This window comes from Sphingomonas changbaiensis NBRC 104936, assembly GCF_000974765.1.
Taxonomy (GTDB): domain Bacteria; phylum Pseudomonadota; class Alphaproteobacteria; order Sphingomonadales; family Sphingomonadaceae; genus Sphingomonas_B; species Sphingomonas_B changbaiensis.
Window position 1 is genome coordinate 1 of the sequence record NZ_BBWU01000028.1, and the last position, 167133, is coordinate 167133.

Sequence of the window (167133 nt, forward strand, 5' to 3'; positions counted from 1 at the left end):
GCGCCCAAAAGACTCCGCAGGGCCGGACAAGCCCCACCCCAACCCCTCCCCTGAAGGGGAGGGGCTAATGGTGGTCCGCTTCCGCGACGACGAGCCGCATGAGGAACCGGCGGTGACGCTGGACGCCTTTCTCGACCAGCCGGATGCGCATGCGGTGCGGGTCGAGGCGGGCGAGGATGTGCGCAAGCTGATCCCCTATTTCGACCGGCTGAAGCTGGTCGAGATTTCCTTCCCGCGCTTCCGCGACGGCCGCGGCTACTCGGCAGCGCAAATCCTGCGCGAGAGCGGTTATGCGGGCGAGCTGCGCGCCGAGGGCGACGTGCTGGTCGATCAGATCCTGTTCATGCGCCGCTGCGGCTTCGACAGCTTCGCGCCGGCGCAGCCGCTCGACGCGCGGCTGGTCGAGGAAGCGCTGACTCGTTTCCCATTCGTCTATCAGACCGCGGCCGATGCGGCGGTGCCGGTCTGGAAGCTGCGACATGGCTAGCATCGCCCGCAGGCTCGACCTGATCGACACGGCGCCTGCCTTTGTCCAGGCGGACGCGGACCGGCTGAATGCGCGCTTTGCCGGGGTCGGGACGGCCGAGATGCTGCGGCAGATGTTGACGACCGAGCTGAAAGGTCGCGTGGCGATCGTATCATCGTTCGGCGCGGAATCGGCGGTGCTGCTGCACCTGGTCGCCACGATTGACAAGGACGTGCCCCTGATCTTCGTCAACACGCAGAAGATGTTCGGGGAAACGCTCGCCTATCGCGACGGCCTGGCGGAGCAATTGGGCTATACCGACCTGCGCGTCTTCCGCCCCGATCCGTACGATCTGGCCGCCCGCGACAGGACGGGGCTGCGCTGGTCCTACGATCCGGACGGCTGCTGCGAGATCAGGAAGGTGGCGCCGCTCAGGCGCGCGCTGCAGCCGTTCGATGCGTGGATTTCCGGTCGCAAAGGCTTTCAGGCCAAAAGCCGGGCCGCCCTCCCCCGCTTCGACATCGACGAAGGCCGACTGAAGCTGAACCCGCTCGCCGACTGGTCCAAGGCCGCACTCGACGCCTATTTCGAGGAGCATAAGCTGCCGCGGCATCCGCTGGAGGCCGAGGGTTATCTGTCGATCGGCTGCTCGCCCTGCACCTCGAAAGTCCGGCCCGGCGAAGACCCGCGCGCCGGCCGCTGGCGTGGCTGGGACAAGACCGAATGCGGTATCCACGGCGCGCAAGGCGACGAGCCGGTGTTCTGAGCCTGCGTCACCCCGGCCTCGAGCCGGGCCCACCTTCTTCTTGTCACGTGACGCAAAGAAGGTGGGTCCCGGGTCAAGCCCGGGATGACGATCGAATCAGGCGAACACGACCTTGCCCCTGCGACGGCGCGCGGTGGCGCCGATCAGGCCAAAACCGCCGATCATCATCGCCCAGGTGGCGGGTTCGGGAACCGCCTCGAAATTGATGATCGTGGTGTCGCCGCTAAGCGTGCTGAGCCGCACATTGTCGACATAGCCGACGAAGTTCGAGCCGAAACCCGAACCGGCGCCGAAGCTGAAGCCGGTGACATAGGCGTTCGCGCTGAACAGGCTTTGCCAGCTGCCGATCGACCGGTTGACTTGGCTGCCACCCAGCAGGACCACGCCCTGATCGCCGCCGTCCAGCGTGTAGCCCGGGTGCGCCGCGGTGAACGCCGCGCCGTCATGATCGCGCACGTTCAGGTAGAACAGCGAATTGTCGCCCGATGTCTGCCAGCCCGCGGGCGGCGCGACGCCCGAGGCGCCCCCGTTATAGACCTGCTCCCAGATCATTTCCGAGCGCACGCCATTGTCCATGATATGGATGCGCACGGCGGGCGCCGCATGCGGCTGGCCCGATCCGACGACGCCGGTCTGCCAGTCGAAATCGACCTGGGCGAGATTGTTGAACGACCCTAGCGAGGGTGCAGGCGATCCGGGCAGCAGATCCTCGTAGATGCTGCCGATCACGTAGCGCGAGCGATCGCCGTGGATTTCCAGCGACCCGTTCGCGCCCGGCGTGCCGGGAGCCGCGCGCGGCGCATTCCGGGTCACGGCCGTGTAGCCGCCGCCGCCCTGTTCGCCCACGGCGTCATAGGCGTAGACGCCCGGCGCGACATTCTGCACGCCCGGATGGATCACCACGCCGTAATCGGTCGCCTGTGCAGCGGAGGCATAGGCGATCGTGGCCGCAATTGCGGCGAAGGACACAGCAAGTTTCATCGAAATCCCCCTGAAGTTGTTGCGAGTAAACATGTTATGTTCTTTGTGAGTCGCAACCCGGTGATCAGGGTTAACAGCCAGATCGAGCAACGCAAGTATGTTAACTTTTGTGGGGCCGGCTGAGGCTCGACTTCAGCGCTACCACCACCACACGCCATCGCGGTCTTCGCGGACCGCCCTGCCCCGCCGCTCCAGGTAGCGCAAATGCGCCAGCGTCTCGCCGGTCGCCATGCCGAGCAATTTGTCGTCGATCGCGCGGGCGAACATCACGCCGAAGCAGTCGACCGCGCGGCGCGGCGCCTCGGCCAGTCGCTCCTCCAGCCGCGCGAGCTGCTTGTGGTGGCCGTCGACCAGCGCTTCGAGCCGCGCGTGGAGTCCGGTGAACGGCGATCCGTGCGCGGGCAGCACCAGCAGATCGTCGGGTAGCGCGGCGCGGAAGCGGGCGAGGCTGTCGAGCCATTCGCCGAGCGGATCGCCCTCGGGTTCCAATGCCGTCAGCGAGACGTTCGAGCTGATCCGCGGCAGCACCTGATCGCCCGCGATCATCACCCGGCGCGTTTCGTCGACCAGGCACATATGCTCGGGCGAATGGCCGCTGCCGACGATGATGCCGAACGCGCCGAGCCGGTCACCGGCCTGCACGCGCACGAACCCGTCCGGAAGCTTGTGCAGGGCGCGGGCGAAATTGCCCCAGCCCCTCGATGAAGCGGCCGCGATCTGCTCGTCGGACCAGCCGGCGCCGCGCCACATCGCGATCACGTCTTCCGGCGGCTCCGCCCGGGCATCGGCGACCAGCAGTCGCGCGGTCAGATATTCGCCGCGCGTCATCCACAGCCGCACGCCGAATTTGCGCGTCAACCAGCCGGCGAGGCCCAGATGGTCGGGATGCATGTGGGTCACGATCACGCGCGTGATCGTGCGTCCGGCGAGCGGCCCCTCGAAGATCGCCCGCCACGCTGCCTTGCACTCGTCGAGCGGCAGGCCGGTATCGACGATCGCGACGCCGCCCTCTTCCTCGACCGCCCAGACGTTGATGTGCTTGAGCGGCCCCGGCACCGGCAGCCGCGCCCAGTGAATGCCCGGCGCGACCTCGATCAGAGCGCCGGGTTCGGGGAAGCGTTCGCCGAGCGGATAGTTCAGGCCCTTGTGGCTGGTCGGGCTGGCATGGTGGTCCGAAAGGGCGGGATTTGGCTTCATAGACTCGGTTTGGCCTGAGCTTGTCGAAGGCCTCCCTTCTCCTTTTCCGCAGCTAAAGAAAGGGAGGGCTTCGACAAGCTCAGCCCAAACCGGCATGGGCCTGAAGGCAAACCGGTTGAGCTCACCCGTGCTTGAACGGATCGGCAAAAGCCGGGTGATCCGGCGCCTGCAGCTCGCCGGCCGCTGCCGCGTCGGCGTCGCGCACGGCGCGCTCACGCTCGGCGCGCAGTTCCTCGATCAGCGCCTCGCGGTCGCCCTCGAAGCGGGTGTCGGTCGGCGCCTCGATGCCAGCCGCCTTGGCCGCCTTGGCCACCGCGGCGTCGAGCTCGCGTTGCGAGGTGAGGCCCAACGTCACCGGGTCCTTCGGAGTGATGTTGGCGATGTTCCAATGGCTGCGGTCGCGGATCGCCGCGATCGTCGTCCGCGTGGTGCCGATCAGCTTGCCGATCGCGCCGTCTGAGACTTCCGGGTGGTTGCGGATGATCCAGGCGATGCCGTCCGGCTTGTCCTGGCGCTTGGAAACGGGCGTGTAGCGCGGCCCCTTGGTGCGGCGGATCTGTTCCGGCCCCTTGCTGATCACAAGGCGGTAATTCGGATCCTTCTGGCCCTTTTCGATCTCGTCCATCGTCAGCTCGTGCGCGCGGACGGGATCGCGGCCGGTCAGCTTGGTCGCGGCCGTGTCGTCGGCGATCGCCTGCACCTCGAGCACGTGCAGGCCGCAAAAGTCGGCGATCTGCTGGAACGAGAGCGATGTGTTGTCGACCAGCCACGAAGCGGTCGCGTGCGGCATGAGCGGCTGAGCCAAGGAAACCTCCGGAAACAAATAGGGCCGCCCCTTCCCGGAGCGGCCGAACATCGCCGCCGATCTAGGCCCGGCAGACGAACGAAGCAAGTGGTGCCGAGTGTCCGACTCGAACGGACGACCTACTGATTACAAATCAGTTGCTCTACCAGCTGAGCTAACCCGGCAGCTGACATGCGCCATGCGACAGGTTGCGGCGAAGGTCCAGCCCAGGCGAATGTTCGATTTCGGTCAGGGCCGTTCGCGGCCGCACAAGCGGTCCGAATGTAGATGCCGTCAAATCAAAGACTTACCCGTCTGCACGCTTGTTGCATGGCCTCTCGCAAATGGGAGGAGCCTTCATGAATCGTCACCTTGTCCTGAGCCTTGCTGTCGCGCTTGCGGCGCTGCCGTCCTTCGCCTGCGCGCAGATGCCGGGGCGCATCGAATGGTCGATCGACAGCGATCGCCCGCGCGCCGACGGCAAAGTGCCGTTCACGCTTTTTTACCGGGAAGGGCGAAGCCAGAGCATCCGCAGCGAGCCGGTGCCGCTTGCCAGCCTGAGAGGCCTTTCCGCCGAACAGCTCCGCGGCGGACATGGGCCGGTGCATTTCACGATCGTGAAGGACGCCGGCACGCTCGACTGCGACGGGAGCGCCGGCGGCGGTCGAGGTGACGGAAACTGCAGTTTCGCCGGCAACCAGGCCTTTGCCGCGGACCTGGAACGCCAGGGATTCGGTCATGCGGACGAGCAGCAGTTGCTGTCGCTCGCGATGATGGGCTTCGGCCTGCCGATGTTCGCCGAAGTTGCGCGCCAGGGCTACCGCGATGCTACCGTCGCCGATGTCGTGAAGCTGCGCGAACATGGCGTCGGCCTGGACATGCTGCGCGAGGTGAGCGCGCTCGGCTACCACCTGTCGACGCTCGGGGCACTGGCCGACCTGCGCGATCACGGCGTCACGACCGACTATATCCGCGCGGTGATGGCGAACGGGCTCGGCAAGCTCAGCCCACAGGAACTCACGGACCTGCGCGATCGCGGCGTGATGCCCGACTATGTCGCCGCGGTTCGGCGCAACGGCTTTCCGAATGCCGACGTGCGCGAGCTGATCGACATGCGCGACCATGGCGTCAGCGCCGAGTTCGTCCGCGAACTGGCCGAAAGCGGGCGGCGCTTTTCGACGGACGATGTGGTTCGCATGCGCGATCACGGGCTGAACGCGGACTTTGTCGGCGCGCTGACGACGGTCGGTTATGGAAATCTGAGCCCGGACGACATGATCCGGCTGCGCGACAATGGCGTGTCGATCGAGTCGATCCGCCGCGCCAACGCCCAGGGCGGCCATTATGCACCGGACGAGCTGATCCGGATGCGCAACGAGGGCCGGATCTGACGCTCTCAATCCGTTTGCTTCGAGCGAAGTCGAGAAGCCTGCGCCTCCGAGGTGTCGTTTCTCGACTTCGCTCGAAACGAACGGAATTTTCAGCGAACCCCGAAGGTCCAGCCCTCGGTCCGCGCGAGGCCGGGCGTGAGGCCGGACGGCGACCAGAGCTCTGGGTCGCGCGCGACTGCGCGGAGCCAGGCGGCGGCCAGGATGGCGTCGGTCGCGTGGTCGTCGTAGCGGGCGAGCGGCGCGTGCTTGCGGCTGCCGAGCGCGACAAGCGCGCGATCGAGCGTGTCGGGATCGCGAATCTTGGTGCGACCGCGCGGCAGGCCAGCCGCGGTGGCGGCGATGCTGGTGTAGATTTCGACCACCACCGGACCGCCTGACGGCACCGGGTCGTACGGCCAGATCGGCAGCTTGCCGTCGATCCGGTGGAATAGGCGCATGCCGGTCAGGCTGGACTTGCCGACCTGGGCCGCGCCGACCAGGTTGAAGTTGCTATAGGGATTGCACAGGCGCTGCTCGCGGCTGGCGTCCTCGACCACGCGAAAGCGGCCGGCGCCCGGCGGGAACAGGTCGCCGCAGCGGCCGCCGTGGCGGCGGAAATGGCGGCTCGCCTCCGGATGATCGACGAAGCGGTTGGCGCCGAGATGCGGCTCGTCGTGCGCGATCTCCTCGACCAAGGCCCAAAGACCGCGCGCGTCCGCCGGGCTGCGCTCCCATCCGGGAAAATAAGCACCGCGATCGGCGAAGGCGAGCGACGGAGACAGGTCCAGGCCGACGAGCCAGTCGCCCTTCAGCGCCAGCATCCAATCGAGCACGTCCTGCCGCGACCAGATATGGCCGGGGCGGACGAGTTCGGGTGCACCCCTGCCCGCTTCGCACGTCGCCAGCGCGATCCCCTTCTGCCGCGCGCCGGCGGCGCCCGACCAGTCGATGGCCGCGAAATGAATGAAGCGGTCAGGGGCGATCGCCGAACGCCTCCCGCTGCGGCTTTTTCAGCCGATCCCACCAGGCGCGGGTGATGACGATCTCGATCCGCTCGCGATCGGCGCTGCCGTAGCGGACGAGGACGGCGGGCCAACCGCGATAGTGGGCGGTTTCCCAGAAAATGTCCGGGTCCGTTTCCATCAGCAGCTCCTTTTCCGGGAGCGGCGATGCGATCGCGAAGCTGCCGGCCTCGCGACCGGGATAGACGAAGGCCTTGCCGTTCACCTTGACCGCCGGCCTGCCGTAGCTGGTCGACAGCTCGGCATTCGGCAACGCGAGGGCGAACGCCAGAACCTCGTCCCAGTCGTTCACCTGAGCGCAGCCGCCACGTCAGCGGAGAATTTGGCGATGTCGAAGCGGGCGCCGACCGGGTCCTCGCCGCGGCGGACGACGACGAGGCGTTCGGACGGGATCACCATGATGTACTGGCCGCGATTGCCCTGGGCGGCATAGCTGCCCGCCGGCAGGCCCTGCGCGGGTCCGAACAGCCACATCGTCGCGCCGTATCCTTCACCTTTCTCCGGCTGCGGGCCGGAGGGCGTGGTCATATATTTGACCCAGCCTTCCGGCAGGATGCGCTCGCCCTGCCAGACGCCGTCGTTCAGCCACAGCAGCCCGAGCCGGGCGAGATCGCGGGCCGTTGACCAGACCTGCGACGACAGGATGAAATTGCCCTGCCAGTCGGTCTCCGCGACCGTGTGGGTCATACCGATCCTGTCGAACAGCTCGGTGCGCGGGAAAGCGAGGTAGCGCTGATCGTCGTTCAGAGCAGCGCGCAGCGAGCGGATCGCGAGCAGAATGTCGTTATTAGCATAGCGGAAGCGGGTGCCGGGCATCGCCTCCAACGGCCAGTGCGTGACTTCGCCGGTGACGGTCGTCGCGCCGGTGTAGAGCGCGTCGGTGCGGTTTCCCGCCGTATCGCTGTGGAGGCCGCTGGCCATGCGCAGCAGATTGTCCAGCTTGATGCCCGTCCGCGGATCGACGCTTGCCGGGCCCCATTCAGGCACGCGCGCGGGCTGTGCGGGATCGAGCAGCCCTTGCTTCGCGGCGATGCCGACCAGCGTTCCGGAAATGCTCTTGGCGACCGACCAGGTGCGGTTCGACACGGTCGGCCCGAAGCCGTCGCCATAGCGTTCGGCAATGACCTTGCCGTCGCGGACCACCAGCACCCCGACAGTGCGGCTGCCCTGGCCATAGCCGCCGGCAAAAGCCTGGTCGGCAAGCCGCGCCAGCGCAGAACCGGGCCGCGGGGAGATGCCCGCATCGCCAAGCGGCCATGGCCGCGGGTCGAGAGGCGCGGGAACAGCGGCGGGGGGGCCGTTTGCCGCGACGGCCGCTTGCGGCGGAGCGCCGATCGGCATCGTCGTGCAGCCGAGCCCAAGGTGCCATTCGGCGCGGCGCGGCGGCAGCTTCGGGTCGAACGCCACGGAGACGGTGTGTGCGCCCGCATCGACCTGCGCCGGCAGGGTCGGCACGATCGGGTCATATTCCGCATAGATGCCGGTCAGCTCCAGCGCCTCGATCTGCGCCTGGGTGCGGCCGGCGTTGAACATGCCCGAGCAGAGGAACGCGGCCTTGTAGCCGGCAGCGAGTGCGCGCTGGTAGGGCGTCGGCTCGGCGGCGTGAGCGGGAGTCGATAAGGCTAGAACACCACAGGCCAATGCACCCCAAATCCGTTCGCTTCGAGCGAAGTCGAGAAGCGGCTTGGGCGCAGTTGGACGCGCGTTTCTCGACTGCGCTCGAAACGAACGGGGTTTATCGAGCGAACTAACCTCGCTTCGCACGTCGCAATTCCTCCCAATAAGCCAGCCGTTCCGCGACGCGCTTTTCGAAGCCGCGGTCGGTGGGCTCGTAATAGGTTTGGGGCTCCATAGCCTCCGGCCAGTAATTGTCGCCCGAAAAGCCTTCGTCGGTGTCATGATCGTAGGCATAGCCCTTGCCGTAGCCGAGCTGCTTCATCAGCCTCGTCGGTGCATTCACGATGTTCATCGGCGGCATCAGCGAGCCGGTTTCCCTGGCGCTGCGCCACGCCGCCTTCTGCGCCGCATAGGTGGCGTTCGATTTGGGCGCGGTCGCGAGATAGAGGCACGCCTGCACGATCGCGAGCTCGCCTTCGGGTGAGCCCAGGAAATCGTACGTGTCCTTGGCGGCGAGGCACTGGACCAGCGCCTGCGGGTCGGCGAGGCCGACATCCTCGACCGCCGCGCGCACGAGGCGGCGGAGCACGTACAGCGGCTCCTCCCCCGCCGTCAGCATGCGTGCGAGATAATAGAGCGCCGCCTGCGGGTCGGAGCCGCGGATGCTTTTGTGCAGCGCGGAGATCAGGTTGTAATGCCCTTCCCGGTCCTTGTCGTAGACGGCGACGCGGCGGTGGAGCATCGCCGACAGGCCGGCGGGATCGAGCGGGGCGTCGAGCTTCACCGAATAGAGCGTCTCGGCCTGGTTGAGCAGGAACCGGCCGTCACCATCCGCGCTGGCGACCAGGGCCTCGCGAGCTTCCGGAGTCAGCGGCAGCGGGCGGCCTTCGGCTTCCTCGGCGCGGTCGAGGAGCGTGTTCAGTGCGTTCGCGTCGAGGCGATGCAGGATCAGCACCTGCGCACGGCTGAGCAGCGCGGCGTTGAGCTCGAAACTCGGGTTCTCGGTGGTCGCGCCGACCAGGGTGACGGTGCCGTCCTCGACATAGGGCAGGAAGCCGTCCTGCTGGGCGCGGTTGAAGCGGTGGATCTCGTCCACGAACAACAGGGTGCGCTGGCCGGCGGCGGCGTGATCGCGGGCGGCGGCGAAGACCTTCTTCAGGTCCGCGACGCCCGAAAAGACCGCCGACACCCCTTCGAAGCGCAGCCCCACCGCGTCCGCCAGCAGGCGCGCGATCGTGGTCTTGCCTGTGCCGGGTGGTCCCCACAGGATCATCGACGAAAGCCGGCCGGCCGCGACCATGCGGCCGATCGCGCCTTCGGGGCCGGTCAGATGCTCCTGGCCGACGACATCCTCCAGTCGGCGGGGCCGCAGGCGGTCGGCAAGAGGCGCGGATTCGGCCGGGTCGGGAGCGAACAGGTCGGGCATGCGGGTCCAAAGGTTAGGCAAAAGTGAGGCTTAGCGCGAGCGGCTTGACCAAAACAGCGCAAGATATATCTTGATGCGCACAGATTGGCCTGGAGTGAGTCGAAATGTTCTTCGCTTATGGTGGCCGCGGCTGCGGATCGCGGCATGGGAGCTGGCGGCGCGGGCCGTTCGAGGTGCGCTGGGAAATGGGCCATCGCGGCGGCGGTGGCCGGCGGCGGCGGATGTTCGATGGCGAGGAACTGCGGCTGGTGCTGCTCAAGCTGATCGCCGACCAGCCGCGCCACGGCTATGACCTGATCCGCGACATCGAAGAGCGCACCGGCGGCGCCTATGCGCCGAGCGCGGGGGTGATTTACCCGACGCTGACGATGCTCGACGACATGGGGCTGATCGAGGCGGTGTCCGAAGGATCGCGCAAGGAATTCGCGGCGACCCAGGCCGGCCGCGCGCATCTCGCCGAGCGCGAGGACGAGGTCGCGGCGCTGTTCGAGCGGCTCGATGCCTTGGGCGAAGAGCGCGCGCGCGTCGACCGCGCGCCGATCCGCCGCGCGACGGCGAACCTGTTCAGCGCCCTGCAGCACCGCCTGTCCCGCGGCGACGTGACCGCGGACATGCTGCACGATGCGGCCGCCATCATCGACGAGGCGGCGCAGAAGATCGAGCGGCTTTAGGCGTCAGGAAATCGCAGGTCGGCGGCGTCGGCCGCCGGCCCGTCGAACATCGCGTCGCCCGCGCCGGTGATGGCGCGGGACGTGGCGACGCGCTGCGCCGCCTCTCCGATCAGCCTGTCATTTTCGGCGATATGATCCCGCAGCAATTGCTGCCTCCGTTCCACTTCGCCGACGGAAACGTCGTCGTCGTTCATTCGTTCAACCTGGATGGCCCCTGCGCGCCGTAACGACTTCGGCAATGTTCGGTTCCCGACATATGCGATGAAACGACCCGCGCAAGAGATCGATTTCGGGACACCCGTTCATCGTTTTTTCATGCTGGCAGCGCGACATAGCCATGCTATCTAGGCGCACGGCCGGGGGGCCGTAGAGATTCAGATTTCAGGGCGGGGGGAAGCTAGGAGCCGTCCTTGAACGTACATTCTTCGCGCGATTTTGCCGATCGCCGTCAGCTCGTCAGTGCGCTCCGCAGCTTGAGGCGGGGCGATTTTTCTGTGCGTCTGCCCGAAGACGATCCCGACTTCGATTCCGAAATCGCGGAGCTGTTCAACGAGATCGTCTCGTTGAACCAGGAAATCACCGGCGAATTCGAGCGCCTGTCTATGGTGGTCGGCAAGGAAGGCAAGATCACGCAGCGCGCCCGCGTGCGTGGCGCCACCGGCGGCTGGGAAATCAAGCTGCGGGCGGTCAACGAGCTGATCGACGACATGGTCCAGCCGACGGCCGAGGTCAGCCGCGTGATCGGCGCCGTGGCAAAGGGCGATCTGTCCCAGGCGATGGCGGTCGAGATCGACGGACGGCCTTTGCGCGGCGAGTTCCTGCGCATCGGCAAGGTCGTGAACACGATGGTGGAGCAGCTCGCCTCGTTCGCGTCGGAAGTGACGCGCGTCGCGCGCGAAGTCGGCACCGAAGGTAAATTGGGCGGCCAGGCGCAGGTGCGCGGCGTTGCCGGTACCTGGAAGGACCTGACCGACAACGTCAACGCGATGGCGACGAACCTGACCAGCCAGGTCCGCAACATCGCCGAGGTGACGACCGCGGTGGCTTCGGGCGACTTGTCCAAGAAGATCACCGTCGACGTGAAGGGCGAAATCCTCGAGCTGAAGAACACCATCAACACGATGGTGGACCAGCTGAACTCCTTCGCGTCCGAGGTGACACGCGTGGCCCGCGAAGTGGGCACCGAAGGAAAGCTGGGTGGACAGGCGCGCGTGGAGGGCGTCGGCGGCACCTGGAAGGATTTGACCGACAACGTCAACCTGATGGCCGACAACCTGACCGGCCAGGTCCGCAACATCGCCGAAGTGACGACCGCGGTGGCGTCGGGCGATCTTTCCAAGAAAATCACCGTCGACGTGAAGGGCGAAATCCTTGAGCTCAAGAACACCATCAACACGATGGTGGACCAGCTGAATGCGTTCGCATCGGAAGTGACGCGCGTGGCGCGCGAAGTGGGCACCGAAGGCAAGCTCGGCGGTCAGGCGCAGGTGCCGGGCGTCGGCGGCACGTGGAAGGATTTGACCGACAACGTCAACCTGATGGCCGACAACCTGACCGGCCAGGTGCGCAACATCGCCGAGGTGACGACCGCGGTGGCACTGGGCGATCTGTCCAAGAAGATCACCGTCGACGTGAAGGGCGAAATCCTGGAACTCAAGAACACCATCAACGTGATGGTGGACCAGCTGAACGGCTTCGCCTCCGAAGTGACGCGCGTTGCCCGCGAAGTCGGTACCGAGGGCAAGCTCGGTGGACAGGCAAACGTGCCGGGCGTCGCGGGCACCTGGAAGGATTTGACCGACAACGTCAACCTGATGGCCGACAACCTGACCGGTCAGGTCCGCAACATCGCCGAGGTGACCACCGCGGTGGCGCGCGGCGACTTGTCCAAGAAGATCACCGTCGAGGTGCGCGGCGAAATCCTGGCGCTCAAGGACACCATCAACGTGATGGTGGACCAGCTGAACGGCTTCGCATCGGAAGTGACGCGCGTGGCGCGCGAAGTGGGCTCGGAAGGCAAGCTTGGCGGTCAGGCCCAGGTGGAAGGCGTCGCCGGCACCTGGAAGGATTTGACCGACAACGTGAACCTGATGGCCGGCAATCTGACCGGCCAGGTCCGCAACATCGCCGAGGTGACCACCGCCGTGGCCCGCGGCGACTTGTCCAAAAAGATCACCGTCGACGTGAAGGGCGAGATTCTGGAGCTGAAGAACACCATCAACGTGATGGTGGACCAGCTCAATTCCTTCGCGTCCGAAGTGACCCGCGTGGCGCGCGAGGTCGGCACCGAAGGCCGGCTGGGCGGCCAGGCGCAGGTGCCGGGCGTCGGTGGCACGTGGAAGGATCTGACCGACAACGTGAACGCGATGGCGGCGAACCTGACCGGTCAGGTGCGCAACATCGCCGAGGTGACGACCGCGGTGGCCTTGGGCGATCTGTCCAAGAAGATCACCGTCGACGTGAAGGGCGAGATTCTGGAGCTCAAGAATACCATCAACACGATGGTGGACCAGCTGAATTCGTTCGCATCCGAAGTGACGCGCGTCGCACGCGAGGTCGGTACCGAGGGCAAATTGGGCGGCCAGGCGCAGGTGCGCGGCGTCGCCGGCACCTGGAAGGATCTGACGGACAACGTCAACCTGATGGCGGACAACCTGACCGGCCAGGTCCGCAACATCGCCGACGTGACCACCGCCGTGGCGCGCGGCGACTTGTCGAAGAAGATCACCGTCGACGTGAAGGGCGAAATCCTCGCGCTGAAGGACACCATCAACGTGATGGTGGATCAGCTGAACGGCTTCGCATCGGAAGTGACGCGCGTGGCGCGCGAAGTCGGCACCGACGGCAAGCTGGGCGGACAGGCGAACGTGCCGGGCGTCGGCGGCACCTGGAAGGACTTGACCGACAACGTCAACCTGATGGCGAACAACCTGACCAACCAGGTGCGCGGCATCGCCGACGTCGTGACCGCGGTGGCGCAGGGCAATCTGAAGCGCAAGCTGACGCTGGACGCGAAGGGCGAGATCGCGGCGCTCGCCGAGACGATCAACTTCATGATCGAGACGCTGTCGACGTTCGGCGACCAGGTGACCAACATGGCCCGCGAGGTCGGCATCGAAGGGCGGCTGGGCGGCCAGGCGCGCGTGCCGGGCGCCGCCGGCCTGTGGCGCGACCTGACCGACAACGTGAACCAGCTGGCGGCGAACCTGACCAACCAGGTGCGATCGATCGCCGACGTGGCGACTGCCGTGACCAAGGGCGACCTCACCCGCTCGATCGCCGTGGAAGCGTCGGGCGAGATGGCGTCGCTCAAAGACAACATCAACGAGATGATCCGCAACCTGAAGGAACAGACCCTCAAGAATGCGGAGCAGGACTGGCTGAAGACCAACCTGGCGCGGTTCAGCCGCATGCTGCAGGGCGAACGCGACCTGACCACGGTTTCGAACCTAATCATGTCCGAGCTCGCGCCGCTGGTGAACGCGCAATACGGCGTGTTCTACGTGACCCAGCGCGACGAAAGCGAAAGCTATCTGGAGCTGGCCGCCAGCTATGGCGCGGAAAGCAAGAACGAGCTGAAGGACCGGTTCGGCCTGCGCGAAGGGCTGATCGGTCAGGCCGCCGCCGACAAGCGGCCGATCGTGCTGAAAGACGTGCCGTCGGACTTCATCCGGATCGGCTCCGGCCTCGGCCATGCCAAGCCCGCCAATGTCGCGGTGCTGCCGGCGCTGTTCGAAGACGACGTGAAGGCGGTGATTGAGCTCGCCTCGTTCGGCGAGTTCAACGAGACGCACCAGAGCTTCCTCGACCAGCTGATGGAATCGGTCGGCATCGTGCTGAACACGATTGCCGCGACGATGCGCACCGAAGGCCTGCTGAAGCAGTCACAGCTGCTGACGCAGGAGCTGCAGGCGCGCCAGACGGAGCTGACGACCAAGCAGGAAGAGCTGCACGCGACCAACGAGGAGCTGCAGGAGAAAGCGCAGCTGCTCGAGAACGAGAAGAAGCAGGTCGAAGCCAAGAACCTCGAAATCGAAATGGCGCGCCGCGCCGTCGAGGAGAAGGCAGAGCAGCTCGCCCTCACCTCCAAATACAAGTCCGAGTTCCTGGCGAACATGTCGCACGAGCTCAGGACGCCGCTCAACTCGCTGCTGATCCTGTCGAAGCTGCTGGCGGACAATCCGCAGGGCAACCTCAACGAAAAGCAGACCGAGTTCGCGCGGACGATCAACTCGGCGGGTTCCGACCTGCTGTCGCTGATCAACGACATTCTCGACCTGTCGAAGATCGAATCGGGCACCGTCTCGATCGAGGTCGGCGACATGCCCATGTCGACGCTCAAGCAGCACATGGAGCGCACGTTCCGCCAGCTCGCGACCGACAAGGGGCTGCGGTTCGATGTTGCGTTCGACAGCACGTTGCCGCCATCGATCCGCACCGACGAGAAGCGGCTGCAACAGGTCGTGCTCAACCTGCTGTCCAACGCGTTCAAGTTCACGGCGCAGGGCGGCGTGACGCTGTCGGTCAAGCAGGTCGCCAGCGGCTGGAGCACCAACCACCCGGTGCTGCGCAACGCCGAAGGCGCGATCTCGATCGCGGTGACGGATACCGGCATCGGCATCCCCGAAGACAAGCAGAAGCTGATCTTCGAGGCGTTCCAGCAGGCCGACGGCACCACCAGCCGCAAATATGGCGGCACGGGTCTTGGCCTGTCGATCAGCCGCGAAATCGCGCGGATGCTGGGCGGCGAGCTGCAGGTCCGGTCGAAGCCGGGCGAGGGATCGACCTTTACGCTGTTCGTGCCGCTGGAGGCGGGATCGATCGCCAGCACCGTCGAAGGCACGCCGGCGCGCTACGAGAATAGCGGCGCGGCCGTTCCGCTGGCGCTTCCGGCCACGACCGAAGTCGTCGACGACCGCGAGAATCTGGGCCACGACCCGTTCGTGCTGATCGTGGAGGACGACGTGACGTTCGCGTCGATCCTGCTCGACCTGGCGCGCGAGGCGGGCCTGAAGGGCGTCGTCTCGACCGCCGGCGCGGGCACGCTGGCGCTGGCGCGCAAGCTCCAGCCCGACGCGATCACGCTGGACCTGGGCCTCAGCGACATCGACGGCTTCGTGCTGCTCGACCTGTTGAAGCACGATCCGCAAACGCGGCACCTGCCGATCCACGTGATCTCCGGCGCTGCCGATATCCAGGCGGTGTCGCGGCTGGGCGCGTTCAGCATCACCGAAAAGCCAGCCGAGCGCGCCGAGCTGGTGGACGTCTTCCGGTCGATCCACGAGCACATCCATCGTGCCGAGCGGCGGGTGCTGGTGATCGGCGGCCAGGCGAGCGACCGCAAGGCGATCGGCCAGATCATCGCCGACCCACTGATCGAGGTCGAGACCGCATCGACGCTGGGCCGCGCGCAGGAGAAATTCGGGGTCGATCCGTTCGACCTGGTCATCCTGGCGGGCGGCGAAACCGCCGGCGCCGCGCGCGAGCTTTCGGCACTGGGCACGCTCAAGGCGCCGGTGCTGGTGGTCAGCAAGGGCGAGGAAAGCGGTGCCGTCCGCGCCACGCTCGCCAAACTCAACGACAGGCGCGACGTGCCGATCGTGCACAGCCTGGAGGCGCTGCCGGGTGCGGTCGCTCCGGCGCTTCGTCGCGGCAAGCGGGCGGGCAACGACAATGAGAGTGCGTCGCGAAGCCGGGAGGTTCCGGAACTCGCCGGCGCGAAAATCCTGATCGTCGACGACGATATCCGGAACATCTTCTCGTTGACGAGCGTACTCGAAAGCTTCGGCGCCGAGGTGGTGTATGCCGAGCGTGGCCGCGACGGCATCCGCATCCTGGAGGAGACGCCGGGAATCGATATCGCCCTGATCGACATCATGATGCCCGAAATGGACGGCTATGAGACGATGCAGCAGATCAGGCGGCGGGCGGTGCTGACGGATGTGCCGCTGGTCGCCGTCACGGCAAAGGCGATGAAGGGCGACCGGCAGAAGTGCCTCGACGCCGGCGCGTCCGATTATATCGCGAAGCCGGTCGATATCGACCTGCTGCTGGCGCTGCTGCGCGTCTGGATCGATCGGTCGCGGTCGCGCTCCACGTTGATTGCCGAACCGATCACGCAATCGGCTGCGGAGTGACCGTGCGGACGCAACAGGCAATCATTATGGATTTGTCGCCAGCAGACACGCCGCGGGTGCGCGCGGTTTCGGCCGATCCGGACCGGGCGCGCGTGCTCGTCGTCGACGATGACGAGCGCAACCTGCTCGCGATCCGGACGGTGCTGGAGGATGTCGCCGACATCGTCGAGGCGCGGTCGGGCGAGGAGGCGCTGCGGCACCTGCTGAAGCATGAGTTCGCGGTCATCCTGCTCGACGTCTACATGCCCGGCATGGACGGCTATGAGGTCGCCCAGATCGTTCGCGGGCGCGACCAATCGAAACGCATCCCGATCGTGTTCCTGTCGGCGGTCAACAAGGAGACCGAACACCTGATCCGCGGCTATTCGATGGGCGCGGTCGATTATGTGTTCAAGCCGGTCGAACCGGTGGTGCTGCGCTCCAAGGTCGCGGTATTCGTCGACCTGTTCCGGATGCGGCGCGAAATCCAGCAGAAGGCGCGCGAGCAGGAGGAATTGCTCAAGGCCAATCTGAAGACCACGGCCGAGCTGATCCGTGCCGAGCAGGAATTGCGCATCGCCGAGCAGCGGCAGGCGGCGATCATCAACTCGCTGCCGATCGTTCTGTATCTGGAGCCGTTCGACCGTAGGCCGCGCTGGCCGGCGTTCATCAGCGGCGACCTGGCGGCGATCACCGGCTTCACGATCGAGCAGATCGCCGAAAATCCGCACATCTGGGAAGAGCGGCTGCACCCGGAGGATCGCGACCGGGTGCTCGCCTGCCTTGAAGAGCGGCAGACCACCGGCCGCCTGTCGATCGAATATCGCTGGCGGGCCAGTGACGACAGCTACAAGCATTTCCTCGACCAGGCCGTGCTGCTGCCGGACGAGGACGGCGGGCCGGGCGAGTTCGCGGGCACCCTGCTCGACGTGACCGACCGCAAGGCGCTGGAGACGCAATTGCTCCAGGCGCACAAGATGGACGCGATCGGCAAGCTGACCGGCGGCATCGCGCACGACTTCAACAACCTCCTGGCGGCGGTGCTGGGCGGCATCGGCCTGATCGAGCGCCGGCTGCAGCTGGGCGACGACCAGAAGAAGATCCTGGGCATGACCCGGCACGCGGCCGAGCAGGGCACCGAACTGGTGCGCCGCCTGCTCGCGTTCGCCCGGCGGCAGAAATTGCAGCCGGCCTCGATCGTCGTGAAGGACATGTCGGTCCGGCTGAACGAGCTGCTCGCGCATACGCTGGGCGGGCTCGTCGAAATCCGCTGGGACGGGATGGACCGCAGCTGGAACGCGTTTGCGGACGAGACCCAGCTGGAGCTCGCGCTGATGAACCTGATCATCAATGCGCGCGACGCAATGGCGGAAGGCGGCACGATCACGATCGCGGCGGCCAATCACCGGACCGCCGACGCCGCAGCACTGTCGCTGCCGGCGGGCGACTATGTGACGCTGGCGGTCTCCGACACCGGCGAGGGTATCGCGCCGGCGATGCTGGAACAGGTGATGGAGCCGTTCTTCACAACGAAGCCCGTCGGCAAGGGCACCGGCCTGGGCTTGTCGATGGTCTATGGCTTTGCGCGTCAATCGGGCGGCGGCGTGCACATCGAAAGCCAGGTCGGGCGCGGCACCACCGTCACCATCTGGCTGCCGCGCGCGCCGGAGCAGGACGGCCTGCTTGCTGCTGCCGGAAAGGATGCGGCGCCGGACCAGGCGATGCGGCCGCTGCGCATCCTGCTGGTCGACGATCACGAGGGTGTCCGCACGATGACGGCGGCAATGCTCGGCGAGCTGGGCCACAAGGTCAACGCGGTCGGCAACGGCAACAGTGTGGTGAAGCGGCTGAAGGGCGGCGACAAGGATTGGGACCTGCTGATCACCGACTATGCGATGCCCACCATCTCCGGCTCGGAGCTGCTGAGGAAAGCGCGCGAGCATGCGCCCGGCCTGCCGGGGCTGCTGATTACCGGCTACGCCGATCCGGACTCGATCGGCAGCCGGCCCGAGGACGTCGAAGTGCTGGTGAAGCCATTCACGATCGAACAGCTCCGCGCCGCGATCGGGCGCTGCGCGGGACTCGGCTAGGCCTTGGCGTTCTTGCGGATGATCGCGACGATGATCAGCAGGAACGCAAGCAGCCGGATCAGATAGAGCGGACTGCGCTCCTCGACCGGGATGCCCGACAGCGTCAGCAGCGCCTGGCCGAAACCGAGCAGCGCGAAGGCGGCGGCAAAGGCGAGGAACAGGCCATCGTGCGTGCGCCGCCAGAACCGGGCGAAGAACAGCGTCGCGACCAGAAAGCCGCAGGTGATGGCGCCGCTGAGGAAGGCATTGAGAATCGGGCTCACGCTTCGTCTCCCCGCCAGATGAAGCCGAACAGCAGGACGCCCACCGCCAGCAACGATGCGGCGAGCCGGTAAAAACCCAGATCGACCGGCACGATCAGCAGATCGAAGATCACGATCAGGTTGTTGAGCGCGAGCAGACCGAAACAGAGCGCGCTCCAGAACAGCATATGCCCACGCACCTGCAGATAGCTGCGCATCAGCAGCCAGGCGCAGATTGCGCTGGTCAGGAAACAGAGCAGATAGACTGCCCCAGGGAACCATGTCTCGAAGCTCATTCCCCCTGGTCCCTTCGAAAACGGAACGCATCGGCGAAGTTGACGACCGAATCCGCGGCACCGCCGACAATCAATCGCCGCACCGCCGCCGGACGCGATGCGTAGAAGGCCGCGACGGCTGCCACGGTTTCCTCCAGCGCCGGCGAGTTCGGCGCGTATTGCGCACGCTTTTCGTCGTCGATCGAAACAAGCCCGGCTGCGACAAGATCTGCCGTGCTGCGCGTCAAGACCTGTTCGCTCGCGCGCAAGGATTCGATCAGTTCCTCGCGCGTCCAGCGATGCTCCGGCTGGCTGCGCAGCAAAAGCAGCAGCTCAAGCGACCAGATCGATCCGAAGGCCGAGCGCATGAATCTGTTGATCGCGCTATCGTCGACCATGATCCGGGAGCGGAGTCGTCAACATGCCAATGCCCTTGGCATGGACCGGACCTCGTTCCAAGCCTGGATTGGCCCTGAAATGACCCGGATCGGGAAAAGTCGCTAAATCGCTGAGAATCGCCGCTCGATTCGCGCCCGAAACCTCCCGGACGGCGGCAAAGCTGGTGCGAGCGGGCCGCCGCGCTACAGCCCCTCGCCGCCCATCCAATGCGCGTTCGCGAGCCGCCGCGCGATCATCCACGCCTGGCGCCGCAGATCGGGCACGGCCGTCATTTCCCAAAAGGCGCCGCGCGTCATCGGGCCGATGCAGTAAAGGCTCCGGTTTGCGACACCGGCGGCATCGACCGTGCGGCATGCCGCATCCGTGTCGATGCCAAGCCCCAGCCGGTCCGGCCGTATGACGCCACGGCCAACGAGGTTCTGGAGCAGCGGCTGGTCCGAGCGGGACAGGTCGCCATGCACGCCGGTGCAATTGATGATGCGATCGACCTGGAGCGTACGCACCTCGCTCGTGCCGCGCGGGCGCCAGCGGACGTTCAGGCCGTCCGGTGATCGCTCGACACCAAGCAGCTGGCCGGCCTCCGCCCGGAACCGGCCGGCTGCCTCGATCCCTTGGACTCGCTGCATCGCTTCGGGCGCGAGCCGGTGCCGGTGCACGTCCCAATAAGGGCGAAGGTGACGCAGGAAGCGCCGGCGCGTTGCGTGGTCGGCACGCCACCAGAGCTGGTGCGTCACCGGCCGCAGCTCGTCGATCGCGCTCCGCCAACCGATCGCGCGCGCCCGCATTCGAACCCGCCGCGTCAGCTGCGAAAGGCGTCGTGCGTCGGGCAATGCGGCGGCCGTGACGGCAGGCTGCCCCAGGTCGTGCGCGCGCGCCAGCAACCCCCGCCGCGACAGCGCGAACACCTCTCCCGCAAGACCTCGTCCGTCGAGATCGAGCAGCACGTCGACTGCGGTCAGCCCCGTGCCGATCAGAAGGGTCCGGCCGCGGATGTCCGGCGCACCGTCCGGCCCAAGGCTCCATGGATCGTCGACGTACGCACCGCCGTCGAGCGCTTCCAGGCCGACGCCGGTCGGGATCGCGGGCGGCAGGTTGCCGACGCTCAGCACGACGGTGTCCGCCTCGATCGCGGGCGCCTCATCCATCACGAGCCGGAGCCGGCCGTCGGCCTCGATGACGTCCGTCACCTCGCCATGGATAACGCGGAGCCTGTGATCCGTGTCGGCGGCAACCTGGGCAAGCAATTCGCGAAGATAAAGGCCGTAAAGCCGGCGGCGGACGAACGGACTCCTGCCCGCTGCCCGGGCGCCGAGCCAGCGTTCGAAATGCGCAGGATCGTCCGGAAACGCACTCATCCCGCCGGCGCGGACGTTCAGCAGATGATCCGGCCTGGCGGAGCCATAGGCGACGCCGCGGGCGAGCTGGTCCTGGCGGCGCTCGATCAGCGTAACGCGCGGGCCGTCATGGCGCAGCAGGTTGATCGCGAGCAGCGTCCCGCTGAAACCGCCGCCGACGATCGCGACATGCGCGCGCTGATTGAGCAATCGACTTCCTTTTACCGGCCCTGTTCCGTTTGCATCACGCGCTATACACTTTGGTGACAGGCTGGCCATTTTCCAGGGAGAGACGCGATGGCACGCGGCATCAAGGACAAGGTGGCGATCCTGGGCATGGGCTGCGCCAGGTTCGGCGAGCGCTGGGCCGACGACGCCGACACGCTGATGGTCGAAGCGTTCGACGAGGCGATCGCCGATGCCGGGATCGAGCCGAGCGCGATCGACGCCGCCTGGCTGGGCGTGGCGTTCGATGCGGTGAACATCGGACCGTCGGGCATTCCGCTGTCGATGGCGCTGAGACTCCCCAACATCGGCGTCACCAAGGTCGAAAATTATTGTGCGAGCGGGACCGAGAGCTTCCGGGGCGCCGTCTATGCGGTCGCATCCGGGGCGGCCGATATCGCGCTGGCGATGGGCGTCGAGAAATTGAAGGACACGGGCTATGGCGGCCTGCCGGTGCGGACGCGCGGCACGACCTTCGACATGGTCGGCGTCACCGGATCGGCGCCCGGCAATTTCGCCCAACTTGCCGGCGCCTATCGGACCAAGCACGGCGTCGGGAAAGCCGACCTGAAGCGGGCGATGGCGCATGTGTCGGTCAAGTCCCACGCGAACGGGGCGAAAAACCCGAAGGCGCATCTGCGGAAGGCGGTCGACATGGACACGGTGTTGAACGCGCCGATGATCGCCGAGCCGCTGGGGCTGTACGACTGCTGCGGCGTGTCGGACGGCGCGGCGTGCGCGATCGTCACGACGCCGGAGATCGCGCGGAGCCTGGGCAAGACTGACCTGGTCACGGTCAAGGCGCTGCAGGTCTCGACTTCCAACGGCTGGGAGCTGCAGCAGGCGGGCGGCTGGGACGGCAGCTATTTCCACACGACCCGCATCGCCGCCGCCAAGGCCTATGAGGAAGCCGGCGTCACCCGCCCCCGCGAGCAGATCGACCTGATGGAAGTCCACGACTGTTTCTCGATCACCGAGCTGGTGACGATGGAGGACCTGCACATCTCGAAGGAAGGCGAAGGCTGGAAGGATGTGCTCGACGGCTTCTTCGACGCGGACGGCGCGGTGCCGTGCCAGATCGACGGCGGCCTCAAATGCTTCGGCCACCCGATCGGCGCGTCGGGACTCAGGATGATTTACGAGAATTATCTGCAGCTGCTGGGCCGTGCGGGGGAGCGGCAGCGCCAGCAGCCGCCCAGCCTGGCGCTGAGCCACAATCTGGGCGGATCGCCGATCCAGAATGTGAGCGCGGTCGCGATCGTGGGGCTGGCCTGACCTACCTCTCCCATTGGGAGAGGTCGAGTCGGGCGGCAGCCCGACCGGGTGAGGGCGATTGGATGTTTGGGTCACCCTCACCCCGCTCGCGGCTCCGCCGCGAGTCGCCCTCTCCCGATGGGAGAGGGAATTAGAGCGCCATCCCCGCCGCCCAGCCGCTGGCCCAGGCCCATTGGAAATTATAGCCGCCGAGCCAGCCGGTGACGTCCACCGCCTCGCCGATCGCGTAGAGGCCGGGCACCTTGCGCGCTTCCATCGTCTGAGAGGAGAGCTCGGCGGTGCTGATGCCGCCGGCGGTGACTTCGGCCTTGGCGAAGCCTTCGGTGCCGTTCGGGTGGAAAGGCCAGCCGGCGAGACGCTGTTCGGCCCCCTGAAGCTGCGCATCGGGGCAGTTGGCGAGTTCGCGGGTGAGGCCGATGCGTTCCGCGAGCACGTCCGCGAGCCGGTCCGGCAGCATCACGGCGAGCTGGCTGCGAAGCGTCGCGCGCGGGTGCTCGCGCTTGGCGGCGCGGAGCCAACCCGTCGCACGATCGGGCAGGAAGTCGATCGCGACCGGCTCGCCATGGCGCCAATAGGAGGAAATTTGCAGGATCGCGGGGCCGGAAAGGCCGCGATGCGTGAACAGGGCCGCCTCGCGGAACGCCGTCCTGCCGGCGCGCGCGACAACCTCGGCTGAAACACCCGAGAGGCTGCGGAACAAAGTCTCGTCGCCGCCGAGCGTCAGCGGCACCAATGCCGGGCGCGGCTCGATCACTTTCAGGCCGAAGCGGCGGGCGAGATCATAGGCGAAGTCCGTCGCGCCCATCTTCGGGATCGACGGTCCGCCGGTCGCGATCACCAGCGCGGGTGCCTGGGCCTGCCGGCCCCCGAAGCTCAGGCGGAAGCGGCCGTCCGCATGCTCGATCTCGCGCGCCGAGTGGCCGACGGCGATGTCGGCGCCGCCCTGCGCGCATTCAGCGAGCAGCATGTCGACGATCTGGCGCGACGAGCCGTCGCAGAAGAGCTGGCCGAGCGTCTTTTCGTGCCAGGCGATGCCGTAGCGCTCGACCAGCGCCAGGAAATCCTGCGCGGTGTAGCGGCCGAGCGCGGACTTCGCGAAATGCGGGTTGGCGGAGAGGTAGCGATCGGGCGCGACGCCTAGATTGGTGAAGTTGCACCGCCCGCCGCCCGAGATCAGGATCTTCTTGCCCACGCGATCGGCATGCTCGATCACCAGCACGCGGCGGCCGCGCTGCCCGGCAACGGCCGCGCACATCAGCCCCGCCGCGCCCCCGCCCAGCACGATCGCGTCATAGTCGGTCATTGGCGGGCCTTAGCGCATCTCTTCCCAATCGATAGCGGAAATTGCCAACTGATGTTGCCATCCCGCCAAACGTGAATTCGCCTTCCCATTGCAATCAAGCACTTACCCATTTGGCACGGGCATTGCTGAACAAGAGGCAATCGGCGGATTGGCCGCCGCGATTGGCAAGGGATACCTACATGATCCGCACCTACGACGTCTCCGCCCGCCTCGCCGCGTTCGCCGCTGCACTGCTCTTCGCGACCCTGAGCCTCGTCGCCACTGTCGGCCCGGCCGTCCCGTCCTACCCGTTCGCCTGATCCGGCGACCGCTATGCTGAGCCTCGATCGCGTCAGCAAACGCTATGGCCGCAAGCTGGTCCTCGACCGGGTCGAGCATGACTTCGGGCCGGGCCTGACCCTGCTGGTGGGCCCGAGCGGCGCCGGCAAATCGACCCTGCTGCGGCTGCTCGCCACCGCCGAGCGGCCGAGCTGGGGGACGATCCGCTGGGACGGCATCGTGCTTCCCAAGGCCCGCGCGACGATGCGGCAGGCGCTCGGCTACGCGCCCCAGGCCGTCGATCTGCCCGAAGACCTGACCGCGCGCGAGTTCGCGATGCACATCGCCGCGCTGAAGGGACTGGAACTGAAGGCTGCCGACAAGCAATTCCTGAGCATCACCGACGCGATCGGACTGCATGCCGACGTGAACAACCGCATCGCGACCTTTTCGGGTGGCATGCGGCGGCGGCTGATCTTCGCCCAGGCGCTGCTCGGCAACCCGAAGCTGCTGATCCTCGACGAGCCCACCGCCGAGCTCGACGGCGAGACCGCCCGGCGTGTCGGCGACCTGATACTGGAGCGCGCCCGCGAGGCGATCGTGATCATGACGACGCACTTGAGCGATGCGTTCGCGCCCAAGGTGCGCGCGGTGCTGCGCGTCGACGACCGCCGGGTGCTGCCCGCATGAGCGCCGCGCTCGCCGCGCGCTCGACCTTTGCCGCCGCGCTCACCCGCTACTCGCGCAGCTGGGGCCTCTGGATCCTGCTGCTGATCGCTCCTGTTGGCGCGCGGCTGTTCGTGCCGCGCGGGGACGGGACGGCGATCGTCATTTCGATCGCGGACCATTTGCCGGTGATGACCGCGCCGGTGATCGGCGTGTGCCTGGGCGTGGTCGTCTCGACCCTGCTGCTGCCGGCCGCCTACATTTATCTCCGCGCCAACACCAACCGCCGCCAGCCGTGGCAGATCGCCGAAGTGACCGCCGCCCCGCGCGTGGCGATCGCATTCGGCCGGTTCGGCGCCGATCTGGCGGTGCTGTTCGGCGCGCTCGCGGCGCTGAACGCGGCCGGCATTTTCCTGGCCTGGCTGATCCTGCCCTGGCGGGCATTCGATCCCGCCGCCCTGAGCTTTGCGCTATGGGTGATCGCCGGCCCCGCCGTTATGGGATTGGCCGCGATCCGCACGCTGTTCGATGCCGCGCCATTGCTGCGAGGCGCGCTGGGCGACTTTGCCTATCTGGTGCTGTGGATCGCCTCGCTCGCGGCACCGTCCGGCGCGGCGATAAGCGAGAGCAATTTCTCCGCGAACATGCTGGACTTCGGCGGCTTCGTGCGCCCCCTGGTCTTTGGCGCAGGGCTGAGCGATCCCAATTTTGCGATCGGCGGAGCGGCGGTGAAGCCCGGCCGCATCCCGATCGACGCGATGGCGGGCCTGTTCTCGCCCGGATATCTGCCGTCGCGGCTGGCATGGGCAGGGATTGCGCTGGCCGTCGTGGCCGTCGCCGGGCTGATCTATCGGCCGCACCGCGCGCGCAATCGCCCGAGCCTCACCGCACGTGCGGGCAAGCTGCTGGAGGTGGGGCCAGCGCCCGCGGCCGATCCCGAGGCCGGCGCTGCGGAGCGGTGCGCCCTGCCGGCGCTGAACCTGTTCGCGGCCGAGTTCCGGCTGATCGGCGCGGGACGTCTGTTCAAGCTGCTCGCGCTCGCTGTCGCCGTGGCGGGGATCGTGACGGACGCGACGCCGGCGCTTCTGCTGTTGCTCGTGTTCGCGCTGACGGCGCATGCGGGCCGCAGCGAGAGCGCGGGACTCCGCGCGCTGACCCGCACCGTGCCGGGCAATCCCTGGGCGCGGCGAGCCGCGTTCGTGGTCGCGGGTTCGGCCTGGGCGGCGCTGATCGCCCTGCCCCATGTGCTGAGGCAGCTCGATCCGATCGGCTTCGGCATGACGGCGGGCCTGGGTGGAGTCGCTGCGATCGCCGCGATCGGCCTTGCCGCACTCAGCGGATCAAGCTTTGCGCCGCGGCTGGTGCTGCTGATCGCCTGGTACGCTTACACGGCGAGTTGAAGACGCTACCATTGTTCGGCCGGAGCGTTAGATAGGCGGCATGACGAAGAGCGCGACCGACCTGATGCAGGACATCCTCTTTTCCGCCGTGATCGATTCGATCCAGGCACTGAAGACGGCGTCCAAAGGGCTGCCGAACACCCTGCTGCGCGACCTGAACGCGATTCATGCGAACGTCACGCTGGCCGACCTGCCGGAAGAGGTGCAGGCGGCGATCGCGACCAATGTCCGCTCCGCATTCACCCGGCTGCTGAAGGAAGGCTATTCGGTGATGCCGCGCGGCGGCACGCCCGAGCGGCGCGGCCCCGCGCCGGCGCCTGTGGTCGGCCGCGGCGAGCGGCGGCCGCCGCAGGGAGAACGGCGCCCCCCGGCCGGCGGACGCCCCGGCGGGCCGAAGCCGACTTCTCCTGGCGGGCGCCCGCAGGGCCCGCGCCGCCCGCCCAAACCGCGCGGCTAAGGCGATCCCGCGATGGCGCGGACGATCATCCTGGTTGCCGGGTTGGGTTTAGCACTCGGTGCCTGTGCCGCCCCGACCGGGACCGCGATCATCAATGTCCCGCCGAAGCGGCCATCGGCCGAGCTGGTCGCCAAGGCCACCGCCGACGCGGCCGCGCAAGTGAAGCGCTGTTACCGCGCGCCGCGCGTGTTCGGCGAAGGACGGCGGATCACTACGAAGCTGGCGGTGAACTATGCTCCGGACGGAAATGTGGTCGGCGTGCCGACGGTGCTGTCGCAAAGCGGCGTCACGCCCGACAACCGGATGTTCGCGGACGAGATGGCCGCAGCGGCAATCGAATCCGTCGTCCGCTGCTCGCCGCTGCACCTGCCGGCTGAACTCTACGCGTTCGGCTGGAGCAGCTTCGAGCTGACGTTCAGCCCGGCGCTGCGCGGTTAGTAATCCTTCCGGTATCTCAGCTCCACGCTGGTTCCGGAGAAGGAGCTGGTCTGCGACAGGATGCTGAGCGCCTTTGACAGCGCGATGTTGATCTGGGTCGCCGTGAAGCCGCGCGCGTCGGTGATGATTTCCACATAGATGCGGTTCGAGATGTAGGTGCCGGCGGCGACTGCGGTGCCGCGGCCGGTCGTCTCGTCGGCGCCAAGGATGCGGAGGCGATCGATGCCGGCGACGGAGCGGAGCTTGCCGAGCGGATTCAGGCCGCCGCCCGAGCCGCGCAGGCTGTTGAGCGCGGCGGCGAGCTGCACTGCCTGGATCGCCGAAATGCTCGAGATCGACTCGCCGAACAGCGCACGCGACAAGAGCTCGTCCTGCGGCAGCTGCGGCGTCGAGCTGAAGCTGATCTGCGGGTCCTGCGCGCGCCCGCCGATGACGATCGTGATGGCCGTGCCGGACACCTCGCCGGTCGCGCGGATATCGAGCGCCGGGTTCGTGCCGCCTTCGAACGTGACGTGGCTGGTGTCGTCGAGATCGAAGCGGCGGCCAGCGAAACTGTAGGTGCCGCGCACCACATCGAGCCTTCCGACCAATTGCGGCGCGGCGCTGGTGCCGGTCACGCGCAGGTCGGCCGCCCATTCGGATTCGAGCCCCATGCCGCTGACGAACACCTGATTGTCGGCGCGCAGCCTGAGGTCGAGCTTGAACAGGCCCGGCAGGGCGGGCGGCGCGTCCGGCTCGGTCGAAGGCGGCGGCGCGCCCTTGCGGCGGACGCCTTCCAGCACCGCGACTTCGGCCGCGCCCTGCCGCACGATCTGATAACGAACCTCGGGCAGCCGCAGGTCGCCCGAGATCACCGCCCCGGCCGCCTTGCTGTTGGTCAGCTGGATCGTGCCGGTTGCCGTCGCGCCGAGCGCGTCCGACCGGGCGAGCCGGGCGTGATCGAGCGTAGCGCGGACGTCGATCGGATAGCCGGACGCGGAAGACAGGCCGATGCTGCCGCGGCCGGTGATCGTCCCCTCGCCCGCCTGGCCTGAGAACTCCGCAATCTCCAGCCGGTCGTTGGTGAAGCGGCCCGACAGGCGGATGTTGCGGATGCGGGTGCCATAGGTCTCGTTCACATAGCCGAGCGCATTGGCGCGGATGACGCCGGTCAGCTGCGGCTGGTCGACGCGTCCGCCGAAATCGGCAGCGACCCCGATCGGCCCGGTCAGCTGCTGGTCGGCGATGCCGGTGAGCGACCAGAGCACATCGGCCGGGCCATTGTAGCGGATGCCGCCGGACAGGGGCGCGGCCAGCAACCGGCTGGTCCAGCTGCCGCCGGCGGCAACCGGCTGCAGCCGAGCCTGCAACCGGCCGATCGCCTGCCCGCCCCGCCGGATCACCGCGCGCAGATCGCCGCCTTCGGGCCGGAGCGTACCCAGCACGTCAAGGTCGACCGGCTCCGACACGGCCGCGGCTCCGGAGCGGGTGAAGTTATCGACCTTGAGGCGTAGGTCGGCGCGCGGGAAGGCATTGCCCGTCTGGGTGAAATCGAGGCTGCCGGTCGCCTTGCCGCCGACGCCCGCGCCGGCGGCGAACGCGTTCAGCACCGACAGGTCGAGATTGTCGAAGCGGGCACGAAGCTCGATGCCCGGGCCATAGCGGCCGGTCAGCCGGATTTCGCCCTGCGGAAGCACGATTGTCGTCGGATCGAGTGCGTAGCCGCCATCCTGCGCCCGGATCACTGCCGGACGCGCGAGGTGGAAGGCGATGCTGTTCACCTTGCCCTGCGCAGCGACGCGGTAGAGGCCGGGCGAGAGGTCGGCGTTGGCCGCGATATCGAATGAAGCGCCGCTGCGGCCGTGCACGACCAGGGCCGCGGTGCCCCGGCCGCCTTGATAGTTGATGCGCGCGCGCGCCGTCTGGATCAGCATTTGGCCCTGGCGCACGCCGGCCGCCTGGATGTCGGCCACGACCAGGGGGGCGCTGGCATAGAGCACCAGCCGCGCCTCGATGATCGCGCGTCCGATCCGGATCGGCGGATCGGACGGAATCGTCGCATCGGTCGCGCGGGCGGAGATTTGCGCCGTCTGCACGCTCCCCTGCGCGCCCAGGCGCACGGTGCCGGTGAAGCCGGAGCCGGCGAGGCTCAGCTGGCCCGCGAACGGCCCGGCGCGGGTCTGGGTGACGCGTCCCTTGAAGTCGATGCCGGCAAAGTGCGCGCGGCGGATATCGACCGCGAGCGGCCCACCTCCGGCCGTCGCGACGAACAGGTCGGCGCTGAACGGTCCATAAGGCGAGCCGCCGGTCGCCGTGATCGCATAGCCATTGCCGGTCGAGCGGACGATCGCGTCCACATTGCTGAGCTGCACGCCGATGTTCGGGCGCGAGGCGCGGAGGCGGATTTGCGGGCGCGCGGCCGTGCCGGTGACGAATACGGTGAGCGGACCATATTGATCGGAGACGCCGCTTGCGCGGAACTCGATCCGGCCGTCGGGGCGATAGGTCCCGCCGCCGTCGCTGATCTTCAGCTTGGGCGCGGCAAGGCGGAGCCGCGTGATCCGCACCACGCCGCCATCCCCATAGGCCAGGCGACCCGTAACGATGGTGTGGCCGCCGAGCAGGTTGCGGACGCTGCCATTGTCGATCCGCACCGTCTCTGCGGCGAAGCGGCCGGTCAGCGCGAAACCCCTGGCGGTCGTAACCAGGTTCACGTCGGTCGTAAGGCCGATGATGCCGACGCCTTGGACCAGGTAATTGTTGATCCGCCCTTTCAGCCCGGCGCGGTAGACGCCGCTCGACAGGTCGGCGACGACGACGGCCGTCGCGTCGATCTGGGGCGAGCGGATGCGAAGATTGTTCGACAGGATCGTGTCGCCGCTGATCGCGAGCTGGCCATCGACCGAGACGTTGGTGAGCAGTCCGCCGACGCTTGGGCTGAGCCCGGTCACGCGCGCCGCCTTTGCGGAGACCGGAATCAGAATGCGATCGCTGTTCACGCGCGCCCGGCCGGTTGCGACCAGCCGCTCCACGGTCGTCGTGTTGAAGCCGATCGCATCCGCGGTCAGCCGGTAATCGACCGCCGGCCGGACGAACGGCCCGTCCAGGATCATCTGCAGCCGAACGGCGCGCCCGCTGAGGTTCGGTGCGATCGACGCCGGCCGGATCAGCCGCGCGTCGACGCGGAATGCGCCGAAGCGGCTGTGCGCCAGATCGATCTCGCCGGACGCGTCCACCGCGATTGCGTCGGACCGGAGCGCGAGCTTGGTGTCGGCGATGCGCTTGTCGAGAGCGGCGGTCAGGTCCACGTTCAGCACCGGCGCGGTGATCCGCGCGGCAGCGGGCGCGATCAGGCCAGGGTGCGTCGGTCCGCGCAGCGTGAACGTGCCGTTCCGCGCCATCAGTTCAAGATCGGCGAGCTGTTCGCCGCCGAGCGCCGCCTGCAATCGCCCGTTCCAGGCCTGCCAGCTGCCCTTGCCGCCGATCTGCGCGACCAGCGGCGCCTTCAATCCCGCCCTGCCGGCGATCGCACCGCCCGCCGGCGCGTTCAGCCGCACGTCGATCGCGAGCCGGTTGTCGTCGGGCACCGCGTCCAGCACCAGCTTCAGCCGGTCGCCGCCGCCCAGCACCGCCGCATCGGCGCGGACCTGTGCCCGCCGGTCCGCGATCTTCGCGCTGCCCTCGATCGTGACGACGCGCCGCTGGCCGGAGACCGGCGGCTCCAGCACCAGCCGGTCCACCTTCAGCCGGCCGATATCGATGTCGATATTGGGCAGGATCGGCGCGTTCGGCTGGTTCGGCACCGGCTTCAGTGCCGGCAGCCGCCTCAATGTGATCAGCGGGGCGACGGCCGAGCGAATGTCGATGTGATTGCTGAGATAGGCGAAGGGCCGCCAGTCGATCTCGATGCGCGGCGCGGTCGCGAACACGCCCTTGGTGTCGCTGACCCGCACATCGCGCAGCACCATTTCGCCATAGATCGAGCCGTCGATCCGCCCGACCTGGAAATGCAGCCCCGACTGGGTGGTGAAACCCGCGATCTTGTCGGCGATGAAGCGGCGGCCTGGATCGGTGTTGAGGCCGACGAGCACGAGCCCCAGCAGCACCACCAGCCCGAGAACGATGCCGCCGGCCCAGAGCGCGATCCGCCGCGCGGTCATCAGAAGGCCTGCCCGATCGAGACGTATGCCGTGAACCGGGCATCGCCCTTACGCGGGTTCAGCGGCGTCGCGATATCGACGCGGATCGGCCCGAAATTGGTATAGAGCCGGCCGCCGATGCCGGCGCCGAAGCGCAGGTCGCGGAACTTGGGTGTGCTGCTTTGATAGACCTGGCCGGCGTCGATGAACGGCACGATTCCGTAATTGCCGAAGCGGTAGCGTGCCTCCAGCGCGAACTCGTTCAGGCTGCGCCCGCCCAGCGGATCGTTGTTGGCGTCGCGTGGCCCCAGCTCCTGATAGCCATAGCCGCGCACCGAACCGCCGCCGCCCGCGTAGAGCCGCCGCGACGGCGCGATGCTGTCGCGCGGCGCGCCGACGATCGAGCCCAGCCGCACACGGCCGGCGATCGTCAGGCTGTCGCTTGCCGGGTAATAGATGCTGCCGTCGACTTGGGCGCGGACATATTGGTCGAATGCGCCGTGAGCGCGCTGCGAGACTTCGGGGCTGACGCGGGCGGCCAGGCGGAAGCCGTGGGTCGGATCGAGCAGATTGTTGGACCGGTCGTACCCGATCTGCGCCGGGAGCGCCGCGATGAAATAAGTGCCGTCATCGCGCCTGCGGGTCGGATCGCTGCGCTTTTCATCGGTCGTGACCAGCTCGAAGCCGTAGCTCCAGGTCCAGACCTTCTGCCAGATCGGCGTCGACTGGCGCGAGATGCTGCCGGTCAGCGACGCCGTGAGCGCTTCATAGGCCGCATAATCCTGATGCGAAGCATTGAGCGCCAGATTGACGGTGCGATCGCGCTTGCCGGCATTCGAGCGGCGGAAGGTGACGGTCGCGCCCTGCTCCTGCGTTCCCGCCACGCCGGCCACGATCAGCGCGCCTTCGGGTGGGAACAGGTTACGGTGCGTCCAGCTGCCGCGAAGCGTGAAGCCCTGGCCCGTCGCGTAACCCGCCTGGGCGGCGAGCGTGCGCGGCGGGCCCGCCTGCTCCACCACGCGCAGGTCGACCAGCTCGGTGCCGTCCGGCCCGGGCTGGCCGGTCGCGACCGGTTCAACCGCGACGCTGGAGAACAGACCCGTAGCGACCATCGCCTCGCGCAGGTCGTCGACCTTGCGGCTGTCGTAGAGATCGCCGCGCTTGAAGCGGGACAGGACCGCGACATGGTCCGCCCCGAACGCCAGCTTGCCCTCGGTCGTGAAGCCGCCGAAGCTGCTGCGCGCGCCGGGATCGACGGGGAGCGTATAGTCGCCCAGGTGCGTCGCCGGATCGAGCAGCACGTCGCGTTGCCCGATCTCGACGAAGGGATAACCTTGCTGCGGCAGGCGCAGCCGCACGTTCGCCTCCGCGGCTTCCACGTCGGCGGCGATGATCGGGTCGCCGGACTTGAGCTTCAGCGCGTCGCGGGCGATGCCGGGCGGCACGGTCGCCGGCCCGGTGATCGCGATCGCGCCGAATGCATAGCGCGGACCCGGCACCGCGCTGATCGTCGCCGTGACGCGATTCGGCTGGTTCGGCGCCGGCTCGACGCTGGAGGTGACGACCGCGTCGTAATAGCCTTCGGAGTGGAGAATGGTCGCCGCGAGCCGCTCGTCCTCGCGTGCCCGCGCGGTGACAACAGCGCCGTTCGCCGCCTGGCCGTCGCCCTTGTCGAGCGCCGACAGCGAACGGAAGCGCCCTTCGAGCCCGACCTGTTTCAGCCCTTCGACGGCGACCTGGTAGCGCACGGCGGCGGCACTCTCGACCGCTTCCGCCTTGATCGGCTCGGCGGGCGTGGTGACGTCGAACGTCGAGAGTGGCGGCAACGGGGCGCTCAGCGCCGGATCGGGTGGCGGCGGCGCTGGCGTGTCGAACGACTGCAGCGGCGCCAGCGGCGCGTTGATATCGTCGCCGACCTTGGGCAATGCAGCCTCGAACTCCGCGTCGGGCACGATCGTGTCGCCGGGCGGCGGTAGCTGCGGCTGGGCGCGCGCGGGCACACTCGGCGCCCACGCCATCATCGCTGCCGCAAACCAGATCGCCTTCAAACGGAACCCCTTTTTTGGGGCAACGCGAACCGCTGGCGACAGTTCCGGACCCGGCACAATCCTCGCCGCGGCATTAAGCGGAATTTTAAGCGATTGAAGCTAGCGACTCCCTTGTGAACACTGCCCTTGCCCGCCCCTTCCCGCAGGAAGACGATTACGACGACCGCCGCACCGGCGCCCGCCATATTTCCGTGCTGCGTGTCGGCCGGACGGTATGGGGTGGTCGCGACCAGCTCTGCGTGGTGCGCAATCTTTCCGCTGGCGGACTGATGTTCGAATGCCTGCACCCGCCCGCGATCGATCAGCGCGTGACGGTCGAGCTCAGGTCCGACAAGCAGATGACGGGCATCGTGCGCTGGGCGAAGTCGATGGCGGCCGGCGTCGAGTTCGACTCCGAGGTCAATGTCGAGCAGATGCTGCGCGAGGAGCGGAGCTCGCTGCTGCGCGTCCGCCCGCGCGCGCCGCGCTTCGTGCGCCGCGGGACGGTCAAGCTGATCGGCGAGGGCGAGCCGGTCCTCGGCGACATTGTCGATATCTCGATCGGTGGGCTCAGCTGTCGCCCCGACCAGCCGCTGCGTCGCGGCGAGCCGATCGTCGTTTCACTGGAGGGAGTCGGCGCGACCAATGCGGAGCTGCGCTGGACCAAGGGCGATGTTGCCGGCATCCGCTTCGACAAGCCGCTGCCCTGGCGCGCGTTCCAGCTCTGGCTGGACAAGGCGCCCGTCTAAACGCGCCTCAGCGTTCGTCGCACCGTCACGACCGGCTCAGCGCCCCAATCATATTTGTACGGCTCCTCGCCGCGTAGAAAATGGAACTCGCGCGCCCCTTCGGCGATCGCAGCTTCGATCAGGCAGGCGAATGCGAGCGTGCCGAAGCTTTGCCTGGGAACCGCAAAATCGACGCCGCTGATATAGGAGTGGAAGCGCTCGGCATCGCAGAAGCCAAGCAGCACTGCACCGATGCGGCCGGCGTGACGAACAACGACCATGCGGAGCAGTCCGGCTTCAGCGAGCGCGGGAGCGGCCGCGCGGTGGAAGGCCTGCACACGGGGGTCGGCGAGCACGCCCGGCTCACCGACTGCCGCCCAGCGCGCCGCGTGCAACGCGAACATCGCCTCGATCGCGTCGGGCACCTCGTCGGCCTCGGCCAGCTTGACGGACAGGTCCGCCACGTCGGCGGCGCGGTGGCGATCGTGCGCCAGCTTGCGGCGTTGGGTCTTCGACAGCAGTGTCGGCAGCTTCTGCCCGGGCGGCAGCGCCAACACCGGGCAGGTCTCGTGCGGCTCGTCCGTCGCGGTCCAGCCGCGCGGCGGCGCCGCGAGCAGCGGTGAATCGGGCCGCAGGTCCGGAAGCATGAGTTCGTCCCAGGCGAACGGCGCCGCGGCAACGGTCTCGAGCAACTCGGGAACGGCATCGGCCGCGCCGACCATGTCGCAATAATCGCTGTGCCCGGCCCCCGCGGGCACCAGCCTGCGCACGCCGTTATCATCCCACAGGAACAGCGGCAGCATCGCCCGGCCGGGGACGTGTGCGACAAAGATTGGCTGGTCGCTCAGATGGGCAGCCCAGGCGTTGAGCCAGGCGGGCGATTGGAAGGGCGTCGCACGGCTGTCGCTGCGCCACAGATCCCATGCAGCGTCGCCGAGAATCATGGGCGCTGCACCAGCTGGAACCCGGTCGCATCCCAGATCGCGAACGGCCGCTCGCCCGAGCGCAGCACCTCGAAGCCATGGGCGTCCGCCAGTCGGGCTGCCTCGTCCGCATCGGCTGCGGTATCGCCGCGGTATGACCAGTTGAACACGATCAGCGACCCGCCGGGGCGCAGCACGCGCGCCGCCTCTGCGACATGACGGTCGAGCAGCCCGCACGCGACAAGGTAGGGAAAGCTGTCGGCGGCGAGCACTAGGTCAAGGCTCGCGTCGGCGATGCCGTCCAGCCCCTCGCCGTTGCCGACCATGTAAAGGGGCGAGCCGCCCCGCCTTCGCGCTTCGTCGATCATTGCAGGCGACACATCGAGCCCGATCACCTTGGCGCCGCGCTCCGCCATCGCCCGCGCCACACGCCCGATTCCGCAGCCGAAATCGAGTACGTCCTGGCCGGCAAGCGGATGCCATTGCGCCACCACTGTGATCAGTTCCGAAGTCGCGGCATCCAGCAATTCAGGTTCGCCGAGCGAATAAAGCGCGACGCCGGCCTCCGGCGCCTCGATGGCGAGCCGGTCGAACAGCGCGCGGGCGCCCGCAATGCTGGCGGGCGGATCGAGCCCGGCCGCGACAAGCGCCCGCGCCTGCTCGATGCGTTCGGGATGCGCGCGGGCGAGGTCGGCAATCGGCCCACTTTCCGGCAGCGGCGCGCCTTCGAACAACAGGCGCACCAGCGCGATCTGTGGCGACGTCATGCCGCCAGCTCTCGATAGAGACGCAGATATTCATCGGTCATGCGGGCGGCGGAGAAACGCGCCTCGGCGGCTGCGCGGCAGGCGGCAGGGTCGATCTCGTCTAGTCGGCCGATCGCGTCCGCCATGCCCGCTGCATCATCGACGATGAAGCCTGTTACCCCGTCTTCGACCACCTCCGGCAGCGCGCCCGAACGATAAGCGATGACCGGCGTGCCGCTGGCGAGCGCTTCCATAGTGATGAGCGAGCTCGTCTCGGGGGCCGTCGAAGGCGCCAGCAGGCACCGCGCTTCGGCGATCAGCTTCGCCTTGGGGTCTCCAGAAACAGCGCCGACCCAGCGGACCGCCTCATCGAGCGCGGGCGCGACCTGCGTCTCGAAATAACGGCGATGCTCCGGATACGGGTATAGACGTCCGGCCAGCACCAGCGGCACCACGGCGCGGCGCGCGGCGGCGATGGCGTCGTGGAAGCCCTTCTCCTCCGCGATCCGGCCGATCGTCAGTGCATAATCGCCGCGCGCCCCTGCTGGATGGTAGCGGTTGAGATCGACGCCGTTCTCAACGGGCGACAACAGCTGCAGTCCCGCCGGCGCGCGGGAGGCCTGATCGCGCGAGACAGGCAGCAGCCGGACACCTGAGCGGAGCGCCGCGTCCGTATACCAGGCGATCGGCAGATGCATGGTCGCGAGTTGCGGAACCGCGTTTTCGGGCAGATAGGCGTCGAAATCGAGACCGTGATAGTGGATCAGGTCCACCTCGTTCTCCGCGAGCACCGCCGCGATCCGATCACGCACGAAGGCATAGATCTGGGTCCTGGCGGCGTCGCCAATGTCGCCCTCGACGGCTGGCACCAGGTGCAGGTCGCCCGCCACGTACGAGCCCTCGGGCGCGATCACGATCGAGCGGTGGCCGGCCGCGACCAGCGCTCGATCGAGCTGCGCGAGCACCTGCTCCGCCCCGCCTGCCGGATCGGCGGTCACCGGCGCGAACGGATACCCGATGCTGAGCACGGTCAGCATGACGCGGCCCGCTTCCGCCATTCGGCCGAGGTCAGGGCCCAGCCGAAGCCGTCGTAGAGCGCGGCACCGGGCGGCGGCACGGCCGTGAAGTCGTAGCGCGGGGCACGGCGCCACCGCTCCTCGGTCGGACGCCAGCCGCCGATAACCTCTTGCTGCGTCGCATGCGCCCGGATGGCCTCGTCCACGCGCGCCTGCTCCTCCGCGCCGAGCAGCCGGCTGTGCTCGAGCGCGTGCGGATCGGGCCAGAAGCGGCCGAACACGCGCTCGCCGTCGGCCAAATGATAGCAGGCGAACTCGATGACCTCGCCTGGGAAGGCCGCGCGAACGGCCAGCGCGGCCGCATCATGATCGGGATGGCCGCCTTCATAGGGATGCGTGATGACGGCGCGCATCCCGGCGAGGTCCCCGCGCAATCGCTCGATGAGCTCGGCGACCCGGAAGACGAGGTTCTGATCGACGAAGCGATAGGCGAGCCGCCGCGGCGCAGCGCCGAGCGCCGCCAGCGCTGCGTCCAGCTCGCGGGCCCGCGCACTCGCATAGGCTGCGCGCGTGTCGAACCCGAGCCGAGCGGCATCGCGCATATCCCGCGGCGCGCCGTCGGTCAGGTGAATCAGCGTGGCGTTCGACAGCCGGTTGAGCACAGTGCCCAGCCAGAGGCTCTCGTCGTCCGGGTGCGCGACGACGATCGCGACCGGCTCCTCGATCCGCTCGCCCGACGCCAGACGCGTCGCAAAGTCAGGCTGCACGGATGGCCGGCGCGCCGGTGCGGGCAAGCAACTGGATCGCAGAACGGTAGCCGCCGAGCGTGCCCACATCGACATAGCTTTCGCCCGCCTTCACGCCCACCGCGCGATTGCCCCGCGCGAGCCAGGCGTTGACCAGCGTGCCGATATATTCGTCGCCGCGGCCCGGCTCGCACCACAGGCGATAGAGATCGTGGAACACGTGGCCCGGCATCTTGAACGCACCCCAAACCCAATTCGAGCGCGCGCCTTCCTGCTTCACCTGGATTTCCTCGACGGCGCCATCCCCGTCCATGGCCACGGCGTCGAACAGCTCCGGCCGGTCGACGGGGAAGCAGAGGAAAGACAAGCCGTCGTCCGGCAGCCGCGCCAGGCCGTCGTCCGGAAACCAGATCGTGTCGGGAAGGCCGATCAGCACCGGCTCGTCCCTGGCCACCAGCGGACAGGCGCGGAACAGCGCGTCGCACAGGCCGGCCGCCTGGGGCTGGACGACAAACGCCGTATCCACCCGCCCGATGCCGCCGCCATAATAGCTGACAATGTCCGACTTCGACGGCGAGATTACGAAGCAGATCTTCGTCGCCCCGCCCTTCACCATCCGCTCGATCAGATATTCGCTCACCGCCCTGGGCCGCTCGACGCCGTTCGGGTCGATGCGGCTGCCGACCGGCAGCAGTTCCTTGGAAAAGGCGAGCGGCTGGATGCGCGTGCCGTTGCCGGCGGCGGGAATGATGCCCCACATCAGGCGAACTCCCGCGCGGTTTCGAGCAAGCCGACCAGCTCGCGCGCGCGTTCGGCGGAGCTGTGCTCGGCCAGCGTCCGCTCGCGGGCGCGCGCCGCCATCCGCCGCAGCTCGGCATCGTCACGATCGAGTGCGGCGAGCACGTCTTCGGGTTCGGAGACCAGCAGTACCTCCTCTCCCGGCGTGAAGAAAGCGTCCAGCCCATCCCAATTATCAGACAGGATCGGGGCGCCGCAGGCGGCCGCCTCGAACAGCCGGCCGGAGGGACACCAGCCCATCGCGGCCATGTCGCGCCGGGTGACGTTCAGCGTCGCGCGCGACGAGCAGAAGAAGGCCGGGTGATCGGGCGGCGCGACGTGGCGCATGAAATAGATATTGTCCGTCCAGGGAAAATCCTGCGGATAACCGGACCCGCCGAGCACAAAGCGCCGATCGGGTCGTCGCCGCGCCGGTTCCAGGAACAGCCCTTCCACCAGCGCCTGCCGATCGGCCGCGAAGGTGCCGAGATAGGAAAGGTCGCCGCCGAACATGGCCTGCCGCTCGACCGGGCGGTGAACCGCCGGATCGACATGGCCATAGAGCGGCGCTGTGCGGCGCGCGCCCAGCTGCCGTTCGAGCGCGTCGAGCGCGGGGCCGCCGGTATAGCTCAGCACCAGATCGAAGCCGCCCAGCCTCTCAGGCGGCAGATACTCGACCTCCTCGCCGGCAGCGAGACGGCCCAGCGTTACCGGAGTATCGAGATCGTAGAAGACGCGCACGCCGCGCGCCTTGTCGGCGATCAGGCGGCTCGCGGCGACCGCATCGGGGCAATACGAGGTGACGAACAGCGCGTCGGCGTCGAGGAACTCCTGCGTCCGCGCAACGACATCCTGCCAGTCCGAATAGATGACGAGCTGCGCGCCCGGCAATTCGGTCAGGTCACGATGGCCCGCATACCAGGGCACGTCGCGCTCGTAGAAGATGACCTCGTGCCCTTGCGCCACCAGGGCCCGGATCAGCCCGCGCCAGAGCGTCGCGTGGCCATTGCCCCAGGACGAGCTGACGGTCAGGCCGAAGATCACGAGCTTCATTACGCGGCATCCTTTCCGCCGCGTAACGAGGGATCAAAGCGGAGAGTTCCGCCCTCGCAACAGAAGCTTGCGCGCCGCGAAAACGATGGCGAAGGCAACCAGAATGCCGATCGTGTCGGCGATCCAGTCCCGGTAATCGCGGTCGCGTTCGAAATAGGGCTGCAGGAATTCGATCAGCGCGCCAAAGCCTGAAAGCGCGAACGCCGCCGCCCAAAGCCGCGCGCGCGGATAGGCCATCGCGGCAAGGCCCGTCAAAACCGCGAACGTCACCGCATGCTGGCTCTTGTCGCTCGCCGGAATCACGACCGTCACTTTGCGAAGCGCGAAGAACAGGGTGGCGGCGACGGCAAACCAGAAGGCGTATCGAAAGAGGCGTTGCACGGGCAGGTCCGGAGTTGAGGGCGGGCAGAGGCGCCTTAGCGGCTAACCATCGGAATGGGGAGTGCTCCGTCCGGCCACCACCATCGCCCGAGCCGGCCCCCTCCCCGTTCCGGGGAGGAGTGGCTATTGTCTTCCGATGCACCCTCTCGACACCAACCTCCTTCTCCGCGCCTATGCCGCCGGGATTTTCCCGATGGCGGATAGCCGTCGGGCGCGGGATGTCTATTGGGTCGAGCCGGCGATGCGGGGCATTCTTCCGCTCGACGGCTTTCACCTGTCGCGGTCGCTCGCCAAGGTGATCCGGTCGGATCGCTTCACGGTCACCGCCGATCGCGCGTTCGCCCGCGTGATCGCCGCCTGCGCAGAGACGCGCATCGGCGCGCAGGGCACCTGGATCAATCCGCAGATCGAGCAGGCCTGCAATGAGCTCTTCTCGCGCGGCCACGCCCATTCGGTCGAATGCTGGCAGGACGACCGCCTGGTCGGCGGTCTTTACGGCGTCAGCCTGGGCGGCGCCTTTTTCGGAGAAAGCATGTTCTCGCGCGCTCGCGACGCCTCGAAAGTGGCGCTGGCGCATCTGGTCGCGCGGTTGCGAGTCGGCCGCTACCGGCTGCTCGACTGCCAATTCCTGACCGACCACCTCGCGTCACTCGGCGCGATCGAGGTGCCGCGCGACACTTACGTCGGGTTGCTCGGCGAGGCGCTGGGAGATGGCGCCGGCGTCGGCACCGGAGCCGAATTCGGCGCGCTCGACCGCTTCGCTGCCGCCGTGCCCGACGATATCGAGGCTGAGGAAACGCGCACCGTATCGGGCCCGATTTCCGGCCGCGTCATCGTGCAGCTCTTGGGCCAGACGTCGTAGATCGGGTGCTCGACCACGTTCAGCGACGGCGATTCCTTGTACAGCCACCCGGAAAAGACCCGGCGCCATTTCTTGTCGAAGCCCTGCACGTCGACCTGAACGAACGCACCGGTCAGCTGCTGCGCTTCCCAGGGCGCGGTCGTCTCGCAGGCACGCAGCCGCACGATCACGTCCCCGACCCGCACTGCCTGGCCCGGCTTCATCGTGAGGTCGCGCGAGACGCCGTTGCGCTTGTTGAGCAGGCCAAGCACCGCGACCCGCTGGTTCATCGGCGTTTCCTTGGCCGTCACGGGTGGCGCTTCGCTCGCGGCCGGCGCCGGGGCGGCTTTGCGGGTCGCCGCCGGAGATGGTGCAGCTTTTGGCGCGTCGGTGGAAACCGGAGCGGTGGTGTCGTTCTGCAGCGCGACCGCGGCGCCGCCGATTGCAAGCAGCACGGCCGCACCGCCGGCGATCATCCAGCGGTTCATGCCTGATCGGGGCTCCACGCCTCATAGTCGCCGGTCGAGGCAGGGCGAATACCACCGGCCTCCAGCGCCCCAGGCGGGCGATAGGCCTGGTGCGTGCCCGTCAGGTTCGGAATCGGCGGCTTTTGCCAGGGACGCGCGGGCGGCAACGCCCTGTCGGGCACGTCTTCGGCCTGGCCGTGCAACCAGCTGTGCCATTCGGGCGGCACGCGGCTGGCGTCGTTGGAGCCGCTATAGATCACCCAGCGGCGGCGGACGCCGTAGGAATCCCGCTTCTTCGCCTCGAAATAGACGTTCCCCCAGCCGTCTTCGCCGACCTTGGCGCCGCGCAGTTGCGTGTAGATCCAGGTGCCCCAGGTGGCGCCGTTCCACCAGGTGAAGAAGGAAGAGATGAGACCCATAGGCGCGCGTTTAGCGGGCGCGGCGCGCAGAAGGAAGGCTATTCTAATCCTCTCTCCACCGGGGAGCGGGTTTAGATTCGCGCCGTGACGGAAACCGCGAGCGGTCCCTTCCGCCCCTCCGCGATGCGGGCGGTCAGCGGCAGGTCGGGTTCGATTTCCAGGATTCCGGCGCGCCGGAACGTCTCCATGTGCACGAACACGTCGGCACTGTCGGAGTCGCGGATCAGGAAGCCGTATCCCTTCAGCCGGTTGAACCATTTGACCCTGACCGGCTCCGGCAGCCCGGCGCTGTCGGTAAGCTCCAGCGGGTCGACGCGATCGCGCGGTGCGCTCAACAAATCGAGATCGGGGCCGGTCGCGGTGCTGAGATCGAAGCTCAGCAGCCGCCGGGCCTGCAGCCCGCGTTCGCGGCGCACCGCCAGGCATTCGACTCGGGCCCCTTCGGGAAGGCTGCGACGGCCATGATCGCGCAGCACCGAGAAGTGAATCAGCACGTCGCCCGAATCACCGTCGGCGACGACAAAGCCGAAGCCGCGGGTCGCATCGAACCATTTGACGGTGCCGGAATGTCGCTCAAGTTCATGCACTTGGCCGGACAGCGCATCGCCTGCCCAACCGTGCTCGGCGGGCGCATCGAGAACCGATGCTGCAATCGTCTCCATCGTCACGCGACTTAACCCCCAAAGTGCGTGTTCACAGCATAGCGGAAATCGTCGCAGAATCGAAACAAAGATTCATCATGTGTTAACCTAAGTCCATTTCCGGGACATCGCCCGGTCCGCACTGGACGATCCGGCGCGCGACCGCGACGTCGTGGCCGGCGCGCAGCAGGGCCGCGAACGCTTTTTCGCGCGCCGCGCGGTCGGGCACGGCCGGTGCGAACGGACCGATTTTCCTGCGCCGGGCAAAGACCAGAGCGGCCTCCCAGGCCTGCTCGCGCGTGGCGGCTTCGGCCGGCGCCGCGTCGTCCGCGTCGATGCCCGCGGCCTTCAGCGTGGCCGAGACCCGGCGCAGCCCATAGCCGCGGCGCGTCAGTCCGGCCGCGCGGGCGCTCGCAAATGCCGCGTCGTCGACATAGCCGAGCTCGGCGAATCGGCTGACCAGCGCATCGACCTCGGCCGTGCCCTCCCCGCTCCAGCCGCGCTCCCGCAATTTGCGCCCCAGATAGCCGGCCAGTTTCGCGCGGGTGGTGGCGTAGCGCTCGACATAGCGGAGCGCGATCCGCTCGAGCCCGGCAGGATCCAGCGGTCGCGTCCGTCTTGCGTCGGGATCGGTCGGTCGGCTACGCCACGTTTGTGCCACACTCAGGTCCGATTTTGACCGCGGCAGCGAATAAAGAGCAAAGATCGCAGAGCCTCATGCGCGTTGATGTCTAACGGCGGGGGAACTGAGGCAAGGGAAAAGGGCTTCTCGCGATGATGCAAGCGCCCGTTGCACGGAAATCAGGGTCGTACGCGAACGAAATGACGGATTTGAACGCCACGCCGACGGACGATGCGCTGCCGCGCCGTTTTTCCGATTTCGCGACTCTCACCGAAGCCCTCGACTACGCTGCGCGCGGGGTCCGCGGATTCAATTTCTGCGACGCCCGGGGCTCGCTCGCCCGCGCCTATCCCTATTCCGAGCTTCGCCACGACGCGCTGGCGCACGCCTATCGACTGATCGGACGCGGCATCGCGCCGGGTGACCGCATTGCACTGATCGCGGAGACCGGACCCGACTTCGCCGCTTTGTTCTTCGGCACTGTCTATGCCGGCGCGTGGCCGGTGCCGCTGCCGCTGCCGACCTCGTTCGGCGGCGCGTCAGCCTATGTCGACCAGCTGAAGGTGCAGCTCGAAAGCTGCGATCCGGTGATGCTGATCTACCCGCAAGAGCTGGCGAACATGGCCGAGGAAGCCGCGCGCCAAGCCGGCGTCGCCGCCACTTCGTGGGAGTCCTTCGGCGAAGCGGCAGCTCCCCGTGCGCCGCTGCCAGAGGCGCAACCGGAAGACATCGCCTATTTGCAATATTCAAGCGGCTCGACCCGCTTTCCGCACGGCGTCGCGGTCACGCACCACGCGTTGCTCAACAACCTGTCGGCTCATTCCCACGGCATGGAGCTGCAGGACAGCGACCGCTGCATCTCGTGGCTGCCCTGGTATCACGACATGGGCCTGGTGGGCTGCATGCTGTCGCCGGTCGCCAACCAGGTTTCCGTCGATTTTCTGAAGACCGAGGATTTTGCCCGGCGCCCGCTGGCGTGGCTGGACCTGATCAGCCGTAATCCCGGCACCTCGATCAGCTACTCGCCGACCTTCGGTTACGACATCTGCGCCAGGCGCATGTCGAGCCAGACCCGCGCATCGGACCGGTTCGACCTGTCGCGCTGGCGGCTCGCCGGTAATGGCGCCGACATGATCCGGCCGGACGTGATGCAGTCGTTCGTCGACGCCTTCGCAGACGCCGGCTTCAAGGCGAGCGCGTTCCTGCCGAGCTACGGTCTGGCCGAGGCGACGCTGGCCGTCACCATCATGCCGCCGGGCGAAGGCATCGTCGTCGAACTGGTGGAAGAAACCGAGCTGGCCGGCGGCATCGCCGCCAATGACGGGCCGCAGCGCTTCCGCGCGGTCGTCAATTGCGGCCGCCCCGCCAAGGACATGACCGTCGAAATCCGCGACGAGAATGGCGGCGCCCTTCCCGAGCGCGCAATCGGCAAGGTCTGGTGCAAGGGTCCGTCGGTGATGGTCGGCTATTTCCGCGATCCGGAAGCGACCGACGCCTGCCTGGTCGACGGCTGGCTCGACACCGGCGACATGGGCTATCTGTCGGCCGGCTATCTGTACGTCGTCGGCCGCGCCAAGGACATGATCATCATCAACGGCAAGAACCACTGGCCGCAGGATATCGAATGGGCCGTGGAGCAATTGCCGGGTTTCAAGGCGGGCGACATCGCCGCCTTCGCGATCACCACGCCGGGCGGCGAGGAAACGCCGGCGGTGCTGGTCCAGTGCCGCACGTCCGACCTGGAAGAGCGCGCCCGCCTGCGCGACGCGATCCGTGAAAAGGTGCGCAGCATCACCGGCATGAACTGCGTGGTCGAGCTCGTGCCGCCGCGCACGCTGCCGCGCACGAGCTCGGGCAAGCTCTCCCGCGCCAAGGCGCGCAACCTCTATCTGTCGGGCGAAATCCAGCCGCTCGCCGCCTGAACGGCCTGCTTACGCATTGCTAACGATCAGGGCTTAATTCGGGTCGCGTGAAGCGACTCCGGCCCCTGCCCTCCGATACGTCGATCCCGCACAGCTTTGTGCGGACGCTGGCGACGACGATCCTGCTTGCGTCCGTGCTGCCGCTCGGATTGCTTTCCCTGGTGGCGCTCAGAGGGCTGTCGCTGGGGTGGCCGTTGCTGATGCTGCTGGTCGCGACGATCGCGTTCGACGCGATCCTGATCGCGCGCTGCCTCGCCAATGTCCGCGCGCTGGCAAGCGGCACCCATGTGTCGCGCGTGCTCGCCGACGCGGTCAACGGCCCGCGGGTCAAGCTGATCGATCACGAATATAGCGATGCCGACTGGTCGTGGCAGATCGACACCGCCAAGAACCTCACCGGCGTGTCGCCGCGCCTGGCGCTCGCGCTGGGCGACGAAGCGGGCGCGCTTGAGGGCCGTTCCTTCCTGCAGATCCTGGCCGGCGAAACCTGGGAGACCGGCAATTTCCCGGCCGCGCTCCGCACGGTGGCCGACAAAATCAAATATCGCGAAGCCTTCAAGGACCTGATCCTGCCCGTCAGCATCCGTGGCGAGACGCTGTGGTGGGAGCTGACCGGCGCACCGGAACAAGACGAGCGCGGCGGCTTCATCGGCTTTCGCGGCACCGGCACCGACGTGACCGCCGAGCGGCATTCGGCCGACAAGATCAACCGCATGGCGCGCTATGACACGCTGACCGGACTGCCGAACCGGCTGCACGTCTCCGAAGTCGTCGCCGAGGCGCTGGCCCATGCCGAACAATGGCGCAGCCGGTGCGGGCTGATGATCGTCGGCCTCGACCGCTTCAAGAACGTCAACGACACGCTCGGCCACGCGGTGGGCGACATCCTTCTGGGCCGCGCCGCCGAGCGGCTTCAGGCGATGCTGGGCCCGAACGATCTGTGCGGCCGGCTGGGCGGCGACGAATTCGGCATCGTCTTCAACGACGGATCCGACCAGGCCCGGCTCGAAAAGCTGGCGCAGCGCATGATCGACGAGCTGTCGCTGCCCTACGACATCGATCAGCACAGCCTTTATGTAGGCGCCAGCGTCGGCCTCGCGATCGGCCCGCGCGACGGCGCCACGGCGGAACTGCTGATCCGCTCGGCCAATCTGGCGCTGTTCCGCGCCAAGGATCTCGGCGGCGGCACCTTCCAGGCCTATGAGCCGCAGCTGCACGTCGACGCCGATGAACGGCGCGTGATGGAAATCGCGCTTCGCCGTGCCCTCGCCAACGGAGAGCTGCACCTCAATTACCAGCCAGTCGTCACCGGCGAGACGGGCGCGATCGAGGGGTTCGAGGCGCTGCTGCGCTGGACCAATCCGCAGCTTGGCAATGTTTCCCCCGCCAAGTTCATCCCGCTTGCCGAGCAGGCCCGGCTGATCGGCCCGATCGGCGAATGGGTGCTGCGCACCGCGTGCCAGGAAGCAACCCGCTGGCCATCGACGGTGCGGGTCGCCGTCAACGTGTCGTTCGAGCAGCTTCACAATCGCAACTTCGCGAAGCTGGTCGCCGCCGTGCTGCAGGAAACCGGGCTGCCGGCCAGCCGCCTCGAGCTCGAAGTGACCGAAAGCGTGTTCATGAACGAAGCGCCGCACGCTGTCGCCGTGCTGCGGGAGCTGCTCGCGCTCGGCATCAAGCTGTCGCTCGACGATTTCGGCACCGGCTATTCGTCGCTCGGCTATCTAAGCCGCACCAAATTCTCGACGATCAAGATCGACCGCAGCTTCGTCCAGGGCGCGGCCAGCAACACGCCGGAGAACGTCGCGATCATCCGCGCCGTGGTCGCGCTCGCCGACAGCCTCGGCATGTCGACGACGGCCGAAGGCGTCGAGACCGACGACGAGCTCGCGATGATCCGCCAGCTCGGCTGCCGCAAGGTCCAAGGCTATCTGTTCGGCCGCCCGATGAGCGCCGCCGACGCCCGCGCACTGTTCTCCGGCAATGCGCGGAGCGCGGCGGCCTGAGCATTTGATCCGTTTTGACGCCAATGCGGCTTTACTGAATCGCGCATTTGGGTGACCCTCCTCTTTGAAGGGGGAATCATCATGAAGCGATTCTGCGCCTTGCGTCGGGGGACGTGTGCCGCCGCCATTTTGGTCACATCTACATCGGCGTTCGCTCAGGCAGCCAATCCTCTGGACACTGCAGCACTGCGATTCCTGAACGTCCAGATCCACCACAGCGCAGGCCGCTCCTGCGGACAGGCCTCGGATTTCGCCGACCGTTATGTTCGACTGAAGCTGGTGCCTGCCGACGACACATTCGACCCACAAGGCCGGCAAATGGGGTCGCGCTGGCTGGTCTGGAGGGCCCTGATCGCGAAGAAGGCATCGCGGGTCGCCCTTGCGCGAGTGAGCATCAGTAAACCGGAGCTGTCGAGCACGGCCACGCTGGCGAATGTTTCCTGGAATAGCGGCAGAAAGGGCGAGGACGCGCGTTCGGACCTGGAAGTCGAACACTTTCTCACACCATTCTTTCGAGTCGACCCCCAGACCGTCATCAAAGTGACTTTCGATGTTACGGGATCGTCGGGCATCGAGGCTTCGTTCGCGGGAGACGCGCTTTCGATCGTCAACCAAGCCGTCAAAACGTCGGTTGCACCAAGTGACCTGGTGACGCCTGAAAATCTGCCCCAGCTTCAAAGGGGCGCCGCCGCCATCGATCGAGCGGTTTCGCAATTCTTCAATCAAAGGGTCGGCGAGTCCGTTACTCGGACACTGTCATTGGGCGACGGTGAGGTTACGGCAGCCGTCAGTCTTCCCTACGACTGGAGCGTTTTCAAGAAAAAGGATTTCAGGATAGGCAGCTGGCGCCTTGTCGTGGATGGCCCGCGCCCCTCCATCTTCAGCGCGGTTTCACTGGAGCGACCATCAAGATGCGGCATTTCAACGTATGAGCTCAATAGCATCTACAAGTCGATCGCGCCGGAGCAGATCAACAATTTCAAGGTCCGCGATACGGAGACACTGGAAGAGCATTTGTCCGGAATGGAGAGAGTCGATTCGATTTTGACGCAAATCCAGGTGACCGTCGCTGCTTACCCCAACCCGTTTATCCCCTTGACGCAGGTAGTATGATCTAGCACCTTCCTCCCGTTCAAACGGGGGGAAGTCATGCCGAAACTACCGAAGCGCCTGCCTTACGAGTTCATCATCGCCGCTGGGCTGTTGCTGGGGAGCTGTTCAGAAGGCGCCGCGCGCATGTTCACGCGCGATGAAATAGTGGACATCGCCGACGATTCCATTGACGCAAGTGGCGTGAACCAGCGCATGGACCAGCTACAATCCCGGATTGAGGCGATCGAGCAGAAGCTGAACATGGAATAGAGCAATTGAGATATAAGGATATCTTTATATCGTAAATTGCTGGATTCCCCTCGCTAGCGTAATGGTATATTCAACATGCGGGGGCCACGTTGAGCATGGTGACGCTGCAGCCAGATCAGATCGAGCTTAAGATTCATGGCCTCACGACCGAGGATCATGGGCGCGTCCCTGCGCGGGTTTTTGCCAACAAACTGAAGCAGCTAGTCTCTGCGCTTGAAGCCGCCGACAAGATCGCGAACGGCGAGATTAAGCATGCCTATGTGCTGGCGAATATGCACATGTCCGAGCCAACGGCTATCCTGAAGGAAATGCCGCTGACCGAAATGGACGTGCAGCAAAGGCTATCTGCGGTCCCAGTCTTTCACGACGCCGTGGAAGGCATCAAGGCGCGCGACGGCCGCGTCCAACGCCTTGCCACGGTGGTGAAGCATGTCAGCCTTCTGACCAGTGGCACGGCGGACAAGTTCGGCTTTGCCGAAGTGCGGACAGGCGACGACAATGTTGTCCGTATCGACGATTTTCTCCGGAAGCGCGCACAGGCCGCCCGCAAAGTCGCTGGTGAGCAATACTTCGACGGTGTTGTTTTCGGCACGTTCGACGGGCTGCTTGATTACGTGGATATCCGCGGTTCGCTACCACAGATCAAACTTACTCTGAGTGCTGGCGCCAAGGAAATCGACTGCATTTGCCGCCGTGAGGACATCGACGCGCTCGGCGAGGCTCTGCACCGACGCGTCCGGGTCACAGGGCGGGCGATTTATAGCGGAACATCGCCGCTTCCTATGCGGGTCGAAGTAACGCATGTTGAACGGGTGAAGGACGGGGGAGACTTCTCGCGCTGGCGCGGTTCGTTCCGGCCGTTTGAGATCGAGTCGTGGGAGCACGACGCTTGATCGGCAAGAATTTCTTCTGGGATTCCTGCATCTTTATCCGATATCTCGTCGGGAATTCCGCAGAGGCGTGCTTTCAGGACATCTCTCGTTTCGTTGACGAAGCCCGAGCCGGGAAGCGCACGATCTACTTTTCAACCGTCACCTATGCCGAGCTAAGGCAGGAGTTCTTCAAGGGCGGCGAATACGGCAGCATCCGAGACCTGTTCGATGATCTGGGAGCGAGCTTCATTCCCATTGAGCCGAATCCCAACATTCTGATCCAGGCGGGGGAGCTGAGGAGCGCCAAGTCCACCAACCCCGGCGATCCAAATCCGCCGGCGCAGCGCGCCATCGCTACTCCGGATGCGATCCTTCTCGTGAGCACGTTGTGGGTTCGGGACGTCTTGAACGTTCCCGACATCCTGTTTCACACCACCGATGAAGGTAAGGGCAAAGGCTGGGCCGGCAGATCAGTGCCGATTATCGGCTTCGAGCGTTGGTATCCAGAAGCGACGCGAACGCCTATGGTGAGCCGCGTTTGTTCGCTGCGCCGGGAACAGCCGCAACACCCGGAGCCTACTCTCGAAGGAATCGTCGTTCATGGCCGCTTTCCTCAGCCTCAGTGAAGCACTGGAAAAGGGGCGATTGGGGGACTTCGTTCTCCAAGCCGAGAAGCAGGGCACTGGGCCCGCCGATCGCGCTCAGTTCGAGGCGATGGTGGGGCGCATCACAGCGCCCCAACCAGAAGGTCAAACATCCCGTTCACCCGCGCGCGGTGGTTCGCGCGGAAAGTGAACTCGCTCAGGTAGCGCTGCATGTGTTTGGCGCTGATCTGGACATGGGTTGAGCGAACCGACGCCTTGAACAGCCGCCAGAAGCCTTCGACCGTGTTGACGTGGAAGGTTTCGCCGCTCCGGTAGTCGTAGTGGCTATATTCCTTCCGTCCATGCTTCACAGCGCCATGCAGGAAGCCGTCGCCAGTCAGTAAGTTGTAGCTGTAGAGTTCGTCGGTCGAGACGACGGAGCCGGCCTCTACGTTGTCCAGAACCACGTCGCGCAGCGTGTCCTTCTTCACGTTCGGGATCACGACCGCCTTCATGTTGCCGCCGCGCTCGGCAAGACCCATCACAATAGTCTTGCCCGGTGCGCCACGGCCGCGCTTGCCGCCAGAACGGCGACCGCCAACATAGGCTTCGTCAAGCTCGACATGGCCCGCCAGCAGCGCGTCAAAGCTCTGCGCCTTCATGGTCAGGTCGCGGATTTGCTGCCCGATGCGATAGGCCGTTTTGTAGGTGACGCCGAGCTGGCGTTGAAGCTCTTTGCCGCTCACGCCGTGGCGCGTCGTGCAGAACAGATACATCGCGTAGAACCACGAAACGAGCGGCGTCCGCGTGTCATGCAGGATCGTGCCGGCGGTCGGGTTCACATGGTGCCCGCAATGCGAGCAAGAATAGGTGCGGCGGTTCGCCAGCTTGTGGAACGTGGCATCGACGACGCCGCACTTGGGGCACGTGAAGCGCGTGCCACCGAACCGAACCGCCATGATGTGCTCAAGGCAGGCATCTTCGTTCGGGAAGCGGGCGAAGAATTCGCGGACGCTGAACTCGGGAGAGGCGGAAGGGCTGCGCTTCGTCATGCCCTCTGACTAGAACATTCCGATACCTGCGTCAAGGGGATAAACGGGTACCCCAAAACCCCCTCTGCCGATACGATCCTCGCCAACAAGGCGATCGAAGCCAATATTCAAGCCTTGAACGACGTGATCATGGCGGAGGCAGCTCGGCTCGGCTTCAATCGCTCCGATAGCTACGCAATTGCTCAGGCATTTGCCCAGAGCGGACGCGCGAAAGGCACGCTGAGTGCGGCGCTGAGCCAGAAAGTCCCGTTGCAACTGCAAACCCCGTCGACAACGCCCGCTCCCCCGCCCACCCTGCAATAGACGGGATCGTTTGGGCGGTAGCGATCTACGTTCCGATCAAGAGCTTGCGTCGGATATCGGCGGGGGTTAGGGGGCGCGGCGTTAGGAGTGTAGCTCAGTTGGTAGAGCATCGGTCTCCAAAACCGAGGGCCGGGGGTTCGAGTCCCTCCACTCCTGCCATGCCTGGGCGAGACGAATAGCGGAGCTATTCGTCGGTGCCCTTCGGGCACGCGAACGGCCGGCCAGCGCCGCATTGCGGCGACTGACGACGCGGGATTCACTCCCGCGTCGGCCCCCACCGCTTCTCGACTTCGCTTGAAGCGAACGGTGTTGGAGACGTTCCGCCTTGCGCCGCTCACGACACGCTTTTATAGCGCCGATCTTCTCACTACATCGGTGACGCTGCCGCCGGCCCCAGGGCCGGACGGGGGCGCTCACCCGGAAGACGGACGATACACAGTGGCGATGAAGCTCGGCGATATTCCTCAGTTCGTGCAGCAGGTGCGCGCGGAAACCGCGAAGGTCGTCTGGCCGACCAGCCGTGAGACGATGATGACCGCACTGATGGTGATCATCATGACGGCGATGCTGGGCATCTTCTTCTTCGGCATCGATTCGCTGTTCAAGGCGATCGTGCACACGCTGCTGACGCTGGCCCGCTAACCTTCAGGAACCGCACCTCATGTCCCGCTGGTATATCATCCACGCCTATTCCGGTTTCGAGAACAAGGTCCGCGACGCGATCATGGCCGAGGCGACCCGCATGGGCCTGGAGCGGCTCGTCGAGCATGTCGAGGTGCCGACCGAGACGGTGACCGAGGTCCGCCGCGGCAAGAAGGTCCAGTCGGAGCGGAAATTCTTCCCCGGCTATGTGCTCGCCAAACTTGAGATGAACGACGACGTTTATCACCTCGTCAAGAACACGCCGAAGGTGACTGGCTTCCTTGGCACCAACAACAAGCCGCAGCCGATCAGCGAGGCCGAGGCCGCGCGCATTCTGAGCACCAAGGAAGAAGCGGCTGCGTCTGCACCCAAGACCCGCGTCAAGGTCGATTACGAGATCGGCGACCAGGTCAAGGTGCTAGACGGCCCGTTCGCGAGCTTCAACGGCGTCGTCGAGGAACTCGATTTCGATCGCAGCCGCGTCAAGGTCAGCGTCTCGATCTTCGGCCGCGCGACGCCGGTCGAGCTCGAATTCGAGCAGGTCGAGAGCGTCAAGTAAGGCGCAGCCGCACGCGGGCAGCGAAGCTGATCGCGAGACGGCGCACGCCCGGCCGGCCGCGGCCTGCGCGGACCGACGGCGCGGGATTTACTCCCGCGCCGTGCTCGCATAGTCCACCGCACCGGTGACGGCTCCCAACATCCTGCTGGTCGAGGACGACCCGCCGCTTCGCACGCTGGTAGCGCGGGCGCTGAAGGAGAACGGGTTCGCGGTGCGCGCCGCCTCCGCCGCGCCCGAAATGTGGGCCGCGTTCGAAAGCGGGCCGGTCGACCTGGTACTGCTCGATATCATGCTGCCGGGCACCAGCGGCTATGACCTGTGCCGGGCGCTGCGCCAGCGCAGCCAGGCGCCGATCATCTTCATCAGCGCCAGGGACAGCGAGACCGACCGCGTGATCGGGCTGGAGCTCGGCGCCGACGATTACCTGCCCAAGCCGTTCGGCACGCGCGAGCTGGTCGCGCGCGTGCGCGCCGTTCTGCGCCGCCCGCCGCTGGCCGAGGGCGCCGGCGGCAAGCCCGACGGCATCCGCTTCGACGGCTGGACGGTGAGCCTGCCCCGGCGCGAATTGCTGTCGCCAACCGGCGCCGTCGTCGAGCTGACCGGGGCGGAGTTCGACCTGCTGGTCGCGCTCTGCGACAATGCCGGCCGGGTGATCGCGCGCGAGCGGCTGATCGAGCTTTCCCGCGCCCGGCTGGGCGACAGTTCCGATCGCAGCATCGATGTGCTGGTCAGCCGGTTGCGCCGCAAGCTTTCCGGCGCCGGCGGGGAGGCGCCGATCCTGACCGTGCGCGGCATCGGCTATATGCTGAACACGGGCGTAGAACGGGTGTGAGCCGGCTGCGCCCTTCGCCCGGGCTGATCGGCCGCCTGATCGCGATCCTGCTGCTGACGATGCTGGTCGAATTCGGCATCAGCACCCTGTTTTACGAACGCGCCAGCCAATTCTCCGTCCGCGACGACGAGGCGCGGCGACTGGCCGAGCATCTGGTCATTGCCGAGCGGCTGCTGGGCGAGCGCGCCCCGCCCGAGCGGCCCTCGCTCGCGGCCGAGCTGACCACCGACCGCTATCTGGTCCGCTGGAGTCCAGCGCCGCCGCAGACGCCCGCGATCGCGCCGTCGCTGGACGGCATGCGCCGCCAGGTGCTGGCCTGGGAACCGGGCCTCAGCGAGAACGCCATGACGCTGTGGCTCGCCTCGCCGGGGCGGCGGCCGATGATCGCCGGCATGCTGCGGCTGCCGGACGGGTCGTGGATGGCGTTCCAGACGCTGCACGCGCTCGACGGGCTGAACCTGGGCGCGGAGCGCGTGCTGCTGGCGCTGATCCCCGCGCTGGGCCTGATGCTGGTCGGCGGGCTGCTGGTCCGGCTGGCGCTGAAGCCGCTCCAGAGCCTCGCCGTCGCCGCCGACCGCGTTGGGCATGGCGGCGAAGCGCAGGTACCGGAACAGGGGCCGCGCGAAGTCGCGACCGTGATCCGCGCGTTCAACCGGATGCAGGCGCGCATCCACCAGCTGATCGCCAACCGCACCCAGGCGCTCGCGGCGGTCGGCCACGATTTTCGCACCCCCCTCGCCCGCCTGCGCCTGCGCGCCGAGGGAGTCGCCGACGACGCGACTCGGACGGCGATCGAAGCCGACATCGCCGAGATGGAAGCGATGACGGACTCGCTGCTTGCCTATCTGGGCGGCGAGAACGACCCCGAGGCGCCGATCGCCAGCGACATCGCGATCCTGTGCGCGACCTTGGCCGATGACGCATCGGATCGCGGATATGATGTGGCTTATGAAGGGCCGGTGCACCTCGAAGCCAAAGTGCGGCCGCTCGGGCTGAAGCGCGCGGTCTCCAACCTGATCGACAATGCGATCCACCACGGCAACCGCATCGTCGTCCGCGTGATCGAAGACCGCCAGACGATCACGATCGCGGTCGAGGACGACGGCCCCGGCCTGCCCGAGGATCGCATGGCCGATGTGCTTCAGCCCTTCGTCCGCCTGGAATCCGCAAGGCCCCGCGACACGGTCGGCTTCGGCCTGGGCCTTCCCATCGTCGCGCGTGCCGTCGAACGCGAAGGCGGCGAGCTGCGGCTGGGCAACCGGCCGGAAGGTGGGTTGAAGGCCGAGATCGTGCTGAAGCGCAGGTGACGATCCCGGCGGCAGCAAATCCATAGTCGCGGCACAGGACCAACAATGGCAATGTAGCGTCTGCTCGCCCTGGCTCTCCTGGACCGGATGCCAGCGGCCGCCGACTGGCTGAAAAGGAGCCCGCCAGATGAAGCCCTATGTGATCGGCGCTGCCGTTCTCGCCAGTCTCGCCACGGCGCAGCCTGCGGCCGCGCGGAACGAGCAGGCCTGGGATGATGCGGGAAGCGCGGTCCGGGACGCGCTCGTCGCAGTATCGCTGGGTCTTCCCGCCGTAAAAGGCGACTGGCGCGGCGACCTCCAGGCCGCCGAAAGCCTCGGGGCTGCGGCGCTGGTCACCTATGGGCTGAAGGAAACCTTCCCTGAGCGCCGGCCCGATGGAAGCGATCGCAAGAGCTTCCCTTCAGGGCACACCTCCGTCTCCTTCGCCGCCGCCGCGACGCTCGAGAACCGATATGGTTGGCAGGTCGGCCTTCCCGCTCAGCTCGCCGCCTTGTTCGTGGGCGTGTCCCGGATCGAAGCACGCAAGCACCACTGGTATGATGTGGTCGCAGGCGCGGCGATCGGCGAAACCTCGGGATTTCTCCTGACGTCTCGCCACGACACCGGCGTCCACGTGCTGCCTTGGGGCGACACCAGGAGCGTCGGCGCGACCGCGCTGATGCGCTTCTAGCTTCGCCGCTTCACGACGGGCACCTCGAACAGCGAACCGTGCCCAGCGTCTCTTCAAGGTCCGCTAAGGGTGGAAAGCGGACGTTCCCCTCTCCCCTTGCGGGAGAGGGCGACTCGGCGCAGCCGAGCGGGGAGAGGGGGCGAGCCGCAGGCTCGCGCGGCGCCAAGCGCCGCACCCCTCTCTAAGCTTTGCTAGGCAGCAAGCTGCCAAGCAAAGCTATTCTCTCCCGCAAGGGGAGAGAAGTTGATGCCTGCAATGGGTCGATGACCGACATAGTTCTCTCAATTGAATGAAAGCGGGCATTTGGTCCCGGAATCCCCGGGGCGACCACGGCTCGCCCCAACTGGCGCACTGCCCCGCAACACTTCCTTACAATCCAGCCGAACGCCGGAAACAGCCACGCGCTAGCTCCTCTTCGCACATTGAGGAGTAGCAAAGTGAATGAGCTGATCGGACGCGTTCTCGATTTCCGGCGTGACGTCTTCCCCATCCGTTCGGACCTGTACGAGCGGCTGGCAACCGACGGGCAGAGCCCGAAGGCGCTGATGATCTCGTGCGCGGATTCGCGCGTGGTGCCGGAGGAAATCCTGCGCGCACAGCCGGGCGAGGTGTTCGTGTGCCGCAACGCGGGCAACATCGTCCCGCCCTTTGCGCAGGCGCTCGGCGGCGTCACCTCCACAGTCGAATATGCGGTCGTGGCGCTGGGCGTGCGCGACATCATCGTGTGCGGCCATTCGGACTGCGGCGCGATGAAGGCGCTGATCAATCCCGAGCTGCTGGCCGACATGCCGAACGTGGCCGCCTGGCTGCGCCACAGCCTTGCCGCGCGTCAGGTCCTGGACGGCGGCTATGCGGACCTGTCGCCACAGGAGAAGCATCGCGCGGCGGCGCTGGAGAATGTCGTCGTCCAGCTGACGCACCTGCGCACGCATCCGTCGGTCGCGGCCGGCATCGCGCGCGGCGAGCTGACCCTGCACGGCTGGTATTTCGACATCCACGCCGGCGAAGTGCTCGCGCTGGACGGCGACACCGGCCATTTCCGCCCGATCGAGCATGACAGGCCGGTGCCGGTCGCGCTGGCTGCCGCGCCGCGCTGGGCGGCCTCCCCCCAGGCGGAGGCGGCGGAATGACCAGGCCGGGCGTGTCGCGGCCGTCCCTCGCTGCCCTGCCGCGCGACTTCGCATCGTCGATCGTCGTGTTCCTGGTCGCGATGCCGCTCTGCATGGGCATCGCGATCGCCTCGGGCGTACCGCCTGAAAAAGGGCTGATCACCGGCATTATCGGCGGGCTCGTCGTCGGCGCGCTCGCCGGATCGCCGCTGCAGGTGAGCGGCCCCGCCGCCGGCCTGGCGGTGATCGTGTTCGAGCTGGTGCGCGACTTTGGCCTCAGCGTGCTCGGGCCGATCCTGATCCTGGCCGGCGCGATCCAATTCGCGGCGGGCGTGCTGAAGGTCGGCGTCTGGTTTCGCGCAATTTCGCCCGCCGTGGTGCACGGCATGCTGGCCGGCATCGGCGTGCTGATCGTCGTCGGCCAATTCCATGTGCTGTTCGACGCAAAGCCGCTGCCGAACGGGCTCGCGAACCTGGCCGCAATGCCGGGCCGGCTGCTTGGCCTTGGCAATGGCGGCGCGGCGGGCGCGGAGCTGGCGTTCGCGATCGGCGTGACGACGATCGCGGCGATGCTGGGCTGGGAGCGGCTTCGCCCCGCGCGGCTGAAGCTGGTGCCGGGCGCGCTGGTCGGCGTGCTCACGGGCACGCTCGTCGCGTTCATCCTGGGCCTGCCGGTCGCGCGCGTGGTGGTTCCCGCCAACATCACCGGTGCGATCACGCTGCCGACCGGCCTGCTGGAGGCATGGACCAGCCCCGCGATCCTGACGGCGGCATTTGCGATCGCCTTCATCGCCAGCGCGGAGACGCTGCTGTCGGCCGCCGCGGTGGACAAGATGCACACGGGCGTGCGCACGGATTATAACAAGGAGCTGCGCGCCCAGGGCGTCGGCAACCTGCTCTGCGGTGCGGCCGGGGGCCTGCCGATGACCGGGGTGATCGTGCGCAGCTCGGCGAACGTGCAGGCAGGCGCCGTCACTCGCGCCTCGACGGTGATGCACGGCGCCTGGATCCTCGCGTTCGTTGCGTTGCTTGGCGTCGTGCTGCGCGAAATCCCGATGGCGTCGCTCGCCGCGGTGCTGGTCGTGACCGGCTGGCGGCTGGTCCATGTCGGCCATGTGAAGAGCCTGTTCCGCCACTATGGCGTGCTGCCGGCATTGATCTGGGCGACGACCCTGGTGGTGGTGGTGGCCGAGGATTTGCTGACCGGCGTGCTCGTGGGCATCGGTCTGTCGCTGCTGGAACTGCTGCCCCACGCCCGCCGCCTGAAGCTGCGCGTCGCCGCGGATCGGGAGGGCGACGCCCATGCAATCCGGCTGCACGGCGTCGCCAGCTTCCTGACGCTGCCGAAGCTGTCGGCCGCGCTGGAAGCGGCGCCCGCCTCCGCGCCGGTCACGCTGGACCTGAGCGCGCTGGAGGCGGTCGACCACACCTCCGCCGAAATGATCCGCGACTGGTTCCAGCGACGAAAGCTCCTCGGCGTCGAGGCGCAGGTGACCGGTCATGACGGACGACTGAAGGCGTTGGGGGCGCTGGCCTAGGCTGAATCGCCACGCAGCAATCCTTCCTTCGAGGGGAGGATTGCTGCGTCAGCGGCGCTCACGCTCTACGTCCCGGACGCTTTCCGAAACGCTGTGCGGAAGGCCTGGAGATCGCCAGAGTCGATGTCGGACACCGCCCAATATTCAAGGCCGCCGGCCACCCATCGCGTTAGGCTGTAGCCGTCGCGATGGGTGGTTGCCGCGACCGGCGACGCCAGGGCCGGCGCGGGGCGGACGAACAGGTTGATGCTGTGCAGCCGGCGGCGATACACAAGCGCCGCGACCGGCCGGCCGTCGAGATAGTCGAGCCGCCCGCCGACCAGCGGGAACCCTTGCGGCGCGAGCTCCGCGACCGGCGGCGCGAAGTCGACGCGCCCGTTGAACCACGGCTTGACCACATGCCGGTCCGACGTCGCGACGTCGACGAGATGGCTGGCCTGGAGCGAGCGGATATGGCCGGCGATCAGCTGGTCTTGCAGCGCGGTGCTCGTCAGTTGCGGCGCGGCAAACAGCAGGGCCATGCTGGCTGCCAGCGCCCCGATCGCTCCGCCGCCGAACCAGGGGAGCGTACGAGCGGGCCGGGCCGGCTCGCCTTCCGCTTCCGGGCCGATCATCGCCTCGATGCGCGCGCGCAGCGCCTCCGGTGCGCGGTAGCGCGGCTCGGCATTGACGAGCTTGGCGCGAACCGCGCGTAGCCGGGCCAGCGTCGCCGCGCAGCCGGGGCAGTCCTGCAGATGGGCTTCGAGCTCCAGCGCGTTCATGCTGTCCAGCTCTCCGTCGGCCAGGCTCTGGACCGCCATTTCCCTGTCGATGCACGCGGTCATGCGGCGGACCCCTCGTCTTCACGCGCCAGCAGCATCGTCGCAAGCATCGCCCGCGCCCGCGCCAGCCGCGACATCACGGTGCCGATCGGCGCCCCAGTCAAGGCTGCGATGTCCTTGTACGGCAGCTCCTCCAGCTCGCGCAGCACCAGCGCCTCGCGGAACGGCTCCGGCAGCGCCTCCACTGTCGCGCGCACCGCCTCCGCGTCCTGCCGCCGCTGGAGGATCGTTTCGGGGTGCTCGCCGTCCACCGTCTCGGCCTCGATATCGGGCGGCGCGCGGCGATTGGCGCGGGTCCAGTCGAGAAAGCAATTCCGCACGATCGTCAGCAGCCACGCTTTCTCATTGCCCCGACACGACGCGAAGGCGCGGAAGGCGCGCAGGAACGCGTCCTGAACGATGTCTTCGGCCGCTGCGGGATCGCGTGCGAGGTAACGCGCATAGCTGTAGGCGGCGTCGAGGTGCGGCAGCACCAGCAGGCGGAAGCGCTCGGCCTGGTCCGGCGCGACCGGAGTCGGCGCCGGACGGCTGAAGACGAGGCGCGGACGGAAGCCGTTCACGACTGCCCTGCGACCACGCCGCCCTCCGCTCAGCGCTGCTGCGAAAGATAGGCGATGATGTCCGCCCGGTTGTTCGGATTGGCAACCGAAAAATACATCTTGGCGCCGGGCACGAGCTTCTGCGGATTGGTCAGCCAGCGGTCGAGCACGTCCGGCGTCCAGACCAGGCCGGATTTCCGCAGCGCCGTCGAATAGGCGTAGCCGGGCACGCTCGCCGCTGGCCGCCCGACTACGCCGCGATGCCGCGGCCCCACGTCATTCTCGTCCAGCGAATGGCAGCCCATGCAGCTCTGGTAGAGCTTCTGGCCGACGGCAGCATTGCCGTGCGGCAGTGACGGCGCCGGGGCGGCATGGGCGCTCGCCATCACGACGAACGCCAAAACGGCGGCGAGGCAGGCGGCCGTGGCGGCGCGCGCAAACGGGATCAGGTTCGGCATGGCCGGCCTTCAGGCAAGCGGGGTGTCGGTGATCGCGATCGGCCCTGCCCCCTGGCGGAGCGTCACGCTCCTGAGACCGATCGCGCTGCGGAGTTGCACGGACGGGAGCACAAGCGGCCCGGGGCCGGCTCCCTCGCCCGGTGCCGGCTGCGGGTAGGCCGTGGAGCGCGCGGTGTGGAAGGTCAGGTCGCCCTCGATCTTCTGCTGGACCTGGTGGATGTGCCCGTTCAGCACCGTCACCGACCCGAAGCGCTTCAGCAGCGACAACGCCTGCGCCCCGTCCGCCGTCCCCCAGCCCCAGTCCGAGTACAGGTCCCAGAGCGGGAAATGGGCGAAGACGATGATCGGTGTCGAAGCCGAGCGCCCGGCCAGGTCTTGGCCAAGCCAGGCGAGCTGCGCCTCGCCAAGCGTGCCCATGCCGCGATCGCCGAGGTGGATCGAGTTAACCAGCGCGACGAAGTGGGCGCCCCCCGCATCGAAGCTGTACCATCCCTCCCCCCGCGCCGCCCGACCAAAACGGTCGAGGAAGGGGCGCGGGTCGTTGCCGTCGACGATGTCATGCTCGCCCGGCACGACATGGATCGGAACGCCGAACTCGCCCAGCATCTGCTGCGCCAGGTCGAATTGCTCGGGCGTGGCGAGGTGGGTGACATCGCCGGTGTGGATGATGAAATCGGGCCGGACCGGCAGCGCCTTCGCCTTGGCGATCACCTCCTTCAGCGTGCCGAGCGGATCAGGGTTGGCCGGCTTGTTGAAGCCAAGATGCGTGTCGCTGATCTGCAGGAAGCTGAAGCCTGGTTTCGGCGTGGCGCCCAGCGCGGCGTCGAGCGTGATCGAGCCGGGAATGCCTCCGCCAAGCGTGAAGAGCGCGCCCGTGCCGGCCCAGCCCATGCAGCGCAGCATTCCGCGCCTGTCGAACATATCCATCCGCTCTCTCCCAGAAGGTTCGGGAGAGAGACGGGACGGATGAGATTTTTATTCCTTCGCCGACCGGGCGAGCGGACGTAGACCCTATGCGCTCAGCGGCGCTCTTGAGAACGGCCCCTTCGTCGACCGCCGCATCGCGATGCCCGCGACCGAAAAGCCGAGCAGCATGAATGCCCAGTTCGACGGCTCGGGAACGCTGGCGGCGAGCGGGAAGCGGAACAGGAAACTCGCATTCTGCTGGTCGTTGAGCCGGTCGCTGATTCCCGGATCCCCGGAAAGGACCTCGTGATCAGCCGCGCCGAAGGAATAGCCGATCACGGTATTCGTGCCCAGGTCCACGAAGGTGGACCCATCGCCATAGGCATATTCAAGCTCGAAGCCGTTCGACGCCCCGACCGGCCGGATGATCAGCTGCACGGTCGTGAAGTTGTTGTTGTCGAACGTCAGGTCATAGCGCAGCTTGAACGCGTTGGGGTTGTTGAGGGCGTTCGGATCGGGACCGCGATAGAGAAAATTGCTGGTCATCGCGTCTGCAAAGGCCGGCGAGAAGACCGTGTTGCCGAACCCCTTCAGCGTCGTTGCGCTGCTGTTGTTGAGATCGGCGCTGCCCAGCGCGAAAAGCCCGCGGCTGCTGACGAACAGGTTGCTGGTCGGCCCGGCCCCGAAATCGACCGTCAGCCCGAGCGGGATCTCGCAGATATTGTCCGTGCAGTTCGCGAAATTGATGCCTGTCGTTTCGTCGATGACAGCGCCTCTGCCCCATGCAGCCGTGCCCGCGCCGCAGACGGCACAAAGAAGTGCAGCGAATTTTGCAAAGTCAGGCACGTGCATATCATGTCCTCCTCACTGGGAACCCATGCATCAGCAACTGACTGTCCGGATCGCGCCGGATCGGACAGGCGCTCAACAAAGCAACGGCGGCATCGTTCCCGGAACGCAACAGACGGGCGAAATCAGCGGGACCTCACTCGCACGTTTCCGCGCGCCGCCTGGTGAACAGTGCCTCCGGATAGCCGATTGTTTTCTTTGGCTTGCGTCGTCATGATCGGCGCTCGGTCGGAGTCGCCCAAAATCCGGCACCAGGCGCCGAAACGGTCTCCGCCCGACGTGTTGTATCGTGGCATCGAACGCTTTTCGATCAGGAGACCACGCTGCGGTACAGCGCCTTCATCAGCTACAGCCATGCCGATGAGCGCTGGGCACGGTGGCTGCACAGCGCGATCGAAACCTACCGGCTGCCCAAGCGGCTGATCGGAAGGGAAGGACCGTTCGGCCCCCTGTCATCAAGGCTGCCGCACGTCTTTCGCGACCGCGACGAGCTCGCCTCCTCGTCCGATCTGGCCGAAGAGATCAGGACTGCCCTGGCGGAATCCGCGAACCTGATCGTCATCTGCTCACCCGCGGCAGCACGATCGCGCTGGGTCAATGAAGAGATACGCAGCTTCATCGCGCTGGGGCGCGCGGCGCACATATTCTGCCTGATCGTCGACGGCGAGCCGCACGCGGCCGACCCCGCGGAAGAGTGCTTTCCGCCCGCGCTGTTCGAAGATGGCCATCTTGAGCCGCTTGCGTCCGACGTGCGCCCCGGCGGCGATGGCAAGAAGGCGGCCCGCCTCAAAATCCTCGCCGGACTGCTGGGAGTGGGATTCGACGAGCTGCGTCAGCGCGATGCCGCACGCCGGCAGCACCAGCTCACGATTATTGCAGCGGCCAGCACGCTCGGCCTCATCTTCACGGCCGCGCTCGCCGTGTTCGCATTCCTGTCCCGTTCCGAAGCGATACGAGAGCGCGACATCGCCAATCGCAAGACGATGACGGCGGAGCGGACCGTCAGTTTCGTCAAATCGCTGTTCGAAGTGTCGGACCCATCCGAAGCGCGCGGACAGACGATCACGGCGCGTGAAATCCTCGATCGCGGCGCGCGCGAGATCCGCACGGGCCTGCAGAACGAACCGGCGGTCAAAGCCGAACTGGGGACCACGCTGGGAGAAGTCTACAGCGAACTGGGCCTGTACCGTGAGGGCGACCAGCTGATCCGGGAAATGGCCGGAATCCGGCACAATGACACGGCCACACGGACGCGGCAGTTGCTGGCGCTTGCGGACGCGCAAACGCGACAAGCGGATTACGATGCGGCGATCCGATCGTACAACCAGGCGCTGCGATTGGCGCGCGATCGACGCCAGCCACGCCAGGATCTTGTGCCGCGTATTCTGGTCGGGCTGGGTGGCGCCTTGTCCGCCAAGGGCGATTATCGCGGCGCGGAACGCTCGATCGATGCCGGCCTCCGGCTCGACGAGGCGGCGTTCGGGCCGAATCATCCGGATGTTGCCGTCGACCTGGAGGCGCGGGGCCTGAATCTCCTTTTCGCAGGCGACCTCGGACCATCGAGGCGGTATTTCGAACGTGCCGTCGCCATTCGATTGCGCACGCAAGGCGATCGCCACCCACGGGTGCCGGAGGATTTCGGAAATCTGGGTACCGTTGCCTACCTGCAGGGAAACGTCGAGCTCGCGGAAGCCGATTATCGCCGCGCCCTGGACAGTTACCGACTGATGTTGGGCCCCGAGCATCCCGAAGTGGCGACGACCGAGAACAATCTCGCGCGGATCATGATCGAGCGGCAGGGCTTTCGCGAAGCGCTGCCGCTTCTGGAGCACGCGGTGGCCGTGAACATGCGCGAAAAAGGGCCGGACCACGACGACATCATCTTCCCGCTCTCCAATCTGGCGATCGCGGAGCGTGGGGTCGGAGCTTTCGGAAAGGCGGAGCAACTCCTTCGGCGCGCCGCCCGCACCGCGCGGCTGCGCCAGCATCGCAACCTTGGCCCGATCCTGACCGAGCTGGCCGACCTCCGATGCCGTTCGAAGGACGAGTCCGGCGGCCTCAAATTGCTCGACGAAGCGCGGCCGATCACCGCCAAGGACTATCCCGGCGACCCGTGGCGCGTCGCATGGGTCGACAATACCCGCGCCTATTGCCTTGCCCACACCAATCCCGACGAGGCGCGACGCTTGAACGCAGCCAGCTTTCCGGTGTTGAACGCGAAATGGGGGCCGGACACATTGTACGGCGCGATGGCGCGGTCCCGCCAGAAATCGCTTCCGTGAACGATGCTCGACATCGTCCATGTGCGCACCCTTCCCTTGCGCCGCGCTTTACGCTAAGGGGCCGCGCTTCCAAGCGACAGCTCTGGAAAACTGCGGGAGGATGCCTCGGCATCCGCTTGGACCGCTCGACTTGAACCGGACGGGCCGCGCGCGCGTGGATCGTCCAAGTGAGAGAGTGACATGGCAAAGAAAATTACCGGCTATATCAAGCTGCAGGTGCCCGCCGGCGCCGCCAATCCGTCGCCGCCGATCGGCCCGGCCCTGGGCCAGCGCGGCGTCAACATCATGGAATTCTGCAAGGCGTTCAACGCGCAGACCGGCGATCAGGAAAAGGGTACGCCGCTGCCCACCGTGATCACCGTCTATGCCGACCGCTCGTTCAGCTTCGAGACCAAGACGCCGCCGGCGTCGTTCCTGCTGAAGAAGGCCGCCGGCCTGAAGTCCGGCTCCAAGGAGCCGGGCAAGGCGGTTGCGGGCAAGATCAAGCGCTCGCAGCTGGAAGACATCGCGAACGCGAAGATGAAAGACCTGAACGCGAACGACCTCGCGGCCGCAACGAAGATCATCGAAGGCTCCGCCCGCGCCATGGGCCTCGAAGTGGTGGAGGGCTGATCCAATGGCCAAGCTGACCAAGAAGCAGAAGAATTGGGCCGTCGACGCCGAGAAGCTTTACGGCGTCGATGAGGCGATCGGCCTCGCCAAGCAGTATGCCACCGCCAAGTTCGACGAGACGATCGAAGTCGCGCTGAACCTGGGCGTCGATCCGCGCCACGCCGACCAGATGGTCCGCGGCGTCGTGACGCTGCCGAAGGGCACCGGCAAGACCGTCCGCGTCGCCGTCTTCGCCAAGGGCGCGAAGGCGGACGAGGCGCGCGAAGCGGGCGCCGACATCGTCGGTGCCGAAGACCTGCTGGAAACCGTGCAGGGCGGCACCATCGACTTCGACCGCTGCATTGCCACCCCGGACATGATGGGCCTCGTCGGCCGTCTCGGTAAGGTGCTGGGCCCCAAGGGCCTGATGCCGAACCCGAAGCTCGGCACGGTGACGATGAACGTCGGCCAGGCCGTCAAGGACGCCAAGGGCGGCCAGGTCGAATATCGCGTCGAAAAGGCTGGCATCATCCATTCCGGCATCGGCAAGGCGAGCTTCCCGGCCGAAGACCTGCGCGCGAACTTCGACGCGCTGGTCGATGCCGTCGTGAAGGCGAAGCCGTCGGGCGCCAAGGGCAAGTATGTGAAGAAGGTGGCCGTCAGCTCTTCGATGGGCCCGGGCATCAAGGTCGACGTGGCGGAAGTCGCCGCGGTCTAAACCTTCGCTTCAATCAAAAACGGGAAAGGCCGGGGCGCGAGCTCCGGCCTTTTTCGTTGGGCGATTCGTCTCGGAATGCAACAGCTTCGTCGCGCCCCTTGGCGAACCTCGTCAGTGCTTGTTATGAACCCGGTCGAAACAGGGAGGCTTTTGCTATGTTGCTTGGACTCGTGACCGGACTTCTTCTTGCCGCAGCACCCGACGCCGCGACGACTTCGGAGACGTCGCCCGCGCCGGCCGAGCAGCCCGCCGAGAAGAAAATCTGCCGCCGCGAGATCGAGACCGGGTCGCTGATCAAGGGTAAGAAGATCTGCTACACCGCCAAGCAGTGGCAGAAGCTTTCCGACGCGACGCGCGACGAAATCGAGAGCCGCTCCTCCTCGGGCAGCATGTCGGGCAAATAGGCGCTCCGGGGGGCTCACGCCCCCATGCCGCCCTCCTCGCTCAGCATGATAAGCACCTCGTTGCGCCGCATCGGCCCCGGCAGGAACGGGGCATTGTAATAGGCGTGCACAGCCTTGCCTTCGCTGGGCAGGCCGCGGATCTGCAGCCACGAGCGGAGCGCGCCTTCCTTCGCCGACAGCGCGGCGTCGTCCGCGCGGCCGGAGAAGCGGATCGCGGCGACCCGCTGGGCGGGCTCCGACGTCAGCTCCACGCCGGACGGCGGCGTAGGCAATTCACCTCGCGCCTTGCCGGTGGGCATGAGAAAGCGCGTACGCCAGCTGCCGTCGCCGTCGGTGTCGGACAATACCGGCGCTGTCATCGGCAGCTTGTCACCCTGGCGCGACCGGGCGAACAGATAATCGGCAAGCATGCGGAAGCCTTCGTTCAGCGCCGACTGGCGGTCGCCGCGATGCTCCGTGCCCGCCGTCACCAGCGCCGGATATTTGCGGATTTCGATCGTGTTGTCGGACTCGATCGTCTGGTAGCGCGGCTCCTCGGCGCGCGACGCACGCCAGACGAAGAATGCCCCCGCAGCAACAGCGACGGTGCCGAGCGCAGCCAGCAGGCCGGTGCGCGGCGGCACCTCCGCGACCGCGCGCTTGACGCTGTCGACGGCTTTCTCGACCGCCGGAGCGACAGCGGCCTTTGTCTTGGGCGCGGGACTCGGCTTTGGCGAAGGAGACGGCTTGGGCGCCGCGGACTTGGACGCGGCCGGCTTGCGGGCGGCCCGCTTGGGCTTGGCAACGGCCGTCTCGGCCTTCACCGCGGGCGCGCGCGATTGCCGCGCGGGCGCGGGCTTGGCGGCCCCTTCGGCCTTGGCCGGCTTGAGGCTGGTGGCTTTGGCCTTCGCAGGCGCGGCGCGGCGCGCGGGCTTGGCGTCGCCCTCCGCGGCTTTGGTGGTGCTGCGGCGCTTGGGCTTTTCCGGAGCGGGCGTGTCGGCCATGTCTCTCCCCTTGGTGCTATCGTTACGGTGTTAGCCTCGAACGTGCAGGGAATGCCAGCCGTTCCCGTGGTTGACGCGGGCGCAAGATTCGCTATAGGCGCGCACTTCGGCCAGGGCTTGCCCTGGTCGTTGCCGTCCGAGACAGCTGGTGGGGCTCGCCCCTTAATCTCCAGCCGAGACGGGGAAGAGATATTCGGGTCTGCCGCCGCTCCGCGCCTTTGGGCCGGGCCGCTGCACCGTTGAACCATTCCCCTCGGACAAATGAGCCGGCGCACGGAGCGTTTTTCGTGCGTCACAAAGGAGAATGGCATGGATCGAGCTCAAAAATCAGAGCTGGTCGAAGGTCTGAACAGCACCTTGTCCACCATGGGCGTGGTGGTCGTGACCCGCAGCAAGGGTCTGACCGTCAAGCAGTCCACGGATCTGCGGAACAAGATGCGGGATGCCGGCGCCAGCTATCAGGTGGCCAAGAACCGCCTGGCGAAGATCGCGATCCAGGGAACGCCCTATGCCAGCATCGGCACGATGCTGACCGGGCCGACCGGCCTCGCTTATTCCAACGACCCGGTCGCGGCCGCCAAGGTGGCCGTCGATTTCGCGAAGACGACCGACAAGTTCGAGATCGTCGGCGGGGCGATGGGCGAGACTGCCCTGGACGTGGCGGGTGTCACCGCGCTCGCTTCGCTGCCGTCGCTCGACGAGCTGCGCGCCAAGATCGTGGGCCTCATCCAGGCGCCCGCGACGAAGCTCGCGCAGATCGCTCAGGCACCGGCGGCCCAGCTTGCCCGCGTGTTCGGCGCCTACGCCGCCAAAGAAGAAGCTTGAAGACCCTTTAGATACGGAGATTTATCATGGCAGACCTTCAGTCCCTCGTTGACCAGCTTTCGTCGCTGACCGTTCTGGAAGCGGCCGATCTTTCCAAAATGCTCGAAGAGAAGTGGGGCGTCTCGGCCGCCGCTGCGGTCGCGGTTGCGGCTCCGGCCGGTGGCGCCGGCGCTGGCGCTCCGGCTGCGGAAGAGAAGACCGAATTCGACGTCATCCTGACCGGCGACGGCGGCAAGAAGATCAACGTGATCAAGGAAGTCCGCGCGATCACCAACCTCGGCCTGACCGAGGCGAAGGCCCTCGTCGAGGGCGCGCCGAAGGCCGTCAAGGAAGGCGTGAACAAGGACGAAGCCGAGAAGATCAAGAAGCAGCTCGAGGAAGCCGGCGCGACCGTCGAACTCAAGTAAGCTGCAGCGCGGAGACGATTTAGCCACGCTAAATCGCACTCGCGCAAGGCCGGCCAGCGGCGCCTCGCGCCGACTGACGTCACGGGATTTACTCCCGTGACGGCCTCAGCCGAAGGAAAACAAAGGGGCGGTCCGGCAACGGGCCGCCCCTTTTCGTGTCAGGCGTAAGCGACGCGCGGCATCCGCCGCCGCATAGTCGCGCCGGCAATCCCGAAGCCCATGATCATCATCGCCCAGCTCGCCGGTTCCGGCACGGGGTTGAACGCATCCTGCGCGAGCGCGAAGCGGCCGATCTGGCCGCCGGCGGTGAGGCCGGCTTCGTTGTCGAACCGCCAGTGAATGCCACCCCAGAGCCGGCTGTCGGCAGCATCCTGCGCCGCCTGCGCAAGGCCGGCAAAGCACCGCGTATCCGGGCCGATCGTGTTGCAGAAACTCTGGTCCGCAACCAGATCGAGCAACACCGCCGCGGCGGCACCGGACTGGATCGAATGCGCCGAGGCATAGCTCGGATGATTCGGCGTTCCGAACAGGGGACTCCAGTTCGCGTCAGCCTCGGTGTCGTCGTTCCCATCGGTACCGGCTCCCCGAATGGCCGTGATCGGACGCCAGAAATTATACTCGTATTTCGTGTCCCAGACGGAAACGAACGAGTCCGCGATGGCGGTCGACAGCTTGGCCAGAACCCGCGCATTGTTGAAGGTCGAAAGATGGTCGTCGGCGATCACGTCGACGCCGATGCGGATCCAGGTCAGGCCGTTCGACGTGTCCCAGAACAAGGCGCTGTCGGTCTGGTCGACAGTGCGGATCGCGCTGTCGTGTGCGCCGATCGCTTTCACTTCATTGAACGCGGCCGTATATTCCGCGCTGGTGAGCGCAGGCGGGGGCGCCGCCCGGAATTGATCGTTCGCCATCATCAGAAACGGCTTGACGTCGGCCCATTGCGGCGCAGCGGCGGGCAGGTTGTTCGGCGGTGTCGGCCGCCATTGGCCAGGCAGCGTCCCGGGCGTGTAGGAAACGACCGCAGTCGATCCGTCATTCTGCCGGTTGGCGAGCATGGCGGACGCATAAGCGGCACCCGTGGCCTGGCCGTTGGCTTTCGCCATCCCCGCGCCGACCAGCGCCAGGCTCGATGCCAGCGCGGCGTCATATGTGCTCGCATGGGATGGATCGACGGCAACCAGCACATCGTGCGCGGCGACCGACGCGGCGGCGCGAACATTGCCGCCCGGCGCGGTCACGCCCTGATTATAATAATGGCCGGCGCCGTTGTACGTGCGGTTCACCGCATCATACATCGCGGTGTTCACCATCGCGACCGCCCGTGACTGGGTCAGCGGATTGCCGCCGAATGTCCTGACCGCAAGGTCGTTCCAGTACAGGACGGGATCGTCATTGACGGTGATCGCGGCGCCGATCGGTCCGGCCCACGCCAGTGCCGTCGCCAACGCCAGTGTCGCTTTTACGCTCGTCTTCATTCTTTGCACTCCCTGATCGGGTCACAGCGGACCACGAATCGGGAACATGCCGATCGTCAGTTCGGTGACCGTCAGAGGAGCGTCAGGCGCGCGTTAAATCGTATCAGCGGCGTGGTTTATGTCGCTTTTGTCCTAAACCGGCACGGGCCCGGTTTCCCGCTGTTCCCGGGCGAGATGGTCGAGCTCGTGCCGGCGCATCTGCTCGAACCGCGGGTCGTCGCGCAAGCTGGCGAAGGACGGAATGTCGCGCATGTCGGGGTGCGGCGTCATCGGCGAATAATGCCAGCCGCTGTCGAGGGCCGTCTTGAGGGCACCCAGAGCATCTTCGTGCCGCCCTTGTGCCGCCCACACTCCTGCCGCCGAGGCATACATCCAGTTGGGAATCCGGCCATAGGCCATGCTCTTCCGAATGGCCGCATCGGCCTGCGCCAGCAGCCTCGCCGCTTCCGCTTCACGCTTCTGCGCCCGTAGCGCCAGCGCGACCTGCAGCCCCTCGTCGATCAACTCGGAATTGGCCGCGGTGCCCGACGCGATTCTGCCGAGCCGGGCCACCCGCCGATCATAGGCCGCCACGACCTCGTCCGCCCGGCCGTCCCTCACCAGCTGCCGGAGCGCGGTCGGCACAAAGAAGTCGGCGCGGCCCTCCGTCTCACCTGCGATCAGCAGCGGCTCGAGCTCGCCCGGTGCCGGACCAGCGTCGCTCGCCACGCGCCAAAGCGCCGGTGAAAGCCGCAGCAACAATCGGGCGGGCTGCTCATGGCCCAAGACCAGGAGCGCCATTCCCAGCTTCAAATCGACAAGCCCGGAGCTCGCCAGTCGATCGCGGGCAGCCAAAGTATCGCGCACGACCTCGGAATAATCGCCCTTCGCCCAGTCGATGGAATAGTCGCACAGGAAGGATTCGCTCAGGTCGGCTTCGCGCAGCCGCGCCGCATGGCGCTCGGCCTCTTCCGGGTAGCCCATTTCCCAGGATGCCAATGACGCGGGTCCAGACGCGCGATGCCAATAAGGGTCGATCGCCGCGGCCCGGCGCAAGGCCTGCAGCCGTCCGACATAGTCGCCCTCGATGCCGAGGACGTTGCTGAGCCAGAACTGAATCTCGGGATCGCTGCCGTCGAGCGACGCCGCTCTTTTGATGGCGGCGCGCGCATCGTCGCTCTCGAACCGCAGCACCATGCCGAGAACGCCGTTCGCCCTGGCATTGTTCGGATCGAGCTGAACAGCGCGCCGCGCCAGCCGCTCGGCTTCCTGATGCCGGTCCTGCGTCGGATCACTCATCTCGATGACCGCGGCCAGGCCGGCGATCGCCGGCACATAATTCGGGTCGAGCGTCAGTGCGCGCCGGAGCAGCTTTTCGGCAACGGGAAGCTGAGGTCCATTGCGGTGATAGATGATGGCCTGCGCATTCTCGTAGAGATCGCCGGCCTCGCGGGCCGGAGTCGGCGATGACGCAGGCGGGGCTGGTTTGCCGTTTTCGAGCCAGACCGCGCCAGCCAGCGCCGAAACGAACAGTCCGGCTGCGATGGGGGCGATGAAGCGCCGGCGCGACTGCGGCACCGCCGCCGACGGGGGCGCCCGGTCGGGTGGTGGCGCTGCCGGCGCCGGCGTGCCCTCTTCGGGATTGAACTCGACGAGCCGGGCGTGAAGCGCCCGCGCGCTGCGCGTCTGCCCGGCGGCCACTGCGGCGGCAGAGGCATCGGCGACGATCGCGATCAGCACCTCGCGCTGCCGGGTCCGTTCGACCTGCAGCCATTCGTCGAACCCGGCATCGACGCCGTCAAGGTTGGCGAACAGCAGGTCGTCGGCGTCCGGCAAGGCGGCGAGCAGGTCCTCGAAGTGCCGTTCGGCCGCCAGCATCCGCCAGCGGTCCACGTCCGTCTCGATCCCCTCCACGTCCAGTTCGACCGCCTCACGTCCGACGTGAAGCGGCGCATGATCGCCATGTGACAGGTCGCGCAGCTCGAACAGGGTTTGCCGCAGGCTGCCCCGCGCCTGCTCTTCGGCGCGTTCGCCCCACAGCAGCCCCATCAGACGCTCGCGGCCAACCGCCTTCCCGGGGTGCAGTGCCAAATAGGCGAGCAAAGCTCGCGCCTTGCGGCCGCGCGGGCGCAGGTCGGCGCCAGTCGCGGCGTTCTCGATCGCGAACTCGCCCCAACAGCGGATCAGCGTCCGCGGCGCGGCGTCACCAGCCCAGAGACGAGACGCCATCGGCCCGCTCCTCCCGCCACGTGCATACAGGATCGGCGCGGGCTTCGCGACTCTCGCGCTTTCCTTTTCCGTGTCGCTGCCCAATCAGGGGTCGCATGGCCGTCTATACCCAGGTTCCCACCGAAGAGCTGGAAGCGCTGATCGCGCTTTACCGGGTGGGCACGCTCGTTTCCGCCAAAGGCATTGCCGAGGGGGTGGAGAACAGCAATTACCTGGTCGACGCGACCGGCGGCCGCTTCATCCTGACGCTGTATGAAAAACGGGTCGACGAGGCCGATCTGCCTTTCTTCCTCGCGCTGCTCGACCATCTCGCGGAAAGCGGCAATCCGGTGCCGCGCGCGCTGCGGGATACGCATGGCCGCCAGATCCAGCGCGTCGCCGGGCGGCCGGCATGCCTGATCGAGTTTCTGCCCGGCGTCTGGCCGACTCAGCCGACCCCAGTGCAGGCGCGGGCGGCGGGCGGAGCGCTCGGGCGCATGCACGTCGCGCTGCAAAGCTTTGAGGGCGAGCGCCCCAACAGCCTGGGCCCTGCCGGATGGCACGCGCTGGCGAACCGCTGCGGCGCCCAGCTCGACGCGATCGCGCCGGGCCTGCGGACGCGCGTGACCGGCGAGCTCGCCTGGCTTGACGCGCATTGGCCGTCCGCCCTGCCCCGCTCCGTCGTCCATGCCGACCTGTTCCCGGACAATGTGCTGATGCTCGGCGAACGGGTGACGGGCCTGATCGACTTCTATTTCTCATGCACCGAACTCCGCGCCTGGGACCTGGCGGTGATGCATGCGGCCTGGTGCTTCAGTGGCGACGGCCGGCAGTTCGACACGGCGCTCGGCGACGCGCTGATCGCCGGCTATGATGCGGAGCACCCCTTGCTGCCCGAAGAACGCGCCGCCTTTCCCGCCCTGGCTCGCGGCGCGTGCCTGCGGTTCCTGCTGACGCGCGCCTGGGATTGGCTCAACACGCCCGCCGATGCGCTCGTCACGCGCAAGGACCCTCTCGCCTTTCTGCGCCGTCTCGACCACTACGCGGCGCTGTGAACGAACTTCCGCTGGTCGAGATCGCCACCGATGGCGCGTGCAAGGGCAATCCGGGGCCCGGCGGCTGGGGCGCCGTGCTGCGTTTCGGCTCCACCGAAAAGGACCTGTCCGGCGGCGAGCCCGACACGACCAACAATCGGATGGAGCTGACCGCCGCGATCGAGGCGCTGAACGCGCTGAAGCGCCCGTGCCGCGTCAAGCTGTCCACCGACAGCCGCTACGTGATGGACGGGCTCACCAAATGGCTGAAAGGCTGGCAGAAGAACGGCTGGAAGACGGCCGACAAAAAGCCGGTCAAGAATGCCGACCTGTGGCAGGCGCTGATCGCCGCCGCAGCGCCGCACCGGATCGAATGGACCTGGGTCAAGGGCCATGCCGGCCATCCGGACAACGAACGCGCCGACAAGCTCGCTAGCGATGCGGCGCGCGCCCGGCGACGCTGACCGGCATTCTTCGCAAAGCCTTCGCTCACTAACCTAATTAGTTGTGCCGAAGCGGCACAGGATCATTGTATGATCTTATGTCGGCTTGCGGACAGACGTGCCGATCAAGGGGCGATAATCGTGGCGCGAGTATTCGGTTGCGCCCGTGGTGGGCCAGCCACGCCGGGGGGCGAAATGAGTAACGACAACAATAACAGCCGCAGTGCCGGTGCGACCCTCAGCGTGGCGCTTCAATTCGCCGGCAACCGGCTGCTGGCGTCGCTGAATCCGACCGATCGCGCCATCCTCGAGCCGGCGATGTCGAGCGTGCTGCTCAATCGCGGCGACGTCCTGTTCGAACCCGGCGAGGACGTGTCGCACACCTACTTCCCCGGCCCCGGCGTGGTCGCCTCGCTGGTCGTGACGATGACCGACGGCCGCGCGGTCGAGGCGGTGACGATCGGCCGCGAAGGCGCGATCGGCGGCATCGTCAGCGCGGGGAATAAGCCGGCATTCGCCCGCGCGGTCGTGCAGATCGGCGGCATCGCGCTCAAGATGGAGACGGCGGCGCTGGAAAGCGCCAAAGAGCGCTCGGGCGCGATCCGCGACCTGTTCAGCCGCTATGCCGACACCCTGCTTGCCCAGACCATGCAATCGGTCGCCTGCAACGCGCTGCACGCGATCGACGCGCGGCTGTGCCGCTGGCTCCTGACCACGCACGACCGGGTCGATTCAGACGAGATCGCGCTGACCCAGGAATATCTTGCCGAAATGCTGGGCGTGCAGCGCACGACCGTCAGCGGCGTGGCGCGCGTGCTCCAGGAACGCGGATTGATCAGCTACAGCCGCGGTCGGATGGTGATTCTCGACCGCGCCGCGATCGAGCAATGCGCGTGCGAATGCTATCGCGACGTGCAGAACCATTTCCGCGCGGTCCTGCCCGACGCGCGCCCGCAGAAAGTGGTCGACTCCAAGGCCGGCTAGTGCCGGTGCTCGCGGCGAAGCTGGTAGCGGCCGTCGCGAAAGCCGTCGAACAGGCCGCGGATGGCCGGATGGTCGACCGGCTCCGCCTCATCGTCCGCCAGCAGATTCTGCTGGCTCACATACGCGATGTAGCTGCTGTCGGAGTTCTCGGCGAGCAGGTGGTAAAAGGGCTGGTCCTTGCGCGGGCGGACGTCTTCGGGAATCGCCTGGTACCATTCCTCGGAATTGGCGAAGACCGGGTCGATGTCGAACACGACACCGCGGAAATCGAACAGCCGGTGCCGGACAACATCGCCGACGGCAAAGCGCGCATGCACGATCGCCGGCGCGGTGACCTGGGTTTCGGCCAAAGGAAATGACTTGTCCATGGTCCGAGCCTATGTAGGGACGCGATGCGCGTCCGCCAAGCAGACGCTTGTGCCCCGCTTCCCGTTCCGCTAGGGGCACCGCTTCCTCGACCGGGCGCCCGTTCCAGGGCCCCAAGCATCTCGCGGAGAGGTGGCTGAGTGGTCGAAAGCACCGCACTCGAAATGCGGCGTGCCGGCAACGGTACCGAGGGTTCGAATCCCTCCCTCTCCGCCACTTACTTCCCGCTCCAGAGACAATCTTTAGGATCGGCCCTTTACTGAGGGTTATGATCGTCTAGGCTGATACAAAACCTGATACAAACGGGCCACAATGAAGCGGGTTGCGGGACAGCGATATCTCTTTCGCCGCCAGAATGGGGCCTATGTTTTCCGGCGAGGAATACCTGCGTCAGTGCGCGCGCTTTTTGGTGGCCGGTCGGAGGTTGTGAAAACACTCTCTGCTGTGGATTGGCCGGGTCGCAGACGAGAACTAAACCGCTTGATCGAAGACTTTGAGGCCACGGCGCAATCCGCCAATCGCACTGTCCACGCGATAACCGGGGGGAAGCCCTCCCCGTCGCCGGAACTGATGGAGGCGGCTGTTCGCAGTTGGTTTCGAGAACGAGTTGAACGACCTGATTTCGACGGAACCGCCGATCCCGGTCAAGAACCGTTCACGAGCATCGAAGCGCAACGGGCCGACCTGCAACGGCTCGCCACGTCCTTGGGTGCCGAGACGCCAGTTACGACGGCCTGGATCGCTCAGGACATGATCGAGCAAAATGGCTGGAGTGTTGAGGCGGGCAGCAATACGTTTCGACGGCTCAGTCGGCTCGTGGCGAGAGGGCAACTCGCGGCTCTTGGGCGGCAGCGCCAAGACTTGGCCCTTCTGCCACGCAGAACCGACGATGAAATGTTTTCGGCCGAAAACTTTCGGCTAGATGAAGAGAGGGCCAAAGCGCGGCCTGCCGCACATGTAAGCATCCGGAGCCTTTTCGCGAAGTATCTAGCTGAGCGGAAGCCCGCTGCGGCCACAGAGAAAGCCTGGTCTCGCTTCATTGCGGCTTGGGTCGAGTTCATCGGCCATGACGATGCAGCGGCGATCACTCCTGACGATGTCCTTCGTTGGAAGGATCACCTCGCCTCTGAACCTATTGCTGCCGGCCAATGCAGGTCTGCCAAAACCGTCAATGAGACATATCTGGCTGCCCTGCGCACTGTTCTCGGATGGGGTGTTTCTAATCGACTGCTGTCAGCTAATGCGGCGAGCGGCATCCGCGTATACGGTCCCCGTCGCCAGCGCACTCGCGATGCTAGCTTCTCTGATGGAGAGGCGACTGCAATCCTGAGAGCCTCGTTGCGGTCGCCACCAATCGGAGTTTCGTCTCAGAGAGCACTGGCGATCCGATGGGTGCCGTGGATTTGCGCCTACACAGGTGCTCGGGTCAACGAAGTCACACAGTTGAGAGCCGATGACATATATCAGGAGGAAGGTGTTTGGGTAATCCGCATCACCCCCGAGGCCGGCAGCACGAAAAATCATCGCTACCGAGCGGTTGCCTTGCACAATCACATTCTGGAACAGGGCTTCCTTGAGGCTGTCTCCAACTTGCGAGGACCGCTATTTTACGATCCGGCACAGTATCGTGGTGGGAAAAAGGGTAATCCGCAGAGCAAGAAGTGCGGCGAGTTCCTGGCTCGCTGGGTGCGAACCGAAGCCAAGGTGACTGATCCTCGCGTCCAACCCAATCACGGCTGGCGTCACAGGTTCAAAACAGTTGCCCGACGGGTCAGGATGGACGCTGAGGTTTGCGAATATATCCAGGGCCATGCGGGTCGGACTGAGGGAAGCAAATATGGCGAGCAACCGCCTTCCGTCACGGCACGGGAGATCAACCTGATCCCTCGGTATCAACTGTGAGGGCGCTGGTATTCGGAAACTTCAGACGGCTCTCGTCGCCTGGGCCAATGGGGATGTCGAAAATCTCTATGGGCTATGAGCCTACCGCACCGGTGCGGCCCATTCACGTGACCGAGATGCAAATCCGCCTTGCGTCGAGGCAGGGGTCCGCCGATCTTCCGCACGGCCGTCCGGCTAACCTGGACATACTAGCGCTTCATCCATTATGGCGCTGAAGGTGCCTACCTTCATCGATTTGTTTGCCGGCTGCGGCGGGCTTTCCCTTGGGCTTATCCGTGCGGGGTTCGTGTGCAACTTTGCAGTGGAAGCCCATGCGGATGCGTTTTCCACTTATCGCGCAAATTTGATCGACGGAGAAATTAGAGCGCACAGTTGGCCTGATTGGCTGGAGGTTGGACCACACGACGTCGTGGCAATCGCCCGAGATCACAAAGCGCACTTGGCTTCGCTTCGGGGTGCCGTCGATCTGATTGCTGGCGGTCCACCCTGTCAGGGTTTCTCCACCAACGGGCGACGAAATCCAGACGATCCGCGCAGCCGAATGGTAGACGCCTATCTCGACATTGTCGAACTGGTGCAGCCGCCGCTTGTCTTGATCGAAAATGTTCGTGGCTTCACGTCGATGCCTCACGCTGACGGAGGCTCTTATTCCGACGCTGTGAAAAGGCGATTGGGGGCGTTGGGCTATGATGCGTGGGCCGACGTATTTCTGGCTTCCGATTTTGGCGTGCCGCAGCGAAGGCCGAGATATATTTGCATCGCGGCTCGAAAGGGCAGCATCCCCGGTATCAACCCCTTGGCAAGATTGCGTGCATCGCGACTGCGGTTTTTGCGCGAAAAAGGGTTAGGAATTGAGCCCGTTACGACGAGAGAAGCGCTATCCGACCTGGCATTGGACGGGCAGCAGCCGATAGCTGATCGAGAGTGGGGCCATCTGGGTTTCGGCGCAGTCTCACGGCACGACGACCGGACGCTGACCCAGTATCAGCAGATTATGAGAGCCGGGTGCAATGGGCAACCATCGGATTGCCGCATCCCTAGGCACTCGGCATCTACTAGATCGAGAATGAGGGAAATCCTCGACACTTGCCGGGCCGGCCGCAACATAACACCGACTGACAGGAAGCGGTTGGGCATGGGAAAACGAACGACAACGCTGTTAGATGCGGATGCGCCTTCTCCAACCGTAACGACCTTGCCTGACGACTTTATTCACTACTCCGACGCGAGAACGATGAGCGTCCGCGAGTTAGCAAGATTGCAGTCCTTTCCGGACTGGTTTTCATTTCGCGGACCATACACGAGTGGCGGCCCGAGGCGACAAGTCGCCTGTCCAAGATATACTCAGGTTGGAAATGCGGTGCCGCCGATGCTGGCAGAAGCCATCGGTGACATGCTTCGCCGTTTGCTACGCGACCAACAGGTCCCTGAGCGCGCAGATATCCCGGTGGTAAGAGAGAAATTCGGCGCGATAGCGCTCAAAGTCGCCGCGAGTTAGTGCGGCTCCTTCCTTCCTTCGAATGATCCACCCGTCTTCTGTTCGTTCCTCTAGGGCGTGCGCAAGCGTATTTCGCCGAAACAAAACCTTCGACGGATAATTCCTCAACGCCCGCAATAGGTCTCTTACCTCATCAGACCCGTTTTCACTTCTGGCCCTATCCCTAGCTTCCGAAAAAAGTAATCCGCTCGGCACCGGCAAGCCGAATATCAGGTCATTTAGCGTTTTGTAATCCGCTAAGCTTTCGACCTGGCGCTTCGCTCCGTCAACGATTTTGTCTTTGATGCTTGTGACAATTTCTTTCGATTTCTGATCATCCTTGCCGAAGTGGATTAAAATGTTCCGAAGTTGCTGGTCACAATCCGCGACAACCTGAGCCGCCAAGCCACGCATGGCGTTCAGCCTGTTCAATGCCGGAGAAAGATCGCGGATCAACTCGGCTACTCGCTGGGCGAGCCTGTCTCGATGGACGCAGTAGACCCCCTCAATCCCTGCCTTGAACATCATTTCACGTAGCGAGCCTTCATCGACGCCACTATAAAATAGGAGCGGTGTGGACGGAAAATGTCGACGAACATCCTTCGCCAGATCGTTTCCGCGCAATCCCTCGCCGAGCCGCAAATCGAGCAGGATCAACTCAAAATCATGGTAGTGGTTCTGCCGCTGGGCAAACGCTTTTATTTCCTCCTCGGTCTCCACTCTCTGGACTTCCGGGTGAAAGCCGTTTTGCCGGATTGCTGCCTTGATCGCATCGACTTCAGCATTACTTGCCTGGTCCTCTATCCAGCACACATTGAAGGTGAGGTTCATGCCTTCTTACTCGGCAGCGTCATGATGAACTCCGCTCTTCCGGGCGCTCTGTCGGGGTCGAGGATCAAATTCCCGCCCATTGCCTCAACTACTTTCCGGGCGTGAAACAAACCGAGCCCGGTGCCCTCCACCGTGGAGGTGTAACCCTTTTCAAAAATCTTCGTCGGGTCGATCCTCGTTTCGTCGATACCTCGCCCGTCATCTGAGATCGTGATTTCGACCTTCTTGCTGCCTTTCGCTTGACGGGCGGCGAGGGTCATGATCGTCGCGCCATGTTTTCGGGCATTGTCCAGCATGTTATCGACGACCACCACAAGGTCCACCGGTCTGAAACGAGCGTCCTGAGAGAGACCGTTTGCCTCAAACCTCACGTTTGCAGTCGCATCGCGGTTGGCCCGAACCTGATTGACATACTCGTCGAGGAACTCGACCACGTCGCCTTCAAGTAAGTCAGTCTCAAGGTCGAACCGCGCGTTTGAAGCAAAGCGGGCGACAGCGGTCAGACGATCATTCTCCAGATGAATGTAGTCGAGGTCGTCGATTACCCTTCGTGTTCGAGCCCTAATCGAAGCGGCCGCGTCCTGAAGATCATCATCCTCGTGCTCGTTCAGTAGATCGGCGGCAGCAGCGAGGACCGCGTTGGCATCCCCGAGAGCACGATCAATTGCCGCTCCGATATGACCAGAATAAATCATCACCTGATGCAGAAGCAGCGTCATCTGCTCAACAGTCATGTCTTGGGTAGACGCAAGATATCTAGCCTGTCTTTCGAGGCGAGATATCCGTGCATCCGCCAGCGCCTTTGCGGCCAGCGCCTCCCTTGCCGCGCGTGTCGCTTCTCTCTCGGCTTCTTCAAGTTCGGCCTGTCGCGCCCGCGCTTCCTCAATTCTACGAAGAAGGGCCTCGTCGCCCTGCTTTTCCGCAATAGTCGTGAGCGCCTTCATCGCGCCATCGAGGGAGCGCTGACCATCGTCAAAAATCTCGATGATCACGGGGTTGAAGTATTCCAGAGTGAGGTCACGGGTCGCGGCCAACTGGGCAATTACTTGCGCAACGCGACCCTTTGTCTCACCAAATTGGATGCCGCTCGCGTCATCCCGGTCTGCATCGGTCTTATCTTGCCACGTTACTCCCACAACGTAGCGTTCCAGGCGGACTACAGCCTTTCTTATAATGGCCTGATAGAGGTCGCGCGAATGTGCGTCTTCAATCAGCCCAGCATCGCGACTTGATGCTTCGCGGAACATTCTGGGAGGAGCAAGAACATCCACCCGGCCCATTATGTCCCGCGTGCCGAGATATCGCGACGAACCCTGCTGCTTGCGTCGGTTCAGGCCCAACGTGTCGTCGTTTTCCTCGCCGATTGGAAAAATACGAAAGCCGTTGAGGAAAAGAAAGATGCTGCCAAACTCAACCGGGCGCACCCCCATTCTCCGGGTGAAGGTCGCCTTAGCGCTACGGTTCAGGTAGAATATCTCGGCCCTTACCTCTGCGCCAATCAACCCAGAAAATTCGTTCTTCTCGCGGATAGTGTAGATGCGCAACCCCCTGTCGACCAAGCTGGTGACTATCCCGTCGTTTGTGATCTGCACATCAATTCGGGTGGTCTTCTCAGTCAGTAGGTCGCGCAAATCATTGCCCACCGGGCCTTCGAGTTCTGCGATCTGCTCCTCGTCCAAATCCTTATCGCGAACGGATATATGGACCGGCGTGTCCTTCGTCGTGCCAAAAGGATCAATCAACTTTTCTAGGTATTGCCGGAGCCGCGTTATGTCGTCCGGCCACCACGAGCCACGGAGATGGCCGATGCGTAGCGCCGTGCCTGAGCCGGGGGGAAGCCTTATCGGAGCATCAGCGGGAAAGTCAGGCTGGGTCTGGAGGCGAACACCAATCGTTTGGAATAGCTTCTTGCTGTCAGCTTCGAAGCGGTCCCATTCGACGTCGAGCCGCTGCGTAGGCGCACCTTTCTTTCGGCGCGAATAAAGTTGGAGCGTCGCACCCAGAGTATCGCACGAAAATCGGCCGATACCTTTGCTACCAGCAAACTGCCCCTGTGGACGGATACGATCCCTGTAATCGCCACTTATCTCAGCGTCTTCCGAACCGTCCGCCTTCGCCGAATAAGCAACGAACAACCATCGCTCGCGGATCGCCGCTTCGTCCATCCCCTTGCCGTTGTCGACAATCCAAATCTCGTTCTTGTCCAGATCGAACGCGATATCCACGCGCTTTGCCTGCGCATCGAAGGCATTTTTGACGAGTTCGAACACGGCCACGAACTCGTTCGTTACGAGGTCGCGCCCAATGATATCTTTCAGATGCGAACTTACTCGAAAATGCTCTGTGCTCGCCATGCTCCCCCCGAATACACCAGATAGGATACCTATGCCGACAATGAGCCCGGATCAACGAAGGAGGCTGATGGCCCGGTTTCGAGGCAAGGATACCAAACCAGAAATTTTGGTCCGAAGGGCGCTGCACGCTGCCGGAAGACGCTTTCGCCTGCATCGAGGAGACTTGCCTGGAAAGCCCGACATCGCGTTGCCAAGGGATCGAACAGTGGTTTTCGTACACGGTTGTTTCTGGCACGGCCACCGCGATTGCTCCATCGCTCGGCTACCAAAAACTCAGCCATTATTCTGGGCGCAGAAGTTCGAACAAAATCAAGCGAGAGATGAGCGGGTTCGTGCCGCGCTAACGGCGTTAGGATGGCGAGTAATCGTGATTTGGGAATGTGAAGCAAAATCTGACCATCTATCGGAGTTGCTCGTGCAGCACGGCCTTATCAATCGATCTCGATGAGGCTTTCCCATGCTAGACGGCGAACGAGCAGTGGATGGGTCTCACATACATCGCCTCACTCGAATTTAGACGATTTCGCACTGGGTCTAGAGGCTTGTTTGACAGGGCTTGTCAGTCCCGGACGTCGAACCCTAGGAAGCGCAGCGCTTTGATCGTTCGCCCGTTGATCGGCGGGCGCTCCTCGTCCATCCAGCCCAGCAACTCCATCACAGAAGCCTCCCCGAAGCCGACCAGCTTCCAACGCTCGTTCTGGATGCAGTCGTAAGCGCGTTCCAGTGAGAGGCCAGGACCATATAAGAGATAGGTCAGCGTCTCTTTTATCCGGCTAAGCGGGTTTAGCCTGAACTCCTCCTTCAATCCCCTTTCGCCGCCTTTTACGTGTCGCAGCCTGTCGTGAAAGGCGTGAACGCCGATGAGCGCACCGAACAGATCATCATAGTTCAGGGCTGCGATAACCTGCTCGGAGCCCATCGCCTTACGGAGGCCGGAAATGCGGGCGCTCTCCTTCGCAGCGTCGTATAAATCGCCCGCTCGGGTGTCCGTGGAAGTAAGCCAATCCGCAAGCTGGGCGACAATCCGCTCCCGACGCTGTGGTGCTGGGGCCAATGCCGTTGTCTGCCACTCATCGCCGGGCGCTTTGGCCAGCCTGCACCACCCTAAGAACCTGCCCAGCTCGACCAGCCGGTCCTCATTTTCGAAATCGGGCCGACGTTGCCCAAAGTCCTCGAAAACGCCTTCCACCTCTCGGAACGCGGGGATTAGCTGTTCATCATATTTGCGTTGGTAGCGTTGAAGGAAGGCTCGCTCCTTCGAGACCTTGTCGCTGCCTACCTTGGCACTGGGGACAATGGCCTTTGGAACGAGCGCCTCTAACGCCTTTTGGAAATCTGCCTCCTCCTGAGGATTTCCGATCCTGCGGTAGGCAAGTTCGTATTGCTTTAGGACCTCGGCAGTGAGGGTGATCGCGTTTGACCAGAACAACTCAAACAGGCCGACCAGATCGGCAAACCCTTCGTCACGCTCCTTCGTGAGGACAACGGAAACCTCGCGATTGCTCATGAGCCCGCTTTCGGTGAGATTAGCCGAGCCTACGAGCGCCGTGTCGCCGACAACGTATAGCTTCGCGTGGAACTCTCTGTCGGTGTAGTAGCGGATCGTGACCCCCGGCAGACCCATAGCGTCCTTCAGCACGGGCGGCCGGGTGATTGAGCAGAGCCGAACCAGTAGATGCACTTTGCACCCTCGTTTCACGAGCGTCTCGACTGGCTTGCACGTCGTAAAGAAGGGACTGGCAAGATAGGCGTCGCAAGCGTCAGCTGTGCAATCCGAAAACCAGTTCAGCGTGTAGCCCGTCGATCCAGTGTTCCCGTATGTGTTTCTGATCGCCCCCAATGTCGTCGCTCCCCCTCTGTGAGCGATCAGACTGGCGGCTTTGTGGTGCCTGCACAATGAGCAGTCGAGCGCTCTCCAGCCCACCGGAAAATATAATGGACAGTGGAGGTGCGTCTCGTGTGCGAGCGTTACCGCGCACCAGAAAATGAGGTGGCTGGGCTCACTAAGACCTAGACCATACTCCTCACTCGGCTAGTTTTATCATGTAGAGCAAGAGGTTAGAGGGCATGTTTGTCGGATACGCTCGCACCAGCACCGTGGATCAAGTCGCGGGCCTTGAGGCGCAGGAGAGGGACCTTGCCCGTGCAACGGGTTGCACTGGCGAGATCAAGATATTCGTGGAGCAGGTTTCGTCTGTTTCGGACCGACCGCAGCTTCGCGCAGCGCTGGAGTTCGTTCGCGAAGGCGATGCGTTCATCGTGACGCGGCTCGACAGGCTGGCCCGGTCTACGTCCGACCTTCTCTCAATACTCGATGTGCTGGAGCGTAAGGGCGTAGCGCTCCGCATTTTGGATTTCGGCGGCAGCGAGGTCGACACCAAGTCACCGTCCGGCCGCTTCCTCGTGACGATGTTCGGCGCAGTGGCCCAGTTCGAGCGGGAGTTGCTTCTTCAACGCCAGAGAGAGGGGATTGCGAAGGCCAAGGCGGAGGGAAAATATCGCGGTAGAGCGCCAACGGCGAGGCGGAAAGCAGCCTTGATGCGGCAGCTTCACAGCGAGGGGCTAAAGCCCGCTGAAATCGCGGCCCGCACTCAAACATCCCGCGCATCGGTGTATCGTCTGCTTTCAGAGGAGACCGGAAAAACGAACAGACCCGCTCCCACGGCTAACGCCGGAAAAACGAATGAGCCTGCGCTTCCGGAGAGCGCCGGAACATGAAGTCGGTCCAGCGCCTGTTCGCCGATGCAACCGCAGCCATCGAGGACCTGCACGGCATCGCTGTAGAGGGCCAACGGCCTGACCTAAGTGCCGACGCTGGTGAGCAGCTTGCCGGAGCCCTTCATGAGGGGATCGTCCGGCTCGACCGGCTGGTGATCTCACTCCTTCGCGTTCTGGGCGGCAAGTCAGCATGAGCCGCATCGGCTACTATAATGGCTGGTCGCCTCAAGCTCGGCTTGCGACGCTGCCGATCCAGCGGGCAGCATACCGGAGCGGCGAACTTGAGCGCCCGCGCCAGTGTTCCATCTGCGGCTTCAAGAAGGAGCCGGGTGATACATCACGCCGCTATCTGATGCTCCACCAAGAGCGATATGACCGGCCGCTGGAAGGCTACGGCTGCTGCCGCGACTGCCACTGGGCATTGCACGCTCGTTTTGATCAGCCGAGCCGCTGGAAAAGGCTGTTGGCGCGAACGGGGCACACAGGGTGGGCGGCTCACCTCTCGCTGGACCCTGCCTCGCAGTTCCGGCCTTTCGATGAGACATATTCTGCGGGGCTCCCACCACCTTAGTCAGTCGAGAAGGGAGCCCGCTTCGGTGCCCAGCGCGAGTGCGATCTTCTCCACGACCCGCACTGTCGGGTTTCTAGTGCCTCGCTCTAGATCGGATATGTAGGTTCGATGGAGCCCCACGTGGTCGGCGAACGCCTCTTGTGACAATCCAGTTCGCTCCCGGAGTGCACGGATATTCCTCCCAAGGCGGCGACAGACGTCCACCCTTTGAGATCAAGCCGTTGCTGACTATCAGTCTACAGACGATGAGAGTAGTTTGGGGGCGACGCGATGGACGACGAAGCAGGGGCACCGGCCGCAGAAGGCGATCAGACGAAAGCTATATTCGGGCAGAGCCTACTCGGCTGCCTCATTATCATCGTTGCGATTGGGCTGCTCTCTCTGCTGGTCGCAGGCTGTCAGAAGTTGATTGGCACGCTTGAACCAGACCCACCCACTGCCGAGGAACGAGCGGTTGCTCAGGCCGAGGCTGTGCTTGCCAAGGAGAAAGCTGCGGCTTCTTCCTCGTCCATCAGCAAAGTAGATGCCTTCATGCGCTGCTCAGAAGCCTTCAAGGCAGCGGTTGCCGACCCGAGGTCCGTAGCCTTCGATCCTCTCGACACTACGTTCACAACGGACGGAAATCGCGCTCGCTTCACTGTAGGCGTGACTGCAAAGAACCGGCTTGGGCTGGAGGTGAACAGGACCGCCGCCTGCGTATTTGAGGATGGGCAACTTACCTCCGTGGAAGCGTTACCGTAAAATCAGCGGCCCAGACTGCAACTGTGGCTATCGGGTCAGTGAGCCCCACGCTTTGGCGGGTCCGCCGAACGGGCGAGATATTTCATCGCGGTGGTTCGCGGAGAGCACTTGATTAAGGCCCTACCATGATGCCTTGATTGGCTCATCGGGGGGGGGAAGTCATGGCAGTCAGTCACATTACCAAGAAATCAGTTCTAGCCGCCATTGCCGAACACGACCGGAAAGGCGAGACAGCCTTTTTGAAGGAATATGGTTTTGATCTCTCCCGCGACTATTGGCTGATCCACAATGGTCGGTCGTATGTCTCGAAGGCCATTGCAAATGTGGCGCAAGCGATTGGTATGGGTCGTCCGTTCACCCGCGACATGATGCTAAGCGGCGGCGTGGCTTGGTCGGTCCGTGGCCTGCAAAAAGCCGGGTTCCAAGTTCACAAGGGCGCGCGCCCAACCTTTGGGGGTGCGAACAGCGCGAACGAACGCGGGCCAAAATGGACACGAGAAGAACTAATCCTGGCGTTAGAACTCTACATGCGAAATCGTCGGTCGCCGCCCGGTAAGGGGAGCGCCGAAGTCGCCGAACTTTCGCAAGTGCTGAACTTGCTGGCGCTCGCAACAGGAGTTGCCAGGACGGCCAAATACCGCAACCGGAACGGCGTCTACCTGAAGATGATGAACTTCCGACGTTTTGATCCGCAATACACATCGAGTGGCAGGACCGGCATGGCGCGTGGTGGCAAACTAGAGGAGCCGATCTGGACTGAGTTTGCGAACCGGCTTCCCGAACTTCGTCGCGCTGCCGCGTTGATCCGGGGTTCGGTGCAAAATCGCGATTTGGTGGATGAGATCGCAGCCATCGGCGACGGGGATGATGAAGGCGCGGTGGAGGGCGGCTTCACTCACCGCCTTCACCGTGTCTACGAGCGCGACAGAAAAGTGATCGAAAAGAAGAAGCGTCAGGTGCGCCACACCACCGGCGCGCTCCGATGCGAGGTTTGTGAGTTGGACTTCCGAGAGCGGTATGGTGCACACGGCGATGGTTACATCGAGGTGCATCACAAGCGGCCGGTATTCCAGATGCGGCCGGGCGAGCGAACGAAACCAGAAGACCTCGCGCTTCTTTGCGCAAACTGCCACCGAATGGTTCATCGCACTCGCGAACCGCTCCCGGTCGACCGCCTGATTAAGATGCTCACGCCCTCACTATCGACGTGAGAACGCCAAACGAACTATACAACGGCATGGGCACGAGTGCAGCATGGACGCCAGAACGGCGTGCCAAACAGTCCGAAGTCATTCGTCGGGTTAAGCCCTGGACGAAGTCGACGGGGCCGACCTCTGAGGCCGGGAAGGCCCGGTCATCGCAAAACGCATATAAGGGGGGATGGCGAGCCTTCGAGCGGGCTAGTGCTCGGCGGGCTCGTGCTGTGGCGCGGGTTCTGCAAATCCAAGCGCACCTCCTCGGTCACGATCCATTGTCTGATAACGAGCCAACATGGCGGCAAAGGGCGCGCACCTTGGCTGCTGTTGAGCGGGATTTTTTCCGGCTCGGCGAGGCGCAGGGGCTCGTTGAAGAACTCATGCAAGAGTTTCTAGATGAGCACTGACGTTGGGCGCTGAGGATGGGGTCGCCTGTGCTCTATAGAGGGAAGATAACGCTGCGCACATCAGAACAGCACTGAGGAAGGAATGACGCGTTCACCCATCGTCCGACCACGGCAACGTGGGAGGATACCCGGCCTGCCCGGCTTCGACCGCAACCTCCGGCCGCTAGATCATGAGTGGCGCTTTGATCAAATCAGACTGCGCCTCGGCGGATCATGGCAGACACGGCACTCGTCTAGTGATCTGTGGGAAAGCCTGCCCGGCAATCCTGATTTGATGGCGTGGTTTACCAACCCCGCGATCTCGCAGGGGCGGTTCTCTTGGGGAACAAGTCGACAGGCTCCAATGACCCTTTCCAGGGTCACGATAGATGCAGGGGGCCTAAACCATAATATCGGATCGCTTAGGGTCGAAGTGATCTGCAACCCCACGAGGAGCCTCTCGCACCTTCTAGCCCGCTTTGGTGAGCAGAGCACACCCGAGGCTCTCGCTGATCTTCCGGCCGTGGATTTTTTCGCGTCTGCGGGTCCGGGCAGCGTGCCTCTCGGTCTCGACGGGAGCGATAACTGGATCAGCAGGCCGGGCGAGGCACAAGCGGCGTTTGGCAATCCCGACCTGTTCGGCGTCTTCATGCCGATATTTTTTGGCAAACTCCGCCACCTCCTCCAGCAAAGTCTCTCTCCTTCATTGGAGGCCGACTGGCGTTCAGAAGGAGGCTCAGACGTGATGCTGGGCTCCAGCGAAGTCCGGCTGCACTGGAGCAGTGTTTCGCTGACGCGCTGCGAAGTCTATTTCGAGCGGTATCATAACAATGCTCTTGAGGCAGTCCGACGAGCGAGCATGTCCATCTTGGATAACGATGTGCAGAGCACAGTTACCCAATATGGTCGGAGTAGCGTTGATCGAAGCGGTGGAGCGCTCTCAATCCGGCTCTCGCTGAGCAAGTCTCGAACTCTCGTGATCTACGCGAAAGAGCGCCGCCGCCTGCGCTTTGAGGTTCAAAGAACGGGCAAGGCCGGGGTAGCGAGGTCGAGGGCTCCAGAGACGTTCGAGAACCTTTTTCGTCTCTTGAGAGCCGACAAGCGTCATTCCCATGAGCAGGTCCCGTGGGGGACGATTGGATTGCAGTTTGACGAGCCTGATGCGCCGACGTTGGCGGACCTAGTCGCAATCTTCCGGAAGGTGTTCCGCGCTGCTGCATCCGACGCTGACGCAGCGAGCGAAACTATAGCAACGCTCCTGATCGACGGCGGGATAATGGTAGACGAGACCAACAATGGGTCAATCATCGGCGCACTCGAAAGGGAGGGGCTTGTAGCGCGTGTAAGGCTTAGAAGCCGGGCTCCGAAAAGAAGCGCCCCGAGATTTGCACTCACAGAGCCATACGCCTCTTTGCAGCGTCGCCTCCGGGAGTTGCTCCCCGTTGTAGCGGGCGGCATTTCGGAGCCCTAAGACGCTTGGGTGCGAGATGATGGCCCTTACCCCCCTCAACATATCAAGACCTCCTGATGTCGCTCTATAATCGGCGTTGGCGCTACAAAACCTGATACAAACCTGTTTCGATTGAGCAGTTAAGTATCTGATATTTTTGCCTGTCGATTGGGAGGGTTAGTTTCCCTCCCTCTCCGCCACGCACTTGTCAGGTTCTGCGCGACGAAGCGGGTGGGCGCCGGGCCGCTCAATCCGAAGGCGTTCCGGCTGATGAAGATGACGTAGTCATAGTTGGGGGCGGTCCAGTCGGTCCCCCCCTTTCGTTGTCAGAGTGCCGCCTCGCCATTAGAGCGGCTTGAGCTTTCTCTTGGCTTGCCCCAAGCTAACTGCACAGGGGGCATGCCATGATATTCTCATTGGAAATTGCACTTGGAGTCGCTAGCGGCCTAGTGCTCGCCTACATCCTCATCACGCGCGGGAACGCAATCGCGTCGGGGATTAAGCAACTGGTCGAGGTTGTGCTGTCCATCGCGGGCGTCGCGGTGATGGTGTGGGGCGTCTATGCCCTCGGCAGCGCGGGTTTCACCGACAATGGGTTTGTTGGCATCCTTGTCCGCTGGGTCGGGGGGATGTTCTTGGCAATCATTGGCCTTGGCATCTTCTTCTTCGGCGGATTGGGCCTCTCCGATCTTTTCTATAGGGTGACGGGGATCGAGAAACGACCGGCGAAGAACCCTAATCGGGACGACCGCGACATCGCTTGGGGTTTTCTGAATGTCGCCATCCTCTTCGGCGTGTCTTTCACATTTCAGGCGCTTGGCCTCACCGGATGGATGGACGCCATCGATTCCTATGGACGGGCCCATGGAATGCAAGACGGCCTCACCGTTGGCGTGTTCGCGCTATTCCTGCTTTGGCCGTGGTTGATTGTTCTCGCGCTCATGAAGCTATTCCCGGATAAATATGGGCATGACCAAAAAAAGGTCGAACCGGCAGCGCCGAAGCGCCCATTGCATGACGAACGGGGGGAGATAACATGCCGCAAAAGTGGAACTTAGTTCGCGCTGCCGCCTATGGGGCGTTCTTCGGACTGCTCGTCGGCGTATGGCACAACCTGACCGACAATGCGGCATATTCGTCGGCCGACAACATTGAGATGACGGGTGGCTCCGTGATCGGTGGGGCGCTCCTCTTTTTTGTTGTCGCTGCGGGCCGCAATGCGCTCGTCCGAGCGCGTTAGGAGGACGGCCAGATGGAAGCCCAACAAGCGACCGGAGCGGGGCTGCTTAAAACACTGGCAGCCTGTTTGTTGGCGCCAATCGCGCTGATTGTCGTCGCGATGCTATGGGGCGGCGTCAACGCGATCCTAATGAACATCTTCACGGTCATCCGGCCCGGCATCATCGGCTTCTTTTCAGTCCTGATTGGGACAGTGGCCGGCATGTTCGCCGCCCGCATTGCATGCGACAAGTGGCTGAGCGGCTACCACCCGCAGGTTGTATTCGTAGTTTTGGCGCTGCTGGGCTTTGGCGGATTGCTCTTTGAGCTATTTTTCGTCCCGTTCGATGGGGCGAAGATCAACAGCTACGTCCAACTCGGGCTCATTGCCCTGTTCTCCTATCATCTGTTCTGGCGATATGAGCCTATCGATGGTTAAGGCCTGCTCGCGTGCCTGGCGCAGCACAAACTGAACGAGATCGGCCCAGCTTAGGTTGTCGCGCAGGTCGGGATCGTCGCCCAGCACGTCGCGCCACCGCTCTCGCACATCGGCCGCAACAGCTTCGGCGTCGCTCTATAGTTGTGGTGTGTCAATCAGGTAGCGATTTTCAGGGAAGACCGGGAACCGGTCGCTGCATCCGTTTGAATCGCACTTTTTCTGCGGTTTTCGACAACTTTTGCCGGCCTCCCTCTCCGCCATGATTTATGCCGGCTACGGAGTGGCTCGCGTCCTATTTTGCCGCACAGGAAAATGTTCGCCCGACCGGGTCCAATCGGCCGAGCGAACGTCAGTGTCGCTGATTTGATATTGCCGCGTTCAGGCGAGGGTCGGCACGCTCTGACCTGTCGTCCGACGCCGGAGCATGGCCCCGATCACGCCGAAGCCCAGGATCATCGTCGCCCAGGTCGCCGGCTCCGGGACCACTGCCAGGAACGTCGCCGAGAGCGTCGGGCCGATCCGGTAGCTCGCCAGATTGCTCGGCACGGTGGCGCCGATGACTTTGAGGAAATAATCACCTGCCGAAAGCGTGTCGGCCAGCGCCGCTCCGGGCGCCAAGGGCGAGGTGTCGAGCGCGCCGCCCGTTGGCGTACAGGTGGTCGCGCTGCAGGCCCCCTTGAACAGGCTGTACTGGACGGGCGCGTTCACCGCCGGGTGCCCCTTGGGCGTGTAGGTCAGCAGCATGGACGATTGCAGCTCGACCGCGCTCCCCAGGCGGAACGAGAAATAGACCGTGCTGCCGGGCTTAAAGTTGGAGATGGCGGAGACCTGCGCCGGTGCCGTGTTATAGAAGGTATCCGGGGCCAGCGTCCCCACATGAACGACGACGGCCGCTTCGCCGGCCGCGGCGCCGAAGGCCAGCGCCAGCCCGGCCGCAGCGATTTTCAAACCGTTTCCCACGATAACCCCCTTTGCAATCAACACCCCGTTTCGCCCGGCGATCCCGGCTTCTTCGGGTCCGACCGGGATAGCTGGCGCGGGGCAGGCAGACTATTTGCGGTTCGGTAGGTGTCGCGCCCTATCGTTCGATAGGGTCGCCAACGGGTGGGAATGCGGCAAAGCTGATGGTCGGGGATAGGGGGATGACGACAAGGGGGCAGATGAGCACCAGGCTGATCTCGACCAGCGGCACGCGTGCCGTCGCGACGGCGCGCGCGGTGCTGGCCGCATTTCTCTGCGCGTCGAGCTTGGCCAACAACAGTCCGCTCGGCGTGCTCGACGCGTCCGACCTGATCCTGCTCCCCTACACCTGCTACGCGATCCTGCTTGTCCTTGCGTTCCGCTATCGCGCGCTGGTTTTTCTGGTTCAGCCCAGGGCGGTCCTTCTGACCGCGATCGACCTGATCGTCTTCACAGCGCTGCTCTACATGACCGGCGGCGCCGACAGTCCTTTCTTCAGTCCCTTCATCTTCCTGGTGCTCGCGGCGGGCCTGCAATGGGGATCCCGCGGGGCGCTGTACATGGGGCTGCTGGTCTCGGGATTGTTCATGCCGTCGGGCGTGATCGCGTTCGCCGGTTCATCCAGCGCCGACACCGGATCGCACTTCATCCTGAGGGCGGGTTATTTGCCGGTCATGGCCTTCCTGCTCTGGACGTTCGCGCGTCACGTCGAACGGATATTCGAGGAGCTGTCCCGGCTTTCCGTCCCGATCGGCGATTTCGCGGACAGCCCGGAGCCGCCGCTGGAGGCCGCTCTGGACCAGGCGCTCGGTGTGTTCGCGGCCCGGCGCGGAGTCCTGCTGTGGCTCGACGGAGAAGAGCCGCACGGCACGCTGCTGATCGCATCGGGCGATGCTGCCAGGGCGCGGCACACGCTTTCCGACCTGCCGCCCGGCCTGTTCGAGCCCGAAACGGCAGCGTCGGCCTATCTGTGCGACAGGGACGGCCGGACGATCGCGCGTGCGGGCTCGACCATCACGGCCGTGACCCCGCCCCCTTTCCTTCCCGTGCTGAACGGCTGCGCCGATTATTCCCACGCCTTGCTGCTGCGCACCGAGCAGCAGGACAGCGTCGCGTGGCTCGCGATCCTCGACCACACCGATCCGGCCAACGAGAATCTGGCGATCGGAACGATGGTGGCGGCCCAGCTGTCGATGTTCATCGAGCGCTGGCGATCGCACCAGACCCGGCGGGAGATCGTCGCCAGCGAAGAACGGCTGCGCCTTGCGCGCGATCTTCACGACGGCGTGCTGCAGTTCATGGCGGGCGCCGGGCTGCAGCTCGATTCGATCGCGCGGCGCGGCGGGCTGGCGCCGGAGGATCGTGAGCGCCTGCGTCTGCTGAAGGGATCGCTGAGCGAAGAGCAGCGCGAGCTTCGCGCGCTGATCACCAACCTTCGGCCATCGCACGGCGCTGCCCGCCCTGCGCCGCTGCGCGACGAGCTTGGCGCGCTCGCCGAGCGCCTGGCGCGCTCGTGGGAGATCGGCATCGACGTAGACGTCCAGCCGCAGACGCTTCAGGTCGATCAGAGCATGGCATTCGACCTGAGCCGCATCGTTCGCGAGGCGGTGGCGAATGCCGTCCGCCACGGCAAAGCGACCGCCGTTTGCGTGCAGGCGCGAGCGGAGGACGATGCCTTGCTGGTTTCGATCGAGGACAACGGCCAGGGTTTTCCGGCCCCCATCTGCTGGACGGATGAAGACATGGACACAAACGGCTCGGGGCCGCGCTCGCTCCGCGAACGAGCGGCATCCCTGTCGGGCCGGCTCCGGATCGAGAGCGGCCGCGACGGAACCAAGGTGCTGGTGACGCTGCCTGCGGGAGTCCGCCGATGAGCGCCCGCGTGATCATTGCCGACGATCATCCGCTGATCCTCGACGGCGTCGCGGCCATCTTCGACGGCACCGACCTGTCGGTCGTCGGACGCTTTGCCGATGGAGCGGCGGCGCGCGACGCGATCCTGCACCACCGGCCCGAGGGCGCCGTACTGGACATCAACATGCCGGGCGTAACCGGGCTGGACCTGCTGCGCGAGGCGCGGCGCGAGGGCTGGCCGACGCGGATCGTGCTGCTGACCGCGTCTCTCGATCCCGCCCCGCTGGTCGAGGCGGTCAACCTGAACGTGGACGGACTGGTGCTCAAGCACGCGGCAAGCGAAGTCCTGCTGCTGTGCCTGCGCTCGGCATTGGCGGGCGTGCCGTGGATCGACAAGGAAGCGATGAAGCTCGTCGTCGAGGCGATGTCGCGCGCCCAGCAATCGGGTCCCGACCTGACGCCGCGCGAGCGTCAGGTCGCCGAGCTCGTCAAGCTGGGCCTGCGCAACAAGGAAATCGCCGGTGAGCTCCGCATCACCGAAGGCACGGTGAAGATGTATCTCCACACGCTGTACGAGAAGCTGGGCATCGGCTCGCGGACCGAGCTGGCGATGTTCGTTCGCGATCGGACCTGACGTCAGCTCGACCGGCTGGGATCGGTCAGCGGGTCCGCCAGTTCCGGGTCGATCGTGCCGCGGCTGATCGCGGGCGCGCGGGTCTGCCGCTCGATGCGGCGGTGGACGACGGGCGGGCTGCCACCACGATGCAGCGCAAGGATCTCGCGGCCGTTTTCGGTATCCGCATGCGTGCGCCGTTGGTTGTGGCGGACATAATCGAGCCAGGTTGCGACATGGTAGCGCTCGATCCAGAGCTCCGGCTCCATCAGATCGCGGAGCAAAGTCCAGTGGCGCGCGCCGTCGCGCCGGCGGATGCGCTTGCGCTCGTCCATCACTGCCAGGAAGCGCGGCAGGTCCTCGGCGGCGATCCGGTATTCGATCGTCGTCACGATCGGGCCGCTCCTCTGCTCGATCGGCACGTTGATCACCGGCACTGTCCAGTCGCGCAGATCGAGGTCGATATCGGCAAGGCCCGGCAAAGCGAAGAAGAAACCGAGCACCAAGCTCACCAGCTGGAGCGCGGCTGCCGCCAGCAGGGCGGTCGCGACGCCGTCCACATCCGCGACGATGCCGAACAGCCAGCTGCCCGCCGCCATGCCGCCGAAGGCCGCCATCTGGTATAGCGCGAGCGCGCGGGCGACGACCCAGCGCGGCGTCGACAGCTGGACCGACACGTTGAACGTCGACAGCGCCAGCACCCAGCCGCCGCCGGCGAGCAGCAGGCCGATGATCGTCACCGGCAAGGCACGGCTGGTCGCGGCGATGGCGGCTCCGGCCGACAGCACCAGCACGGCACCGCGCACCACGCCTTCGGGCGAAAGGCGGTTCCGCAGGCGCGTGCTGCCAAGTGCTCCCGCGATCGCGCCGAGCCCGAAACCGCCGAGCAGCAGGCCGTAGGTCAGCGGCCCGCCGCTCACCAGGTCGCGCGCGACCAGCGGCATCATCGCCGGCACCGCGCTTGCCGCAAGACCGAACACCAGCGCCCGCATCAGGACCAGGCGCAGCCCCGGCGACATGGCGACATAGCGAACGCCCGCCAGCATGGCCGTGCCGATCCGCTCAGGCGGCAGCTGCGTCTGGGGCCTATGCGGCTTCCACCGCGCCAGCACCGCGATCAATCCGAGATAGCTGATCGCGTTGGCCAGGAAGGCCGTGGCCGCGCCGGCGACTGCCACGATCGCACCGCCGATTGCCGGGCCGACGCTGCGCGCGATGTTGAACCCCATGCTGTTCATCGCGACCGCGCCGGGCAGCGCGGCGCGCGGGACCATATCGCCGACCGAGGCCTGCCAAGCGGGGCCGTTCAGCGCGGTCCCACAGCCGATCAGGAAAGTGAAACCGAGCAGCAGCCACGGCGTCAGCCACCCCGCCCAGGCGAACACCGACAGCACGGCCGAGACCAGCAGCATGAAGATCTGCGCGGTCAGCATCACCCGCCGCCGGTCGCGATTGTCCGCAATCGCGCCGGCAAGCAGCGACAGCAGCATGATCGGCAGCGTCGTCGAGGCCTGCACCAGCGCGATCAGCTGCGGCGAGGCGCCGAGGGAAATCATCAGCCACGACGCGCCGACCGACTGGATCAGTCCGCCGAAATTCGAAACGATGCTCGAAATCCAGACAGCCCGAAAAATCGGGACCGACAGGGGCGACATCGTCGCCGGGGGCCGGGGCTGTGATTGATCGGCCATCAGCTTTGCAATGGCCGTTCCAGAGGCAATTGCCAATCCGCCTTCAGGGGCAGAAGAGCCGGGCGCGTCAGCCGGCGAGCTTGGCGGTCAGCCGCTCCTTGAGCTGGCGCTGGATCACAGATCCGGCCAGGTGCGCGTCGACCGAATCGCGCTGTTCTTTCTTCAATTGAGTGCGAATGTCGCTCACGGTCCTGCACGATCCGGTTTCGGCCAGGATGAAAGCTCTCTCGAGGGTAGTCTGTCCGTCCAAAGCAACGCTCCTTTCATGAGCGTAACGCATGAGGAACGATTTCTGTCCATCGGCGCCGTAATTTGTGGCGCTAGCCTTCGACTTTTGCCGGGTGCGGCGCAGCCGCGATGCGCTCGGCGCGCAGTCGGTCCGTCAGCTCAATCCGCGCGGCCATTTCGTTCCAGGCGGCGGCCGAGCGCAGACAGCGGTCGCGAACATTGTCGAGGGTCGCGGCCTCTGCCGCTTCTTCCGCGGCCAATGCCTGGGCGCGATATTGACTGGCCTGGCTTGTCATCCCTCGTCTCCCGACAACAATGGTAAAGGACGGGCGCGGCAGAGCCGGCCCGTCCTTCGGCAATCAAGCGCTCTGGAGGTTGACGGCGCTGGTCTTGCCGCGCCGATCGGTCTCCAGCTCGTAGGAAACGCGCTGGTCGCGATCGAGGGTGCGCATGCCCGCCCGCTCGACGGCCGAAATGTGAACGAACGCGTCCGCGCTGCCGTCCTCGGGCTGGATGAAACCATAGCCCTTGTCCGCATTGAAGAATTTGACGGTGCCGGTGATCATGAGAGAGACTTCCTTACTCGGGGTGTGCCGACTGTCGGCACGCCCGTGCATCAGCTGCAGGGAGAGAAGGAAGAAGGAGCCGCAAAGCGCCAAAGACCGTCAGTTTGCGACTGGAGCGGCAGACATATGAACCCTCCACGCCAGAAAACAAGAGCGGGCGCGCGTCTGGTCGATTCTATGTCGGATTGCCGACAGACTCCGCGTTTTAAATGCGCTATATTTCAATGCTCAAGACGTTCCGGGGGGTATGTCGTTGGCCGGTTACAGACTCTTCTGCCTCGATGAAGGCGGCCACATCAGCGATCGGCGCGATTTCGACGCCGATGACGACGATGCGGCAATCGCGTTTGCCCGCGCGACTTATGCCCACAGCAATTGCGAACTCTGGGAATTGGGACGCAGGGTGGCGCTGATCGCGCCGCTCAAGAACGCGAGCTGAGCCAGCCCGCGATATCGCTCTTTTCAGGCGAAGCGGTCTGGCGCACTGAGCTTTCCGAAAGCTTGGAGCGGGGACAGGGCGATGCGTGACGGGGTGATCGAAGTAGCGCCGGGCCGCTATCGTGAGACGTTCGGCCGCTATTACGAGGATTTCACCGTCGGCGACGTCTACGAGCATCGCCCCGGCCGCACGATCACCGACGCCGACAATGTGTGGTTCACGCTGCTGACGATGAACACGCACCCGACCCATTTCGATTACGAATACGCGAAGAAGACGGAGTTCGGCCGTCCGCTCGTCTGCTCGCCCTTCACCGTCGCGCTGATGGTCGGCATGTCGGTGTCGGACGTCAGCCAGAAGGCGGTCGCGAACCTCGGCTGGACCGACATCCGCCTGACCCACCCGCTGTTCCCCGGTGACACGCTCTATGCTGAAAGCGAAGTGCTGGAAAAGCGCGAGAGCAAGTCGCGGCCGGAGCAAGGCGTGGTCACCGTCCGCACGACAGGCAAGAACCAGCATGGCGAAATCGTATGCACATTCACCCGCACGGTGCTGGTCTGGAAACGCGGCTTCGGCCCGGCGGACGATTGATGGGGGAGCGGTACTATTACGGCCCTCTCCCTCCAGGGGAGAGGGCAGGCTCGCGCAGCGAGCCGGGAGAGGGGCCGACCAGACGCGGCAAGACGCCGGAACTTTTGCTCGAACACGCCCGTCAGATGCGGAGAGAACCCACGCCGCAGGAAGAAGCGCTATGGGAAAAGCTTCGAGCCAAGCGACTTGATGGGTGGAAGTTCCGTCACCAGTCGCCTTTGGGACGGTTTGTCCCGGACTTCTGCTGCCCCGCAGCTAAACTGATTATCGAGCTGGACGGCGGCCAGCACGGCGCACAACAGGAATATGACGCAGCTCGAACCTCGTTCCTCGAACGCGAAGGTTATCGCGTCCTCCGCTTCTGGAACAATGATGTCGATGAGAATCTTGAAGGGGTCCTTCGACTGATTCAGGAGGCGCTCTCGGCCCCTCTCCCGGCCCGCAGGGCGGGCCTGCCCTCTCCCCTGGAGGGAGAGGGCTGATGAACGGCAAGCTCGCCTCCCTCCGCGTCGTCGACCTCACCCTGTTCCTGCCCGGCCCGATGATGACGCAGATGATGGCGGATCAGGGCGCCGACGTGCTGAAGATCGAGCCGCCGGGCGGCGATCCGGCGCGAACGATGGGGCCGTTCGAGGCCGGCCAGTCGGTCTGGTTCCGCAACCTCAACCGCGGCAAGACATGCCTGACGCTCGATCTCAAGACCGACGAGGGCAAGGCGCGGTTGTGGGAGGAGATCGAGCGCGCCGACGTCTTCGTCGAAAGCTTCCGCCCCGGCGTGATCGGGCGATTGGGCTTCGGCTATCAGGCCGTCGCCGCGCGCAATCCGCGGATCGTCTATTGCTCGATTTCCGCGTTCGGTCAGCACGGCCCCCTCGTCCAGCATCCGGCGCACGACCTGGCCGTGCAGGCGCAGGCCGGCTTCCTTTCGGTCAACAATGCGCCGGGCGGGGATCCGGTCGTGCCGGGCGTCGCCTCGGCGGACATGGCGGCCGGACTGACGGCGCTCTCGGGCGTGCTGATGGCGCTGATCGGGCGCGAGCGGACCGGGCGCGGCGACTATCTCGACATCGCGATGTTCGACAGCCTGCTGCCCTGGTGCGCGCACACGGCCGGCAGCGCGATCGCGGGCGGCGAGAGTCCCCGCTCTGACAATCAGCGATCTCTAGGCGCGGCCGCCTTCTATCAGGTCTATCGCACCGCCGACGGGCGCCACATCGTGCTTGGCGGGCGCGAGGAAAAATTCGTCGCGACCCTGCTCGCCGCGCTCGATCGCCGCGACCTGATCCCGCTCGGCTCGGCGGAGGCCGGCGCGCCTCAGGCGCCGCTGACCGCCTTCCTGCGCGACACCTTCGCCGGCCGCACGCGCGCCGAATGGATCGACTGGTTCGCGGACAAGGACGTCGCCTTCGCCCCCGTGCTCGATTTCCGCGAAGCGCTCGACCCGCCCCATGTCGCCGAACGCGGCCTCTGGATCGAGCAGGACGGCGCGCACCACATCGCCCCCGCGATCCGCTTCGCAGGAGAGGCAGGATGACGAGCTATCAAGGCGGATGCCATTGCGGCGCGATCCGGGCCGAATTCACGTCCGCCAAGACACCGGCCGAACTCGGCGCCCGAACGTGCCAGTGCAGCTTCTGCCGGGCGCATGGCGCGTCCTGGACATCCGATCCGGCTGGGTCGCTCGAGGTGCGGATCGCCGGGCCGGTGAACCGTTACCGCTTCGGCACCGGCACGGCGGATTTCCTGGTCTGCGGCAGGTGCGGGGTGGTCCCGGCCGTGGTGGCGGAGATGGGGAGCGGCTTGCACGGCGTCGTGCGCGTCGACTGCCTGGCAGACCGCGATGCCTTTCTCGCGGCCGCCGCCCCGTCCGACTATGACGGCGAAGCGCTCGACGCCCGGCTGGAACGACGCGCCGGGCGGTGGACGCCGGCTTTCGTCAGGGGGTGAGGATCGTCGACCCGCTGGTCTTGCGTGCCTCCAAATCGCGGTGCGCCTGTGCGGCCTGCTCCAGCGGGTAGCGCTGGCCGATCGTGATCGCGACCTTGCCCGATCGGATCATGTCCCACAGCCGCGCGACGCCGGCGCGCCGTTCCTCGGCCCCCACATAATAGTCGAACAGCGTCGGCCGGGTGACGAACAGCGACCCCTTCTGCGCCAGCACGCCCAGATTGACGCCGCTGACCGGCCCGCCCGCATTACCATAGCTGACCAGCAGCCCGCGACGGGCCGTGCTGCCGAGCGACGCGTCCCAGGTGGCCATGCCGACGCCGTCGAAGGTGACGCGCACGCCCGCGCCGCCGGTCAGCTCGCGGACCCGCGATGCGGTGTCCTCGCGCGTGTAGAGGATGATCTCGTCCGCACCGGCCTCGCGCGCCATGGCGGCCTTTTCGTCGGTGGAGACGGTGCCGATCACGCGTGCGCCGACCGCCTTCAGCCACTGGACCAGGATCGAGCCGACGCCGCCCGCCGCGGCATGGACCAGCACCGGCCAGCCCGCCTCCACCCTGGCGCAGCGCTCCACCAGGAACTCGGCCGTGCAGCCTTTGAGCAGCGACGCGGCCGCCACCTCGTCGCTGATATCGTCGGGAATCGGCAGCAGGCTGGACGCAGGCAGGTTCCTCTCGGTCGCATAGGCGCCGCGCTGCGGACCATAGGTTCCGACCCGATCGCCCGGTTTCCACTCGGTCACGCCCTCGCCCACCGCCTCCACCACGCCCGCGGCCTCAAGTCCCAGCGCGGCCGGCATCTCGACCGGATAGACGCCGCCCCGGTGATAGGTGTCGATATAGTTCAGGCCCACGGCGGTGTTGCGCATCCGCACCTCGCCGGGCCTGGGTGGCGGCAGGTCGACATCGGCCCATTCGATCACCTCGGGACCGCCGGTCCGCTCGATTCGTGCTACCCGTGCCATAATCACCTCATCCGATCGGCATGCCCGGCGGAACCTTGGGAAGGCGATGCTGATCCGCAAGGGCTGCGGTCAGCGCGTCGCGGTCGAGCAGCAGCCGGCCGAGGCCGCGGCTCCAATCCGCCTGAACGCCGGTGCCGCCGGTTTTCGCAAGGCCGGTGCCGAGCCGGTTCAATCGTTCCGACAGGGCGAGCGCGATCGTCGGGGACAAAGCGCCGTCGCGCTGCGTGCGGGCGAGGGCCAGCACGACCGTCGTCGCGATACGGCGCTGAACCGCCGCACCGGCCTCGTCACGTGGGAAGGCGAAGCTGCGGTCGATCAATTTGTCGATCACTTCGTGCGCGGACGGGACGGCCGGATCGGCCTGGTTCTGGATCTCCAGCCGGTTCAGCCGCGTCGGGGCCAGCAGGTCGATCAGCGTCATGGCCGCCCCGGTCTCGGTCGCCGCGAGCGGATCGAACACGGGCCCGCCGGCGGTCGGCATGACCTCGATATCCGTCTGGCGATCGGACTCGCCGGACCAGCCGGTCGACAGGTTCGGCAGCAGCTGAGGGGGAACGGTCAGCACCGCGGGCGAAAGCGTGTCGAGCAGCGCATCGAGCGCGCGGCGCTGATCCTCCGCCGAGACGGGCCGCGACTCGCCATGCCCGTCGCCGGTCACGGCATAGGTGAAATCGACGCCGCCCAGCATCTTCGCCGTTGCTTCCACCTGATAGCGATGGAGCAGCCAGATCGGCACGAACGCGCGGCGAAGCTGCGACTGCGGATCGCCGGGCTTCAGCGCCGCCGGCCCGAACCGCGCGACCGCAGCCTGGCGCACCTCCATCACGCGCCGAAGCTCGACGACAGGATCGGCCCCGTCGTCCCACAGGCTGCCGAGCGGCTGCGCCGCGTCGGCCGCGCGCGCGTCCTGGTCGGGCACATAGCGCAGGCCCTCCGCAAGCCCCGCCGCCATGATCGGCTGCGCGTCCGCATCGGTGCGCGCGCCATAAAGCCAGTCGACCGCGAATTTGTCCCAGCGGCCGACCCCTGCGCCATAGGCATCGGTCAGGTCGATCTTGCCGTCGGTCAGCTTCACGCGCGGCCCGGGATAGTCCATTACCGAATAGCGTCCGGCAATCGAGGCGGCGAAGTTATGCGCCAGGCCGATCGCATGGCCGACTTCGTGCGCACCAAGCTGGCGAATGCGCCCCAGCGCGGCGGTGATCGGGTCGTTCGGGTCGCCGGTCCCGGTCAGCCCCGCGCCGACCAGAGCCTGGAAGATCATCATGTCCTGCCGCACGCGCAGCGAGCCAAGCAGCACCTGGCCCTTGATGATCTCGCCGGTGCGCGGATCGGTGATCGGCTGGCCATAGGACCAGCCGCGGGTCGCGCGGTTGACCCAGTTGACGACGTTGTAGCGGATATCGAGCGGGTCGGCGTCGGCCGGCAGCACCGCGACCTTGAACGCATCGACGAAGCCGGCCGCGTCGAACGCGTCCCGCCACCATGACACGCCTTCGACCAGCGCGGTGCGGATCGGCTCGGGCGCGGCCGAGTCGATGTAGAAGACGATCGGCTTCTTGACCGGCGAGCGCGCGGCGTTCGGGTCGGTCTTTTCCAGCCGGAAGCGGTTCGCCAGCTCGTACACCAGAGGCGAGCCCAGCGGCGCGTTGAAATCGACCACCTGCGTGCCGAAGCTGCCCGCGCGCGGATCGAAGCGGCGCGGCACATAGCCGGGCTCCGGCAGCGCGATCAACGAATGGCGGATGATGAAGCTGACATTGCCGGTCGCGGGCGCGATATTGTCGACCTCCGGCCCGGGCTTTGCCGTGGCGAAGGTCAGCCGTGCCTCAAGCTCGACGTTGCGCGGGAAATCGCGCGTCGCGTTCGGATCGGCGACGCTCAGCTCGGGCACCAGCTTGTAATCGGCTCCGCCCTGCTCCTTCAGCGCCCGCGCGATGCCAAGGTCATCGCGGGCAAGGAAGGAGCTCAGGTCCACCAGAAAGCTGCCGTCCGGCTGCTCGGCGGCGACATCGCCCATCCAGATCGTCGACGTGGCGAACGACCGCCGCACACCCGCCTGCTCCTGTGGCGAGGCGCCGACCGCGCGAAACCGGGGATTCTCGATCTCCGCCAGCACCTTCTTGCCGACACGCCGGAACACCAGCAGTCGCGACCCCGAGTTCAGCGCGTAATCCAGCCCGAGCGCCGGCGAGCCGAGCCCGGTCTCCAGCGATGCGGTATAGATGTACCGCCCCGACACCCCGTCTGCGTCGGGCGCCGGCAGGGTTGCTATGATCCGCCCGGCCTTGCGGTCGACATGCAGCGGAATGAGGCCGGTCTGCGCCGTCGTCCCTTCCAGCACCTTGGCCGGTGGATCGCTCGCAAGCGCCGGCGCGGCAAAGATCGTGGTGGCGAGCAACAGCGCAGCGATACGGCCCGTCATGGAATCCCCTTTTTTGTTTGTGCGGCGACCATAGAAGCGCTGCTGCCCGATACGCAAATCACGTGAGCGACGGCGTTTTTCCCTCACCGACTGACGATTCCATACCAGCTTCCACGGGCGGCCGTGCTATAGCCCTGCCATCACCTGCAGCTGGTAGCTCGCTTCTCGTGCCAGAGAGCATTCCGCTCTCGAACTCGGGAGAGCACATCTTGGATATCAATTCGCTTTTGGCCAGGGAGCAGGTCTCGCTGCTTCACGCGCGCTTTGCGCCGGCAGCCGACGTTCGCGACCGCCATCTCGCGCTCGCCGCCGATCACGGAAGAAGCCTGCGTCTCACCTTGTATCCTCATCGACGGCTCGCGTTCGGAATGCTGACATGAGCGGCGCGCACGCTCGCTCCGACCCTTTCGGCCTCGGCATGAAGGATTTCGCGCGAGGCTCGGCGCGATCGGCATGCCCATTTCCGCCCCACTTCTTCGAGGGCAGGCATTGGCTCCTTGGCTGGGACTATGGCTGCTCCCGTTCGCCAGCGCGCCGGTTCGGGATTCGCGAAGAGAGCATCACATGACCTCTACCGAGACACTGAACCGACAACGCGAGCTCGAGGAACGCCGGCTCGGTATGCGATCGCTCGATCCGACGGAAATCGCCCGCCATTTCGGCCGGGCGGCCGAGCTCCGTGCGCTCATTGCGAGGGAGCGGCTGCGACTGGTCTCCAGCGCAACTGGAACGAAGGGCTCGTCTCCCCGAACACCGTTTTGATTCTTACATCCGTCCGGAGAAAACCATGAGCAGAGCCATCAACCTCAACCTTACGCACGATCAGGTCCAGGCCGCCGTCTTGAAACACAAGGCAGTGATCAGTGCGATCGAGCCTCTTTTCCCGCGCGGCACCCGCGTCGTGCTGACGAACGCCGATCAGGCCGCCACCATTCGGCGGGCGCTCAAGGCGCAAGTCATCGACGGTCCGGTCAAACGCACCCCGCTCCGCACATTGGCCCTGTGAAGATTTCCATTCGTCCCCAGCTTTTTATCCTGCCGCCCTTGCCCTGAATCGGGCGGGTGGCCGAAACGCAAGTGCATGAGTTTCGGCGTCGATCTTGGAAGCAGCGAGCGGGGGCAGCCGGTCGAGCTCGATCTGGGCGAGCTTCTGTCCACGCGGCTGCTGGTCCAGGGCAATTCGGGGTCGGGCAAGTCGCATCTGCTGAGAAGGCTGCTGGAGGGCAGCGCCGGCACGGTGCAGCAGGTGGTCATCGATCCCGAGGGTGATTTCGTGACCCTGTCCGACGCGTTCGGGCATACGGTGATCGACGCGGCATCCTATTCGCTGGGCGAAGTCGCGACGATCGGCGCGCGCATCCGCGAGCATCGCGCGTCGGCGGTGCTGAGCCTCGACGGGCTCGAGATTGACGACCAGATGCGCTGCGCGGCGGTGTTCCTGAACGCGCTGTTCGAAGCGCCACGCGAGCATTGGTTCCCGGCCCTGGTCGTGGTCGACGAAGCGCAATTGTTCGCCCCCGCCGCGGCCGGCGAAGTCGCGGACGATGCGCGCAAGACGTCGCTTTCCGCGATGACCAACCTGATGTGCCGCGGACGCAAGCGCGGGCTGGCCGGCGTGATCGCGACGCAGCGGCTGGCGAAGCTCGCCAAGAACGTCGCGGCCGAAGCCTCCAATTTCCTGATGGGCCGCACTTTCCTCGACATCGACATGCTGCGCGCGGCGGACCTGCTCGGCATGGAACGCCGCCAGGCCGAGGCGATCCGCGACCTGGAGCGTGGGCAATTCCTGGGCCTCGGCCCCGCGATCGCGCGACGTCCGGTCCTGGTGCGGGTCGGCGCGGTCAGGACAGGCACCAACAACGCCGCGCCGGTGCTGCTGCCGCTGCCGGGCGCCGATGCAGGCGCCGAGCTGCTGCTCAATCTGGAACCTGCCCCGCGCGAAATCGTAGCCCCGCCCCCTCCCCCGCCGCGTCCCGCCGAGCTGATCCGCGCGATCGAGGCGCCCCCGCCGGTTCCCAATCTGCCGTCGCTGGACGAGGAGGAGCGCACGTCGCGCATCGGCGCGATCCTCTCCGGGCTCGCCGCGACCTTCAGCGGACAGCCAGCGCCGGCGCTGTATCAGGAATTCACCGTCGGCTGCCGGATGGCTGGGATTGCGCCCATCCCCCCGCTGGCCGATTTCCGCCGCCTGTTCGCGCTGGCACTGGCCGGCATCGACGGCGAGGAGGGCTGGGCCGAGACGCTCGCCCTCGCCGCTGCGCTGCCTGAGGAAATGCTGGCGCCGTTCCTCCGCATTGCCCGCGCCGCTCGGGACGGCGCGCCCTGTCCCGACGATGCCGAACTCGCCCGCATCTACGGCACCGCGTCGATGGGCCGCGTCAAGCGGATGCTCGGCCATATGGAGGAACGCGGCGTGATCGTCATTCGCACCGACCTCGCCGGCGGCCGCTCGATCGCGCTGCCGCATCTGGGCTGGACAAGCGCGGCGACGGAGGCCGGGCGGGCGGCATGACCTCCGGCGCTCCTCAACCGGTTTGGGCTGAGCTTGTCGAAGCCCTCCCTTGTTCTTTTCTGAGATGCCAGGAAGAAAAGGGAGGCCTTCGACAAGCTCAGGCCAAACCGGAATTGGACGACCCATGACCAAGACCACCGTCGCCGCGCTCCAGATCGGCTCCCGGCCGGAGGGCAAAGCGGCAACGCTGGATGCGATTCTGTCGTTCGAGCAACAGATCGCGGACTCCCAAGCCGCGCTCGTCGTCATGCCCGAAGCCCTGCTCGGCGGCTATCCGAAAGGCTCGGATTTCGGCACCCGCCTCGGCTATCGGATGCCGGAGGGGCGCGAGGCGTTCGCGGCCTATCACGCCAATGCGGTCGATCTGGACGCGCCCGAGATCGAGGCCCTGGCCGGGCTCAGCCGCCGCACCGGCGCGACCCTGGTGCTGGGGGTGATCGAGCGGGCGGGCGCCACGCTCTACTGCACCGCCTTGTTCATCGATCCCGAACGCGGCCTGATCGCCAAACACCGCAAGCTGATGCCGACCGGCACCGAGCGGCTGATCTGGGGCCAGGGCGACGGCTCGACGATGCCGGTGGTCGAAAGCCGTGCCGGCAGGATCGGCGCGGCGATCTGCTGGGAAAACCACATGCCGCTGTTCCGGACAGCCATGTATGCGAAAGGCATCGAGATCTGGTGCGCGCCGACGGTCGACGAGCGGGACGTGTGGCGCGCATCGATGCGGCACATCGCGCATGAAGGCCGCTGCTTCGTGATCAGCGCGTGCCAGGTGCAGCCCTCGCCGGCCGAATTGGGCCGCGAGGTCGAGGGCTGGCCGGCGGATCGTCCGCTGATCCGCGGCGGCAGCATGATCGTCGGGCCGCTGGGTGACGTGCTCGCCGGCCCTCTGGAGCACGAAACCGGGCTGGTCACGGCCGAGATCGACACGGCCGAGATCGTCCGCGCCCGCTACGATTTCGACGCGGTCGGCCATTATTCCCGACCGGACGTCTTCCGGCTGCAGGTGGACGAGACGCCGCGGCCGGGCGTCGCGTTTGCGCCGTTCAGCCTTCCCGGAACGGCGCCGGCCTGACTGAAACGCCGGCCCGCTCGGACAGCAAGATCGCAACCCGGCGCGCGATATCCTCCAGCGCCTCGATCATGTCGGCCGCATGCAGCAGGCGCGGCTTCGGATCGATCGCGCACAGCGTGCCGTAAAAGCTGCCGTCCTCCAGCGTCAGCGGCAGCGAAACATAGCTTTGAAAGCCGTACAGGATCGGCACCGGATGCGTGCGCCAGTCCATGTCCATGGCAACATGGTCGATAACGATCCCGTGCTGCGTCTTGCGCACATCGTCGCAGATCGTGGTCGCGATATCGAGTTCGTCGCCGGGCCTCAGGCCGAACTCGATATTGTCCAGCACCTGGCAGGCGATCCAGCGATCCTCGGTCACGCAGGCGACGGCTGCGAAGCCCATGCCGGTCGCGGCGCAGACCTCTTCCAGCAGCCCGAGCATGGCCGGGTCATCGCCATGGTGCATCACCCGGGCGGCAAGCGCGTCCAAGGTTCTCAATCCTCCGCTCGCAGGTCCAAGACCGCCCCATCATCCTTCATCGGGGGCGCTCCGATCAAGGGTCGAGTTGACGACGCGTTCCGACGCCGTCAGCCAGTCCTCCGCCGCCCGCTTGAGTTCCGGATGCTTCGGAAACGCCTCGGCCGGCAGCGGCGCGATGCCGAGCGCGTGCATCAGCACCCACAGCGCGAATTTGCGGCCCGGCTCCTGCTCCACGCCGAAGTCGATCGCGAGCGCTTCTCTGCCGCGTGTCACCGCTTCGGGCGCCAGCGTGTCCAGCCGCGTGCGGCCGAAATAGTGATGGAGCAGCGCGTCGAGGTCCATGCCGGGAGTGCCACTGCATTCCCGCCCTCTCGTCAAGCGGGGATTCGATCGCTACATGGCGCCCGACCTGCGCTCGGGACGAGCGCGCTGCTTCTGCGATCAAGGCTTTCATGGACTCCCGACCGACCACGCGCCCGGATCGGCGCACTTTCGCGATCATTTCCCACCCGGACGCCGGCAAGACGACGCTGACCGAAAAGCTGCTGCTGTTCGGCGGCGCGATCCATGCCGCGGGCGAAGTGAAGGCGCGGGGGCAGGCCCGGCGCGCGCGCTCCGACTGGATGAAGATCGAGCAGCAGCGCGGCATTTCCGTCACCTCGTCGGTGATGACGTTCGAGCGCGACGGTCTCACCTTCAATCTGCTCGACACGCCGGGCCACGAGGATTTCAGCGAGGACACCTACCGCACACTGACGGCGGTCGATTCCGCGGTGATGGTGATCGACGCGGCGCGCGGCATCGAGGCGCAGACGCGCAAGCTGTTCGAGGTCTGCCGGCTGCGCTCCGTCCCGATCATCACCTTCGTCAACAAGGTCGACCGCGAAGGCCGCCACCCGTTCGACCTGCTGGACGAGATCGCGTCGGACCTGGCGCTGGACGTCAGCCCCATGAACTGGCCGGTCGGCATGGGCGGCACGTTCGAAGGTCTCTACAATCTGGAGACCAAGCAGCTGACCAAGCCGGACGGCACCACCGCGCCGGCCGACCTGTCGGGCCACGACCCGGTCGGCGAAGAACTGGCGCTGATCGACGCCGGCTATGCCGCGTTCGACGAAGTCGCCTACCGCCACGGCGACCTGACGCCGGTCTTCTTCGGCTCCGCGCTGAAGGATTTCGGCGTGAGCGAGCTGATCGACGCCCTGGCCCGCTTCGCCCCTTCGCCGCGCCCGCAGCCGGCCGAGCCCGAGGCCGTGTCGCCCGACGATGCCGCCGTCACCGGCTTCATCTTCAAGGTGCAGGCCAACATGAACCCGATGCACCGAGACCGCGTCGCCTTCATGCGCCTCTGCTCGGGCAAGTTCAAACGCGGCATGAAGCTCAATCAGGTCGGCACCGGCAAGGCGATTGCGGTGCACAGCCCGATCCTGTTCTTCGCCCAGAACCGCGAGACGGCGGAAGAGGCCTGGCCCGGCGACATCATCGGCATCCCGAACCACGGCACCTTGCGCGTCGGCGACACGCTGACCGACGGGCCGCCGAAGACGATCACCGGCCTGCCCAATTTCGCGCCGGAAATCCTGCGCCGGATCGCGCTCAAGGACCCGACCAAGACCAAGCAGCTGCGCAAGGCGCTCGATGACTTGGCGGAAGAAGGCATCATCCAGGTCTTCTACCCCGAAGTCGGCAGCGCCTGGGTGGTGGGCGTGGTCGGCCAGCTCCAGCTCGAGGTGCTGATCTCGCGCCTGGAAGTCGAATACAAGGTCGACGCAAAGCTGGAACCCTCGCCCTGGGATACGGCGCGCTGGCTCGCCGGCGACGCCAGGGACATCGACGCCTTCGCCACGATCCACCGCGGCGCGCTCGCCCGCGACCGCGACGGCGCTTTGGTCTTCATGGCCAAGGACGCGTGGGAGCTCAATTACGTGAAAGAACGCAACCCGAACCTGCGCTTCTCGGCCACCAAGGAACGCGCCTGATCCACCCTCTCCACTCAAGGGAGAGGAACGATTCTTGTGCTTTCCTCACTCACTGTTACGGTTCGGAAATGGGGCAGATGAGCATCCTGACGAACGATCGCCATCCGTTGCGCGCGGCCATTGCGATGGCGGTGATGTTCAACCTGTTCACGCTGATCGTCTTCACCGCGTCCGGCTATTTCCGCGGCCCCGAAAGCCTGCACGAATCGCTGGTGCTCGGGCTGCCGATGATGCTGATCGACGGGTTCCTCGGCTTTCAGCTCTATCACGTCCTGCGCTGGACGACCGACCTGCGCCCGCTGCTGCGCTGGAGCATCGTCACCGTCGCAGTGTTGGCGATCGCGCTAATCCAGGCGTTCTGGGACACGCAGCTGCGCATCTGGGCCGACACGCTGACGATGACCCTGCGCCAGTCCTACATCCGCGCCGCGACGCTCAACACCTACAACAGCGGCATGCTGGCCGGCCTGTTCGCATTCCAGGGCGCTTACATGGCGCTGCAGCGCAACCAGGCGCTGCTGGGCGAAGCGCGCCAGCGTGAGCGCGAGGCGCAGATGCTGGCGCTCCGCTTTCAGCTCAATCCGCATTTCCTGTTCAACACGCTGAACGCGATCTCCAGCCTGGTCGTGCTGCGCCGCACCGACGAGGCGGAATCGATGATCGACCGCCTCTCCTCCTTCCTGCGCGGCAGCCTCGCCGCCGATCCGGACCGCATGGTCGCGGTCGAGGACGAGTTCGAGATGCTGGACAATTATCTCGATATCGAAAGCGTCCGCTTCGGCGAGCGGCTGGTGACCGCGATCCACCTGCCGTACGAGCTTGCCCGCGCGCAGGTGCCGCCGTTCCTGCTCCAGCCCCTGGTCGAGAACGCCGTCAAATACGCGGTCGCCCCGTCGCGCACCGAAGTGCGGGTCGAGATCGCCGCGCGCGAGCGGGACGGCCGGCTGGAGCTGGAGGTGAGCGACAGCGGCGCCGACAGCGAAGGCGCCAGCGCCGGAACCGGCGTCGGCCTCGCCAATGTCCGCGAGCGGCTGCGGCTGAGCTATGGCGGGGACGGGCAGATGCAGGTGGACGCAGACGGACAGGGCTTCCGCGTCACGCTGACGATGCCGCTGCGCATCGCCGCCGCCGCGACCGAACCGCCGCTGACACTCGCAGCGTAATCCTCCCCTTAGAGGGGAGGTGGCAGCCCGAAGGGCTGACGGAGGGGTGTCAGCGCTTCAGAACTATCCCGGACTGCGATACCCCTCCACCATCCCCGCTTTCGCGGGGACGGTCCCCCTCCCCTTCCAGGGGAGGATCGAAAGTCAAAAAAAGCCCGACCGGTTTTTGAGGCCGGCCGGGCTTTAGGGTCAGCATTCTTTCGAATGCCTCGGGTCGCACAGTTTTGATGCGTCGAACCGCTTCCCAGAGAAATATCCTGTCGACGAAACTGCAGCGCGGCGCGACGGGATTGCACGGCCCGAATTCGCGCCTTAGGCAAGCGCCAGCATGAAACTCCTGACCACCGCGGCGCTGGCCGCTCTCGCCGCGGTCCTCGCCGCTCCCGCTTCGGCCGAAATGCAGCGCTACAGCGTCATCTTTGGCGGCAAGAATGTCGGCCATCTGAACGCCGACGTGCAGGGCGCGCAGACGGTGATCGACTACGACTACAAGAACAACGGCCGCGGCCCGACGATGAAGGAGTCGATCAAGCTCGACGCGAACGGCCTGCCGACCGCGTGGGACATTACCGGCGCGACCACCTTCGGCTCCAAGGTCGAGGAGCATTTCGCGAAGAGCGGCGCCAAGGCGATATGGACCGACGCGACCGGCAAGGGCAGCGCCGCGACCAAGGAGCGCGCCGTCTATGTCGCGCAGAGCGGCAGCCCCTGGTCGACCGGACTCTATGCCCGCGCGATCATCAAGGCGGGCGGCAGCACCCTGCCCGCGCTGCCCGGCGGCACGCTGAAGCTGACCAAGGGCGAGACGCTGTCGGTCAACGGCGATGGCGGGCCGCTCCAGGTGACCCGCTACGATCTGGGCGGCATCGAGACTGCGCCCGATACGATCCTGATGGACCCGCAGGGCGAAATGTTCGCCTATGTCTCGCCCCGCCAGGTGATCGTCCGGGCCGGCTACGAAGGCGAGGCGGAGCGGCTGAAGACGCTCGCGGCCAAATGGTCGACCGACCGTTTCGTCGATATCCAGAAAAAGGTCGCGCATAACTATGATGCGCCGGTCCGCATCCGCAATGTCCGCATCTTCGACCCGAAGACTCAGGCACTGACCGGGCCGGTCTCGGTGCTCGTCTCCGGCAATCACATCGCGGCGGTCGAGCCGCTCGACGAGCCGGCGACCAAAGGCGAGGTGACGATCGACGGCGCCGGCGGCACGCTGGTTCCCGGCATGTACGAGATGCACGCCCACACCAGCCAGGAAGGCGCACTGCTGAACCTGATCGCCGGCATCACGACGATGCGCGACATGGGCAACGACAATGACGTGCTCGCCAAGCTGATCGAGCGGATCGACGACGGCACGATCGCCGGCCCGCGCATCGTCCGCGCCGGCTTCGTCGAGGGCAAGAGCCCCTACAGCGCGAACAACGGCATCCTGGTCAACAGCGAGCAGGAAGCAGTCGACGCGGTCCGCTGGTACGCGGCGCACGATTTCTGGTCGATCAAGTCGTACAACAGCATGAACCCGGCCTGGATTCCGGCGATGGTGAAGGAAGCGCATCGCCTTGGTCTCAAGGTCCAGGGCCATGTCCCCGCCTTCGCGACCGCCGACCAGATGGTCGAGGACGGGTTCGACGAGCTGACGCACATCAACCAGTTCATGCTGCAATGGGTGATCAAGCCGACCGAGGACACGCGGACCTTGTTCCGGCTGACCGCGCTGAAACGGCTTCCAGGCCTCGACCTCAACAGCCCGCGCGTGCAGCACTCGATCAACCTGGTCGCCGACCGGCACATCCCGATGGACGTGACGCTGGGCATTCACGAGAATCTGCTGCTGAACCGCGACGGCCAGGTGCCGCCGGGCGCGGCCGACTATATCTCGCATATGCCGATCGGCACCCAGCGCGGCATGAAGCAGGCATGGATCGACACCTCGGCGCCGGGCGACGACGCGGCCTATCGCGGCGCCTATGACAAGATCGTCCAGACGATCCGGATGCTGAACGACAAGGGCGTGATGATCGTCCCCGGCACCGATACCGGCGGCAGCTTCACCTATCACCGCGAGCTGGAGCTGTATCAGACGGTCGGCATGACGCCGCCGCAGATCCTGAAGCGCGCGACTTGGGACATGGCCCATTATCTGGGCCAGGATCAGCGGCTCGGCTCGATCGAGAAAGGCAAGCTCGCCGACTTCTTCCTGGTGCCGGGCGACCCGACCAAGGACCTGAAGGCGATCAAATCCATCGCGATGGTGGTCAAGGACGGCACGGTCTACTACCCGGCGGAGGTCTATCCGGAGTTCGGCATCGAGCCGTTCGCGCCGATGCCGAAGGTGTCCAGGCCAGGCTGAAGCGCTTCTTTTCCGCCCTTTGTCGTCCAGGTGACCGACGAAGGACCACCGGCATGCTAACGGCATCCTTCACCCGGGGGATCCGCATGCCCGTCTATCGTCTTTACTGCCTGGATCGCGACAAGCACATCACCGCGCGAGCCGATATCGAGGCCGATACCGACGCGGCCGCGATCCAGTATGCGCGGGACAATCATCCCGGCGACGATTGCGAGATTTGGGAACTCGGGCGCAGGGTAGCGGTCATCGCGCGCGACACCGGCTCCAGCGCCGTCGCACTTGCCTGACGGCCGCGGCCGCGCGGATTACTCCTCGATCGTTACCGCCTCGCGGAACGGCACCGTGAGCAGGATTTGCCCCTTCTCGTCGGCGATCTCGATGCACTCGTTGAGCGGCAGCCGGCCGGACCACAACGCTTCGCGCATGATAGACCGTGCGCTGGCGACAGCCTCCGCCCGCGCTTCGTCCAGGCCCGGGCACTCCTGCCCTTCCTCATCCCGCACCGTTCGTCCGTCGACGATGTGGAAAAAATAACGCGGCAAACCAAAGCTCCCCTTACACGTCTGGAAAAACGGCGTCGGATCATCCGGCGTTCCCGAAACGCTTCGCGATCAGGCGATTATATTCCCGCTCCGGCACCCCGTAGCCGTCGCCGACAATGCGCTCGAGCAGCGCCCGATCGAGCACCGCGATTGTTCCGCGCGCTGTCCGGATCGCGCCCTGTTGGCTGAGGCTGCCCAGAGCGAAAGTCACGGTCGTGCGCGACGACCCGAGCATGATGGCCAGATAGTCGTGAGTCAGCGGAACATCGTCGCCGGGCAAGCGGTCGTGGCTCATCAGCAGCCAGCGCGTCAGGCGCTCCTCGATCGGGCGGAGCGCGTTCGAAAGGCAGGTCTGGGCGGACTGCAGCAGGAAGAACTGCACGTAGCGCAGCATCAGCATCCGAATGGGCGGGCTGGTCTCAAGCAGTCCCGCGAACTCGGGAGCGGGGATGATCCAGGCAGAGCCGCCGATCTGCATGTCCAGCCGGTGCGGTGAGTGGCCCGATTGCAGGATCAGCGGGATGCCGCCGAACCCGTCGATCCCGTACAGCCCGATCTCGACGGCCTGACCGCTCGCCACCTCGACGATCACCGATCCCATTCCGCCGTCGAAGAAATAGCCGAACTCAGGCGGCTGGTCGGCGTCGAAGATCGTCATGCCTTTCGGCGTATCGATCCGCTTCAGATGCGGGCCGAGCAGGCCGAACGCCTCCGGCGGCAGCGCCCGGAGCAACCAGTTCTGTACTTCCGATTGCGCAGGACCGACCATTTGCCGTCAACAAATGGACGTCCGGTTTGTGCCGCCCGGTACGGCTCAAGCCTTTGACAAGGGCCGGAGCCCCCGATAGCCGAGGCAGGCCGGCCGGCAATCGGGGAGAAGGCAGGAATGCGCGTGTGGCACAGCGCGGAGATTGACCTGCAAGCGCTCACGCGGCTCGGCGAGAACGCCCTGCCGGGATATATCGGTATCGAATTCGTCGCTATCGGCGATGACTGGCTGACAGCGCGCATGCCGGTCGATCGCCGCACGCACCAGCCCTTCGGACGCCTGCATGGCGGCGCATCGGTCGCGCTGGCTGAGACGGTCGGCTCGATCGCCGGCTCGCTGACGGTGGACCCGGCGGTGAGTCTGGTGGTGGGCATGGAAATCAACGCCAACCATATCCGCCCGGCCAAGGACGGCTGGGTCTATGGCACCGCCAGGGCCGAAGCGCTCGGCCGCACCACTCAGGTCTGGACGATCCGCATCGTGGATGAGCAGGACAGGCTCATCTGCCTGTCCCGCATCACGCTGGCCGTGATCCCGGTGCACCGGGCGTGACCCGCTTGCCCGGACCGGCCGCCGCCATCGCGCTCGGCATCGCCGCCCTGCCGCTCGGCAGCGCTGCGGCGGCGGCTGTAAGCCCGTTCGACGGCACATGGATCGCCGACCTGACGTCGCAGGGCGGATTGCCCGAAGACGATTACCTTTTGTCGGGCGGCATCTATTCCTGCCGAAGCTGCTCGCCGCCCCGATCCTATCCGGCCGACGGCAAGCCGCACGCGATCGCCGGCGATGAGAACGTGACGTCGGAGGCGGTCACCGTCACCGGCCCCCGGTCGATCCTGACGCGCATTGTCAGCCCGGCCATGACGCGGTCGACGACGATGACCGTCTCGCCCGATGGCCAGACGGCAACCTATGTCTCGATCGACCATCGGCCAGGCGTCAAAGGACCGCTGCGGACCGAGTATCTGGCGCGGCGCGCGGCGGCCGCTCCGCCGGGCGCGCACGCGGTTTCGGGCAAATGGCAGGGGCTCCGCTATGTGGCCGTGCCCGTGCAGCTCCGCACGACTGAATTGCACGTCACCGGAAGCCGCTTCCGCTACCGCGTGCCGATCGGCGCCTCGTACAGCGCGACGTTCGGCGGCGATGCCGTTCCGGTTCACGGGCCCTATCGCGGCAAGATCATGGCCGCAGTCACGCGGAACGGCGACCGCCAGATCGTGGCGACACTGAAGCAGGACGGCAAGCTCGTCGCGACCCGGACCTTCACTCTCCTGCCCGACGGCAAGTCGCTGGAGATCGCGACGACGTCTCCGGGCTCCGATTCGACGTTCCGGGTCATGGCGCGCAAGCAGTAGTCTCGGCGCCAATCATCGGCTCGCAGCGCGGCACCGCGGCGCGGACGGGGCATACGATGGCAAGGCCGGCCGAAGCGAAGATGATGATCCAGAAGCCCAGGATCGCCATCCTGATCACCTTGAACGCAAAGCGGAAATCCATGCGGTCCTCCCGGTCGCGAGCACAGGCGCAATCGCTGTCTTGCCTGAGCCGCTACCGGATAGGCTCTCGACAGCTATGCCGGAATGACCGGCCCGCCGGATGAATTGATCCAATCGCCGGAGCGACGCACCGGACTTGCGGCCGGGCCAGTTCACCGGGCATGAGGCGAGTAGGCAAGCGAGGAGGCGGAGAGATGATCGTCGTCAGCGTGATGTACGGCCCGGACGCAAGGTTCGACGAGGATTATTACCTCGCCACGCACATGCCGCTGGTCCGCGAGCGCTGGCATGGGCTCCTGAGCGATGCGCGCGTGCTCAAGGGGCTGCCCGCGCCCGACGGCGCCAAGCCGGCCTATCAGATCATGGCCGAGCTGACTTTCCCCTCGCCCGCCGAGCTGCAGCAGGCGATGGGCGGTCCGCACGCGGCAGAGATCATGGCCGACATCGCCAACTTCACCGACGCACGGCCGGTGATGCAGGTCAGCAGCCTGATCGACTGACCCTCAGGACGCGTGGGCCGCAAGCCACGCGCGGGTCTGCTCCTGCAACCGCGCCTGCCGGGCAAAGCGGGTGCGCAGATGAGCGATCGTCTGGTCGATCGGCTTCCTGTCGGTCGCGGCGACATGGGCCGTCGCATAGGCGTCGAGCTTGTCGATCGTCGTCGGCTGATGGCTGCTTTCGCCCAGCCGCGCGATGAACCGCGACCAGCCGGACGTGTCGGTCAGCTGGCGGACCCGGTCCAGATGCGCGAGCACGAAATCGAGCGCGAGCTCCGAATGCCGGTTGGCAACCGCGCCGATCATGTCGCTGCTGATCGTCGGCCCCGGCTCATCGGTGAGCGACAGATCGAGCGCGCGCTGGGCAAGCGCGGGGTCGCGGGTGCGGCCGAGCAGGTCGTAGAAGGTGCTGCGCTCGACCGCGCCGCTGGCGCCCTTTGCAAGCGCGTGCAGCCGGTCCCAGGTGGCGGCGTCGGCGTTCTCGGCGACCACGCGCAGCCAGGCGGACTTGAGGCTGCCGGGGATGCTCGCGGGATCCTGGAACAGCCGCCGCGCTTCCGCCGTGACCGTCTGGTCGCCGACCCGGCCGAGCGCGCGGATCAGCACGGGGCGAAGCGTCGCCTCCAGCACGGGCTCGCCGGCGCGGGGCGCCATGCCCAGGCGCTGCAAGACAGGCCCGAACCGCGCCGACATATCCGCCGCGATCCGCGCCTGGGTCGCAGCATCGCCGTCGAATAGCTGGTAGAGCGCGCTCCATTCCTGCACCGCAAGCTCGGTGACCTTCGGCTGCGCATCGGCGGGAACGGCAGCGAGCAGGTCGAGCCCGACCGCCATCGGCTGGTAATTGGCGCTGGCCAGCGCAAGATTGTCCGCCAGCAGCCCATATTGGTCGACCGGCGCCAGGCTCGCATAAGCCTTGGTCAGCTGGGCGATCTGATCGGGCTGGTAGAGCGTCCGGTAATAGCCGGTCTGGCCGGCGTTGATCAGCAGCGGCGCACAGCCCGCGACCTTCAGCTCCCCGCTGCCGTTCGCGACGATCGCGCGCATCGGCGCCCCGCCCAGCGTCATCGCGCGGACCGGCACGTGCCAGCGCAGCGGCGCCGCATCCGGCTTGTCCTCGCTGAACTGGCCCTGGGTGACGGACACCGTCGTCGATCCGCCCGCGCAGCTCGCGGCGCCGACGCGGATCAGCGGCACGCCGGGCTGCAACGTGAAGTCGTGCGCGATCTGGGTGATCCCGGCCGCGCCCGCCTGCTCCACCGCGTGCCACAGATCGTCGGTGCGCGTGTTCCGGTATTTATGGGCCGCGATATAGGCCTGGATGCCCTTCTGCCACACATCGGGCCCGGCAAAGCCCTCCAGCATCGTCAGGACGGACTCACCCTTCGAATAGGTGATCGTGTCGAACGCCTGGTTGGCCTGCTCGACGGTCCGCACACTCTGCACGATCGGATGAGTCGTCGCAAAGGCGTCGATGTCCAGCGCCTCCTCGCGCGATGCGACATGCTCGACATCGGCGCCCCAGTCGGGATGGAAATGCTGGGTGGTCTTATTGGCCATCCAGCTGGCAAAGCCTTCGTTCAGCCACAGATCGTCCCACCACGCCATCGTCACCAGGTCGCCGAACCACTGGTGCGCCATTTCGTGCGCCTGCACGCCGAAGATCGCCTGGCGCTCCGCGTCGGTGGTGATCGCCGGATCGTCGAGCAGGATGCGCTCGAAGGTGAAGATCGCGCCCCAATTCTCCATCGCGCCAAAGAATTGCGACTGGCCCGGCCCCGCCACATTCTCCAGCTTCGGCAGCGGATAGGGCGTGCCGAAATACTGGTTGTAATAGGTCAGCACCTGCGCCTCGGCGTCGAGCGCGGTCTGCGCCTTGGCTTCGTTGCCGCGGCCCATCGTGATCGCCACTTCGGTGTTGCCGGACATTGTCTTGATCCGTCCGAAATCGCCGACGCCCAGGAACAGCAGATAGCTCGACATCAGCGGCGTCTGCCGGAAGGTGACGCGCTTCAGGTTGCCGGGCAGCGGCTCGGTGCGCGCCGCGGGCATGTTGCCGACCGCCATCAGGTTCGCAGGCGCGACCACCGACAGGTCCCAGCGGGCCTTATAGTCCGGCTCGTCCCAGCTGGGCACGAACGCGCGCGCGTCGGCGGCTTCGAACTGCGTGAACAGCGATCGGCGCGGCGACCCGTCGGGCGCCTTGGAATCGAGCGCGAAGAAGCCGTTGGCCTGCTGGTGGATCACGCCGCGATAGGCGATGTCGAGCCGATACCGGCCCGGCGCCAGCTGGCTGCCGAACGCCAGCGTGACGGTCTGGGCCTTCGGATCGATCGTCGCCGTTCCAGGCTTCGGCGCGCCGCTGCCCGCCCGGATCGAGACGGAATCGAACGTCAGTTCCTTGGCGTTCAGCACCAGCCGGTCGGTCGGCTTCACCACATCGACGTCGATCGCGACCCGCCCGCTGAAGCGCAGATTCGGCGCATCGGGCGTGACCTCGATCGCATAATGGCGCGGCACGGCGGTGCGCGGCAGCTGCGTCACCACGGAATCGATCGTGTCCTGCTGCGGCTGACCGTTCGCGAGCGGGGCCTGCGCCGCCGCCGGACACGCAGCCAGCATCGTCGCCGACAACAGCGCAGCCCTGACCATTCGACCCTGCATGGTGCTTCCTCTATGTCGTGAAAGCGCCAGCGTGGCAGATCGGGCCCCCAGGGGAAAGGCCGAAATCAACCCATGATAAGCTTCAGCCGATCAGCGGTCGCACGTCCGGTCCCGTAACCGCCGCCGCGCGGCGGCGTCGCGCCGCGGCACCGGCGGCCGCCACGCCGACGATCATCAGCGCCCATTCCGACGGCTCCGGCACGGTCGGCACAACCGTATCGAACAGCCCGCCGACCAGGTGATAATCGGCCGCAAACGCCGGATCGATCGTGAACATCGGATCGAGAACTGCGTTGGCGCTGCTGACGTCACAGATTCCCATGACGTTCCTGCTGCACTGCCCGCTCAAATTCACCTGCGCCGAAACAAGCATCGTCAGGATGACGTTGCCGCCGGAACTGGTCGTCAGCACGCGCGAGAAAGTCACATCCTTGCCGGTGCCATCGGCACTCGTCGCAATCGCGCTATCGAACCATGGCGCGTCAGCACCAAGCAGGAGAATGCGCGTCTCTGCCTTGCCATTTCCCGATGCGGAGAGGTGCCCCCTGAACGTCACGGTCACGGGCACGTCGACCCCGTTCTCCGGTCCCTCGACGCCCCAGTTATAGGCGATCAGGCTGTTCGCCTGCACCTCCTTCTCGAACGCGGTCCCGCCTGCGTGCACGAGGCCCAGATGGTCGTCCAACGCCGAAGCGCCGACGCTGTAGTCGAAGTCGTTGCGTCCTTCGTTGAACGGCACCGGCTGCGAGTCGATCTTTTCATGAAATACAGAATGCGCCCCGGGATTATATTCGGTCACCGTCAGCTCGCCCGAGTGGCTGGCGCCGGACGGCACGGCGGCCGCAGGCGCGCTCCAGGCGGCGGCGGACAGGATCAGCACGGAACAGCAAGCGGGTTTCAGCGACAGCATGGCATGTCTCCGTTCGGTTTTGGGAGCGACCCGACGGATACTGGCCACAAGGCGTCTTGGTGACGCGCCGGCGATCCGCCCCGTATAACATCGATCAGCCCGGCGCGCCAATCCGCCGCTGCCATTGCCCCGCGCCGCGTCTCGTGCTGGAAAGCGCGCCGACGACACCGTTCAGCGGTGGATCATCTTCGTCGTGCAAGGGGCAAATCCATGAAAACATTTCACATCTTTGCAGCATCGCTGCTGGCGGCCGTGTCGCCGGCCGCGCTCGCCGCGCCGGCGGCCACCGCCGCCCAGACCGCCAATCCCCTGCTCGCGCCGTGGACCGGCCCCTATGGCGGCGTGCCGCCGTTCGGCAAGGTGCAGATCTCGCAGTTCAAGCCCGCGCTCGAAGCGGCAATGGCCGAGAATCTGCGCGAGATTGATGCGATCGCGAACAACCGGGCCGCGCCGACCTTCGCCAACACCTTCGTGCCGCTGGAGCAGGCGGGGCGCACGCTGAACCGCGTCTACACGATCTTCGGCATCTGGTCGTCGAACCTGTCCTCGCCCGAGTTCCAGAAGGTCGAGGCGGAGATGTCGCCGAAGCTGTCGGCGCACCAGGACAAGATCGTCCAGAACGAAAAGCTCTTCCGCCGCATCGACGCGATCTACAATTCGCCCGAAAAGGCGAAGCTGACGCCGGAGCAGCAGCGGCTGGTCTGGGTCTATTGGAACAATTTCACCCAGCAGGGCGCGAAGCTCAATGCGGCCGACAAGGCTGCGCTGAGTCAGGTCAACCAGCAGCTCGCCGGGCTTTACACGACGTTCGCGCAGAACGAGCTGTACGACGAGGAACATGACGCGCTGGTGCTCGACAACCAGGCCCAATTGGGTGGGCTCAGCCAGGCGCAGATCACGGCGGCCGCGCAGGAAGCCGAACGCCGGGGCATGAAGGGCAAATGGGTGTTCGCGAACACCCGCTCGGCGATGGAGCCTTTCCTCGTCAACGCGACCGACCGTTCGCTGCGCCAGAAGGCGTTCGAGATCTGGACCAGCCGCGGCGACCATCCGGGCGCGCACGACAACAATCCGATCGTGACGAAGATCCTCGCCCTTCGCGCGCAGAAAGCGAAGCTGCTCGGCTATCCGACCTATGCGCACTGGCATCTTGCCGACACGATGGCGAAGACGCCCGACAATGCGCTCAATCTGATGATGGCGGCGTGGAAGCCGGCGGTCGCGCAGGTCCACAAGGACGTCGCCGACATGCAGGCGATCGTCGACAAGGAAGGCGGCTCGTTCAAGATCGCGCCCTGGGACTACCGCTTCTACGCGGAGAAGCTCAGGAAGGCGAAATACGACCTCGATATGAGCGAGGTAAAGCCGTACCTGCAGCTCGATCACGTCCGCGACGCCATGTTCTGGGCGGCGGGGCAGCTCTACGGCTTCACCTTCACGCCGGTGAAGGGGCTGCCGGTCTTCAATCCCGACGTGACCGTCTATGAAGTGAAGGGCCGCGACGGCAAGCATGTCGGCCTGTGGTATTTCGACCCCTATGCGCGGCCGGGCAAGAACTCCGGCGCCTGGATGAACGAGTATCGCACCCAGTCGAACTTCGACGGCGCGATCCCGACGATCGTGTCGAACAACGCAAATTTCGTGAAGGCCGCGCCCGGCGAGCCGGTGACGATCTCGTTCGACGATGCCGAGACGATGTTCCACGAATTCGGCCATGCGCTGCACGGCCTGAACTCGGCGGTGCATTACCCGACGCTCGCCGGCACGAACGTGGCGCGCGACTATGTGGAGTTTCCGTCGCAGTTCAACGAGCATTTCCTCACCACGCCGCAGGTGATGAAGTTCCTGGTGAACGCGAAGGGCGAGCCGATGCCGCAGGCACTGGTCGACAAGATCAAGGCGGCGCAGACCTTCAACCAGGCCTTTTCGGTGGTCGAGGCGCAGGCGAGCGCGATCGTCGACATGAAGATGCACCTGATGGGCGACAAACCGGTCGAGCCGCACGCGTTCGAGAAGACGACGCTGGCGGAGCTCGGCATGCCGAGCGAGATCGTGATGCGCCACCGCATCCCGCAATTCGGCCATGTCTTCGCAGGCGAAGGCTATGCGGCCGGCTATTACGGCTATCTGTGGGCCGAAGTGCTCGACCAGGACGCGTACCAGGCGTTCGTCGAGGCCGGCAATCCGTTCGATCCGGCGACCGCCAAGCGCTTCCACGACGACATCCTGTCGATCGGCAACACGGTCGATCCGGCAATCGCCTACCGCAATTTCCGCGGCCGCGACCCGAGCGTCAACGCCTGGCTGAAGGACAAGGGCTTCCCGATCCCGACTGCGGCCGCAGCCACGAACAACTGACAGATATCAGATCGACCTCACCCTTCCCACTCGTCCCTCGGCTTCGCTCGGGACGAGCGGGCCCCTTCCCTCTCCCGCCGGGAGAGGGAGGGAGGCGCGCAGCGCCGGAAGGGTGAGGATGACCGAACGACACGAAAAAAGGGGGCGGAGCCGTTCGACTCCGCCCGCTCAAGTCCAGGGTAAGAAAGACGGGGCGCGTCCGGGAGGGCGCGCCTCGGCTTTATCGGCGTCAGAACCGCAAGCGGGCACCGACGCGATAGGTGCGGCCCAGGGCATCATAGGTCGACGGATAGATGTTGCCGCTGTTGAACGAGGCGGAACCGACGTCCTGGCCGGTGAAGGGCGGCTGCTTGTCGAACAGGTTTGCCACTGTGATCGTCATCGTCAGATTGTCGCCCACGCCGATCCGCGCGGCGAGGTCGAAATAGTCGGCCGAAGGCAGGAAGTTGAAATCATGCGTGCCGAAGGTGCCCGGTGCGGGGGCGCCCGGCAGGTTCGACTGGGTCCCCGGCACCGGACCCGAATAGGACGGGCCGTTGCCGTTCAGCACGTCGTCCGGCTCGTGCTGGACGGCGCTGATGTGGCGCCACAGCAGCGACAGATCGACATTGTCGAAGGTGAGCGTGGTGCGCTGGGTCCAGCTGAACTCCGGCTGGATCGAGCCGACATCCGCGGCCGTGCCGGCCGGCGAGCCGCAGTTGCCGCTGAAGAAGCCGACGCATTCCCGGTTGAGCGAGATCGGCAGGTTGCTGGCGTTCGGATAGGCGGTCGCCTGGAATTTCTGGCTGTGCGACCAGTTGCCGGCGAAGCTGAGCGCCAGCTTCGCGAAGCCCATATCCGTGTTGTAGTTCATCGTGACGTCGATGCCGTCGCTCTTCACCTTGCCGAGGTTCGACAGCGGCAGGAACAGGCCCGGCGTATCGGTCGGGTCGCCGGCAAGACCGCCGGTCAGCGCGTTGCGGCGGATGACCGTGCAGGCGACGCTGGTCTCCGCCCCCGCGGCCGGGCTGAAATTACCGTTCGCGTCCGGGGCGCCGAAGCAGGCCTGGATGGCGTCGCCCGGCGTCGGCGCCGTGATCGCCCGGTTGATCTTGATGTGGTAGTAATCGATCGAGGCGGAGAAGCCGGGCAGGAAGTCGGGCTGGAACACCACGCCGAAGGTGTAGCTGTTCGATTTTTCGGGCTTCAGCGTCAGCGATCCGCTGGCCGATGCATTGCCCTGGCCTGCGGTCGGCTGCGGGATCGAGCCGAGCGTGAACGCCGGAGCGCCCTGCGCGCGGCAGACTGCGGCCAGCGTGCCCGTCGGCGCCGGACGCACCACGTTGCCGTCATCGTCGATCGACGCGCACGGGTCGTTGGCGATCGTCGTCAGGCCGGTGACGAGCGGCGCGAACAGTTCGTTGATGTTCGGGGCCCGGACCGCGCGCGCGAAGTTGCCGCGGAACTTGATCGAATCGACCGGCTCCCAGCTCGCCCCGACCTTCCAGGTCGTCGTGTTGAACTTGGGCCGGCTCGGCGCATCGACCGTGTAGTGCGAATAGCGGATACCGCCTTCCAGGGTCAGGTTCTTGAAGAACGGCTTGTCCTGCACGATCGGCGCGACGAGCTCGCCGAACGCTTCATAGACGTCGAATGCGCCATCGACGAGCGCGGTCGGCCCGCCGGAGCCGCCCAGGTCGCCGGAGCCGGAGAGCGTGTCGCCCCGCTGCAGCGCCGTATATTTGCGATACTCGCCGCCGACCGCGAAGCTGATCGCGTCCGACGCCCATGGCAGCACGGCACCGAAGTCGCCCGAAATCGTCGCGCGCGCCTGGGCCAGGCTGGTGCGATTCAGCGTGGTGCTCTCCGCGGAAAGGAAGTTCGCCATCGCAGGAGTGATCGTGCCGAATACGTTGACGGGCACGCAGCCGTTGCTGGTGTCCTGGCAGATGAAGTTGCCGTTTGCATCCCGCGTCGTCAGCAGCCCCTGACGGAAGCGCGAGTTCAATGTGTAATTCTGGATGAACTGCGTGTTTTCGGATTCGCCGTAGGAGCCGAACACGTCCCAGTTGATGCTGTCGGTGATCGATCCACGGAAGCCGAGACGGTAGTCGAAAATCTGCGTCCTGAACTCGCTGATGCGGGGCCCGTTTTCGATCGCGCGGCGGGAGATCTGGGTGACGAATTCGCGGTAGTTCGGATCGTTCGGATCGGTTGCCGCCGCCGCCGCGGCGCACTGCGCAGGCGTCAGCGTCTGGACGCCGTCGGCGAGCGGGTCGAAGTCGCTGTTGGCGCAGAAGGTCGCACGCGCGGCAGCCGGCAGGAACGGGTTGCTGACCGGAACTTGCACGGCGATCCCGAACGCGCCCGACGGCGCGATGATCGTCTTCACGGTGTTCTTCGAGAACAGGCCGCGCGTGTACACCTCGATGCCGTCGGCGATTTGATAATTTGCCTGTCCGAAAATGTTGAAGCGCTGGAACGGCGTCTGGAAGATGTTGAACGGATTGAAATTGAACGCCGTGAATGCTGACTGAAGCGCGCCGGTCGTCGGGTTGACGGTCTGCAGCGGCAGGCCCGGCACCGAGAAGCGGGTCGGGAAGGTCGTGCCGGAGCCGGAGACATTGCCGGTGAAGGCGCTGATGTTGAACCGGCTGAAGTCGCGCGCGCCCTGCGTGACCGGATCGGCTTCCTGATAGCCGATCGAGAACGTCGCATTGCCGCGATTGTCGTCGAAGTTCGCGCCGATCGTCGTGTCGACACGGAAGACGTTGCCGTCGCCGCGCTCGGTGATCTGCTCGGATGCGGAGATTTCGAGGCCGGTGAAGTCCTTCTTGGTGATGAAGTTCACCACGCCGGAGACCGCGTCGGCACCATAGGTCGTCGATGCGCCGCCGGTCAGGACCTCGGTGCGCTCGATCAGCGCGAGCGGAATATTGTTCAAGTCGACACGGCCGAGCTGGTTCGACGGCGTGATGCGTACGCCGTCGAGCAGCACCAGGTTCCGGTTGGAGCCGAGGCCGCGCAGGTTGACGAACGATGCGCCGTTGTTGCCGTTGTTCACCGCCGAACCGGTCGACGGCACCACGCCCGGAACTTCGCGGAGCAGCTGCTCGGCGACGTTGGTCTGGCGCAGCTCCACCTCTTCCGACGTGGTCACGTTGACCGGCGTCGAGCGCTCGAGGTTCGGGTTGGTGATCAGCGATCCGGTGACGACGATCGTGCCCTCGTCCGCGGGCGCAGCCTCGGCAGTCTGGTCCTGGGCGAAAGCCGGGGCGGCGCAGAGCGCGGCAGTCGCGGCGCTCAACGACAGAAGAGTCCGAAGCCGCGAAGTGGTGGCGGTAGGCATGGAAAAATCCCCTTTTTCTTGCTGCGCGCTGGCAGTGCAGGTTCGGGGTAGCGGGCGGCCTTGGGGAGGAAAGAACCAGACTTGGACGGCCGATGGGTCCAGTTTGAACGGCCCGAAAAGCCGTCATGCGCGCGAACTGATAATTCCTTTCTTTTCAGCTCCATAGCCTCTCCGCATAGCGAGGTTGGGCCGACGAACGCCGGGCCCGGAAACGGCCGGAAATCGCTGATCGGATGCTTTTGCCGCGGCCGTGTTGCAACACTGCAACACCCGCGAAATCAGGCGGCTGCGGCGCAGCCTGCGCTGCCGCGGCGGACGCCGAAGCCGGCGCTGATCGCCAGCGCGCGCCGCCGCTCGGAATAGCTCGCCGCCACCATCGGATAATCGTCGCCAAGGTCGAAGCAGCGGCGGTAATCGGCCGGCGTCATGCCGTACCGGGCGATGTGGCGGGTCAGCGAGCGATAGGGCCGGCCGTCAATCATCGACAGGATGTGATCGTCCGACGCAAGCGACTCCTCGACCGAAACGGCGGGCGGGAAGCCTCCCTTCAGCCCGCGCCGTGCCTGCTGCCGCGCGATCGACTGGAGCGCGCCGGGTGTCAGATAGGCGGCGATGTAGATCAGCGACATCAGCTCGCCCAGCTCCGCCTCGGCCGGCGGGCCGCTCCGGCCTTGCGCGATCACCGTCAGGCAGGCCGCGACCATGACCAGCGCGCAGGTGTCGCCGCCGCGCGCGCAGCCATGCTGGCGCAACCGCGCATGCACGATCGCGGTCAGCTTGGTGCGCACCCGCGCATTTGCCTTGGCATGGTTGAGGGCGTCGACCAGGCCCGGCACGGCCCAGAGCCGGCCGAAGGCATCGACGAACCCGGCCGCATTGCCCCTGAGCGCCGCATCGAACGCCGTCTCGAAGACCGGCAGCGCGACCGCCCACAGCGTCTCCACCGGATCAGCGTAGAGGCGATAGAAGGTGGAGCGCGCAATCGCGCAGCCGTCGGCGATGTCGGCGACGGAGATGTGATGAAAGGGCCGTTCCGCCAGCAGTTCCAGGAATTTGGCTTCGATGCGGGCGGCGGTCGTCAGGGTGCGGCCCTTGCGGCCCCTCACGCGGAACACCTGCTCGGACGCGTACATGATATGCCTCCTTCCGAAATGACGGCAGCGAGCCGCGGGCCTTCGAGGCGGATCGCCTCGGGCGTCGCGCCCAGGCCGAGCAGCAGCGCGGAATCGGCCCCGCGCTCGACCATGAGGTCGCCGGCGGCCGCGCCACCCAGCCGGGCCGCCGCCAGCCGTGCTGCGACCGCGGAGGCGCGACCGGCCCCGACATTCACCACCAGATGCAACCCCGCGCGGTTGACGCTGGCAGGGTCGACGATGCCGGCAAGCGCCTCGATCAGCGCCGCCCGCCGTTCGACATAGGCCTGCCGCCGGCGGCGCAGATGGCGCGCGAAATGCCCCTCGGCGATGAACGCGCGCAGCGCCAATTGCGAGGCCAGGCTCGCCCGCCCGCCGACGATTCCGTGGGCAGTGCGCAAACGCTCGGCCAATGCGGGCGGCGCAACCAGGAACGCGACGCACAGGCCCGGGAAAAGGATGCGATTGAAGCTGCCGACCAGCAGCACGCGCGCGCCGTCCTCCACCGCGAGCGGCGGCGGCGGCGGCGCCTCGTCGAACCAGAGCTCGGAATCGCGGTCGTCCTCGACGATCCAGCCATCCTGCTCCCGCGCCCAGCCGAGCAGCCATGCGCGCGTTCCGCTGTCGAGCGAGGTGCAGGTCGGGAACGAGACCGCGGGCGCAACGCAGGCGAGCCGGGCCAGGCGTTCCGTTCCGCCCTGGCCGATCGTCTGCAAGCGTGCGCCGCGCGCGGCCAGCAGCTGGCGGACCGCGGGTCGGCTCGCATCCTCGACCAAAGCGGTGTCGCCGGCCCGCAACAGCGCCGCTGCGGCAAGGTCGATCGCGGCCGTCGCGGTGGGGACGATCAGGATCTGGTCCGGATGGCACCGCAGCCCGCGCGGCGCGCAGACCAGCCGCGCGATCGTCTCGCGCAGGCCAGCGTCCCCGGCCGGATCGGCGCTGGCGAGGCGCTGCGGCTCGATCTCGGCCCAGGCGCGCGCCTGCAATTGTTTCCAGATCTGGGCCGGAAACAGGTCGGCTGCCGGCCGCTGCAACGCGAACGGCGGCAGCTCGACCGCATCGCGTGCGCTCGTCTGCGGCAGCGCGGACGAAGCAACGGCCGGTCCGGCCGACACATAGACGCCCGACCGGCTGCGCGATTCCGCCCATCCGTCGGCGACCAGCTGTTCCACCGCCAGGATCGCGGTGTTGCGGGACACGCGCAGATCGGCCGCCAGCGTGCGCGACGAAGGCAGTCGCGTGCCCGGCGGCCAGACCCCGTCGAGAATGAAGGCGCGCAGCCGCTTATAGAGTCCCTGGTAAAGCCCGCCCTGCGGTTCGGGGGCAAGGTCGGCCGGCAGGAAGGCAGGTGCGCGGGATCGCCCGAGCCCTTCCATCTCCCGCATGGCCAACGCGCCACTCACGTCCGACACCCCTTATGCCGTCGCTCCGGGTGTAAGAGTGATGCGACAGAGGCCCGAACTGTAGCGTGGCTTCGATCAACCGCGATTCGGCGCTGACGAAAATTGGCGGGATTCTGCGAATGGCGAATGGCGACGGACGAACGGCTCTCGACTTAGCCTTCGTGCGGTGTCGTTATGCGGTTCATGGACCAGCCTGCTGCCTCCCAGATGGTCTCGTCGCGAGAATCGGACGCCCGAATCACGCGCGCGGGCCTCAAGCTCAGTCTGATCTATTGGCTGGTTCTGCTGGCCGTGCTGACCGGGCTCGGCGCCGTGAACAGCATGGGCAGCTGGGGCGTATCCGCAATCCGCTGCCTGATGACGGCGTTCGCGGTGGCGATGAGCTGGCTGATCATCCTGCTCGTCACGCACAACCGAAGCCCCGCCTTCTCGGTCAAGGCGATCCTGGTCTGCGCCGCGGCCGTGGTGGTCGCGACCGTTCATGCGCTGGTCGCGTTTTTCGCCTTCAGATTTGTGGATATGAACCCGACGCCGATGAAGCTGGGCGACATGCTCAGCAACATCCTGTTCTGGATCGGCGCGTATCTCAGCTGGTCGGCGCTGTTCCTGGCGCAGCAATACAGCGCCGAAGTGATCGACCGCGAGCGTCAGCTGTCGGAGCTTCGCGCCCAGGCCTATGGCGCGCAGATGCGGGCGCTCCGCTACCAGATCAATCCGCACTTCCTGTTCAACACGCTGAACGCGCTTGCGACGCTGATCGAGGAACGGGATGTCGGCCCGGCCGAGCGGATGGTGCTGTCGCTGTCGGGGTTCCTGCGCTCCACGCTGGCGCTTGACCCGATGCAAGATATCACGCTGGGCGAAGAGCTGGACATCCAGAGCCGCTATCTGGACATCGAACGCGAGCGGTTCTCCGACCGGCTGACGGTGGACATCGACGTGCCGGCCGAGCTTCACCGCGCCAAGGTGCCGAGCCTGATCCTGCAGCCGCTGGTCGAAAATGCCGTGAAGCACGGCGTCGGGGCCGTCGACGGCGCGGTCCGGATCCGGATCAGCGCGGGCGCGGACCGCAACATCCTGGGCATTCACATCGACAATGATGCGCCGGAACGGCCCAGGCCCTCCACGGGCACCGGGCTCGGCCTCAAGAACGTCGCCGAGCGCCTCTCAACCCGGTTCGGCGACGCGGGGCGGCTGGATGGCGGCCGCACGGCCGACGGGCGGTTCCGCGCGACCGTGTCGCTGCCGCTGAGGTTCACGCCGGGATGATCCGGGCGCTGATCCTCGATGACGAGCCGCTGGCGCGCCGCCGCATCCGGCGCGCCCTCGCCACCGTGGATCGGATCGCCGTGGTCGGCGAAGCCGGCAACATCCGCGAAGGCCGCGCGCTGATCGCCGAACACGCGCCCAACCTGCTGCTGCTGGACGTTCAGATGCCGAACGGCAGCGGTTTCGATCTGCTGGCGGAGCTGGAAGGTTCGGCGCCGGCGATCGTTTTCGTCACGGCTTTCGATCAATATGCGATCGCCGCCTTCGAAGCGCACGCGGTCGATTATGTGCTGAAGCCGGTCGCGTTCGACCGCCTCGCGCTCGCCGTCGAGCGCGCCCGCGGCGTGATTGCCCGGCAGGAACAGGAACAGCAATTGACGGAGCTGCGCACCGTGGTGGCGGCGTTGCGCGGCGAACTGAGAGAGCGGGCCGATGCCGACGCCTGCTTCTGGGTTACCTCACGTGGCGAGACCTTCCGTGTGCCCGCCATCGATATCGTCTGGATCCAGGCGGAGCGCGACTATGTGCGCCTGCACACCGGCCAGCGCTCATTCCTTTATCACGAGAGCCTGGCCGCCATGACCGAACGGCTCGATCCGGCCAGCTTCATCCGCGTGCATCGCAGCGCCGTCATCCATCGCCGCCGGTTGCACAGCTTTCGGCGCGGCCCGTTCGCGTCGCTGACGGCTGTCCTGGACGACGGGACCGAAGTTCGGGTGGGGCGCACCTACGAACGAGTGATCCGCAGCGCACTCAGGGAAGACTAGGCTGTATCGACATTCAGCAATCCTCCCCTTCGAGGGGAGGTGGCAGCCCGAAGGGCTGACGGAGGGGTGTCAGCGATTGAGAATGAATCTCCAGCGCCGACACCCCTCCACCACCCGGCTGCGCCGGGCGGTCCCCCTCCCCTCTAAGGGGAGGATTTGACGCTCGTCTGCGCCCTCAAATGCGTAATATCGACACGCTCTAGGTCGAGGACTCAATAGCCTAGGCCGCGATTCCCGTCGTGGGGGGCACCGCCTGCATGCCATGGCGGAGCCGCTGGGCCCGCTCCTCGAGCTCGCGCGCCAGGTCTTCGAGCGCACGGATGTCGTCGCGGTTGGACAGTCCCCCCGCGAGCATGCGGCACCGGCGTGCCTGTGCGTGCAATTCATCCAGCTCGGCCATGCGGCAAGGAAAGCCGATCCCGACCCGCGCCGCTACTGGCCGCGCGACGAAGCGGCGGATTGTTTCGACGAGTCAGTGAAGATCGGCCGGCTGGGCCAGGTCGATGCCCGCGCGAAAAGCCAGCCGCAGCGCCTCCGGCAGCGTGCGGACGCCCAGCCGGTCGAACATGGTCGCGCGGTGCATCTCGACGGTGCGGACGCTCAGGTCGAGCGCGATGGCCACTTCCTTGTTCGATTTCCCTTCGGACAGCAGCGCGAGCACGTCCCGCTCGCGCGGCGTCAGCGCTTCCATCTGCTGCTCCGCCTCGCGCCGCTCGCGCTCCTCCTCGGCATCGCGGGACAGCATCGCGAAGCCCCGCTCCAGCGCGGCGATCAGCACCGGTTCCTCGAACGGCTTTTCCAGGAAATCGATCGCGCCCAGCTTCATCGCCCGTACCGCCGTGCCGATATCGCCGTGGCCGGTCATCAGGATTACCGGCAGCCGCCGCAGCCGCGTCCTGAGCCGCTCGATCACGGTCAGCCCGTCGAGCTCGGGCATGCGCATGTCCAGCAGCACGCAACCGGGCGGCAGATCGCGCGCTTCGGCCAGGAAATCCTCTCCGTTCAGATAGGGCCGCGGGCGAAATCCGGCGGCCTTCAGGAAAAAGCCCAGCGACCGGCGCACTTCGCTCTCGTCGTCCAGCACATAGACGATCCGCTCCGACGTGCTCTCATGGCCCGAGACTGGGGCCGGTCCTGGCTTCAACATCATGACGGCTACACCCGCCGCTTCGGATACCGGTCAACCAGCGATTGCGCCGGACGGTTCCTTTGACCGCCACCCATGACCATTTCGTCGGCCCGCGCGTTGGACCGTAGCAATACGGTGGCGATTTTTGCGAAGCGCTGAGGTCCGGCCGGTAGCAGCGCCCGCCCGCTACAGGAAAGGTCGCGCGTGTATTCGCTTGTCTATGTCTCCCGGAGCCTGCTGCCCTCCGGGCAGGCCGCCGCAGAGATCGATTCGATCGTCAACGTCTCGACGGCGCGCAACGCGGCAGCCGGGGTGACGGGGGCGTTGCTCTACACCGGCACCCGGTTCGCGCAATTGCTCGAAGGCGAGGAAGCGGCGGTGCTCGACATCATGGCCAGCATCGCGCGCGATGCCCGGCACTGCGATGTCGTCACCATCGATCAAGGGCCCGTCGCTGCCCGCCGCTTTTCCAGATGGTCGCTCGTCTATGTCGGCCATTCGACCTTCGCCGCCGGAATCGTCGAGCGCGCGCTGGCCGAAAACGGCGAGCCCGACGGCTATGCGCTGCGCAACCTCATGCGGCTGCTTCAGGAGCTTGCCCGTCCGCTGGCGCCGCCACCGGAAGAGTGAAGCGGATCGTGGCGCCCTCGCCGTCGCGCGAGTCGATCCAGATCGTGCCGCCATGCGCCTCGACGATCGTGCGGCTGATCGACAAACCCACGCCCATGCCGTCCGGGCGGGTGGTATAGAGCGGGTCGAAGATCCGCGCCGTGTCCGCCGGCGCGATGCCCGGGCCGGTATCGGTGACCGATACTTCGCAATAGCCGGGGCGGCCGCATCCGGTTTGAATCACGATGTCGCGCCGGCGGCGGCCTTGCATCGCGTCCACCGCATTGCGGATCAGGTTCACCAGGACCTGCCGGATCTGGATTCGATCCGCCAGAACCGTGCATTCACCGTCCAGGCCAAGCCGGCAGCGAACGCCGTTGGCCCCAGGATCGGCCATCGCGAAGCGGCATGCCTCTTCCACCAGCTCCGCCAGATTCTCGCGCCGCGTCTCGACCGTTCCGCGCGTGACGAATTCGCGGACGCGCCGTACGATCTCTGAGGCGCGCACCGTATTGCGATCGGCATTCTCCAGGCCGTCGGCAAGCTCCTCCCTGCCTGGCCCCTCGACGTCGGCCAGCAGCCGTTTGCAGCCGCGGACATATTGGGCGATCGCGGTCAGCGGCTGGTTCAGGTCGTGCGCGATCGCCGTCGCCATCGCGCCCATCGCGCTCAGCCGCGAGACATGGGCCAGCTCTGCTTCTGCGCGCCGATAGCCCTCCTCGGCCTCATGGCGCTCCTGCACGTCTTCAAGGGTGCCGTACCAGACGACCTCGTCTCCGCCGTCGTCGGCCCGCTTGGCCGCGCGGGCGTGGCACCAGCGATAGCTGCCGTCGGCGCCGCGCACCCGCCATTCGCGCTCGAAACGCCGTCCGGTCCAGACCGCCTGCGTCCATGCCTGAAGCAGCCCGTCGGCATCCTCGGGGTGCACGAAATCCTGCCAGCCGGTGCCTGTCGCCTGGTGCGGCGCGGCGCCGGTCCAGTCGCGCCAGCGCTTGCCGACCGCCAGGATGCGGCCCTGCCCGTCCGCCGTCCACGGGATGAGGCTGCTGAGCTCGACGACGTGCCGGTAGAGTTCTTCGCTTTCCCTCAGCTGCTGCTGCGCGCGCTCCAGCTCGGCGGTGCGCTCGGCGATCTCCGCGGCGGCACGTTCGTTATCGGCCAAGTCACCCATGGTGCTCCACCTCCGATTCGTGAACGAAACGGAACGCATCGCGATCCGCTCTTTTCCACGCGCCTCTTCTGTGCTGAGCGGGGCGCATGAAAGCCACCATCTTCCACAACCCGCGCTGCGGCACCTCGCGCAACACCTTGGCCATGCTCGAAGCCGAGCCGGGCATCGACCTGACCGTCATCGACTATCTGAAAACCCCGCCCAGCCGGGACGAGCTCGCACGGCTCTACGCGCGCGCCGGGATCAGCCCGCGCGACGGCCTGCGGGCCAAGGAAGAGGCCGCAGCGGGGCTCTCGGGTGCCGCCGACGCGGCAGTCCTCGACGCGATGGCCGCGAACCCGATCCTGATCGAACGTCCGCTGGTCGAAACCGAAAAAGGCGTCCGCCTCTGCCGGCCCGCGGACAAGGTGCGCGAGATCCTCTAGCGCACCCGGCGCTTCCAGCGGGTCCACAGGAACCAGCCGACGACGACCAGACCGGCGACGACGATCACCGCGTCCAGCCGGTGGAACCAGTCCTTCAGCCGCGGATCGCTGTCCCAGGCTTCGCCCAGCTTCATGCCGATCCAGGCCAGCCCGAAGCAGAACGGCCAGGAGCCGATGAAGGTGTAGAGGTGGAATCGCCCGAGCGGCATCGCCGCGACCCCGGCGGGGAGCGCGATGAACGACCGCACCACCGGCAGCATGCGCGCGATCAGCACCGCGATGCTGCCGAACCGCGCGAAGAACCGCTCCGAAAGCTCCAGATCGTGCGCGTCGAGCAGCACATATTTGCCCCAGCGCAGGATCGCCGCGCGTCCGCCGCGCTTGCCCACTTCATAGGCCGGGATCGACCCCAGGTTGCAGCCGAGCGCGCCCGCGGTCGCGACCAGGTACAGGTTCAGCTCGCCGGTCGAGACCAGATAGCCGCCGAACGGCATGATGATCTCGGAGGGCAGCGGAATGCACGCGCTCTCGATCGCCATCAGCAGCACGATGCCGAGATAGCCGCCGGCCGAAATGACCGCGATGATGAACGTCGCCATGGCGGCGATGATGGTGTGAAGAATCGACATGGAATCCCGCTCGCCCATCCTAACGGGTGGGTTGTGCCGCCCCCTTAGCCGTTCGCTTCGAGCGAAGTCGAGAAGCGTATCTCGACTTCGCTCGATACGAACGGATTTGTTATTGGGAGCCTCCGGAAGGCCTCAGCCACCGGTCCAGCCAGGCGAACACCTCGCTGTACCATTGGATCGAGTTGCGGGGCTTCAGCACCCAGTGGTTCTCGTCCGGAAAGATCAGCAGCCGCGACGGAATGTCCCGCCGCTGCAGCGCGGTGAACGCCGCCAGCCCCTGCGTATAGGGAATCCGGAAATCCTTCTCGCCGTGGATCACCAGCATCGGCGTCTTCCACTTGTCGACGAAGTTCACCGGGTTCCATTTCTCATATTCCTGCGGCGCCTCGTAGTATGGATGGCCGCCATGCTCCCACTCGTCGAACCAGAGCTCTTCGGTCTCGTACGCCATCGCCCGCGCATCGAAGACGCCGTCGTGCATGACGATGCATTTGAACCGGTCGGGCCAATTCCCCTCGATCCAGTTCATCATATAGCCGCCATAGCTGCCGCCCAGCGCGCAGGCATTGTCGATGTCGAGCTGCGGGTCTTCCCGGGCGGCGGCGGGCAGGCCCAGCTTCAGGTCCTGCAAGGGCTTGCCGCCCCAATCCTTGTTGATGCTGTCGGTGAAGGCCTGGCCATAGCCGGTCGAGCCGTGGAAATCGATCGTGACCGCGGCATAGCCGGGGGCGACGAACAGCTTCGGGTTCCAGCGATAGGACCAGCTGTTGCCGAACGATCCCTGCGGCCCGCCATGGACGAGCAGCTCGACCGGCAGCTTGCCCGCCGCGCCCTCGGTCTTGATGATCTGGCCCCAGACGGTGTCGCCGTTGGCGCCGGCAAAGCTGAAGCGCTTCACGCTGACCGGGTCGATCTCCTTCAATTTGTCGGCATTGACCGCGGTCAGCCGCACCGACTTGCCGCCCTTCCAGCGATACAGGTCGTCGGGCGCCTGGATGCTGTTCAGCGTGTAGACGACCGAGCCATCGGCCAGCGGCTTCACATTGCCGACCGTGCCGCCCTCGGTCAGCCGCGTCGCCTTGCCGGTGGCGATATCGATCCGGAACAGCGGCTCGTCGAGCACTTCGCCCGCGGTCACCAGCAGGCTCTTGCCATCCGCCGCCCAGGCGATCGAGCCGACCGACCGATCCCAGTTCGGCGCGACCTCGCGCGTCGCGCCGGTCGCCACATTGCGCAGCATGATGCCCAGCCGGTCGGCTTCATAGCGGGGCCGCTTCATCGCCGCATAGGCGAGCCATTTGCCGTCGGGGGAGACCGCCGGATAGGTGTCGGTCGCGTCGTTGGCGTCGGTCAGGTTGACCGGCTCGCCGTTCGGGCCGGCGGCGAAGATGTCGAGATTGGTCGACAGCGGCTCGATCCGCCCGGCCTCGCGCAGCGCGAAATAGAGCGTCTTGCCGTCCGGGCTCCAGGCCAGCTCCTCGCTGCCGCCGAACGGCTTGGACGGGGCGTCGCCGACCAGCTTGGTCGCAACCGGCACGCCCGCCCCGCTGGGCTTCCCGTCCGCCATCGGCAGCACGAAGATGCGCGAGCGCGTGCCCGGCTCCGCCCAGGTGTCCCAGTGGCGCACGAACAATTGGTCATAGGTCCGGCCGCTCCCGCCCTTGGACGCGTCGGGTTTCGCATCCGCGGTGCAGTTGTAATCCGTGCAGTCGAGCGGCCGGTCGCCCCAGATCGCGATCCGGTCGCCGGTGGGCGCGAGCAGGAAGCCGCCAATGTCGGTCGAAAGGCTGGTCAGCTGCTCGGGCGCACCGCCCGAGGCCGCGACGCGCCATAGCTGATCCGAGCCGCCGGCATCGCTCAGGAAATAGATCCACTTGCCGTCGGCCGAGAAGGCCGGATCATGCTCGCTCTTGTCGGCCGGCCCGGACGCGATCCGTACCGGCGCCGCATTCTTCGCCTTCAGGTCGAGCAGCCAGAGGTGATTGCGCCCCTTGTTCGCGGCAAGATCGGTCTCGCGCAGCTGATAGACCAGCCAGCGCCCGTCCGGCGACGTGGCCGGCGCGCCGATCCGCCGCATCGTGGCCAGATCGGTCGCCGTCATCGGGCGGGCTTCGGCGATGGTGGGGGTCAGGGCGGCAGAGCCCAGGGCGAGCGCGATCAGCGTCTTCTTCATGGACATGCTGCCTAGCATCCCATCCGCCCGGATTGAAAGCCCGCGGCGAACCGAGCCCATTCTTCGGCGAAGTTCGGAACAATACCCAACAAGCCTAGAAACCGATTGGGGAATCCCGCGTTAACCATTGCAGGTGCGCGCATACGAACGCGCAGGGCTTCGGGGTTATCTAAGGGGTGTCACAAATGACCGTATCCAGAATTGCTTCCATTGCCGCGGTTGCAGCCGCGTTCGCCTTTGCCGGCCCGGCAGCCGCTTCGATCGAGATCTTCAATTCTCCCGGCAGCGTCCAACCTTCCGAAAACGTGCTGGTCGATGGCGGCCTGACCGGCCAGACCGTGTTCGGCCATACCAACAAGAGCAACACCAGCGTCAGCTTCCTGTCGCTGGCGAACGGCGTCACCCTGCAAGGCTTCGGCAACGGCCAGGCGCGGGTCCAGGCGCTTACCGGGTCGCTCGATGCGCTTCGATTTTTCCGGACAGACGGCGCGGGCTTCGGCGAGGTCGAGTTCGACCTGCACAAGGCCGCGCGCGACACCGACACGGTCAACGTGACCTTCTTCGGCGATTTCGGCACCGAAACGCGCACGTTCGATCTGGGCAACGGCAACAATTGGTTCTCGGCCCGCACCAGCGGCGGCGACCTGATCACCGCCGTTTCGTTCGACACCAGCGGGTCCGGCGTCGACGACATCCGCCAGGTGCGGCTCGGCGCGCTCGCCGGCGTCACCCCGCCCCCGCCCGCCGTTCCCGAACCGGCGACCTGGGCCATGATGCTCGGCGGCTTCGGCCTGCTCGGCGCAGCGGCACGGCGTCGGACGCGCGTCACGGCAATGACGAGCTGAATCGCTCGGCCGGGAAGCCGATCCGGTTTGACGCTTCCCGGCCGCACAGGCGTGGAAATAATGCTGTCCTACATATAACCAAACAGGTTATCTTTGCCTTCGTGAGGAGGCGGAGAATGGATCAGCACAGCACGACAGATCACGCCCTTGTTCCCTGGGCGGAGGCCGCGGACGAGGAGGCGCCGAGGCGTCATGACGCCTTTGCCGGCAAGCGCCGGCGCGCGTTTCTCGACGCTCTCGCCAAAACCGGCTGCGTCCGCGATGCGGCCCGGGCCGCAGGGGTCGCACCGGCGACCGTGTACAACCACCAGGCCCGCGATGCCGCGTTCGCGCATCATTGCCGGATCGCGATCGACATGGCCGGCACCGATATCGAGCTGCACGCCTGGGAACGCGGCGTGATCGGAATCGAGGAGGAAGTCCTCGCCTATGGCAAGGTCGTCGGCACCCGCATCAAACGGTCTGACATGATCCTGAAGCTGCTGCTTCAGGGCTGCAAGCCGAACAAATACGGCCCCCGCGCCGGCTTCACGCGCAAACGTCTGACCGCCGCCTTCCGCCGGGAAATCGAACGCGAGGTTCGGGAGGAATGGCGGCAAATCGACAAGCGAACGGCCGCCGAGGGCATCGAGAAGCTGACGCAACAGCTCATGCGCTTGGGTGCCCGACGCGATCAGGAACGGCGCGAGGCGGGCTGGGTCCAGTACAATGGAGTCACCTGGATTCCGCCGGGCTGGAGCTGGACCGGCGACGGCGAACCGTTCGTCCCGCCAGAGCCGGACATCGGAAATTTTCCGGAATCCATGTGAATGTCGTCCATGTCGGCCACCTCCGGCCGCTACCCCAAATTGATAAATCCTCCCCTGCAAGGGGAGGGGGACCGCCCGGCGCAGCCGGGCGGTGGAGGGGTGTCAGCGGTGAAGAATCAAACTCGACGGCTGACACCGCTCCCTCGCGCCGGTCGAGTCACCTCCCCGGCAAGGGGAGGATCAGCCGCTCGCCTTACCCCGCGTGGGCGGCGATCCACTCTTCGAGCACAGGCGCGATCTTCTCGCGCCATTTGCTGCCGTTGAAGATGCCGTAATGGCCGACGCCCTTGGCGAGCAGATATTTCTTGTCCGCCTTGGGCAGGTTGGTCGCGAGCGTCAGCGCGGCCTTGGTCTGGCCGATTCCAGAAATGTCGTCGCGCTCGCCCTCGATCGCCAGCAGGCCGATATCGGTGATCGCGCCGGGATCGACCTTCACGCCGCGATGCACCCATTCGCCTTTCGGCAAGGCGTGGCGCTGGAACACCAGGTCGACCGTCTCCAGGTAGAATTCGGCGGTCATGTCGCAGACGGAGCGATACTCGTCGTAGAACTCCTTGGTCCGGTCCGCGCTTTCGCCATCGCCCTGGACCAGGTGCTTGAACATCTCCCAATGGCTCATCAGGTGATCGCCAAGGTTCATCGACATGAAGCCGGCGAGCTGCAGGAAGCCCGGATAGACTTTCCGCCCTGCGCCCGGATAGCTGAACGGCACGGTCGCGATCACATTCTGCTGGAACCAGGCGTGCGGCCGCTGGGTCGCGAGCGTGTTGACTGCGGTCGGCGCCTCGCGCGTGTCGATCGGGCCGCCCATCATCGTCAGCGTCTTCGGCCGGCACGGATGCTTGCCCGCGGCCATCAGGGCCGCCGCTGCATAGCAGGGCACCGATGGCTGGCAAACCGCCAGCATGTGCGCGCCGGGCCCGATCGTCTCGAGGAACTCGATCAGGTAATCGACATAATCCTCAAGATCAAAGCTGCCTTCCGCCAGCGGCACCAGCTTCGCGTCGCGCCAGTCGGTGATGTAGACGTCGTGCCTCGGCAGCATCCGCTCGACGGTGCCGCGCAGCAGCGTCGCGTAGTGGCCGGACATCGGCGCGACGATCAGCAATTTCTGTCCGCCCTCCACGCCTTCGCGCCGGAAGCGCTTCAGCTGGCCGAACGGTTTTCTGAGGACGATGTCTTCTTCCACGACCACCTTGCGATCGTCGATCGTGGTATAGGGCAGTCCGAATTCGGGCTTGCCGCGCGGCGCCGCGGCATGGGCGAAGACTTCAAGGGCGGAAGCGACCAGCGGCCCTCCGCCGAAATAGGCCATCGGATTGGCGGGATTGGAAAGAAACTCGGCGCCTGCATTGGCGAAGGCGCTGGCCCCCGCGAGCAGCGAGCGCTGCCATTCATAAGCATCGTACAGCATCAGCGTCCTTCAGTAGCGCCCACCCCTGAACGCTTCGTCACCGGTTTGGCTCAATCCGTCCCCCCGTGCAACGCCGCCTGCCCGACTATCCCCATGTTGAGGCCCCGCCTCGCTCCTGCTAGTCGCGACATCATGGCCCAGGACATCGAAGCGGCGCCGAAGGCCCGCAAACTCTCCAGCCTGGCGATGGTCTGGCAATTCGCGGCGCGTTATCCCGGCCATATCGCCTGCGCCGCGATGGCTCTGGTCGTCGCATCGGGCGCGACCGTCGCGATCCCCTACGGCTTCAAGCGGGTGATCGATCGCGGCTTTTCGAGCGGCGGTGACACGCATGCAGTGTCCACGGCCTTTTATTATCTGCTGATGATCGTCGGCGTTTTGGCGCTGGCGACGGCGTTTCGCTATTATTTCGTGTCCTGGCTGGGCGAACGCGTGGTCGGCGACATCCGCAAGGCGGTGCATGCGAACCTGGTCACGCTCGCGCCGCGCTTCTTCGAGGAAAACCGGCCGTCGGAGATCGCATCGCGAATGACATCCGATACGTCGGTGATCGAGCAGATCGTCGGCACCACCGTGTCGGTCGCGTTGCGCAACCTGTTCACCGGGTTCGGCGGCGTCGTCTATCTGTTCGTGCTGTCGCCCAAGCTTGCCGGCTCGCTGATGATCGGCATCCCGCTGATCGTCGTGCCGATCGTGGTGCTCGGCCGGCGGGTGCGCTCCTTCTCGCGCGCAAGCCAGGACCGGATCGCCGATGTCGGCGCGATCGTCGCCGAAACATTGGGCGCGATGAAGATCGTGCAGGCGTTCGGACAGGAAGAGCGGGAAAAGGGCCGGTTTGCGACCGCCGTCGAGGCGACCTTCGGCGTCGCAAAGCGCCGCATCTTCATCCGCGCGATCATGACCGCCGTGGTGATCGCGCTGATCTTCGGATCGATCACGCTGGTGCTGAAGGAAGGCGTCACCGACGTCGCCGCGGGCCGGTTGAGCGGCGGGTCGATCGCCGCGTTCGTGCTGACCGGCGGCCTGGTCGCGGGCGCTTTCGGCGCGTTGACCGAAGTCTATGGCGACCTGCTTCGCGGCGCGGGCGCGGCGGGACGATTGTCCGAGCTGCTGGCCGAACGCCCGGAGATCAAGGCACCCGCCGATCCGGTCCCGCTGCCCGTGCCTGCGCGGGGCAGGCTGAGCTTCGAGCATGTGACCTTCCGCTATCCGACGCGGCCGGACACCAGCGCCCTCCACGATTTCTCGCTCGACGTCGCTCTCGGCGAGACCGTCGCCGTTGTCGGCCCATCGGGCGCGGGCAAATCGACCCTGCTCCAGCTCGCCCAGCGCTTCTACGATCCGCAGCTGGGCGCGGTGCGGCTGGACGGCGTCGATCTGCGCGAGGCGGACCCGGCCGAGGTGCGCGCGCGGCTGGCGATGGTGCCGCAGGAAACCGTCATTTTCGCCGCGTCCGCCCGCGACAACCTGCGCTACGGCCGATGGGATGCGTCGGATGCCGAGCTCTGGGCGGCTGCCGAAGCAGCCAATGCCGCCAATTTTCTGAAAGCGCTGCCGCAGGGACTCGACACCTTCATGGGCGAAGGCGGCGCGCGTCTGTCGGGCGGGCAGCGCCAGCGGCTCGCCATCGCCCGCGCGATCCTCAGGGACTCGCCGATCCTGCTTCTCGACGAGGCAACCAGTGCGCTCGATGCCGAATCCGAACGCCTCGTGCAGGATGCGCTCGAGCGGCTGATGGAGAACCGCACCACCGTCGTCATCGCCCATCGCCTCGCGACCGTACGGGCCGCCGACCGCATCATCGTCATGGACGAAGGCCGCATCGTCGAGGCCGGCACCCATGACAGCCTCAGCGCCGCGGGCGGCCTCTATGCCCGTCTCGCCCGGCTGCAGTTCGAAGGTCTTGCCGCATGAATCTTGGCAACGCGCTGAAACCGCTCCGAACCTAGTTCGTTACACCCCTCGCGCGCGTTACCGCGCTTGGGCACGGGGCTTTGAAGCAAGTGGCCTCGCGCCGCTCGCAACGAGGAGACGGTTATGAGAAGCATTTTGTTGGTTTCCGCCCTGATGATCAGCGGCGTGGCCTTTGCGCAGGCCGATCCGCGCGACGCGGGCCAGCCGATCGGTTCCGGCGCCACGCTCACGCCGGGCACGACGATGGGCGAGCGCGACACCATGGGCAGCAACGCGGCCACCGTTCAGCCGAACGGCACCGTGACCACCCCGAACAGCACGATGTCGAGTGGCACCATGTCCAGCGGCACGATGTCGAGCGGGTCGATGTCGAACAGCACCAGCATGGGATCGTCGACGAGCTCGATGGGCACGTCGGGCTCCGGCACCGTGATGGTGCAGGAGGGCGGCAACATGACGGCGCCGCCGGCCTCGACCGGGCCGTATCCGCGCTGCTCGCGCACGATCACCGATCATTGCCGGCAGAGCCCGGCGCGCGAGTCCGACACGAAGGGCGGCCCGCCCGCGCATCGTCGCCGCTAAGGCTTGCGGGTTCGCCTGCTTGTCGAGCAAAGAGCCTTCCGAACCAGTTTCGGGAGGCTCTTTTCACATGACCATCAGCTTCAAGGACCGCGTCGCGATCGTCACCGGCGCCGGCGGCGGGCTCGGCCGCGCCTATGCGCTGGAACTCGCCCGGCGCGGCGCCAAGGTCGTCGTCAACGATCTCGGCGGCGCCCGCGACGGCACCGGCCACTCGGATGCGGCGCTCAAGGTTGTCGCCGAGATCGAGGCGGCGGGCGGCGAGGCGATGTCGAACGGCGGCAGCGTCACCGAATATGAGCAGATGGTCGAGATGGTCGCCAAGGCGAAGGAGCGCTGGGGCGGCGTCCATATCCTGATCAACAACGCCGGCGTGCTGCGCGACAAGAGCTTCGCCAAGATGGAGCCGGCGGACTTCCGCTTCGTCGTCGACGTCCACCTGAACGGCTCCGCCAACTGCACCAAGGCCGTCTGGGACACGATGCGCGAGCAGGCCTATGGCCGGATCCTGATGACTGCTTCTTCGACCGGTCTCTACGGCAATTTCGGCCAAGCCAATTACGGCGCCGCAAAGCTCGGCCTCGCCGGCCTCACCAAGACGCTGAACCTCGAAGGCGCCAAGTATAACGTGCGGGTCAACACGATCGCGCCGGTCGCCGGCACGCGGATGACCGAAGACCTGTTCCCACCCGAGGCGTTCAAGGCGTTCGCGCCCGAGAATGTCGTGCCCGCCGCGCTGTACCTGGTCAGCGAGGATGCGCCGTCCAACATGATCATCGGCGCGGGCGCCGGCGCGTTCCACGCCGCCTATGTGACGATGACGCCGGGCGTGCTGCTGCCCGAGAGCGAGCGCACGCCGGAGGGCATCGCCGCGCATTGGGCCGAAATCACCGACCGCAGCGGCGAGATCGTCCCGCAATCCGGCGGCGAGCAATCGATGGCGATCCTGAAGCTGCTGCAGGGCGGATAGCACTGTATTGCTAGACCAATACACTTCTGCTATGCGTCGGCCCGGGAGGATTGCCGATGTACAGCGATACCGATCTCGAACGTGCCGTCGCCGCGGGGGCTATCTCGGCCGAAGCGGCGGGGGCGCTCAGGCGCTACCTCGCTGAAAAGAGCGCCACGCCCGTTGTGGACGAGGAGCAGTTCCGGCTGCTCAGCGGCTTCAATGACATCTTCGTCGCGATCGCCAGCGTGCTGCTGCTGGTCGCCCTGGCCTGGATCGGGCAGGACATCGGGCCGCGGCTGGGCGGCGAAGGGCCGTCGCTGAGCTCGGGCGTGCTCGTCGCCGCGGCGAGCTGGGCGCTGGCCGAGTTCTTCACGCGCAAGCGCCGGCTGGCACTGCCGAGCATCCTGTTGCTGCTTGCCTTCACCGGTGGCGTGTTCGCGACGGTCGCAATCGGGATCGGCCTGACATTGGACAAGACGACGCTGAACAACGAAGCCGATCCACGCACGGTCGCCATGATCGCAGCCGCTGCCGCCGCGGTCGCAGCGGGCGCGACCTGGCTGCACTGGCGGCGCTTCCGCGTGCCGATCACGGTCGCGGCGGGGGCGGCCGCGGGTGTCGGCCTGATCATCGCGCTTATCGCCACCGCACTCGGAGACAGCCCTGCCCTGCGTGACGCGATGTTGGCCAGTGCCTTCCTGCTTGGCCTGGCAGTGTTCGGCGTCGCGATGCGCTGGGATGCGTCGGACCGGGAGCGCACGACCCGCCGCGCCGATGTCGCCTTCTGGCTGCACCTGCTCGCAGCTCCGCTGATCGTCCATCCAGTGTTCCAGGCGCTGGGCGTGCTCGATAACAATGTGTCGATGGCAAGCGCGGTGATCGTGGTCCTGCTCTACGTGCTGCTGGCAGGGGTCGCGCTGATCATCGACCGGCGCGCGCTGATGGTGTCGGCGCTGGCCTATGTGCTGTACGCGCTGAGCGCCTTGTTCCGGGAGCTGGGCGCGGTGGGGCTCAACGTCGCGCTGACCGCACTGGTGATCGGATCGGCGCTGCTGCTGCTCTCCGCCTACTGGCATACGGTGCGCGCCGTGATCGTCGAGCGGTTGCCGGAAGGGCTGCGCGCAAAGCTGCCGCCGACGCATGAGGTGGCGGTGGCTGCGGAGGCGCGGACGGCCTGACCCTCTCCCTTCGGGAGAGGGTCGACTCGGGCGCAGCCCGAGCGGGGTGAGGGTGATAAATCAGTTCGCCCTCACCCTCCCACTCGCTTCGCGAACGGGCCCCTCCCTCTCCGAACCGGAGAGGGATTCAGTTCTGGACCAATTTCAGCAGCCGCCGCTCGACGGGCGCCAGCACCGGGCCGAGCTCATGGCCGCGCTTCAGCACAGTGCCGCCTTCGCCGATCAGCGCCCATTGGCCCTGCCGGTGGCGCAAGGCCGGGCGTTTTTCGATGCGGAATTCGGGACGTTCGGCGGTCCTGCGGAAGCCGCTGAACACGGCGGCATCGCGGCCCAGATCGATCGCATAATCCCGCCACATGCCGGCCGCGACCATCCGGCCATAGAGATCGAGGATGCGCATCAGTTCCGGCCGGTCGAAGCCGACCTGCCCGCCCCAGCGCTGCGATACCGGAAAAGGGTGAATGTTGCTCATCCGAAGAGGTCTTGCCGCTCCGCTGTTTGCTTGCGCTCGGTCAGCAGCGCGTCGATCTTGGCCTGCAGCCGGTCGATTTCCGCCTTCATGCCTTCCAGCCGCTGCCCGGCCGGGTCGCAAAGGTCCGAGCACGGCGTGCCATAGGGCACGAAATCCTTCTGATATTCGACCGCATCGACCAGCGTCGGCTTGGCCGGAATCCCGACCATCACCGCGCCGTCCGGCACCTCTTTCGTGACGACCGCGTTGGCGCCGATGCGCGCACCCTTGCCGACCGTGATCGGTCCGAGCACCTGCGCGCCCGATCCGATGATCACGCCGTCTTCAAGCGTCGGGTGGCGCTTGCCGGCAACGCCGTCGGCGGGGTTGGTGCCGCCCAGCGTCACGCATTGATAGATCGTGACGTCGTTGCCGATCTCGGCAGTCTCGCCGATCACGGTAAAGCCGTGGTCGATGAACAGGTTGCGCCCGATCTTCGCGCCCGGATGAATGTCAATCGCGGTCAGGAAACGCGATAGATGGTTGACGAAGCGCGCGAGGAAGAACAGCTCGCCTTCGAACAGCCAGTGCGCAATGCGGTGAAGCGCGACCGCCAGCACCCCCGGGTAGAGCAGAATCTCCCACCGGCTGCGGGGCGCGGGATCGCGCGCGCGGATCGAATCCAGATAAGCGAATAGCCGGCTCGCCATGCGTGTGCCTCCCTTACGCCGGATATCTAGGAATGCCCAGATCGGATTGCCAGTTGATGAATGTTTCGGCTTCGCATCGCCCAAGCGCTTCTGTCTTGCCGGACAGGAGCCTGAGGCGCAATTCAGGCTTGACCACGAGCGGGAGTATGCCGGTTGAGCCCTTCGGACCTGATCTCGCTGCTTCCGTTCGTCGGCATCGGCTTTGCCGCGCAGCTGATCGACGGCGCGCTCGGCATGGCGTTCGGGGTGATCAACTCCACGTTGCTGATGAGCGTCATGGGGGTGCCCCCCGCCGCAGCGTCCGCCAGCGTGCATGCGGTCGAAACGTTCACGACCGCGGCATCGGGCATCAGCCATACCTTCCACCGCAATGTCGACTGGAAGCTGTTTCTGCGGCTGATGATCCCGGGCGTGATCGGCGGCGCGATTGGCGCCTATCTGCTCAGCAACATTGACGCGAGCGTGGCCCGGCCGTTCGTCATGGCCTATCTCGGCGCGATCGGCGTGTATCTGCTGTTCCGCGCCTGGCAGGGCGAGCATGAGCATCGCACGCCTCGCTTCGTCGAGCCGCTGGGCCTGGCCGGCGGCTTCCTCGACGCGGCGGGCGGCGGCGGTTGGGGTCCGGTGGTCACGTCCAACCTGCTGGTTCAGGGCGCGAACCCGCGCAAGACCGTCGGCACTGTGAACACCGCCGAATTCTTCCTGACCGCGACGATCTCGGCGACGTTCCTATGGACGCTCGGCTGGGCTGCGTTCACCGCGCAGACGATCGGCATCCTGATCGGCGGACTGGCGGCCGCGCCGTTCGGGGCCGTGCTGGTCAAGCGCCTGTCGGCGCGCAAACTGATGGGCTTCGTCGGCAGCTTGCTGGTGGCGACGTCCGGCTTTTCGATCTACGGCGCGCTAGCCTAAGGCGCGGCGCACGATCTCGGCATAGATTTCGACCAGAGCTTCCAGATCGGCGAGCGCGACGGCCTCGTCCAGCTTGTGCATCGTCGCGTTGGGAAGGCCGAACTCGACGACCGGGCACAGCTTCGACAGGAAACGGGCGTCGGATGTGCCGCCGCTGGTCGAAAGCTCCGCCTCGATGCCGGTGTGCGTGCGGATCGCCGATGCGACCAGGGTCGACAGCGGCCCCGGCTCGGTCAGGAACGCCTCGCCCGACACGCGCGGCGTGACGACGACGTCGGGCGCCTCTGCCAGCACCAGATCGCGCACGCGGGCGGCGAGATCGTCCCCCCGGTGCAGATCGTTGAAGCGGATGCTGAGCCGGGCCTTGGCGCGTGCCGGAATCACGTTGGTCGCCGGATTGCCGACCTCGAGGTCGGTGATCTCGATATTCGACGGCTGGAACCAGTCGGTGCCGTCGTCCAGATGGACAGCGTCGATCGCGGCGAGCGCGCGCACCAGCTTCGGGATCGGATTGTCGGCGAGCGTCGGGTAGGCGACATGCCCTTGGATGCCGGGAACCTCGATCCAGATGTTGACCGAGCCGCGGCGGCCGATCTTGATCGTGTCGCCGAGGCGGTGGACCGATGTGGGCTCGCCGACCAGGCAGAGGTCCGGCTTCAGCCCGCGCTCTCCCATGCGCTCGATCAGGGCGCGGGTGCCGAAGATCGCCGGCCCTTCCTCGTCGCCGGTCAGGATCAGGCTGATCGTGCCCCGGCCCTGCTCGAGGCGGTCCAGCGCGGCGATGAAAGCGGCGATCGCGCCCTTCATGTCGACGGCGCCACGGCCGTACAGCAGATCGCCCCGCACTTCGGCCGCGAACGGGTCGGCCGACCAGCCCTCGCCCGGCGGCACGACGTCGAGGTGGCCGGCAAAGGCGAAATGCGGCCCGCCCTCGCCCCGCCAGGCGAGCAGGTTCTCGACCGGACCGTCCGGCGCTTCGCCGGCCGCGAAACGGTCGATCGTGAAGCCCCGGGCGGTGAGCATAGCCTCGACCGCGTCGAACACAGCACCCCGCGCGGGCGTGATGCTGGGGCACGCAATCAGCTGCTTCGTAAGCTCGACGACGCTCATTTATTCTCCGTCATACCGGCGAAAGCGGGAATCCATCTTTTCTTCTGACGGGTTCGGCGGAAAAGAAGAAGGTGGATTCCGGCGTTCGCCGGAATGACGCGGAGGGGGGTATGCCCAAGCTCGATCTCGACCAAATCCCGCAGACCAATGCCACCGGCTATCCGCCCGAATATGCCGTGCAAGTGAAGGAGCGCTGGTATCGGCGCCTCGCGCCTGCGTCCGGCATCACAGATTTCGGCGTCAGCCATGTCGTGCTGAAGCCCGGCGCCTGGTCGGCCCAGCGCCATTGGCATGAGGGCGAGGATGAGCTGGTCGTGATGATCGCGGGCGAAGCGACCCTGGTCGACGACGATGGACGCACGCCGATGCGCGCCGGCGACGTCGCCGCCTTTCCCAAGAACGACGGCAACGGCCATATGCTGGTCAACGAAAGCGATGCCGACTGCGTCTACGTCGCCATCGGCCGGCCAGCGGTCACCGACTGCCACTATCCGGATATCGACATGCACCTGTTCGCCGGCACCGGCCGCCAGAAGCGCAAGGACGGCAGCGACTTCGATTGGGAGACGAAATGAAACGCGCGTTGCTTTGCCTGGCCTTCATTGCCACCGCCCTTCCCGCCAAGACGCCGGCGCCCGACGTCCGCGCCTGGCGGCATGCCCATGAGCGGCAGCTGCTGGAGGATTTCTCGGCATTCGTCGCAATGCCGAACGTCGCCACCACGCTGGCGGACGTGGACCGGAACGCGGCCTTTCTTTCCGGGCAGCTTCAGGCCCGCGGCTTTACGACCCGGCTGCTGCGCGCGAGCGAAGGCACTCCGGCCACCGTCTATGGCGAGAGGCGTACGCCGGGAGCCAAGCGGACCGTGCTGTTCTACGCCCATTATGACGGTCAGCCGATCGGACAGAAGGGCTGGACCAGCAAACCCTTCGAGCCGGTTGTGCGCGCCGGCGATCAGATCGTGGACTGGCGCAGCGCTTCCGGCCCGCTGAACCCCGACTGGCGCATCTACGGTCGCGGCACCGGGGACGACAAGGCGTCCGTCCAGGCGATGCTGAGCGCGCTCGACGCGCTGAAGGCGCGCGGCATCAAGCCCAGCGTCAACATCAAGATCATCTGGGAAGGCGAGGAGGAACAAGGCTCGCCGCATCTGGCCGAGATCGTGCGCGCCAACCGCGACCTGCTGAAGGCCGACCTGCTGATCATGGGCGACGGGCCGATGCACCAGTCAGGCAAGCAGATGATCAATTTCGGCAATCGCGGCATCACCGGATTCCGGATGACCGTCTATGGCCCGAACCGGCCGCTGCACGACGGCCATTACGGCAGCTGGGTGCCCAGCCCGTCGGTGATGATGGCGCGGCTGATCGCGTCGATGCGCGATGACGACGGAAAGATCCTGATCCCCGGCATCTATGACGATGTGGCGCCGCTGACCGCCGCCGATCGGGATGCGCTCGCCGCGCTGCCGCCGATCGAAGATGATTTGCGCCGGCAGTTCGCGATTGGGCGCACGCTCACGGAGCGGCTGGCGAACGGCTATCTCCAGCCGACCTTCAACGTCCGCGCGATCCATGTCGGCGATGAAGGGCCGGACGCGGCCAATGCCATCGCCACCGAAGCGACCGCGTCGTTCGACATCCGGCTGGTGCCGAACCAGAAGCCGGCGCGGGTCCGGGAGCAGGTCGAGCGTCATTTGGCCGGCCAGGGCTGGTTCGTCGTCCACGCCACGCCCGATGCCGCCACGCGTCTTGCGCATCCCAAGATCGTGCGCGTCGATTGGGACGAGGGAAGCTCGGAAGCGGTCAAGACGCCGCTGGATACGCCGGCAGCAGGCGCGGTCGCGCAGTCGATCGGCCGCACGGTCGGCTATCCGGTGCTGAAGCTGCCGATCAGCGGCGGCAGCTCGGGCATTGCGGACGTCGTGAATGCGCTGGACGTGCCGATGGTCGGCGTCAGCATCGCGAATTTCGACGACAACCAGCACGCGCGAAACGAGAATCTGCGGCTGGGCAATCTCTGGGACGGGATCGAGGTTTATGCCGGGCTGCTCGCCGACATGAACTGGTGATCAGGCGACCGGCTGCTCGTATTTCTCGATCGTCCAGGCCTCATCCTGCGCGTCCTCGATCCACTGGCGGATATGGGGGTGGGTGAACAGCGCCTCGACATAGGTCGCGGCAAAGCCGGGCAGCGGGACGGAGTAGGTGACGAAGCGGGTCGCGACCGGCGCGAACATGATGTCGGCCGCGCTATAGTCGCCGAACAGGAACTTGCCGGTACCGCCATAGCGCGCGCGGGCTTGCGCCCAGAGGCCGAGAATGCGGCCGATTTCCTGCACCACCTCCGGGCTGAGCCGACCGGGCGGGAATTGCCTGCGGACGTTCATCGGCAGGTCGCGGCGCAGGTTCGGATAGCTGGAGTGCATTTCCGCCGCCATCGACCGCGCCATCGCCCGCGCGCCTTCGTCCTTGGGCCAGAAAATGTCGCGGCCGACCTTGTCCGCCAGCCAGTCGATGATCGCGAGCGAATCCCAGACGACCACGTCGCCTTCCCACAGGATCGGCACCTTGCCCTGGCTTGGCGCGAACTCGTCGCCCTCCCGCCTGCGGTTCCAGTCCTCGTCGAACAGCGGGACGGTCGCTTCCTCGAACGCGAGGCCGGACTGCTTGACCGCAAGCCAGCCGCGCATCGACCAGCTGGAATAGGCTTTGTTGCCGATGAAGAGCTTCAACATGCGGGGCCCTGTAGCCGCTAAGCGAGGGTGGATTCCAGCACCGCCGCACGAAGCTCCGGAATCCCCATGCCCTTTTCGCTGGACGTCGCGATCACGTCCGGATGGGCAGCGGGGTGCTTGCGGGCCTCCGCGCTGGTCGCATCGCGGACCTTGGCGAGTTCGGTCGCCTTCACCTTGTCGGCCTTGGTGAGGACGAGGCGGTAGGACACGGCGGCCTTGTCCAGCATGTCCATCAGCTCGCGGTCGACATCCTTCAGCCCGTGGCGGCTGTCGACCAGCACCAGCACGCGCTTCAGCACCGCGCGGCCGCGGAGGAAATCGTTCACGAGGTATTTCCACCGCCGCATCAGGTCTTTGGGCGCCTTAGCGAACCCATAGCCGGGCATGTCGACGAGCCGCAGCTGCAGCGGATCGCCGACATCGAAGAAATTGAGCTCCTGCGTTCGTCCCGGCGTGTTCGAGGTCCGCGCCAGGCCGTTGCGGCCGGTCAGCGCGTTCAGCAGCGACGACTTGCCGACGTTCGAACGGCCCGCGAACGCGACTTCGGGCGCATCCGGATCGGGCAGGAACTTGAGCTCCGGCGCCGACTTCAAAAACGCGATCGGCCCCGCGAACAGCTTCCGCGCCTGTTCGATCAGTTCCTCGTCCATCAGGTGGTCGCGGTGTTCGGGTTGTTCTTGAGCGCAGGATAGCGGCTGTAGAGCCACTTCTGCTGCGCGATCGCGAGCAGGTTCGAGACCGTCCAGTAGAGCTGCAGCCCGGCCGCGTACGGCGCCATGATGAACATGAAGATCCAGGGCATGATCGAGAAGACCTGCTGCTGGACCGGGTCCATCTGGGCCGGATTCAGCTTGAACTGGATGTACATGGTGACGCCGAGCAGGATCGGCAGCACACCCAGCGCCAGCATGTGCGGCGGCGTGAAGTTCAGATAGCCGAACAGGTTGATCGGCGTTGCCGGATCGGGCGCGGACAGGTCCTTGATCCACAGCACGAACGGCTGGTGCCGCATCTCGATCGTCAGCATCAGCACCTTGTAGAGCGCGTAGAAGATCGGGATTTGCAGCACGATCGGCAGGCAGCCGGCGAGCGGGTTCACTTTCTCACGCTTGTAGAGTTCCAGCATTTCCTGCTGCAGCTTCGCCTTGTCGTCCTTGTGCCGCTCCTGCAGCGCTTTCACTTTGGGCTGCAGCGAGCGCATCGCAGCCATCGACGCGAACTGGCGCTGCGCGATCGGGAACATCGCGCCGCGCACGATCAGCGTCAGCAGGATGATGGCGACGCCGAAATTGCCGACCGCCTTGAACATCGTATCGAGCAACCAGAAGATCGGCCGCTCGAAGAAACTGAACCAGCCCCAGTCGATCGCCTTGTCGAAACCGGCGATGTTGAGATCGTTCTCATAATTCTGAAGGACCGACACTTCCTTCGCACCGGAGAAGAGGTGCAGCGACGTCGTCGCGACCTTGCCCGGCGCGACGACCGTCTGGTCCGTCGGCGTCAACGCCGCCAGATACACCTTGTCGCCGATCGCACGGAATGAGGCGTTGATGTGCGCATTGGGCGCCGGCGCGAGCGCCGTCAGCCAATATTTGTCGGTGAAGCCCAGCCAGCCGCCGGTCGAGGTAAAGCTCTGGCCCTGCGGCCCGGCGCTATCCAGATCCTTGAAGTTGACCTTGTAGTTCGCGGTGCCGTCGAACACCCCGATCGGGCCGGTGTGCTGCGTCCAGGTGCTCGGGTCCGTCGAGACGCCGGTGCGCTTCACCAGCGCGAACGGACGCACCGCGACCGGGGCCGCTCCGCCGTTGGCGACGCTCTGATCGGCGGTGATCATGTAATTTTGGTCGATCGCGAGGCGGATGCGGAAGGTCTGGCCGGCGCCGTTGGTCCAGCTGAGCGTGACCGGCTTGCCCGGCGCGAGCAGTTGGCCATCCGCCTGCCAGACGGTGTCGTTGCCGGGCACCGCGAGGCCCTGCCCGGCCCATCCGAATTGCGCATAGACCGCGCCCGGCGCGCCTTCGGGCGACAGCAGCCGCACCGGCGGCGAGTTCTTCGCGATCGATTCGCGGTGGCGCTTCAGCACCAGATCGTCGACGCGCGCGCCCTTCAGGTTGATCGAGCCGGCGACCGACGGCGTGTCGATCCGCACCCGCGGCGTTTCGCCCAGCACGATCGCGCGGCTGCGCAGCGCCTGCGGCTTGTCGGCCGTCGCGTCGGCGGCGGGGTTCGGCAGCGGCACCTGCTTGCCGTGCACGACCTTGGTCACCGGCGGGTTGGCGGTCGGCAGGAAGCGATTCGACAGCGCGCTCCAGCCGAACAACACGATGGCCGAAAGCACGATCGCAAGGATCATGTTGCGCTGGTTATCCAAGTCTCGCTCCAATCATGGGACGGGGTCGTATCCATGCCCGCCAAAGGGGTGGCAGCGGCACAGGCGCTTCACCGCCAGCCAACCGCCCCGCGCCGCGCCATAGCGCTCCACTGCCTCGATTGCATAGGCCGAACATGACGGCGTGTAGCGGCACGAGGGCGGGAGGATCGCGGACGGATAGCGCTGCCAGAAGCGGGCAAGGCGGACGAGCACTGAGGTCATGCTCTCCTCCCGGTTTGGGCTGAGCCTGTCGAAGCCCTCCCTTTCCTTTCAGCGCCGCCAGAAGAAGGGAGGCCTTCGACAGGCTCAGGCCGAACCGGCTCTTGAGCCAATCTCCCCAACGCTTTCACCAGTTCCGCTCGCAGCAGTGAGAAGTCGCGTTCCACCCCACCCGCGCGTCCGATCAGCACGTGATCGGCGCCGGCCAGGCCTCGTTCCGGCAGCAGCTCGGCCGCAAGCGCACGAAAGCGGCGCTTCATCCGGTTCCGGATAACCGCGCCGCCGATCTTCTTCGTGACGGTAATGCCGTAGCGCATGGCCGGATCGTCGTCGCCGCGCGGGCGGACCAGAAGGACGAAGCCGGGCATCGGCGCCCTGCGGCCTGCATTCGCCGCGAGGAAATCCGCGCGACGAATGAGTTTCTTTAGGCCGACAGGACCTTGCGGCCGCGATTGCGGCGCGCCGCGATCACCTTGCGGCCGCCCACTGTCGCCATCCGCGCGCGGAACCCGTGGCGCCGCTTGCGCACCAGGTTGCTCGGCTGAAACGTGCGCTTCATCGCTCATTCCTTAAAATTCTGAACAAAAAGGGCCGCCAAACAAGGGCGGCCACACCGTTGCGGCGCGGTTATGCGGAATGCCGCGCAAAGTCAATCCGATCTCTCCGGCTTGGCGCGGCCACGCGGCGCCGGTGCGCGGCGCAACACCTTGTCCGCAAGCCGCCCATGACTGGGATAGCGGCGCGTGTAGCGGACATAAGCGCGCTTCACCCAGTTCGAATTCTTGAGCAATAGCGCCGCGCCGCCCGCGAACACGAAGATGCCGCCCGGCCCCGGCAACGCGCCGACGATCGGAGTCAGCACGATCAGCAGCCAGCCCAGGCCCAGATAGACGATACGGAGAACGGAATCGGGAGGCGCTTTCACGGCCGAGCACATGGGACGGGCGGCCCCCCGGTGCAAGCGGCACGGCTCGACATGACGTCAGCCTTATGGCTATGTGCCTGATCAGGGGGAGTAATCATGGTCGCCATCGTCTCGACGGCAGCCTATTTAGGGCTGGAAGCGCGCGCCGTCGAAGTTCAGGTCCAGCTGACGCCGGGCCTGCCGAAATTCGTCGTGGTCGGCCTGCCCGACAAGATGGTGGCCGAAAGCCGCGAGCGGGTGCGGAGCGCAATCGCGGCGCTGGGCCTGTCGCTGCCGCCCAAGCATATCACGGTCAATCTCTCCCCCGCAGACCTGCCGAAGGAAGGATCGCATTACGACCTGCCGATCGCCCTCGGCCTGCTCGCTGCGATGGGCGTGGTCGATGCGGAGACGCTCAGCCAATATCTGATCGTCGGGGAACTGGGGCTGGACGGCCGTGTCGCTTCCTCTCCGGGCGTGTTGCTGGCGGCGCTTCACGCATCGGAGCGGCAGCTCGGCCTGATCTGCCCTGCGGCGCAGGGGGGCGAGGCGGCCTGGGCCGGCTCGATCGAAGTGATTCCCGCGCCCGACCTGCTCTCCTTGCTGAATCACTTGCGAGGTACGGCTTTGCTGCCGGCCCCCACTCCAGGCCTGGCCGACGATCCGGAACGGGGCCCGAATCTCTCCCAGGTCAGAGGCCAGGAGACCGCGAAGCGCGCGCTGGAGATCGCGGCGGCGGGCGGGCACAATCTGCTGATGATCGGCCCACCGGGCGCGGGCAAGTCGCTGATGGCGGCGTGCCTGCCCGGCATCCTTCCCGAGCTCACGGCCGGCGAAGCGCTCGAAGTGTCGATGGTCGCGAGCGTGGCCGGCGCACTCGAAGGAGGGCGAATCTCGCGCACCCGGCCCTTTCGCAGCCCCCATCATTCGGCATCGATGGCGGCATTGGTCGGCGGCGGCATTCGCGCAAAGCCGGGCGAAGTCAGCCTCGCGCATCTGGGCGTGCTGTTCCTGGACGAGTTGCCCGAGTTCCAGCGCACGGTGCTCGATTCGCTCCGCCAGCCGCTCGAGACCGGCAATGTCAGCGTCGCGCGCGCCAATGCGCATGTAACCTTTCCGGCGCGGGTGCAGTTGATCGCGGCGATGAACCCGTGCCGCTGCGGGCATCTGGGCGACCCTGCCCTCGCCTGCGCCCGCGCGCCGCGCTGCGCCGCCGATTACCAGGCCAAGGTCAGTGGCCCGCTGCTCGACCGCATCGACCTGCACGTGGAAGTCGGCGCCGTGAGCGCTGCCGACCTGGTGCTGCCGCCGCCCAGCGAAGGCTCGGCCGAAGTCGGCGCGCGCGTGCGGGCGGCGCGGGAGGTCCAGACGCTGCGCTATAACGGCAATGGCGTGCGTACCAATGCGGAAGCGGACGGCGCCGTGCTGGAGGCCGTCGCCACGCCCGACGAGCCGGGCCGCAAGCTGCTGGCGCAGGCGGCGGAGGCAATGCGGCTGTCGGCGCGCGGCTATACGCGCATCCAGCGCGTGGCGCGGACGATCGCAGACCTTGCGGGCGCGGACACGGTCGGCCGCATCCATGTGGCCGAAGCGCTGAGCTATCGCCGCCAAGCGCCGCGGAACTAAACTCCTCCCCGGAACGGGGAGGGGGACCGCTCGCCGCAGGCGAGTGGTGGAGGGGCCGCAGCGCAGCGAGGATGCCGCCACCTCCGCTTCGCTCCGGCCCCTCCACCAAGCCGCTTCGCGCCTTGGTCCCCCTCCCCGTTCCGGGGAGGATTTGGGACTTAGTTGATCGCCGAATGCACGGTCGCGACCGCGGTCATCACGGCGCCCACGCGCGCCGCGGCCTGGATCGTTTCCGCATTCACGCCATGCTGGCGCAGCACCTTTTCGTGGCTGTCGATGCACATGCCGCAGCCGTTCTGGGCGGAGACGGCGAGGCTGAACAGCTCAAAGTCCGCCTTGTCGATGCCGGGATTGCCGATCACGTTCATGCGCAGCTTGGCCGGCATGGTCTGGTATTCGGGGTTCGAGGCGAGGTGGGTGAAGCGGTAATACACGTTGTTCATCGCCATCACCGCCGCCGCCGCACGCGCCGCATTGGCGGCCTCGGCGCTCAGCTTGCCTTCGACCTCGGCCTCCGCCGCCGCCACGAGCGGACGATAACCGGTGCCGTGCGCGGTCGCGAGCAGCAGCCCATATTTGCGCTGGTCGCCCAGCAATTGGTCGTTGAGGATCGAGCTGACGTTCAGCCGCAGATCCTTCGCGAAATCGGGAAGCGTGTCCGCGAATTGCTTGAGGGACATGGATGATCTCCAGACAGAGTTCGGGCGCGGAGTCGTGGAACCCCGCGCCCGTTTGAGGCTTACGCCGCGATCGGGTGAAGGGTTTCTTCGCCCTTGCTCCAGTTGCAGGGGCAGAGCTCGTCAGTCTGCAGCGCGTCGAGGACGCGCAGGGTCTCCTGCGGATTGCGGCCGACGTTCAGGCCGTTAACCGTCACGTGCTGGATCACATTGTCGGGGTCGACAATGAAGGTCGCGCGGTAAGCGACGTGCTCATCCTTATCGAGAATGCCCAGCGCTTCGGCCAGCTTGGCGCCGTTATCGGCAACCCAGGGGAAATCCGCCTGGGCCAGCTCCGGATCGGAGCGCCGCCATGCAAAATGGACGTGCGCGGTGTCGGTCGAGGCGCCGATCAGCTCGGCGTCGCGATCCGCGAAATCGCCCTTCAGACTGCCATAGCCGACAATCTCGGTCGGGCAGACGAAGGTGAAATCCTTCGGCCAGTAGAACAGGATCTTCCACTTGCCGTTGGTCTGGCCAAGGTCGATCGTTTCGCCGGCGGGAAGCGCCGAAGTGCCCTGCTGGACGGGAAGGGTGAGTGCGGGAAGCTTGTCGCCAACGGTCAGCATGGTTTCGTCTCCTTGTGTTTGAACCTGCAAGGCGGGCACGACTCGTCGTTCCCGCTCAACGCTGGCCGATATAGGGGCTGGCACAAATCGATCCAATAGATTATTCAATCCCTATTGATCGACTGGGACGATGTGGTGAGCAGCACCTACCTGCCGACGCTGAAGCAACTGCAGTATCTCGTCGCCCTGCACGACTATGGCCATTTCGGCCGCGCCGCCGACGCCTGTTTCGTCACGCAATCCACACTGTCGGCCGGGCTGCGCGAACTCGAATCGCTTATCGGCATCACACTGGTCGAACGCACCCGCCGGGTGGTTCGTTTCACGCCGACAGGCGAGAAGATCGCGGAAAAGGCCCGGCGGGTGCTCCGCGAGGCAGAGGAGCTGGCCGATCTCGCCCGAGCCGCCGGCAAGCCGCTGTCCGGCGAAATGCGGATGAGCGTGATCCCGACGATCGCGCCGTTCCTGCTGCCGCGCATCCTGCCGCACATCCGCAAGGAGCGGCCGGAGCTGAAGCTCTATCTGCGCGAGGAGCCGAGCGCGGCGGCCTGCGAGTCGCTGAGCCGCGGCGGCGCCGACTGCGTGCTGCTCGCGCTCCCCTATGCCTGCGGCGACGTCGATTGCGAGGTGCTGCTCGAGGACCAGCTGATGGTCGCCTTTCCGCAAGAAGACGGCGCGCCGCCCGAGCATGTCACGGCCGATCTGATCGACCCGGAAAAGCTGCTGTTGCTGGAAGACGGCCACTGCCTCCGCGACCACGCGCTTGCCGCCTGCAACCGGCCGGAACTGCGCGCGCACGCGACGATGCTCGGCACCTCGCTGCACACGCTGGTGCAGATGGTCGACAACGGGCTGGGCGTGACCATGCTGCCCGAAATGGCCCTCGATGCCGGCATTCTCGACCACACCCGCATCGTAGCGCGCCCGCTGGAAGGCGAGCATACCGCCCGCGAGATCGCGCTCATCTGGCGCAGGAACAGCCCGCGGGAAAAGGACTTTCGGCTGCTGGCGGACCTGCTGCGGAGCGCTGCGCGCTAGCGCCAGCGCTCCGCCGCGTCGTCATCGGCGGCGCGGGCCTCGACCCAAGATGCTTCCTCGCCGCGTGTCTCGCGCTTCCAGAACGGCGCGTCGGTCTTCAGCCGGTCGATCAGATAGGCGCAGGCGTCGAGCGCGTCGCGGCGGTGCGGGGCGCAGGCGGCGACAAGGACGATGCGCTCGCCCCGGCGCAGCGGCCCGACGCGGTGAATGATCGTCGCGCCGAGCAGCGACCAGCGCGCCGCCGCTTCCTCGGCCAATCGACGGAGCGCGGCTTCCGTCATCCCCGGATAATGCTCGAGCGTCAGCGTCTCGACGGCATCGTCGCCGCGGACCAGCCCCACAAAGCTGGCGATCGCGCCGCCGCCGAGCGCCTCGAGCGGCGCCAAAGCAGCATCGATCGAGAACGGCGCCTGCCGGACGGCGACCGCGATCATCCGCCCGTCACCGGCGGAAAGAAGGCCACCTCCCGCGCGCCCGCGATGGACGCGTCGAGATCGGCGAATTCCTGGTCGATCGCGACCCGGATGCGGGCGAGGTCGGACAGGGCGGCGCGATGGCCGGGACTGCGCTCCGCAAGCCAGGCCGCCAGCGCGCGCGGGGTCGCCACCGCCTGCGGCAGATCGACCGCTTCTTCGCTGGCCCCGATCCGCTCCCGCACCCAAGCAAAATAGAGAATCGTCAGCGTCATCAGTCCATGTGCTTCAGGCCGACGCGCAGATAGTCCCAGCCGGTGATCAGGGTCAGCACCGCCGCCGCCCAGAGCGAGATGCGCCCGACGCCGTGGATCCAGACCTGGTCCGGCAGCGCGCCGGCCAGGATCAGCGCACCCAGGGAGACCATCTGGAACGTCGTCTTCCACTTGGCGAGCTTGCTGACCGGCACCGACACGCTGAGCTGCGCCAGGAACTCGCGCAGGCCGGAGACCGCGATTTCGCGCAGCAGGATGATCAGCGCGGGGATCACGTCCCAGCCGTGAATCATCGGATGATTTTGCGGCCCGCCCTCGGTCGAGATCAGCATGACGATCACCGCGCCAACCATGATCTTGTCGGCGATCGGATCGAGGAACACGCCGAGCTTCGACACCGTCCCCTGCGCGCGGGCCAGGTAGCCGTCCAGGTAATCGGTGATGCCGACGATGCAGTAGAGCACGAATCCAAAGCCGAAGCCGACCCGCCAGCCGGGATACCAGAGCAGGAACACGAGGATCGGCACCGCGAAGATGCGGGACAGGGTCAGCAGGTTCGGCAGCGTCAGCATTCGCCAGAATGCTTAGCGGGCAATCCGGGCGAGGGTCCAGACCCATGCACCCTAACCTCCCCTTCCCGTTCCGCGCCTTTGCCGGTAAAGCCTCACGCGGTTTCAACGGTTACGGCCCACCGCACCTCATGCAGACTTCGATGCGGCTCCTTGGCCGTCGGCGCTTCCTGCCGATTTTCACGACGCAGTTTCTCGGCGCGTTCAACGACAATCTGTTCAAGACCTCGATGGTGCTGTTTGCGACCTATCAGGTCTATTCGGACCCGAAGGTCGAAACCCAGTTCAATGCGCTGGCGACCGGGCTGTTCATCCTTCCCTTCTTCCTGCTTTCCGCGCTGTCCGGGCAGCTCGCCGACACGCGCGACAAGGCCGGCATCGTGCGGATCGTCAAGACGGCCGAGATCGGGATCATGGTCGCCGGCGGCGCGGGGCTGCTGCTGCCGTCGATTCCGCTGATGCTGGCAGCGGTGCTCGCGATGGGCGTGCATTCGACCTTTTTCGGGCCGATCAAATACGCGATCCTGCCGCAGCATCTGGAACCGGACGAAGTGCTGGGCGGCACCGGCCTGGTCGAGGCGGGAACCTATATCTCAATCCTGGCCGGCACGATCCTGGCAGGTTTCATATCGCCCAAGGAAGCGACGATGATCGTGCTGGGCGTCGCGCTGCTCGGCTGGTTCGCCGGCCGCCAGGTGCCGCCGGCCCCGCCGCTTCATGAGGAACATACGTTCGACTGGCATATCGTCCGCGCCTCGGTGCGGCTGGTGAACGCGACGATGCACATCCCGCGCCTGTTCCTGGCGATCTGTGCGATCAGCTTTTTCTGGACAATCGGCGCGGTGCTGATCATCGAATTTCCGCCGCTGGTGAAGAACGTGCTCACGTCGGATCAGCAAGTGGCGAGTCTGTTCCTTGCCGTATTTTCGGTCGGCGTCGCGATCGGATCGGTCGCGATCAACCGGCTGCTCAAGGGCCAGGTCTCGGCCCGCTACGCGCCCGGCAGCGTGATCGCGATGGCGGGCTTCATCCTGCTGCTCTACGCCGTCGCGCGGAGCTGGATCGGCGACCATCCCGGCCAGCTTTACGACATCCATGAATTCGTCCGCCACCCGTCGGCGCTGGTGCTGCTGATCGCGCTCTTGGGCGTGGCGGTGACGGGCGGCATGTTCGTGGTGCCGCTCTATGCGTTCCTCACCACCACCGTGGACAAGGACCAGACCGCGCGGACGGTTGCGGCCAACAATATCGTCAATTCAGGCGCAATGGTCGTCGGCTCGCTGCTCGCCTTCACGCTCAGCGCACTCGGCGTGCTCGCGGTCGACCAGCTGCTGATGGTCACGGGCATGTGCTTCGTGTCGGCCTGGCTAGCCTGGAAGCTCCACCTCGCCTGCGATTGATCTCCGGAAGAGTTCTGGGCGGCGTTGACGAGTGCCCGCGTATCGGGGCGGTGGCCGATCGCCGACGTCTCCTTCCGCCCCATTGCGGACATCGCTGCGGTCCGGCAGTTTGCGCGCATGACCGCCAAGAAGCGGCTGATCGCCGCCTACCTGTTTATACCCGCAAGCTTAGCGGTGGCTTTGCTTGCCCTTCCGCAAGGGTGGCAGCAGCTTGCCTTTGTAGGGCCGCTCGTGGGTGCCGGTTATGCGTTCAGCATAATCCAGTCCCGCCGATCCTGTGGGCATGGGCCGCTTAGCCTTGGGCCGGGCCGTATTTTCTGGCCTTGGCCATTTGACTGCCCCACATGCGGCGCTGCGCCCGACTGATATCGAACGTCCGCCCCCGCTTAGCGGATATTGCCAGTCCCGCAGCAGTCAGCCGAACAGGCCGTAGATCGCGACGAAGAACGCGGTGAAGCTCACCGCGAACAGGCGAAGATCGTGGCGATCGTCGCGCACGGCTTCGATCGCCTGCATGGAGGGACGGGGAAGCCTTTGGCGAAACGGGTGTCGCGCGGCTTCGTTGCTGAGGACAAGTCTGCGTTTCATGACGAGCATGTTAACGTTTCGTTTACGTTTCTGTCTCGCGCCGAAGGTGGTTAAATTCTGTTTCAGATCAGGACGCTTTGACAAGGCTGGACAGGCTCGTTGTCTCTGCCCAGAACGAGGCCATGCGGGCCAATATCAAGGACGTGTCCAAAGCTGCGGGGGTCTCGATCAAGACGGTTTCCCGCGTCATCAACAACGAGCGCTATGTCCGCCCCGCCACGCGCGCACGGGTCGAGGAAGCGATGGCGGCGCTGGGCTTCCAGCCGAGCCAGGCGGCGCGCGCGCTGGCCGGCGGCAAATCGTTCCAGATCGCGCTGGTCTGCTCGAATCCCGGCCCTTACTATCTGCACGGCCTGATCGCCGGCCTGCGCGGACGCTGTGCTGCCGAGGGCGTGCGGCTGATCGTCCACGCCTATGAAGTCGAAGCGGACGAACTGGGCGCCGATGTGCTCACCTTTTTTCGCCAGATGGGGTTCGACGGCGCGATCCTGACGCCGCCGATCGTCGACAACGAGCCGGTGCTGGACGAGCTCGATCGTGCGGGGACGCCCTATGTGCGCATCTCTCCCGGGGTGCAGCCGGAGCGGAGCGCGTCGGTGGCGATCGACAATGAAGGCGCCGCCCGCGCCATGACGCGCCGCCTGATCGCGCTCGGCCATCGCCGCATCGGTTTCGTCGTGGGCCACAGGAGTTTTGCGGTCAGCAATCAGCGCCTGTCCGGCTATCTGGACGCGCTGCGCGAGGCGGGCATCCCGCTCGACCTGAGCCTGGTGCAGCAAGGATGGTTCGACTTTCGGTCCGGCCAGGCCGCGGCCGAGGAATTGCTCGCGCTGCCGGACGCGCCGACCGCCATCTTCGCCAGCAGCGACGACATGGCGGCGGGCATGCTCAGCGTCGCCCACCAGCGCAGGATCAGGGTTCCCGACCAGCTTTCGATTGCGGGCTTCGACGACACGGATCTCGCCAAGCTCGTTTGGCCGCCCCTCACGACGATGCGCCAACCGATCCGCGCGATGGCGGAGCGCGCGGCCGAATTGCTCTTTTCCGGCACCGCGGAACAGGTCGTGTTGCAATCGGAGCTGATCGAGCGCGCCTCGACCGCGCCGCGCTGGGGTTAGTGCGCGGGCTGCAGCACCTGGCCTGACCCGACGCCCTCCAGCGGCAGGCGGGGCAGCAGCAGCTGGATCGCGGCGAACGCGAGCAGATAGGAAAAGCCGGCGAACAGGAACAGCGGCAGGTAACCGAGCCCGGCGCCTAGCACGAGTCCTGCGACCTTGGCGATGACCATGCCGCCGATATTGCCCGCAAAGGCGCCGAAGCTCGTCACCCGGCCGACCTTCTCCGGCGGCGACACGTCGGCGATCAGCGTGAACAGGCTCGACGAAAAGCCCTGGTGCGCGGCCATGACAAGGCCGAGCAGCGCGACCGCCAGCCAATAGTCATGCGCCAGGTCTGCGAATGGCAGGGGCGTCGCGAACAGCGCCGCGACGAGGAGCGCGCCTTTGCGGACGCGTTCGAGGCTATGGCCGGCGGCGATCATCCGGGTCGTGATCGTCCCGGCGATCACCGCGCCGAGGGCCGCGCATGTGTAGGCGATTGCGAGCGGCGGCCCAAGCGCGACGCCGGACAGGCCGAAGCTGCGGTGAAAGAAATCCGGCATCCAGAACAGCATCAGCCACCAGGTCGCGTCGGACAGGAATTTGGCGATGGCGATCGCCCAGCTTCGCCGTTCCGTGAGAATGCTGCGGCCGCGTCCCGTCGCCGGACGGTCGCCCGGATCGTCATGGTCGCCCTGGAAGTGCAGCCCGCGCGCGGCGACGACCCAGAGCAACGACCAGACCAGGCCCAGCACGCCGCCCAGCAGGAACGCCGCTCGCCAGCCCCAGGCGAGCGCCACGAACGGAATCAGCAGCGGCGTCACGATCGCGCCGAGGCTGCCCACCGCGTTCAGCAATCCATAGCCTTGCGACCGCTGCGCCGGCGGAAAGATCGCCGCGATCGTCTTAATCGCCGCCGGCGTGCCCATGGCCTCGGTCGCGCCAAGGCCGATTCGGCAGAGCACGAATTGGCCGAATGTACGGGCGACCGCATGCGCCATCGCCGCCACGCTCCAGAGCGCGACGCCGACCGGGTTGGCCCATTTGACGCCGAGCCGGTCGACGATCCAGCCAGTGAACAGGAACGCCACCGCCGCCGCGCCCTGGAACCAGGCGGCAAGCGTACCGTAATCATTGTCGCTCCAGCCGAGATCGCCGGCGATGTCCGGCTTCAGGACAGAGATGATCTGGCGATCGACCAGGTTCAGGATCGTGGCGCTGAGCGCGAGCGCGAACAGGAACCAGCGGCGGCCGCGGGAGAACGTCACGTCGGCATCAGCCGGTCGTCACCTGCTCGCCATTGCGCAAGATCGGGATCGCATTGCGTCGCAGGTGCCGGGTGCCGGGGTCGAGCATCGCCTCGGGCGTGTATTGCGCGAGGTAAACCCGCCGCGGCTTGCCCGATCGATTGGCGCCGGTCGCGTGCAGCGTCAGACTGGAAAAGGCGACCACGTCCCCTGCCCTGGCCTCCACGAGCTGCCCTTCCGATTGCGCGGGCGCGCCGACCAGGTCGTTGCTGCCGGGCTGGCGGTCGTGCGGCAAAATGCCGTTCCTGTGGCTGCCGGGAATCAGCCGCACCGTGCCGTTTTCCTGGTTTGCGTCGTCGAGCGGGCACCAGCAGGTGAGATAGGGCGCATGATCGGAAGGGCCGCCATTGCCGACGACATAGCCCGAATCCTGATGCCAGGAAAACGGCATGCCGCCTTCCGGCCCCTTCACGACATATTGGTCGAAGAAGAAATAGGCGTCGTCCCCCAGGGTCGCGCGGCAAATGTCGGCCATGACCCGGCTGAACAGCACCGAGCGCAGCTCAGGCGCGACGCGCTGGCACTCGTTGGCGAAATAGCGCTTGCCGCGATGGCTGATGCCCAGCGTGTCGACGCCAAGCGCATCCATACGCGCGTCCTCGCGGGCGACGAAGGCGTCGCATTCCCGCCGCAACAGCTGGAGCGCTTCCCCCGCCAGCGCGCCGGGGAACACGGCGAAGCCTTGCTCGGCGAACTGGCGGGATTGCTGCTCGAAGGTCACGACCGTCCTCAGTAATTGAGCCGCAGGTTCACGCCGAAATAACGATCCACGTCGCGCGGCAGCAGATAGCGGAAGCTGCCGCCCGGGCCGCCCGGCGTGATCAGGGTCGCATAGCTCTGGTCGGTCAGGTTGCGGCCGATGAAGTTGACCCGCCAGACCCCGTTCGGATCGACCAGCGCGATGTTGGCATCGAGAATCGCATAGCCGTCGATAGTGATCGCGCGACGCGTGACCGGGTTCGGCTCCAGCGACGAGACCTGGTCACTGGTGATCGAAAGCTGGCTGCCGAGTTCGATGTCGGCAAAGCCGCCGGTTTCGATCTTCCAGGTCGCGCCCAGATTGCCTTTCCACTTGGGCGCCAGCGGCAGCTGTTCGCCCTGGCGCGTGCTCGTGCCCGCAGGCGCGCCCGGCGGCACGTTGAAGCGATCGATGTGCGCGTCGGTGAAGGCGAGGCCGCCGTTCAACGTGAAGTTTCGGGTCGGACGGATCAGCGTGTCGATCTCGATGCCGCGCGTCGAAACGTCGCCGGCATTGGTCAGCTGCGTGATCACCGACCCGTTCAGGTTGACGAAGCTGTTCGCCTGGAAATTGTGATATTTGGCGTAGAACAGCGCCGTGTTCAGCGTGAAGGTTCCGTCCGCCGTCCGGTATTTGGAGCCGAGTTCGTAGGCGTCGGCCGTCTCCGCCGCGATCGGCGCGAGCTGACCGTCATTCTGGTTGAAGAAGACGTTGAATGCCGGCCCCTTATAGCCCTGGCTGTAGGTTCCGTAGAGCATCCAGTCGGGATTCACGTCGAACTGGGCGCCGGCCCGCCACGAGAAATCGTTATTGCTCGTGTGGAGCTGATAATTGGCGCCGGCATTGGCAAGGCCGGGGCCGCCGCCGTTCGTGGCCGGCGTGCGGCGGTTGAACGCGTCCACATTGTCGTGGGTGTAGCGGCCGCCGCCGATCAGCCGGAACCAGTCGGTGACGTTGTAGGTCAGGTTGCCGAAAAAGGCATAATTTTCGATGGTCGAGCCGAACGTGCCGACGGCGCTCGGGAACCGCAGCGTCGACGAGCCGGCGGCGCATGGCGCAAGCCCCGGCGCGACCGGCGGCAGCGTCGTCGCCGAACAGACGATGTCGTCACGCTCGAACGTCCGCTGCTGCTTCGCGTTGTAATAAAAGGCGCCCAGGACATATTCGAATTTCTGGTTGCCGGGCGAGGCGATCCGGACTTCCTGAGTAAACGTCTTCGACGGCTGCGGCCCGAAATCGTCGAGCTGGTTGCCGCCCGCGATGTTATACACCTTGTCGATGAAGTCGCCGTCGCGGACGCCGAAATTGCGGTATTTGCGATAGGCGGTGATCGACGTCAGCGTGCCGAGCGCGCCGACATCGAGATCGCCTTCTAGCGACACGCCCCAGCTCGTCTCGCGCGTTTCGGTGAGCGTGTTCTGGCGGATCTTCCGCGTCTCGTCCCCGCGCAGCTCGACGCCGTCCAGCGCCGCCGCGAGCGCGCCGGCCGGCGTGGTGCCGATCACTTCCGCGCAGCAATCGCTGTTCTGGTGGCGATAATCGCCGATCAGCGTGAAGCTGAGGCTCGGCGTCGCCTCTGCGACCACCATGCCGCGCACGCCCCAGCGCTCATAGCCGTTGACCGTCCGATTGAGCGTGATGTTGCGGACCATGCCGTCGTACCAGCCGTAATTGCCGGTGAAGCGGGTCTTGATGCTGTCGTTGATCGGCAGGTCGATCGCGCCGCGCAATTTGTATTCGTCGTCGGTGGTCGCCTGCCCTTCGACGAAACCGCCAAGCTCATTGCCCGGCCGCCGCGTGGTGATGCTGATCACGCCGGCCGACGCATTCTTGCCGAACAAGGTCCCCTGCGGCCCGCGCAGCACTTCGACCCGCTCGATGTCGTAGAGATCGCCGAAGGCCTCGCCGGAGCGCGCATAAGTTACGCCGTCGACTACGAAGCCGACGCTCGGCTCTGCCGCGATCGAGAAATTGATCGTGCCGACGCCGCGCAGGAACACCGACGAGTCGATCGTCGTCGCGCTGTCCTTGAAGTTGAGGCTGGGCACCAGCTGCTGGAGCGAGGTGATGTTGACGACGCCACGATTTTCGAGCTGCTCGCCGCTGACGACGCTGATCGCCGCCGGGACGCTCTGAAGATTTTCCTCGCGCTTCTGGGCGGTGACGACGATGTCGCCATAGCCGGCCTCGTCCGCCGCGGTCGGCGCCCCCGCCGTCGGGGCCGGCGCGGCATCCTGCGCAAGGGCCGGAGCCGCTGCGAAGGCCATCGCGATCAGGCTGGTGCTCAAGCAGAAACCGCGCATGTCAGATCCCCCAAACTGCTTTTTGATAGCGTTGTCATAAATCAGTAAGCAGATTTTGACGTCGGGCGAAAGCCCGGCGCGCACGAAGCTGGCATTTGGTGGGGGATTGTTGCGCGACTGCATCAGTCGCGGCGGCGGCGAATGCGCCGGCCGCCGGATCAGCGCCTCGTGTAGGGAACAAAATCGCCCAGGACGACGAAGCCCCGCTGGAAACGTGACGCACGGTCGATAAGGTTGACGGTATCGATCCGGCAAAGCTGCGAGCCGATCGTGCGGGTCGCGAGAATGTCGTCATCGTCGAGCCAATTCGCGCCGCTTTGCGGCCGATTGACATACAGCCTGCTGCCGATCCGGTAAACGATCGCGGTGCCGTCGATAATCTGGCTCGACTGGATATCGCGCAGATTGATGCAATGAACCGGCGTGCCCGGCACCCGATCCCCGATCATCTTGTCGAGCTGGGCCTCGGGCGATACCCGGGCACCGAAAGCGGGCGTGATCGCCGCGGCAGCAAGCGCGGCACCGATGATGAATCGCGAGATTTTGGCCATAATCACACCTCGTATTAGGTCACACCTGAACTCCGGCTGAGCGATTCAGCTCCGCACCTCGTCCAGGGTCACGGCGCGCTTCTCTCTTGCGCTGAGTTCGGCGGCGGCGCCGATTTCGACCGCCCGCAGCCCGTCCTCGGCGGTGACGATCACCGGCCCCTCCCCGCGCACCGCGGCGTTGAAGGCCTGGTGCTGGTAATAGGTCGAGCCGTGATGCTGGCCGACCGCCAGCGCGGTCTCGTCGACGGACACATGCTCGCGCGTCACCTGCTTGGGATTCATGAAGCCGACGCGGGGGCTGAAGACGAGCGAGCCTTCGGGGATCAGCACGTCCAGGCGCGCCTTGTCGCCGACAGCGGTGATTTCCTCCTGGTTCTCGGCGCCGTCCGCGAACATCGACAGGTCGAGCAGCGCACGCACGCCATTCTCGAAATCGACGGTGGTAAAGCTGTTGTCGATGATGTCCGGCTTTTCGCCGTCATAACGCTCATCCTGATGATTAACGTCCATCGCACCCGAGCAATAGACGCGCACCGCCTCCGACTGCACGATCAGCCGCATCAGGTCGAAGAAGTGGCAGCATTTCTCGACCATCGTGCCGCCGGTATTTCGGGAAAAGCGGTTCCAGTCGCCGACCTTGGGCAGGAACGGGAAGCGGTGCTCGCGGATGGACAGCATCTGCAGCTTCCCCGTTCGCCCGCCATGCACCTGTTCGATGAACTTCGCCGCCGGCGGCATGAAGCGGTATTCCATCGCCGTCCAGAACACCTCCGGGCGCTGAGCTGCCCGCTCGGCGATCCAGCGCGCGTCGGCAACGGTGGTCGCCAGCGGCTTCTCGCACAGGATGTGAACAGGCGCATCCATCAGCGGCTCGAGCACGGCGCGATGCGTGTAGTTGGGGCTGGCGATGATCACCGCGTCGACTTCGCCTGAGCGGACCATCGCCTCACCGCTCTCGAACGCCTTCGGGTTGCTCCAGCCTTCCGATGCGGTGCGGGCCCAATCGAGCGAGGTCGGCACGGGATCGTAGATGGCCGTCAGCTCGGCGCCGGGCGTCACGCGAAGATTCTGGATGTGCTCGACACCCATCATCCCGGTTCCGATCAAGCCATAGCGAACTCTGCTTCCCATTTCCGATCCCTTCGTGCCATATGACAGCGATGACATATCTGCCCTTCTCACCCGATCCGAGGCCGCTCGGCAAGAGCGGGATCATGGTTTCGCCGATCGCCTGGGGCATGTGGCGCTTCGCCGGCGACGACGTAAACGCCGCGCGCCGCAAGGTGGAAGCGGCCGTCGATGCCGGCGTGACGCTGTTCGACACGGCCGACATCTACGGGCCCGATAATGGCGAGCGATTCGGCGCCGCCGAGTCGCTGCTGGGAAGGGTGTTCGCCGAGTCGCCCGGTCTCCGCGCGCGGATGGTGCTCGCGACCAAGGGCGGCATCGTCATCGGCACGCCGTATGATTCCGGCGCCGCGTATCTGGAACAGGCAATCGACGCCTCGCTGAAGCGCCTGGGCGTCGAGCATGTCGACCTGTGGCAGATTCATCGTCCGGACATTCTGGCGCACCCGCAGGAAGTCGCGCGCGCTCTGGAAAAGGCGCAGGCGGCGGGCAAGATTTCAGCCGTCGGGGTGTCGAACTTCACGACGTGGCAGACGGCGGCGCTGCAGCAGTTCCTGACGATTCCGATCGCCAGCACTCAGCCTGAATTCTCCGCGTTGGCGCTCGACCCGATCCGCTCGGGCCTGCTCGACCAGGCGATGACCATGGACCTGGCCGTGCTCGCCTGGTCGCCGCTCGCGCGAGGAACGCTGATGGAGCCGCGCGATGCCCGCTCGCTGGAGGTTGCGGCACTGTTCGACCGCAAGGCCGCCGAGTTCGGCGTCGATCGCAGCGCGGCCGCGCTCAGCTGGATCATGGCGCACCCGGCGCGGCCGATCCCGATCGTCGGCACTCAGCGGCCGGACCGAATCGCGCTGATTCCGCAGGCGCTCGAGCCGCGCTGGACGCGGGCCGAATGGTATGCGGTGCTGCAAGCTTCAATGGGGGAAAAACTGCCGTGACGGGGCAATGCGAAATCAGCTGGTTCTCGGCGCTCTGCGACGATGACTATGAATTCCTGGGTGTGCCGGACCCCATGCTCCGATCGAGCTGGGAGCATTGCCGGGACATCGTGCTGACGGCGGAAACCGGCGGCTTCGACAATATCCTGCTGCCTTCCGGTTACGCGCTGGGCATCGACACGACAGCCTTCGCCGCCGCGATCGCGACGCTGGTCCGCCGCATCCGGCTGCTGATGGCGGTCCGGGTCGGCGAAAGCTGGCCGCCGCAGCTCGCGCGCCAGATTGCGACCATCGATCGCACCCTGGGCGGGCGGCTGACGGTCAACATCATTTCATCCGAAATGCCCGGCGAATCGCTGCCGTCGGCGCCGCGCTACGCCCGCACCGTCGAGGTGATGAAAATCCTGAAGACGATGCTGAACGGCGAGCCGCTCGATCATGACGGTGAGTTCTGGAAGCTGAAGCTCGATCCGCCGCGGGTCGGCACGGTCTCGGGCAAGTGCCCGCCGCTCTATTTCGGCGGTCTCTCACCGGATGCGCGGGATGCCGCCGCGCAGGGCTGCGACGTCTATCTGATGTGGCCCGACCGCGAAGAAGCGGTGCGCGATATCATCGCCGACATGCGCGCGCGCGCCGCCAGCTATGGCCGCACGCTGCGCTTCGGCTACCGCGCGCATGTGATCGTTCGCGACACCGAGGATGAGGCGCGCGCCTATGCCCGGCGGTTGCTGTCGAAGCTCGATGCCGAGACCGGCGCCGCAATTCGCCAGAAGTCGCTCGACTCGACCTCGGTCGGCGTGACCGCCCAGGCCGCGCTGCGCGATGCCGCGGACGATGAAGGCTTTGTCGAGGACGGGCTGTGGACCGGCATCGGCCGCGCCCGCTCCGGCTGCGGCGCGGCGATCGTCGGCGACCCCGACCAGGTGCTGGCAAAGCTGCGGCGCTATCAGGACATGGGGATCGAGGCGTTCATCCTCTCAGGCTATCCGCATCAGGCGGAGGCCGACCTGTTCGCGCGTCATGTGCTGCCGCGGATCGCGCACGGGCCGCTGACTTAAAGCTCCTCCCCGGAACGGG

General features: G+C 66.0%; 166 protein-coding genes, 3 tRNA genes and 1 pseudogene. 87 read left to right on the forward strand and 83 right to left on the reverse strand.

What is annotated here, in order from left to right; genetic code table 11:
• Positions 1-67 precede the first annotated feature (67 nt).
• The gene (locus SCH01S_RS06495) at positions 68-487 is read left to right on the forward strand and encodes a DUF934 domain-containing protein (RefSeq protein WP_046347986.1); all 420 of its coding nucleotides are present in this window, start codon (positions 68-70) and stop codon (positions 485-487) included.
• Positions 480-1232 (forward strand): phosphoadenylyl-sulfate reductase, encoded by a 753-nt coding sequence (locus tag SCH01S_RS06500; protein ID WP_046347987.1) that lies wholly within the window; start codon positions 480-482, stop codon positions 1230-1232. Before SCH01S_RS06495 ends, SCH01S_RS06500 begins: the two co-directional genes overlap by 8 nt.
• Positions 1233-1328: 96 nt before the next feature.
• Here the strand turns inward: SCH01S_RS06500 and SCH01S_RS17090 are convergent, their stop codons facing one another.
• The 4 genes from SCH01S_RS17090 to SCH01S_RS06520 form a co-directional block, all read right to left on the reverse strand.
• Positions 1329-2213: a PEPxxWA-CTERM sorting domain-containing protein gene (locus tag SCH01S_RS17090; protein ID WP_052733816.1), complete on the reverse strand. Its 885-nt coding sequence runs from the start codon at positions 2211-2213 to the stop codon at positions 1329-1331.
• A gap of 138 nt (positions 2214-2351) precedes the next feature.
• On the reverse strand, positions 2352-3410 hold the full coding sequence (locus SCH01S_RS06510; RefSeq protein ID WP_046347988.1) for an MBL fold metallo-hydrolase: 1059 nt from the start codon (positions 3408-3410) through the stop codon (positions 2352-2354).
• Positions 3411-3531: 121 nt separating this feature from the next.
• Positions 3532-4215 carry a DUF1013 domain-containing protein gene (locus tag SCH01S_RS06515; protein WP_046348113.1) on the reverse strand — a complete coding sequence of 228 codons (684 nt, stop codon included), beginning with the start codon at positions 4213-4215 and terminating at the stop codon, positions 3532-3534.
• A gap of 88 nt (positions 4216-4303) precedes the next feature.
• Positions 4304-4379: transfer RNA gene (locus SCH01S_RS06520), tRNA-Thr, on the reverse strand.
• A 174-nt stretch (positions 4380-4553) separates the two neighbouring features.
• Between SCH01S_RS06520 and SCH01S_RS06525 the strand changes: the two genes are divergently transcribed.
• A complete protein-coding gene (locus SCH01S_RS06525) occupies positions 4554-5585 on the forward strand; it encodes a hypothetical protein (protein ID WP_046347989.1) in 1032 nt (343 codons plus the stop codon).
• A gap of 89 nt (positions 5586-5674) precedes the next feature.
• Here SCH01S_RS06525 and SCH01S_RS06530 read toward each other — a convergent pair whose 3' ends face one another.
• From SCH01S_RS06530 to SCH01S_RS06545, 4 genes are all read right to left on the reverse strand, one after another.
• Positions 5675-6397, reverse strand: a complete 723-nt coding sequence (locus tag SCH01S_RS06530; protein WP_369385529.1) for a hypothetical protein — start codon at positions 6395-6397, stop codon at positions 5675-5677.
• A gap of 139 nt (positions 6398-6536) precedes the next feature.
• On the reverse strand, positions 6537-6878 hold the full coding sequence (locus SCH01S_RS06535; RefSeq protein ID WP_046347991.1) for an MmcQ/YjbR family DNA-binding protein: 342 nt from the start codon (positions 6876-6878) through the stop codon (positions 6537-6539).
• The gene (locus SCH01S_RS06540) at positions 6875-8227 is read right to left on the reverse strand and encodes a serine hydrolase domain-containing protein (protein WP_245612176.1); all 1353 of its coding nucleotides are present in this window, start codon (positions 8225-8227) and stop codon (positions 6875-6877) included. The genes SCH01S_RS06535 and SCH01S_RS06540 overlap by 4 nt, the downstream gene beginning before the upstream one ends.
• 106 nt (positions 8228-8333) lie before the next feature.
• Positions 8334-9629, reverse strand: coding sequence for a replication-associated recombination protein A (locus SCH01S_RS06545; RefSeq protein ID WP_046347992.1), 1296 nt, complete (start codon positions 9627-9629; stop codon positions 8334-8336).
• A 104-nt stretch (positions 9630-9733) separates the two neighbouring features.
• Here SCH01S_RS06545 and SCH01S_RS06550 point away from each other — a divergent pair, with 104 nt between their 5' ends.
• Complete coding sequence (locus SCH01S_RS06550; protein ID WP_046347993.1) at positions 9734-10300, forward strand: PadR family transcriptional regulator; 567 nt, start codon at positions 9734-9736, stop codon at positions 10298-10300.
• Here SCH01S_RS06550 and SCH01S_RS06555 read toward each other — a convergent pair.
• Positions 10297-10494 carry a hypothetical protein gene (locus SCH01S_RS06555; RefSeq protein ID WP_046347994.1) on the reverse strand — a complete coding sequence of 66 codons (198 nt, stop codon included), beginning with the start codon at positions 10492-10494 and terminating at the stop codon, positions 10297-10299. The two genes, SCH01S_RS06550 and SCH01S_RS06555, sit on opposite strands and share 4 nt — an antisense overlap.
• Positions 10495-10794: 300 nt before the next feature.
• Between SCH01S_RS06555 and SCH01S_RS06560 the strand changes: the two genes are divergently transcribed.
• On the forward strand, positions 10795-16437 hold the full coding sequence (locus tag SCH01S_RS06560) for a HAMP domain-containing protein (RefSeq protein WP_245612177.1): 5643 nt from the start codon (positions 10795-10797) through the stop codon (positions 16435-16437).
• Between the two features lie 26 nt (positions 16438-16463).
• Positions 16464-18506 (forward strand): PAS domain-containing hybrid sensor histidine kinase/response regulator, encoded by a 2043-nt coding sequence (locus tag SCH01S_RS06565; protein ID WP_046348115.1) that lies wholly within the window; start codon positions 16464-16466, stop codon positions 18504-18506.
• On the opposite strand, the gene SCH01S_RS06570 is transcribed toward SCH01S_RS06565, so the two are convergent.
• From SCH01S_RS06570 to SCH01S_RS06585, 4 genes are all read right to left on the reverse strand, one after another.
• Positions 18503-18769: a DUF5985 family protein gene (locus SCH01S_RS06570; protein WP_046347996.1), complete on the reverse strand. Its 267-nt coding sequence runs from the start codon at positions 18767-18769 to the stop codon at positions 18503-18505. The two genes, SCH01S_RS06565 and SCH01S_RS06570, sit on opposite strands and share 4 nt — an antisense overlap.
• Positions 18766-19044 carry a DUF5985 family protein gene (locus SCH01S_RS06575; RefSeq protein ID WP_046347997.1) on the reverse strand — a complete coding sequence of 93 codons (279 nt, stop codon included), beginning with the start codon at positions 19042-19044 and terminating at the stop codon, positions 18766-18768. Before SCH01S_RS06575 ends, SCH01S_RS06570 begins: the two co-directional genes overlap by 4 nt.
• A complete protein-coding gene (locus tag SCH01S_RS06580; protein ID WP_046347998.1) occupies positions 19041-19421 on the reverse strand; it encodes a hypothetical protein in 381 nt (126 codons plus the stop codon). The genes SCH01S_RS06575 and SCH01S_RS06580 overlap by 4 nt, the downstream gene beginning before the upstream one ends.
• 183 nt (positions 19422-19604) lie before the next feature.
• Positions 19605-20966: an FAD/NAD(P)-binding protein gene (locus tag SCH01S_RS06585; protein ID WP_046347999.1), complete on the reverse strand. Its 1362-nt coding sequence runs from the start codon at positions 20964-20966 to the stop codon at positions 19605-19607.
• 87 nt (positions 20967-21053) lie between these two features.
• On the opposite strand from SCH01S_RS06585, the gene SCH01S_RS06590 reads away from it, so the two are divergent.
• Positions 21054-22256, forward strand: coding sequence for an acetyl-CoA acetyltransferase (locus SCH01S_RS06590; protein ID WP_046348000.1), 1203 nt, complete (start codon positions 21054-21056; stop codon positions 22254-22256).
• A 130-nt stretch (positions 22257-22386) separates the two neighbouring features.
• On the opposite strand, the gene SCH01S_RS06595 is transcribed toward SCH01S_RS06590, so the two are convergent.
• Complete coding sequence (locus SCH01S_RS06595; RefSeq protein WP_046348001.1) at positions 22387-23559, reverse strand: BaiN/RdsA family NAD(P)/FAD-dependent oxidoreductase; 1173 nt, start codon at positions 23557-23559, stop codon at positions 22387-22389.
• A 312-nt stretch (positions 23560-23871) separates the two neighbouring features.
• Between SCH01S_RS06595 and SCH01S_RS06600 the strand changes: the two genes are divergently transcribed.
• The 4 genes from SCH01S_RS06600 to tolA are packed head-to-tail and all read left to right on the forward strand — an operon-like array spanning position 23872 to position 26778.
• The gene (locus SCH01S_RS06600; RefSeq protein WP_046348002.1) at positions 23872-24507 is read left to right on the forward strand and encodes an ATP-binding cassette domain-containing protein; all 636 of its coding nucleotides are present in this window, start codon (positions 23872-23874) and stop codon (positions 24505-24507) included.
• The gene (locus tag SCH01S_RS06605) at positions 24504-25883 is read left to right on the forward strand and encodes a hypothetical protein (RefSeq protein WP_046348003.1); all 1380 of its coding nucleotides are present in this window, start codon (positions 24504-24506) and stop codon (positions 25881-25883) included. The genes SCH01S_RS06600 and SCH01S_RS06605 overlap by 4 nt, the downstream gene beginning before the upstream one ends.
• A gap of 40 nt (positions 25884-25923) precedes the next feature.
• The gene (locus SCH01S_RS06610; RefSeq protein WP_046348004.1) at positions 25924-26340 is read left to right on the forward strand and encodes a hypothetical protein; all 417 of its coding nucleotides are present in this window, start codon (positions 25924-25926) and stop codon (positions 26338-26340) included.
• A 12-nt stretch (positions 26341-26352) separates the two neighbouring features.
• A complete protein-coding gene (tolA, locus tag SCH01S_RS06615; protein WP_046348005.1) occupies positions 26353-26778 on the forward strand; it encodes a cell envelope integrity protein TolA in 426 nt (141 codons plus the stop codon).
• On the opposite strand, the gene SCH01S_RS06620 is transcribed toward tolA, so the two are convergent.
• Together SCH01S_RS06620 and SCH01S_RS06625 are read right to left on the reverse strand one after the other, a co-directional pair.
• The gene (locus tag SCH01S_RS06620; RefSeq protein ID WP_046348006.1) at positions 26775-30917 is read right to left on the reverse strand and encodes a translocation/assembly module TamB domain-containing protein; all 4143 of its coding nucleotides are present in this window, start codon (positions 30915-30917) and stop codon (positions 26775-26777) included. The genes tolA and SCH01S_RS06620 overlap by 4 nt on opposite strands.
• Positions 30917-32917: an autotransporter assembly complex protein TamA gene (locus SCH01S_RS06625; protein ID WP_046348116.1), complete on the reverse strand. Its 2001-nt coding sequence runs from the start codon at positions 32915-32917 to the stop codon at positions 30917-30919. Before SCH01S_RS06625 ends, SCH01S_RS06620 begins: the two co-directional genes overlap by 1 nt.
• A gap of 140 nt (positions 32918-33057) precedes the next feature.
• Here SCH01S_RS06625 and SCH01S_RS15760 point away from each other — a divergent pair, with 140 nt between their 5' ends.
• On the forward strand, positions 33058-33672 hold the full coding sequence (locus SCH01S_RS15760) for a PilZ domain-containing protein (protein WP_052733817.1): 615 nt from the start codon (positions 33058-33060) through the stop codon (positions 33670-33672).
• Here SCH01S_RS15760 and SCH01S_RS06635 read toward each other — a convergent pair.
• From SCH01S_RS06635 to SCH01S_RS06665, 7 genes are read right to left on the reverse strand one after another with little or no spacing between them, the layout of a single operon-like run.
• The gene (locus SCH01S_RS06635; RefSeq protein WP_052733818.1) at positions 33669-34595 is read right to left on the reverse strand and encodes a GNAT family N-acetyltransferase; all 927 of its coding nucleotides are present in this window, start codon (positions 34593-34595) and stop codon (positions 33669-33671) included. The two genes, SCH01S_RS15760 and SCH01S_RS06635, sit on opposite strands and share 4 nt — an antisense overlap.
• Positions 34592-35341 carry a class I SAM-dependent methyltransferase gene (locus SCH01S_RS06640; RefSeq protein WP_046348007.1) on the reverse strand — a complete coding sequence of 250 codons (750 nt, stop codon included), beginning with the start codon at positions 35339-35341 and terminating at the stop codon, positions 34592-34594. Before SCH01S_RS06640 ends, SCH01S_RS06635 begins: the two co-directional genes overlap by 4 nt.
• Positions 35338-36378: a glycosyltransferase gene (locus SCH01S_RS06645; RefSeq protein WP_046348008.1), complete on the reverse strand. Its 1041-nt coding sequence runs from the start codon at positions 36376-36378 to the stop codon at positions 35338-35340. The genes SCH01S_RS06640 and SCH01S_RS06645 overlap by 4 nt, the downstream gene beginning before the upstream one ends.
• Entirely contained in the window at positions 36351-37103 is a 753-nt protein-coding gene (locus tag SCH01S_RS06650; protein ID WP_052733819.1) for a PIG-L deacetylase family protein, read from the reverse strand. Before SCH01S_RS06650 ends, SCH01S_RS06645 begins: the two co-directional genes overlap by 28 nt.
• Positions 37093-37842, reverse strand: a complete 750-nt coding sequence (locus tag SCH01S_RS06655; RefSeq protein ID WP_046348010.1) for a sugar phosphate nucleotidyltransferase — start codon at positions 37840-37842, stop codon at positions 37093-37095. Before SCH01S_RS06655 ends, SCH01S_RS06650 begins: the two co-directional genes overlap by 11 nt.
• Positions 37842-38912 (reverse strand): CgeB family protein, encoded by a 1071-nt coding sequence (locus SCH01S_RS06660; RefSeq protein WP_046348011.1) that lies wholly within the window; start codon positions 38910-38912, stop codon positions 37842-37844. Before SCH01S_RS06660 ends, SCH01S_RS06655 begins: the two co-directional genes overlap by 1 nt.
• A gap of 33 nt (positions 38913-38945) precedes the next feature.
• Complete coding sequence (locus SCH01S_RS06665) at positions 38946-39293, reverse strand: VanZ family protein (RefSeq protein ID WP_052733820.1); 348 nt, start codon at positions 39291-39293, stop codon at positions 38946-38948.
• 136 nt (positions 39294-39429) lie between these two features.
• Here SCH01S_RS06665 and aat point away from each other — a divergent pair, with 136 nt between their 5' ends.
• On the forward strand, positions 39430-40155 hold the full coding sequence (gene aat, locus SCH01S_RS06670) for a leucyl/phenylalanyl-tRNA--protein transferase (RefSeq protein ID WP_046348012.1): 726 nt from the start codon (positions 39430-39432) through the stop codon (positions 40153-40155).
• A 35-nt stretch (positions 40156-40190) separates the two neighbouring features.
• Here aat and SCH01S_RS16060 read toward each other — a convergent pair.
• The 4 genes and pseudogenes from SCH01S_RS16060 to SCH01S_RS06685 form a co-directional block, all read right to left on the reverse strand.
• Positions 40191-40622, reverse strand: a pseudogene (locus SCH01S_RS16060) (DUF2155 domain-containing protein); the annotation flags it as partial.
• Complete coding sequence (locus SCH01S_RS06675; RefSeq protein WP_046348013.1) at positions 40619-41020, reverse strand: NADH:ubiquinone oxidoreductase subunit NDUFA12; 402 nt, start codon at positions 41018-41020, stop codon at positions 40619-40621. The gene SCH01S_RS06675 and the pseudogene SCH01S_RS16060, both read right to left, overlap by 4 nt.
• Positions 41021-41091: 71 nt before the next feature.
• On the reverse strand, positions 41092-41682 hold the full coding sequence (locus tag SCH01S_RS06680; RefSeq protein WP_084689435.1) for a cold-shock protein: 591 nt from the start codon (positions 41680-41682) through the stop codon (positions 41092-41094).
• A gap of 82 nt (positions 41683-41764) precedes the next feature.
• Positions 41765-42322 carry a regulatory protein RecX gene (locus SCH01S_RS06685; RefSeq protein ID WP_046348014.1) on the reverse strand — a complete coding sequence of 186 codons (558 nt, stop codon included), beginning with the start codon at positions 42320-42322 and terminating at the stop codon, positions 41765-41767.
• Between the two features lie 161 nt (positions 42323-42483).
• On the opposite strand from SCH01S_RS06685, the gene SCH01S_RS06690 reads away from it, so the two are divergent.
• From SCH01S_RS06690 to SCH01S_RS06715, 6 genes are all read left to right on the forward strand, one after another.
• Positions 42484-44205 carry a fatty acyl-AMP ligase gene (locus tag SCH01S_RS06690; protein ID WP_046348015.1) on the forward strand — a complete coding sequence of 574 codons (1722 nt, stop codon included), beginning with the start codon at positions 42484-42486 and terminating at the stop codon, positions 44203-44205.
• A gap of 47 nt (positions 44206-44252) precedes the next feature.
• A complete protein-coding gene (locus SCH01S_RS06695) occupies positions 44253-46211 on the forward strand; it encodes a putative bifunctional diguanylate cyclase/phosphodiesterase (protein WP_052733821.1) in 1959 nt (652 codons plus the stop codon).
• Between the two features lie 81 nt (positions 46212-46292).
• The gene (locus tag SCH01S_RS15765; RefSeq protein WP_157032835.1) at positions 46293-47324 is read left to right on the forward strand and encodes a hypothetical protein; all 1032 of its coding nucleotides are present in this window, start codon (positions 46293-46295) and stop codon (positions 47322-47324) included.
• A 36-nt stretch (positions 47325-47360) separates the two neighbouring features.
• Positions 47361-47573, forward strand: a complete 213-nt coding sequence (locus SCH01S_RS06705) for a hypothetical protein (protein ID WP_046348017.1) — start codon at positions 47361-47363, stop codon at positions 47571-47573.
• A gap of 95 nt (positions 47574-47668) precedes the next feature.
• A complete protein-coding gene (locus SCH01S_RS06710; RefSeq protein WP_046348018.1) occupies positions 47669-48466 on the forward strand; it encodes a hypothetical protein in 798 nt (265 codons plus the stop codon).
• Positions 48463-49071 carry a PIN domain-containing protein gene (locus SCH01S_RS06715; protein WP_046348019.1) on the forward strand — a complete coding sequence of 203 codons (609 nt, stop codon included), beginning with the start codon at positions 48463-48465 and terminating at the stop codon, positions 49069-49071. The genes SCH01S_RS06710 and SCH01S_RS06715 overlap by 4 nt, the downstream gene beginning before the upstream one ends.
• A 101-nt stretch (positions 49072-49172) precedes the next feature.
• Here the strand turns inward: SCH01S_RS06715 and SCH01S_RS06720 are convergent, their stop codons facing one another.
• A complete protein-coding gene (locus SCH01S_RS06720; protein ID WP_046348020.1) occupies positions 49173-50081 on the reverse strand; it encodes an IS1595 family transposase in 909 nt (302 codons plus the stop codon).
• Positions 50082-50195: 114 nt separating this feature from the next.
• On the opposite strand from SCH01S_RS06720, the gene SCH01S_RS16355 reads away from it, so the two are divergent.
• The 9 genes from SCH01S_RS16355 to SCH01S_RS06760 all read left to right on the forward strand — a co-directional run bounded on the left by SCH01S_RS16355 (position 50196) and on the right by SCH01S_RS06760 (position 57041).
• Positions 50196-50384 (forward strand): hypothetical protein, encoded by a 189-nt coding sequence (locus SCH01S_RS16355; RefSeq protein ID WP_157032836.1) that lies wholly within the window; start codon positions 50196-50198, stop codon positions 50382-50384.
• Positions 50385-50467: 83 nt separating this feature from the next.
• Positions 50468-50543: transfer RNA gene (locus SCH01S_RS06725), tRNA-Trp, on the forward strand.
• A 285-nt stretch (positions 50544-50828) separates the two neighbouring features.
• A complete protein-coding gene (secE, locus tag SCH01S_RS06730; protein WP_046348021.1) occupies positions 50829-51026 on the forward strand; it encodes a preprotein translocase subunit SecE in 198 nt (65 codons plus the stop codon).
• Positions 51027-51045: 19 nt separating this feature from the next.
• Entirely contained in the window at positions 51046-51585 is a 540-nt protein-coding gene (gene nusG / locus SCH01S_RS06735; protein ID WP_046348022.1) for a transcription termination/antitermination protein NusG, read from the forward strand.
• A gap of 124 nt (positions 51586-51709) precedes the next feature.
• A complete protein-coding gene (locus tag SCH01S_RS06740; RefSeq protein WP_046348023.1) occupies positions 51710-52417 on the forward strand; it encodes a response regulator transcription factor in 708 nt (235 codons plus the stop codon).
• The gene (locus tag SCH01S_RS06745) at positions 52414-53724 is read left to right on the forward strand and encodes an ATP-binding protein (RefSeq protein WP_046348024.1); all 1311 of its coding nucleotides are present in this window, start codon (positions 52414-52416) and stop codon (positions 53722-53724) included. The genes SCH01S_RS06740 and SCH01S_RS06745 overlap by 4 nt, the downstream gene beginning before the upstream one ends.
• A 127-nt stretch (positions 53725-53851) precedes the next feature.
• Positions 53852-54394, forward strand: coding sequence for a phosphatase PAP2 family protein (locus tag SCH01S_RS06750; protein ID WP_046348025.1), 543 nt, complete (start codon positions 53852-53854; stop codon positions 54392-54394).
• 437 nt (positions 54395-54831) lie between these two features.
• On the forward strand, positions 54832-55524 hold the full coding sequence (locus SCH01S_RS06755; protein ID WP_046348026.1) for a carbonic anhydrase: 693 nt from the start codon (positions 54832-54834) through the stop codon (positions 55522-55524).
• Complete coding sequence (locus SCH01S_RS06760; RefSeq protein ID WP_046348027.1) at positions 55521-57041, forward strand: SulP family inorganic anion transporter; 1521 nt, start codon at positions 55521-55523, stop codon at positions 57039-57041. The genes SCH01S_RS06755 and SCH01S_RS06760 overlap by 4 nt, the downstream gene beginning before the upstream one ends.
• A 65-nt stretch (positions 57042-57106) precedes the next feature.
• On the opposite strand, the gene SCH01S_RS06765 is transcribed toward SCH01S_RS06760, so the two are convergent.
• The 5 genes from SCH01S_RS06765 to SCH01S_RS06785 form a co-directional block, all read right to left on the reverse strand.
• Positions 57107-57865, reverse strand: coding sequence for an anti-sigma factor family protein (locus SCH01S_RS06765; RefSeq protein WP_046348028.1), 759 nt, complete (start codon positions 57863-57865; stop codon positions 57107-57109).
• On the reverse strand, positions 57862-58422 hold the full coding sequence (locus SCH01S_RS06770; protein WP_046348029.1) for a sigma-70 family RNA polymerase sigma factor: 561 nt from the start codon (positions 58420-58422) through the stop codon (positions 57862-57864). Before SCH01S_RS06770 ends, SCH01S_RS06765 begins: the two co-directional genes overlap by 4 nt.
• Before the next feature lie 29 nt (positions 58423-58451).
• Positions 58452-58859: a c-type cytochrome gene (locus tag SCH01S_RS06775; protein ID WP_084689436.1), complete on the reverse strand. Its 408-nt coding sequence runs from the start codon at positions 58857-58859 to the stop codon at positions 58452-58454.
• A 9-nt stretch (positions 58860-58868) separates the two neighbouring features.
• Positions 58869-59786, reverse strand: a complete 918-nt coding sequence (locus SCH01S_RS06780) for a metallophosphoesterase family protein (protein WP_046348030.1) — start codon at positions 59784-59786, stop codon at positions 58869-58871.
• 84 nt (positions 59787-59870) lie between these two features.
• Positions 59871-60617: a PEP-CTERM domain protein gene (locus SCH01S_RS06785; protein WP_046348031.1), complete on the reverse strand. Its 747-nt coding sequence runs from the start codon at positions 60615-60617 to the stop codon at positions 59871-59873.
• Positions 60618-60817: 200 nt separating this feature from the next.
• On the opposite strand from SCH01S_RS06785, the gene SCH01S_RS15770 reads away from it, so the two are divergent.
• The 4 genes from SCH01S_RS15770 to SCH01S_RS06805 all read left to right on the forward strand — a co-directional run bounded on the left by SCH01S_RS15770 (position 60818) and on the right by SCH01S_RS06805 (position 64609).
• Entirely contained in the window at positions 60818-62896 is a 2079-nt protein-coding gene (locus tag SCH01S_RS15770) for a toll/interleukin-1 receptor domain-containing protein (protein WP_052733823.1), read from the forward strand.
• 180 nt (positions 62897-63076) lie between these two features.
• On the forward strand, positions 63077-63508 hold the full coding sequence (gene rplK, locus SCH01S_RS06795) for a 50S ribosomal protein L11 (protein ID WP_046348032.1): 432 nt from the start codon (positions 63077-63079) through the stop codon (positions 63506-63508).
• Between the two features lie 4 nt (positions 63509-63512).
• A complete protein-coding gene (rplA, locus tag SCH01S_RS06800; RefSeq protein ID WP_046348033.1) occupies positions 63513-64205 on the forward strand; it encodes a 50S ribosomal protein L1 in 693 nt (230 codons plus the stop codon).
• A 170-nt stretch (positions 64206-64375) separates the two neighbouring features.
• Positions 64376-64609, forward strand: coding sequence for a hypothetical protein (locus SCH01S_RS06805; protein WP_157032837.1), 234 nt, complete (start codon positions 64376-64378; stop codon positions 64607-64609).
• A gap of 14 nt (positions 64610-64623) precedes the next feature.
• On the opposite strand, the gene SCH01S_RS16925 is transcribed toward SCH01S_RS06805, so the two are convergent.
• Positions 64624-65592, reverse strand: coding sequence for an SOUL family heme-binding protein (locus SCH01S_RS16925; RefSeq protein WP_217995419.1), 969 nt, complete (start codon positions 65590-65592; stop codon positions 64624-64626).
• A gap of 309 nt (positions 65593-65901) precedes the next feature.
• On the opposite strand from SCH01S_RS16925, the gene rplJ reads away from it, so the two are divergent.
• Together rplJ and rplL are read left to right on the forward strand one after the other, a co-directional pair.
• Positions 65902-66417 (forward strand): 50S ribosomal protein L10, encoded by a 516-nt coding sequence (gene rplJ, locus SCH01S_RS06815; RefSeq protein ID WP_046348035.1) that lies wholly within the window; start codon positions 65902-65904, stop codon positions 66415-66417.
• A 26-nt stretch (positions 66418-66443) separates the two neighbouring features.
• Positions 66444-66824: a 50S ribosomal protein L7/L12 gene (rplL, locus tag SCH01S_RS06820; protein ID WP_046348036.1), complete on the forward strand. Its 381-nt coding sequence runs from the start codon at positions 66444-66446 to the stop codon at positions 66822-66824.
• 158 nt (positions 66825-66982) lie between these two features.
• On the opposite strand, the gene SCH01S_RS17095 is transcribed toward rplL, so the two are convergent.
• Both SCH01S_RS17095 and SCH01S_RS06830 read right to left on the reverse strand, forming a co-directional pair.
• Entirely contained in the window at positions 66983-68299 is a 1317-nt protein-coding gene (locus SCH01S_RS17095) for a PEPxxWA-CTERM sorting domain-containing protein (protein WP_052733824.1), read from the reverse strand.
• 132 nt (positions 68300-68431) lie between these two features.
• Positions 68432-70507 carry a hypothetical protein gene (locus SCH01S_RS06830; protein WP_046348037.1) on the reverse strand — a complete coding sequence of 692 codons (2076 nt, stop codon included), beginning with the start codon at positions 70505-70507 and terminating at the stop codon, positions 68432-68434.
• Positions 70508-70602: 95 nt separating this feature from the next.
• Between SCH01S_RS06830 and thrB the strand changes: the two genes are divergently transcribed.
• From thrB to SCH01S_RS06845, 3 genes are all read left to right on the forward strand, one after another.
• Entirely contained in the window at positions 70603-71541 is a 939-nt protein-coding gene (gene thrB, locus SCH01S_RS06835) for a homoserine kinase (protein WP_046348038.1), read from the forward strand.
• Entirely contained in the window at positions 71538-71984 is a 447-nt protein-coding gene (rnhA, locus tag SCH01S_RS06840) for a ribonuclease HI (RefSeq protein ID WP_046348039.1), read from the forward strand. Before thrB ends, rnhA begins: the two co-directional genes overlap by 4 nt.
• A 174-nt stretch (positions 71985-72158) precedes the next feature.
• Entirely contained in the window at positions 72159-72947 is a 789-nt protein-coding gene (locus tag SCH01S_RS06845) for a Crp/Fnr family transcriptional regulator (RefSeq protein ID WP_046348040.1), read from the forward strand.
• Here SCH01S_RS06845 and hspQ read toward each other — a convergent pair.
• On the reverse strand, positions 72944-73315 hold the full coding sequence (hspQ, locus tag SCH01S_RS06850) for a heat shock protein HspQ (protein ID WP_046348041.1): 372 nt from the start codon (positions 73313-73315) through the stop codon (positions 72944-72946). The two genes, SCH01S_RS06845 and hspQ, sit on opposite strands and share 4 nt — an antisense overlap.
• A 124-nt stretch (positions 73316-73439) precedes the next feature.
• On the opposite strand from hspQ, the gene SCH01S_RS06855 reads away from it, so the two are divergent.
• From SCH01S_RS06855 to SCH01S_RS17410, 3 genes are all read left to right on the forward strand, one after another.
• A tRNA-Ser gene (locus tag SCH01S_RS06855) sits at positions 73440-73529 on the forward strand.
• 264 nt (positions 73530-73793) lie between these two features.
• Positions 73794-75215, forward strand: coding sequence for a site-specific integrase (locus SCH01S_RS16360; RefSeq protein ID WP_169746365.1), 1422 nt, complete (start codon positions 73794-73796; stop codon positions 75213-75215).
• Between the two features lie 205 nt (positions 75216-75420).
• Positions 75421-76713: a DNA cytosine methyltransferase gene (locus tag SCH01S_RS17410; protein WP_084689437.1), complete on the forward strand. Its 1293-nt coding sequence runs from the start codon at positions 75421-75423 to the stop codon at positions 76711-76713.
• Here the strand turns inward: SCH01S_RS17410 and SCH01S_RS06860 are convergent.
• Together SCH01S_RS06860 and SCH01S_RS06865 are read right to left on the reverse strand one after the other, a co-directional pair.
• Positions 76624-77523, reverse strand: a complete 900-nt coding sequence (locus tag SCH01S_RS06860; protein ID WP_046348042.1) for a response regulator — start codon at positions 77521-77523, stop codon at positions 76624-76626. The genes SCH01S_RS17410 and SCH01S_RS06860 overlap by 90 nt on opposite strands.
• Positions 77520-79877 carry an ATP-binding protein gene (locus SCH01S_RS06865; RefSeq protein ID WP_046348043.1) on the reverse strand — a complete coding sequence of 786 codons (2358 nt, stop codon included), beginning with the start codon at positions 79875-79877 and terminating at the stop codon, positions 77520-77522. The genes SCH01S_RS06860 and SCH01S_RS06865 overlap by 4 nt, the downstream gene beginning before the upstream one ends.
• A 40-nt stretch (positions 79878-79917) precedes the next feature.
• On the opposite strand from SCH01S_RS06865, the gene SCH01S_RS16070 reads away from it, so the two are divergent.
• Positions 79918-80325 carry a very short patch repair endonuclease gene (locus tag SCH01S_RS16070; RefSeq protein ID WP_281174969.1) on the forward strand — a complete coding sequence of 136 codons (408 nt, stop codon included), beginning with the start codon at positions 79918-79920 and terminating at the stop codon, positions 80323-80325.
• A 111-nt stretch (positions 80326-80436) separates the two neighbouring features.
• Here the strand turns inward: SCH01S_RS16070 and SCH01S_RS06870 are convergent, their stop codons facing one another.
• Entirely contained in the window at positions 80437-81801 is a 1365-nt protein-coding gene (locus SCH01S_RS06870) for a phospholipase D-like domain-containing protein (protein ID WP_281174970.1), read from the reverse strand.
• A 143-nt stretch (positions 81802-81944) separates the two neighbouring features.
• Between SCH01S_RS06870 and SCH01S_RS06875 the strand changes: the two genes are divergently transcribed.
• Together SCH01S_RS06875 and SCH01S_RS06880 are read left to right on the forward strand one after the other, a co-directional pair.
• Complete coding sequence (locus tag SCH01S_RS06875; protein ID WP_084689440.1) at positions 81945-82595, forward strand: recombinase family protein; 651 nt, start codon at positions 81945-81947, stop codon at positions 82593-82595.
• The gene (locus SCH01S_RS06880) at positions 82592-82789 is read left to right on the forward strand and encodes a hypothetical protein (RefSeq protein ID WP_046348045.1); all 198 of its coding nucleotides are present in this window, start codon (positions 82592-82594) and stop codon (positions 82787-82789) included. The genes SCH01S_RS06875 and SCH01S_RS06880 overlap by 4 nt, the downstream gene beginning before the upstream one ends.
• A 377-nt stretch (positions 82790-83166) precedes the next feature.
• Here SCH01S_RS06880 and SCH01S_RS16075 read toward each other — a convergent pair whose 3' ends face one another.
• Positions 83167-83370: a helix-turn-helix domain-containing protein gene (locus tag SCH01S_RS16075; RefSeq protein WP_084689441.1), complete on the reverse strand. Its 204-nt coding sequence runs from the start codon at positions 83368-83370 to the stop codon at positions 83167-83169.
• 66 nt (positions 83371-83436) lie between these two features.
• Between SCH01S_RS16075 and SCH01S_RS06885 the strand changes: the two genes are divergently transcribed.
• From SCH01S_RS06885 to SCH01S_RS06915, 6 genes are all read left to right on the forward strand, one after another.
• The gene (locus SCH01S_RS06885; RefSeq protein ID WP_046348046.1) at positions 83437-83907 is read left to right on the forward strand and encodes a hypothetical protein; all 471 of its coding nucleotides are present in this window, start codon (positions 83437-83439) and stop codon (positions 83905-83907) included.
• Between the two features lie 161 nt (positions 83908-84068).
• Positions 84069-85118, forward strand: coding sequence for an HNH endonuclease (locus SCH01S_RS06890; RefSeq protein WP_052733825.1), 1050 nt, complete (start codon positions 84069-84071; stop codon positions 85116-85118).
• Positions 85119-85853: 735 nt separating this feature from the next.
• Positions 85854-86960 carry a hypothetical protein gene (locus tag SCH01S_RS06900; RefSeq protein ID WP_046348048.1) on the forward strand — a complete coding sequence of 369 codons (1107 nt, stop codon included), beginning with the start codon at positions 85854-85856 and terminating at the stop codon, positions 86958-86960.
• 383 nt (positions 86961-87343) lie between these two features.
• The gene (locus SCH01S_RS06905) at positions 87344-87997 is read left to right on the forward strand and encodes a hypothetical protein (protein ID WP_046348049.1); all 654 of its coding nucleotides are present in this window, start codon (positions 87344-87346) and stop codon (positions 87995-87997) included.
• Positions 87976-88179: a hypothetical protein gene (locus tag SCH01S_RS06910; protein ID WP_046348050.1), complete on the forward strand. Its 204-nt coding sequence runs from the start codon at positions 87976-87978 to the stop codon at positions 88177-88179. Before SCH01S_RS06905 ends, SCH01S_RS06910 begins: the two co-directional genes overlap by 22 nt.
• A 12-nt stretch (positions 88180-88191) precedes the next feature.
• Positions 88192-88596 (forward strand): hypothetical protein, encoded by a 405-nt coding sequence (locus tag SCH01S_RS06915; RefSeq protein WP_046348051.1) that lies wholly within the window; start codon positions 88192-88194, stop codon positions 88594-88596.
• Positions 88597-88974: 378 nt separating this feature from the next.
• Here the strand turns inward: SCH01S_RS06915 and SCH01S_RS17105 are convergent, their stop codons facing one another.
• A complete protein-coding gene (locus SCH01S_RS17105; protein WP_052733826.1) occupies positions 88975-89544 on the reverse strand; it encodes a PEPxxWA-CTERM sorting domain-containing protein in 570 nt (189 codons plus the stop codon).
• A 212-nt stretch (positions 89545-89756) separates the two neighbouring features.
• On the opposite strand from SCH01S_RS17105, the gene SCH01S_RS06925 reads away from it, so the two are divergent.
• Together SCH01S_RS06925 and SCH01S_RS06930 are read left to right on the forward strand one after the other, a co-directional pair.
• Positions 89757-91430, forward strand: coding sequence for a sensor histidine kinase (locus tag SCH01S_RS06925; RefSeq protein ID WP_046348052.1), 1674 nt, complete (start codon positions 89757-89759; stop codon positions 91428-91430).
• Positions 91427-92044, forward strand: coding sequence for a response regulator (locus SCH01S_RS06930; protein ID WP_046348053.1), 618 nt, complete (start codon positions 91427-91429; stop codon positions 92042-92044). The genes SCH01S_RS06925 and SCH01S_RS06930 overlap by 4 nt, the downstream gene beginning before the upstream one ends.
• A 2-nt stretch (positions 92045-92046) precedes the next feature.
• On the opposite strand, the gene SCH01S_RS06935 is transcribed toward SCH01S_RS06930, so the two are convergent.
• The 3 genes from SCH01S_RS06935 to SCH01S_RS06945 form a co-directional block, all read right to left on the reverse strand.
• Complete coding sequence (locus tag SCH01S_RS06935) at positions 92047-93714, reverse strand: MFS transporter (protein ID WP_046348054.1); 1668 nt, start codon at positions 93712-93714, stop codon at positions 92047-92049.
• A 320-nt stretch (positions 93715-94034) separates the two neighbouring features.
• A complete protein-coding gene (locus tag SCH01S_RS06940) occupies positions 94035-94238 on the reverse strand; it encodes a hypothetical protein (protein WP_046348055.1) in 204 nt (67 codons plus the stop codon).
• A 63-nt stretch (positions 94239-94301) separates the two neighbouring features.
• Entirely contained in the window at positions 94302-94508 is a 207-nt protein-coding gene (locus SCH01S_RS06945; protein WP_046348056.1) for a cold-shock protein, read from the reverse strand.
• A gap of 253 nt (positions 94509-94761) precedes the next feature.
• Here SCH01S_RS06945 and SCH01S_RS06950 point away from each other — a divergent pair, with 253 nt between their 5' ends.
• The 5 genes from SCH01S_RS06950 (at position 94762) to SCH01S_RS06970 (ending at position 97485) form a co-directional block, all read left to right on the forward strand.
• Complete coding sequence (locus tag SCH01S_RS06950) at positions 94762-94947, forward strand: hypothetical protein (protein ID WP_046348129.1); 186 nt, start codon at positions 94762-94764, stop codon at positions 94945-94947.
• Positions 94948-95028: 81 nt separating this feature from the next.
• A complete protein-coding gene (locus tag SCH01S_RS06955; RefSeq protein WP_046348057.1) occupies positions 95029-95538 on the forward strand; it encodes a MaoC family dehydratase in 510 nt (169 codons plus the stop codon).
• 104 nt (positions 95539-95642) lie between these two features.
• Complete coding sequence (locus SCH01S_RS06960; RefSeq protein WP_281174971.1) at positions 95643-96020, forward strand: endonuclease domain-containing protein; 378 nt, start codon at positions 95643-95645, stop codon at positions 96018-96020.
• A complete protein-coding gene (locus SCH01S_RS06965) occupies positions 96020-97072 on the forward strand; it encodes a CaiB/BaiF CoA transferase family protein (protein WP_046348058.1) in 1053 nt (350 codons plus the stop codon). The genes SCH01S_RS06960 and SCH01S_RS06965 overlap by 1 nt, the downstream gene beginning before the upstream one ends.
• Positions 97069-97485: a GFA family protein gene (locus tag SCH01S_RS06970; RefSeq protein WP_046348059.1), complete on the forward strand. Its 417-nt coding sequence runs from the start codon at positions 97069-97071 to the stop codon at positions 97483-97485. The genes SCH01S_RS06965 and SCH01S_RS06970 overlap by 4 nt, the downstream gene beginning before the upstream one ends.
• Here the strand turns inward: SCH01S_RS06970 and SCH01S_RS06975 are convergent.
• Positions 97475-98449, reverse strand: coding sequence for a quinone oxidoreductase family protein (locus SCH01S_RS06975; RefSeq protein WP_046348060.1), 975 nt, complete (start codon positions 98447-98449; stop codon positions 97475-97477). The two genes, SCH01S_RS06970 and SCH01S_RS06975, sit on opposite strands and share 11 nt — an antisense overlap.
• Before the next feature lie 7 nt (positions 98450-98456).
• Positions 98457-100874 carry a zinc-dependent metalloprotease gene (locus tag SCH01S_RS06980; RefSeq protein WP_046348061.1) on the reverse strand — a complete coding sequence of 806 codons (2418 nt, stop codon included), beginning with the start codon at positions 100872-100874 and terminating at the stop codon, positions 98457-98459.
• 209 nt (positions 100875-101083) lie between these two features.
• On the opposite strand from SCH01S_RS06980, the gene SCH01S_RS16365 reads away from it, so the two are divergent.
• The 4 genes from SCH01S_RS16365 to SCH01S_RS06995 all read left to right on the forward strand — a co-directional run bounded on the left by SCH01S_RS16365 (position 101084) and on the right by SCH01S_RS06995 (position 104461).
• Complete coding sequence (locus SCH01S_RS16365) at positions 101084-101254, forward strand: hypothetical protein (protein WP_157032840.1); 171 nt, start codon at positions 101084-101086, stop codon at positions 101252-101254.
• Between the two features lie 407 nt (positions 101255-101661).
• Entirely contained in the window at positions 101662-101880 is a 219-nt protein-coding gene (locus tag SCH01S_RS06985) for a hypothetical protein (protein ID WP_046348062.1), read from the forward strand.
• A 75-nt stretch (positions 101881-101955) separates the two neighbouring features.
• Positions 101956-103386 (forward strand): helicase HerA domain-containing protein, encoded by a 1431-nt coding sequence (locus tag SCH01S_RS06990; RefSeq protein WP_046348063.1) that lies wholly within the window; start codon positions 101956-101958, stop codon positions 103384-103386.
• A 124-nt stretch (positions 103387-103510) separates the two neighbouring features.
• The gene (locus SCH01S_RS06995; RefSeq protein ID WP_046348064.1) at positions 103511-104461 is read left to right on the forward strand and encodes a carbon-nitrogen hydrolase family protein; all 951 of its coding nucleotides are present in this window, start codon (positions 103511-103513) and stop codon (positions 104459-104461) included.
• Here SCH01S_RS06995 and SCH01S_RS07000 read toward each other — a convergent pair.
• Both SCH01S_RS07000 and SCH01S_RS07005 read right to left on the reverse strand, forming a co-directional pair.
• Positions 104433-104933: a GAF domain-containing protein gene (locus tag SCH01S_RS07000; protein WP_245612181.1), complete on the reverse strand. Its 501-nt coding sequence runs from the start codon at positions 104931-104933 to the stop codon at positions 104433-104435. The two genes, SCH01S_RS06995 and SCH01S_RS07000, sit on opposite strands and share 29 nt — an antisense overlap.
• 39 nt (positions 104934-104972) lie before the next feature.
• Positions 104973-105266 (reverse strand): hypothetical protein, encoded by a 294-nt coding sequence (locus tag SCH01S_RS07005; protein WP_046348065.1) that lies wholly within the window; start codon positions 105264-105266, stop codon positions 104973-104975.
• A 110-nt stretch (positions 105267-105376) separates the two neighbouring features.
• On the opposite strand from SCH01S_RS07005, the gene SCH01S_RS07010 reads away from it, so the two are divergent.
• From SCH01S_RS07010 to SCH01S_RS07025, 4 genes are all read left to right on the forward strand, one after another.
• Entirely contained in the window at positions 105377-106903 is a 1527-nt protein-coding gene (locus SCH01S_RS07010; protein WP_046348066.1) for a peptide chain release factor 3, read from the forward strand.
• Between the two features lie 77 nt (positions 106904-106980).
• Entirely contained in the window at positions 106981-108066 is a 1086-nt protein-coding gene (locus SCH01S_RS15780) for a sensor histidine kinase (RefSeq protein WP_169746367.1), read from the forward strand.
• A gap of 328 nt (positions 108067-108394) precedes the next feature.
• Entirely contained in the window at positions 108395-110419 is a 2025-nt protein-coding gene (locus tag SCH01S_RS07020; RefSeq protein ID WP_046348067.1) for an amidohydrolase family protein, read from the forward strand.
• An 86-nt stretch (positions 110420-110505) separates the two neighbouring features.
• The gene (locus tag SCH01S_RS07025) at positions 110506-110706 is read left to right on the forward strand and encodes a hypothetical protein (RefSeq protein WP_046348068.1); all 201 of its coding nucleotides are present in this window, start codon (positions 110506-110508) and stop codon (positions 110704-110706) included.
• Between the two features lie 18 nt (positions 110707-110724).
• On the opposite strand, the gene SCH01S_RS07030 is transcribed toward SCH01S_RS07025, so the two are convergent.
• The gene (locus tag SCH01S_RS07030; RefSeq protein ID WP_046348069.1) at positions 110725-110961 is read right to left on the reverse strand and encodes a DUF6894 family protein; all 237 of its coding nucleotides are present in this window, start codon (positions 110959-110961) and stop codon (positions 110725-110727) included.
• A 40-nt stretch (positions 110962-111001) separates the two neighbouring features.
• A complete protein-coding gene (locus tag SCH01S_RS07035; RefSeq protein WP_046348070.1) occupies positions 111002-111730 on the reverse strand; it encodes a Crp/Fnr family transcriptional regulator in 729 nt (242 codons plus the stop codon).
• A gap of 117 nt (positions 111731-111847) precedes the next feature.
• Between SCH01S_RS07035 and SCH01S_RS07040 the strand changes: the two genes are divergently transcribed.
• Together SCH01S_RS07040 and SCH01S_RS07045 are read left to right on the forward strand one after the other, a co-directional pair.
• On the forward strand, positions 111848-112282 hold the full coding sequence (locus tag SCH01S_RS07040) for a hotdog fold thioesterase (RefSeq protein ID WP_052733828.1): 435 nt from the start codon (positions 111848-111850) through the stop codon (positions 112280-112282).
• Positions 112279-113085, forward strand: coding sequence for a hypothetical protein (locus tag SCH01S_RS07045; RefSeq protein ID WP_046348071.1), 807 nt, complete (start codon positions 112279-112281; stop codon positions 113083-113085). The genes SCH01S_RS07040 and SCH01S_RS07045 overlap by 4 nt, the downstream gene beginning before the upstream one ends.
• Here SCH01S_RS07045 and SCH01S_RS16370 read toward each other — a convergent pair.
• Positions 113066-113227, reverse strand: coding sequence for a hypothetical protein (locus tag SCH01S_RS16370; RefSeq protein ID WP_157032841.1), 162 nt, complete (start codon positions 113225-113227; stop codon positions 113066-113068). The genes SCH01S_RS07045 and SCH01S_RS16370 overlap by 20 nt on opposite strands.
• Before the next feature lie 193 nt (positions 113228-113420).
• On the opposite strand from SCH01S_RS16370, the gene SCH01S_RS07050 reads away from it, so the two are divergent.
• Positions 113421-113726, forward strand: a complete 306-nt coding sequence (locus SCH01S_RS07050) for an EthD family reductase (protein ID WP_046348072.1) — start codon at positions 113421-113423, stop codon at positions 113724-113726.
• 3 nt (positions 113727-113729) lie between these two features.
• Here SCH01S_RS07050 and SCH01S_RS07055 read toward each other — a convergent pair whose 3' ends face one another.
• A complete protein-coding gene (locus tag SCH01S_RS07055) occupies positions 113730-116375 on the reverse strand; it encodes a M1 family metallopeptidase (protein ID WP_245612182.1) in 2646 nt (881 codons plus the stop codon).
• Between the two features lie 94 nt (positions 116376-116469).
• Positions 116470-117297, reverse strand: coding sequence for a PEPxxWA-CTERM sorting domain-containing protein (locus tag SCH01S_RS07060; RefSeq protein WP_046348074.1), 828 nt, complete (start codon positions 117295-117297; stop codon positions 116470-116472).
• Positions 117298-117507: 210 nt separating this feature from the next.
• Here SCH01S_RS07060 and SCH01S_RS07065 point away from each other — a divergent pair, with 210 nt between their 5' ends.
• A complete protein-coding gene (locus SCH01S_RS07065; protein ID WP_046348075.1) occupies positions 117508-119655 on the forward strand; it encodes a M3 family metallopeptidase in 2148 nt (715 codons plus the stop codon).
• Positions 119656-119884: 229 nt separating this feature from the next.
• Here SCH01S_RS07065 and SCH01S_RS07070 read toward each other — a convergent pair whose 3' ends face one another.
• The 3 genes from SCH01S_RS07070 to SCH01S_RS07080 form a co-directional block, all read right to left on the reverse strand.
• Positions 119885-122983 (reverse strand): TonB-dependent receptor domain-containing protein, encoded by a 3099-nt coding sequence (locus SCH01S_RS07070; RefSeq protein ID WP_046348076.1) that lies wholly within the window; start codon positions 122981-122983, stop codon positions 119885-119887.
• 278 nt (positions 122984-123261) lie between these two features.
• Positions 123262-124116, reverse strand: coding sequence for a MucR family transcriptional regulator (locus tag SCH01S_RS17415; protein WP_052733829.1), 855 nt, complete (start codon positions 124114-124116; stop codon positions 123262-123264).
• Positions 124086-125519: an aminotransferase-like domain-containing protein gene (locus SCH01S_RS07080; protein WP_157032842.1), complete on the reverse strand. Its 1434-nt coding sequence runs from the start codon at positions 125517-125519 to the stop codon at positions 124086-124088. Before SCH01S_RS07080 ends, SCH01S_RS17415 begins: the two co-directional genes overlap by 31 nt.
• A gap of 183 nt (positions 125520-125702) precedes the next feature.
• On the opposite strand from SCH01S_RS07080, the gene SCH01S_RS07085 reads away from it, so the two are divergent.
• Both SCH01S_RS07085 and SCH01S_RS07090 read left to right on the forward strand, forming a co-directional pair.
• Entirely contained in the window at positions 125703-126788 is a 1086-nt protein-coding gene (locus SCH01S_RS07085; RefSeq protein ID WP_046348136.1) for a sensor histidine kinase, read from the forward strand.
• Positions 126785-127555, forward strand: a complete 771-nt coding sequence (locus SCH01S_RS07090) for a LytR/AlgR family response regulator transcription factor (protein ID WP_046348077.1) — start codon at positions 126785-126787, stop codon at positions 127553-127555. The genes SCH01S_RS07085 and SCH01S_RS07090 overlap by 4 nt, the downstream gene beginning before the upstream one ends.
• A 220-nt stretch (positions 127556-127775) precedes the next feature.
• Here the strand turns inward: SCH01S_RS07090 and SCH01S_RS07095 are convergent, their stop codons facing one another.
• Positions 127776-127955, reverse strand: a complete 180-nt coding sequence (locus tag SCH01S_RS07095) for a hypothetical protein (RefSeq protein ID WP_046348078.1) — start codon at positions 127953-127955, stop codon at positions 127776-127778.
• A gap of 72 nt (positions 127956-128027) precedes the next feature.
• Positions 128028-128705 (reverse strand): response regulator transcription factor, encoded by a 678-nt coding sequence (locus tag SCH01S_RS07100; protein WP_245612183.1) that lies wholly within the window; start codon positions 128703-128705, stop codon positions 128028-128030.
• 183 nt (positions 128706-128888) lie between these two features.
• Here SCH01S_RS07100 and SCH01S_RS07105 point away from each other — a divergent pair, with 183 nt between their 5' ends.
• Complete coding sequence (locus tag SCH01S_RS07105; protein WP_052733832.1) at positions 128889-129314, forward strand: BLUF domain-containing protein; 426 nt, start codon at positions 128889-128891, stop codon at positions 129312-129314.
• On the opposite strand, the gene SCH01S_RS07110 is transcribed toward SCH01S_RS07105, so the two are convergent.
• Positions 129259-130464, reverse strand: a complete 1206-nt coding sequence (locus tag SCH01S_RS07110) for a sensor histidine kinase (protein WP_169746368.1) — start codon at positions 130462-130464, stop codon at positions 129259-129261. The two genes, SCH01S_RS07105 and SCH01S_RS07110, sit on opposite strands and share 56 nt — an antisense overlap.
• Positions 130465-130550: 86 nt before the next feature.
• Here SCH01S_RS07110 and arsC point away from each other — a divergent pair, with 86 nt between their 5' ends.
• Positions 130551-130889, forward strand: coding sequence for an arsenate reductase (glutaredoxin) (gene arsC / locus SCH01S_RS07115; RefSeq protein ID WP_046348079.1), 339 nt, complete (start codon positions 130551-130553; stop codon positions 130887-130889).
• Here arsC and SCH01S_RS07120 read toward each other — a convergent pair.
• Positions 130886-131512, reverse strand: a complete 627-nt coding sequence (locus SCH01S_RS07120) for a DedA family protein (protein ID WP_157032847.1) — start codon at positions 131510-131512, stop codon at positions 130886-130888. The two genes, arsC and SCH01S_RS07120, sit on opposite strands and share 4 nt — an antisense overlap.
• A gap of 115 nt (positions 131513-131627) precedes the next feature.
• On the reverse strand, positions 131628-133691 hold the full coding sequence (locus SCH01S_RS07125) for a S9 family peptidase (RefSeq protein ID WP_046348140.1): 2064 nt from the start codon (positions 133689-133691) through the stop codon (positions 131628-131630).
• A gap of 185 nt (positions 133692-133876) precedes the next feature.
• Between SCH01S_RS07125 and SCH01S_RS17115 the strand changes: the two genes are divergently transcribed.
• Positions 133877-134536, forward strand: a complete 660-nt coding sequence (locus SCH01S_RS17115; protein ID WP_046348081.1) for a PEPxxWA-CTERM sorting domain-containing protein — start codon at positions 133877-133879, stop codon at positions 134534-134536.
• A gap of 116 nt (positions 134537-134652) precedes the next feature.
• Positions 134653-135345 carry a hypothetical protein gene (locus SCH01S_RS07135; protein ID WP_046348082.1) on the forward strand — a complete coding sequence of 231 codons (693 nt, stop codon included), beginning with the start codon at positions 134653-134655 and terminating at the stop codon, positions 135343-135345.
• 193 nt (positions 135346-135538) lie between these two features.
• Here the strand turns inward: SCH01S_RS07135 and SCH01S_RS07140 are convergent, their stop codons facing one another.
• Positions 135539-136759, reverse strand: a complete 1221-nt coding sequence (locus SCH01S_RS07140) for a polyhydroxyalkanoate depolymerase (protein ID WP_046348083.1) — start codon at positions 136757-136759, stop codon at positions 135539-135541.
• A 132-nt stretch (positions 136760-136891) separates the two neighbouring features.
• Between SCH01S_RS07140 and SCH01S_RS07145 the strand changes: the two genes are divergently transcribed.
• The 4 genes from SCH01S_RS07145 (at position 136892) to SCH01S_RS07160 (ending at position 141382) form a co-directional block, all read left to right on the forward strand.
• On the forward strand, positions 136892-138673 hold the full coding sequence (locus SCH01S_RS07145) for an ABC transporter transmembrane domain-containing protein (protein ID WP_046348084.1): 1782 nt from the start codon (positions 136892-136894) through the stop codon (positions 138671-138673).
• A gap of 123 nt (positions 138674-138796) precedes the next feature.
• Entirely contained in the window at positions 138797-139255 is a 459-nt protein-coding gene (locus SCH01S_RS15790) for a hypothetical protein (protein WP_157032843.1), read from the forward strand.
• Between the two features lie 67 nt (positions 139256-139322).
• Positions 139323-140222, forward strand: a complete 900-nt coding sequence (locus SCH01S_RS07155; protein ID WP_046348085.1) for an SDR family NAD(P)-dependent oxidoreductase — start codon at positions 139323-139325, stop codon at positions 140220-140222.
• A 56-nt stretch (positions 140223-140278) separates the two neighbouring features.
• On the forward strand, positions 140279-141382 hold the full coding sequence (locus tag SCH01S_RS07160) for a hypothetical protein (RefSeq protein WP_046348086.1): 1104 nt from the start codon (positions 140279-140281) through the stop codon (positions 141380-141382).
• Positions 141383-141509: 127 nt separating this feature from the next.
• Here SCH01S_RS07160 and SCH01S_RS07165 read toward each other — a convergent pair whose 3' ends face one another.
• On the reverse strand, positions 141510-141854 hold the full coding sequence (locus tag SCH01S_RS07165; RefSeq protein WP_046348087.1) for a DUF2794 domain-containing protein: 345 nt from the start codon (positions 141852-141854) through the stop codon (positions 141510-141512).
• A complete protein-coding gene (gene epsC / locus SCH01S_RS07170; RefSeq protein WP_046348088.1) occupies positions 141851-142543 on the reverse strand; it encodes a serine O-acetyltransferase EpsC in 693 nt (230 codons plus the stop codon). Before epsC ends, SCH01S_RS07165 begins: the two co-directional genes overlap by 4 nt.
• A 153-nt stretch (positions 142544-142696) precedes the next feature.
• Here epsC and SCH01S_RS07175 point away from each other — a divergent pair, with 153 nt between their 5' ends.
• A complete protein-coding gene (locus SCH01S_RS07175; protein ID WP_046348089.1) occupies positions 142697-143455 on the forward strand; it encodes a sulfite exporter TauE/SafE family protein in 759 nt (252 codons plus the stop codon).
• On the opposite strand, the gene dapE is transcribed toward SCH01S_RS07175, so the two are convergent.
• Positions 143447-144565: a succinyl-diaminopimelate desuccinylase gene (dapE, locus tag SCH01S_RS07180; RefSeq protein ID WP_046348090.1), complete on the reverse strand. Its 1119-nt coding sequence runs from the start codon at positions 144563-144565 to the stop codon at positions 143447-143449. The two genes, SCH01S_RS07175 and dapE, sit on opposite strands and share 9 nt — an antisense overlap.
• A gap of 110 nt (positions 144566-144675) precedes the next feature.
• Between dapE and SCH01S_RS07185 the strand changes: the two genes are divergently transcribed.
• Together SCH01S_RS07185 and SCH01S_RS07190 are read left to right on the forward strand one after the other, a co-directional pair.
• The gene (locus SCH01S_RS07185; RefSeq protein WP_046348091.1) at positions 144676-145140 is read left to right on the forward strand and encodes a cupin domain-containing protein; all 465 of its coding nucleotides are present in this window, start codon (positions 144676-144678) and stop codon (positions 145138-145140) included.
• Positions 145137-146636: a M20/M25/M40 family metallo-hydrolase gene (locus SCH01S_RS07190; RefSeq protein WP_046348092.1), complete on the forward strand. Its 1500-nt coding sequence runs from the start codon at positions 145137-145139 to the stop codon at positions 146634-146636. The genes SCH01S_RS07185 and SCH01S_RS07190 overlap by 4 nt, the downstream gene beginning before the upstream one ends.
• Here the strand turns inward: SCH01S_RS07190 and SCH01S_RS07195 are convergent, their stop codons facing one another.
• The 7 genes from SCH01S_RS07195 to SCH01S_RS07220 form a co-directional block, all read right to left on the reverse strand.
• A complete protein-coding gene (locus tag SCH01S_RS07195) occupies positions 146637-147299 on the reverse strand; it encodes a glutathione S-transferase family protein (RefSeq protein WP_046348142.1) in 663 nt (220 codons plus the stop codon).
• A gap of 20 nt (positions 147300-147319) precedes the next feature.
• On the reverse strand, positions 147320-147952 hold the full coding sequence (gene yihA, locus SCH01S_RS07200; RefSeq protein WP_046348093.1) for a ribosome biogenesis GTP-binding protein YihA/YsxC: 633 nt from the start codon (positions 147950-147952) through the stop codon (positions 147320-147322).
• Positions 147952-149673 carry a membrane protein insertase YidC gene (gene yidC / locus SCH01S_RS07205; RefSeq protein ID WP_046348094.1) on the reverse strand — a complete coding sequence of 574 codons (1722 nt, stop codon included), beginning with the start codon at positions 149671-149673 and terminating at the stop codon, positions 147952-147954. The genes yihA and yidC overlap by 1 nt, the downstream gene beginning before the upstream one ends.
• Positions 149674-149685: 12 nt before the next feature.
• The gene (gene yidD / locus SCH01S_RS16085; RefSeq protein WP_084689445.1) at positions 149686-149895 is read right to left on the reverse strand and encodes a membrane protein insertion efficiency factor YidD; all 210 of its coding nucleotides are present in this window, start codon (positions 149893-149895) and stop codon (positions 149686-149688) included.
• Positions 149892-150260, reverse strand: a complete 369-nt coding sequence (rnpA, locus tag SCH01S_RS16090) for a ribonuclease P protein component (protein WP_245612184.1) — start codon at positions 150258-150260, stop codon at positions 149892-149894. Before rnpA ends, yidD begins: the two co-directional genes overlap by 4 nt.
• Positions 150261-150316: 56 nt before the next feature.
• On the reverse strand, positions 150317-150451 hold the full coding sequence (gene rpmH, locus SCH01S_RS07215) for a 50S ribosomal protein L34 (protein WP_046348096.1): 135 nt from the start codon (positions 150449-150451) through the stop codon (positions 150317-150319).
• A 90-nt stretch (positions 150452-150541) separates the two neighbouring features.
• A complete protein-coding gene (locus SCH01S_RS07220; RefSeq protein ID WP_245612185.1) occupies positions 150542-150817 on the reverse strand; it encodes a hypothetical protein in 276 nt (91 codons plus the stop codon).
• Positions 150818-150913: 96 nt separating this feature from the next.
• Here SCH01S_RS07220 and SCH01S_RS07225 point away from each other — a divergent pair, with 96 nt between their 5' ends.
• A complete protein-coding gene (locus SCH01S_RS07225; protein ID WP_046348098.1) occupies positions 150914-152422 on the forward strand; it encodes a YifB family Mg chelatase-like AAA ATPase in 1509 nt (502 codons plus the stop codon).
• 158 nt (positions 152423-152580) lie between these two features.
• Here SCH01S_RS07225 and ahpD read toward each other — a convergent pair whose 3' ends face one another.
• Positions 152581-153102, reverse strand: coding sequence for an alkylhydroperoxidase, AhpD family (gene ahpD, locus SCH01S_RS07230; RefSeq protein ID WP_046348099.1), 522 nt, complete (start codon positions 153100-153102; stop codon positions 152581-152583).
• A gap of 59 nt (positions 153103-153161) precedes the next feature.
• A complete protein-coding gene (locus SCH01S_RS07235) occupies positions 153162-153707 on the reverse strand; it encodes a peroxiredoxin (protein WP_046348100.1) in 546 nt (181 codons plus the stop codon).
• A 135-nt stretch (positions 153708-153842) separates the two neighbouring features.
• Between SCH01S_RS07235 and SCH01S_RS07240 the strand changes: the two genes are divergently transcribed.
• The gene (locus tag SCH01S_RS07240) at positions 153843-154745 is read left to right on the forward strand and encodes a hydrogen peroxide-inducible genes activator (RefSeq protein ID WP_046348143.1); all 903 of its coding nucleotides are present in this window, start codon (positions 153843-153845) and stop codon (positions 154743-154745) included.
• On the opposite strand, the gene SCH01S_RS07245 is transcribed toward SCH01S_RS07240, so the two are convergent.
• From SCH01S_RS07245 to pgsA, 3 genes are read right to left on the reverse strand one after another with little or no spacing between them, the layout of a single operon-like run.
• Positions 154742-155179, reverse strand: a complete 438-nt coding sequence (locus SCH01S_RS07245; protein ID WP_046348101.1) for a molybdenum cofactor biosynthesis protein MoaE — start codon at positions 155177-155179, stop codon at positions 154742-154744. The genes SCH01S_RS07240 and SCH01S_RS07245 overlap by 4 nt on opposite strands.
• Positions 155176-155433 carry a molybdopterin converting factor subunit 1 gene (gene moaD, locus SCH01S_RS07250; RefSeq protein WP_046348102.1) on the reverse strand — a complete coding sequence of 86 codons (258 nt, stop codon included), beginning with the start codon at positions 155431-155433 and terminating at the stop codon, positions 155176-155178. Before moaD ends, SCH01S_RS07245 begins: the two co-directional genes overlap by 4 nt.
• Complete coding sequence (gene pgsA / locus SCH01S_RS07255) at positions 155433-156005, reverse strand: CDP-diacylglycerol--glycerol-3-phosphate 3-phosphatidyltransferase (RefSeq protein ID WP_046348103.1); 573 nt, start codon at positions 156003-156005, stop codon at positions 155433-155435. Before pgsA ends, moaD begins: the two co-directional genes overlap by 1 nt.
• Before the next feature lie 128 nt (positions 156006-156133).
• Between pgsA and SCH01S_RS07260 the strand changes: the two genes are divergently transcribed.
• Positions 156134-157402: an MFS transporter gene (locus SCH01S_RS07260; RefSeq protein ID WP_046348104.1), complete on the forward strand. Its 1269-nt coding sequence runs from the start codon at positions 156134-156136 to the stop codon at positions 157400-157402.
• A 710-nt stretch (positions 157403-158112) separates the two neighbouring features.
• Positions 158113-159108, forward strand: coding sequence for a LacI family DNA-binding transcriptional regulator (locus SCH01S_RS07270; protein ID WP_046348106.1), 996 nt, complete (start codon positions 158113-158115; stop codon positions 159106-159108).
• On the opposite strand, the gene SCH01S_RS07275 is transcribed toward SCH01S_RS07270, so the two are convergent.
• The 5 genes from SCH01S_RS07275 to SCH01S_RS07295 all read right to left on the reverse strand — a co-directional run bounded on the left by SCH01S_RS07275 (position 159105) and on the right by SCH01S_RS07295 (position 165118).
• The gene (locus SCH01S_RS07275) at positions 159105-160355 is read right to left on the reverse strand and encodes an MFS transporter (protein ID WP_046348107.1); all 1251 of its coding nucleotides are present in this window, start codon (positions 160353-160355) and stop codon (positions 159105-159107) included. The two genes, SCH01S_RS07270 and SCH01S_RS07275, sit on opposite strands and share 4 nt — an antisense overlap.
• 7 nt (positions 160356-160362) lie before the next feature.
• A complete protein-coding gene (locus SCH01S_RS07280; protein ID WP_052733835.1) occupies positions 160363-161115 on the reverse strand; it encodes a phytanoyl-CoA dioxygenase family protein in 753 nt (250 codons plus the stop codon).
• Between the two features lie 8 nt (positions 161116-161123).
• On the reverse strand, positions 161124-163436 hold the full coding sequence (locus SCH01S_RS07285; RefSeq protein ID WP_046348144.1) for a TonB-dependent receptor: 2313 nt from the start codon (positions 163434-163436) through the stop codon (positions 161124-161126).
• Positions 163437-163594: 158 nt separating this feature from the next.
• Positions 163595-163987 (reverse strand): hypothetical protein, encoded by a 393-nt coding sequence (locus SCH01S_RS07290; RefSeq protein WP_046348109.1) that lies wholly within the window; start codon positions 163985-163987, stop codon positions 163595-163597.
• 45 nt (positions 163988-164032) lie between these two features.
• The gene (locus tag SCH01S_RS07295; RefSeq protein ID WP_046348145.1) at positions 164033-165118 is read right to left on the reverse strand and encodes a Gfo/Idh/MocA family protein; all 1086 of its coding nucleotides are present in this window, start codon (positions 165116-165118) and stop codon (positions 164033-164035) included.
• A 29-nt stretch (positions 165119-165147) separates the two neighbouring features.
• On the opposite strand from SCH01S_RS07295, the gene SCH01S_RS07300 reads away from it, so the two are divergent.
• Together SCH01S_RS07300 and SCH01S_RS07305 are read left to right on the forward strand one after the other, a co-directional pair.
• Positions 165148-166056: an aldo/keto reductase gene (locus SCH01S_RS07300; protein WP_046348110.1), complete on the forward strand. Its 909-nt coding sequence runs from the start codon at positions 165148-165150 to the stop codon at positions 166054-166056.
• Positions 166011-167114: an LLM class flavin-dependent oxidoreductase gene (locus SCH01S_RS07305; RefSeq protein ID WP_046348111.1), complete on the forward strand. Its 1104-nt coding sequence runs from the start codon at positions 166011-166013 to the stop codon at positions 167112-167114. Before SCH01S_RS07300 ends, SCH01S_RS07305 begins: the two co-directional genes overlap by 46 nt.
• Positions 167115-167133: the final 19 nt, after the last annotated feature.

What these genes read in the sequence shown, in the direction of transcription:
- SCH01S_RS07010 (WP_046348066.1), top strand. Translation starts at nt 105,377, where the DNA reads ATGGACTCCCGACCGACCACGCGCCCGGATCGGCGCACTTTCGCGATC.
- SCH01S_RS06710 (WP_046348018.1), top strand. Translation starts at nt 47,669, where the DNA reads ATGGTGACGCTGCAGCCAGATCAGATCGAGCTTAAGATTCATGGCCTC.
- SCH01S_RS07060 (WP_046348074.1), bottom strand. Translation starts at nt 117,297, where the DNA reads ATGCTGTCGCTGAAACCCGCTTGCTGTTCCGTGCTGATCCTGTCCGCC.
- SCH01S_RS06775 (WP_084689436.1), bottom strand. Translation starts at nt 58,859, where the DNA reads ATGCCGAACCTGATCCCGTTTGCGCGCGCCGCCACGGCCGCCTGCCTC.
- SCH01S_RS06885 (WP_046348046.1), top strand. Translation starts at nt 83,437, where the DNA reads ATGGACGACGAAGCAGGGGCACCGGCCGCAGAAGGCGATCAGACGAAA.
- SCH01S_RS07185 (WP_046348091.1), top strand. Translation starts at nt 144,676, where the DNA reads ATGCCCAAGCTCGATCTCGACCAAATCCCGCAGACCAATGCCACCGGC.
- SCH01S_RS06565 (WP_046348115.1), top strand. Translation starts at nt 16,464, where the DNA reads ATGGATTTGTCGCCAGCAGACACGCCGCGGGTGCGCGCGGTTTCGGCC.
- SCH01S_RS07140 (WP_046348083.1), bottom strand. Translation starts at nt 136,759, where the DNA reads ATGCTGTACGATGCTTATGAATGGCAGCGCTCGCTGCTCGCGGGGGCC.
- SCH01S_RS07270 (WP_046348106.1), top strand. Translation starts at nt 158,113, where the DNA reads ATGCGGGCCAATATCAAGGACGTGTCCAAAGCTGCGGGGGTCTCGATC.
- SCH01S_RS07025 (WP_046348068.1), top strand. Translation starts at nt 110,506, where the DNA reads ATGCCCGTCTATCGTCTTTACTGCCTGGATCGCGACAAGCACATCACC.
- SCH01S_RS07305 (WP_046348111.1), top strand. Translation starts at nt 166,011, where the DNA reads ATGGTATGCGGTGCTGCAAGCTTCAATGGGGGAAAAACTGCCGTGACG.
- SCH01S_RS15780 (WP_169746367.1), top strand. Translation starts at nt 106,981, where the DNA reads ATGAGCATCCTGACGAACGATCGCCATCCGTTGCGCGCGGCCATTGCG.
- SCH01S_RS06675 (WP_046348013.1), bottom strand. Translation starts at nt 41,020, where the DNA reads ATGGGTCTCATCTCTTCCTTCTTCACCTGGTGGAACGGCGCCACCTGG.
- SCH01S_RS06915 (WP_046348051.1), top strand. Translation starts at nt 88,192, where the DNA reads ATGGAAGCCCAACAAGCGACCGGAGCGGGGCTGCTTAAAACACTGGCA.
- SCH01S_RS06985 (WP_046348062.1), top strand. Translation starts at nt 101,662, where the DNA reads ATGAGCAGAGCCATCAACCTCAACCTTACGCACGATCAGGTCCAGGCC.
- secE (WP_046348021.1), top strand. Translation starts at nt 50,829, where the DNA reads ATGAAGCTCGGCGATATTCCTCAGTTCGTGCAGCAGGTGCGCGCGGAA.
- SCH01S_RS07095 (WP_046348078.1), bottom strand. Translation starts at nt 127,955, where the DNA reads ATGGCCGAGCTGGATGAATTGCACGCACAGGCACGCCGGTGCCGCATG.
- SCH01S_RS06750 (WP_046348025.1), top strand. Translation starts at nt 53,852, where the DNA reads ATGAAGCCCTATGTGATCGGCGCTGCCGTTCTCGCCAGTCTCGCCACG.
- SCH01S_RS06635 (WP_052733818.1), bottom strand. Translation starts at nt 34,595, where the DNA reads ATGATTCTCGGCGACGCTGCATGGGATCTGTGGCGCAGCGACAGCCGT.
- SCH01S_RS06780 (WP_046348030.1), bottom strand. Translation starts at nt 59,786, where the DNA reads ATGGATATGTTCGACAGGCGCGGAATGCTGCGCTGCATGGGCTGGGCC.
- SCH01S_RS06945 (WP_046348056.1), bottom strand. Translation starts at nt 94,508, where the DNA reads ATGATCACCGGCACCGTCAAATTCTTCAATGCGGACAAGGGCTATGGT.
- SCH01S_RS07225 (WP_046348098.1), top strand. Translation starts at nt 150,914, where the DNA reads ATGGTCGCCATCGTCTCGACGGCAGCCTATTTAGGGCTGGAAGCGCGC.
- epsC (WP_046348088.1), bottom strand. Translation starts at nt 142,543, where the DNA reads ATGGCGAGCCGGCTATTCGCTTATCTGGATTCGATCCGCGCGCGCGAT.
- SCH01S_RS07125 (WP_046348140.1), bottom strand. Translation starts at nt 133,691, where the DNA reads ATGAAGAAGACGCTGATCGCGCTCGCCCTGGGCTCTGCCGCCCTGACC.
- SCH01S_RS06940 (WP_046348055.1), bottom strand. Translation starts at nt 94,238, where the DNA reads ATGACAAGCCAGGCCAGTCAATATCGCGCCCAGGCATTGGCCGCGGAA.
- SCH01S_RS06600 (WP_046348002.1), top strand. Translation starts at nt 23,872, where the DNA reads ATGCTGAGCCTCGATCGCGTCAGCAAACGCTATGGCCGCAAGCTGGTC.
- SCH01S_RS06930 (WP_046348053.1), top strand. Translation starts at nt 91,427, where the DNA reads ATGAGCGCCCGCGTGATCATTGCCGACGATCATCCGCTGATCCTCGAC.
- SCH01S_RS06705 (WP_046348017.1), top strand. Translation starts at nt 47,361, where the DNA reads ATGCCGAAACTACCGAAGCGCCTGCCTTACGAGTTCATCATCGCCGCT.
- SCH01S_RS06785 (WP_046348031.1), bottom strand. Translation starts at nt 60,617, where the DNA reads ATGCACGTGCCTGACTTTGCAAAATTCGCTGCACTTCTTTGTGCCGTC.
- SCH01S_RS07050 (WP_046348072.1), top strand. Translation starts at nt 113,421, where the DNA reads ATGATCGTCGTCAGCGTGATGTACGGCCCGGACGCAAGGTTCGACGAG.
- SCH01S_RS06910 (WP_046348050.1), top strand. Translation starts at nt 87,976, where the DNA reads ATGCCGCAAAAGTGGAACTTAGTTCGCGCTGCCGCCTATGGGGCGTTC.
- SCH01S_RS06550 (WP_046347993.1), top strand. Translation starts at nt 9,734, where the DNA reads ATGTTCTTCGCTTATGGTGGCCGCGGCTGCGGATCGCGGCATGGGAGC.
- SCH01S_RS06580 (WP_046347998.1), bottom strand. Translation starts at nt 19,421, where the DNA reads ATGGTCGACGATAGCGCGATCAACAGATTCATGCGCTCGGCCTTCGGA.
- yidD (WP_084689445.1), bottom strand. Translation starts at nt 149,895, where the DNA reads ATGACCTCAGTGCTCGTCCGCCTTGCCCGCTTCTGGCAGCGCTATCCG.
- SCH01S_RS06845 (WP_046348040.1), top strand. Translation starts at nt 72,159, where the DNA reads ATGAGTAACGACAACAATAACAGCCGCAGTGCCGGTGCGACCCTCAGC.
- SCH01S_RS07090 (WP_046348077.1), top strand. Translation starts at nt 126,785, where the DNA reads ATGATCCGGGCGCTGATCCTCGATGACGAGCCGCTGGCGCGCCGCCGC.
- moaD (WP_046348102.1), bottom strand. Translation starts at nt 155,433, where the DNA reads ATGACGCTGACGATTCTCTATTTTGCTTGGGTGCGGGAGCGGATCGGG.
- pgsA (WP_046348103.1), bottom strand. Translation starts at nt 156,005, where the DNA reads ATGCTGACGCTGCCGAACCTGCTGACCCTGTCCCGCATCTTCGCGGTG.
- SCH01S_RS17095 (WP_052733824.1), bottom strand. Translation starts at nt 68,299, where the DNA reads ATGAAGACGAGCGTAAAAGCGACACTGGCGTTGGCGACGGCACTGGCG.
- SCH01S_RS07055 (WP_245612182.1), bottom strand. Translation starts at nt 116,375, where the DNA reads ATGGTCAGGGCTGCGCTGTTGTCGGCGACGATGCTGGCTGCGTGTCCG.
- SCH01S_RS06975 (WP_046348060.1), bottom strand. Translation starts at nt 98,449, where the DNA reads ATGGCACGGGTAGCACGAATCGAGCGGACCGGCGGTCCCGAGGTGATC.
- SCH01S_RS16370 (WP_157032841.1), bottom strand. Translation starts at nt 113,227, where the DNA reads ATGGATTTCCGCTTTGCGTTCAAGGTGATCAGGATGGCGATCCTGGGC.
- SCH01S_RS06925 (WP_046348052.1), top strand. Translation starts at nt 89,757, where the DNA reads ATGAGCACCAGGCTGATCTCGACCAGCGGCACGCGTGCCGTCGCGACG.
- SCH01S_RS15790 (WP_157032843.1), top strand. Translation starts at nt 138,797, where the DNA reads ATGAGAAGCATTTTGTTGGTTTCCGCCCTGATGATCAGCGGCGTGGCC.
- SCH01S_RS06645 (WP_046348008.1), bottom strand. Translation starts at nt 36,378, where the DNA reads ATGGCGGAAGCGGGCCGCGTCATGCTGACCGTGCTCAGCATCGGGTAT.
- SCH01S_RS07100 (WP_245612183.1), bottom strand. Translation starts at nt 128,705, where the DNA reads ATGATGTTGAAGCCAGGACCGGCCCCAGTCTCGGGCCATGAGAGCACG.
- SCH01S_RS17115 (WP_046348081.1), top strand. Translation starts at nt 133,877, where the DNA reads ATGACCGTATCCAGAATTGCTTCCATTGCCGCGGTTGCAGCCGCGTTC.
- SCH01S_RS07160 (WP_046348086.1), top strand. Translation starts at nt 140,279, where the DNA reads ATGTACAGCGATACCGATCTCGAACGTGCCGTCGCCGCGGGGGCTATC.
- SCH01S_RS07245 (WP_046348101.1), bottom strand. Translation starts at nt 155,179, where the DNA reads ATGATCGCGGTCGCCGTCCGGCAGGCGCCGTTCTCGATCGATGCTGCT.
- SCH01S_RS06590 (WP_046348000.1), top strand. Translation starts at nt 21,054, where the DNA reads ATGGCACGCGGCATCAAGGACAAGGTGGCGATCCTGGGCATGGGCTGC.
- SCH01S_RS06970 (WP_046348059.1), top strand. Translation starts at nt 97,069, where the DNA reads ATGACGAGCTATCAAGGCGGATGCCATTGCGGCGCGATCCGGGCCGAA.
- SCH01S_RS07190 (WP_046348092.1), top strand. Translation starts at nt 145,137, where the DNA reads ATGAAACGCGCGTTGCTTTGCCTGGCCTTCATTGCCACCGCCCTTCCC.
- SCH01S_RS17090 (WP_052733816.1), bottom strand. Translation starts at nt 2,213, where the DNA reads ATGAAACTTGCTGTGTCCTTCGCCGCAATTGCGGCCACGATCGCCTAT.
- SCH01S_RS07135 (WP_046348082.1), top strand. Translation starts at nt 134,653, where the DNA reads ATGGATCAGCACAGCACGACAGATCACGCCCTTGTTCCCTGGGCGGAG.
- SCH01S_RS06965 (WP_046348058.1), top strand. Translation starts at nt 96,020, where the DNA reads ATGAACGGCAAGCTCGCCTCCCTCCGCGTCGTCGACCTCACCCTGTTC.
- SCH01S_RS06655 (WP_046348010.1), bottom strand. Translation starts at nt 37,842, where the DNA reads ATGTGGGGCATCATTCCCGCCGCCGGCAACGGCACGCGCATCCAGCCG.
- arsC (WP_046348079.1), top strand. Translation starts at nt 130,551, where the DNA reads ATGAAAGCCACCATCTTCCACAACCCGCGCTGCGGCACCTCGCGCAAC.
- SCH01S_RS07065 (WP_046348075.1), top strand. Translation starts at nt 117,508, where the DNA reads ATGAAAACATTTCACATCTTTGCAGCATCGCTGCTGGCGGCCGTGTCG.
- SCH01S_RS06720 (WP_046348020.1), bottom strand. Translation starts at nt 50,081, where the DNA reads ATGACGAAGCGCAGCCCTTCCGCCTCTCCCGAGTTCAGCGTCCGCGAA.
- dapE (WP_046348090.1), bottom strand. Translation starts at nt 144,565, where the DNA reads ATGAGCGTCGTCGAGCTTACGAAGCAGCTGATTGCGTGCCCCAGCATC.
- rpmH (WP_046348096.1), bottom strand. Translation starts at nt 150,451, where the DNA reads ATGAAGCGCACGTTTCAGCCGAGCAACCTGGTGCGCAAGCGGCGCCAC.
- SCH01S_RS06625 (WP_046348116.1), bottom strand. Translation starts at nt 32,917, where the DNA reads ATGATGGCGTGGGCGCCGAGTGTGCCCGCGCGCGCCCAGCCGCAGCTA.
- SCH01S_RS07235 (WP_046348100.1), bottom strand. Translation starts at nt 153,707, where the DNA reads ATGCTGACCGTTGGCGACAAGCTTCCCGCACTCACCCTTCCCGTCCAG.
- SCH01S_RS06620 (WP_046348006.1), bottom strand. Translation starts at nt 30,917, where the DNA reads ATGACCGCGCGGCGGATCGCGCTCTGGGCCGGCGGCATCGTTCTCGGG.
- SCH01S_RS06880 (WP_046348045.1), top strand. Translation starts at nt 82,592, where the DNA reads ATGAAGTCGGTCCAGCGCCTGTTCGCCGATGCAACCGCAGCCATCGAG.
- SCH01S_RS06980 (WP_046348061.1), bottom strand. Translation starts at nt 100,874, where the DNA reads ATGACGGGCCGTATCGCTGCGCTGTTGCTCGCCACCACGATCTTTGCC.
- SCH01S_RS06955 (WP_046348057.1), top strand. Translation starts at nt 95,029, where the DNA reads ATGCGTGACGGGGTGATCGAAGTAGCGCCGGGCCGCTATCGTGAGACG.
- SCH01S_RS06595 (WP_046348001.1), bottom strand. Translation starts at nt 23,559, where the DNA reads ATGACCGACTATGACGCGATCGTGCTGGGCGGGGGCGCGGCGGGGCTG.
- SCH01S_RS07005 (WP_046348065.1), bottom strand. Translation starts at nt 105,266, where the DNA reads ATGGACCTCGACGCGCTGCTCCATCACTATTTCGGCCGCACGCGGCTG.
- rplL (WP_046348036.1), top strand. Translation starts at nt 66,444, where the DNA reads ATGGCAGACCTTCAGTCCCTCGTTGACCAGCTTTCGTCGCTGACCGTT.
- SCH01S_RS06765 (WP_046348028.1), bottom strand. Translation starts at nt 57,865, where the DNA reads ATGACCGCGTGCATCGACAGGGAAATGGCGGTCCAGAGCCTGGCCGAC.
- SCH01S_RS07145 (WP_046348084.1), top strand. Translation starts at nt 136,892, where the DNA reads ATGGCCCAGGACATCGAAGCGGCGCCGAAGGCCCGCAAACTCTCCAGC.
- SCH01S_RS17415 (WP_052733829.1), bottom strand. Translation starts at nt 124,116, where the DNA reads ATGTACGCGTCCGAGCAGGTGTTCCGCGTGAGGGGCCGCAAGGGCCGC.
- SCH01S_RS06495 (WP_046347986.1), top strand. Translation starts at nt 68, where the DNA reads ATGGTGGTCCGCTTCCGCGACGACGAGCCGCATGAGGAACCGGCGGTG.
- SCH01S_RS06525 (WP_046347989.1), top strand. Translation starts at nt 4,554, where the DNA reads ATGAATCGTCACCTTGTCCTGAGCCTTGCTGTCGCGCTTGCGGCGCTG.
- SCH01S_RS07035 (WP_046348070.1), bottom strand. Translation starts at nt 111,730, where the DNA reads ATGGTCGGTCCTGCGCAATCGGAAGTACAGAACTGGTTGCTCCGGGCG.
- SCH01S_RS17410 (WP_084689437.1), top strand. Translation starts at nt 75,421, where the DNA reads ATGGCGCTGAAGGTGCCTACCTTCATCGATTTGTTTGCCGGCTGCGGC.
- SCH01S_RS07085 (WP_046348136.1), top strand. Translation starts at nt 125,703, where the DNA reads ATGGACCAGCCTGCTGCCTCCCAGATGGTCTCGTCGCGAGAATCGGAC.
- hspQ (WP_046348041.1), bottom strand. Translation starts at nt 73,315, where the DNA reads ATGGACAAGTCATTTCCTTTGGCCGAAACCCAGGTCACCGCGCCGGCG.
- SCH01S_RS07020 (WP_046348067.1), top strand. Translation starts at nt 108,395, where the DNA reads ATGAAACTCCTGACCACCGCGGCGCTGGCCGCTCTCGCCGCGGTCCTC.
- SCH01S_RS07290 (WP_046348109.1), bottom strand. Translation starts at nt 163,987, where the DNA reads ATGGCCAAAATCTCGCGATTCATCATCGGTGCCGCGCTTGCTGCCGCG.
- SCH01S_RS06690 (WP_046348015.1), top strand. Translation starts at nt 42,484, where the DNA reads ATGACGGATTTGAACGCCACGCCGACGGACGATGCGCTGCCGCGCCGT.
- SCH01S_RS07040 (WP_052733828.1), top strand. Translation starts at nt 111,848, where the DNA reads ATGCGCGTGTGGCACAGCGCGGAGATTGACCTGCAAGCGCTCACGCGG.
- SCH01S_RS06610 (WP_046348004.1), top strand. Translation starts at nt 25,924, where the DNA reads ATGACGAAGAGCGCGACCGACCTGATGCAGGACATCCTCTTTTCCGCC.
- SCH01S_RS07110 (WP_169746368.1), bottom strand. Translation starts at nt 130,464, where the DNA reads ATGGGTGACTTGGCCGATAACGAACGTGCCGCCGCGGAGATCGCCGAG.
- SCH01S_RS06900 (WP_046348048.1), top strand. Translation starts at nt 85,854, where the DNA reads ATGACCCTTTCCAGGGTCACGATAGATGCAGGGGGCCTAAACCATAAT.
- SCH01S_RS06660 (WP_046348011.1), bottom strand. Translation starts at nt 38,912, where the DNA reads ATGAAGCTCGTGATCTTCGGCCTGACCGTCAGCTCGTCCTGGGGCAAT.
- aat (WP_046348012.1), top strand. Translation starts at nt 39,430, where the DNA reads ATGCACCCTCTCGACACCAACCTCCTTCTCCGCGCCTATGCCGCCGGG.
- SCH01S_RS07300 (WP_046348110.1), top strand. Translation starts at nt 165,148, where the DNA reads ATGACATATCTGCCCTTCTCACCCGATCCGAGGCCGCTCGGCAAGAGC.
- SCH01S_RS06510 (WP_046347988.1), bottom strand. Translation starts at nt 3,410, where the DNA reads ATGAAGCCAAATCCCGCCCTTTCGGACCACCATGCCAGCCCGACCAGC.
- yihA (WP_046348093.1), bottom strand. Translation starts at nt 147,952, where the DNA reads ATGGACGAGGAACTGATCGAACAGGCGCGGAAGCTGTTCGCGGGGCCG.
- SCH01S_RS06860 (WP_046348042.1), bottom strand. Translation starts at nt 77,523, where the DNA reads ATGAACCTCACCTTCAATGTGTGCTGGATAGAGGACCAGGCAAGTAAT.
- rplK (WP_046348032.1), top strand. Translation starts at nt 63,077, where the DNA reads ATGGCAAAGAAAATTACCGGCTATATCAAGCTGCAGGTGCCCGCCGGC.
- SCH01S_RS06680 (WP_084689435.1), bottom strand. Translation starts at nt 41,682, where the DNA reads ATGGAGACGATTGCAGCATCGGTTCTCGATGCGCCCGCCGAGCACGGT.
- nusG (WP_046348022.1), top strand. Translation starts at nt 51,046, where the DNA reads ATGTCCCGCTGGTATATCATCCACGCCTATTCCGGTTTCGAGAACAAG.
- SCH01S_RS06995 (WP_046348064.1), top strand. Translation starts at nt 103,511, where the DNA reads ATGACCAAGACCACCGTCGCCGCGCTCCAGATCGGCTCCCGGCCGGAG.
- ahpD (WP_046348099.1), bottom strand. Translation starts at nt 153,102, where the DNA reads ATGTCCCTCAAGCAATTCGCGGACACGCTTCCCGATTTCGCGAAGGAT.
- SCH01S_RS06500 (WP_046347987.1), top strand. Translation starts at nt 480, where the DNA reads ATGGCTAGCATCGCCCGCAGGCTCGACCTGATCGACACGGCGCCTGCC.
- SCH01S_RS06875 (WP_084689440.1), top strand. Translation starts at nt 81,945, where the DNA reads ATGTTTGTCGGATACGCTCGCACCAGCACCGTGGATCAAGTCGCGGGC.
- rplJ (WP_046348035.1), top strand. Translation starts at nt 65,902, where the DNA reads ATGGATCGAGCTCAAAAATCAGAGCTGGTCGAAGGTCTGAACAGCACC.
- SCH01S_RS07165 (WP_046348087.1), bottom strand. Translation starts at nt 141,854, where the DNA reads ATGAGCAACATTCACCCTTTTCCGGTATCGCAGCGCTGGGGCGGGCAG.
- SCH01S_RS07070 (WP_046348076.1), bottom strand. Translation starts at nt 122,983, where the DNA reads ATGCCTACCGCCACCACTTCGCGGCTTCGGACTCTTCTGTCGTTGAGC.
- thrB (WP_046348038.1), top strand. Translation starts at nt 70,603, where the DNA reads ATGGCCGTCTATACCCAGGTTCCCACCGAAGAGCTGGAAGCGCTGATC.
- SCH01S_RS06830 (WP_046348037.1), bottom strand. Translation starts at nt 70,507, where the DNA reads ATGGCGTCTCGTCTCTGGGCTGGTGACGCCGCGCCGCGGACGCTGATC.
- SCH01S_RS06555 (WP_046347994.1), bottom strand. Translation starts at nt 10,494, where the DNA reads ATGAACGACGACGACGTTTCCGTCGGCGAAGTGGAACGGAGGCAGCAA.
- SCH01S_RS16070 (WP_281174969.1), top strand. Translation starts at nt 79,918, where the DNA reads ATGAGCCCGGATCAACGAAGGAGGCTGATGGCCCGGTTTCGAGGCAAG.
- rplA (WP_046348033.1), top strand. Translation starts at nt 63,513, where the DNA reads ATGGCCAAGCTGACCAAGAAGCAGAAGAATTGGGCCGTCGACGCCGAG.
- tolA (WP_046348005.1), top strand. Translation starts at nt 26,353, where the DNA reads ATGGCGCGGACGATCATCCTGGTTGCCGGGTTGGGTTTAGCACTCGGT.
- rnpA (WP_245612184.1), bottom strand. Translation starts at nt 150,260, where the DNA reads ATGCCCGGCTTCGTCCTTCTGGTCCGCCCGCGCGGCGACGACGATCCG.
- SCH01S_RS07260 (WP_046348104.1), top strand. Translation starts at nt 156,134, where the DNA reads ATGCAGACTTCGATGCGGCTCCTTGGCCGTCGGCGCTTCCTGCCGATT.
- SCH01S_RS06605 (WP_046348003.1), top strand. Translation starts at nt 24,504, where the DNA reads ATGAGCGCCGCGCTCGCCGCGCGCTCGACCTTTGCCGCCGCGCTCACC.
- SCH01S_RS15765 (WP_157032835.1), top strand. Translation starts at nt 46,293, where the DNA reads ATGAAGCGATTCTGCGCCTTGCGTCGGGGGACGTGTGCCGCCGCCATT.
- SCH01S_RS16925 (WP_217995419.1), bottom strand. Translation starts at nt 65,592, where the DNA reads ATGGCCGACACGCCCGCTCCGGAAAAGCCCAAGCGCCGCAGCACCACC.
- SCH01S_RS06865 (WP_046348043.1), bottom strand. Translation starts at nt 79,877, where the DNA reads ATGGCGAGCACAGAGCATTTTCGAGTAAGTTCGCATCTGAAAGATATC.
- SCH01S_RS06935 (WP_046348054.1), bottom strand. Translation starts at nt 93,714, where the DNA reads ATGGCCGATCAATCACAGCCCCGGCCCCCGGCGACGATGTCGCCCCTG.
- SCH01S_RS06545 (WP_046347992.1), bottom strand. Translation starts at nt 9,629, where the DNA reads ATGCCCGACCTGTTCGCTCCCGACCCGGCCGAATCCGCGCCTCTTGCC.
- SCH01S_RS06990 (WP_046348063.1), top strand. Translation starts at nt 101,956, where the DNA reads ATGAGTTTCGGCGTCGATCTTGGAAGCAGCGAGCGGGGGCAGCCGGTC.
- SCH01S_RS07285 (WP_046348144.1), bottom strand. Translation starts at nt 163,436, where the DNA reads ATGCGCGGTTTCTGCTTGAGCACCAGCCTGATCGCGATGGCCTTCGCA.
- SCH01S_RS06575 (WP_046347997.1), bottom strand. Translation starts at nt 19,044, where the DNA reads ATGAGCTTCGAGACATGGTTCCCTGGGGCAGTCTATCTGCTCTGTTTC.
- SCH01S_RS06890 (WP_052733825.1), top strand. Translation starts at nt 84,069, where the DNA reads ATGGCAGTCAGTCACATTACCAAGAAATCAGTTCTAGCCGCCATTGCC.
- SCH01S_RS06640 (WP_046348007.1), bottom strand. Translation starts at nt 35,341, where the DNA reads ATGACGTCGCCACAGATCGCGCTGGTGCGCCTGTTGTTCGAAGGCGCG.
- SCH01S_RS06905 (WP_046348049.1), top strand. Translation starts at nt 87,344, where the DNA reads ATGATATTCTCATTGGAAATTGCACTTGGAGTCGCTAGCGGCCTAGTG.
- SCH01S_RS06760 (WP_046348027.1), top strand. Translation starts at nt 55,521, where the DNA reads ATGACCAGGCCGGGCGTGTCGCGGCCGTCCCTCGCTGCCCTGCCGCGC.
- SCH01S_RS07155 (WP_046348085.1), top strand. Translation starts at nt 139,323, where the DNA reads ATGACCATCAGCTTCAAGGACCGCGTCGCGATCGTCACCGGCGCCGGC.
- SCH01S_RS07295 (WP_046348145.1), bottom strand. Translation starts at nt 165,118, where the DNA reads ATGGGAAGCAGAGTTCGCTATGGCTTGATCGGAACCGGGATGATGGGT.